Genomic DNA, 230,686 nt, shown 5'->3' on the forward strand with positions numbered 1-230,686 from the left:
TGCCGGGTGAAAAGAATACGGCATACATCAATCAACGATGTACAGAATAATTAAAGGAAACAATGTGGAGGAAAAGCGACATGGAATTAGGCATCAGCACCTTTGTAGAAACGACCCCTGATATCAAAACCGGAAAAGCCATCAGCCATGCAGAGCGGCTGCGCGAAGTAGTGGAGGAGATCGTCCTTGCCGATCAGGTGGGCTTGGATGTATTCGGAGTTGGAGAGCATCATCGTCAAGATTACGCAGCTTCTTCTCCTGCCGTCGTCCTGGCCGCAGCGGCTGCACAGACGAAGCGCATCAGATTAACGAGCGCGGTCACCGTGCTGTCGTCGGCTGATCCCGTCCGTGTTTTTCAGGATTTTGCGACGCTCGACGGGATTTCAAACGGCAGGGCGGAAATCATGGCGGGCCGAGGGTCTTTCATCGAATCCTTTCCGCTGTTTGGATATGATTTAGATGATTATAATGAGCTCTTTGAAGAAAAGCTTGATCTGCTGCTCGAGCTGCAAAAGTCGGAAAGGGTCACATGGAGCGGCAAACATCGTCCGGCTATTCAAAATACAGGCGTGTACCCGCGCCCTGTGCAGAATCCGCTGCCTGTATGGATCGGAAGCGGCGGAAACCAGGAATCCGTCGTGCGCGCCGGCCTGCTCGGCCTGCCGCTGGTTCTCGCGATTATCGGGGGGAGTCCGCAGCATTTCGCCCCGCTTGTTGAGCTTTATTACAAAGCGGCGGAACATGCAGGGCATGATGCCTCAAAGCTGACAGTCGCTTCCCATTCCCACGGCTTTATTGCGGAGGATACCGAGACGGCCGCCGATCGGTTTTTCCCTTCCACCCAGCAGGCTATGAATACACTTGCGAGGGAGCGGGGCTGGGGGCGGTACAGCCGGTCGAGCTTCGATGCAGCCAGAAGCTTTGAAGGGGCGCTCTATGTAGGCGATCCCGAGACGGTGGCGGAAAAAATTATTCACCTGCGCAAGAATGTCGGGATCACCCGCTTTTTGCTTCACGTTCCGGTCGGTTCGATGCCGCACGAAGATGTCATGAAGGCGATTGAACTTTTTGGAACAAAAACGGCGCCGCTCGTCAGGGAAGAAGTATCCCGCTGGGAGGCAACCGAAAGATCATAATTATAAAAGGCCCGCGCTTTCTTTGCGCGGGCCTTTTATTTCATATAATGCTTTTTGAAATCCGGATGAATCGAAAATTTTCGGCGCAAATGGATCAGGTTTTCGCCGAAACTTTCCTCCAATACCTCTCTGTGCTTCTTCATAATTTCCATCAGATACAGATCATGAATCATCACTTCGGTAATCGGCATCACCAAGCCTACATGCATCGTCCAGGCTGCGCGGCTGTCTTTCCCGTGCGAGACAATGCCGGCCACGACTTCCGAATCGTCGACGCTGAATACAAGCCAGCGTCCGTCGTACTCTTCTGTAATTTGCGTGCTGCTGTCATGGAGATAGACATTGGCGAAATCAGCTTCAATGTCGCCGTACGCAATGATGGTGACGATGACGCCTTTTTTTGCGGCCTGCTTGAGTTCCGGCTCCAATTCAGGAAAATCCTCTTTCCAAATTTCGAGGAGAATCCTTTTTCCGGCTGATGATATACAAGCCTTTACTTTATCGATAATCTCGCTTCGTCCGGTGATGTTCCAAATATTTTCCCGGTCATTTGCAGTGCGCTCAAACTTCTCGAAATATTTTTCTGCCTGTTCAAAAGTCTCTTCCGCTTTCAGCCGCCGGTTTTTAATCAGTTCCTTGGCGGGAACGGGGATGTACTGCGGTGTGCCGCCGTAGCTGACAAAGATATCGCCGCGGATCACGAGGCTCTCCAGCACTTCGTATATTTTCGACCGGGGAACACCCGATTTTTTTGCCACCGCATAGCCTGTCAGCGGCGATTCTTCCAAAAGCGCCAAGTATGCTTTCGACTCATACTCGGTGAAATTCAGGTTTTTCAGTACGTCTAATATGTTTTCCTTCATAAGCCCTCCAGCTTCAACAAGAGTCGCTACCTTTGTCACTCATATTTTGCTGGATGTATTGATTTATTTCAAGTCCGCTGATACACTTTTTGATAAGTGGTTACTAAAGTAGCCACTATATAAACCAGTATGGGGAGGAGACATCTGATGGATAGCCTGCTGTCATACATATCGATTGCCGCCATGATGGTGGTGATACCAGGAGCAGATACGATGCTTGTGGTGAAAAACACGCTTCGCTACGGGCCGAACGCCGGGCGCTGCAATGTTCTCGGTTTGGCGACAGGGCTTTCTTTCTGGACGCTGATTGCCGTTCTCGGCTTAGCGGTGGTGATTGCGAAATCGGTGATTCTGTTCAATACGATCAAATACTTGGGGGCGGCCTATTTAATATATTTAGGCATTAAAAGCTTTTTCGCGAAAAAAATGTTTTCTTTGGAGGACATACAAGCCGAGAAGAACAAAACCGAAAACGCATCAAGCCGGCATTATAAGGATTCGTTTATGCAAGGATTGTTCAGCAACGTTCTCAATCCGAAAACTGTTTTGGTTTATATCACGATTATGCCTCAATTTATTAATTTAAGAGAAAGCGTCAACCAGCAGTTGATCATCCTCGCTTTAATCCTTACCTTTCTTGCTGTGTTTTGGTTCCTCATCCTCGTATATTTGATCGATTTCGCAAAAAAATGGCTGAGAAGCGTGAAATTCCAGAAGGTCTTTCAAAAAGCCGCGGGGCTGGTGCTTGTCGGGTTTGGCGTTAAAACGGGTTTGGATTGATATCGGATAAGGAGTGAGTTTTGACTCGCTCTTTTTTTGTTTATTTGTCAACAATTATAGGGTGGAATAAGTGAGATAAAACAGATGTCTATGGTTATTCGTTGACATTTTGACAACGGTTCTATATATTTATACCGACTTGGCCTTTTGGCTGATAGATTGATACATTTTTAGTGTGAGAGGAGAAAGGCTCGTGGATGAACAAAAGAAAAATCAGCTGGGGGCGCTGCTGAAAGAGCATTTGCGAAAAAGATCATTATCTTTAAGAGAATTGAGCGAACGCACTCAAATCGATAAAGCGACCATCTCAAGAATCATCAATGGCAAAAGAAAAGCAAACCTGAACCATTTGCAAAGATTTTCAGAAAGTCTCGGTGTTTCTTTTGATGAGCTGATGAAAGCGGCCGGCTATACGATTGAGAAGACGAGGGAAAGCGAACGTCAGGATATTCACTCGTCAGTTGCCGAAATTGAAGATGTTTTGCAAACCTCAAATGTCTATGATCGGTCCTTTACCACGGAAGAACTGAAAAACAAATTGAATGAGTACGAACAATATTCCCAGACGGAGGAAGGAAAGCGTACCATTCTGGCTGAGTTTGAATCCAAAGTCGAGAAAGTCGCCGGCATTGGTCCTTTTCTGACCCGTTTGCACGATATGTACAGCCGATTTACCTCAGGGCGGGGGACGCCGCGTGAATTGCTGCTGATGGGCGGCGCTTTGCTGTATTTCATCGTTTCTGTTGATGTCATACCGGATTATATTTTTCCAATCGGCTATATTGATGATGCCGCAGCGGTTCAATTCGTTTTCAACCAGCTGTCACATAAATCATGATGGAGCATGATGCAGATGAAAAGAAAGCCTATCAACATTGACGTCAGCCTTCTGCTCATTCTATTTTGTTTGTTTATCATCAGTCTGCTAGCCGTTTACAGCGGGTCCGGCCAGTATGAAACACAGGACCCTTTTTATTTTGCGAAACGGCAGGTTTTTTGGTATCTTGTCGGGTTTGGCGTCATGGCGGGAACGGCCTACATCGACTATGAGCTGCTAGAACGATTGGCGCTTCGTTTATTTGCGGGAGCCGTTTTTCTTCTGATTCTCGTTCATTTTTTTGGAACTTATAAAAATGGTTCACAAAGGTGGATCAGCTTCGGAGTCATCGAAATCCAGCCTTCAGAATTTATGAAGATCATTTTGATTCTTCTGTTGGCTTCGATACTCAACCAATTTCAGCATAAAAGGTTCTCCTTCACGGAGAGCATCATACCGACGGGGAAAATCATGGTGTACACGGTGATTCCGTTTTTCTTCATATTGGTACAGCCTGATTTAGGGTCAGCATTGGTGATTTTGTCGATCGCATTCACGTTGATGCTTGTCTCGGGGATTTCGGGGAGAATGATCATGTCCCTGTCGCTTGGATTCATGGGATTGGTCGCCTTTTTGACGTATTTGCACAATCATTATTTTGAGATTTTTTCAAAGATCATTAAGCCTCACCAGCTTGACCGGATATACGGCTGGCTCAGTCCTCATGAACATGCTTCTACATATGGATACCAGCTGACGCAGGCGTTATTGGGGATCGGATCGGGCCAGATGTCAGGAAGCGGCTTTACTCATGGAACCCAAGTGCAGGGAGGGAAGATTCCGGAGGCTCATACCGATTTTATTTTCGCCGTGATTGGTGAAGAATTCGGCTTTTTGGGTGCCGTCACATTAGTCTGTCTCTATTTTCTGATGATCTACAGAATCATCAGGATCGCGATCTCGTCCAACAGTCTGTTCGGTCTTTATATATGTGCGGGGGTTGCGGGGTTGATTGTATTCCAAGTGTTCCAAAATATCGGGATGACGATCGGGTTAATGCCGATCACAGGGCTCGCTCTTCCGTTTATCAGCTATGGCGGCAGCGCGCTGCTGACCAACATGATCGCCTTAGGTCTCGTTTTCAGTGTGAATATCAGATCTAAACATTACATGTTTGGGAATGATTGGGGATGAAGGTGCGCAAAATGATTCTTTCCCATCTAAAGAAACTGGATTATGTATTGATTGCTTCGGTTCTGTTTTTATCCTCGTTTGGCTTGCTGATGGTATACAGTGCCGGCTACCCCCTCGGATATATGAAGTATCATGATGGCAGCTATTTTTTTATGAAGCAGCTGCAGTGGCTGCTCATCGGTTTGACCTTTTTTTCGGCTGCCGTCTTTTTCCCTTACAAAGCTTACAGCAAACTCATCCGTTTTTTGGTGAAGCTTTCTTTTTTGCTGCTGATTCTCGTTTTGCTGCCGGGAATCGGGATGGAGAAAAACAATTCTCAAAGGTGGATTCAACTCGGTTCGCTCATGATCCAGCCGTCCGAGGCTGTGAAGCTTGTGATGGTTATTTATTTCGCCTATGTGTATGCAAAAAAGCAGAGATACATCGCCGATTTTGGAAAGGGCGTCATGCCGCCGCTGATCATTTTGGCCGCTGTGTTTTTTTTGATTTTAAAACAGCCCGACTTGGGCACCGCTGTTTCGATCCTGTTAAGCTGCGGAGCGGTTCTGTTGTGCGCCGGTCTTAGAATACGGCACTTGCTGCTTCTCGGAACAATGGCAGGGGCGGGCATCGCATATTTTGCTATGACAGCGTCGTACCGGTTAAAAAGGCTGACATCGTTCAGCGATCCTTTTCAAAATGAAAACGGAGACGGCTACCAGTTGATCAATTCCTACCTTGCCATTGATTCGGGCGGGGTATGGGGGAATGGATTGGGGAACAGCGTTCAAAAGCTGGGGTTTCTTCCTGAAGCCCATACAGACTTTATCATGGCGGTCATCAGTGAAGAACTCGGCGGTGTCGGGCTGTTGATGATCATCGGGGCCTACCTGTTGATCATGTTCAGAGGTGTTAAGATCGCTGCACAAATCGATGATCCGTTTGGAAAGCTGCTGGCGGTCGGCATTACTTTCCAGATCATGATTCAGGCATTATTTAACCTGGGCGCTGTTTTCGGCCTTCTTCCCATTACCGGAATTCCTCTTCCGTTTGTCAGCTACGGAGGTTCTTCGTTAATGTTCATGCTGACGTCAGCCGGGATATTGGTCAACCTCTCCTCACATGTGAAGCGGGGAGTAAAAAAAGAGGGGCCTTTCTGATGTAGAAAGGCCTTTTCCCGATTTTGAAGTTAAAATTGACGAGATGATCCTGTCATCAGGAATTTATCTTCTCATATCGCATTTGACCGTGACTCCATTTTTATATAAACGCATCCATATTGATAAATAAAGGAAATCGTGATATATTCAAGGTGTGAAACAGAATAATCTTTAGATGAATGCGTAAACTGAAAAAAACCGGAAGATGCGGCAACATCTCCCGGAAGCAACAGAGAGGCTCCGTAAAAAGGAGTCGGCTCTATTTTTAGATCCCAATTAAAAAGTAAGATCGTCTTGGTGTGGGAATCAAGGGCGATCTTACTTTTTTTTGTCGTTCGATGACAGAATTGCCACGACAAGAATGCCGAAAGAGACCATAAGTTGCAACGCCTCTGATACTGTCACATGCTCACCCCCTTTCTCTCCAAGAGATGGAGGGTGAGCCGACCGCCCTTATATAGAACCGAACTGTTGCTACCCCTTATTATACCAAAAAGAAGAGGCGTTTCCATAAATGCCCTTTGTCAAGTGAATTTGAAAAAACGCAGTTTTTTAAATTTTTGTGGTCAAATACCGCTTTTTAGCCAAAAAACCCTGAAAATTTTTCCGTGCAAAAAAGGCCGGTTCATGAAACCCGGCCTTTTTTGATATGTCTCATTTGTTCATTTATGCGGGACGCGCGGCAAAAATTTGAAAGGTAACGCCGAACGGATCGGTGACAATGCCGTAAGCGGGACTGAAATAAGTCTCCTTCAGCTCAAGCTTGACCTCGCCCCGCTCGCTCAGCTTGCCAAACAGCCGCTTGGCCGAAGAAACGTCAGCTGCCGTTACGCAAATGGACAATTGGTTTCCACTTTGGAAAGGCAGTTCAGGAATGATGTCGGCGATCATCATGACGGCGTCGCCGATTGTCAAAACGGCGTGTGCGATGAAAGCCAATTCGCCATCCTTAAAATTCGCCGCCTCATCTGCGGGGCCTTCGCCAATCGTCTGACTGAACTTTACTTCAGCCTCGAGTACATCACGATAATAATCAATCGCTTCCTTTGCTCTTCCATTCATCAGGATGTAAGGTGTAAATTGCGTTTTCATAGAGCGAACATCTCCTTTTTTTGTTGATCTAAGAAGATTGTATATTATAATGGTGACAACTTATGTCATGGTTAAAAAATGATTGGAGGTTTTCATGTCTAAAGCGAAACGATTGAATGAAATGATCATGATGGTAAACCGGAAAAAACGATTTACGGTCGGGGAGCTGGCGCAGGAATTCGGCGTTTCCAAGAGAACGGTTTTAAGGGATTTGCAAGAGCTCAGCGAAATGGGGGTGCCCCTCTATTCTGAAACCGGCCCCCACGGAGGGTATCAAGTGTTAAATGAAAGGATTCTTCCTCCCATCGCCTTCAGCGAGAACGAAGCGATCGCCATCTTCTTTGCGATCGATGCGCTGAAGCATTATATATCCCTGCCGTTTGACGCTCAGTACGACTCCATCAAAAAGAAATTTTATTTGAACCTTACAGGAGACATCCGGGATGCGATTGACAGTATGAAGGATCGCGTTGCTTTTTATACGCCTTATGAGCAAAAAGACGACATTCCGGTCTTAAAGGTGCTGCTTGAAGCGGCAGTTCAGCAAAAGGTGTTGATCATCGAATATGAAGCAAACGGTGCAGTAAGCAAGAGAAACATTCAGCCGATCGGAATCTATGCCAATCAAGGGAAGTGGTATTGCCCGGCTTACTGTTTTTTAAGACAAGACTACCGCATCTTCAGGTGTGACCGGATTAAGCGGGCCGAGCTTGATGAACATGCGGCCCCGCTTGATTTGACCGGTCTTAATTTAAAGAACCGTTTTTCAGCTGTGTCCCGGCCAAGGGAGACATTGGAATTATCAGCGGAGCTGACAAAAAAAGGAGTAGAACGGCACGGTTCACTCAAATGGCCACACCTTGAGCTGGATGTAAAAGAAGACGGGTCCGGCGTGCTGAAAGGAGAGATCGCGCCGAAGGATATTGATTTTTTTGCGGATTATTTCATTTCATTCGGCCGGGAAGCAATTATTCAGAAGCCTTCCGAATTAATCGAAAGGATGAAGCGGACATTATCCGACATGCTGAAACAATACGGCTAAAATGAAGACTCCGGTCAGACTGATCACGAAGACCCCAGCCTGCGTTTTTCCTGCATTTACAGCCCCTCAAAAAAAGCGTGAAGACGCACGTCTCATTCATCATTCCGTTAACGACACTCTCAGGAATTGAGAGTGTCTTATTTTTGCCGTCAGAAGAAATTTTTACCCAAAAAAGTTGACGGGGGATTTAAAAGTGGGTATCATTACAAATATGAAATAAATATTACATTTGTGTTACAAAAGAAAATGATATGTTACGAGTTTAAAAGAAGATTGACAAAGGAGCATGCTTATGAAAAAAGCGATGGCTATTTTAGGATTCCTTGTACTCACAGCATCGCTGCTATTCATCATCAATAAAGGAACATCTCAAATAAACGCTTCACAAAATAGAAAAGCCGCGATTCACACGGAATATTACAAAGACATCAGTTCGCTTTCTTTTCCGGTATTCAGCGATTTGAAGGAAGAAGATGCCCAGCTGGCCAACGAAGCGGTAAAACATCATTTAAAAAACTCTTATAAAGAATTTCAAAAAATCGTTAAAGATGCCGAAAAGAAGGATAAGGACGAGGAGAACGTCTATGAAACGTCCTACAAAGTCAAATACAACGAGGAAGGCAAACTGAGCTTTTTAATCTATGACTATCAGTTCTCCGGCGGCGCGCACGGCATGTACACCGCTACATCCTACAACTTTGACTTTGACAAGCGCAAACAAGTCGTGCTGACTGACGTATTAAACAATCAGGCAAAAATCGAAAAAGCAAAAAACTATATTTTCAGCTATATCAACGAACATCCGGAACAGTTTTATTCTGATCTTAAAAAGAGCGATATCCGCTTGGATGAACACACGGCTTTCTATTATACAAGCAGCGGAATTTCAATTGTATTTCAGCAGTATGATATCGCCCCGTATGCGGCCGGAAATCAGGAAATAAAGCTTCCGTCGACGCTTTTATATTAGTCCCGGTATGAGAAACAATATTTGTAATAGAAACAGAGAAAGCAAGTCATGAAACAGGAGAGTGAGCAGCGATGTCTGGCAAACCATCATTTCGATGGGTTAAAATGTTGATTTTTTTAACGATATTAATAGGTTTGGCGGGGTACTCTTACAATAAGGTGTCAAGCAACAGTCAAGAGCCCCCTCAACCAAAAAAAGACGGCGCACAATCCGGCCTCGGCGTCGAATCAATGGTCAGCGACAGCAAACAAGAGCGGTATGCCATCCACTATCCGGTATTTCGCATAAAAGAAATCGATGAACAAATAAAAGATTATGTGAATCAAGAATTGGCCAGTTTTAAAGAGGATAATGCAAAGGCCCAGGCTCAGCATGAAGACGGGCCTTTTGAACTGAACATCAAATATAAGGTTGTCTATTACACAAAAGATGCAGCCAGTGTGGTGCTGAATCAATACATAGAGGCCGGGGGCGTTTCGGGTACAACGTCTGTCAAGACGTTTAACGCCGATTTAAAACAGAAAAAGCTGCTGTCCCTTCAAGACCTGTTCGAAGAAAATTCAGATTTTCTGAACAGGATTTCAAGCATTGCCTATCAGGAATTGAAAAATCGGAATCCGTCTGCCGACACGGCTTTATTAAAAGAAGGGACAAGCCCTCAGGAAGAGCATTTCAGCCGCTTCGCGCTCCTGGAAAACGAAGTCGAATTTTATTTTGAGAAAAAACAAACCGGTCTTGAGCAGTCTGTAAAAATAAAAAAAGAATGGGTAAAAGATATTTTAAAAGACCAATATCAGGATATGAAAAAGAGCCGTCTTCAGGCCAAACGAGAGCAGGAGCCTGTCCCCCTTCCGAAACAAGCGAAAATAAATCCTGATGAAAAAGTGATTGCTCTCACATTTGATGACGGCCCGAATCCCGCTACAACGAATAAAATATTGAATGCTTTACAAAAGCATGAAGGGCATGCGACCTTCTTTGTGCTTGGAAGCAGAGCCCAATATTATCCCGAAACGATAAAACGGATGCTGAAGGAAGGAAACGAAGTCGGCAACCATTCCTGGGACCATCCGTTATTGACAAGGCTGTCAAATGAAAAAGCGTATCAGGAAATTAACGACACGCAAGAAATGATCGAAAAAATCAGCGGACACCAGCCGGCACACTTGCGCCCTCCATATGGCGGAATCAATGATTCCGTCCGCTCGCTTTCCAATCTGAAGGTCTCGTTGTGGGATGTTGATCCGGAAGATTGGAAGTACAGAAATAAACAAAAGATTGTCAATCATGTCATGAGTCATGCGGGAGACGGAAAAATCGTCTTAATGCACGATATTTATGCAACGTCCGCAGAAGCGGCGGAAGAGATTATTAAAAAGCTGAAAGCAAAGGGCTATCAATTGGTAACTGTATCTCAGCTTGAAGAAGTGAAGAAGCAGAGAGGATATTGAATAAATGAGAAGAAAGCGCCATATCGGCGCTTTTCTGTTGCAAGAAAATATAGGGAAAACGATATTTGTTAAAAATTCCAAATATTTATACAATAGCATGTGTTTCACTTTGAAAGGGGAGAGGAAAATCATGAAACAACACAAACGGCTTTATGCCCGATTGCTGCCGCTGTTATTTGCGCTCATCTTCTTGCTGCCTCACTCTGCAGCAGCGGCGGCAAGTCTTAATGGGACGCTGATGCAGTATTTTGAGTGGTACATGCCAAATGATGGCCAACATTGGAAACGCTTACAAAATGACTCGGCATATTTGGCTGAACACGGTATTACTGCCGTCTGGATTCCCCCGGCATATAAGGGAACGAGTCAAGACGATGTAGGCTACGGCGCTTACGATCTGTATGATTTAGGGGAGTTTCATCAAAAAGGGACGGTTCGGACAAAGTACGGCACAAAGGGAGAACTGCAATCTGCGATCAACAGTCTTCATTCCCGGGACATCAACGTTTACGGCGATGTAGTCATCAACCACAAAGGCGGCGCTGATGCGACCGAAGATGTAACGGCTGTTGAAGTCGATCCCGCTGACCGCAACCGCGTAACATCAGGAGAACAGCGAATCAAAGCGTGGACACATTTTCAATTCCCGGGGCGCGGCAGCACATACAGCGATTTCAAATGGTATTGGTACCATTTTGACGGAACCGATTGGGACGAGTCCCGAAAGCTGAACCGCATCTATAAGTTTCAAGGAAAGGCATGGGATTGGGAAGTTTCCAATGAAAACGGCAACTATGATTACTTGATGTATGCCGACATCGATTATGATCATCCTGATGTCACGGCAGAAATAAAGAGATGGGGAACGTGGTATGCCAATGAGCTGCAATTGGACGGATTCCGCCTTGATGCCGTCAAACACATTAAATTTTCTTTTTTGCGGGATTGGGTCAATCATGTCAGGGAAAAAACAGGGAAGGAAATGTTTACGGTAGCTGAATATTGGAAGAATGACTTAGGTGCGCTGGAAAACTATTTGAACAAAACAAACTTTAATCATTCAGTGTTTGACGTGCCGCTTCATTACCAGTTCCATGCTGCATCGACACAGGGAGGCGGCTATGATATGAGGAAATTGCTGAACGGAACAGTCGTTTCCAAGCATCCTGTGAAAGCGGTTACATTTGTTGATAACCATGATACACAGCCGGGGCAATCGCTTGAGTCGACTGTCCAAACATGGTTTAAGCCGCTGGCTTACGCTTTTATTTTGACAAGAGAAGCAGGCTACCCGCAGATTTTCTACGGGGATATGTACGGGACGAAAGGAGCCTCGCAGCGCGAAATTCCTGCCCTGAAACACAAAATCGAACCGATCTTAAAAGCGAGAAAACAATATGCGTACGGAGCACAGCATGATTATTTCGATCATCATGACATTGTCGGCTGGACGAGGGAAGGCGACAGCTCGGTTGCAAATTCTGGTTTGGCGGCGTTAATAACAGACGGACCCGGCGGGACAAAGCGAATGTATGTCGGCCGGCAAAACGCCGGTGAGACATGGCATGACATCACCGGAAACCGTTCCGATTCTGTTGTCATCAATGCAGAAGGCTGGGGAGAGTTTCACGTAAACGGCGGATCGGTTTCGATCTATGTTCAAAGATAGAAGAAAAGAGTGATAGGACGGATTTCCTAAAGGAAATCCGTTTTTTTATTTTCTCCTTCTTATAAAATTTCTTTGATTCCATCTTATAATTAATTTTAACAAGGTGTCATCAGCCCTCAGGAAGGACTAGCTGACAGTTTGAATCGTATAGGTAAGGCGGGGATGAAATGGCAACGTTATCTGATGTAGCAAAGAAAGCAAATGTATCGAAAATGACGGTATCGCGGGTGATCAATCATCCTGAGACTGTGACGGATGAATTGAAAAAGCTTGTTCATTCCGCAATGAAGGAGCTCAATTATATACCGAACTATGCAGCAAGAGCGCTCGTTCAAAACAGAACACAGGTCGTCAAGCTGCTCATACTGGAAGAAATGGATACGACTGAACCTTATTATATGAACCTGTTAACGGGAATCAGCCGCGAGCTGGATCGTCACCATTATGCTTTGCAGCTTGTCACAAGGAAATCTCTCAATATCGGCCAGTGTGACGGCATTATAGCGACGGGGTTGAGAAAAGCCGATTTTGAAGGGCTGATTAAAGTATTTGAAAAGCCTGTCGTTGTATTTGGCCAAAATGAAATGGGCTATGATTTTATTGATGTTAACAATGAAAAAGGTACCTATATGGCAACACGCCACGTCATTGGGCTGGGCGTCCGCAATGTCGTCTTTTTTGGAATCGATTTGGATGAACCCTTTGAACGGTCAAGGGAAAAAGGCTACCTTCAGGCGATGGAAGGCAGTCTGAAAAAAGCGGCGATTTTCCGGATGGAAAACAGTTCGAAAAAAAGTGAAGCACGCGCACTGGAAGTGCTGGCATCCCTTGATGCACCGGCAGCCGTGGTTTGCGCTTCCGACCGCATCGCGATCGGGGTCATCCGCGCGGCGCAATCGCTCGGCAAAAAAATTCCGGAAGATGTCGCGGTTACCGGCTATGACGGGGTGTTTCTCGACCGGATCGCTTCGCCTCGCCTGACGACGATCAGACAGCCTGTTGTTGAAATGGGAGAGGCTTGCGCCAGAATCCTGCTGAAAAAAATCAATGAAGACGGAGCGTCGCAAGGCAATCAATTTTTTGAGCCGGAACTTATTGTCCGGGAATCGACTTTGTAAGGGTCTCATTCTGTTACCGGTAACAAGCTGAAAATGATTGTTCCTGTTATGCCGTCATGATAATTTCAGAATAAAAGCCGGTTTATCACAGCCGGACAACCAAAAAGGGGGAAACATGATGGAATATGCAGCGATTCATCATCAGCCTTTCAGCTCTGATGCCTATTCTTACGATGGAAGGACATTGCACATCAAAATCCGTACAAAAAAGAATGATGCCGATCACGTACGCTTCATTTGGGGAGATCCTTACGAATACACCGGCGGCACATGGAAAGCGAACGACCTTGCGATGGCGAAAATTGCCGCGACAAGCACGCATGATTACTGGTTTGCCGAAGTGGCGCCACCATTCAGGCGTCTGCAATACGGGTTTATCCTTACAGGCGCTGATGGTCAAGACACTTTTTACGGAAGCAGTGGTGCCTGTCCGTTTGCCGGAAAAGCGGCAGATATGGCCAAGTACTGTTTTAAATTTCCGTTTGTTCATGAGGCAGATACGTTTAATGCACCTGACTGGGTCAAATCAACCGTCTGGTATCAAATTTTTCCGGAGCGCTTTGCCAGCGGCCGAGAGGATTTGTCTCCGGAAAACGCTTTGCCGTGGGGAAGCAAGGACCCCGAGGTGGACGATTTTTTCGGAGGGGATTTGCAGGGGATCATAAACAAACTGGACTATCTGGAAGACTTGGGGGTAGGCGGCATTTATTTGACGCCGATCTTTGCCGCGCCTTCCAACCATAAATACGATACATTGGACTATTGCTCGATCGATCCGCATTTTGGCGATGAGGAACTCTTTCGCACGCTGGTCAGCCGGCTTCACGAGCGGGGAATGAAGATCATGCTTGACGCTGTTTTTAATCACATCGGCAGCGCTTCGCGAGAGTGGCAGGATGTCGTCAAAAACGGTGAAAAGTCCCGTTATAAAGACTGGTTTCATGTTCATTCTTTCCCTGTTAAAGAAGGCGGCTACGATACATTTGCGTTTACGTCCGAGATGCCGAAGCTCAATACCGCCAACCCGGAAGTTCAGGCTTATTTACTTGATATCGCGCTGTACTGGATACGCGAATTTGATATCGACGGCTGGCGTTTGGATGTGGCAAATGAAGTCGATCATGCGTTTTGGAAGAAGTTCCGTCAAGCCGTTACTGCAGAAAAGCCCGACATTTTTATATTGGGCGAAATCTGGCATCAGGCTGATCCGTGGCTTAGAGGAGACGAATTTCATTCGGTTATGAACTACCCGTTCACAGAACCGATGATTGACTATTTTGCAGACGGATCGATTTCAGCTTCGCAAATGGCGAGCCGCATCAATTCGCATCTCATGAGCGGGATGAAGCAGGTCAATGAGGTGATGTTTAATTTGCTGGACAGCCATGACACGAAGCGGATTTTGACAAGATGCGGAGGAGATGAGAAAAAAGTACGCTCTCTTTTGGCATTTATGTTTGCTCAGACAGGCTCGCCGTGCATTTATTACGGAACCGAAATCGGGCTGGACGGCGGGGATGACCCATTGTGCCGGAAGTGCATGGTTTGGGAAGAAGAGAAACAGAATCAAGAGATGCTCACATTTATGAAACGGCTGATCGCTTTGCGAAAACAAGAAAATGATGTATTGACGTATGGAGCGCTCGAGTGGAGGCTGGTTGACGACGAAAACGATTTTGTCAGTTTTTCCCGAACGGATGAAGGAAAAGAGCTGATCTACTTCTTCCACCAGGGCAGCGAGGTGCGCCGTGTCAGATTGCGGGATTTGAAGATTGCAAGCGACAAAAGAATATATGATGCGTGGTCGGAAGAAGCGCTCCATCATGATGATGCGGTCGACATACAGCCAGGCGGGTTTTTCATTTTGGGGGCGGTTTAAATTCTGTTACCGGTAACAGAATTTAAACTATTGTAACCGCTTTCTATCGAGGATTACAATTGTCTCAGATTCTAAGATAGAAGGGGGAAAAAAGATGCAACATTTAAAAAAAGGATTTTTAGCGATGCTGGCGACAGTTCTGCTGTTCGGTCTTGCCGCCTGTTCAAGTTCAAAGGAAACGGGGGGCAACGGCGGGAAAAAAGTGCTGACCGTGTCTGTAGAAGAGGTCTATAAACCTTACGTTGAAAGCATAAAGGAAGGTTTTGAAAAAGAGAATGATGTGACAGTCAAAATTGTTGAAAAGCCAATGTTCGATCAGCTTGAAGCGCTTCCTCTTGACGGCCCGGCAGGCAATGCGCCCGATGTCATGCTTGCGGCATACGACCGTATCGGCGGCTTAGGACAGCAAGGGCATTTGCTGGAAGTCAAACCGTCTAAGACTAAAAGCTTCGGCGACAAAGAAATGCAGCAAGTAACAGTTGACGGAAAAGTCTACGGAATCCCGCTTGTTATTGAAACTCTCGTACTCTATTACAATAAAGACCTGTTAAAAGCGCCGCCAAAAACCTTTAACGAGCTTGAGGATTTAACAAAAGACAAGAGGTTCGCTTTTTCTTCGGAAAAAGGAAAATCGACCGCTTTTCTCGCAAAGTGGACGGACTTTTACATGTCATACGGTTTAATGGCGGGATACGGGGGATATGTATTCGGAGCTGACGGCACGGATTCCGGAGACATCGGTCTGAACAACAAGGGGGCCGTGGAAGCGGTGGAATACGCCGAGAAATGGTTCAGTGAATATTGGCCGAAAGGCATGCAGGACAATACGAGCGCTGACGATTTTATCCAGCAGACCTTTATGGACGGAAAAGCAGCTGCTGTTATCGGAGGTCCCTGGTCAGCTTCCAATTATAAAGAAGCCGGTTTGAACTACGGTGCCGCGAAAATCCCGACATTACCAAACGGAAAAGAATATGCTCCGTTTGCAGGCGGAAAAGGCTGGGTCGCCTCTAAATATACGAAAGAGGCAGAGCTTGCTGAAAAGTGGCTGCAATATGCCGCAAATGACGAAAATGCTTACCGTTTTTATGAAGATACGAACGAAGTTCCGGCCAACCTCGCCGCACGAAAAAAAGCAGGGGAGCAAAAAAGCGAGCTGACGTCGGCGGTCATCACACAATACGAAACGGCGACTCCGACTCCGAACATTCCGGAGATGGCCGAGGTATGGACAGGTGCAGAAAGCCTGATATTTGACGCGGCAGCAGGGAAAAAATCGGCACAGCAATCAGCGGATGATGCCGTCCGTGTAATTAAAGAAAACATTAAAGAAAAGTATGTGAAATAAAACGGCGGTTTTAGCGTCCGGAAGAATAGAGGGCGAAAAAAATGAACAAAGACCAAACACTTGCAAAACGGAGCCGGAAGGCAGCGCTGTTATCGATTATTCCCGGTGCTGGCCAGATTGCAAACCGGCAGTTTTCAAAGGGGATCCTTTTTCTTGTCATCACAGGCTTGTTTATTTGTGAGTTAGCGGTTTTCGGTTATCAGGCGCTGATCGGCCTCGCGACGCTGGGGACTGTCCCGGGAGAAGATCACTCGCTGTTTCTGTTGATAGAGGGCACGCTGCAATTGATATTGACGCTCGTTTTTCTGATGTTTTACATCTTTAATCTGTATGATGCCCGGAAGACCGCCGCGATGAAAGCGGCGGGTTTGAAAATCAGCGAGACGGCCGGGGACATGATCAGAAATGCAGGTGACAAAGGGTTTCCGTATTTATTTACGCTGCCGGCATACCTCATGATGGTGTTTGTGATTATTTTTCCGGTGCTGGTGACTCTGTTTATCGCGTTTACAAACTACGATTTTTATCATATTCCGCCTAACAGTCTCATCGACTGGGTCGGCTTTAAAAATTTCATGAATATCTTTTTCCTTGGCTCATATCGGCAAACATTCGCCGATGTACTGGGCTGGACGATCATCTGGACGATCTGCGCGACAACGCTGCAAATTGTTCTCGGCATCGTGACAGCGTTGGTCGTCAATCAAAACTTTATTAAAGGCAAGCGGATGTTCCGGATCATCTTTCTGCTTCCGTGGGCCGTTCCGGCATTTATTACGATTATGAGCTTTGCCAACATTTTTAATGACTCGGCGGGCGCGATGAACGTCCAAGTGATCCCGCTTTTGAACCAGCTCCCGTTCGTCGATATCCCGGCTGTCGCATGGAAGACCGATCCGTTCTGGACAAAGACGGCTTTGATTATGATTCAGACGTGGCTCGGTTTTCCATACATTTATGTCATGGTGACAGGGGTGCTTCAGGCGATTCCCGGAGAGCTTTATGAAGCGGCAAAAATTGACGGCGCGACATTTATTCAGCGCTTTAAACACATTACGCTGCCGATGATTTTATTTGCGACCGCACCGGTGATGATTACCCAGTATACGTTTAATTTCAATAACTTCTCGATCATCTATTTATTTAATGAGGGCGGTCCGGGGAGTGCGGGGGCCGGAGCCGGGTCAACCGACATCTTAATATCCTGGATCTATAAACTGACGACGGGAACGTCGCCGCAGTATTCCGTGGCGGCTGCTGTCACACTGCTCATTTCTTTCATTGTCATCGGGGTTTCCCTGATTGCTTTTAAGAAATCGAATGCCTTTGGCAATGAGGAGGTCATGTAGATGAGAGGGATTTTCAAAAATACGCGGTTCACCGGGATGCTGAACAAGGTTTTGACCTATATATTTTTGACGTTTTTAAGCATCGTGATTATTTATCCGCTTTTGATTACGGCATCATCCGCATTTCGGGTCGGGAATGTAGCAGCTTTTACACTCGATTTTTCGGGCCAATGGACATTGGACCACTTTAAGCGGCTGTTTGAAGAGACGCTTTACCTCAACTGGTACGGGAATACGCTTGTGATCGCGCTGTCTGTCATGGTGTTCCAGGTGACGATTGTGACGCTTGCCGGCTATACGTACAGCCGCTACCGGTTTGCGGGCCGAAAAAAGAGTCTCATTTTCTTTTTGATCATTCAAATGGTGCCGACGATGGCGGCGCTGACCGCTTTTTACGTCCTGGCCATGCTGATCGGAGCTTTGGACCAATATTGGTTTTTAACTGCAATCTATATCGGCGGCGGAATTCCGATGAACACATGGCTGATGAAGGGCTACTTTGATACAGTGCCTAGAGAAATCGATGAAGCGGCGCGGATTGACGGAGCGGGGCACCTGCGGATCTTTGCTTCGGTCGTTCTGCCGCTTGTGAAACCGATGCTTGCTGTCCAGGCGCTGTGGGCGTTTATGGGGCCGTTCGGCGACTATCTGCTGGCGAAATTTCTGCTTCGCTCGCCGGAAAGCCTGACCATCGCCGTCGGTTTGCAGACATTCATCTCCAATCCGCAGCAGCAAAAAGTCGCGCTGTTTGCAGCGGGCGCGATTCTTGCGGCTCTGCCGATTTGCATCTTGTTCTTCTTTCTCCAAAAGAACTTTGTGTCCGGTTTGACATCCGGCGGAACGAAGGGATAAACCGATGAACGACATGAGACACGAAAAGCTGATCGTCCGCTTTCTTAAAGCAGCGGCATCACCGGCGGGCGTCATGCGCTGCAAACATACATTCAGCTGGCTCGAAATTTCTTTTCTGTTTATGTTTTTGACAGCTTGCTTAACGGCGCCCGTGTCGATTGCGTTGATGAAAATGGACCGCTTCAACGCCGGGAATTTGCTCCCAAACGTTGTTCAAAAGGCTGACGCGCAATTCATCAAACAATTAAAAGGCTACCAATTGACAAACGGGAGATTGACAGGCGCAGACGAGCTGTACCGTGTGGAGAAAGAGAAAACCTTGCTGGCGGTCGATTTGAAGCATGAATTGAAAACAAGCGGTGAGAACGGCCGGATAAAGGCGGAAGGCGGCTATCAAAACGCGCTCATCTTTCAGTCAGATCATCTGATCATCAGCGATCAAAGCGGAGCGGGATTTTCTGTCCGCTATCCGGCAAAGGCCGGGCTGAATGATCTGGATGCCGATCATGTAGGGGATTTTATCGGTGCCATGTGGTTTGCCCAATATAAGCCGCTTATCATCATGCTGGCCTGTTCCGCGGTTTTCATCATTTCGCTTTTTGTAACGGCCGTTCTGACGGGAGGCATCTGGATCTCCAAAAAATCCAACATGACCGGGATAAGGTCGTTTAAGGAAGCGGCCGCAGCGGCGGTGTGCGGATCAGCGCTTCCGGCAGCGGCTGCAATGGCTTTTGGTATGATCCGCTTTGACTTCATCATGATGCTGCTCATCCATTCGTGCGGAAGCGCTTTGATGGTCTCTTTCATCTTCAGGCATATATTCAAAACCCGCCATCACAACGAAAATCTTCAGTCAGGAGGAAATCATGGTAAATCAGCGGCTATTTGAGATCGACCAGTGGAAAATCAAAACAAACCAATTTGAAAAAGAACATAAGCGGCTTCAGGAAAGTCTGACATCCTTGGCGAACGGCTATATGGGGATCAGGGGGAATTTTGAAGAAAGCTATTCAGGCGAAAGTCTCAAAGGCACATATATTGCAGGGGTTTGGTTTCCGGACAAAACGCGTGTCGGCTGGTGGAAAAACGGCTATCCCGAATATTTCGGGAAAGTGATCAATGCGATGAATTTTATCGGAATTGATGTATATGTAGACGACGAAAAAGTCGACCTCAATCAAAACGGCATCGAATCGTTTGAATTGGAGCTTAATATGAAGGAAGGCATCCTGCGGAGAAGCGTTGTCGTTCGTGTGAATCAAAAGGCTGTCAAAATTTCGTCGGAGCGCTTTCTTAGTCTTGATGTCCAGCAGCTGTGCGCGATTCATTATGAAGCGGAATGCCTGACCGATGAAGCTGTTATTACACTTGTCCCTTATCTTGATGGCCATGTCGCAAATGAGGATGCCAATTTCGAAGAGCGGTTTTGGCAGGAAGAAGTGAAAGGCGCCGAATCTCATCGCGGTCATCTTGTGACGAAAACGATTGAGAATCCGTTTGGAACGCCGCGTTTTACGGTGGCTGCTTCAATGTGCAATGTGACAGAAGGATATGTCAGCGAGCATTTTCAAACGGATGCGATGTACGCGGAAAACCGCTTCTGTTACGAAGTGAAGCCGGGAACAAAGGCTTCTTTAAAAAAATTGATCATTGTCACAACGTCCCGGGACTTTGAAGAAGCAGAGCTTTTAGTAAAGGGCAGGGCGCTTTTGGCTGATGTTCTTCAGCAGGGATATGAAGAAGCGAAGCGGAGGCATACCGAACATTGGATGGAAAGGTGGGCAAAGGCTGACATTGAAATTAAAGGGGATGATGAGCTTCAGCAGGGCATCCGGTACAACCTCTTTCAGCTTTTCTCGACATACTACGGAACCGATTCGCGCTTAAACATCGGGCCGAAAGGATTCACGGGCGAGAAATACGGAGGAGCCGCCTACTGGGATACTGAGGCGTACGCCGTTCCTGTGTATTTGGCGACGGCCGAGCCGGAGGTGACAAAGAATCTGCTTTTATACCGATATCATCATTTGGAGGCAGCTAAACGGAATGCGGCCAAACTGGGGCTGAGGGGAGCCCTTTATCCGATGGTGACCTTCACAGGCGATGAATGCCACAATGAATGGGAGATCACCTTCGAAGAAATTCACCGCAATGGCGCAATCTGTTATGCGATCTACAATTATGTCAATTACACAGGCGACCGAGACTATATGAAAGAATACGGGATAGACGTTCTCGTGGAAATCAGCAGATTTTGGGCTGACCGTGTCCACTTCTCAAAACGTAACAACAAATATATGATCCACGGCGTTACAGGGCCGAATGAATATGAAAACAATGTCAACAACAACTGGTATACGAATTTGATTGCGTCGTGGACGCTTGAGTACACGCTCGAAAACCTCGCTGTCCTCCCGGAGGAAAAACGCCGCCGGCTTGATATACGGGAAGCCGAAATCGAGAGGTGGAAGGATATCATTGCGAAAATGTACTATCCATACAGTGAGGAATTAAATGTTTTTATTCAGCATGATACATTCCTAGATAAAGAGCTTCAGGCAGCGGATGAGCTTGAACCGGATGACCGCCCGCTCTATCAGAATTGGTCATGGGACAAAATTCTCCGCTCCAGTTTTATTAAGCAGGCGGATGTTCTGCAAGGCATTTATTTCTTTAATCATCGATTTACGACGGAAGAAAAACGGCGCAACTTTGAATTTTATGAACCGATGACGGTTCATGAATCGAGTCTTTCGCCGTCTGTCCATGCGGTGCTGGCGGCTGAACTCAAAATGGAAAAGAAAGCGCTTGAACTGTATAAGCGTACAGCGAGGCTTGACCTGGATAATTACAATCATGACACAGAGGAAGGGCTTCATATTACATCGATGACTGGAAGCTGGCTCGCGATCGTGCAAGGATTTGCCGGCATGCGGACCCAAGATGAGACGCTGTCGTTTGCTCCGTTTTTGCCGAAGGAATGGGACGGTTATTCGTTCAACATCAATTATCGGAACCGGCTAATCAATGTGCAGGTAGAGGAAAACAGCGTCGCCTTCAACCTTGTAAAAGGAGAACCGCTTTCCATGACAGTTTATGGAGAGCAAATCGCACTGAACGGACGGTATGAAAGGAGGATGCCCGATGAGCCAATGGTGGAAAGAGGCAGTCGTGTATCAAATTTACCCGCGGAGTTTTTATGATTCCAACGGAGACGGATTCGGTGATTTGCAGGGCGTGATTCAAAAGCTCGATTACATTAAAAGCCTCGGAGCCGATGTTATCTGGCTGTGTCCTGTGTTTGATTCCCCGCAGGATGACAACGGCTACGACATCAGCGACTACAGAAGCATATACGAAAAGTTCGGGACGAACGATGATATGTTTCAATTGATTGATGAAGTGCATAAACGCGGAATGAAAATCATCATGGATCTTGTCGTGAACCACACGTCTGATGAACATGCCTGGTTTGCCGAAAGCCGCAAGTCAAAGGACAATCCTTACCGTGATTATTATTTTTGGAAAGATCCAAAGGCGGACGGTTCAGAACCGAACAATTGGGGATCGATCTTTTCAGGATCGGCGTGGACATTCGATGAGCGGACAGGGCAGTATTATCTTCACTACTTTTCGCAAAAGCAGCCTGACTTAAACTGGGAGAATGAAGCGGTTCGCCGGGAAGTATACGATTTGATGACGTTTTGGATGGACAGAGGCGTGGACGGCTGGCGGATGGATGTGATCGGTTCCATTTCCAAATATGTCGACTTTCCCGATTATGAAACAGATGACAGCAGTCCTTATGTCGTCGGCCGCTATCATTCAAACGGCCCCCGTCTGCACGAATTTATACAAGAGATGAACCGGGAAGTGCTGTCCCGTTACGACTGCATGACGGTCGGCGAAGCAAACGGCTCAGATGTTGAAGAAGCGATAAAATACACGGATCCAAGCAGACATGAGCTGAACATGATTTTTACATTTGAACATATGGACATCGATACAAAACAACATTCGCCGAATGGGAAATGGCAGATGAAGCCGTTTGATCCGATCGCTTTAAAAAAGACGATGACGAGGTGGCAGGCCGCTTTAATGAATGTCGGCTGGAACACGCTCTATTTCGAAAATCATGATCAACCGAGGGTCATATCCCGCTGGGGCAATGACCGCGAACTGCGCAAACAATGCGCCAAAGCATTTGCAACGGTCTTGCACGGGATGAAGGGAACCCCGTTCATTTATCAGGGAGAAGAAATCGGCATGACAAACAGTGAAATGCCGCTCGAGATGTATGATGATCTCGAAATCAAAAACGCATACCGCGAACTTGTCCTCGAAAATCAAACGATGACAGAGGAAGACTTTCGAAAAGCCGTGGCGAAAAAAGGGCGGGATCACGCGAGAACGCCGATGCAATGGGATGACGGAAAACACGCGGGCTTCACAGATGGAGAGCCTTGGCTGGCGGTAAATCCCCGCTATCAAGAAATCAATGTGAAAGAATCGCTCTCAGATGAAGATTCGATTTTCTATTATTATCAGAAGCTCATCGGGCTGCGCAAACAACATAAAGTTATCGTACATGGAGATTACCAGCTGCTGCTTGAGGATGATCCGCAAATCTTTGCGTATATCCGTGAATACCGGGGCGAAAAGCTGTTAGTCGCCGTGAATTTGTCAGAAGAAAAGGCGCTGTTTCATGCTCCGCCGGAATTGCTTGAAGACAAGTGGGATGTGCTGTTATCCAATTACGCCCGCGAGCGGCTTGATATAAGCGGCAGCATGGACATGGAACCCTATGAAGCTTTTATGATGATCAGTCGGGCAAAGGGTTCGACATTATGAAAGCGGTCATTTTTGACTTGGACGGCGTGATCACGGATACGGCCGAGCATCATTATCTCGCTTGGAAACATACTGCCGAACAAATCGGCATTGAGATTGACCGGAGCTTTAATGAACGACTGAAAGGAATCGACAGAGAGCGGTCGCTTAACACGATTTTGATTCACGGCGGTGCGGCCGGAACGTATCGGGAGGCGGAGAAACAAGAGATCATGCGCCGGAAAAATCAATACTACCAACAGCTGATCCAAAACTTGACACCGCATGACCTGTTGCCGGGAATCGCCGGGCTATTTGCCGAATTGAAAAGGGAAAATGTAAGCATCGCGTTAGCTTCGTCAAGCCGAAACGCGCCCGCTATTTTGCAACGGCTCGGGCTCATGGACGAATTTCATGCTGTCGTTGACCCGGCTGCGCTTGCTCGCGGAAAGCCGGACCCCGAAATTTTTTTGACGGCCGCAGCGCTGCTCGGTGTGCCTCCGTCTCAGTGTGCAGCAATCGAAGACGCTGAAGCCGGGATCGCCGCGATCAAATCCGCAGGGATGTTTGCGGTGGGAGTCGGTGATGAGACATCGCTGAGCGGGGCTGATTTGATCGTGCCCGACACAAACGAGCTGACATTTGAGCTGCTGAAGGAAGGATGGCAGCGCTGTTGCTGCATAAGAGAAGACAAATGAATCGTAAAATGGCAGGCCGCCGCTGGCGGCCTTATTTGCAATCAGAGAGGTGAAGGCAAAATTAAGATCAAGGTGTTCGGGAGGCCGTTCGGATATGCTTTTCGAATCGAAACCATCAGGCGATTGAATACCGACCTGTTGCAAATTCTAACGCCTGCGCTTTTCATGAAAAACAGCCTAATCGATCCTTTTAAAAGGATGATTAGGCTGAATGTTTATTGAGACATTTGCAATTTGACAAACTTCCGTTTGCCGACTTGGATAATCATACCGTGTTCGACCGCCACATCCGCATGAATCGATTCTGCTTTGATGCCGTTGATTTTAACGCCACCGTTTTGGATCATTCGGCGGGCTTCGCTTTTGGAAGGGAGGAGTCCGAGCGTCACCAATAAATCGGTGACAGGCACCGTTCCGTCACCTTGCCAGTGTACAGACGTTATATTGTCCGGCGCGCTGTTTTGCTGAAAAACCTTTTTAAACTGCTGTTCGGCCGCTTCGGCCGCCTCGCTTCCATGATACATGTTGACGATGATTTTCCCGAGAAGCATTTTCGCATCTCGCGGATGAACGGCCCCCGTTTCCAAATCTTTGACAAGTCGTTTTTTATCTTCCGCCTCCAGGTTGGTCGCAAGATGGATATATTTTTTCATCAAACTGTCCGGAAGCGACATCGTTTTTCCGAACATTTCATGAGGGTCTTCATCAATGCCGATGTAATTGTTCTTTGATTTCGACATTTTTTCAACCCCGTCAAGTCCTTCGAGCAGCGGCATGAGAATGACGACCTGTTTTTCTTTTCCATACTTTTCCTGAAAGTGTCTGCCCATGAGCACGTTAAAATGCTGATCCGTTCCGCCCAGTTCGATATCGCTGTCGAGAACGACCGAATCATATCCCTGCATCAACGGGTAAAAGAATTCATGAAGCGAAATCGGCTTTTGCATGGCAATTCTTTCTTCAAAATCATCGCGTTCCATTAGACGGGCGACGGTAATTTTGCCCGCGAGCGTAATGACGTCTTCCAAGGTTAATCGTTTCAGCCATTTTGAGTTGTAGTGAAGCTCGACTTTGTTCTGATCAAGCACTTTTCCAAACTGTTGAAAGTATGTTTCGGCATTGCGGCGGACTTCTTCGTCCGTCAGCTGTTTCCTTGCGGCGGATTTTCCTGTCGGATCGCCGATTTTTCCTGTGAAATCGCCGATCAGGAGCTGGACGATATGCCCATTTTCCTGAAATTGGCGCAGCTTATTCAAGACGACAGTGTGGCCTAAATGAACGTCAGGCGCCGACGGATCGAGACCAAGTTTAATTTTCAGCGGTTCGCCGGTCAAAATCGATTTGGCCAGCTTTGCCCGCAGTTCTTCCGGGGGAATGACCTCCTCCGCTCCGTTCATATATAAGTGAAGCTGCCTTTCGACTTCCCGCTTCTCGGCAGTTGTCAGTTGATCAAATTGTTGTTGCTGCATGATAACTCCTCCTTTTTTGTATAAAAAAAGAGCCTCATCCCGATAAGGGACGTGGCTCAAATGCACGCGGTACCACCCTGGTTGAAGACCTCCGTCTTCCGCTCTATTTCAGATAACGGTTTCCCGTTCTTTGCTACTTGAAGGTTCACAAAGAAAGCTCGGGGAGGTAATTCGCGTCTGCCTTTGTACCGGCTCGCACCAGCCGCCGGCTCTCTGGAACAGGGAGACAGCCCGCTACTTGTTCCCGTCGTTGCTTATGGTTTATGAAGATTGTCGTTCACTTTTCGAAGGAGCTCGATCAATGTATTCTGCTCCTCTTTTGTCATGCCTTTGATCAGCATTGTTTCCCCTTTGTGGAACGCCGGATAGAGCTCTTCAATAGCGGCTTTTCCTTCAGGGGTGATCTCGGCGTATACGTGTCTGCGGTCTCGCGGATCCGTGCTTTTTCCGCAAAAGTTCTTTTTTTCAAGCGTTTTAATGACATTGCTCGCAGTGGCTGTTGAAATGCCTGACAGTTCAGCGAGTTTTCTCGTTTCAAGTCTGCCCCATACCCATAGATCGTAAAGAATCGAAAAAGCCGTCCATGACAATTGATATGAGGAAAGGATCTCGGTCTCCATTTTGACGCGGAGCTTTTGCGCTGACCGGTAAAGGTTGGTGGCAACCGAAATGGCTTCAAGATTCAAGGACTCGATCGGCATGCGTTTCAGCTTGATGAGTGTGTCGTGTTCTTCCTGTCGAAGATGGGGGGATCTATCCAAATCGTGACGCCTGCCTTTTTATTTTCAGAATCATTAGCTATGAAACGAATTTTAACAGATGGTTTTCATCCATGCAAGCCCTTTTTTGATATGACGAGAAAAGCCGGCATCATGATGATGACCGGCTCTTGTTTCAGCTATTTTTTGGTGATCTGTTTGCGGCGCACTTCAACCCGATCCCCTTTTTGAATGTTGTCATACTGTTTTTTCGAGACGAGGACGGCATGTTCTTTTCCGTTTTGATCTTCAATCAACAGCCAATATCTTTTTTCTTTTCGTTCAGAGAGCGCTTTTTCTTTGATTCCGGCGGTGCGGAGCATGCTTTTTTGTTCTGCTGTATATCCGCCCGCGTGGAAGATCATCCAGTATGGAAAGTAGTAATTCAAAAAGGCTGATCCAGCAGGATTTTGATTGAGTGTCCGCTTGATGCTCCCTTTGTACAGGGCATTGGACGGCAGTGTCCGCTGGATGGCGTTGAACTGACTGCTCTTGTTTAAATATTGTCGGCTCGCAGACTGATTCATATAACTGCGCATTCTCTGGTTGACTGAACCCGGACGTGTTTTTAAAGAGCTGTTATTAGCCGAGGAACTCGAAGCCTTGGTTCCGGATGTTCCATTGCTGCCTGTTGCCTCTGCTTGAGCAAAAGGCAGCAAGAGAGACAGCGCCATGATCAAAATAAGAGGAGCGCTTTTTTTCTTCATTGTTCATCACTGCTTTTTTGTTCCACTTTATCTTTGACGACGCCCTCAAGCGGCTCCTGGTCATATTTGATGTATGGGGGACGGTAGATGAAGGCTTCATGATCGCGGATTTTAATATAAGGCTGTTCGACATTTTCCACATTTTCTACATATTTTTTGAAAGTCTCCGTCTTTTCTTTCCCATTTTTCACGTATGATGCTTTCAGTAAAGGTGCTTTGTCGGATTCGCTGTCATTCACGTAATCAAACCATACGAGATCGTATTTTTGAATGGAATGGTCTTCTGAGACCTCCTGTGAACGGTCTGAAGCGGATGATGAACATCCAGATAGGGGAACGGCGAAAAGCATCGCAGCCGCGGATAACGAGATCAGTTTCGATTTTTTCACTGTGATCATCCTATTCATTTTGGTTTCTCTTTTATATACGAACGATCCCGGCAAAGGTGTCATCTGTTCTTGATAGTCTGGTAGAAAACTGGGCGTAATAATTGCATTTTAAACGTAAACAAACTGTAAAATACCATTTCTATGAAAAAAGGTATAATTTGAATGTCAGAAAAAAATCCCATTCACGGAGGATATTTTTATATGAAGAAGATACTTTTTTCTGTTTTTGTTTTGGCAGGCAGCTTGCTATTGGCATTCAATTTTGCCGGTGAGGCGAGTGCTAAAACGAAAAAAGTCAGCGGCTACATCACTTGGTACAACGGCGTGGGCAAAGTCGGCGCTGACGGCAAAAGGCTCGGCCATTGGGACTGCGCCACAAAGATGGGCTTCGATGTTCCGAGAAAAGGCACAAAAATAAGAGCCTATTCTAAAGCAAAACCAAAGAAAGTCATTACAGTCTATAAATATGATGTCGGCAGAATGCCGGGCGCTGTGTTGGATGTAAGCCCGAAAGCTTTTAGAGCTTTGGGATTTCCGACAAGCAAAGGAAAGGTAGCCGGACATTATACATATAAAAAATAGGAGAAAAGAAGCAAGGAAAATCGTTTTCTTGCTTCTTTCAATTGGCGGGGGCGAATATGAAAAAAGTCTTTGTGTTTTTGTTGGCGGCCGTCATTTTAGCCGCAGGCGCATTTGCGGCCTTCCGCTATTTCGTCCCGGAAAAAGCGGAGCCGGCAAAGGGCGGCGGTTCGGACCTGCTCGTATCGATAACCGATCAGAAGCTGATGACCGCTTACTATGAAAATCAAAATAAGCTGTATGAAGAAAAGATGACGGATTACCCGGCTGCGGCATTAGACCGGAAAAAACGCATTCTTTATTATACGAACACCGATAACAGCAATATGAAGCATTTGATCAGGCTGGATTTGCAGTCGGGCGAAAAAACAACCCTATATTCAGGGGATGAATATGTCGACGGACTCAGTTTATCGGCGGACGGTTCGAAGCTGTTCATGCGATACAACCTTGCGGAGGAGAGAAATTTTCACCTCGCTTCCTTTGATTTAAAACAAAAGGCGTTTCACGTCATTTATCCATCGTTAAACAACAAGGACGAGAGCGTCAGCTACTATCAGTACAACAAAGCGAACAATCAATTCGTTATACTGCATTATTCATTGAAAGAAGACTATCAAAAAACAGATGAGGCGAACAGCAAAGGAGTGCCACCCAAACCGACGAATATGAACATTTCCCTGGCGGATGAGAAAGATCAGCACCAGGTGAAAACGATCGCAAAATTTATCAATGACACGGCAATTTCGCCGGATGGCAAAACGATCGTCTTTACAGAATCGGCTGATGATCAGAAGTCGATTTATGCGATGGATGCCGAAACGAAAAAATATAAAGCGATCATTTCAGATCAGCGGGCATTTTCATTAGTCGACTCAGCACAACCGCAATTCTCGAAAGACGGGAAAAAACTTTACTTTCTCGCTGAAGCAAAAGATGCGAAGCTGCTTGAAGATGAAACGGGGAGCGAAGCAAGGGTGAGAACGATTTATTCGTATGATATGGATACGAAAAAAGTGAGCAAAGCCTGGGAAAAAACAAACGGAATTATCAACACCTTTTCCGTTATTGACGAATAATGAGCATCAGCCGGCACAAACAGTCTGTGCCGGCTGATGTTTTATCATGAGCCGTTTGCCTGAGACGCCGCAGCCGAGCTCGTCATAATGGCGATTGCTGCCGTCTGTTGTGCTTGAATAACGGCTTCAAGCGTTTGATAAAGTCCTGTTTCCAGAAGCGTCGGATCTTCCGTTTTTTCGCTCATGTACAAATTGACAGCCGTTTTCAGATTCATGTCTTTCTGCCACCTGAACAGTTTATCGCTGTTCAATGCGCCTGCCATGATTGTGATGGCATCTATGTCTTTTTCACCGTTCTCAAGCAATGCAAGCAGTCCGATTTCCGGGTAATGGACAGGCTTCGGTCTTCTATGCTTTTTTGTCAATTCATCGTATATCCGAAGGGAGCGGGCGACAAGCTGATCGGAATCCCGCTCCGGCAAAAGCGAGAGGATGTGGCTGAGAAACTGCAAATCGTTCCCTTTGCGAAAACCCGCTTGGTTCAGCTTTTGGTAAAACGCTTCGATATAGTCGATCAGTTCACCTGTTTCCATGTCTGAACCGGCCAAAAGCACGGCGAGCGGGTAATCGCCGGCCGATGTTAAAAAGACGTGCTTGTCCTTCATTCCTTTGTAAATAGACAAAGCCCGATTGATTTTGTCTTCATGATCATGCTCATCAGGATATTTTGTCAAAAGGATAAGTGCGGACAAGTAGGTGAAAATGCTTTTTTTGAATCCGTTGCCGGTCAGTTTTTCGTAAATAATGAAAAAAGGTCTGATATGCGTTTCAGGTTCTTCGAAGCGCACGTCAAACATAGCGGCGAATGTATAGCGATGGGCCGACTTTAACGGCGAAAATGTCCCGGCGGCCTGTTTGACGGCCTCACTAAGCGTTAAAAACCGTTCTTTATTAAAAGGCCGCTTGTTGACGACATACATGGAAGCAATCATCATCAATGTCCGCTGATCTGTGACTTTCCATTTTAAATCGCTTTTTAACTCAGAGTAAATTGCTTTATATTGATCCAATCGCTGCTGCAGTTTAGCAGATGCCATTTTATCTGTCTCCTTCCTCGGTTTGCGTCGTTTTTGTATATACGAAGCAAAGGAAAATAAGTTTCATGGATTTGGCATCATACCGGGCTTTTGCTTAATAATATGGAAAAGGATACAGCGCGGCAATAATAACAAACGGGAAGATCCTGCTCCTGAACCGTCGGAATCGCCGGCGCGGATATCCGTATCCGCCGTAAAACTGCCTTTCATCTGTCACGTCTTCGGGAATGAGGAGAGATGCTTCCTGACGGTTCACCCCTTCAAGGATCCCGTGAACGGAACGGCCGTCCTTCATTTTCAGCACGACGTGATAGTGCATGTATTTGCGGCATAAATCGTGCAAAGACCTTTGATGATCATGGGGCATTGAGCAAACGGCATCTTTCGGAACACTCATATTCATTTCCATCTCCTTTTAGATTTATGGTATTCATCTAATGGATGAATGTTCCGGCTTGGAACGGTGAAGCCGTGGTATATGTAAAAAAGCCGATATGAATCGGCTTTAAAGATCAATGGTCAGCACTTCTTTCTGCGGCACTTGAAACGGTCGTCGTCATCATCAGAAAAACACTTTCTTTTTCTGCATTTGAACCGGTCATCGTCAGAGCTGCGGGATTTATCCGTTTTAACGGTTTTATCCGTATTATTTGTTTTATCCGTTTTATCCGTTTTATCGGTATCCGCCGAACGCAGCGCTTTCCTTGACTGTCTTTCTTTTTCCCGCTCAGGGCTGTATGGATCGTAATTGTCATAGTACTCTTCGTAGCTGCTCATTTTGAGGCAATCACCGCCTTTGGGTCATGATATGATAATGTATTATAAAGAGGGGCGTTTTGCCTGTGCATATGTAATGGTTTGTTGTGCCGTAAATAAGCTGATCAACTGACAAAATTCAACATTGAATAAAAGGATTTTTCGTTTCAACCGCTAATATTATTATGTATCAACTATTTTTTTACGGCTGCGCCTGCCGATGCTTGCGAGAAAGCATTCAGGCGGACAGTCTGATAGGATAGAAGGAGCGGAATGCCAATGAAACGATCCGAAAGTGAAGGAGAGTACTTATGAAAAATAGTAGAAAAAAAGAAATCTTATCGTGGGTGAAAACACTTGTCATAGCCGCCGCGCTTGTCATGGTTTGCCGCTATTTTCTGTTTACGCCGTCAACTGTTTTGGGAGATTCAATGTATCCGACTTTAGAGGACGGCAACATGGTCATGGTTAGTAAAATCAGCGATATTCAGCGCTTTGATAAAATTATTTTTCACGCGCCTGATTCAGATGAAAACTATGTGAAAAGGGTGATCGGCCTCCCGGGGGATACGATCGAAATGAAGGACGATGTCCTTTATATTAACGGAAAAGTATATGATGAGCCTTATTTAAAGAAAAACAAACAAAAGCTGACGCTTCATGAACATTTAACAGATAATTTCACACTGGAGAAATTAACCGGCAAACAAAAGGTGCCGGAAGACCACTTGTTCGTGATGGGTGATAACCGTCAAAACAGCAAGGACAGCCGCTTTTTCGGATTTATTACAATGGACTCCGTTGTCGGCAAAGTTGAGTTCCGTTATTTTCCTTTCAATGAGATCGGCGGAATAGAATAGAAACGAAAAAGGCTTCCCATGATACGAATGGGAAGTTTTTTGGTTGTTAGCGCCCAGTTTTGGATGTCACAGATGCTCTCTAAATAAAAAGGGATTGCCATGTTTGATTGTTGATTATAATTTATCATTGAAACAATAATAACTAAAAAATCCTCGATTTAACAATTTAGTGTATGGTATTCTTTAAGCACAAATATTGTTCACTTTTACTATACATATTATTGGGGGGATAAATGGAATCAAAAAATAGTATAACTTACACCGTCTATAACTGTATTTTTCTCTCTGAAAAGTTAGTTTTTTAGTTGTTCTAAATCAGAGGTTTCAGCTTTTCTAAGGAGTAATCTTGATTTTTTTATTTTCAATTCTTACGTTGTTGCTGCGATGATTGACATAAATTCTGATAGGAGGTCATTATGTTTAATACACAACAGAGAGATAAGCTGCTAGAACTGAAGAAAAAGTTTGGAAGTGGTTTTATCGCAGTTTTCTATATCTCTATTCTTCTTTCCGTGTGTACGTTTTTTATAGAATACAAATATTTTCTCATTGTATTATTCGCGCCCACTATTATTGTAATGTTAATCAACCCTCCTTTTTCTGAAAAAAAGGGTGTGTTTCGTTTCATTGCCGGGCTTTATTTGCTTTTATTGGCACTGGCAACATACTTGTGGCTTTAGGCATGAAAAATCCGGACTGTCATCAGCGCGAGTTTTTTTCGAATAGGAGAGAGGTTGGTTATTTTCGGCCCGCGGAGAAAAGGTGAATTTACGTTTAACGCTTTTGCTGCCAAAATCTCGAAAATCCGGCAAGCTTGACTTGAATGGTTCTCATCACCAGAAAACAGAATGAATTGGATAAAAATAGGGCAGGTTATAAAAGTCCGACCTATTTTATCAATAATCTGAAAGGCTGCCTACGATCATAATGGGGAGCCTTTTTAGCATTCGCGCATTTTGGCGAGCGGGCGGTTTGAAACATTGTCTGTACAGTGAAATAATGAAAAAAGAAACTGGACAACAAGGAGGATGAACAGATGAAAGTTTTTGTAGTGGGGGCGAACGGACAAATCGGGCGCCGCTTGACGAAAAGCTTGAATGAGAGCGATGAACATCAAGTCAGAGCAATGGTGAGAAACGAAGAGCAGGCGCAGGCTTTGAAACAATCGGGAACAGAAACCGCGCTCGCTAATTTAGAAGGCACTGTGGAAAGCATCGCAGAAGCGGCGAAAGGCTGCGACGCGATTGTCTTTACCGCCGGCTCAGGCGGCAAAACGGGCGCTGATAAAACGCTTTTGGTGGATTTGGATGGGGCGGTTAAAACGATCGAAGCTGCCGAAAAAGCGGGCATCCGCCGTTTTATTATGGTCAGCACATTGCAGGCACACCGCCGTGAAAATTGGAGTGAAGCGTTAAAGCCGTATTATGTCGCCAAACATTATGCGGATCGGATTCTTGAAGGCAGCGGATTAAACTACACGATTATCCGTCCGGGAGGCCTGTTAAACGAACCGGGTACAGGCCGGGTGAAAGCGGCGGAAAACCTTGAGCGCAGAACGATTCCGCGAGAAGATGTGGCTGATACCATCTTGGCGGCGCTCACCGAAGAGCATACATTCCGGCGTTCATTCGATTTGGTTTCGGGTGATCAAACGCCCGCCGAGGCGCTTAAATCGATATAAAAGTGAATCGGGGAACCTGTGGTCAGAAGGTTCCCCGGCGTTTTTACAGAAGCGGAATATAGATAGTCATCTTCATCTCGTTCGGCGGCACCGAACGGCACACATCAGTCACTTCAAAGTCCGGTCCTTCTGTTCTCTCGTAATTGGTATTCATCAGCCATGATCCATAGATGTATCTTCTTGTGTTCTGCACGGATTCGGTCGATCCGTTCACATGAAATACGGCGTATTTGCCGCCGGGAATTTTCATATACATAAGCGGCTCCGGCACTTCTCCGGCTGCTGTTTCGCGAACGGCTTCCCCGATGATAAATGAGAAACCACCGTCATCCTGGAAGCGGCATGACAGCCCGTAACACATATTCGGATCTGTTTTTTGAGGGATTTGCATAAAGTATCCATTTCTGCCGAAATCGTTGTAGAATTTCGGGATATCATCGAAATACTTTTCCTCGTTTAAATTTGTCCGGTACTCATATCCGATCATATGTATATCGTTTAAATGAGTGATGTGCGGCTTTGGGATGTTCATATCTCCAGTCATCCTTTCTTTATATTCGAGAAAATTCATTTTGGTTTGAAAATCAAGCTTGACCTTTGCTTTGCGGTACTTGGCCGGAGTGATGCCGAAATACTGTGAGAATGCCCTGCCGAAAGCTTCCTGTGAGCCATAGCCAAAATCGATTGCGATATCGAGAATGGAACGGTCCGTTTTCTCAAGCAGAAGCGCAGCTTCAGACAGACGCCGGTTGCGAATGTACTGATAAACGGAAAAACCGGAGATCGCCTGAAAAAGCCTTTGAAAATGAAATGGGGAGAAACATGATTTAGCCGCAATATCCGTAATGTTTAAATCGTTTTGAAGGTGTTCTTCGATAAAATGAACCGCGTTTTGAATTCTTTCGTAATCATCCATATTCATCCACAGCCTTTACGATTTGATGATCTTATTGTACAGGATCAAGCGATGGTTTTTTTGATGATTTGTGCTTTTTTAAAAGCCTCCAAATGCGGAGGCTTTTTCTTATTGATGACGAATATCCGTTACTTCAAGAGGGCGCATCATATCGTAATCTTCGTGCTCCAGAATGTGGCAGTGCCACACATATCTGCCGCTGTACGGCGCGAAGGTTGCGATAATCCGCGTCACCGAGCCAGGAGGTACTTTGACGGTGTCTTTCAGCCCCTTTTCATTCTGTGCCGGTGGAGCTGCCGGACCTGTAAAGACTAGTTCTCCGTTTTCCTGATACTGTTCGATATCAAACGGCCGGTGGTCGAGAATCAAAAATTGGACAAGATGTAAATGGATCGGATGGATCGCTCTTCCGGCATTGATGATCGACCAGATCTCAGTGCTGCCGAGGGCGGGAGTTTCAGTTACCGGTTCATGCCATTTTGTGTTGTTTAAAAGCAGAACAGGTCTTCCATATTGGTCAAGGGACGCGCCCAACGACAGATTTCTAAGGGTATTGATCTTGTGTCTCCGGTAAAATGGGCGTTTTCTCAATATTCTCGGCAATGAACTTGTATCTTTTTGCTTCAATGGTTTTGAGATGCGGAATTGCATGATGTCGGCATCTGTATCGGGATCCGCGTCTTGTCCGCCGCAGCCGATCCGGTTTTTCAATGTCACGGTTTTTCCTTCAGCTCGTGAAAAATCAACGATGATATCGCATCTTTCAGCCGGTGCGATCACCAGTTCATTGACTTTAACCGGATGCTGCAGAAGACCACCGTCCGTGCCGATTTGGTGAAATGTGATGTCATGATCGAAATACAGCTCAAAGATTCTCGTATTGGAGGCGTTCAGTATCCGAAAACGGTATTTTCGAGGTTCCAGTTCATCATAAGGCCATACCTTGCCGTTGACTAAAATGGTATCACCGCAAAAAGCCGGAACAATCGACGGGTCGGGAAGATCCGGCGAAGGGTTGTCAGGCTGCCGCGGATAAAACAATGAACCATCTTCATGAAAGGACTTATCCTGAATCAAGAGCGGAATTTCATATTCTCCCTTCGGCAAGTTCAATGACCGCTCTTCCCTGTCGCGGATAAAATATAAACCGACAAGCCCCGCATATACATTCAGCCTTGTGATGGCCATTGCATGATCGTGATACCAGAGAGCCGTAGAATCCTGCTCATTCGGATATTCATACACCTCCCTTTCAAAAAAAGGGCCTTTGACTTGAAAATCTTTAGTGTACCAGGCTTCCGGGTAACCGTCGCTATCAGGCGGTGTCCGGCCTCCATGCAAATGAACGACCGTTTTGACTTCATGTTCATGATGGCCGTCGTCATGAATTGTATGGTCGACGGGGAGAAAATGATGATCCGGAAGCTTATTCAACCATTTGACCGCGACTTTTTCGTGTTTTTGCACTTCAAAGGTGGGGCCGGGATAGACCCCGTTATATCCAAACAGCCGGGTCGGCGGCAGATCGCGGTGGAGCTGCTGCTGAAATTCTTTCATCGTGACTTCATAATAGGTCATTTCCTTGCTTTTGCTGTGGGGTTTAAGCACTTTCGGAATGGGGAGTTTGTCAACGAATTTTTCAAGTTTCATGTTTCACCTGTCCTCTTTTGTTCTAATGAAAAGATCATTACATTATAAGACGGGTTGCATGGTCTGGTTCCTCATGATGAGAATAAGAAATGTAATTTGTGCTGAGAATGTTAAAAAAAAGAATCGATCATGACAAGAAGATGAACAGAATATTTCCTAACGATTAAAAATCGCCTTAAGGCATGCTTCGCGGAGGAAGAAAGGCGGGGATGATGATACATTATGTGTAAACCCTTTCTTATGGGGCGAAGCGGTCTGAAAGGAGATACCCGTATTGCAGAAAAGAATAGAGTGGATTGATGTTTCGAAGGGCGTGGGAATTATATTGGTCGTGTTGGGCCATACACCGACGCCGGATTGGCTGAAAACGTTCATTTTCGCATTTCATATGCCGCTGTTTTTCTTTCTGTCCGGCCTCGTTTACCATGATGGGAAGATGACTTTTACATCATTTCTTCTTAAAAAAATAAAGACGCTTCTTTTGCCGTACTTCATTTTTTCCGTTCTTGCCTATTTATTCTGGGTTCTCGTTGAGAGGCATTTTACGTTTACCGGGAGTTCGAATGTCGATCCGGTTGTACCGTTTAAAGGCATTTTTTATTCGATGCCTGATGACTACATGCTGACACACAACCCGGCGCTCTGGTTTTTAACATGCTTATTCCTCGTTGAAATGCTTTTTTTTATCGTGAAGAGATGGGGGAAAGGAAGGCTGTTTATCGTCATTGCCGTAATGGTGTCGGCCGCCTTGGGCTATTTGAATGATCAATTTGTGGGCATCAAGCTGCCGTGGAATATTGAAGTGGCCTTGACCGCCATCGTATTTTATTCGGCCGGTTTTCTGTCGAGAAATAGCCTGAGGGAGATGAGAGACAGAAGAACGCTGCTGCCAGCGCTTCTCTTATTCATCGCGGTCGGCTTTTTACAGACCCTGAACGTCAGAGTGGATATGAGGGCCAATGAGTATGGAAACATGGCGGTCTTTTATCTGACCTCATTTCTGGGAACGGCAGGCGTCATTTTCAGCAGTTTTAAACTCGAAAAAATGAAGCTACTCCAATTCCTCGGCAAAAACTCGCTGATCATTCTCGTACTGCACTACCCGGTCATCAGGATGCTGAAAGCCGTCGTCTACTACTTTACCCAGGTTTCCCTTGATGAGACATACGGTTCCCTGTTATGGAGCGCGCTTTACACCGGTGTGACATTGCTTGTTATGGTGCCTTGCATCTTTTTATTGAACCGGTATCCGATCGTGCTTGGGCGGAAGAAATGCAATTAAAAAACTTGCAAAGGAGACTTTGCAAGTTTTTTTGAATTATTGAAGGTTAAAAGTGATTTTTTCATCATTCCAAAAATTAGAAGTGAAAATAACTTTATATGTTTTGCTCTTTTTTGTCTGAAAAGCGATAGTTCCAGAAACCTTACCGTCTTTTGTCAGATTTCCAGATGATAATTGGTTATCATCTGAAAGTGCATAAGTATTATGCGTAATTTGTCCATCTTCGTTTTGAATTTGAAAATCAAGCGGGTTGTAAGAAATATCTTTATCGCTTTTATTTTCTATGTTAACTGTTACAATCACATATTCATTACCTTTTTTTGGTTTGATAAATTTATTGCCCATCGATTTTTTAACGTTGGTCACTGTGATTTGGGTGCCATCCAGATCAGCTGTTTCATTTAAACCAAATTCAGTTTTTTCTTCTTTGGCATCGTCATTGCTTTTTTCTTCGCTAGTTTTTGCGGCTGTCGTCTTTGCACTGCTACCGGACGATTTGCTTTCTTGAGAAGAAGAGCCGCTTGAAGCGAATATCATGACGAATACGATGGATCCAATAATCGTGACATAGAACCACCATTTTTTAAAGACAAGGCCTTTATTCTCGCCGCTGAACAATGCTTTACATCCGCCGATTAATAGCAGAATAAGCGGAACGATATATGCCAGGCTGACGCCGACAGTTCCTCCTATTGCAGCCGCGATATAAAAAGTACCCGCTAATTTAGTATGTTTTTTTACGATACATGCACCGACGATGGCCAGTGCAGACAGCAAAATAACCGCCCAGGAAGATCCGATAACTTCTCCGGCGCCATCCGCTTCTAAAGCGGCGCCTAATCCTCCGAATAATAAACCTGAAAATCCTGCAAAAATCCCGAAAATACCGCCTAGTAACCCCAGTACAAATTCTGCTGTACGTTTGACAGGGGCTTGAAAATTCGTTTGTTCTGACATGTAATGTCCCCCTTATAAGCTATGTCATAATGTCTAAAACATATTAATCCAAAAAAGGAAAAAAGTCCATAAATTTTTCGTGACTATTTTACTATTATTTTATATTGTCAGAGTTTTAAGGACTATTTTCGACTTTTTTTAATATCGTTTAAATTTTGGGTTTGTTTAATGTTTTTTAGAAGAATCATGCAGGGGAACTAAAGAAAAAATATTCAGAAAGAAGATACCGACCTTTTAATCCTATGCAGCGTGAATAAATTGAGGTTTTCGCAAAATCCTTATACAGAGCGGGTTTTACCGGTTTTGACCCAACTGAAATTTGTTTCCTTAAATAAAAAAAGTTCTACTCTGACTATATTTCTGCAAGAAGTGAATCATGTTTCTATAGACTCACTCAAGTTTTGCTTTGTATGATTAAAAGCGAAAACACGGATGGGAAAGGAAGCTTTTTATGGAACGGTATGATGAATTAAAAAAAGGTGAAACCGGGGCATGGGTCAGCATCATCGCTTACATTGTACTGTCGGCTGTTAAATTGGCCGTCGGGCTTCTATTTCACTCCGAAGCCCTCAGAGCCGACGGACTGAACAATACAACAGATATTATCGCCTCAGTAGCGGTGCTGATCGGCCTCAGGATTTCTCAGAAGCCGCCTGATGAAGACCATCCGTACGGACATTTCCGCGCTGAGACGATCGCCTCGATGATCGCTTCATTTATCATGATGGTGGTCGGTCTTGAAGTGCTGTACAGCTCGGGTGAAATGCTGTTTAATCCGAAAGAAACGACACCGGACATGATTGCGGCTTGGACGGCGGCAGGCAGTGCCGTCGTGATGTTTTTGGTTTTCCTCTACAATAAAAGGCTGGCAAAAAAGGTAAACAGCCATGCCCTCTATGCAGCCGCCGCCGATAATAAATCAGATGCCTATGTCAGCATCGGAACGTTCGCAGGCATCTTTGCTTCGCAATTTAACCTTGCCTGGGTCGATACGGCAGCCGCATTTATCATCGGATTGATCATCTGCAAAACGGCTTGGGGGATTTTTAAAGAGGCGGCCCATTCTTTGACGGACGGATTCGATATTAAACATATTTCAACGTATAAAGAAACGATTCGGAAAGTTCCCGGCGTCGGCAAAATCAAAGATGTTAAAGCGCGTTATTTGGGCAGCACCATCCACGTGGAAATCATCGTGGAAGTGAGATCCGACCTCAACATTGCAGAAAGCCATGATATCGCCGATGAAATTGAGAGAAGAATGCAGGAGGAACACTCGATCGTTCATTCCCATGTTCACATCGAGCCATCTGGAGAAAAATAAGAAGCGGTCATTGACCGCTTTTTTTGTTTTTCACTCTGAAATTCGAAATAAAAAAAGACAAAACTCTATTTTCCTCCAGTTAGTTGTTTTCTGAGAGTACATCGTTTATGGTAAAGTTAAATAAATTCGATTCGTCAGCAATGAGGAGGAAGAGGATGGCATACGAAGAAACGCTGCATCCCGTTTTGGGAAAAGTAGCTGATAATATTGACAAAGTAATGGTAGGAAAGAAAGATATTGCCGTTTTAAGCCTGACTGCCATTCTTGCAAACGGACACGTCCTGCTGGAAGACGTTCCAGGCGTCGGAAAGACGATGATGGTTCGCGCCCTGGCAAAGTCAACCGGCGCTGAATTTAAGAGAATCCAGTTTACGCCAGATTTACTGCCTTCAGATGTAACAGGCGTTTCCATATATAATCCGAAAACACTGGAGTTTGAATACCGTTCAGGCCCGATTATGGGAGATATCATTCTCGCAGATGAAATCAACAGAACGTCGCCGAAAACGCAGTCGGCGCTTCTGGAAGCGATGGAAGAAGGAAGTGTGACAGTAGACGGCGTGACAATGCCGCTTTCAAAACCTTTTTTTGTAATGGCCACGCAAAACCCCGTCGAGTATGAAGGGACATATCCGCTGCCGGAAGCTCAGCTTGACCGCTTTTTATTCAAGCTGAGAATGGGATATCCGACAGTGCGCGAAGAGCTTCAAGTGCTCGATCTTCAGGAAAACCGCAGCCCGATTGAGGAAGTTGAGCCTGTCATAGAGAAAGAAGAGCTTGCCGCATTTCAAAAAGAGGCTGAAAAGGTGTATGTAGACGCTGCGATTAAAGAATACATTGTTGAGATCGCCCAAAAAACGAGGAGTCATTCCGCCGTTTATCTCGGCGTGAGTCCGCGCGGCTCAATCGCCTTGATGAAGGCTGCTCAGGCGTTTGCATTTTTATATAACCGTGATTATGTCATTCCTGATGATATTCAGTATTTGGCACCTTTTACCCTTGCACACAGAATGATTCTACGGTCAGAGGCGAAATTTGAAGGAAAGCGGCCTGAAGCTGTTCTTCAGGACATTATGTCAAAAACGGAAGTTCCGGTCAGAAGGCCGATGAGCAACTGATGAGAGAGCGCATCGGTCTTGTGAAGTACGGATGGAAGCTGTGTATCGTGTTTCTTCTGTTTGCTTCAACGTTTTGCTATGCGATGTTTCAAGGGGGATTTGTCAGCTGGTTTTTGTTCTACTCATTTCTTCCCTTTGTGCTTTATGCTTTCATGCTTGCCTTTTATCCGCTGAAGAACATGACAGCGGAGCGGAGGCTGAGCCGCGGGCAGTATAAAGCCGGTGATCAATTGGAGGCTTTTGTCGTGCTAAAGAGAAAATGGCCCTTTCCGATCATGTTTATGATCGTGGAAGACTGTCTGCCTGATTCGCTGGGGAGAAACGGGCGTTCGGCAGAAGCCAAACAGTTTCTCTTTCCTTGGTTTAAAAAAGAAATTAAGATGACGTACACGATCAATTCGGTCCCGAGAGGAGACCACCGTTTAGCAAAAATCAGGGTCCGCACAGGTGATCCGCTCGGACTGCTGGAAAGAGAATGCGAGATTCAATTGGAAGACTCCTTTCTCGTTCTGCCTTCCTATCAAGAGATTACTTTCCGCGCCAGCGGAAGCTCTTATGATGAACATGCAGGCCGCGTTTCAGAGCTTCGCCGAAAGGACAGCACACTGGCATCAGGTATCAGGGAATACCAGCCGGGTGACCGGTTTGCATGGGTCGACTGGAAGACGTCAGCACGGCGCAGCCAGCTGATGACGAAGGAATTTGAGCAGACGAAAGGGGATGACCTGCTCGTCTTCATGGATCAGTCTCCCTCTGATGCTTTTGAAGAGATCGTCGCGTTTACCGCTTCTATCATTCGTTCTGCCATGAGGAGCGGGACGAATGCAGGGCTTGTTTCCACAGGAAAAGAGCGGAATGTCTTCCCGGTTCGGCAAGGGGAGGAGCATCTGAGAAAGCTGTTTTACTACTTGGCGCTTGCCGATTGCGATGCGGTCCAGCCGTTTCACAGTCTGCTGGAGGGGGAATTTGGCCATCCCGATATGAGAAAAGCCGTTAAATATATTGTGACAAGCCGCATTACCAACGAATTGGTGCAGGTTTTGAAGAAACCGCTATCCGGCGGACTGCCCGTCATTTGTTTGGTGAAGAAAAAAGGCGGAGCTCTCTCAAGTGAGGAAAGCGCCGCTGTCCAACAATTAAAAGCGCGGGGGATTGAAGTGAACGTCATTTACGGGGAACATTTTTCCCGGGGTTTTGCTGAAGCGAGGTGAGAAAATGTTGTCCGGGGGAAAAAGAAACAGTTTCGGTTTATTGCTTTTTTATGTCCTAACCTTTTTGCTGCTGTGGGAATGGCTGCGTCCTTTGCAGTATTTTACTGATACGGGGCACACCGTCTTTTTTATTTTGTTTATTGCCTTAGTATTCTTGCTTACATTTTTTAAGGTCCCTTGGTTTATCAGATTTCCGGTCAGCCTTGGCTTCGTTCTGTTTGCGCTGCACACGATTTTTTACGAAGGATCGGTGTTTTCACCTTCATGGATTGCCCTGCTTTTTCAGGATTTAAATCAAAATTTCTCCTATATTTTCTCCGGCATGTGGCGGGATATGTCGCCGTTGTTTCGGACGCTGCTCTTTTACGTCCTTCTTTGGCTGCTTGTATACTTGCTGCATTACTGGGTGATCTATCAGCGCAGAATTTTATTCTTTTTTATCATGACCGTTGTTTATATCGCGGTGATCGATACATTTACGCCGTTTGACGCATCATATGCGATCGTCCGGATCGTGCTGATCGGCTTTTTGCTTCTCGGCCTGCTGTATTTGGAACGGATCAGGGAATCAGAAGCGTTAAAATCCTCAAGATCGCGGTTTGCCAAATGGTTTACACCGCTCTTATTGATGACTGCCGCCGCCGTTTGCATCGGCGCGGTCTCGCCGAAAGCCGATCCCGTCTGGCCTGATCCGGTGCCGTTTCTGCAGACGGCTGCGACAGGCGATTTTGCTTCCTCAGGCAAAAGCAAAGTCGGCTATGGAACGAATGATGAGGCATTGGGCGGGCCATTTTCAAAAGACGATACATGGGTATTTACGTGGCAGGGAAATGAACGAAGCTATTTCAGGGTGGAAACGAAAAGCCGCTATACAGGTAAAGGCTGGATTGAAGACGAAAAAACGGGCGCGTCCATCCAGCTTGACAAGGGTGAGCTGGATTACCAGTGGTACGACGAAGGCGTGAAGACCGAAACGCGCAAAGCGATCGTCGATATCGATCCGGCTTATCGGTACGATCACGTCCTGTATCCGATTGGGACGACTGAAATCAAGCTCAACAATTTCTTTGTGCCGCTCCGCATGAACTTAAACACAGAGAAAATAAAACCGGCCGGCAAGACAGGCGCGGACATTCAGAACCTGGAAAGCTATTCGGCCACCTATAAATCACCCGTCTTTGATGTTGATCAGCTGAGGAAGGTCAGCTTTGAGTCGGAGGGAAAATGGAGCAGAAGCCATGAGAAGTATCTGCAGCTTCCCACTTCCCTTCCCGACCGCGTGAAAACATTGGCGCACGATTTAACGAAAGACGAAGATAATATATATGACAAAGCGAAAGCGATTGAGAAGTATCTCGGTTCTTCCGAGTTTTCTTATGAAACGGAAGATGTGGCTGTTCCTAAAGGAGAGCAGGATTATGTCGATCAGTTCTTATTTGAGACGAAAATCGGCTACTGCGACAATTTTTCCACAGCTATGATCGTGCTGCTGCGGTCGGCCGGAATACCGGCCCGCTGGGTGAAAGGCTATACATCCGGTGAATATGCAGGAACGACGGCAGACCGGAAACGGACGATTTACGAGGTGACAAACAACAATGCCCATTCCTGGGTTGAAGTGTACTTTGAAGGACAAGGCTGGGTTACGTTTGAACCGACGAAAGGCTTTTTAAATCCGGAGCAGCTCGTTGAAGAGTCCAGCGGCCGGCAATCTGGCGCGGCTTCTGATAAAAAAGAAGATGATAAGAAAAACGCCGGAGGTCAGCGTCCGCAGGATGTAAAAGAACAAGACAACAAAGAGAAGCCCGAACCTCAGACAAAGCGTGATGCCAATGGCGGTTCTCATGCCGGCAGCGGGGATGCAGACCGTACCCTTTTGACTGGTGCGGCCGTACTCGGTCTGTTGCTGGCGTTGACAGCGGTGCTTTACTTTACAAGGGCAAAATGGATGCCGCACATCATCATCAACAGGCTGAAAAAACGGCGTGATGGCGCGGTTTTCTTCAAAGCTTACGAAGAGCTGCTCCGCCAGCTGAAGCGCCAAGGCATGCAAAAAGAAGAAGGGCAGACGCTGCGCGAGTTTGCGAAGACGGTTGATGAACGCTTTCAAAACGGTGAAATGACAGCTTTGACCCGGCAATATGAACGGGCTTTGTATCGAAAGGAAGACGCCGCAAAGCTGTGGAATGATTCGGCGGAGTTATGGGAAAATTTAATTAAAAAGAGATAGTCTTGACCGCTTTCAGTCGTATTGTTAGAATAAGTGAATATTAAAAACCCTTATATATTCTTGCTGGCAGGCTCGGCGGCTTATCTATCGGACAAGCCGGGCCTTGTCCCGTGAATGGGGGCAGGACGGCTGTGTGTCTGCCGCCATTTTTTCTGTGCAAAAAGACAATTTGATAAAGAGGTGACACCATGACGAAGTTAGTAAATGAAATGATTCTTGTGTTGGATTTTGGAAGTCAGTACAACCAGCTGATTACCCGCCGCATTCGTGAGTTTGGTGTATACAGTGAATTGCATCCTCATACGTTGACGGCAGAGGAAATTAAAGAAATGAATCCGAAAGGAATTATTTTGTCCGGCGGTCCGAACAGCGTTTATGACGAAGGATCTTTCCGCTGCGACGAAAAGATTTTCGAACTGGATATCCCTGTTCTTGGCATTTGCTACGGCATGCAGCTGATGACGCATTACCTTGGCGGAAAAGTAGAAGCGGCGAGCCAGCGCGAATACGGAAAAGCGAACATTCATATCGAGGGTGAACCGGATCTGTTTAAAGATCTTCCAAACGAACAGGTCGTCTGGATGAGTCATGGTGATCTAGTTGTTGAAGTTCCAGAAGGCTTTACCGTTGATGCGACAAGCCATCATTGCCCGAATTCAGCAATGAGCAAGAAGGATAAGAAATGGTACGGCGTACAATTCCATCCGGAAGTCCGCCATTCAGAATACGGAAACGACCTTTTGAAAAACTTCGTTTTCGGTGTTTGTGAATGTGCCGGCGAATGGTCAATGGAAAACTTTATTGAGATTGAAATGCAGAAAATCCGCGAAACAGTCGGCGATAAGCAAGTGCTGTGCGCCTTGAGCGGAGGGGTTGACTCCTCTGTCGTTGCGGTCTTGATCCATAAAGCGATCGGCGACCAGCTTACTTGTATTTTCGTAGACCACGGGCTCCTTCGAAAAGGCGAAGCAGAAGGCGTGATGAAGACGTTCAGTGAAGGCTTCAACATGAACGTGATCAAAGTTGATGCGAAAGACCGATTCCTGAACAAGCTTAAAGGCGTCTCAGACCCTGAGCAAAAACGTAAAATCATCGGTAATGAGTTTATCTACGTGTTTGACGATGAAGCGGAAAAACTGAAAGGTATTGACTTCCTTGCACAGGGAACGCTTTACACCGACATTATCGAGAGCGGAACAGCGACAGCTCAGACGATCAAATCGCATCACAATGTCGGCGGACTTCCGGAAGACATGCAGTTTGAACTGATCGAACCGCTGAATACGCTCTTCAAAGACGAAGTGCGTGCGCTCGGTACCGAGCTCGGCATTCCTGACGAAATCGTTTGGCGCCAGCCGTTCCCGGGTCCAGGCCTCGGCATCCGCGTTCTTGGAGAAGTGACGGATGAAAAGCTTGAAATCGTCCGCGAATCCGATGCGATTCTCCGCGAAGAAATCGCCAAAGCTGATCTTGAAAAAGATATTTGGCAATACTTCACTGTTCTTCCTGATATCCGCAGCGTCGGCGTCATGGGAGACGCAAGAACTTATGACTATACGATCGGCATTCGCGCCGTGACATCGATTGACGGCATGACATCCGACTGGGCGAGAATTCCTTGGGATGTCCTTGAGACAATCTCGACACGGATCGTCAATGAAGTGAAGCACATTAACCGTGTGGTTTACGACATTACGAGCAAGCCGCCTGCAACAATCGAGTGGGAATAAGACAAATGCCCCAGCCTTTATGAGGCTGGGGCGTTTTTTATTTGGAGAGGAATCAGTTATATTCATTGCTTTCATCACCGCAACAGCTCTGTTTCTGCTCAAGAAAAAAATAATTTCCCGAATGGCCTTATCAGGCGTCCTCTGTCTGTTCGCCGTACTTGCGTTCATTTTTTATTTTGCTGCAACGGTGAACTTTACATCCGTCAGTCTGGAAAACGAGAGTATTGCAGGCTTAAAAATCGGCGACAGCGTTAAAAATGACCATCGATTTGTAAAAAGTGGAACAGGGGTTGTGGAATATAAAGCCAAAAATATGTCAGGCGTAAAAGCAGAAATAGATAAACAGGAGAAAATTGTGCTATTGTTCAATATTTCTTCCGCTCAAACCGTGACTATTGCAAAAGGCATCAAAATCAACGATACACTTCAAACAGTGGTATATGGAAAAGAATATAAAGAGCTTTGGTTTGTCGAAGGGTATGAAACCGGAATACAATATCAGGATAAAAAAAGAGACGTGGTGCTTGAATTTTATTTCAATGATCACAAGGTGCACTTGATTGAATTGAAGAAAACAGGGAATTAACCCGCTGCAGACCACGGTCAGAATCTGGAAAAAACAACGAACGAAACGAACATTAAAATCATTAATGTTCGTTTTTTTGTATTGTGTTCAGCGTTAGATATTGCTACAATAGTATAGTAATTCAAAAAAGACTTGTCGTATAATCATGGGGATATGGCCCATAAGTTTCTACCAAGCTACCGTAAATAGCTTGACTACGCTTGTATACAATATTTTGTCCGTGAAAAAAACATTTTTTCAGTATGAAATATGCCGTAGTCAAGCGTCCCGCCAATTGGGGCGTTTTTTGTTTAAAAGCAAAGGTTTTTGAAACAATAAAAGCGACAGACAAACGAGAGGAGTATACCATTTTGAAGCGTTACTTTCAGTTTGAAGAATTGGGTACAAACTATCGGAGAGAAATGATCGGCGGACTTACCACATTTTTGTCCATGGCATATATTTTGATCGTCAACCCGCTTACCCTTTCTCTGGCGTCGGTGGAAAATTTCCCGGATGCATTGAGAATGGATCAAAGCGCGGTCTTTACGGCAACAGCGGTTTCAGCAGCTGTCGGCTGTTTTATCATGGGGCTTCTTGCGAAGTATCCGATCGCCCTTGCGCCCGGAATGGGGCTTAACGCATTCTTTGCATTCTCCGTTATTCTGAACATGCAGATTCCATGGCAGACGGCCCTTTCCGGCGTTATGGTTTCCGGACTAATTTTTATCGCTCTTTCGCTGTCCGGTTTGAGGGAAAAAATTATCAATTCGATTCCTTATGAGCTGAAAATGGCTGTCGGTGCGGGAATTGGTCTGTTTATCGCTTTCGTCGGTTTGCAGGGCTCCAAAATCGTCGTATCCAACCCGGATACCATTGTGTCGTTTGGAAATATTCATTCAGGTCCCGTTCTTTTGACTGTTTTCGGACTGATCATTACTGTCATTTTAATGGTATTGCGCGTGAACGGCGGCATTTTCTTCGGTATGCTGCTCACGGCGATTGTCGGCATGATCTTCGGTCAGATTGATGTTCCTGACAAAATTGTCGGTGCTGTTCCCAGCCTTGCACCGACATTTGGACAAGCCTTTATCCACCTTCACGATATCTTTTCGGTGCAGATGCTTGTCGTTATTTTAACGTTTTTATTCGTCGACTTTTTTGATACGGCCGGTACATTGGTGGGGGTTGCATCACAAGCCGGTTTGATGAAGGATAACAAACTGCCGCGCGCTGGCAGGGCTTTGCTTGCCGATTCTTCCGCAACTGTTGCCGGAGCGATCCTTGGTACATCGACTACGACCGCTTATGTTGAGTCAAGTGCCGGGGTAGCGGCCGGAGCGAGAAGCGGTTTTGCGGCGATCGTAACAGGCGCTTTGTTCTTGCTGTCGCTGTTCTTCTCGCCTGTCCTCAGCGTTATCACTTCGCAAGTGACGGCGCCTGCTTTAATCATCGTCGGCGTGCTGATGGTGGCGAATCTCAACAAAATCGACTGGACGAAGTTTGAGATTGCGGTGCCAGCATTCTTCACGATGATCGCGATGCCGCTGACATACAGCATCGCCACCGGAATCGCGATCGGATTTATTTTCTACCCGATCACGATGATCTTTAAAGGCAAAGCAAAAGAGATCCATCCGATTATGTACGGATTGGCTGTTGTATTCATTCTTTATTTCATTTTCTTGAAATAAGGTGTGCTGTGCGAAAAAGGCTTGTTCATTTGGACAAGCCTTTTTTATTTTCAAATCATTAAAAACGGAACCTTCCGCCTTCGTTTTTCGTCATATATAAGGGCTGCCGCATCTATGATAAAAAGAGGTTTGTCTTGACTGTTTCACACAGCTTATGTAATTTATAAAAGTGCTTTTCATTTATGTAAAGCTTTTGAATAGAATAGGAGTTGCTTATATGATTGAAGAACATCACAAACGAAATGAAGATGATATAGAAGAACCTGCTTCGAGGATGTCGAGGAATTCCCGGAAAAAAGCGAAGAAAAGCAAGGAGACGAATCCGTCTGCGGCGAAAGTCAAATCGGTGATGGAGAGCGTGATTGCCGCTTTGTTCCGCTATTTCAGCTTTGTGCTCGATATTTTAAAATCCCCGGTGCGCAGCGCACTTGATTTTGACCGGTCTTATTTTAAGTATTCCGTTATTTCAATGACGCTTTTAGCTGTTTTCTTTTCGCTCGGCAACTTTTATCAGCTGCTTGCGGGCAGGGGGAGAATTCTCGGGTTCGGCGTGTCAGTGCCGTTCCTGGAAGTGTTTTTGGTTGTGTTTATCTATTGCATGGCTTTCATGTTTTGGATGGCAGCATCGAGCTGGGTTGTATCGAATTTTATGCTCAGGTATAAAGTTTCATTTTTCGATATCACGGCAAAGTACGGTTCTCTATTGGTTCCGTTTATCGTCGCCGCCGCTTTGTGGATGATATTCGCGATTATCAACTTCACGGCCGCGACGGTGATTCTCTCGATCGTCATCTTTATGGGATTGACATTCGGGACTTTTACGCTGATTCAATCGATTTATGAAAAAAGCGAAAAAGCGCGGTTTGACCTGATGTACTGTGTGTTTACCGTCTTTTTGCTTGAATTGGTATTCGTTGCGGCAACATGGAAGCTGGTAGGCGGATACTTGTTGTCGTCGCTTATCCCTGTATAAGGAGATACAGCCGGTTCTTTAAGAAGAACCGGTTTTTTCTTAACATTAATTCTGAGTTGACTCATAAGAATAATATGTATTATATTGTAACCAATCATACGAACGGATGGGGGAGTGATCGATGGCTAACTTTCTTCGAAAAGCTGTAAAACAAAAAAAGGAGTATTTAATCAGGCAGCTTGCAAAATCAGGGCGGCTGGACAATTTGAAAGACCTCTCGTCATATACGCTGAGCGATTTGGAAAAGGAGCACCGCAAACTGAGCGAATCCGTTGGAGATCGTCAGCGGGATCATAAGCACCAGCTCTGAAAGACGTTCATTTGAACGTCTTTTTTAATTGCGTTTCAATGCTTTGAAACCGGTAGAAAAAGGGTAAACTGATGGGAGTGAGCAATGTCGAAAAATTTTGTGGTGAAGCAGGGCCATTACAGGATTGTGTATGGAGAATTTCTCTAGTAGAATATGATTGCTTTGCATCTAAAGGAGGGATTTCAATTGCTTCACTCAGCACTATTGAATGGTGTGATCATGGTTGGAATTATTCTGGTTATCAATATTATATACGTAACGTTTTTAACCCTTCGAATGATACTGACTCTTAAAGGCCAGCGGTATCTCGCCGCTTTTATCGGGACAATCGAAATGCTTGTCTACGTCGTCGGGCTGGGGCTCGTTCTAGATAATTTAAATCAAATCCAAAACGTGATTGCTTACGCGGTCGGATTTGGAATCGGAATCATCGTCGGCACGAAAATTGAAGAAAAGCTCGCTTTGGGCTATATTACCGTTAACGCCATTACGAAAGAGCTTGATTTGGATTTGCCGAAACAGCTCAGGGAAAAAGGCTACGGCGTCACCCACTGGGTCGTCGGCGGACTTGAGGGAGACAGAACGGCGATGCAGATTTTGACGCCGAGAAAATACGAACTGCAGCTGTACGAAACGATTAAATCAATCGATTCAAAAGCATTTATCATTTCCTATGAACCGAAGACGATACACGGCGGATTCTGGGTGAAAGCCGTAAAGAAAAGGAGAATTAAAGAATAATGACAAAGCCGAAAAAAAAGCGCTTTGAAGTAACGGAAGGCGAAACGATCGAATCCGTGTTGACGAAGATGCAGGAAGAAGGCTATACACCGGTGCGTCGAATGGAGGAGCCGGTCTTCAAAGAAACAAAGGAAAATGGAACGATTCAGGTTGTTCCGTGCGGAAGAAAAATTATATTCGAAGGGAAATTACTCTAAACCCGAACATTAGAACAACAAAATATACTATCGTTCGATAATGTCGTTGACATTATCACAGTCCGTTGTTAAGATAAACATGACATGAAAACACATCCTCATATAATCTTGGGAATATGGCCCATAAGTCTCTACCCGATGACCGTAAATCATCGGACTATGCAGGAAAGTGGACAATAAACTGACATGGAGATCGCGAGAAGCGGACTAACTGACGATACACGCGCCATGCCCGGTTTGTGTTGCTTCCTACAAATGCAATACATGCCGGGCTTTTTATATGCGAAGAATAACAGCTAAAGGTGGGACAAAAAGATATGCAGCCTCTTCTTGGTGTTATCATGGGAAGCACATCTGACTGGGAAACGATGAAACATGCCTGCGGCATCCTCGATGAACTGGGAATTCCGTACGAAAAAAAGGTCGTCTCCGCACATCGGACGCCTGATTTAATGTTCGAATATGCCGAAACGGCGCGGGAAAGAGGCTTGAAAGTCATCATTGCCGGAGCGGGCGGAGCCGCTCACCTGCCGGGAATGGTCGCAGCCAAAACGACGCTGCCCGTCATCGGTGTGCCGGTTCAGTCAAAAGCGCTGAATGGTCTCGATTCGTTGCTTTCAATCGTTCAAATGCCGGGCGGTGTACCCGTTGCGACCGTTGCCATCGGGAAAGCGGGAGCGGTCAACGCCGGACTGCTTGCGGCGCAGATTTTGTCTGCTTTTGACGAAAAGCTTGCCGGAAGATTGGATGAACGAAGGGAAAGCATCAGAAAAACCGTGTTGGAAAGCAGTGATCAGCTTGTATAAACAAACGATTTTTCCGGGAGCGACAATCGGCATTATCGGAGGCGGACAGCTTGGCAAAATGATGGCGGTCGCGGCCAAACAAATGGGCTATAAAATCGCTGTTGTTGACCCTGTCCCTTCATCACCGTGCGGACAGGTCGCAGACCTTGAAATTACGGCTGCTTATAATGATCGCGAAGCGATACGGAAGCTTGCCGAAGCGAGCGATGTGATTACTTATGAATTCGAAAACATCGATTATGATGCGCTGAACTGGCTGAAAGAGCACGCTTACCTTCCGCAAGGGAGCGAGCTGTTGCTCCTTACGCAAAACAGGGAAACCGAGAAAAAAGCGATTGAATCAGCGGGCTGCAAAGTCGCCCCGTACCGAATCATTCACGACCGAACGGAACTGGAAGCATCCGTAGCGGAGCTCGGTCTTCCGGCGGTGCTGAAAACTTGCCGCGGCGGGTATGACGGAAAAGGGCAGTACGTCCTGAAACAACAAGCACAAATCGGGGAAGCCGCAGCACTTTTACAGCACGGCACATGCATTTTGGAAAGCTGGGTTCCTTTCAAAATGGAATTGTCGGTGATCGTGACGAGATCGGTTCACGGAGAGACAACCGTTTTTCCGGCGGCAGAGAACATCCATAAACAAAATATTTTATTCCAGAGCATCGTCCCGGCACGGGCCGATGAAGCGGTTCAGGAACAAGCGGCAGCACTTGCCCTCAGGCTTGCCGAAAAGCTTCAGCTTGTCGGAACACTGGCCGTTGAGCTTTTCCTGAAAGAAGACGGCGAACTTCTCGTCAATGAGCTAGCGCCGCGGCCGCATAATTCTGGCCATTACACCCTTGATCTTTGCGAAACGAGCCAGTTTGAACAGCATATCCGTGCTGTCTGCGGACTGCCGCTCGGCAAAACGGACCTTCTGAAGGAAGGAATGATGGTAAACCTTCTCGGAGATGAAGTGTACATGGCTGAAGAAGATCCCGAACTATTAAAAGAAGCGAAGCTTTATATATACGGAAAGCATGAAGTCAAACCGGGCCGCAAAATGGGGCATATCACATTTTTAAGAACACCCGACAATGAATGGATCGGGAAGATGACAGAAAAGTGGATTGAAAGAGATGGAGGACGAAAACAATGATCGAACGTTATTCAAGACCGGAAATGGCTGCGATTTGGACGGATGAAAACAGATTCCAAGCATGGCTGGAGGTTGAAATACTGGCTTGTGAAGCTTGGGCTGAGCTCGGCGTCATTCCGAAAGAAGATGTGAAGGTTTTACGGGAAAAAGCGTCGTTTGACATCAACCGCATCTTTGAAATCGAGCAGGACACGCGCCACGATGTCGTCGCATTTACCCGCGCCGTATCGGAAACGCTTGGCGAAGAGAAAAAATGGGTGCACTACGGACTGACATCAACAGATGTGGTCGATACCGCTCTTTCCTATCTATTAAAACAGGCGAACGATATTTTGCTCAAGGACATTGAGAGATTTGTTGACATCTTGAAAGAAAAAGCAAAGGAACATAAATATACGGTCATGATGGGACGCACACACGGCGTGCATGCAGAACCGACGACATTTGGCTTGAAGCTCGCCCTTTGGTATGAAGAAATGAAGCGCAACCTGGAACGCTTCAAGCAGGCGAAAGAAGGCATCGAAGTCGGTAAAATTTCAGGCGCAGTCGGAACGTACGCGAACATCGATCCATTCGTCGAGCAGTACGTATGTGAGAAGCTCGGCTTAAAACCGGCGCCGATTTCAACACAGACGCTGCAGCGCGACCGCCACGCCGATTATATGGCTGCACTGGCGCTAGTTGCGACAAGCATCGAGAAATTCGCCGTTGAGATCCGCGGCCTCCAAAAAAGCGAAACCCGCGAAGTCGAAGAATTTTTCGCAAAAGGCCAAAAAGGTTCTTCTGCCATGCCGCATAAACGCAATCCGATCGGTTCGGAAAACATGACGGGAATGGCGCGCGTCATCCGCGGCTACATGCTGACCGCCTATGAAAATGTACCGCTTTGGCATGAACGCGACATTTCGCATTCATCAGCAGAGCGCATCATTCTGCCTGATGCGACGATCGCGCTGAACTACATGTTGAATCGCTTTGGCAACATTGTGAAAAACTTGACCGTGTTCCCTGAAAACATGAAGCGCAACATGGACCGTACACTCGGATTGATCTACTCTCAGCGCGTTCTTCTCGCTCTCATTGATACCGGCATGGCGCGTGAAGAAGCGTATGACACCGTTCAGCCGAAAGCGATGGAAGCATGGGAGAAACAAGTGCCGTTCCGCCAGCTTGTCGAGGCTGAGGAAAAAATTACGTCCCGACTGTCTCCGGAACAAATTAACGACTGCTTTGATTACAATTACCACTTGAAAAACGTCGACTACATTTTTGAACGTTTAGGCTTAGCGTAGAATAGACCGCCCGCTTTAACAGGCGGGGGTCTAAAAGATGAAATATTTCCAACATTCGGGTTAGGAGGCCTTCTGTGAATATTGTGAAAAATGAACTTTTATATGAAGGAAAAGCGAAAAAGATATACCTGACGGATGATGACAACACGTTGTTTGTCGAATACAAAGACTCGGCGACGGCTTTTAACGGAGAAAAAAAAGCCGAGATTGATGGAAAAGGCCGTTTAAATAACGAAATTTCCAGCCTGATTTTCACAAGGCTTCACGAGAAGGGAATCAACAACCACTTTGTTGAACGAATTTCAGAAACGGAGCAGCTCATTAAAAAAGTGACGATCATCCCGCTTGAAGTCGTTGTCCGCAATGTCGTTGCAGGAAGCATGTCCAAACGGCTCGGCATTCCGGAAGGCACGGAGCTGGAGCAGCCGATTATCGAGTTTTACTACAAGGATGACGCGCTCGGCGATCCGCTGATCACAGAAGACCATATCCGGATTTTAAACGCGGCTGAGCCTGAACAGGTGGAGAAAATCAAATCGATTACGAGACAGGTAAACGAAGAGCTGCAGACGATTTTCGCGGCTTGCGATGTCAGATTGATAGATTTCAAGCTTGAGTTCGGGCGCGATAAAGACGGCGAGGTCCTGCTGGCCGATGAGATTTCCCCGGATACGTGCCGGCTGTGGGATAAAGAAACGAATGAAAAGCTTGATAAAGATGTGTTCAGAAGAAACCTGGGCGGATTGACGGATGCATACGAAGAAATATTCAAAAGACTTGGAGGCATGTAATATGTACAAAGTGAAAGTGTATGTCAGCTTAAAAGAGAGTGTTTTAGATCCTCAGGGGAGCGCCGTTCAGCATGCTTTGCACAGCATGTCCTACAAAGAAGTTCAGGACGTCCGCATCGGCAAATACATGGAGCTCACCATCGAAAAATCGGACCGCGACCTTGACGTTCTCGTCAAAGAAATGTGCGAAAAACTTTTGGCCAACACGGTGATTGAAGATTACAGATACGAAGTCGAGGAGGTTGTCGCACAGTGAAATTTGCGGTGATTGTGCTGCCGGGCTCAAACTGCGATATCGATATGTTCCACGCGATCAAGGATGAGCTTGGCGAAGAAGCTGAATACGTCTGGCATACAGAAACAAGTCTTGATGAATATGACGGTGTCCTCATTCCGGGGGGATTCTCGTATGGGGATTATTTAAGATGCGGCGCGATCGCCCGCTTCGCAAACATTATGCCGGCCGTCAAAAAAGCGGCTGAAGAAGGGAAGCCGGTGCTCGGCGTCTGCAACGGCTTTCAAATTTTGCAGGAGCTCGGTCTTTTGCCGGGCGCGATGAGACGCAACAAAGATTTGAAATTTATTTGTCGTCCGGTTGAACTGGTTGTCCAAAACAATGAAACGATTTTTACATCTTCCTACGGCAAAGGCGAATCCATCACGATTCCGGTCGCCCACGGCGAAGGAAACTTCTACTGTGATGAAGAAACGCTTGCCGGATTACAAGAAAACAACCAAATCGCTTTCACATACGGAACGGATATCAACGGAAGCGTCGCCGGCATTGCAGGCGTCGTCAATGAAAAAGGCAATGTATTAGGCATGATGCCTCACCCTGAACGCGCAGTCGATTCTCTGCTCGGAAGCGCCGACGGTCTTAAACTGTTTCAATCTATCGTGAAAAATTGGAGGGAAACTCATGTCGCTACTGCTTGAACCAAGTCAAGAACAAATTAAGGAAGAGAAGCTCTATCAGCAAATGGGTGTCAGCGATGACGAGTTTGCCATGATTGAATCGATTCTCGGAAGGCTTCCAAACTATACGGAAATCGGGATTTTTTCGGTCATGTGGTCAGAGCACTGCAGCTACAAAAATTCCAAGCCGATCCTGAAAAAGTTCCCGACAAAAGGCGAACGCGTCCTGCAAGGGCCGGGGGAAGGCGCAGGAATCGTCGATATCGGCGACAATCAGGCGGTTGTCTTCAAAATCGAATCGCATAACCATCCGTCAGCGATTGAGCCTTATCAGGGAGCTGCAACAGGTGTGGGCGGCATCATCCGCGACGTCTTTTCAATGGGCGCGCGTCCGATCGCTGTTTTGAACTCTCTCCGGTTTGGTGAACTCACTTCACCGCGTGTGAAGTACTTGTTTGAAGAAGTAGTCGCGGGCATTGCCGGATACGGAAACTGCATCGGCATTCCGACCGTAGGCGGTGAAGTTCAGTTTGACAGCTGCTATGAAGGCAATCCGCTTGTCAACGCGATGTGTGTCGGTTTGATCAACCATGAAGATATTAAAAAAGGGCAGGCGAAAGGCGTCGGCAATACGGTCATGTACGTCGGTGCGAAAACGGGGCGCGACGGCATCCACGGCGCCACGTTCGCCTCAGAGGAAATGTCTGACCAATCAGAAGAAAAACGCTCGGCTGTGCAAGTCGGCGATCCATTCATGGAAAAGCTGCTTCTTGAAGCGTGTCTGGAAGTCATCAAATCAGACGCCTTGGTCGGTATTCAGGACATGGGTGCGGCAGGACTGACAAGTTCAAGCGCGGAAATGGCATCCAAAGCCGGATCGGGCATCGAGATGAACCTTGACTTGATCCCGCAGCGCGAAACAGGGATGACGCCGTACGAAATGATGCTTTCCGAATCTCAGGAGCGCATGCTTTTAGTCATCGAACGCGGCCGCGAACAAGAGATCATCGATATTTTTGACAAGTATGATCTTGAAGCTGTGGCTGTCGGTCACGTGACAGACGACAAGATGCTGCGCCTTTTCCACAACGGGGAAATGGTTGCCGATCTTCCGGTTGATGCGCTTGCAGAGGAAGCGCCGGTTTACCATAAGCCGTCAAAAGTTCCGGCTTATTATAAAGAATTCCTTGAAACAGACGTCCCTGCACCAAAAGTCGAAGATGCGAAAGAAACGCTTCTCGAGCTGTTAAAGCAGCCGACTATTGCGAGCAAAGAATGGGTTTATGACCAATATGACTACATGGTCAGGACGAACACGGTTGTCGCACCGGGCTCTGATGCAGCCGTCCTGCGGATTCGCGGCACGAAAAAGGCGCTTGCCATGACAACGGACTGCAATGCCCGCTACTTGTACCTCGATCCGGAAAAAGGCGGGAAAATCGCTGTCGCGGAAGCGGCCCGCAATATCGTCTGCTCCGGAGCAGAACCGCTTGCCGTTACGGATAACCTCAACTTTGGGAATCCGGAAAAGCCGGAGATTTTCTGGCAGATCGAAAAAGCGGCAGACGGGATCAGCGAGGCGTGCAACGTGCTCAGCACACCGGTCATCGGCGGAAACGTCTCTCTTTACAACGAATCAAACGGAAGCGCGATCTACCCGACGCCTGTCATCGGAATGGTCGGACTGATCGAAGATACAGACCATATTACGACACAGCACTTTAAAGCAGCGGGCGATTTGATTTATGTCATCGGCGAAACATTCCCTGAGTTCGCCGGAAGCGAGCTGCAAAAACTGTCCGAAGGAAAGATTTACGGCAAAGCGCCTGCCATCGACTTGGAAGTCGAACAAGCGCGTCAAAAAGCGCTTCTGAAAGCGATCCGCACAGGGCTCGTGCAGTCCGCGCATGACGTCTCAGAAGGCGGCATTGGCGTGGCGCTGGCGGAAAGCGTCATATCTTCTCAAGGACTCGGCGCCAATGTAACGCTTGCAGGCGAATCTGCATTGTTATTCAGCGAAACACAATCACGGTTTATCGTCTCTGTGAAAAAAGAGCATCAAGAAGCGTTCGAAAAGCTTGTCAAAGACGCCGAGCTCATCGGCGAAGTAACGTCAGACAGCGCGCTGTCTGTTCAAAGCCAGGAAGGACAACAATGGATTCATGCGCAGATAGAAGAGCTCGAAAGCGCATGGAAAGGAGCTATCCCATGCTTGCTGAAATCAAAGGCTTAAATGAAGAATGCGGCGTATTTGGGATTTGGGGGCATGAAGAAGCACCGCAAATTACGTACTACGGCCTTCACAGCCTTCAGCACAGAGGCCAGGAGGGTGCCGGCATCGTGGCGACAGACGGCGAAAAAATGTCCGCCCACAAAGGCCAGGGGCTGATTACTGAAGTTTTTCAAAACGGCGAGCTCAAAAAGGTGACAGGAAAAGGAGCGATCGGCCATGTCCGCTATGCAACGGCGGGCGGCGGCGGCTTCGAAAACGTCCAGCCGTTCCTTTTCCATTCGCAAAACAACGGCAGCCTTGCGCTTGCGCACAATGGAAACTTAGTAAACGCCACTCAGCTGAAACAGCAGCTTGAAAACCAGGGCAGCATTTTTCAAACGTCTTCTGATACGGAAGTGCTCGCCCATTTAATTAAAAGAAGCGGCCACTTCGAGTTGAAAGATCAGATCAAAAACGCTCTTTCCATGCTGAAAGGCGCTTATGCTTTCCTGATCATGACGGAAAAGGAGATGATCGTGGCGCTTGACCCGAACGGACTCAGACCGCTGTCTGTCGCAATGCTCGGCGACGCGTACGTCGTCGCTTCTGAAACGTGCGCGTTTGATGTGGTCGGCGCGACATATTTGCGCGATGTAGAACCGGGTGAGATGCTGATCATCAATGATGAAGGCATGAAGTCTGAGCGGTTCTCCATCAACATCAACCGTTCGATCTGCAGCATGGAGTACATTTATTTCTCAAGGCCTGACAGTAATATTAACGGCATTAATGTCCACAGCGCGAGAAAGAATCTCGGTAAAAAGCTTGCTGAAGAATCAGGCATTGAAGCAGATGTGGTGACAGGGGTTCCGGATTCAAGCATTTCAGCGGCCATCGGCTATGCCGAAGCGACGGGAATTCCTTACGAACTCGGACTGATTAAAAACCGCTATGTCGGCAGAACGTTCATTCAGCCGTCACAGTCGCTCAGGGAGCAGGGCGTGAGAATGAAGCTGTCAGCCGTCCGCGGGGTCGTTGAAGGCAAGCGCGTCGTCATGGTGGACGATTCCATCGTGAGAGGCACGACAAGCCGCAGGATTGTGACGATGCTGCGCGAAGCCGGAGCGACGGAAGTGCACGTCAGAATCAGTTCCCCGCCTATTGCCCATCCGTGCTTTTACGGAATTGACACATCAACGCATGAAGAACTGATCGCGTCCTCCCATTCAGTGGAAGAAATCCGTCAGGAAATCGGCGCCGATACATTGTCATTCTTGAGCATTGAAGGACTCCTTTCCGGGATCGGAAGACAGTATGAAGACGAAAACTGCGGGCAGTGCATGGCCTGCTTTACAGGAAAATACCCGACCGAGATTTATCAGGATACGGTTCTTCCTCACGTGAAAGAAGCCGTTTTGACAAAATAAACCGGCCGGCGCTCTTGAAGCGCCGCGCCTCCTGAAATGAATAAAGGGCAGCAGAAGCGATGCGGCTGCTCTTTTGATTTTGAATATTACGAATGGACAAGCGCGGAATAAGGAGTGGATTGTGTTGTCTGAAAGCTATAAAAACGCCGGGGTTGATATTGAAGCCGGATATGAAGCCGTAAAACGAATGAAAAAACATGTGGAAAGAACGAAGCGAATCGGCGCAATGGGCGGTCTTGGCGGATTTGGCGGCATGTTTGACCTGTCAGAACTGCCGTACAAAAAGCCGGTTCTGATTTCGGGAACGGACGGTGTCGGCACAAAGCTGAAGCTCGCTTTTGCGATGGACAAGCATGACACGATCGGCATCGATGCCGTCGCTATGTGTGTCAACGATGTGCTCGCTCAAGGAGCGGAGCCGCTGTTCTTCCTCGATTACCTTGCGGTCGGAAAAGCCGACCCCGTCAAAATTGAAGAAATTGTAAAAGGCGTCGCAGAAGGCTGTGTACAGTCAGGATCAGCGCTAGTCGGCGGAGAAACGGCGGAAATGCCGGGTCTTTATACAGAGGATGAATACGATATTGCCGGGTTCTCGGTCGGAGCCGCTGAAAAAGATGGCATCGTCACGGGCGAAAACATCAGCGAAGGGCACCTTTTAATCGGACTTTCTTCAAGCGGACTTCACAGCAACGGCTTCTCTCTCGTTCGTAAAGTTCTTCTTGAAGATGCCGGTCTGAACCTTGATGAGACGTATACACCTTTTGAACGGCCTCTTGGCGAAGAGCTTTTAGAGCCGACGAAAATTTATGTCAAGCCTGTCCTTGAAGCGGTGAAATCAGGTAAAATCGCAGGCATGGCGCACGTGACCGGCGGCGGTTTTATTGAAAACCTGCCGCGCATGATGCCTGATGGTCTCGGTGTTGAAATCGACATCGGCTCCTGGCCCGTCCCTCCTGTCTTTCCGTTCATTCAGGAGAAAGGCGGCCTGAAGTCCGAGGAAATGTTCAATGTTTTCAATATGGGAATCGGGTTTGTCCTTGCGGTGAAAGAAGAGGATATGACAGACGTGATTCAAACGCTCGAAAACAACGGTGAAAAAGCCTATCTCATCGGCAGAGTGAAAGCCGGAAGCGGCGTTGAGTTTGGCGGTGCCGGTCTTTCATGAGAAAATTCGCGGTATTTGCATCAGGAAGCGGAACGAACTTTGAAGCGATCGCAAGAAGAATGAGAGAAGAGAACTGGGATGCCGAAATCGTCCTTGTCGTCTGTGACAAGCCCGATGCGAAAGTGCTTGAAAGAGCGGAAAAAGCCGGAATTCCATCGTTCGCATTCCAGCCGAAATCGTTCGAAAATAAAGCAGCTTTTGAACAAGTGATCGTTGAACAGCTCCGCCTCCACGGAGCAGAATGGATTGTCCTGGCGGGGTACATGAGACTGATCGGCGATACGCTTCTGTCGGCTTACCGGAATAAAATCATCAACATCCATCCGTCGCTCCTGCCGGCGTTTCCCGGCATCGACGCGATCGGACAGGCGTACAGAGCGGGTGTGAAAGTGGCGGGCATCACGGTTCACTATGTTGACGAAGGCATGGACACCGGTCCGATTATCGCCCAGCGCGCCGTCGAGCTTGAAAAAAGCGAAACACTCGCATCTCTTGAAGAAAAGATACACAAATTGGAGCATGAGCTTTATCCCGAAGTAATCAAAGAGCTTCTTGAACTAAATGGCAGAGGTGAAAAGGAATGACGATCAAACGCGCATTAATCAGCGTATCAGATAAAACGAACATTGTCCCTTTTGTAAAAGAATTGACAGAGCTTGGCGTAGAAGTGATTTCAACAGGCGGCACAAGCAAACTTCTTCAGGAAAACGGCGTTGACGTCATCGGCATTTCTGAAGTGACGGGCTTTCCCGAAATCATGGACGGCCGTCTGAAAACCCTTCATCCGAATATTCACGGCGGGCTTCTTGCCGTCCGCGGCAACGAAAAACACATGGCGCAGCTCAATGAACAGGGAATTCAGCCGATCGACCTTGTCGTTGTTAATTTATATCCGTTTAAAGAAACGGTTTCTAAAGAAGACGTCACATTCGAAGAAGCGATTGAGAATATCGACATCGGCGGTCCAGGCATGCTTCGCGCAGCAGCGAAAAACCACCAGGACGTGGCGGTTATCGTCGATCCCCGCGACTACAGCCCTGTACTGAACGACTTGAAAGAAAACGGCAGCGTCTCTCTTGAGAAAAAACGCGAGTTGGCAGCGAAGGTGTTCCGCCACACGGCAGCGTATGACGCGTTGATCGCTGACTATTTAACAAAGGTAACCGGCGAAAAAGAGCCTGAACAGTTCACCGTCACCTTTGAGAAAAAGCAATCGCTCCGCTACGGCGAAAATCCGCATCAGGAAGCAGTCTTTTATCAAAGTGCGCTCCCTGTCAAAGGGTCAATTGCTTCAGCTGGACAGCTGCACGGAAAAGAGCTTTCTTACAACAATATCAAAGACGCGGATGCAGCACTTCAAATCGTCCGCGAGTTCACGGAGCCGGCTGCGGTTGCCGTCAAGCATATGAACCCTTGCGGCGTCGGGACGGGCAACACGATCGAAGAGGCGTTTAACAAAGCATACGCCGCTGACGAAACGTCAATTTTCGGCGGCATCATCGCTTTGAACCGGGAAGTGGATAAAGCGACGGCTGAAACGCTTCACAAAATCTTTTTGGAAATCATCATCGCGCCAGCATTCAGCGAAGAAGCGCTTGATATTTTAACATCCAAGAAAAACCTTCGCCTCTTGACCCTTGATGTCAATCAGCCTGTGAAAAACGAAAAGCAGCTGACATCTGTTCAAGGCGGGCTTTTGATTCAGGATCTGGATATGCACGGTTTTGACGACGCCGACATCACAATTCCGACGAAAAGAGAGCCGACCGAACAGGAATGGGCTGACTTGAAGCTCGCTTGGAAAGTTGTGAAGCATGTCAAATCGAATGCGATTGTCCTGGCAAAAGACGATATGACGATCGGCGTCGGCGCTGGACAAATGAACCGAGTCGGCTCCGCGAAAATCGCAATTGAGCAAGCCGGCGGGAAAGCGAAAGGAAGCGCGCTCGGATCAGATGCGTTCTTCCCGATGCCTGATACGGTCGAAGAAGCGGCTAAAGCCGGTGTGACGGCGATCATTCAGCCGGGCGGATCGGTTCGTGATGAAGATTCGATTCAAAAAGCGGATGAATACGGGATCGCGATGGTGTTCACCGGAATCCGCCATTTCAAACATTAAGGGAGTGACCAGCGTGAACGTATTGATTATCGGCAGAGGCGGCAGGGAGCACACGCTCGCCTGGAAAGCGGCGCAAAGCCCTCTTGTCGGCACTGTATATGCGGCGCCCGGCAATGACGGAATGGCCGGGACCGCCGTACTCGTTGATCTTGACGAAGGCAATCACGAAGGGCTTCTCGCTTTCGCAAAAGAAAACAATATCGGACTGACGATTGTCGGTCCTGAGGTCCCTTTAATCGAAGGGCTTGTTGATGCATTTGAAGAAGCGGGCCTTCCGGTGTTCGGTCCGTCGAAAAAAGCAGCGGTGATTGAAGGAAGCAAGCAGTTTGCCAAAGATCTGATGAAAAAATATCAAATACCGACAGCAGAATACGAAACGTTTACATCTTTTGAAAAAGCAAAGGCGTATGTTGAGGAAAAAGGCGCGCCGATCGTCATCAAAGCTGACGGGCTTGCCGCTGGAAAAGGCGTCACAGTCGCGATGACAGCCGAAGATGCGGTTCAGTGTCTGCATGACTTTTTAGAAGATGAAAAGTTCGGCGATGCAAGCGCCTCTGTCGTTATCGAGGAATTTTTGAGCGGTGAAGAATTTTCGCTGATGGCTTTTGTCAAAGGTGAAAAAGTGTATCCGATGGTGATCGCGCAAGATCACAAGCGGGCATTTGACGGAGACAAAGGCCCGAATACAGGGGGAATGGGCGCATATTCCCCGGTGCCGCAGATTTCGGATGCGGTCGTTGAAGACGCCGTTAAAACGATTTTGGAGCCGGCGGCCGAAGCGATGGTTAAAGAAGGCCGTTCGTTTACGGGAGTCTTGTATGCTGGCTTAATGCTAACCGAAAAAGGAACAAAAGTGATCGAATTCAACGCGAGATTCGGAGATCCGGAAACCCAGGTCGTACTGCCGCGTCTTGAATCAGACCTTGTACAAGTCTTGCTTGACCTCCTCGCGGACAAAGAAGTGGAGCTGAAGTGGAAGGATACGGCGGCAGTCACCGTTGTTCTTGCATCTGACGGCTATCCGGAAAGCTATGAAAAAGGCACGCCGATCGGCATGCTTGAGCCTGATATGGAACAGACCGTCGTCTTTCACGCTGGCACGAAAAAAAGCGGCGGTCAGTTTGTGACAAACGGCGGCCGCGTCGCCAATGTCACGGCGTTTGCCGAGACGTTTGAAGCGGCCAGGGAAGCAGCCTATCAAGCGGTGGAACGAGTAAGAAAACCGGGGCTGTTTTACCGGACGGATATCGGCGCGCGTGCGCTCAAGGCAGCGCAGAAATAACCGGTGAAGAGACAGAGCGGGAGCACCCGTTTTGTCTCTTTTTTTGCCGTCAATTTTTTTGGATCATTTTAATCAACGATTCAGCCATCAATTCGGGCGGATAAGGCATGCCGTTTTCAAGCCACCATGCGGCTGTGCCTGCAAAGGCGGAAATCACAAATCGCCGCTGGATATCAAGAGGCACTGAGCGGTTAGTATCGGCAGCTGCCGTTTTTTTGATTCCCGTCAAAAAGCTGTCATTCCAAAAGTCATTGAGCAGCTCCTTAATGTTCAGCTCATATCTTCTGTTGATGATAATCGCAAAATCATCGCAGTTCTGTTGTAAATGCTGATAAAAGCGCAGCACATACCAGTACGCTTCAGGCTTTTCCCCGCTGCAATCTATATCAAGCGGCGAAAAAATATCCTCTTTCATTACTTCAAACATGTCTCTCATATTTTGATGAAGCAAATCGTATTTATCTTGATAATGCTGATAAAATGTCGTTCGATTCAAGTTTGCCCGTTGCGTAATATCCTGTACAGAGATTTTTCCCCATTCTTTTTCAGCAAGCAGTTCAAACAAGGCTTTTTTTAAATTTGTTTTCGATTTTGTAATCCGCTTGTCCCCGCGATAGCTGTCAGCCACTTCAGCCGCCTCCTCAAACACTTTTTCGACACTTCTTTTCCACTTGTTGGTTGAATGATCCGGTGGGTTCTTTTAATTTTAAACTAACATATTGAACTTCATGAATCAGCTGACAAGAACCGAAGGAGTGAAAGCGAATGAGTCAAACAAAACAGCAGAACCCTATTCAGAAAGCGCTGCTTAACGGAAAGAACAGACAAGACCCGTATGATCCGTTTCCATGGTATGAAAAAATGCGCACCGAATCACCGATTCACTATGATGAAGACAGCAAGGTATGGAGTGTGTTCCGTTATGACGATGTCAAAAGAGTGATCAGCGACAAAGAGTTTTTTTCAAATCAGTTCCATCAGCTTGGAACCGGCAATACGTTTGCGAAAACGTTGATCAGCATGGATCCACCGAAACACACGAGAATCAGATCGATCGTCAACAAGGCTTTTACTCCGCGTGTCATGAAAGAGTGGGAGCCGCGCATTCGCGAACTGACGAATGAACTGCTCGCTCAAATCCGCGGCAGGGAAGAGATCGACCTTGTACAGGATTTTTCATATCCGTTGCCCGTCATCGTCATTTCGGAATTGCTCGGCGTTCCTTCAGTGTATAAGCACCATTTCAAAGAATGGTCCGACGTGTTGGTCAGCCTGCCGAAGAGCGACCGGCAAGAAGATGTGAACGAGTGGAAAAATATCAGGGATCAAGGCGAAGAAGAGCTGACCGCGTTTTTTGAAAAGATGATCGAAGAGAAAAGACAAAACCTCGGCAATGACTTGATTTCGCTCTTGATCAAAGCCGAACAAGAAGGGGACAAGCTTTCTCCTGATGAATTGGTTCCGTTTTGCAACCTGCTCTTGATGGCGGGGAATGAAACGACGACCAATTTGATTTCAAATGCGGTCTACAGCATTCTCGAAACACCGGGTGCGTATGACGAGCTCGCAAGGCATCCTGAACTGATTCCGCAGGCCGTCGAGGAAGCCGTCCGTTTCCGGGCGCCCGCGCCGATGATCGTGCGCTTCGTTAAACAGGATACCGAGATCAGAGGAGTAAGTTTGAAAAAAGGAGAAGGCGTCGTCGCTTTTCTTGCTTCTGCCAACCGTGATGAAGCGAAATTTGAGAGGGCGCACGAATTTGATATTCACCGTCATCCGAACCCGCATATCGGATTTGGCCACGGCATCCATTTCTGCTTAGGCGCTCCGCTCGCGAGGCTGGAAGCGGCGATCGCTCTTGAGGCGCTCCTCAAGCAGTATTCTTCGATGGAAAAGCTTGCGATCGCGCCGATGGCGGACAGCAGCATGTACGGCTTGAAACAATTCCGTCTGCGGGTGAAGTCAGCGGGGAAAACGGCGCCATACTAATTTTAAAAGCGCCTGAAGTGGTGCTTTTTTGTTGTTGGTGGAAAAATCGCCTAACCTTTAGTACCATTTTATTAAGACAGTGATAGGGAAGGAGAAAGCATATGAGTCATGTAAAGTGCAAAAGGTGTAAAAAACAAATATCAAAAGACGAGACATTTTATTACATAGACAAGCCCGTCGGATTATCAGGAATCACCCATGTCAAAAGGTTTCTGGAGAGCAACGGCTTGATTTTATGTGAAGATTGTATAAGAGAGCATTTGCAAAAATGACCTCATTCAATATAAAAAAAGCCCCTATAAAAGATGACGAAATCCTAAAACTTTAAACCGTTTTAGGATTTCGTCACCAATCTGCCACTTTCATTCCCAAGAAGGTGTTTTTTTACGGACAGGGCATTTCTTTCATAAGCCGGCCAGCAGGAATTTGACTGGATAAGCCTTGTGCCTTAAAATGAAAGTAATAAAAATGAATACTCCAAAGGGGAGTAGCTGTCACAGTAAAGTCGTCATTACGGGATGTCCTAGATCCCCGGCTTTGCTGGCAATCTAATTGTTAGCGAGACCTTTGCCAAATCTGATTTGGTGAAGGTCTTTTTGTTTATCCACTTCACCAAATCGGTGGAGTTTTTTCATTTTTATCAAAAGGGAAAGGAGACTGACCGTGTCTAAGCTCGGGAAATGGCTGAAGCGTGAATTGGTGAAGAAAGGTCTGCCTTTGGCGAAAGAAAAATTAATTCCGATTTTGAAAGAAAAAATGAAAAAGAAACGATAAGGAGGCAAACAATGAAAAGAATTCTTATAGTTCTTGCCGGAATGGGCCTTTTAGGTGCAGGCGGATGCGGAATGCTTGATCAGGTGAATGACGGATTGAACTATACAAATGAAGCGGCCGGCTATATCCAAGAAGTGAAGACATTTGCGGAGGAGGCGCCTTCCTTGGCTGAACAGGCTGTAAACGACACGGGTGCAAAAGAAAAGCTGGAAACTCAGCTTGAGTCTATCCAGCAGGCTGCAGCCGATTTTAATGAATTAACCCCTCCCGATGCCGCAGCCGAGATTCATAACACCATCGAGAAGCATAATAAAACACTGCAAAAAAGCGCTGAAGATGTTTTGAAAAGTGTTGAGGAAGGAAAATTAACAGTCGAGAAGCTGGAGCAGTCAGAATTGGTACAAAGCGCTCAGCAGATCAGCGATGTGATGGGCCAGATTGAAAAATTGACCGAATAGAAAAAAGCATCCCGGTTTGGGATGCTTTCAGCTTGTCGACAAAGCATAAAAAGTGGCTTCATCGACAAGCTTTTTTTAAAAAAATGTGAGTGGAATCTAGATTTTGGAGGTTTTACTATGTTGTCCAAGCACTCAAAAGATCAGCGTGAACAGCTTGAAGTCGTTGCCTTAAGTGAACTTGTCCTTGAAGATGATCTGGTCAGGAAGATGGAAGAAGCCATGGATTTTTCATTTATTTATGAAAAAGTTGCCCCTCTTTATTCTTCAAAAGGACGTCCAAGCATTGATCCCGTTGTATTGATCAAAATGGTTCTGATTCAATACGTGTTTGGGCATCGCTCCATGCGCGAAACCATCGAACGGGTTTTTTGCAGATTTAAAACACAAGCATGGCCTGCGCTGGACAACCCTGTGGGGAAAGAAAAAATTGTCCATGCAGGCGATGCTTGTTTTCGCTGAGATGAATGGACATGGAAAGGCCCTAACCGCCGGCCTTTTCATCGAAAAAACAAAATAAACTGGACAAAAAATAGGCAGGACCTTAGAAATCCGACCTATTTTGTCAACGGTCTGAAATCACCTATAAAAGGTGCTTTTTACGATTGTTCGCCAGCTTCTCCCTGCTGCTTCATATAAGTTTGGCAAACATATGTCATGGGACAAAATCGCAAGATGCCGGAAGCGGCCTTCATCGCCCCCATAAACATGCAGAAAAGCGTCATTCTGCACCACGGTTTTCTCGTAAACTTTGCCGCTGCCGCCGACAGGATCGTCAGTCCGCAGGCAATGCGAAAAACGGCGTCAAACAGTCCGATGTTTTGCTTCATGCTTCATTCCTCCTATTTAAATAATTAAATAAAGTGTTTTTTCGAAAAATTGTAACGGATTGGTAATGCGTGACGATAGTAAATGTGTTAACATAGGATCATTACATGTAAAGGAGAGTATGTGAATGTCCGAACGCACCTTAATTTGGAAAAATAAACACATCAGATCGCAAGTTGATGTTGTAAGTTCAAGGCTGCAGCCAACGCTCCTTTTACGAAATGCCTCTGTACTGAACCCGTATGTAAAGCAATGGATTCTGGCAAACGTATGGATTCATCATGACAGAATCGTTTACGTCGGCCGTGACTTGCCGAAGACGGCTGTTAAAACTACAATAGATTGTGAAGGAAAATACATTGTACCCGGGTATATTGAGCCGCATGTCCATCCTTTTCAAATTTATAATCCCCAAACTTTGGCTGAATATGTGTCACAGTTTGGAACGACGACATTCGTAAATGACAACTTGTTTCTGCTTTTGCATTGCGGAAAAAAGAAAGCGTTTTCTATATTGGAAGAACTGAAAAAACAGCCTGTCCACTACTATTGGTGGTCAAGGTATGACTTGCAGACTGAAGTGTTGAATGAAGATCAAATTTTATCGATCGATTACCGAAAACGTTGGGGAGAACACCCGGACGTCATCCAGGGAGGAGAAATGACAGGCTGGCCGCGCCTCTTGGACGGCGATGATCTGCTCCTTCATTGCATGCAGTGCACGAAAAGAAGGAGAAAGCGGATCGAGGGTCATTTTCCGGGAGCATCGGAAAAAACGCTCACGAAGATGAAGCTTTTCGGCGCTGATGCAGATCATGAATCCATGACTGGAAAGGAAGTGCTGAAGCGGCTTGAACTTGGATACCACGTCGGCTTGAGGCAGTCTTCCATCCGTCCTGATTTGCGAAAGATTTTGCGCGAGCTGCACGAAGACGGCTTTCACCATTATGACCATATGTTTTATACAACGGACGGTGCAACGCCGAACTTTTATAAAGAAGGCATGACAAACAAGCTGATTGAAATTGCCATCGAAGAGGGCGTGCCGCTGATCGATGCCTATAATATGGCTTCGTTTAATATTGCTAAGTATTATCATATGGAGGATATCCTCGGTGTGGTGGCACCGGGCAGATACGCAACGCTCAACATTTTGAATAGCCCTGATGAACCGAATCCGGAGACAGTTTTGGCAAAAGGGCGGCTGATCAAATCAGGCGGCGTAAATATGAATGCGTTTTCAGTTCCGGATTGGCAAAAAGGGGGTCTTGTCCCTCTGAACCTTTCATATGATCTAACGATGGATGACTTGCAGTTTTCCATGCCGCTAGGCTTAAAAATGAGGAATTCCGTGATTATGGAGCCTTATACGATTGAGATTGACAATTCTGTCAACCAGCTTTCTTTTGACCATGATGAAAGCTATCTCTCGCTGTTCGACAAATATGGAAAATGGCGTGTCAATACGATGCTGAAAGGCTTTGCAACCCGCGTCCAAGGGTTCGTCAGCTCCTATTCGACAACGGGAGATATTATCGCGGTCGGCAAAAACAAGGAAGACATGCTTTTGGCCTTCAAGCGGATGAAAGAAATCGGGGGAGGTATCGTATTAGCGGAAAACGGAAAAATCCTGCACGAAATTCCTCTTCATTTAAGCGGCGGCGCATCAAATGAGATGTATGAAAAGGTGCTTGAAAGGGAAAAGACGTTAAAAGAGCTTTTGTTTGAAAGAGGCTATACGTTTGACGACCCGATCTACACCCTGCTCTTTTTGCAAAGCACTCATCTGCCTTATATCAGGGTGACGCCGAAAGGGATCTTTGATGTGATGAAAAAAACTGTACTCTTTCCATCGATAATGCGTTAAAATATAAAAGAGCGGGAGCTAATCTATGGTGAATCGATATGTAAGAGTACTGCTTTGTTTTGCTTCTCTTTTACTGCTTGCATCGTGCCAGTCGCAGGAACAGCAGGAAAAGGAAAAGAACATTCATCCGCTGACAGGATTGAAGGCGGACGGAGATATTCGGCAGCGGCCCATTGCCGTTGTGGTGAACAATCATTCAAAAGCACGGCCGCAGTCGGGATTAAGCAAGGCTGACATTGTCATTGAAGCTCTCAGTGAAGGACCGATCACACGATTGTTGGCGATCTATCAAAGCGACATGCCTGAAGCGATTGGCCCAGTCCGCAGCGCCCGGGAGTATTTCATTGATTTGGCTCTCGGTTTTGACAGCCTCTTGGTGCATCACGGCTGGAGTCCGGGTGCAAAAAGCCGCCTGTTGAACGGCGACGCCGATCATATCAATGGGATGGATTACGACGGCAGCCTGTTTTGGAGGGCCGATTTTCGGGAAGCGCCGCATAATTCGTACACGTCATATAAAAATGTAAAGCAAGCAGCAGATGACAAAGGATATGCCATCGAAACCCGCACAGAACCGCTCACTTTTAAAGCAAGCCCTGACAAACCTTCGGATGCGCTTTATTCTATACGGTTAGATTACGGAACAAAATCCGTTACAAACCGTGTCGAATATGGTTATGATAAAAAGGTTGAAGGCTATGTGAGAAAGTCAGACGGTATTTTGACAACAGACCTTGAAACAGAAGAACCGGTTGTTCTTCAAAACATTCTAATAGCGGAAGCCGAACATCATATGAAAGATGCGTACGGGAGAAGGGATATTGACCTTCGTTCAGGCGGAAAAGGACTCCTTTTGCAAAACGGGGAAGTCCATCGGATCAGCTGGAAGAACGAAAACGGCCGGATCATACCGAAGACGGACGGCAAGACCGTTCCGTTTGTGCCGGGAAAAACGTGGATCAATATCGTTCCCGATCTCAGCAAGGTTTCTATTAGCAAAGGAGAAGGTGTGTAAAGATGCAGATCGATAAATTGCGCGGGAGAGAGCTGGACCAGCTTTTTCAATCCATACTATCACTAAAAGATCTCGAAGAATGCTATCGTTTTTTCGATGATTTATGCACAATAAATGAAATTCAGTCATTGGCTCAGCGGCTCGAAGTAGCCAGAATGCTGCGCGACGGTAACACGTATCACAAAATTGAGACGGAAACCGGAGCGAGCACCGCGACCATTTCCAGGGTGAAACGCTGCCTGAACTACGGAAATGACGCTTATATCATGGCGCTGGACCGCGTCAAAGCAAATCAATCTGAATCATCTTCATGATGTCATGAAACCGCCTGGCTCAGGGCACTGAGCACCGGCGGTTTTTTTGTGCTTTCTGCACGTTTATCGTTTATTCGTTATCCGTTTTTCGAAAGGGGCTGAATTTGTTATAATATTTAAATGGTAAGAACGAATGGAGGAGCTTTTTTCATGTACGATATTACCGAGTGGAAGCATGTCTTTAAACTCGATCCGAATAAAGATATTACGGATGATCAGCTTGAACAGCTGTGCGAATCTGGAACAGACGCGGTTTTGATCGGCGGAAGCGATCATGTCACAGAAGATGATGTCCTTCGGCTGATGGCAAAAGTGCGCCGCTTTTTAGTGCCGTGCGTCCTGGAAGTGTCGACGATTGACGCGATCGTCCCGGGATTTGATCTCTATTTTATTCCGACTGTGCTCAACAGCAGAGATACCGACTGGATTGCCGGCTTACATAAAAAGGCGATGAAAGAATACGGCGAGCTGATGTCACCTGATGAGATTGTTGTTGAAGGGTACTGTATTTTGAATCAGGACTGCAAGGCTGCCGCTTTAACAAACGCAGATACCGAGCTTGACATTGAGGATATTAAAGCATACGCCCGCGTGGCAGAACATCTTTTCCGCCTTCCGGTCTTTTATCTTGAATACAGCGGCATGCTGGGGGATTCGGAGACCGTTAAGGAAACAAAAGCGGTGCTTCAGGAAACGACGCTGTTTTACGGCGGCGGCATCAAAGATGCGGAGACGGCGGTAAAAATGGCTGAGCACGCCGATGTGATCGTCGTCGGAAACGCGATTTATGAGAATTTCGAAGATGCGCTGCAAACGGTAAAGGCCGTAAAAGGATGAGCACAACGAACCGGATTGGTTTATAATAGAACATATGTTTGAATAGGCGGTGAACGGAATTGAATTACATTAGCGACCAATTATTAAGCGGATTAAACAAGATGCAGCAGGAAGCGGTCAAAACGACGGACGGTCCGCTTTTGATCATGGCCGGAGCAGGAAGCGGAAAGACGCGGGTATTGACGCACCGCATTGCGTATTTAATGGCGGAGAAGCGCGTTGCCCCGTGGAACATTTTGGCAATTACATTTACGAACAAAGCGGCCAGAGAAATGAAAGAACGTGTGGAACGCATTCTCGGACCGGGAGCGGACGACATCTGGATTTCGACGTTCCACAGCATGTGTGTGAGAATTTTGCGGAGAGACATCGACAGAATCGGCATCAACCGGAATTTCTCGATTCTTGATACGTCAGATCAGCTTTCCGTCATTAAAGGAATCTTAAAGGAAAGAAACATCGATCCGAAAAAATTCGATCCCAGAAGCATACTCGGATCGATCAGCAGTGCGAAAAACGAATTGATCGACCCGGAAGAGTACGAGAAAACAGCCGGCGGTTTTTTTGAACAAGTCGTCAGCGATGTCTACAAAGATTATCAGAAAAAACTGCGGAAAAACCAGTCGCTCGATTTTGACGATCTGATCATGACGACGATCATCCTGTTTGACCGGGTGCCGGAAGTGCTCGAATACTACCAGCGGAAATTCCAATACATTCATGTCGATGAGTATCAGGATACGAACAGGGCGCAGTATTTGCTCGTCAAAAAAATGGCGCAGCGCTTCGAAAACATCTGCGTCGTCGGGGACTCCGACCAGTCGATCTACAGATGGCGCGGCGCGGACATTGCCAACATTCTGTCGTTTGAAAAAGACTATCCGAATGCAAGCGTCATTCTACTCGAACAAAACTACAGGTCGACAAAGCGGATATTGAATGCGGCCAATGAAGTGATTCAGAACAACTCCAACAGAAAGCCGAAAAACCTCTGGACCGAAAATGACGAAGGAGCGAAAATCTCCTACTTCAGAGGCGACAACGAATTTGGCGAAGGCCAATTTGTCGCGGGCAAAATCAGGGAGCTCGTCGGCTCGGGAAAACGATCTTTCTCTGATATCGCGATTTTGTACCGGACGAACGCTCAATCGCGTGTCATCGAGGAAACGCTGATGAAAGCGAACATCAACTACAACATTGTCGGCGGCACGAAGTTCTATGACAGGAAAGAGATCAAAGACATCCTTGCGTATTTGCGCCTCGTCGCAAATCCTGACGACGATATCAGCTTTGCGCGGATCGTAAACGTGCCGAAGCGCGGCGTCGGTGCGACTTCAGTCGATAAAATTGCGGCTTATGCCGATATGAACGGAATGTCTTTATTTGAAGCGCTCGGACAGGTTGACTTTATCGGCCTCAGCGCAAGAGCGGCGAACGCGCTTGACGAGTTCAGACAGACGATCGAAAACCTGACGAACATGCAGGAATACTTATCTGTCACAGAGCTTACGGAAGAAATTCTTGAAAAAACCGAATACCGCGAAATGCTAAAAGCGGAAAAATCCCTGGAAGCGCAGAGCCGTCTTGAAAATATCGACGAGTTTCTCTCCGTAACGAAAAACTTTGAACAGCAAAGCGAAGATAAATCGCTCGTCGCCTTTTTGACGGATTTGGCCCTTATCGCCGATATCGATCAGCTTGATCAGAAGGAAGAAGAGACCGGAAATCAAGACGCGGTCATCTTGATGACGCTTCATGCCGCAAAAGGACTGGAATTCCCGATCGTGTTCCTGATGGGGCTTGAAGAAGGGGTATTCCCGCACAGCCGCTCCCTAATGGAGGAAGCGGAGATGGAAGAGGAGCGGAGACTCGCATACGTCGGCATCACGAGGGCTGAGGAAGAGCTTTATTTAACTAACGCGCGGATGCGGACATTGTTCGGGAGAACGAATATGAACCCGGAATCAAGGTTCATTGCGGAAATACCGGAAGAATTATTGGACAATCTAAACGAGAAGAAAAAAGATCTGAAAACGCCGTTTGGAAGAAAGCCGGAGCGGAGAGGCCCGGTTACCCGGCCGGCTGCATCGTACAGCAAAACCGGCGGCGACGGTGTCAATTGGGCAGTCGGCGACAAAGCCTCCCATAAAAAGTGGGGCGTCGGAACCGTTGTCAGCGTCAAAGGATCCGGCGAATCGACTGAGCTTGACATCGCCTTCCCGAGCCCGACCGGAGTGAAGCGTCTTCTCGCGGCCTTTGCGCCTATTGAAAAGCAATAAATGGCAAAAGACCTGAAATGAAAGGACGAAACCAATGGAAAAAGAAGCAGCTAAACGCCGTGTGGAACAACTGCATGCATTGATTAACAAATACAACTACGAATATCACACCCTTGACGACCCAAGCGTGCCTGATTCCGAATATGACAAGCTGATGAAGGAACTTATTGCTCTTGAAGAAGAGCACCCCGACCTGAAAACGCCGGACTCTCCTTCTCAGCGCGTCGGCGGAGCCGTTTTGGACGCCTTTCAAAAAGTGCAGCATAAAACGCCGATGCTGAGCCTCGGCAACGCGTTTAATGAAGAAGATCTGCGCGACTTTGACCGCCGCGTCCGCCAGGCGGTCGGAGATGTTGAGTACAACGTCGAATTTAAAATAGACGGTCTTGCTGTTTCACTGCGCTATGAAAACGGCGTATTTGTCAGAGGTGCGACAAGAGGCGACGGAACAACGGGCGAGGATATTACAGAAAATTTGAAGACCATCAGAAACATTCCCCTCCGAATGAAGCGCGATCTTTCAATTGAAGTGCGCGGCGAGGCTTTTATGCCGAAGCGCTCCTTTGAATTGCTGAACAAAGCGCGGCTCGAACGGGATGAAGAGCCGTTCGCCAACCCGCGGAACGCTGCTGCCGGCTCATTAAGGCAGCTCGATCCGAAAATCGCCGCGAAACGAAATCTCGACATCTTCGTCTACAGTATAGCGGAGCTTGACGAAATGGGCGTTGAAACGCAAAGCCAGGGACTTGATTTCCTCGACGAACTCGGCTTTAAAACCAATCATGAAAGAAAAAAATGCAGCACGATCGAAGAAGTCATTGAGATCGTCGAAGAGCTCAAGACAAAACGCGCCGACCTCCCGTATGAAATCGACGGGATTGTCATTAAAGTCAACTCCCTTGATCAGCAGGAAGAACTCGGCTTTACGGCAAAAAGCCCGCGCTGGGCAATCGCCTACAAGTTTCCTGCCGAAGAGGTTGTCACAACGCTTTTGGACATTGAATTAAGCGTCGGCCGGACGGGTGCAGTAACCCCGACTGCGATTCTCGAACCTGTAAAAGTGGCGGGAACGACCGTCCAAAGAGCTTCTCTCCACAACGAAGATTTGATTAAAGAGAAGGATATCAGACTGCTGGACAAAGTCGTCATTAAAAAAGCAGGAGACATCATTCCCGAGGTTGTCAACGTGCTCGTCGAACAGAGGACGGGAGAAGAGAAAGAATTCAACATGCCGAAGGAATGCCCGGAATGCGGAAGCGAGCTTGTCAGAATTGAAGGAGAAGTCGCGCTTCGCTGCATCAATCCGGAGTGCCCGGCTCAGATCAGGGAAGGCCTGATCCATTTCGTTTCCCGGAACGCGATGAATATAGACGGTCTTGGCGAGCGCGTCATCACCCAGCTGTTCCGCGAAGACCTCGTCCACAATGTCGCCGATCTGTATAAGCTGACGCGCGAGCAGCTGATCAATCTCGAGCGGATGGGGGAAAAATCGACCGACAACTTATTGAAGTCGATTGAAAAATCGAAGGAGAATTCATTGGAACGGCTTCTCTTCGGACTCGGCATCCGCTTCATCGGCGCCAAAGCGGCCAAGACACTGGCGATGCATTTTGAAACGCTTGACAGGCTCAAAAAAGCGACAAAAGAAGAATTGGTCGAAGTCGATGAAATCGGCGAGAAGATGGCGGACGCCCTCGTCACTTATTTTGAAAAAGAAGAGATTTTAAAGCTGTTGGACGAGCTTGAAGAACTCGGGGTGAACACCGAGTATAAGGGCCCGAAAAAAGCGGCCGCTGAAGCGAGCGATTCGTATTTTGCGGGGAAAACGATCGTCCTGACCGGGAAGCTCAACGAAATGTCGCGGAACGACGCGAAAGCGGAAATCGAAGCGCTCGGCGGAAAAATCACAGGCAGTGTAAGCAAAAAAACCGATCTCGTCATTGCCGGCGAAGCGGCAGGCAGCAAACTGGCGAAAGCTGAAGAGCTGAACATCGAAGTATGGGATGAAGCAAGACTGATCAGTGAGCTAAAGAAATAAGAGGAGTGTTTTCTATTGAAAAAGATATTATGTTTGGCGGCTGCTGCGGGTATGCTCATGCTCTCGGCCTGTGCGCCGAATTTTGGGGGAGAAGAAGAGCAGGAGATGGTGCAGAAAACGGATAAGTCGAAAGAAAAAGCCATCATTCCGAAATACAACATCTCCGATTCTTATTATAAAATGGTTCTTCCTTTCAAGGCGGGGAAAGCCCGCGGCTTGACGACCGAACGCCTGAATACGCGGCTGGATATCGATGAATTTGAGACAGGCATGATGCGCCTTGCGCAAGATTCATTTTCTACTGACGATTACCTTTTTCAAGAAGGACAATATCTGGATGAGGATACAGTTACGAGCTGGCTCGCCCGCAAAAAAACGGGAGACGACCTGAAAAAAGCGGAGAAAGACGATAAAAACTTCAAAAACCTCGGACTGAACCCCGCCCTTTCCGGGAGCGGGTCAACAGAGAAGCAAAACGAAGAAAGCCCGGTATACCTCGCCCATATGCTTGAGCATGACTACCTCGTCCGCAAAGACAAGGATACGATTGAGCTCGGCGGCGTCGTGATCGGCCTTGCGCTGAACTCTGTCTACTACTACCGCGAAAATGTCGGCGACCCGCAAAAAGAAGTGACCATCAGCGACAAAAAGCTGAGGCAGGAAGGCGAAAAAATCGCCGAGGAAGTGGCGAAACGGATCAGAAACATGGATGATTTGAAAAACATTCCGCTGACCATCATGCTCTACAAGCAGGCGCCTAAGTCATCGATCGTCCCTGGAAACTTTATCGCCAAAACCGATGTGAAATCAGGGACAAGCGAGCTCGGCGGCTGGGATAAAATCAATGAAGAGTACACGTTCTTCCCTTCAACAGAAGGTTCAGAGAAACATCCGGATGACGCGGAGCTCTTCAAACGCTTTAAAAACAAAGTCGACACGTATTTTCCAAACTACACAGGGGTTGTCGGCACGGCTCTCTATAAAGACGACCAAATGCAGGACATGAAAATCAACATCCCGATGCAGTTTTACGGCAAAAGCGAAGTCATCGCCTTTACCCAGTTCTTGACCGGTGAAGTGATGGATTACTACGGCAAAAGCGGACTGAACGTTGAGATCAACATTAATTCGTCAGCCGGGCAGGAAGCCGTTATCCTGAAAAAGCCGGGAGACAAGGAACCGACCGTCCATATTTATGATTCATAAAAAAGAAGCAGCCTTCTAGGCTGCTTCTTTTTGTCACGCGGAAACAGGAATAAGGAGACCTATCATTCATTCACGGTGCGCCAACAAAATATTTTTTTATAGTATTCTGAATAAAATACTATTGCAAAATTAGGATACAACTCTTATAATTGATTATACAGAATATAGTATATTGTTTTGAGGAAGATGAATTATGTGGGAAAAATTTTACTCTAAAAATGGTTTGGCTGCTAAAAATATTGCTAAAGAATTGATGAATATCAAAGCAGGTGAAAAAATTCCCCGCATCTCAGACTACTGTCATAAGTTATCCATCGGCAGGGGGACTGTCCAAAGTGCGCTGAATTTATTGGTTGATATGAAAGCGATTTATTTGGAGGCTAGAGGCCATTTAGGAACGTTTTTGGTAAGTAAGGATAACAATTTATTACTTGAGATTGCAGGTATTGCACCATTAATCGGCTCAATGCCACTTCCGTATTCAAGGAAATATGAAGGGCTGGCAACAGGGATTGTGGAAGGGTTTGAATCAACCGGAAAAACAGTTAACTTGATCTATATGCGTGGCGGAGTGAATCGAATCGAAGCAGTCCGAACAAAAAGAAGTGATTTTGCAATTGTTTCTAAGATGACGGCAGATCATATCATAGCAGAATATCCAAATTTGAAAATTTTTAAGAAATTCGGGGAAAGCAGTTATGTATCTTCCCATAAAATCTTCTTAGCTCATCCAAATGAGGAAATAGGTAAGGATGTTGTAAGAGTAGGTGTTGATTTGGAGTCCCTGGATCAGAAACAATTAACATTGGCTGAATTTGAAAATGAAAATGCTGAGTTTGTCAATGTGAATTATATGCAGCTTTTCGATATGCTTCTTGCAAAACAAATTGATGCAGCAGTTTGGAATGCCGATGACAAAAGAATGATTCAAACGTTTAAAGCAATCGATTTTTTTTCACCGAAAGCCAAGAAAATTTCCAAGGATACAACTGAAGCCGTTATTGTTATTGAAGGAGACAGAGAAAAAGAAATAGCAGAAAAGTGGCATTTGGTTAATGAGAAACAAATATTAGACACTCAAAAAAGTGTAGAAAAAGGAGAGAAAATACCGCGCTACTAAAATGCCGGCCCATCCGACTTGTCATTCAATACATGAGGCGATGGGTCAGCATTTGAAATTTAAAATACTAAATACAGTATATTGGAGGGACTGTCGTGAACCAAATACAGCTGGAAGAAAAGTTGTCTATTTTACTAACGAGTCGAGTGATTACAAAAAATGCTTTCAACACAACTTTGAACACATTTGTTTTCTTATCAAAAAAGCTGAAAAAGGAGGTGATCAAAGACTCTGAAATGTTTTGGACGCACATGGCGATGGCTTTAACTAGAATTGAGAGGGGAGAAAGCGAAGAAAGTCCTGCAATTGCCATCATCAATGAAGTGTACGAAACACCATATAAAAATGCTATAGAAGAAGTGATAGATTTTATACATTCACTGGCAGGTTTAGAACTTCCAGAAGGTGAGCGTGTCTATTTTTATCTTCATCTTCATAAAGTCATAGAATCTAATGAATAGGAGGGTTTTATTATGGTGAGAATCGTAATAGGCGGACAGTTGAAAAAACAAGCGATTGAAAAACTTGTTAAAGAAATTGGGGGAAGCAATGTAGAAGTTTTGGTTAAAGGTGATTTAGACGCTGTTATGGCTGTGAAAAACAATAAGGTAGATTATTATATTGGCGCCTGTGAAACAGGATCCGGTGGTGCGCTTGCAATGGCAATTGCATTATTAGGCAAAGATAAATGCGTCACCTTGGCTTCGCCAAGTACCATAAAAAACAAGGAAGAGATCGAGAAGGAAGTAGAAAGCGGCAAAATTGCCTTTGGTTTTACAGCTTCGTCTTCACAAAATATATTAAACATTTTAATTCCTTATTTATTAAAATAAATGAACTTTTTTCTTTATATTTTGTTACACCGGCTTCAACTGTATACATTTTTTTCAGTTAAAGAAAGCGCTTTCCTGGATGATTTAAGAAGCACGGATGACATGATGTACAGAAGATGAGAAAAATCATAGAGGTGAATAATGAATGGACCTTTCTTTAATTCAATGTCTTGTCATAGCGGCTGTTGGTGCATTAGGTTCTATACTAGTAAATCGCGGAGTAGCAGTGTTTAATGATGGTTTGCGACCGATTATGCCTGAATACCTTGAGGGGAGAATGACAAGAGGGGAGCTTGCTGCAACAAGTTTTGCATTAAGTTTTGGCTTAATCATAGGGTTTGGTATTCCGCTTTCAATAGGAGCAACAATCATTATTGGACACAGCATTTTATTGGCGTGTGACATTATTGGCATTTGGACTCCGGAAAACAAAATAGGCATGGTAACTGCAGGGGTTATTGGAGCCGTTTATAGTATTGGAATCGTTTTAGGACTGCAATTTGTAGTAGATTTATTTGGCATGTTTCCCGTAAATTTTATAGATTCTTTAAGTCTTATTGGTCAGCCTATTATTATTGCATTTACAGTATTTCCAGCTGTAGCGGTTGGATATCAGCACGGTTTAAAAAAAGCCGCCGTCACTGCAATCGTCACTTTGGCTTCTTATCTCTTATTCGAGAAGTTTGGAACATTTCAAGCGGCAGGATATAAAATTTCGCTCAGTCCTGAAGGAATGGCTTTATTAGCAGGAATGTTAATGATGATTTATTATGCAGCGAGAATTAGAGGCGGAGATGAATCTACTAATGCAAATTTAGTGAATATATTTAATGAGCGTGTAAATCGAATTAAAAAAAACCGCTGGTTATTAGCTCTTATGGGAGGACTTGTTTCTTTAACATCATCCATGCTGATTTTAGCAGTGGATGCAATGCCTCAAGCATTGATTAATAAAGAGCTTTACACAGAGGCGGCAATCGCTACATTTGCACGTGGAATTGGCTTCATCCCTTTAGTTTTTTCAACTGCGATCGTAACAGGAGTTTATGGTTTAGCTGGTACCACTTTGGTATTTGCAATCGGTCTTATTTTCAGGGATATACCGATTTTAGCATTTCTGTTGGGCTTTTTAGTCATGTATTTAGAGGTCGTATCATTATCCGCAGTATCAAAAAGTATGGACAAACTGCCTGGTGTAAGGGAGATGGGGGAGCATATTCGCACTTCGCTGTCAGATGTTCTAGGAATGGCTATATTAATTGGCAGTGCGATGGCAGGGGAAAAAATTGCTCCCGGTATTGGCTTCTTCTGGGTGATTGGATTTTATTTAATAAACCGAATTGCATCAAAACCACTTGTTGAATTGGCTGTCGGCCCTATTGCAGTTATATTGTTGGGGATTGTTGCCAATCTTCTCTATGCAGTCGGTTTATGGCAGGTTGGCTAAATCATCGAAAGAGGGGAAGTTTCCGAATGTTGAAAGACGGAATGACCTATATGCATGAACATACAACGATAGACCTTTCCGAAGTAAAAAACAATGAGGATTGTAAGTTGGATGTATTTTCTGAAACCGTTAGAGAATTTAAAAGTTTATACGAAAAGGGCGTACGCAATATTGTGGATGTCACGAATATTGGAATGGGGAGAAATATTACATACGTTCAAAAAGTAGCAGAAGAAACAGGCATTAATATTGTCTTTTCAACTGGTTTCTACCAAGATACTTTTTACCCGATCCATGTGTTTCGCGAACCAAAAGAAAAGTTGGCAGAAAGAATGGTAATGGAGATTGTTGAAGGAATTAGAGGAACAGATGCTAAAGCCGAGCTGATCGGTGAAATTGGAACAAGTTACAATAAATGGACGGAAACCGAACAAAAAGTATTTGAAGCGGTTGTTGTGGCGCATAAGAAAACAAAAAAACCAATATCAACCCATACTTCCATAGGAACATTAGGGCATGAACAAGTAGAATTTTTCAAAAAACATGAAGTTGATTTAAACCGAGTGGTGATAGGGCATGTTGATTTATCAGGAGATGCCGATTATATATTGAAAATGCTGAGAGAAGGTGTGTATGTAGAATTCGATACAATAGGTAAAGAAAATTATATGCCTGATCGTGTTCGGGCAGAAATGTTGAAAAAGATACAGGCTAAAGGGTATATAGACAAGGTTCTGCTGTCTATGGACATCACCAGAAAATCACATTTGGTATATAAAGGCGGGGTGGGCTATTCATATTTGATAGACACGTTTATCCCTCTCTTGCAAATCTATGGAATAACTGGTGAATCAATTGATAAGATGTTGATTAAAAATCCTCGCGCTTTTATGAAAGGGGAGAGTGAATGAGCATGGAAACTTATCCTCTATATAGTCTATCTATTGAAGAAGCCATGCATAGACAATTTAAGTTGGTGGATGTCATCACAAGACATTTTCGAGGAGAAGAATTGCTTTCACTTGGCGATTTAGGCGTTGTAAAAGGAATGAATAAACCGCGGTTCACAAAAAAAATAGAAGAGACACTAGCCGATTTCTTTGGCACAGAGAAAGCAATGTTAGTTCGTGGTGCAGGAACAGGGGCATTGAGATTTGGTTTTATGAGTTTTTTAAAGCCAGGTGACGAGATCCTTGTCCATGATGCACCTATATATCCAACAAGTAAAACAACGTTAGAGTCGATGGGGGTCTTGCCAATATACGCGGATTTTCACGATTCTGAACAAATAAAAAAAGCCATCCTCAAACACCCGAAGTTAAAAGGTGTATTGATTCAGCATACGAGGCAAAAAATAGATGACCATTACGATTTGGCTGAAACGATAAAAAAAATTCGTTCCATTCATTCTAGTCTAGTCATTATTACGGATGACAACTATGCTGCGATGAAAACGGAAAAGGTTGGAGCGCAAGTCAAAGCCGATTTGTCCACCTTTTCATTGTTCAAGCTACTAGGTCCGGAAGGTATTGGAGTCATTTTAGGCAAAAATGATTTAATACAAAGAGTAGAAAATTTAAACTATTCAGGCGGAAGCCAAGTTCAAGGTTATGAAGCTTTAGAAGCTTTAAGGGGCCTGGTATATGCGCCAGTTATGCTGGCAATTCAAGCAAGTGTCAATGATCAGTTAGTTCACTCGCTTAATAATGGAGCCATTAAAGGTGTTAAAAAGGCTTATTTGGCAAATGCACAATCAAAAGTCTTACTTGTAGAGTTTGTTAAACCAATTGCCGAAAAAGTGCTCCATCATGCTAATGAATTGGGAGCGGCACCCCATCCGGTAGGTGCTGAATCAAAATACGAATTTGCACCAATGTTTTATAGAGTGTCTGGCACTTTTTTATCTGCAGATCCATCACTGGCCAAAAAAATGATCCGCATTAATCCATTAAGAAGCGGTCCTGAGACCATTTTAAGAATTCTAAACATATCCGTTCACCGAGCAACAGAAAATCTTAGTGTAAATCCTTCAATAGGGGATGATATAAATGAATAAAAGAGTCATTATCATAATATTAGACAGCTTAGGTGTCGGTTATATGGAAGATGCAAGCGATTATCACCCTTTAGACGTTGGCGCTAATACTTTCTATCACATACTTGATACGGTGCCTTCTTTAAACATTCCAAATCTCGAAAAATTGGGTATAAACAAAATCTTGCACCATCCTAAATTGAAAAATGTAGACCATATTGCCAGCTATGGTGTTTTGAACCTGATGCATCAAGGAGCAGACAGTTTTGAAGGGCATAATGAAATCATGGGGACAAAGCCAAAAAAGACATATTTAGCTCCTTTTGCAGAACATATCAATCATGTTAAACTCGCTTTGGAAGATCAGGGTTATAAAGTTAACATACCAAATTCAGATTTGCCGTATCTATTAGTAAACGATTTAGTAGTCGTGGCCGATAATATCGAAACAGATTACGGGCAAATTTATAATGTAAGCGCTCCGCTGGATTATATTCCGTTTGATGAAGTGTTGAAAATAGGAAGATGCGTCCGTCATCATGTTAAAGTAAATCGTGTGATTGTTCTTGGAGGAGAAAATGTAACACCCGAACACTTGCAGAGGTCAGTTGAAAGAAGAGAAGACGGATTAGTAGGAGTGAATTCGCCTAAATCTAATGTATACAAGCAGGGGTATCAAGTCCGTCACTTAGGTTTTGGTATCTCTCCCGAGAAGCAGTTGCCAACATTGGCGAAAAATGGGGGAATGGAAGTTTCTCTTATCGGAAAAATGCAGGACATCATTTATTGTAAAGGTGCAAATAGGTTTCCGGGTGTAGATACGGAACAAGTTATGAAGGATATTATACAGGAGATGGACCGTGTCAAAAAAGGCGTGATTGCTGCCACAGTACAAGAAACCGATTTAGCCGGACATGCACAGAATCCTGTGCGTTATGCGAATCGGATTGAAATGGTAGATCAATATTTGCCGGAAATTCTCCGTAAAATGACAGATCAGGATCTGCTGATGATTAGTGCAGATCACGGGAATGACCCTACGATCGGCCATAACCAACACACACGGGAAAAAACGTATTTGCTGGCTTATCACAAAAAGTTATCCCCCGTAAATATCGGGGAAAGAAAAACGCTATCCGACATTGCTGCAACTTCTGCTGATTATCTAGGGCTTCGCAATACTGAAAACGGCAGTTCATTCCTTCATTTAATGCAAAAAGGAAAAGAGGAGACAGACTGATGTTTTTGGAATCTACATTAAAATATAATAAAAAATTAATAGAAGCTGCATTGGATTTTCATCAGCGGGGAATCATTTCACCTAATACTTATGTATTAGATTTGGACACTGTCAAGAAAAATACAAAAGTTTTAAGCGGAAAAGCCAGAAAACAGGATATTGAACTATTTTTTATGACAAAGCAATTTGGCCGTAATCCGTTGGTAGCACAAGCTATCGCCGAAAGCGGAATTGACAAAGCGGTTGCTGTAGACCCGTGGGAGGCAATCACACTCAGCCAAAATGGAATCAAGATTGGGCATGTCGGACATCTTGTTCAAATACCTATTCATATGATTCCGGCTATATTAAAGCTTCATCCTGACTATGTTACGGTTTTCAGTCTTGCAAATGCTCGAAACATTAGTAGAGCAGCTAAGGAAATGGGAAGAAAACAAAAAGTGTTTTTACGTATCGCAAACAAAGAGGATTATATATATAAAGGTCAAGAGGGAGGGTTCACTTTTGAACAAATCGTTAAGGATATCGAATCGATTGAACAGTTAGAAGGAATTGAAATTGCAGGTTTAACAAGCTTTCCTTGTATATTGATTAAAGACGGCCTTCCAACAGTTACTCCGAATGTAACATCCATGCAAACCGTAAAATCTTTTTTAATGGAAAGAGGGTATAAAAGGCTTGAGATGAATATGCCAAGTGCAACATCTTGTGGAACAATCAAATTGTTGAAGGAAAATGGTGCAACTCAAGGCGAACCCGGTCATGCTTTAATTGGAACGACGCCCATTCATGCAACGAAAAAACTCGCAGAAAGACCTGCAATGGTATATGTAACTGAAGTATCCCACATATCTAATCATCATGCTTATGTTTTCGGCGGTGGATTCTATCCGCGTTCACATATGAAAGCGGCGCTGGTTGGAACAAACAAAAATCATCTTAAGAAGGTTCAAGCTATTGAAATGACACCTGATCATATTGATTATTATGGCGCATTAAACACAGTTGAAGCAAAAGTCGGCGATACGGCAATATTTGCTTTTCGTACACAAGTCTTTGTCACGAATGCGCATATTGCAATCTTAAAAAACGTTTCTGAAGATCCTGAACTTATCGGTGTATTTGATTCTAAAGGAAATGTAATCGAGTAAATGATCGTTATCAGCGGAATATCGGAGTTCTTGAATAATGGATTGTCTTACTGAGGTGTAGCGAAGATGCCTTGTCTTTTTGAAGTGCAGTTTAATACAGTAGTCCGTCTTGGACATGTTATTTTGCGGAAAGGAGAACGACGTGAAAATTATTCATGTATCAGGTTATGAAGAAATGAGTGAAAAATCAGCTGATTTAATGACTGAGCTCATTAACAATTCAAAAAATCCTGTTATCGGTTTTGCAACAGGTTCGACACCGCTAGGTTTGTATAAATGCCTGATCAAAAAGTATCGGCAAAAGGAAATATCATTTAAGAATGTTACTGCTTTTAATTTAGACGAGTACGTTGGACTGGCTAAAGAAAATAAAAACAGCTACCATTATTATATGAATGAAATATTATTCAAACATCTGGATATTAGGCAAAGGAATATCAATATCCCAAATGGGATGGCGGAAGATTTGGAACAAGAATGCATCAGTTACGATAGACTTGTTTCCGAAAAAGCAATTGACATACAAATATTGGGGATGGGATTGAATGGTCATATCGGTTTTAATGAACCGGGGACAAGCTTTAAAAGCAGAACCCATATCGTTGATTTGGATAAATCAACCCGGCAGGCAAATTCTCGGTTCTTTCGTTCCTTGGACGAAGTACCGACAAAGGCATTGACCATGGGAATTGAAACAATAATGGAAAGTAAGCGGATCCTTCTGCTCGTGTCTGGAAATGAAAAATCTGAAGCATTGGCACGGCTGCTAAACAGCACCCGTGTCTCCCAAGAGTTCCCTGCTTCAATTTTAAGGAAACATAATGATGTGATTGTGATGGCAGATGATGCGGCCTTAAATAAAATTCAATAACAGACATCGGCTGATGACATTAAAAAAATTTCAAGAGATCTCCTAGCGATCAATCAGTAAAAAACGACTGAATATAGCAAATTTCCACCCTGCTGATAAGGAATTACATATACGCTTGTCCTCATATTATTTATTCGAACAGTTGAAAAGGGGAGAATAGAGGAAATTGAATAAATCCTCTAGGCGAGAGAAAGCTCCATCCTATAGAACCGACTGTCCATATTTATGATCCACAAAAAAAGCAGCCAAAGGGCTGCTTTTTTTAAAGCGTATCGCATTTTACGCCGACGACGCCGTCGATCGCTTTGATATCGTAATAGACATCGGTGACATACCGTTTCTTATGAACCATGATTTTCGTTTCCATGACCGGAAATTCATTATCGCGCATATCATCGATCCGGACGGAATGAATCCGGATTTTTTTCGCTTTCATTTCCTTGAGGATATCCGTCAGTTTATCCTTGTCATTCAGAGACATGCGGACGCGGATTTCTTTTTCCTGCAAGCGGTTCGGGCCGATTTTGCCGACGATCCACGGCAAAAACTCGACGCTGATTAAAATGAAAATGAGACTGACAAATGCTTCTTTATAAAAGCCCGCTCCGATGGCGACGCCGAGGCCGGCTGCTCCCCAGATCATCGCTGAAGTGGTCAGGCCGGAAATGACGTCGTTGCTTTTGCGTAAGATCACGCCCGCTCCGATGAAGCCGATCCCCGATATGATTTGTGCGGGAAGCCGCAAAGGGTCCATCATAATTCTGTTCGACTTTGGAAAATGGTATGCCGCATCAATGCTGATCATTGTCAGAACACAGGAACTGATCGCAATCACGATGCACGTTTTTAAGCCGAGCGGCTTGTTTTTCAGCTCCCTTTCGAGACCGATGACCATTCCGATTAATGTTGCGATGCCAAGCTTCAACAGTGTTTCTGTTTCAATATGCCAATCCATGCCCATGATCTCCTTTCCGACAATATCTTATATGATTGATATGATTTTCTCACAGACGCTATGGATCGACAACTGTTTTTGAAGGGGATGTCGCGGAACCATTCATCAGCAAGAAAGCCCAATACTCCTACCATTATATTGCCGGTGTGGCATCAAAAGAATTCCGTCTGAGCAAAAAAGCCGCCGGATATCGCCCGGCGGCTTTCATTGCCTGATCATTTAAGAATGTTCTTCCTCATGCGTCTGTTCCATTTCTTCAAACATATCTCTTGCTTCTTTTGCCGGCTTGTTCGTGATCATGCTGACAGCGTAAACGACAATCAAGCTCAGGAAGAAACCAGGGATCATTTCATAGATTCCCGTCTTCTCCTGCAGACCGGTCAGAATGCAAATCAGCACGGTCACGGCTCCTGTGATCATACCGGCCAATGCGCCCCACTGGTTCATCCGCTTCCAGTACAAGCTGAGAAGTATGGCGGGTCCGAATGCGGAACCAAACCCGGCCCACGCATAGCCGACCAAATCAAGGATCGTGTTGTTCGGTGTCAGAGACAGAAGGATCGCGATGACGGCGACAAGCAGAACGCTCAGACGTCCGACAAGAACGAGTTCCTTATCCGAAGCTTTGCGCCGGAAAAACGTCCGGTAAAAATCTTCCGTCATGGCGCTTGATGTGACAAGCAGCTGGGAAGACACCGTACTCATAATCGCCGCGAGCAAAGCGGAAAGCAAAAATCCGGTAATCAGCGGATGGAATAATACCTTTGAGAACACGATAAAAATCGTTTCCGGATCTTTAAGCGCTGTACCTGTTTCATGGACATACGCCACACCGATCAGTCCGACAAGCAGTGCGCCGATTACGGAGATGATCATCCAGCCCATTGCGATGCGGCGCGCAGGCTTCAGCTCTTTTACGGATGAAATCGCCATAAAGCGGACGATAATATGCGGCTGACCGAAATAGCCCAGTCCCCAGGCGAGAAATGAAATAATGCTAATGACGGTCGTTCCTTTGAAGAAATCGAGCAAGCTTGGATTGATTTCTTCGATCACATTGAAAGTCGGCGTAATTCCGCCTAATTGAGTAAAGGCAACGATCGGCACGAGCACTAAAGCGATAAACATAATCAAACCTTGCACAAAGTCAGTCAGACTGACGGCCAAAAACCCTCCGAACAGCGTATAAGCAATCACGACTGCTGCTGTTAAGAAAAGACCCATTTTATAATCGAGCCCGAACGCCGTTTCAAACAGTCTTCCTCCGGACACCATACCCGCCGACGTGTACAGTGTGAAAAACACCATAATGACGATGGCTGATGCCAGGCGCAAGATTCTCGTCGTATCATTAAACCGATTTTCGAAAAAATCCGGAATTGTAATCGCATCGTTTGCTACTTCTGTATATGTGCGCAGCCGGGGAGCGACAACCAAGTAGTTCACATAAGCTCCGATTGTTAAACCGACGGCAAGCCAGGCGCTCGAAAGTCCTGTCACATACATGGCTCCGGGCAGTCCCATCAGCATCCATCCGCTCATGTCCGACGCGCCGGCCGATAAAGCCGTAACAGCAGGCCCAAGACCTCTGCCGCCGAGCATGTAGTCATTCAAATTGGATGTCTTTCTGTAGGAATACCAGCCGATTAAGAGCATCGCGGCAAAATAAATCCCTAACGAAATAAATATTTCAACACTCACGTTTCATATCTCTCCTCTTTAAAAATAATGTGGCATCACCTCTTTAAAATTTTCGACAATACTGACTTGCGGTACGAAGAAAATTGCAGGGCCCCCTCTTTAAAAAATCAAGTATTGGAATTAAGGCGCTGCCGGTTAGATCGTACTTAGTTACCTAACCTATCAAACTATTCCCCATCAATCAACCGTGAAAAACATCCGATTTTATTGAAAAAGAGCGTGATGGTTCTGATAAGCATCATAATGAAAACGCTTACAAATATTATATAAAGTAAAAATATTCTGAATATTAGTACGTGCTATTTTACTGAATTTTTCATGTGCGATAAAATAAAAGCCGCCTAATGGGGCGAAGATCGTGGTTTTGTTGATTTAGAAGGCTAAAATTTGATATGATCAGTATTATGACTAAGCGAGAATAACCTTGGAGGTGTTTTTAGTATGTCGCGTATTTCTATAGAAGAAGTAAAGCATGTCGCCCATCTTGCCAGACTGGCGATTACGGACGAGGAAGCGGCGATGTTTACCGAACAGCTTGACAGCATTATTTCATTTGCAGAAGAGCTGAACGAAGTCGATACAGAGAATGTTAAACCAACAACGCACGTATTGCAAATGAAGAATATCATGAGGGAAGATGTCCCTGATAAAGGACTTCCGGTTGAGGACGTTGTCAAAAACGCGCCTGATCATAAAGACGGCTACATCCGCGTGCCGTCAATCTTGGACTGAATAAAGGAGGGAGCGAGAAAACATGTCACTGTTTGACCATAAAATATCTGAATTAAAACGTCTCATACATAATAAAGAGATCAGCATATCAGATTTAGTCGATGAATCTTACAAACGGATTCACGAAGTTGACGGAAAGGTACAAGCCTTTTTGCAGCTTGATGAAGAAAAAGCCCGCGCATACGCCAAAGAATTGGACGAAGCGCTTGATACCCGTGATGAGCACGGCCTTCTTTTCGGGATGCCGATCGGTATTAAGGACAATATCGTAACAAAGGATCTGCGGACAACGTGCGCAAGCAAAATTCTCGAGAACTTTGACCCGATCTATGATGCAACCGTTGTTGAGCGTCTTCACGAAGCTGAAGCGGTCACCATCGGAAAGCTGAACATGGATGAATTCGCGATGGGCTCTTCAACAGAAAACTCAGGCTTTAAAAAGACAAAAAACCCGTGGAATCTCGAAACTGTTCCGGGTGGATCAAGCGGAGGCTCTGCGGCTGCGGTTGCGGCCGGGGAAGTGCCGTTTTCACTTGGATCTGACACGGGCGGATCGATTCGCCAGCCGGCATCTTTCTGCGGCGTCGTCGGCTTAAAGCCTACATATGGACGCGTTTCAAGATACGGTCTTGTCGCATTTGCTTCTTCATTGGATCAAATCGGCCCGATCACAAGATCTGTCGAAGACAACGCCTACCTTCTTCAGGCGATTTCAGGCGTCGACAAAATGGATTCGACGAGCGCCAATGTGGACGTGCCCGACTATCTGTCAGCGTTAACAGGCGACATTAAAGGACTTAAAATCGCCGTGCCGAAAGAATACCTCGGCGAAGGAGTGGGAGAAGAAGCGAGAAATTCCGTGCTTGAAGCGCTGAAAGTGCTCGAAAGCCTTGGCGCGACATGGGAAGAAGTATCGCTTCCGCACAGCAAATACGCGCTGGCGACTTACTACCTGCTTTCTTCATCTGAAGCATCGGCAAACCTGGCGCGCTTCGACGGCATCCGCTACGGCTACCGCACGGACAATGCCGACAACCTGATCGACCTGTACAAACAAACGCGTTCCGAAGGATTCGGAAACGAAGTGAAACGCCGCATCATGCTCGGCACGTTCGCGCTCAGCTCAGGCTACTATGATGCGTACTATAAAAAAGCGCAAAAAGTCAGAACGCTGATCAAAAAGGACTTTGAAGACGTATTTGCAAACTATGACGTTATCATCGGACCGACAACGCCGACGCCGGCATTTAAAATCGGCGAAAAAACGAGCGATCCGCTGACCATGTACGCCAATGACATTCTGACGATTCCTGTCAACCTTGCGGGCGTACCGGGAATCAGCGTACCGTGCGGCTTGGCGAACGGCTTGCCGCTCGGCCTGCAAATCATCGGCAAACACTTTGACGAAAGCACAGTATACCGCGTCGCCCATGCATTCGAACAGGCGACAGACCACCATAAAGCAAAACCTGAACTGTAAGGGGTGAAAAAACATGAACTTTGAAACGGTAATCGGACTTGAAGTCCACGTGGAGCTCAAAACAAAATCGAAAATTTTCTCCAGTTCTCCAACGCCATTCGGCGCGGCGGCCAACACGCAGACAAGCGTTATCGACTTAGGCTATCCGGGTGTACTGCCTGTGTTGAACAAAGAAGCCGTTAATTTCGCGATGAAAGCCGCGATGGCGCTCAACTGCGAAATTGCGACAGAAACGAAATTCGACCGGAAAAACTATTTCTACCCCGACAACCCGAAAGCTTATCAAATTTCTCAATTTGATAAACCGATCGGCGAAAACGGCTGGATCGAAATCGAAGTCGGCGGAAAAACGAAGCGCATCGGCATCACCCGCCTTCATTTGGAAGAGGATGCGGGAAAACTGACGCATACAGGCGACGGCTACTCCCTTGTCGACTATAACCGCCAGGGAACACCGCTCGTTGAAATCGTCTCCGAGCCCGATATCAGAACGCCTGAAGAAGCTTACGCCTACCTTGAAAAACTGAAATCAATCATTCAGTATACAGGCGTTTCCGATTGTAAGATGGAAGAGGGCTCGCTCCGCTGCGACGCCAACATCTCCCTCCGTCCGATCGGACAAGAGGAGTTCGGCACAAAGACAGAGCTGAAAAACCTGAACTCATTTGCCTTTGTTCAAAAAGGCCTTGAGCACGAAGAAAAACGCCAGGCGCAAGTTCTTTTGTCAGGCGGTGTCATTCAGCAGGAGACGCGCCGCTATGATGAAGCGTCCAAAACGACGATTTTGATGAGGGTCAAAGAAGGATCTGACGACTACCGCTACTTCCCTGAGCCTGATCTTGTCGAGCTTTACATTGACGATGAGTGGAAACAGCGCGTGAAAGACAGCATTCCTGAGCTTCCGGACGAGCGCCGCAAGCGCTACATCGAAGAGCTTGGCCTGCCTGCCTATGACGCGAAAGTGCTCACTTTGACAAAAGAAATGTCCGACTTCTTCGAAGCAGCCGTCGAAAAAGGCGCAGACGCGAAGCTGGCGTCGAACTGGCTGATGGGTGAAGTGTCGGCTTACTTGAACGCTCAGCAACAAGAGCTTGCGGATGTTGCGCTCACGCCTGAAGGCCTTGCAGGATTGGTCAAGCTGATCGAAAAAGGCACGATTTCATCGAAAATCGCGAAAAAGGTCTTCAAAGAATTGATCGAAAAAGGCGGAGACGCAGAAAAAATCGTCAAAGAAAAAGGCCTTGTGCAAATTTCTGACGAAGCGACGCTCAGAAAGCTTGTCACAGAAGCGCTCGACAACAATCCGCAATCGATCGAAGACTTCAAAAACGGAAAAGACCGTGCGATCGGCTTCCTTGTCGGCCAAATCATGAAAGCCTCAAAAGGACAAGCGAACCCGCCGATGGTCAACAAGCTTCTTCTTGAAGAGATTAATAAACGATAAAAAAACAGACTTATGCTACTTAAATGGAGGTCCTCATATTGGGGACCTTTTTTTATTTGTGTAAAGATGTAAATAAATAAAATTAAAATTTATTTGAACTTTATTTAGAGATATATTATCATTAATTTAAGTTTTGTTTTTAAATTTATTGATAAGAGGGGCTGTCTATGGAAAGAAAAGATGTACCCGAGTGGATATTGGCTTTAGAAGAAGAGGATGTAGAATTTATTAAAAATTTTATGCTGAAATCTGGTTCGTTAAAAGAAATTGCAAAGAGTTATCAAGTATCTTATCCAACAGTTAGGGTTAGGTTGGATCGATTAATACAAAAAATTCAACTCATTGATGAATTGGAAAATGAGACTTTTGTTCATTTTATTAAACAGTTAGCTATCGATGATCAGATAAGTCTGGAAAATGCAAAGTTAATCATTGAGAAATATAAAAAAGAGCGGGGTGTTCATAAATGAATACTATATATATACTACTGATCGGATTTGCAATACTGGGAATTCAATATTTTTTATCGACCAGAAATCGTACTTTTTGGGGAGCTATACTGCCAACAGCTTATATCATTTTTCTCGTTGCATTATCCATTCATGAAGGAAAATCTTTCGCATCATTTTATCTTCCTCTTATTGGCGGACTGGCTTTATTGCTGGGGGAATGGATTAAAGGCAGAGAAGCTTTGAAAAAAAAGCAGGAAAGAGAAATGAGAGTTATGAAAGCCATGGATATTAAATAACAGGACCAGCCTCAAAAGGACAGAACAAGCTGCTTAAAAAACCTTGGAGAATAATTCTCCAAGGTTTTTTCGTTATTCCACGACAGGCGTCAAAGAACCGCCGTCCCAGATGTCTCCCTTATTCAGCGTCCATGGATGAAGATAGAGGGCGCCCGCTCCCTTATTCACAGCAGGGCTCCACCCATCGTTCCACGCCAGGAAGTACGTCGTATTCGGGTATTTCTCTTTGATTGCATGGATAAACCGCGCGTAATCCAGCCCGCCGTTTGTCGTCTGTGGCCCGACCTCTGTAAAGGCAAACGGCTTGTTCAGAGATGTGAGCTGATCGTAGCCATCAATGGCGTGCGGGTCATCAAAATAAGCGTCAAGCCCGACGATGTCAACATATGATGCGCCCGGATAAAAGTCTGTTTTATAGTCTCTGTTGGCATCAGGCGCATACACCCACAACAGATGATCCAAGCCTCTTGTCTTTGTCATATAGTCATAGATTTTCACATAGAGCCGTTTGTATAAGGAGATTCTCGCGCTGTCTTTTTGATTATATTGCGTCAGTCCCCACCAGAACCATTCGCCGTTCATTTCGTGAAGGGGTCTGAACAGAACGGGCACACCTTCATTTTCAAGCTCCTGAAGGCCATCGGCGATTTTGCTCAGCATCGCCTCAAGCCGTTTTCCTTCGGGTGTGGAAGAATCTAAAATTCTCTCATACTGGCTGTTCGAAATCTGAGTTTTATAATGACCCGAAGTAAACGCGGGGTTTGCGAGGTGCAGGCTGATTTGCGGTATGCCTCCGCTTTTCCAGTATGCGATCAAATCGCTGTTGCAGCTGTAGTCAATCGTATCGGCGATCTCCTCCGGCTCCAGCCATCCTCTTGCATAATCGCAGCCGTATATGGCTGGCAGCTGTCCTGTTGCCTGTTTGATCCGGTCGGCTTCAGCCAGCGAGAATGTGTCAAGGCTGTATCCTCCGAATGCCCCGGACATTACCCGATTTTCCGTCCGATTGGGCAGGTGGGCAAGCCAGTTCATCACCGCTTTCGTCGTCGGCTGGGCATTCGGGTTTACCGGAGAAACGGTGTGTGCGTAGCTCGGTTGCGAAACGGCAAAAGCAAGGAGCAGCGCGAAGATGGAGCAAACGATGCTTTTTTTCACTAAGGTAAAACCCCCTAAAAATCTAGATTGTCTTAAGCGATCTTATTATACATGCTGTTTCCAAAATATTCATGGTCAGATCGTCGTATTGTAAGGAAATAAAAAAACAGCCATCAGGCTGTTTTATGAATGAAGGAAACGGGTGATCATTCCATATAGATGCTGGACATTGTCCTGATGCTCCAAATTTGTCAGCATGCCCTGGAGCACGGGGACGCGGGGCGAATCTTTTCTCAGCTCTTCCTCGATCACATCCAGTGTAATGAGAATGTCTTCCGGCAGCGCCGGCTGACGTTTGGCATCTTCAAGCTCCCGCAAAATCGTATGTTTATCGGCCGTATTGCCGGCGTTCCGGTAATAGCTGTACGTCCGTCCGGCCAGGATCGGCTGCTCCCCGTTTTGAACCATGCCATCAATCATGTCATCGATTCTTCTCATAATAAAATCCGCAAGTTCGTAAAAATCGATATCCAGTTCATTAAAGATAAACAAATTTTGATAAGACTGCACGATGCCTTGAACGATCACGGACAAGTCTGACAGATAGGGCTTCACAATGTCCCCGTAGGCTGCTGACAGCGCGTTTTTATACGTCTCGTGGAATTTTTGGCTGACATTTTTAAAATATTCTTCGATCTTGCTGTTTTCCGGGATGCTGTGTTCGCTGATCATCACGAGAATAAAGTCGCGGTGCTCCTTGCTCTCACTGAATTGATAAGCAATCTGCTCCTTGAACGTTTCCTTCGGAGGAAAATTCTTTTGCTGAATGATCTTCATATTTTCCATCGTTCGATCGATATAATACTTAATGATTGCAAGCAAAAGCGCTTCTTTCGACTTGAAATGGAGGTAGAAAGCTCCTTTTGAGATATTGCATTCATTGGCGATGTCCTGAATCGTTGTGGAAGCAAACCCGTTTTTCGCGAACAGGTGCAGGCCTGCTTTAATGATTTTTTCTTCTTTTTCTGTCATGAATGTACCCCTTTAACACTTCTTTAAAATTGAATAAATTTTAACATATATAAGTTGACGCTGTTTACTTTTGAAGTTTATTATTGTATAGAATGACCAGTCAGTCAATCTGTATTCTGAAAATGATATACACAATGGAGGTCGTAATGAATTCTATCATTAATTTTGTACTAAAGAACAAGTTCGCTGTGTGGCTGATGACGATTATTGTTACGGTTGCCGGCATTTATGCGGGTTTAAATATGAAGCAGGAATCAATTCCTGATGTGAACATGCCTTATTTGACCGTCAGCACGACATACCCCGGAGCCACTCCGAGCCAGGTAGCTGATGAAGTCACAAAGCCTGTTGAACAAGCCGTGCAAAACCTGGACGGCGTCAGCGTTGTGACGTCCACTTCGTATGAAAACGCATCATCGGTGATGATTGAATACGATTATGAAAAGGATATGGACAAAGCGAAAACTGAAGCCGCTGAAGCATTGGCGAATCTCGATCTGCCGGACAATGCGAAAGAGCCGAGCATTTCGCGCTACAGCATGAATTCCTTCCCGATCCTCGCGCTCAGCGTGTCCAGTGATAAAGACGATCTTCAAAGCTTGACGAAAAAAGTGGAAGACAGCCTCCTGACGAAGCTTGAAGGCCTTGAAGGCGTAGCTTCCGTTCAGCTTTCCGGACAGCAGGTTGAAGAAGTCGAATTTTCATTTAAAAAAGACAAATTGAAGCAATATGGGCTTGACGAGGATACAGTCAAGCAAGTGATTCAAGGATCTGATGTGACGACTCCGCTTGGGTTGTACACATTCGGGAAAGAAGAAAAATCGGTCGTCGTGAGCGGCGATATCGAAACAATTAAAGACTTGAAAAATATGAGAATTCCAGCGGCGTCTGCCGGAGGCGCGAGCGCGCAAGCCGGAGCGCAAAGTGCGCAAGCGGCCCAGGGCGCGCAGGCTCAAGCCGGAGCACAGAGCGCCGGACAAGCTCAGCAAAGCGCGGGAATCCCGACGGTTAAGCTGTCTGACATCGCAACGATTAAAGATGTCAAAAAAGCCGAATCCATTTCACGAACCAATGGTAAAGACAGCATCGGCATCAGCGTCATTAAAGCAAACGACGCCAATACCGTCGAGGTAGCCGACAACGTAAAAGCTGAACTCGAACAATTCAAAAAAGACCACAAAGGCTTCAAATACAGCTCGACATACGATCAAGCCGAACCGATCACCGAGTCGGTCGAGACGATGCTGAGCAAAGCGATTTTCGGAGCGATCTTTGCGGTTGTGATCATTCTCTTATTCCTAAGGGATATTAAATCAACATTAATCTCGGTCATTTCGATTCCATTGTCATTGTTAATCGCACTGCTCGTCTTGAACCAGCTTGATATCACGCTCAATATCATGACGCTCGGCGCCATGACGGTCGCCATCGGACGGGTTGTCGACGACTCGATCGTCGTCATTGAAAACATTTACCGCCGCATGAGGCTGAAAGATGAGCCGCTGCGCGGAAAAGCGCTCGTGCGCGAAGCGACGAAGGAAATGTTCATGCCGATCATGTCATCAACGATCGTGACGATCGCGGTATTCCTGCCGCTCGCACTCGTCGGCGGTCAAATCGGCGAATTGTTCCTGCCGTTTGCCTTAACGATTGTATTCGCGCTTGCCGCATCCCTGCTGATCGCGATCACGCTCGTGCCGATGCTTGCGCACACCCTCTTCAAAAAGTCGTTGACAGGTGCGCCGGTGAAGGCGAAAGAACACAAGCCTGGGGTACTGGCCAACTTCTACAAAAAAGTGTTGAATTGGTCGCTCAGCCATAAATGGATCACTTCGATCATCGCGGTTCTGATGCTGGTCGGAAGCTTGTTCCTCGTGCCGCTAATCGGAGCGAGCTACTTGCCTGCTACAAAAGATAAAATGGTGCAAATCACATACACTCCTGAACCGGGAGAAACGAAAAAAGAAGCGGAAAAAGAAGCGCAAAAAGCTGAAAAAGTCCTATTGGACCGCAAACACGTCGATACGGTTCAATATACGTTAGGAGCGGGAAATCCGCTGATGGGCGGAAGCTCAAACGGCGCGTTGTTCTATATCAAATATGAGGAAGACACACCTGATTTTGATAAAGAAAAAGACAACGTCCTAAAAGACATTCAGAAGCAATCCAAACGCGGAGAATGGAAAACCCAGGATTTCAGCTCTTCAGGCAATAACAATCAGTTAACCTATTATGTGTACGGAGATTCAGAAAAAGAGATTAAAGGCACTGTAAAAGAGATCGAAAAGATTATGAAAGACCAAAAAGACCTGAAGAACGTAAACTCAGGCCTGTCCAGCACATATGACGAATTTACTTTTGTCGCTGACCAGGAGAAATTAAGCAAACTCGGGTTAACGGCATCACAGATTTCTCAGGCGCTCATGAAAGAAACATCGCAGGCGCCGCTTACAACCGTGAAAAAAGACGGAAAAGATCTTGATGTCACGATTAAAACAGAAGAAGAAACTTATAAGAGTGTCAAAGATTTAGAAAACAAGAAAATCACAACTCCGACCGGCCAGGAAGTAAAAATCGGCGATGTCGCGAAAGTGAAAGAAGGCACGACATCTGACACGATTTCAAAACGCGACGGCAAAATCTATGCCGATGTCACGGCGGAAGTCACATCTGACAACGTCACAGCCGTATCAGTCGACGTGCAGAAAAACATCGACAAGATCGAGCTGCCTGACAACGTCACAATCGATACCGGCGGCGTATCCGCTGATATCGAAGATTCCTTTACAAAACTCGGACTCGCGATGCTTGCGGCGGTCGCGATCGTCTACCTTGTGCTTGTGATTACATTCGGCGGAGCACTGGCGCCATTTGCGATCCTGTTCTCGCTGCCGTTTACGATTATCGGCGCCTTGGTGGGACTATACGTATCAGGAGAAACGATCAGCCTGAACGCAATGATCGGAATGCTGATGCTGATCGGTATCGTCGTTACAAACGCGATTGTCTTAATCGACCGCGTCATCCATAAGGAAGCGGAAGGGCTCTCAACGAGAGAAGCGCTCCTTGAAGCCGGCTCTACAAGGCTCCGTCCGATCCTGATGACGGCCATCGCCACAATCGGCGCCCTGATTCCATTGGCGCTCGGATTTGAAGGCGGCAGCCAGGTCATTTCAAAAGGACTCGGCGTCACCGTTATCGGCGGTTTGATCAGTTCGACGCTCCTTACCCTGCTGATCGTACCGATCGTATACGAAGTGCTGGCGAAATTCCGACGGAAAAAACCGGGTATGAAAGAAGAGTAAGTCGATAAAACATGAACCCCTTGGAATGCTCCTTTCCAAGGGGTTTTTTCTTTGATGAGACGATCGTCGGTGTTTAACAAATATATCCTGTGTTATGCTTTGTTTAAAAAAGGCAACAGAGGAGGCAGTGAATGGAACCGAAAGGAAAAAACGAACCAAGCCCCAAAGCCGTAAAGCGGCTTACCTGGATCATACCGATCGTGTTGATCGGAGTCATATTTCTCTTAAAAAATATAAGAAACCCTGTGACTGATGTTTTATTTTATATTGTATGTGCAAGTGTTATCGCCTTAGTCATTTTCAGCATCATGAAAGAGACAAAAAGCAGATGAAAGCATGTTATGAGCTTGTCGATAAAGGTTGAAATGATCTTCATCGACAAGCTTTTTTAATGCTGCTGATTTCGTTCTCCAGCCCCGCAAAGAAGCGGTTAATCATGCGGATTGATTACCGCCAGCAGCTGATGGTCTTCCCATTTTCCGTTGATCTTAACGTTTTTCCGGGCGATGCCTTCTTTGTGAAAGCCCGCCTTCTCCAGCACCCGGATCGAGGCAAGATTACGGGGCATGACGCCGGCTTCGATGCGATGGAGCTTGAGATCTTGAAAGGCGAACTCGACCATCAGCTTGACGGCTTCTGTCGTGTAGCCTTTGCCGTTGTGTTTCTGATCCAAAAAATAGCCGATGAAGGCGCTTTGCAAGGAGCCGCGCAGTACCTGGAAAAGGTTGATCGTTCCGATCAGCGTATCGTTTGCAGGATCAAAGATGCCAAAATAATAATCTACATCGTTCTGCATATTTTCATATAATCTTTGAAGCCTCTTCTGTTGTCCTTCGATTGTATAAAACTCTTCGTTCCGCTCCATTGAAAACTGTTCAAAAAACGGGCGGTTTGCGTTCTGCAATTCGAGGCAAGCCTCGGCGTCTTCAGCCGTAAGCGGCCTGATGTAAATGTTTGTCCCTTTTTTCATCGTGGAAAGTCTCCTTTTATAAAGATGGAATGCGGTCGGCTTTTTTCATCAACTCTTCAAAATACGCAAAAAATTGATCCCTGTCGACTTGATCGACGACTTTGACCATTCTGCCGTGAGGATGCTCTTCTGTCGTTCCTTGGCGCGGGCTTTCCGTATGGACAACCGCCTTAACGCTGCGCGAGCGTGTCATATCGACTGTGCCGAGCGTCAGCGTCGTCAGCACATCCCAAAGGTAGTATGTCGAATTCGTCTCGTTATGGACAAGCGGCGGACACATCGCATAGCACTGGCCGATAAAATCGATCCCGACATGCTTTCTGAGGCTCGCCCAATGGGAGCGGATATCATTTGTCAATGGCACTTGGTTCGTGCTTTCAAGCGCGACCATTTCGATCTGAATATCGCGTTCGAACACCGTCTTGACGCTGTAAGGGTCCCAAAAGGCGTTCCATTCCGCCGTCCCGTCGTGCTCAGGCTCTTCCACATTTCCTTTCTCAAGGAAAGTGCCGCCCATCCAGACAAGTTTGGCAATGTGCTTGATGATCGCCGGTTCTTCCTCAAGCGCCCTCGCCAAGTCTGTCAGCGGGCCGGTGAACAGCAGCGTCACCGGTTCGGGGCTCTGATTGACGCATTCAATGAGATGAAGGTGGGCGGGCAGGTCTGACACCGGGGTCCGGACTTCGCCTTTTTCATTTAAAAGCGGCAGGGCGTCGACATAAAAAGCGTGCATGCGCCACTCCTTCGGGAACGGATGCACCCCTCTCGAATCGGATGCCGCAGTCTCGACCTGGTACGAACCGAAGCGGTCAATGATTTTTCGGCTGGCACTGAGAGCCGGCTCCAAATAGCAATCCGCCGGTATGACAGATGCTCCGATCAATTTGACATCTTCCATCTGCAATAGCAGAAATAAAGAGACGAGATCATCGACGCCTCCGTCATGGTTAAAATAAACGGGCTTTTTCACAGCAACATCTCCTTTTTTCTTAATATTGATTATTTTACATCAACTAGATCCCGAAGTCTTTTTTACCATGAATTAGGGCATTTTATCTAAAATTAAACAAATAATAAAACCCATTTTGTTGCGATTTTTTCAACAACTAGTATAATTAAAGGTTGTTGGTAAAGAAATGATACGGATACTCTAATAGGATGATGAAAACCATGAAACGTGCACGAATCATATACAATCCGACTTCCGGACGCGAAATTTTCAAAAAAAACCTTGCCCAAGTTCTGCAGAAGTTCGAGCAGGCAGGCTATGAAACGTCTTGCCATGCGACAACAGGGGAAGGGGATGCCGTACAGGCCGCCAGAAACGCCGCTGAGCGGGAATTTGACTTGATTGTTGCGGCCGGAGGAGACGGCACATTAAATGAAGTCATCAACGGACTGGCGCCGTTGGAACACCGTCCCAAGCTCGGAGTCATTCCGGTCGGAACGACGAATGACTTTGCGAGAGCGCTCGGCATTCCGCGCGAGGATATTTTAAAGGCGGTAAACACAATACTAGAGGGAGAAGCCCGTCCGATTGACATCGGCCGCGTCAACGGCCAATATTTCATCAATATTGCCGGCGGCGGACGCCTCACCGAACTGACATATGACGTACCAAGCAAATTGAAGACGATGCTCGGCCACCTCGCCTATTATTTAAAAGGAATGGAAATGCTCCTTCCTTCGCTGAGGCCGACCGAGGTTGAAATCGAATACGACGGCAAGCTGTTTGAAGGAGAAGTGATGCTGTTTCTCGTCATGCTGACGAACTCCGTCGGCGGCTTTGAAAAGCTCGCCCCCGACTCAAGCTTGAACGACGGCATGTTTGACCTCGTCATTTTAAAACGGGCAAACCTCGCCGAATTCATCAGACTTGTCGGACTTGCCCTCCGCGGCGAACATATCAATGACGAGCATATCATCTACACGAAAGCGAACCGCGTCAAAGTGACGGTCAAAGACAAAATGCTCCTCAACCTTGACGGCGAATACGGCGGCGAACTGCCGGGCGAATTCGAGAACCTCTACCGCCATATCGATGTCATCATGTCAAAAGAAAAAGCGAGAAAATTGGATGAATGAACTTGGTCTAAAGAGCTGGCCAAGTTTTTCTTATAGTAGGTGAAAAAGATGAAACAAAAAGCCCCCGTTCAAAAAAATGAATATTACAATGTCGTATTTGAAGATTTAACACACGAAGGAGCCGGCGTCGCCAAAGTCGACGGCTTCCCGATTTTCGTGCCGAACGCGCTCCCTGAAGAAAAGGCGCAGATCAAAGTGACCCGGGTCAAAAAAGGCTTCGCCTTCGGCCGCCTCATCGACTTGAAAGAAGAAAGCCGCTTTCGCACGGACGCGCCGTGCCCGATCTACAAGCAGTGCGGCGGCTGCCAGCTTCAGCACATCAACTACGAAGGCCAGCTTTTATACAAGCAGAAGCAAGTCAAAGACGTGCTCGAGCGAATCGGCAAGCTCGATTTAAGCCGGATCACCGTCCACCCGACCCTCGGCATGGAAGACCCGTGGAACTACCGAAACAAAGCGCAGGTCCCTGTCGGCGAAAGAGAAGGCGGCCTGATCGCAGGCTTCTACCAGCAGCGCAGCCATGAGATCATCGACATGAACGAATGCCTGATCCAGCAGTCGGAAAACGACCGCGTCGTGCAAGCGATTAAAGAAATCTGCGGCAAATACGGCATCAAAGCGTACAACGAAGAACGCCACAAAGGCTGGCTCAGACACATTATGGTCAGATACGGCGCCGTCACAGGCGAAATGATGGTCGTCTTCATCACAAGGACAAACGACTTCCCGCACAAAGCGAAAATCGTCGAAGAGATCACCGCGGCATTCCCGCACGTCAAATCGATCGTCCAAAACATCAACCCGAAAAAAACAAACGTCATCTTCGGCGACGAAACAACTGTCATCTGGGGAGAAGAATACATTTACGACACAATCGGAGAGATCAAATTCGCCATCTCTGCGAGATCCTTTTACCAAGTCAACCCCGAGCAAACGAAAGTGCTCTACGACAAAGCGCTTGAGTACGCCGAGCTGAACGGCGAAGAAACCGTCATTGACGCGTACTGCGGCATCGGCACGATCTCGCTGTTTCTGGCGAAGCAGGCGAAAAAAGTATACGGCGTCGAAATTGTGCCGGAAGCGATTGAGGACGCGAAGCGGAATGCTGAGTTGAATGGTATTGAGAACGCTGAGTTTGAAGTTGGCGAAGCTGAGGTCGCGATTCCAAAGTGGTATAAGGAAGGCATTACGGCTGACACGCTAGTCGTTGACCCGCCGCGCAAAGGCTGCGACGAGGCTTTGCTGCAGACGATTATTGAAATGAAACCGAAGCGTGTAGTGTATGTATCGTGCAACCCGGGAACCTTGGCGCGCGATTTGCGGGTGCTGGAGGATGGCGGGTATGTGACGCTTGAGGTGCAGCCTGTTGATATGTTTCCGCATACTAGCCATGTGGAGTGTTGTTCACTACTTGTAAGAAAATATTAATATTTGCCGTGTGTTTAAAACCTCTCTAATATAGGGAGGTTTATTTTCTTTTTACTTAGTTTTAAAGTTATCCCGATCGAACTTTAATAAAAGTACTTCGTTTTAAGATATTTCATAATCTATTGTAAGTGATACTCTTTTTTTACAAAAAAATTAATGCGTTTACATAGTTCTTTGAGATATATGTTGGGTTAAAAAAGGTTTTTTAATTTATTTATCGAATAGTTTTTAATTGTATTTAAGAAATGAGGGGCATTGTAGATGAGTTCAGTATAACTCTTTGTGTTACAAATGTCTTGTCGGTGATACTAGAAAAATTGTCTACGTAATGATTATTTTTGGGAGGAATGTAGATATGACAAACATAACGCAACGTATGAGGGTAAATCTCCAGGAGCAAAATGGTATCTCTGTTCAACCAGTATTTCCTAGTCCTTGGTTTCATAAGAAGGAAGTACCTATGTTTGGTGGATTCGTGCGAACTCGCGACATCAAGCTTTGGGAAAATAATGATCGACTTGACATTCATATTCATCAATTTAAAAGGATAAATGGTCGAAATCCTGATGACACAGAAATATTAGATATCATGCTAAGTAGGATGTCGCTACCAGGAGTTACAGAAAGGGATCAATTCAAAATAATGGATCTAGCAAGGAGTATTGCTAATAATGGAGTTCGTCGACCTCCTATTATTGACCTTGATGGTACACTTCTTGATGGGAACAGACGTGTAAGCGCTTGTTATTTTATTCTTAACAGTAATGAATTTACCTCCGAACAGAAAGCTAAGGTAGAGTATATTTATGTTTGGCAATTAACCGAACATGCAACTGAAGATGATAAACGGCATGTTGTTGTTTCTATGAACTTTGAAAAGGATCATAAGCAGGATTGGCCAGAATATGTAAAAGCAAATAAGATCTATGAGGACTGGCTTGCTATGTTGGCTCTAGAACCACATGCGAGTGTAAGGCGCCAGAGAGAGTTGAAACGGGAATTATCACTTCGGTATGCTTTAGGGCCTGATATAAAATATGTAAATCGTTATATTCGGATGATAGAAGCTGCAGAAGATTTTGAAGCATTTCATATTGAAGATGGTGAAAGGGATGAGTACGAAGTAAAACATAAATCATCTGATTACTTCCAATATTTTGATGAACTAACCAAAGGGCCAGTTAGATCTACATTGGATCAAGACGAAACGTTTCGTAATTTAGTTTATGATCTGCTACTTGAGGATAAGTTCACCAACTGGAAGCAGATTAGAGTTCTACCGAAAGTTGCTAACAATGAGGATGCTCGTAAGTTGTTACGTCAAGCAAGGGGTGAGGATGATGTAGAAGAAGCACAGGATAAAGTGATTTCTGCTTGTTCCGTTGTTCAAGTTGCGGCGAAGGAATCTCGTACTGTAGGTGCAAATGAAAGAATAGAGACATTTACTCAATTTTTAATGCAGTTGCCCATTGGTGCTCTAGCAGATGGCACAATCAAACCTGAATCGTTACACCAGTTAAAGTATGCACTTGAACGTGTGAATATGTTAATTGGTGGAGAGGGGAAAATTGGGGATACCCCATCCCGGGGTGAAGGTGAGGAAAATAATTTTGCGATTTAACAATTTAGAAAGCAGGTCATTGATTGCTGATGTTCATGTATTATCAAGTATGGATAAGGTTGTTATCGTTCCTAGAAAAAAGTCAGATCGAGTTCCTTTAAGGGCAGCATTACGTGCTGCCCTTAAAGGAGTTTCATTATCTACGTCAAATGGAGGTATAGTCCTAAAACTTAACGATGCATGTGAATTATTAAGGAAAACAATTGATCTTGAGCTTAAATGGACACCTGAAGCCCGTCAATTCATCAATAATCGATCGAAAGTTCAGAGAAATTATCCAATAGTAAAGCGTACCATTGATGCATTAAAGGAAAAGGGAAGATCATTAGCTGAAAGTATGTTAGAAGGTATAGATATATCCATTCTTGATAGCCATCAAATTGTGAATGTGGCTGCTATGACTATTCCGGGTGGGTTTGGTCTTTGTCTATTTGATGAACAAGGAGCTGGTAAGACAGTAACAACAATCTACGCCTATGATGTCCTAGTTGAAAGGAATGAGGTAGACATTGCACTTATAGTGGCTCCAAAGAGTATGGTGGCGGAATGGCCTAAGGATATTAAGCGTTTTAAGAGTGATCTTTATAAAGTTACGACTGTGACTGGTGATTTACGTCAAAAGAGAGTTGCTCTTTCTTCAGGTGCCGATATTTTCGTTACAAATTATGAAACAACTATCAATTTGGAGGCTGAACTAACTGCTCTTCTCAGGAGATATCGGGGCAGAAGTATTCTTGTTGTGGATGAATCATTTTTTGTTAAGAATAGAGATGCTAAACGTACTCAATCTCTCCGTAGGTTACGTGAATGGTGTGGGCGAGCTTATGTATTATGTGGAACACCTGCTCCAAACGCACCTTCTGATTTAGTAGAACAGTTTAATTTAGTCGATATGGGAGTTACGTTTAATAGTGTTGAGATACCTGATAATCGAAAAAAGGCAATACCAGTTGTTCGACAAGCAATAAATGAATATGGAATTTATATTCGACATTTAAAACAGGATGTACTTCCAGATCTACCATCAAAACGATTTAATACCGTCTTAGTTCCCTTAGCACAGCAACAGAATGAAATATATATTGAAGCGTTGAAAGGATATATAAAGGAGCTTCGTTCAACGAATGAAGAGACTTTTAAAAAGCGGATCACCCATTTTCTTGCCCAAAGAACCGTTTTATTACAGATTTGTTCAAACCCATCTTCATTAGTTGCGGATTACATGGAAATACCTGCAAAACTCTTGGCCTTAGACGATATACTTGAAGAGATAATTTCTCGAAAAGGCGAAAAGGTTGTTTTGTGGTCATTCTATCGTAATTCTATTGAAACTATGGTAAATCGTTACGAAATGTATAAACCCGTTAGATACGATGGAACGGTGTCTTCCGTAGAGGATAGGCAGAAAGCTGTTCGTCAGTTTCAAGAGGATCCATCAGTAATGTTGTTTATTGGAAATCCTGCAGCGGCGGGAGCTGGACTGACATTACATCGATCACGATATGCAATTTATGAATCATTTTCAGATCAGGCTGCACATTATTTGCAGAGCCTTGATAGGATTCATCGAAGAGGACAAGAACGAGAAGTCGACTATATTATACTTCTAGCTAATCAGACCTTGGAGATAAAACAATATGAGACGTTACAGTTAAAAGAACGGTCAGCCCATGATTTACTCAATGACAATATAGTGGAACTACCATCAAAAACTATTTTGTTAAATGAAGCTGTTAGTGCTGCAAAAGCATTATGCATTGAAATGTAGTTTAGTAATTTGAACATGTTGAATAGGATATTTGGTATAAGAAAGATATAATTAAGGTAAGTATTAATAATGGGAAAACTGGAAAAACAACATGACAAGCTGTTTCAACAAGATAGATTAATTTTTAAACTTAATCGAGTGACAGAAATGACAAAAACGACAATAATAAGCCTGACAGATAGTATCAGTAAATAATCAAAAGAAATTGGATTGGATGAGAAGGAATTTGATTATTTGAAAAGTTATGGAGCTACAGCATAAATTCTTTTCATCATCATATCGTTATCCTGTTTTTAATTTAATCAGATATCTTCTTAATAATAAATTTCTTTAGGATTTTATTATTGACTATATCCATAAAAACCTCCATAATAACCCTTAAGAAGTTAAATATTTTTTTAACTCATTGGGGGTTACGAATATTTTGTATACTATCAGTAAAGACAAAGTAAGAGTACATATGAAAAAGAATGGTATATCTACTCAAAAAGAATTGGCTCAGCAATTAGGAATTAGCAAAAATCAATTGTCTATGCTACTCTCCCCTAATTTTAACCCTGTTAAGTCGAATGCTTTGAAACTTTGTGAGATCTTAAATGTGAATTTTGAGGAGATCATTGAATCTGAGCAGATAGAATTAACATTAGAAGAGACAGATCTAATTTTAGAACAGAGTAGAGATGATCAGATAAACGTAGCAGATTATGAGGGGCAGAAATTTGTAGACGTAAAAAATATAAAGGCTCATAAAGAATATTCAGTTGTAGAGCTTTTTGCAGGAGCAGGAGGATTAGCTTTAGGTCTTGAAAAGGCAGGATTAAAATCTAATGGCCTTGTTGAAATTGATAAGTATGCTTGTCAAACCCTTAGAAAGAACAGACCTAATTGGAATGTAATAGAAAAAGATATTATAGAAGTTGCTGAACAAGGAATTAGAAATTTTGTGGATATCCCTATTGGCCATCTTGATGTACTATCAGGAGGTTATCCATGTCAAGCTTTCAGTTATGCGGGGAAAAAAATGGGTCTATCTGATGCGAGGGGTACTATGTTTTATTACTATGCCCAAATATTAAAACAGTTACTTCCGAAAATGTTCTTAGCTGAAAATGTTCGAGGCCTAGTTAATCATGATAAAGGGAGAACTTTGGCTCTAATGCTAAAAGTGTTCTCTGATATCGGTTATACTGTACGCTGGAAGATATTAAGAGCGTTAGACTATGATGTAGCTCAAAAAAGAGAAAGGATAGTACTCGTAGGGATTAGAAATGATTTAGTAGAAAAATATAACGTTGAATACTGTTTTCCACAGCCTTTTGGCTATGAACTCACATTAAAAGATATTTTAAAAGATGTTCCTCCATCTGATGGAGCTAAGTATCCTGATTCAAAAAGAAAAGTCTTAGATCTTGTACCTCCAGGTGGTTATTGGAGAGATTTACCTGATGAAATAGCTAAAGAATATATGGGTAAGAGTTATTATTCAGGAGGGGGAAGGACAGGAATGGCGAGAAGATTATCATGGGATGAGCCGTCATTGACACTAACTTGTTCTCCTGCCCAAAAACAAACTGAGAGATGTCATCCAGATGAAACTAGACCTTTCACCGTTAGAGAATATGCTAGAATTCAAAGTTTTCCAGACAGTTGGGAGTTTGACTGTTCTACAGCAAATGCTTACAAACAAATAGGTAATGCTGTTCCAGTAAATATGGCGAAAGCTATAGGACTTTCTATTATAGATGTCTTAAATCAAATGAATTAAAGAGTAGGCGGAACGAGCAAAAGAAAAATTTAAAAAATAAAGTATTTAGAGAATTAAATAGAGGTGGAGGATGCGTATGCCCTCCACCTCTATTTAATTCAATTTGCCGTACTCACCTTTTTCTTCCGCGATCATATTTTCAATTTTAGCATCTAGGTTATTAGGATTTAAATTTTCATCTATTTCCGTGGCTAACTCTCTGATTACATCCTCAATCATTTCGGAACCATCTACTTCTGAGGCTACATCTCCAATTGCATCTGTAAGCTTTTGATAAAAGTTCATTTCTCCGGTTAACCTATACCAAAATTCTTGGCCAACAATGACAGGATATTCTTTATTTATAGTTTTATAATGATTACTTAAATCTTTGGGTGTACCATATAAAACCCCCACAATTAAATCATCAAAACTGATATTTAATTTGTTAGTTCTTGCAAGGTTTTTAATTCCCACAAAGTGTCCTTTAATTGTTTGTATATCGTCCTTATTGATTGTGTTTGGCCCAGCTTTTATTTGACAGTATTTTTTTCTGCCATCCAATTTATCAATAAATTCAATATCAATTCCTGATGTCGTAGATGCAAATCCCTCTAATACCTCGCTACAGAATTTCTGTAATTTATCACCGAATATTGTATTGATTGATGTTCCTAATACCCTAGGATAAACTAAAGCCTTAGCGATACTTTCTGGATCGTCATTACCAGTCAAGAAGCTCGCCTTATATTTATCCAAAAAAGGATTTAATTTAAATTCTTTTAGTTTTTTGAGTTTTTTGGTATTTGCTTGATGACTAGGAACTATTTCATCCTTAAAGAAATCTTTTGCTTTCTTAATAATATTATTCAATGTTTCTTCACTAACTCTATCCTCTTTCATATTACCACCCTTTTCTTAGAAATTCTTATAACTATATTACCATTTGTTTCTTATAATTCCTAGCCTTTCAAGAAGCTCTTTACCTAATAACAAATAAATATAGCAATATCCATTTTGTGATTTTCTGGTTTAAGATTTTTAAGAATCATGTCCTTTTGATGAGGATTAAAAAATGTCTTGATATTATTTATATTTATAGTATTTACTTGCATCTTCTAGTCTGAATGTTTAACATCCAATCATAATTATTTTTGATTAATGAAAAAATAATCTGCTTTACAAGTATATTGTATTTAATTAAGGTTATTTACCTAATGTGTCTATCGAAAAGAGACAATAGATCGTTCAAATTGATGATGATCTTCCGTTCGAGTCTAATACCCATATTATGGATATACATATCTTAGCATAAGGTGAGATTGAAAGCGTTTTATTCACAGGCGCTTCAAGCATCACATTTTTATTAGCGGTTATTGTCGTTCCAACACTCTTGGTTTATGTCAGCTGTAATCTCATCGATATTATGTCACATGATGAAGATCTGTTCCAACACTTAAAGCAAACATATAAAAATATTTGATCCATTGAGAATAAATTACAGGCCATTCGACCAGGAAATTTCCTTCTTTACAAAAAACCAAAATAAATGTTGACGCTTTCATAAAACCGATATATACTTTAATCAAATCCAATATTGATAAATTAGACATGTGACTGGTCATGCAGGCAGGATCTAAAACCGATAAATTTTTTAATTTGTCGGTTTAGGTCCTTTTTTTATTGCCTAAATATAGGTCTCATGTTTCAGAAAAGGGGGAGAAACAATGAATTACACACAAACAGCAAGCGACGTATTGCAGCATGTAGGCGGTAAAGAGAATATTGCCCACTTGGAGCATTGTTCGACACGACTCCGTTTTACGCTGATTGATCAAAACAAGGCGGATGTACCGGCACTTGAGAAAATACCAGGTGTCATCGCTGTCCGTATGTCGGGCCAATGCCAGGTTGTAATTGGAAACGATGTCATTGAAGTCTATGAGAAATTGACCGGCCTTCTCGGCGGGGCGCTTTCTGGACAAAATGGGTCTTCCAATCAGCCGAAGGAAAAGCGAAAAGCGGGGACTGTACTATTAGACTTCATTGTTGGTGTTTTTCAACCGCTTGTTCCCGCCATTGCGGGTGGAGGGATTTTAAAATCGTTTCTCCTCCTCTTCTCGTTATTCGGATTAATGGATGCCAAAGGGCAAACGTATCAAATTTTAAATATGGTTGGTGATGCGCCGCTTTACTTCCTGCCATTGCTGGTAGCCGTGACGACAGCCAATAAATTAAAAGTGAATCCGCTTGTTGCATTATCGGCAGTCGGCGCTCTTATTCTGCCAAACATGGCGGCTATGCTGACAGAAGGCGCTCAATTATTTTCATTTGATGTGAAAAATATTGCGTATGCCTATCAGGTGTTTCCGGCGATTTTATCTGTCCTGTTGTATGCACAGGTGGAAAAATGGTTTACTCGTATTTCGCCAAAACCCATTCGTATCTTCTTCGTACCGATGATGTCTTTGGTTATGACAGTTCCGATCACTCTCCTGTTGCTGGGACCAATCGGTTTTACAGCAGGGCAAGGCTTCACAGCACTCATCCTTGCTATGTTTGACAAAGTGGGCTGGGTTGCGGTTGCGATCTTGGCAGCAGTCCTTCCATTTATGGTCGCATCAGGGATGCACAAAGCGATGGTGCCGTACGCTGTAACAACAATGGGCAATCTCGGAAAAGAAGCACTCTACTTGCCTGCGTCACTTGCACACAATCTCGCTGAAAGCGGAGCGTGTTTCGCAATTGCCCTTCGCACAAAAGATAAAGTGCTTCGTTCAACTGCCATTTCTGCAGGGATTTCCGCATTCTTTGGGATTACCGAACCAGCATTATACGGGGTGACACTGCAAAATAAACGTGTGCTTAGCAGTGTCATGATCGGTTCTTTCATCGGCGGAATCTTCATTGGACTTGTCGGACTTCAAGCGTTTGTTCTTGTTGGACCTGGTCTTGCAAGTATGTCGATGTTTATATCTGACGAGCTTCCACGCAACTTCATGTTTGCAGTTATCGGTTTTGCCATCTCATTTGTTGTTGCTTTTGCTGCCGCCTTTATTTTAGGAAAAGATCGAAAGACAGAAGAAACGGAAAAAGAAGCAGAGCAAGGTGTTTTCGCTGAAAAACTTGGCGCAGATGAGACATTCAAAAGTCCAGTCATCGGTCAAATGATTTCACTATCTGATGTAGAAGATGACATATTTTCTTCAAAGGTAATGGGAGAAGGAATTGCCATTATTCCTTCAAAGGGTGAACTATATGCACCGGTAGATGGCGAGATTTCACTTCTCTTTGAAACAAATCATGCGCTCGGCATGAAAACAGCAAACGGAGTTGAGGTTCTTTTCCATATTGGGATTGACACCGTTCAGCTAGAGGGCAAGTTCTTTACACCTTTGGTTCAAGCAGGAGACAAAGTCAAAGCAGGTGATCTGCTCATTCAATTTGACCTAGAAAAAATTAAAGAAGCAGGTTATGATCCAGTTACACTAGCAGTTATTACGAATACGGATCAATATGATATAAAAGTAACGCATTTAAAACAGGTCAATCGTCAAGATACGTTGATGGTTGTCACACAATTAGGAGGGTAATCATGATGACAAAGACAAAAGGATTTCCGAAAGATTTTTTATGGGGCGGTGCGATTGCCGCAAACCAAGCAGAAGGAGCTTGGAATGTTGATGGAAAAGGACCGTCTGTTGCAGATATTGCCATGTACCGTTCGAATTTGAGTGTAGAAGATTACGAAGGACACCTTGCTGTTACTTCTGAAAACATTGAACGCGCAATGAAAGACCCGGACGTAAAAAAATATCCGAAGCGCAGAGGCATTGACTTTTATCATCACTATAAAGAAGATTTGGCTCTTTTTGCAGAAATGGGTTTTAAAACATTGCGTATATCGATTGCATGGAGCCGAATTTTTCCGACAGGGGAAGAAACTGAGCCGAACGAGAAAGGTCTTCAGTTTTATGACCGTCTGTTTCAAGAAATGAAAAAACATAACATTGAACCGATCGTGACTCTGTCACATTATGAAATGCCATTAGCACTTAGTGTGAAATACAACGGATGGGTTGAAAGAAAAGTGATCAACCTCTTTGTGAAATTCGCCAATGTGTGTTTTGAACGCTATAAAGATGTTGTGAAATATTGGCTTACCTTTAATGAAATAGACAGTATACACCGCCATTCTTTCATTACAGCGGGAATCATTCCTGACCGCTGTCCAGAGGGGAAGGTAGAAGAAACCGTTTATCAAGCATTGCACCATCAATTTGTGGCATCCGCTCTTGTGACTGCAGATTGTCATCGCATCATTCCCGGAAGTCAGGTGGGATGTATGCTAACGAAACTCACGACTTACCCGCACACTTGTCATCCGAATGATGTCGAACGCGCACTGAAGCAAAACCTTGATAACTATTTCTATGCAGATGTTCAAGTGTTTGGCGAATATCCGCCATTGATCAAACGCATGCTGGAACGAAAAAATATCAATATTAAGATGGAAGCGGACGATCTTGCCATTTTGAAAGAACATACGGTAGACTTCGTTTCATTTAGCTACTATATGTCCCTGACAGAATCTGCACAAGAAGGTCTGGAAAAAACAGATGGCAATACGATTCGCGGTGTGAAAAACCCTTATTTGCCTGCAACAGATTGGGGTTGGCAAATCGATCCGGTCGGTTTAAAAATTTCGCTCATTGAATTGTATGATCGCTATCAAAAACCTCTCATTATTGTGGAGAACGGCATGGGTGCGAAAGATGTTGTTGAAAGCGATGGATCGATCCATGATGATTATCGTATTAACTATTTCAGAGAACATTTCCGTCAGATGAAAGAAGCCATTGAAGAAGGTGTAGATCTCTTCGGATATACCAGCTGGGGATCCATTGACATTATTAGTGCGGGAACATCTCAAATGTCCAAACGATATGGATTTATCCATGTTGATCAAGATGACGATGGCAACGGGACATTGAAGCGCTCACGTAAAGATTCATTCTACTGGTATAAGAAAGTGATCGAGTCAAATGGAGAAGTATTAGACTAAAAAACCGCATTCATGAAAAGGTGATGGCGATGTTTAAAATAAAAAAGGTTTTAAACTCGAGTGTGGTACTGGCTGAAGATCAGAACCGACAGGAGATGGTTTTATGCGGCAGAGGCATCGGTTACGGACGAAAACCTGGGCATATGATTGAAGAAAAACAAGCTGATCAAGTGTTTATGCCAGTAGACAATATGAAGGCAAAAGAATTTCTTCAACTGTTGGATTCAATACCGCAAGAATTTATTGAATTGACACAGCAAATTGTTCATTATGCAGAAAAAAAATTAAAAACAAAGCTAAATTCCGGCGTTTACTTCACATTAATGGATCACTTAAATTTTGCAGTAGAGCGTTATAAAAAGAACATCAATATTACGAATCGCGTCTACTGGGAAATTAAAAACTACTATACAGAAGAGTTTGAGGCAGGGAATTATGCGCTGCAGCTCATCAATGAAAAACTGGGGATCCAATTACCGAAAGAGGAAGCGGCAAATATTGCGTTCCACTTAATTAATGCATTAGGAGAAGAAACAGAATCAAAAAATGGAATGAAGTATGCAAAAATGATCGGGAGCATAGTCAATCTTGTCCGGTACACATTAAATATGAAATGGGATCAAGAAAATATCCATTACAGCCGATTTATCACACACGTTAAATTTTTTGTTGAAAGATTTTACGCTGATAAATTGCTGGCAGATCAGGAGAATGAATTGTTTGAGCAAATTGCTAATTTATATCCGCAAGCAATGGATGTAGCTTTCAAAATCAAAGATTATATCAAACAGGTACACGGAATCGTCATTCCGAACGATGAACTAACATACTTGGGAGTCCATATTCATCGCTTGATTTCTTATCAGCAATTAAAATAAATGAAGAACCACTTGCCTTTGTGGAAGGCGAGTGGTTTCTTGTTTTTGAAAAAGAAGGAGCATTTCTGTTTATAGGCCAGATGAGTTGATTGATCTATACCAACAGTTAAAATTGACAACAAAAGGCTTTTTCAATTGTTGACAAAAACATATCACTAATTGACAAAAGGTCATTACAAAAATTTACACATGTGATAAGATCATTTTACAGATAGAGAACAATCCTAAAGAGAAAGAGGGGGTTCGGCATGAGCAAGGTCGCTTCAGAGGTGGTTGCGGGGGTGTTGAACGAATTCCATTTGGCCATTAAAAAGCATGCTATTGAGCAGGCGAAAAGTCTTTTTGATGAGGCGAAGTCGATGTTTTCCGAGATGGAAGAGGATCAGAATGTGCTGGCTTATTTTTCGCTTCTTGAGGAGCGGTATCGGATGATGCTTTATGATGCGAGGGGAGAGCGGCTGCCGCGGGAGTCTTACTTTAATGATTCGCAAATCGAGTGCATTGAGCAGACGGATCATATGATCGATTACTATTTCTACTTTTTTGAGGCGATGCATGAAGCGTACAACAAGAATGTTGAGCGGGCGATCAGCCTGTACAAGGTTGCCGAGAAAAAACTGGTGAAGGTGCCCGATCAGATCGAAGCTGCCGAGTTTTATTTAAAAGTGTCATGGCTGTATATGTCTCTCCGGCAAAATGCGGTTTCTCTCAATTATGCGAGAGACGCGATGAATATTTACAAAATGCATGACGGGTACGAAAAAAAGCTGGCGATATCCCAGGTTGTGATGGGGACAAATTACATGCAGATGCAGCGCTTTAAAGATGCGGAGAAGTATTTCGAAGAATCGATTGAAATTTCCAAAAAGATCGACGATTCGTTTTTAGAAGCGATGCTTCATCACAATATCAGCATTCTGTATTCCAATTCCGGCCGGTCTCAGGAATGCATTCTCGCCGTCCAGCATGCGTTGAGCAACCCCGAATGGTGCGAGTCAAGCTACTATATCAACTCGCTTTACATGCTGATCAGAGAGTTTTTCAAAATCGGCGAAACAGAAGCGGCCCTGTTCTATTATAAAAAAGGACAGGAGGAATTAAAGAAAAACGGGAATAAGCATTATGAAAAGAAAATAAATATTATGTATGAGCTTTATTGCCATGAAAACGTTAAAAGCATCAAAGACGACATCGATTCCTTGGACGAGATGAATGATTTAGACGGTGTCTGTGACCTTTCATTGCTCATCTCAAGCTATTTTGAGAAAAAAGGAGATTTCAAGGAAGCGCTGGAATTTGTTAAAATATTCATGAAAGCCGAAAACAAAATGAGATCATTAGGGAGTGAGGTATTGTCATGAAAAAATTGATTCTTTGCTTATCGTTAACTGCTATGGTCTTAGGCGGAGATGCTTTATCCCAAAGCCACAATCAGGCGTCAGGCGGCGTTCAAACAGCTGAGCTGCCGGTTGGAGGTTAATATTTGCTGAAGTCCTTTTACAGGCTTCTTTTTTAAAGCCATGAAATGGGGTGCGATTACAGTGAATCTACAAGAGCATGAAATATAAAAACCTTCCAAATTCGCGAGAGGCCCTCCAATCGTTTAAAACATATTTAAACATTAAAATTGGAGGGGGATACTATGAATGACAAAACATTTCTTTCATATTTAAAACACGCAGATAAGCCTTTCAGCGGCTGGGATTTTTCTTTCATTGACGATACGGGAAGAATGAAAAGCGACCTGCTTTCATGGTCATACGGAAGCATGGCTCTGTCTCTTATTCAAGATTCCAAATCCATGCTCGATATGGGGACAGGCGGCGGAGAGTTTTTATCGAAATTGGGGCCGTTTCCTTCGTCAGCATACGCTACTGAATGCTATTTGCCCAATGTGCCAGTTGCAAAGGAACGATTGACGCCTTTAGGGGTTCAGGTCGTCCAAATTGATGATGATGAAGATCTTCCATTTGAATCCGGCCAATTTGACCTGGTCATCAATAAACACGAGTCATATTCAGCACAAGAGGTGAGGAGAATCCTTTCAAAAGGAGGACTGTTTCTCACTCAGCAAGTCGGCGGGCATGATTGCGAAGAAATCAATGAAAAACTTGGTGTGCCGCTAAATGAAGAATTTAAGGACTGGAACTTGGAAAAAGCGTTAAAAGAAATAGAAAAACATGATTTTAAGGTTTTGAAAAGCAGGGAAGAGTGTCCGACTCAAAGGTTTTATGATATTGGGGCTCTGGTCTATTACTTAAAAGCCATTCCCTGGCAGGCGCCCGGTTTTGAAGTGGATCAATACACGGATGAATTGTACGCGATTCATAAAATGATTGAAGAAAAGGGTTATTTTGATGTCACACAGTACCGGTTTATCATTTTAGCGGAAGCGATTTAGAGTTTGATCAAAGATTTGCCTAAGAAGGGTGTCTCATATTATATGATGACATCCTTTTTTATTTTCCTATATTTTTGTAAAGCCAGTTATTTATCCATATATTCATTTAGGATATAATTGTTACTACTTAATGTTATTACCAGTATCATGTTTTTTTACACATCAGGAGGAAAAGCGATGGCATCCCAAACTGTAACCAAGTATTTTCGCGATAGTGTCGCTGCGAAACTAAAAATCAACTTTAAAAACAGTCGTTTTATGATTTCAGATTTGAATAGCCTTATACAAGGAAAGATAGACAGTAAGTACTACGCGGTACTTTCAGACCACAAAAATGTCTCCGGTAAACTCGATGTTATCGTTGTGGCAAAGACGATCAAGACGAAATTCGACGTGCAGCAAAGGGTTGAGACAAATATTGAAGATATGACCGGAATTCTTTATATCCCGGCAGTTTTGACTGCCAATGGTATGTTGTTGCCTTCAGAAGACAAATATCCATGGATTCCGAGAGAGCATCTTCATCCAATCATTGACGAAGAGCTTAAGATCGGCTATGTCAATGACTTTGATGAATATATGAGCAACAATTATCAGAGGTTGGAAAGCAACCTCACTTGGAAAAGCTATTTTGAGTTTGCAAAAGATATGTATGAGTCAGTTACAGAAACCGAAATAACTTCAAATACAGTTAAAGAAATAGAATTAGAGAAAAATGTTTATATCTTTAAGGATGATTCCATCAATGCAACCAGAAATATATTAAAGTTATATGATCACCTTTTATCCAGCCAGCCGAATCATCTGCAGCTTTATCAAAATTTTATCAACCAAAAATTCACTTCTTTATCGCCGCTTATTCCAAACCGGATGTCAGAAATGCAGAAGCATGTCGGACAAATGGGCGGGGAATATCCTTTGTCGCCATCGCAAAGGGAGTGCCTGAACCATTTCAACAATATGGAAGATGGAGAAATTCTTGCAGTCAACGGTCCGCCGGGTACGGGGAAAACGACGTTATTGCAGTCGCTCGTTGCCAATCTTTATGTCGAACGAGCATTAAAAAAGGAAGATCCTCCTGTCATTGTCGCTTCATCAACAAACAATCAGGCAGTAACCAATATTATTGAATCATTCGGAAAGATTAAACCAAAATGGGAAAACAATCATTTAGAGCAGCGATGGATCGAAGGAGTCGACAGCTTTGCTGTTTATTTTCCGTCCGGCAGCAAGGAGAAAGAGGCGCAAGAAAAAGGATTTCAATATACGAACCCTCGGGGAGAAAACTTTTTTGACGAAGTTGAAAGCAACGAGAACATTGAGCGATCAACCGAAAAGATGCTCAAAGAATGCAGTCGATATTTTGAAACAAACCATACTGATATTAAGCAATGTGAGCAAACGATTTCAAATCGGTTAACAGCGCTTGAAGAAATCAGACAAAAAGTTTTATCCTTATTCTCCGAATATGATCAAATAGCTCCCAAAGGCGTTTCTTTAGATACATACATGACGCAATTGACCGAGGAAAAAACCGAGTGGGAAAGCACGTTTCAATCGATACAACAAAGAATAAAAGAGTGGCAGACGCACTTTTCAAACTTGCCGTTCTTTGTTCGCATATTCAAGTTTCTGCCGTTCTTCAAGAGCAAATTAGTCAGTTATGTCAGATATTTTATTCAGCCGGATGAAGAATTTATTGATGAGTCAATGAATCTCGATAAAATTCTCTCTCTGTATAGCGAAAAAGCAAAAGAGACGAGAGAAAAAATAAAGCAGGTCGATGCGACATACCAACAAGTCAGCAAATTGAACACAAAATATAAACAATTAATGGTGGAACTTATATCACTGAACATTCTTGAGAAATATCCTGGTTCATTTTCTTCTTTAGATAAGGCGAATGAATTTTTAGATACAACCATAAAATACGCCTCTTTTTGGCTAGCAGTTCATTACTATGAGTGCAGATGGCTTTTAGAGAAAAGACTGTCGGAAAAACAAAGAGGCACAAATTTCGATAATGTGTTAAATCAGTTTTATACAAATTTAAGTATGTTGACCCCTTGTTTTGTGATGACTTTTTATCAGCTTCCGCGAATGCTGCTGGCCTATAACAATGGGAAGGAGCATTTTCTCTACAATTATATTGATTTACTAATCGTAGATGAAGCAGGACAGGTGACTCCTGAGATTGCGGCATGTTCATTTTCGCTTGCGAAACGGGCAGTTGTTGTCGGAGATGTTTATCAGATTGAACCGGTGTGGAATATCAACGAAACATTGGATATTTCATTAGCTCTTTCAAATGATGTTATTACTTCGATCGAACAGTTTGAGAAGCTTCGCGAACTCGGCTTGAATACGTCAGAATCTAGTGTGATGAGGGTAGCGTGCAAAAGCTGTAAATACGAAAAACATCAGCAACGCGGTTTGTTTTTGAGCGAACATAGGCGCTGTTATGATGAAATTATTGAATACTGCAACAATCTGGTGTATAGAGGAAAACTTGAGCCAATGAGAGGTAAAGCGGCAGAGGATAAGAAAAATCCGCTTGTTCAATTATCGATTCCACCTCTTGGTCATATGCAGGTTGACTCATACCAGTCAAGCAAAAAAGCGGGCAGCCGATATAATGAAATAGAGGCAAGGGCCATCGCCACATGGATCAATGAGCATTTCTACAACATCCGAAATGCATATCATGAAGATGATCCAAAAAGTCTCATTGGCATCATCACCCCTTTTAAAATGCAAGTCGGCATCATCAAGCGTGCGCTATCACCCGATGTTAAACCGTTTATCGACGTAGGAACGGTCCATACCTTTCAAGGCGGCGAAAGAAAGGTCATCATCATGTCGACGGTGTACGGGAAAAATGACGGCTGCTTTTTTATAGACGCCAATAAAAGCCTTCTAAACGTCGCAGTTTCAAGGGCAAAGGACAGCTTCCTTGTCATGGGTGATATGAATTGTTTATCAGACAGCGCGAATAAACCGAGTGGATTGTTGAAGAGGATGCTTTTAGAAAATGACGTTGTTCATTCTTAATGAAGGTAAGGAGCGCAGCCATGAATCTCTTTCAATTACACCATCAAGATATGAAAGAAATCCGGGAAATACCGTTTGAGAAAGAAAAAGACATACAGCACCTATGTGAAAAAAATTTAAAGCAATTATTAGGCCTCAAGTTCATTGCCTCTGAGTTTCGAGTCGCCGGATTTCGGATTGATACGCTAGCATTTGATGACCAGACACAATCGTTTGTTATTATTGAATATAAAAACAAGAAACATTCCAGCGTAATAGATCAAGGCTATGCTTATCTGTCCATCATGCTTAATAATAAAGCTGACTTTATTCTTGAATATAATGAAAATCAAGAGAAGCTTTTAAAAAGGAACAGTGTCGATTGGTCGCAATCAAGGGTCATCTTTATTTCGCCTGAGTTTACTACACACCAAAAGGAATCCATTAATTTTAGAGATTTGCCGATGGAATTGTGGGAAATCAAAAGGTATGAAAATGACCTGCTACAAATGAATCCTATTAGACCAAATGGGGCATCGGGGTCGATAAACACAATTTCGAATCAAAGTGAAGCAATCGAACAAGTGAGCAGGGAAATCAAAGTTTTCACAGAAGAAGATCATCTAGTCCGTAAGCCTGATGAGGTGATTGATCTATACCAGCAGTTAAAAGAAGAGATTTTAAATGTGGGTGACAACATATCTGTCAAAGCAACAAAGCTGTATATCGCATTTACTGTTCATAAGCGTAACATGGTAGACGTTCTTCTCTTAAAAAAGGGCTTAAAAATTTGGATAAATGCCAAAAGAGGCGAGTTAGATGATCCCATGGATTTATTTAGGGATGTCGCAAACACCGGCCACTGGGGGAACGGTGATTATGAAATTCAAATCGAAGATGAAAAACATATCGAATATATCGTTGATTTGGTTAAACAAGTTTATGAGAAAAATAAAGTTTAAGAGCCTTTTCCATATAAAAAGGCTTTTTTCTAATGTGAAACCATTCTTTGCCTGACAACTGATCGATTAAAAAATGAAACGAGATTGCAGCATCCATTGGGAAATTTTCGTTTTCGCAAGCGGCGCCCATTCCATTGAAAAAGGATGCCCCCGGGTCCGGACATCCTTTCTAGTTTTCTTGGAGATAAGCAGAATTAAATTATTCGAGTTTGTAAATGCTATTTTTCGTTCCTCTGTATGTAAACAGTACACCGCCTATCGTTATGATTCCCCCGGCAAGTGATAGGAAAGCGGGAATTTCGCCTATCCATACCCATGATATGAAAAGTGTTGCGGCTGGCGTTAAATAAAGCGAAATCGCGGCCTCTGAAGATCCTCTGTACGAGGTGATATAAGCAAGCGCAAAATAAGGGACAACTGTAGGGAGCAATCCTAAATAAACAACACTTGCAGTAGATTGAATGGAAGCATGAGAAAGCTCTTCGAATAGCCCGGGCAAAAAGAACAGCATGGGGATCGTTCCTCCCCAAATCGCGTATGAAACAAAAGGGATAAAACCGTATTTTTGAATGTAGCGCTCTTGAAAAACGAAATAGATGCTTTCACATATCGCGGCCAGTAAAATGAACAACACCCCAGCCGCCGTGTTTTCAAAGTTTCCGACGCCGAGTGATATAAGCATGACGCCTAAAAAGCTGATCCCTGATCCGAGCCATTTCGCTGCACCAAATCGTTCTGCGAAAAACAGCCTCGCTAACAATGCTGAAAAAATAGGCGTTGTCGTGACCAGGAGGCTTGCCATTCCGGCGCTGACCGTTTCCTCGCCTTGATTGAGCAATGTGTGGTAAGCGGAAAATCCTAAAAAACCGAGCAGCAAAATGATGGGGATGTCCTTTGCTTCCGGCAGGCGCATCCGGACGGCAGCAGCCAGCAATATTAGAGCCGAAGAACCTGACAGCAGACGAAGCAATGTGAGGTGCTGAGGCGTATAATCCTCCAGCCCGACTCGAATCCCCGGAAAAGCCGAAGCCCAAAAGCCGATCATCAGGCAGTATGACAACATGATGTACATCCTCTGTTTCTTCATCATTTTTCAATCTCCTTTTTAAAAAAACCAACCGGTTTAAATGTGTGTATCCATCTTAATGGACGTTTGGTAAAATGGCTTCAACCAGTTTTGAGAATATAAACCCAACCACTTATCGATAAAAGGAGATCCATTTATGCCCCGCGCGTCAAAATACAAACAAATCATTCAATTTATAAAAGAGAAGATTGCAAATGGAGAATGGCCGATCGGCACCAAAATTCCGAGTCAGCGTTCATTGGCCAAACATTTCGCTGTGAATAGAAGCACGGTGATTACAGCCTTGGAAGAATTAATAGCCGATGGATTAATAGAAGGCAGGATGGGGAAAGGCACGATCGTTATAAACAATACATGGACATTGTTGGCCAAACATTCGACCCCTGATTGGGATAAATACGTAGCAGCCGGATTCCAGCAGCCCAGCCGGAAATCGGTTCAGGAGATTAATCAATCTGAATCGAATTCAACATTGATACAGCTCAGCAAAGGCGAACTTTCAAATGAATTGTTTCCGCTGGACATTATGAAGGGGATGATGGAGAAGGTTGCTCATAACATGGATGCCTTTGGGTATGAGGAGCCAAAAGGCTATCTTCCTTTAAGAGAGGCGTTGAGCAGCTATTTACAAACGGTCGGCATCCACGCTTCCCCGTCTTCCATCTTAATTGTTTCCGGCGCGCTGCAAGCATTGCAGTTAATCGCAATGGGGCTTTTGCAAAGCGGATCAACCGTTTTTCTTGATCAGCCGTCTTACCTTTATTCGCTGCATGTCTTTCAATCTGCGGGAATGAGGATGGCCGGATTGCAAATGGATGAAGAAGGCCTCATGCCAGAAAGCATCAAGATGACGCCAAACATGCGGACGAGAGCCATTTTGTACACCAACCCTTGTTTTCAAAATCCGACCGGAGTGTTAATGTCCAAAAAGCGGAGGGAAGAGATTCTGGCTTTCAGCGAACAACAGCACCTGCCTATCATTGAAGATGATATATACCGCGAATTATGGATTGATGCACCGCCGCCTGCTCCAATGAAAGCGATGGACAAAAACGGCCGCGTCTTATACATTGGCAGTTTTTCGAAAACGTTGAGCCCGGGATTAAGAATCGGCTGGATCGTCGGCCCGGAGCCGGTCATTGAACGTTTATCAGATATTAAAATGCAGACGGACTACGGCTCGAGTTCACTGTCTCAGAGAGTCGCAGCCGAATGGCTGACATCTGGGCTTTACCAGAAACATTTGGAAAACGTCAGAGAACAACTAAAAATAAGAAGAAGCTTTGTGTTGCATGTGTTAGAAACAGAGTTGGAAGGACTCGCGGAATGGAGCGTTCCAGCAGGCGGCTTCTTTATTTGGCTGATGATATTGCCGCCGGTATCGATGAAAACTCTTTATGCCAAAGCACTTTCAAAAGGAATTCTCTTTAATTCTGGGGCCATATACGGGCAGGAAAGAGGCGATTACATGAGGCTGTCATATGCATTTGCTTCCTGTGAAGACCTGAAGAAAGGGATTACGCAATTAAGCGGACTGATTAAAATGCTGTCTGGTTGATGTGCAAGAGTTGAAAATATTTATTCCAAAAGAAATAAATTTTACCTTATTTTTGTTAAACTTAAAAAGGATTTTAAATACATTATGACAGGAGAAAACTCATGCGGAACCAAATGTCGGTTTATTTTTCTCTGGCTCTCGCCATGGCGATCGTCGGGAGTTCGGTTGTTGTCGGCAAGCTGATGGTGAAGACGATTCCGGTGTTTTTGTCGTCTGGCATTCGTTTTTTTATCGCGGCTGCCGTTTTAATGATCTTGCTTTTTTGGATTGAGAAAGGCATTCCCGCTCTATCGAAAAAAGATGTCTTTGTTCTTTTGCTGCAGTCTTTTACGGGTGTCTTTCTGTTCAGCATCTGCATGCTTTACGGGGTTAAGCTGACGACGGGGATGGAGAGCGGCATTATTACGAGCACGACGCCGATGGCTGTCGGTGTTTTGGCTTTCTTTTTATTAAAAGAAAAAATAGAAAAAAGAATGGCTGCCGGTATCGTACTTGCCGTTATCGGCGTGATGGCGATCAACCTGTTCGGGGCCGGCGGCGAAGCGGGGAGCCCTTATGCATTGATGGGAAATCTGTTAATCGCGGCCGCAGTGATCGGTGAAGCGATGTTTACGCTAATGGCAAAATTGCTGTCGCCCCATATTTCCGCATTGGCGATTTCGGCGTTTGTTTCCTTGTTCGGTTTTTTGTTTTTTCTGCCGTTTGCGGTCATTGAGGCTGTCTCGTTTGATTTTAGCGGGCCCGGGCTTCTTGATTGGTCATATGTCCTTTATTACGCGCTGATTGTTACGGTGCTTGCTTTTTACTTATGGTACAACGGCGTGACGAAAGTGCCGGCGAGCGTTTCCGGGATTTTCACTTCGGTTCTCCCCGTATCGGCCGTTGTGCTCTCAGGCGTCATTTTGAAGGAGCAATTCACACTGGTTCATTTGACTGGAATCGTGTTTGTAATTGCAGGAATTTTCATTACTGTTTTGAAAAAAGAGCAGAAGAAAGACAGCGGAAAACTCGCATCTTAAGACGGATTTCCAAAAAAATGTCGTAAATTCGATGCATCAATTTGATGAAATCGCCTGGCCCTGCGGTATAATAGATTTTGTGAATGAAAGATTCAATGTTGAAAGAGAGTGGTTACATCATGGGCCGTAAATGGAACAATATAAAAGAGAAGAAAGCGTCCAAGGATGCGAATACGAGCCGAATCTACGCCAAGTTCGGCCGCGAAATCTATGTGGCGGCAAAGCAGGGAGAGCCCGACCCCGAACTGAACCAGAACCTGAAATTCGTGCTAGAGCGCGCCAAAACATACAATGTCCCGAAAGCGATTATTGAGCGGGCGATTGAAAAAGCGAAGGGCGGTTCTGAAGAAAATTATGACGAACTGCGCTATGAAGGCTTCGGGCCGAACGGAGCGATGGTGATCGTTGACGCGTTGACAAACAACGTCAACCGCACGGCTGCCGATGTGCGCTCCACATTTGGCAAAAACGGCGGAAACATGGGTGTGAGCGGATCTGTCGCTTACATGTTTGATCCGACGGCCGTCATCGGCTTTGAAGGGAAAACGGCTGATGAGACGCTCGAATTATTGATGGAAGCGGATATTGATGTCCGTGATATTTTAGAAGAAGACGATGCGGTGATCGTCTATGCCGAGCCCGATCAGTTCCACGCCGTACAGGAGGCGCTGCAAAACGCCGGTATCACTGAGTTCACGGTGGCCGAGCTGACCATGCTCGCGCAAAATGACGTCGCCCTTCCTGAGGATGCGCGTGCGCAGTTTGAAAAACTGATTGACGCGCTGGAAGATTTGGAAGACGTTCAGCAAGTTTACCATAATGTCGATTTAGGGGCGTAAAAAGAAATCGAGAAGTAAAAAGATAGATGAACAGGCGAAAGTCTGTTTTGTCTATCTTTTTTTATTTGTAAAGTTAACTTGACACCTGATTTTTTGTTAAGTATACTTTACGTATAGTAAACTTTACATTCCGATGGAGGAAAGATGAAAACGTTAATAAAGGAAAAGCGCACTTCGCTGAACATGACACAAGAAGAACTGGCTAAAAGGCTCGATGTGTCAAGGCAAACGGTGATTTCCCTTGAAAAGGGGAAGTATAAACCTTCACTTGTTCTGGCGCATAAACTGGCTCAAATTTTTGAATGTCTGATTGAAGATTTATTTATTTTTGAGGGGGATGAAAATATTGACTGAAACGATGACAAACACACTGATCGCTTTAGCAGGTTTAGGAATAGGCGTGCTCGGGATCGTAATTATATACAGTGTAAACAGACGGATTGGAAAAAAAGAGAGGCTGTTCGATGAACGCCAGCAGAAAATTAATTATCAGGCTAAGGCGCTCTCCTGGAACATTACAATGGCGGCTATTTTAATGGCCTGGGCATTGGTGATCATTTTCCAAGGGATATCCTTTTCATTTTTCTTAATAACAGGTTTATATATCCTGCAATGCTTATCAATGCTGATCACAACCGTTTACCTTGCACAGAAAAACTAAGATGGTGCTGTTCCCCTTGTATCCGGATTTTACCGATTTATCGGTAAAATCTTTTTTTGTGGAAAAGAAAACCCGAGGCAAGGCCTAGGGTTCCGATCGACACGCAAATCTGAAATACAGATACGAGTCGGTATTTTCGGTGTGCTGGATATTACGTAGATAAAGTAGGAAGAAACAAAAAGTAATAGAAACATATATACGAAATCAGATCGAAGATAATATCGTCGCGTGGGGATTTAAGGGATATATGGAATCCTTTGTAGATGAAAAGGTCAAGAAAAGGAAGCAAAAATAAGAAAAGACCTTTGAGCTTGCCACTAAAGTGGTACATTAAAACGAACCATTAAGCCCGTCACCCAATCAAGTCATTCAGCTGGATATCATCTTGAGGGGAAGATTATTGCAAACAAATCCCCATCATACAGATGACTGAATTGGGAAAATTTTTATTCTACGTCTTTTAGTATGGCTTCAATTTTCTCAAGCCGCTGCTTGATATCCTTTATTTCCTCGTTTTCAAGTCTCAATTTCTCTTCGGCCAATTTGCCGTTCCTTAAATATCTTTTGACAACCTTTGTTAAGGCAACGATACCCGCAATGACAAGTGCTGCCATTACAAAATAGTATACTGGTATTAAAATTGTGATAATATCAACTGTCCCCATCTTTAGTCTCCTTACATTCTGTAGATTGTTGTTTCCCCAAATTCTCGATTAAATCATTATCAATCGTAAAGGAAAATTCTTTTAGATAATAGTACTTAAGAGCTTTACCATCTAATGAAACTTTCATTTCACTAAATATAATTCCTGTCTCCTCGAGCTTGGTTAGATGCAAATAAAGTAATGTCCTATTGATTTCTAACTTGCGTGCAAGCTCACTAACATAGCAACCTCCTTTTGATAAGATGGTTAGAATTTGTAAGCGAATTGGGTTTCCAAGTGCCTTTGCAATTAAGATTAATTGGTTTGGTTCATTTATTTTATTCATATGTAACAATAATTTAACACATGTGCATCTAAAAAAAAAGGTGTTTTTCAAAAAAATGATTCATTTGTTATATTATGTTAATCATAAAAAGGAGCATTATCTTAAAACACATTTTAATCAAAAAATAAATTTTATAGAGAAGAAAGATAAAATTAAAAGTATATTTTAATATAAATGCAATTAAAGTATATTTTTTCCGATTTGTTATTGTCTCTAAGTATTATACATGATAATATTAACAATAGTTGAATAGACTTCCAGTTAAATACACCTAAAAAAATTACTTTATTCGGAGGGTGATTTGAATGAAGAGATTCTTATTATTAGTATCCTTTTTGCTAGTGTTCCCTACTGCCTATGGGACTGCCATTGCAAAGGAAAAAACGCAAGGTTTAAGTTTGGAAGAAAAAATTTTTGAAATTGATAAAAGTGATGATTTATCAAAACAAGTTAAAAAACAAAAGTTTATCCAAGCTTTGGAGGATTCAACTGATGAGGAGAAGACTGAATATCTTGAAGAAGTAGGAGAGCGAGTACAAAATACTTTAAGTGAAGTTGATGTTCAATTAGGTGAAAATAAAGAAATAGATTTAGGCATGGGGACGACTATTGAATTAGAGTCTTCCGATGTTATAGAGTCAACTGAAGATGAATTAGTAAAGACTTCTGGATATGATTTTTCAAAAGGAAATGTACTCGAAAAAAAATATGGTGCTAGAAGATTTACATGTAGGGTTAGTGTGAAATCCCTTGGCATCACATTAGGATCTTTAGTGCTACGAAACCACTATACAGTGGGGAATTTTGGATTGAAAATGAGGTATGCATCCGATAGTGGAACATCTGGAATAGATCCTTTAATGATTATCACAAGTTCTTCTACATCGGTTCCTGACGGTAAAGCTGAAAAGGTAGGGTATGATATGAATGCAAGAGGTTCGTATAAATGGAAACTAGGTATTTCAGGTATATATGCATCTTTTACATCAGAAATATACAGTACAATCAAGTTACATAAGCTAAATAAGAAAAAGAAATTTGCTGTTGTATATCAAAATTACAAATTTACTGAGTGATCATGCCTTAAACATCAGCTGAAAAAAGATGAAAAGACAAATGTCAGACTGTTTCAGATTTATGAAAACAGAGTTTGATGATCGATTCCGGATTTTACCGATTTATCGGTAAAATCTTTTTTTATATCCAAAAGACTCATGAGATTGAATTTTCTTGAAAGACTGCCGATACATAAGATGTGGTCTAACTTTTCCCAAAACTGTTTGATAGGAGATGGACTGAATGATTCAAATGACTGACCTCAACCGTCAATACATAGGAGGGGAATGGAGAGACGGCCAAAGTGAAAGCGTTTTGGCCGATCTGAATCCTTTTACCCATAAAACGATTACCTCTTTTCGGAAAGCGACGCGGGAGGATGTCGATGCGGCGTACAAAGCTGCGCTTGAGGCGAAAAAGAAATGGGATAACATCAATCCCTATGAAAAAAGAGCGATTTTAGAAAAAGCCGCGGCTTATATTGAAGACAATAAAGAAGCGATCGTGTACCTCATTATGGAGGAACTTGGCGGAACACGGCTGAAAGCGGCTTTTGAAATCGATCTTGTCGTCAATATGATCAAAGAAGCGGCAGGTTTCCCGCTCAAAATGGAAGGTAAAATTCTCCCTTCACCGGTTGATGGGAAAGAAAATCGGATATACCGCATTCCGGCGGGAGTGGTAGGTGTCATCAGTCCGTTCAACTTTCCGTTCTTTTTATCTGTAAAATCGGTTGCACCTGCGCTTGGCGCAGGGAACGGCGTTGTCTTAAAGCCGCATGAAGAAACACCGATTTGCGGCGGCACGCTGATTGCAAAGATTTTTGAAGAAGCCGGTCTTCCGGAGGGACTTCTGAATGTTGTCGTCACAGATATCGGGGAAATCGGCGACAGCTTCGTTGAGCACCCGATTCCGAGAATCATCTCGTTTACCGGATCAACGAAGGTCGGCAGCTATATCGGGCAGCTGGCGATCAAACATTTTAAAAAACCGCTGCTTGAACTCGGCGGAAACAGCGCATTGATCGTTCTTGAGGATGCCGATTTGGAATACGCTGTCAATGCCGCGGCTTTCAGCCGCTTCACACATCAGGGGCAAATCTGCATGTCGGCCAACCGGATTCTCGTTCAAAAAGAAGTGTATCCGGAATTTTTAAAGCTGTTCAGCCAAAAAATCTCCGGGTTTAAAACGGGTGATCCGCTGGATCCTGAAACTGTGATCGGCCCTGTCATTAATGAACGCCAAGCTGAACATTTAAGAAAATCGATTGAAAAAGGCATCGAAGAAGGCGCCACACCGCTTCTAAAAGGCGATATTAAAGGCAATCTCGTCGAGCCGACGATTCTTGCGGATGTCACGTCTGACATGTCTGTCGCCAAGGAAGAGCTGTTCGGCCCGGTTGTATGCGTCATGCCGTTTGAGACCGAAGCAGAAGCGGTTGAGATCGCGAATGACACTTCGTTCGGACTGAGCGGAGCCGTACACACGGGAAATGTGGAGCGCGGCGTTGCCATCGCGAAGCAAATCGAGACGGGCATGATCCATGTCAATGACACAACGATCAACGACGAGCCACATGTCGCTTTCGGCGGTGAAAAGCAATCTGGGATCGGCAGGCTGAACGGTGAGTGGAGCCTTGACGAATTTACAACGTTAAAATGGATTTCCGTCCAGCACCAGAAAAGGATTTTTCCATATTAAAAGGAGGATTTGATACATGAATGAAGCAGTAAAAACGGACATCCACCCGCTGCTGGATGCTTTTGTGAAAGTGGCGCCGTTTCTGAATCAGCTGATTCAGGACGATGTGACAGTGGGGATTTACGATACTGAAAAGCTGATCGTCAACATTCCGGGAAAGACATTTTCCCTTGATGTTAAAGCGGGTGATCCTTTGCAGGAAGGCGATATTATTACAGACGCTATCCGCCAAAACAAAAAGAAAGTGAGCATGGTGCCTAAGGAACTGTTCGGCTTCCCTCTTGCGGCGAGAGCGATCCCGCTCCATGACGAGAACGGAAGGGTTATCGGCGGAGTGGGACTCGGTACGAGTCTTGAAAAATCGGATCAGCTTCACCGCGTCGCAGAAAGCCTGTCGGTCATCGTCGAGCAGACGGCCTCAGCCATTCAGGATATCGCCGAATCTGTCAGCGGGTTTTCCGGACAAATGTCCGACATTTCCAAGCAGGCGAAAGAAGTCAGTGAAAGCGCCGGAGAAATTGAGAAAATTTCAGTTACCGTAAAAGGCATTTCAGATCAAAGCAACCTGCTCGGACTGAACGCGGCGATTGAAGCGGCGAGAGCCGGAGAGTCAGGAAAAGGGTTCTCCGTCGTCGCCGACGAAATCCGCAAGCTCGCGACACACTCAAAAGAAAACGTCGGGCAGATTGACCAAATCACGAAGAAAATCCACGCGTTATTGAAAGACCTTGAGCATTCGATCGAAGTCATCAATGAACATACGAGCGGCCAGGCCGCCGGCGTTGAACAAATTTCCGCCACCATGCAGGAGATCAGCAGCAACGCGCATAACCTCGCCAAGATGGCGGAACATCATTTTGAAGACTAGATATAGAAAAAAACTGCCTGACAATGTGTCGGCAGTTTTTTTACTAACACTACTACACTAGCGATTGAAATGACTGCCGTAAATATGGCTCATGAGTATGCTCTTTCCCGTCACACTGCAATTCCTTCAAACGTGTAAAAGAGACGAAATCAAATAACTATATATTGAAAATAACTCCGATAAGAGAATAGATAATGACAGTCGAAAAAAGAATTGTCATATGAATCAGAGAGTAAATAAACATGGATTTTGCCCATTTCTCTGAATCCATTTTTTTGTAACCATACACACTAAGAACCAACCATATGACACCTAATATAAGGGAAACAAGCATAATGCCGAGGCTCAAAGAAATAAAAAGGAGACTTGTCCCGATAAGGATGATTAAATAAATATTAGTTTGTATATATGTTCTTTTAACTCCTTTGATAACAGGGAGCATTGGAACTTTCGCAGCCTTATACTCATCATTTTTTCGAATGGCTATAGCATAGAAATGAGGCATTTGCCATATCACAGATGTCACAAAAAGACCGAGAACAGCAGGATGTGTGATGTCCGGATAGACAGCTGACCATCCAATAAGAGGCGGCATAGCTCCGCCGATACTCCCGACCTCTGTATTGTAAACTGTTCTTCTCTTACTCCACATGGTATACGGGACAATATAAAAAAACAATCCTAGAAACCCTAGGAGTGCTGCCAGAGAGGTGGTGAAACCAAGGATTATTACACCAAAAATCATCATAAAGATACCGAGCCATAGAACTGTTTTAGGCTTTATTTCTCCTGTAACGGTTGGTCTGTTTTTGGTTCTCTCCATAATAGAATCTATATCCCGGTCATATAAGTTGTTAAAAGCTCCTGCCGCTCCCATTACTAAAATAGACCCAATTAATGCAAAAAATATTTCTGGTAATTTCTCAGAAAGGCTGATTTTATAAGTATATAAAGATAATGTTAATCCAGAAAACATCGGAATAAGGTTAGATTTAATAATTCCTGTTTTAATGGTTTTTGACAATATGATGGACACAGGTCGTTTATCCGTTTTGATATTATTTTCAATTTGCATGATTCTTCTCCTCTTTTTAATGGCCACACGTTGATTTAGTGAAGTTCTAGTGATACCTTTTAGAATATACATACTATATGGTATGTTAATTCTGAACAGTATGATTGTCAATAAGAGGAGGAAGAAGAATGCTTAGAAGAAGGCTAACCCAAAAAGAGCGAAAAGAGGAAACACGTCAATTGTTGTTAGAATCGGCTGTTGAGATTTTTTCGGAGCTTGGCTTTCATGGGGCTTCTGTTGAAAAAATTGCTGAACATGCCGGATTTAGCAAAGGAGCGGTTTACTCCAATTTTAAATCTAAGGAAGAGCTCTTTCTGGCCTTATTGGAACAACAAATGAATTTACAAGTGAATAACATCGATCAAATCATAAATAATCAGCATTCACTTTCATATTTTATTGAAACAATGAATGATCATTTTGTCTCAGTGGTGAAAGAAAATCAAAAGTGGATGATTTTAAATATGGAATTTCTTCTTTATGTGATGCGTAATGAGTCAGTGCGCTACAAATGGTCTTGCATGATCAGGGAGTCTGTGGACCGGATCTCCAAGTCTGTCGCGAAACTAATGTTGAAAGAGAATCATGAGGTTACGCTATCTTCGGAAGAAATCGCTTGGACTATTTTTTCACTCGAAAATGGTCTTGCGATATTCAATTTTATTAATGGAGAAAGCGTCCCGATGAATTTATATGGAAAAGCGCTAAAAAATTTGCTTTCAGCCTCTGAGTGACTTTTTAATAGAAAAGTTGTACTTTTCAATTTCTAGGCTCAGTGTCATACATTAATTTAAATTTTATTTTAAATTTTTTAGAGGAATTTTCCCCGGGCGAAGCGAAAGTGATGAATGGGAAATCGCTTTCAAAGGGGGAAGGGGTAAATGAGAGTATATACACCGACTAAACTGACCGGATTGTTATTGGGGCCGATCAGTTTTTTGCTGATTCTCGGCTTGATACCGGAAGCTGAGTTGGCTTACGCGCCGCGGATCGTTCTTGCGGTTACAGCTTGGACGGCCGTCTGGTGGATTACGGAAGCCGTGCCGATTCCGGCGGCATCGCTCTTGCCAGTCATTTTGCTGCCGACATTGGGCGGTTTAGATATGGAAACGACGGCCAAAGCATACGGCGATCCGATTGTGTTTATGTATATGGGGGGATTTATCATTGCGATCGCCATCGAAAAATGGAATCTTCATAAACGGATCGCCTTGCATATTTTGAAGCGGATCGGGGCTGAAAGCCATCGAATCGTGCTCGGCGTGATGGCGGCGACGGCGTTTTTATCGATGTGGATTTCGAATGCAGCCACCGCTTTGATGATGCTTCCCGTAGCGCTTGCAGTTATTAAAGAAGTGCAGGAAAAAGAAATTTTAAAAGGCGAATCGCTGCAGAAGTTCAGCAAAAGCATTTTGCTGGCTGTCGCGTATGCGGCTTCGATCGGCGGACTTGCGACATTGGTCGGTTCCGTGCCGAATGCGGTCTTTGCCGCGATGTCCAAACAGATGCTCAATCACGAAATTATGTTTTTTGAGTGGTTTTTATTCGGGTTCCCGGTTTCCGTTCTGTTTCTTGCCATTTTATATGTTTATTTAACGAAAATAAAATTTAAAGTGAGCGCCTTTCAAGGAAAAAAACCTGATTTTATCGATCATGATTTAAAGGCGCTTGGCGCAATGACGAGGGAGGAAAAATCGGTTTTTGCCGTTTTTTTGTTGACCGCATGTTTGTGGATGTTCAAATTCATCCTGCCGTTTCAAATTTCAGATACGTCGATTGCGATTTTCGGAGCGGTTTTGCTGTTTTTAATTCCGAGTACAAAGGATGAACGGATTTTGGAATGGAAGGATATGCAGACGCTGCCATGGGGGCTTCTTCTGTTGTTTGGAGGCGGCTTGTCGCTTGCGGCCGGTTTTTCGGCGACCAATCTGACGGCTTGGATCGGCGGCAAGCTCAAGCTGTTGGAAGGCCATCCTTACTTATTTGTACTGATCATTTTGACGGCTGCAATTTTATTTATGACCGAAATCATGTCTAATACGGCTGTCGCCAATATGGTGATTCCGATGACGATCGGTCTTGGCGCCGCGCTTCAGGTTGAGCCGTACGGGCTGATGGCGGCAGCTGCGCTTGCTTCATCATGCGCCTTTATGCTCCCGATCTCTACCCCGCCGAATGCGGCCGTCTTCAGCTCCAATCTGCTGACGATGAAGGACATGGTCAGGGCGGGTTTTTGGCTCAATATCGCAGGTGTCGTCTTGATCGTGATCAGCGTATATTTCTGGCTTCCGGCCGTCTTCCTGTAATGTCCGTGAAAAAGCTCTCACTAGTTTTCTTGCATCATCTGCATTAAAATAAGGTTATGACATTACGTTAGGATTGGTAGACAGATGAGCATTTTTAAAGCGGAAGGTTTATATAAAACTTACGGAGATAAAACATTATTTGACCATATATCGTTTCATATTGAAGAAAACGAACGGATCGGCTTGATCGGACCGAACGGAACGGGAAAAAGCAGTTTGCTGAAAGTGATCGCGGGCCATGAATCGACCGAAAAAGGAGACATCACCAAGCCTGGCAGCCTCCATATCGAGTACTTGGATCAGGATCCTGATTTGGAGGGTCCGGAAACCGTACTTGAGCACATTTATTCGGGAGATTCCGTGATGATGCGGACGATGAGGGCGTATGAGCAGGCGCTTCAGGAGCTGAATGCTTCGCCTGATGATCCGAAGAAGCAGGAAAACCTGCTGGCGGCACAGGGGAAAATGGACGAACACGGCGCCTGGGACGCGAATACGGCGGCAAAAACGATTTTAACGAAGCTTGGCGTCGCGGATGTGGCAAAAGAAGTAAGCTCGCTATCAGGAGGGCAAAAAAAGCGGGTTGCGATTGCGAAAACATTGATTCAGCCTGCTGACCTCCTCATTTTGGATGAGCCGACAAACCACCTTGACAATGAAACGATCGAATGGCTTGAAGGCTATTTGAGCGGGTATCCGGGCTCCGTCGTTCTCGTCACCCATGACCGCTACTTTTTAAACCGGGTGACAAACAGGATCTATGAACTGGATCGCGGGCGCCTATACACATACAAAGGGAACTACGAAGTGTTTTTGGAAAAGCGGGCCGAAAGAGAAGCGCTCGCCGAACAAAGCGAAACGAAGCGGCAAAACCTTCTCAGAAGAGAACTTGCCTGGCTGAGAAGGGGAGCCAAAGCCCGTTCGACAAAACAAAAAGCAAGAATTCAGCGGGTGGAGGAACTAAAGGAACAAGATGCGCCTGAAGCCGGCTCTTCCCTTGATTTCGCCATCGGCTCCCACCGTCTCGGCAAGCAGGTAATTGAAGCGGAAGGTGTTGACATCAGCCGCGGCGGCAATCAGCTTGTCCGTTCATTTGATGAACTGATTGTGCCGGGGGACCGGATCGGCATCATCGGACCGAATGGGATCGGCAAAACAACGCTTTTAAACGCGCTTGCCGGCCGCGTCAAGCCTGATGGAGGGCAGATCACGATCGGCCAGACTGTAAGAATCGGATACTATACACAGGATCACAGCGAAATGAACGATGCGCTGCAGGTCGTCGAATACATTAAGGAGACGGCTGAGGTCGTCAAAACGGCCGACGGACAAGTGGTCACAGCTGAGCAGATGCTGGAAAGGTTCCTTTTTCCGCGGAGCATGCAGCGCAACTTGATTCGCAAGCTGTCAGGCGGAGAAAAGAGGCGCCTTTATCTTTTGAAAGTGCTGATGGAGGAGCCGAACGTCCTGTTCCTCGATGAGCCGACAAACGACCTTGATACCGAGACGCTCGGAGTGCTGGAAGATTATTTGGAACAGTTTCCCGGCGTTGTCGTGACCGTTTCCCATGACCGCTATTTCCTTGACCGTGTCGTCGACAGGCTGCTTGTATTTGAAGGCAGCGGAAACGTTTCGCGTTTTCAAGGTTCATACAGCGAATATATGGAGAAGCAAAAGGAGACCAGCCGTCAAAAGCCGGCGCCTGAAGCCGCAGAACCTGTCAAACCTGAGAAAAAGAAAAGAAAGAAGCTGTCTTATAAAGACCAGCTGGAATGGGACGGCATCGAAGACAGAATCGCCGCTCTCGAAGAAAAGCATAAACGGCTTGAAGAGGAAATCGCCGCCGCCGGCAGCGACTTCGCCAAGATTCAGACATTGATGGAAGAGCAGGCGCAAACAGCCGCAGAGCTTGACGAGGCAATGGAGCGCTGGACCGAGCTGTCGCTGATGATCGAGGAGCTGGAACAATCGTAATGGAAGCTGCCGGGAAATCCCGGCAGTTTTTAATTTGCCGGGCTTTTTTCAGCATCGTTACAAAAATAGCCGATTAATTTTTCCTTTAATAAAGACGCCGCCAGACTCAGCTCTCTGTCTTGATGGACGATGAGCCCGTGGGTGGAGACAATCGGGGCAGTCACAGGCAGCAGTTTGAATTGCTTGGCTTCAAGTTCTTGTTTGACGGCGATTTCAGGAATGAAGGCAAAGCCGATGCCGCATTTTACCGCCTCTTTGATCATGGCGATGCTTGGGTACTCCAGGGCGCTGTTTCCTTCAATCCCGGCACCTTGCAATAATCTGCCCGCTTTTGTGTGGTAGACGCAGCTTGTGCCGAAGCTGATGAATGTTTCGCGGCTAAGAGCGCCAAGGCTCTCAGATTCAACCTTTTCAGCGAGATCATTGGAAGCGATGAACACCAGCTTTTCTTCGAGCAAAGGGGTAAAAAGGATGTCGGCCCTATTCGGATTTTGCGGTACGATTCCGAAATCGACGGCATGGTTTTGCACCTGCTGAACGATATCGTGCTGAAACCCGTTTTCCAATTGCAATCTGATCTTTGGATATTCTTTAATAAAATCCCGGATCAGGAGAGACGTGCGCGTCAGAAAAAACGATTCCTGCATGCGGATGCGGACGGTTCCTTGCGGCTGATCCAGTTCATTCATCGCTTCTTCCAAGGTGCTGCCTAAATGAATAAATTGATAGGCATATTTACTTAGCTTCAAACCGGCCGGTGTCGGCTTCACACCTCTTGACAGCCGGTGAAACAAACGCTGTCCGCAAGCCTGCTCCAAAAGCTGAATATGGCTGGTGACTGTCGACTGTACATACCCCAGCCGATCAGCGGCGCGGCTGAAGTTTTTTTCTTCCATGACGGCGATGAAGGTTTTAAAAAATTTACCCTCTAAAAGCTCAATCATAGCTTGTCATCTCCTTGATATCGAAAATCAAAATGATTTCTATCGTAATCATTCATAAGTAAAATGTCTCTCCCCATGATATCGTAGGTTTTGCAAGAATAAAAGAAAAATTGAGGAGGAAAACAATGAAAAGAACGAGAGGATTCAGACTTGGCGTGTACATTTTCAAGGATGCTGAAATCATCGACTATGCCGCCCCATACGGAGTGTTTTCAGTGGCGAGGAGGCTCGATCCTGAACTGGACGCCTTTCTTGTGGCGGATGCGATGAAACCGGTTCAGACGCAAGCCGGGCTTACCGTTCATCCGAATTACAGCTTCAATGACCAGCCAGATATGGATGCTTTCTTAATTCCGGGCGGTTTCGGTACACGACAGGAGACCAACAACAAACGGCTGCATCAGTTTATCCGCTCTCTGCCTGAGTCGACGCTTTTGGTGAGCGTATGTACAGGTTCATGGATTTACGGGCGCATGGGGCTCTTAGACGGGCTTTCCGCCACAAGCCGGAAAGAGCCGGATCGGCTTGAGGCGTCAGAGATGGGGCAAGTACCGATCGACCGCTTGGCGGACATCGCGCCGGCCTGCCGCGTCAGCCGGGCGAGAATCGTCGACAGCGGACGGATCATCACCGCCGGGGGAATTGCTTCAGGCATGGAAATGGGCTTTCACTTATTGAGAAGAGCGGGCTATGATGAAAGCTTCATAGAAGAAACGGCGCGTGTTATGGAGTATCAAGAGGGGTACAGCCAGTATCAGGATGATATTGAATACGTGCGGAAAGAGAAATAAGTCGAAGCTGCCGGGGAGAACCCGGCAGTTTACAACGGTTCGTCTGCCTGTAAAACGATTTGAAGCAACCCCGGAAAACGGCTGTCCAAGTCCTCTTGGCGAAGCGAAATAAACCGTTGTGTTCCTTCTATTCTTGTATGAATGACTCCCGATTCCCTAAGGACTTTAAAGTGATGAGACAGGGTTGATTTTGGAATGGGAACGTTAACAGCGCTGCACGATTGTTCGCCGGCTTCTGCAAGATTTTTTATGATTTGAAGTCTGATTTGATCACTGAGGGCGTAAAGAACAGCGGATAAACTGATGTCAGGGCGGTTTGTCTGTTTGCATCGGTATTATACATTTCTTCAATGCTCCTGTTTAAAAACAGCCGGGCGCTGAATCAATCAAAAACTGCATAAGAATCGAGTCTGCCGGAAAAACCGGCAGCTCTTTTTGATTTATATTTTGGAAAACGACAGCCGCGCCACCGCATCATGCATGTGAATCGATTCTTCGTTCCGGCATTCGATCTCAAAGGCGGAGATCCAGTTCATTTCGTATAAGTCGGCAGCCGTTAAGCGGATGACGTCTTCTACAAATCTTGGATTTTCATAAGCCTGTTCAGTCACTCTTTTTTCGTCGGGCCTTTTTAAGACGGGATGGAGCTTTGCGCTTGCGTTCGTTTCCGCTGCGGCAAGAAGCTCGGTTTTGAAATCGTCCGGCATCTCCGCCTGCTCATTGATATGTGCGGTGATCTTGATTATGCCGCGCTGGTTATGGGCGCTGTATTCGCTGATTTCTTTTGAACACGGGCAGAGCGTCGTCACATGGGCCGTGATGCCGACGGTTTGTGAAAAGCCTTTGTTTTCATGATAAGAGACTGTCATATGGATATCGGCGTGCATCAATCCTGACAGTTTGGTTTCCGGGCTAAGGCGCTCGAAATACCATGGAAAACTGACAGAGACGGATGCGCTTTGCTGTTCCATATTGTCGGCTAAATCCTTTGCAAAATCTTTCAGTGTATGGACATCAATCGTCCAGTTTGCTTCGTGATAGCGCTGCAGCTGTTCTGTCAGGCGGCTCATATTGATTCCTTTGCGGCCGCGCGCAAGGCTCGTCGTAAAGGAAAAAGCGCCGATCGTCGTTTGTGTAAACGGCTTGAGCGAGGATGCAATCAAAATCGGATGCGAAACGTTTGAGACACCGACATGGTCAATGTCAAAAAAATAGTCGTTCGGTGTATTTTGAATATCCTTCATCTGTTCTTTATCGGTCGGTTTTATTCCTTTCACGGCTTCGACAGATCCGAAGCGGCGGTGGCGTTCGGGTTTTGCGGGCAAATGCAGGATACGTTCCATTGATGAGACCCCTTTCTATAGTAAATCGAAATAGTTCCTATTTATTTTGAGGGAATGCTGTGATAAAATCAAGTGGTCATGTCTAAAGCATGCAAATTAAATCGAAATGATTTCGTTTAGGGAGTGGTTGTTTTGCAGCATAGCGAAATCGTCATTGTTGGAGCGGGACCCGCAGGTATTGGAATGGGAATCGTTCTGAAAAAACTCGGTTTTCAATCGTTTGCGATTTTGGAAAAAGACCGTGCAGGAGCTTCATTTCGAAGCTGGCCTGAAGAAATGAAACTGATAACACCGTCCTTTACCGGACAGGGGTTCGGGGCTTTGGATTTAAATGCTGTTGCTCCGGGAACATCCCCTGCCTTTACTTTTCACCGCGAGCACTTGAGCGGGCAGGAGTATGGAGATTATTTGGCGCTTTTGGCCGATCATTTTCAGCTTCCAATTCAAGAAGGCACATCGGTTCGCAACGTTTATAAAGACGACGGCGGTTTTTCAGTTGAAACTAATAAAGGCATGATGAAGGCCAAAGACGTTATTTGGGGAGCCGGTGAATTCCAATTTCCGAAATATTCGTTTCATGGTGCAGAGATTGGCATCCACAACAGCAAGGTCGCCAGATGGAGCCAATTTGAAAAGGCCCATTATTACGTGGTAGGCGGCTATGAAAGCGCAATGGATGCGGCGGTTACACTGGCGTCCTATGGCAGCGATGTGACGGTTGTGATGCCGAATTCGCTCAGCGAAAACGCTGAAGCCGATCCAAGCCGGTCGCTTTCACCTTATACATGGGAGCGTCTTGAAGATGCATATGAAAAAGGGAAGGTTCAGTTTTTGGAAAAAGCCCTGGTAGAAAAACTGGCGAAAAATGGACCAGCCTATGATTTATATTTGTCAGACGGGAGGAAAATACGCTCGGAAACACGGCCGATTATCGCGACAGGCTTTCATTCCGGGGCAAAACAAATCGAGCATTTGTTTGAATGGGGAGAGAACGGCAAACCGCTTTTAACGAATGAAGATATGTCGACCGTGACGGACGGTCTTTATTTAATCGGGCCGAGCGTTCAGCACCAAAACGCCGTCTTTTGTTTCATTTATAAATTCAGGCAGCGATTCGCCGTCATCGCCGAGCATTTGTTGGAAAAACGAAAGTTTTCGATTGATGAAAAGGTGCTGACAGAATACAGGGAAAATCAAATGTTTCTCACGGATTTGAGCTGCTGTGAGGTGCAGTGTGAATGCTGAAAGAGCCAACGCGGCGGCAGCGCATGCTCTTTATCGGACTCGAATCGGTCGGAAAAACAACGCTTTTTTCCGCGATCACAGATCAGAGAGCAGGCGAAGCAGCCAATGTGAAAGGATCGACGATATTTGCGGCTGAACGGGAGATCAAAAGCCTTCCGGGCTGGCAAGCCATTGATACACCGGGCATTCGGGAGGATGACAGCGTGTCGAAAAGAGCGCTGAAAAAAGAGATCGAAAAGGCCGATGAGGTGGTTGCCGTCTTGCGCGGCACCCATTTTTCAGAAGAGCTGAACGCGGTCTTGGACCTGATTCCGCCGGATGCCAGGCGCGTCTGCTTTATCGTTACGTTTCAGGATAAAATGACGGACGCCATGCGCCGGACGCTTTCTGAGCAAGTGGCCAAGCACAGTCTCCCGGTCCTGTTGGTTGATACGAGAACTGTGACAGACGATAAAAAAGAGCATATCATCGCTTTTTTAAGAAAAGAGGCTGAATTTCATCCGCTGAAACGGAAACGGATGAAACAGATTAAACTTGAAAGTGTGGCTGTTCAGCAGTTTGTGTTTCATCGTCCCGTAGTTGGGCCTGTTGTGAGTACTGCACTTTTATGTTTGTTATTTATGGTGCCGATCGTATTGGCTTATCATACATCAGAGTGGATGCAGCAATACGCGGACGAATGGGCGGTTGAACCTCTCCAAAATGCGGTCGGAGGCTTGCCGTCATGGCTGAGCGCGGCATTGGCGGGGAATTATGGCCTGTTATCCCTTGGCATTTACTCGTTTGTTTGGGCGTTTCCTGTCGTTTTGTTTATGTCTATAGCAAATGCGGCAGCAGATGATTCGGGTTTAAAGGACCGGATCGTCGATTCACTGGACCCGCTGATGCGGAAGATCGGTCTGAACGGCCGCGATTTAGTTCCGCTTTTGACCGGATTTGGCTGCAATGTCGTTGCCGTTCAGCAGACGCGGTCGTGCAGCATGTGTACGAGAAAGCGCTGTGTATCATTTATTTCTTTCGGATCAGCGTGCAGCTACCAAATCGGCGCGACGCTGTCGATTTTTCATGCTGCGGGAAGGGAGTGGCTGTTTATCCCTTACCTCGCTGTTCTTGTTGCCGCAGCAGCCGCTCATAACCGGATATGGTATCGCATCGATCAGAAATGGGCCGCTTACTTCGAGCGCCGGCAAACGTTTTTACAGATGCCGTCCTGGAAAGGGATCGTCTTTCGAGTAAAAGAAGTGCTCCAGCAATTTATCTTTCAGGCGATGCCGATCTTTCTCATCATTTGCCTGGCGGCGACAGTATTGAATGAACTCGGTGTCATCCGTCTTGTGACATTGCTTGTCTCGCCTGTTTTAAGCCTGTTCGGTGCTCCGGAAGATGCGGCGCCGGGCCTTGTTTTTTCTCTGATCAGGAAAGACGGCATTCTCTTGTTCAATGAAGGGAATGGAGCGCTTCTTGATGTGCTGCCGGGGGCAACGCTCTTTCTGCTCATTTACTTGGCATCAACCTTTACTCCATGCATGGTGACGGTTTGGACAATTGCCAAGGAACTGGGGATGAAAACGGCGGCAGCCATTATGGGAAAACAGATGGCCACTTCAGTCGTGTCAGTTTTGATCATCATGATCATCTGGAAGCTGACACTTTGCATTTTTAAATAAATTGTGGTGAAATAAAATACAAATCGTAATCATTACGATTTGATAAGAGAAAGGAGAATGAAAAAATGAGTAACAAGATTCCTGTAACAGTGTTAAGCGGATACCTGGGGGCGGGTAAAACGACGCTGCTGAATCACATATTGCAAAACCGCCAAGGGCTGAAAGTCGCCGTTATCGTTAATGACATGAGCGAAGTCAACATTGATGCCGGGCTTGTCAAGCAAGGCGGTGGCCTGTCGAGGACGGATGAAAAGCTGGTCGAAATGTCAAACGGCTGCATTTGCTGCACACTCAGAGAGGACTTGCTGGTTGAAGTCGAAAAACTGGCGAAGCAAGGAAATATCGATTATATCGTGATCGAATCGACCGGTATCAGCGAACCGATCCCGGTCGCTCAGACGTTCTCTTACATCGACGAAGAATTGGGTATTGATTTGACGCGGTTCTGCCGTTTGGACACAATGGTCACGGTGGTCGACGCCAATCGTTTTTGGCACGATTTTCAGTCGGGGGACAGCCTGCTGGACCGGAAAGAGGCTGTCGGTGAAGAGGATGAACGTGATATCGCCGATCTGCTCATCGATCAAATCGAGTTTTGCGATGTGCTGATTTTGAATAAATGCGACCTTGTCTCCGAGGAAGATCTGGAAAAGCTTGAGAAAGTGCTGAAAACGTTGCAGCCTAAAGCAAACATCATCAGAGCGGTCAAAGGAGAGGTCGATCCGAAGGTCATCTTAAACACCGGTCTTTTCAATTTTGACGAAGCAAGCGGCTCAGCAGGCTGGATCAGGGAATTAAACGAAGGACACCACCAGCATACGCCTGAGACTGAAGAATACGGAATATCTTCGTTTGTATACGAAGCGCGCCGTCCTTTTCATACCGAGCGGTTTTATAACTGGATTCATTCGCTGCCGGAAAACGTCGTCAGGGCGAAAGGAATCGCCTGGTGTGCGACGCGCAACAGCCTTGCCCTTTTGATGTCGCAGGCAGGGCCATCCGTGTCGCTGGAACCGATCTCTTATTGGGTGGCCGCGCTGTCCAAGGCGGAACAGGAGCAAATCCTCAGACAGAATCCAGAGCTATTAAAAGAATGGAATGAAGAATTCGGAGACCGCCACACAAAGCTCGTCTTTATCGGATTGGATCTGTCCCCGTCAGAAATTACCGCCGAAGCGGATCGATGCCTTTTGACAGATTCGGAGATGGCGGACGACTGGTCGCTTTTATCTGACCCGTTCGATTGGCAGATTGAAAGAGCTAGATAAATGAATTTCCACATTAAGACAAAAGAGATATCTCTTTTGTCTTTTTTTATTTCAAACAAACCGGTGTTTTGTACACCATGTTGACATATCAGGAAAGGAATACTAATATTTTATTGTAATGTTAACTTAAATTATTTATAGGTTAACATATGAGTACGGTGTTTAGAGGGGGGATGAAAGCATGAAGGGAGAAGCGTATTACAGTGTGAGAATGAGAGCCTCCGAGAACGGTCCCCATGAAGAGGGGGGAAAACACATATCCGGAGGAGAGCGGCTTGCGCCTTTCATCGGTGTAAAGGATGCCGTCAGCGATTTATTGGAAAAAGCATTGTCTCATTCGCGGGGCAAGCCGGACTTTATGCAAATTCGCTTCGATCTTGTAAATGAACCGATAAAGTTTGTCCAGCCTCTGCGCATTGAAACGAATGAAACAAAATCAGCGGAAGAAGGACAAGCGCTTGCCCGTGAGCTGATCAGCCGCGCCGGCGTACCGAAAAACGCGGTAGACAAAGCGTTTCAAGGCATTGCCGAATACTCGGACGTAAGGGGCGCCGTTTTGTTTGACATTCATTCAGGCCGGAGGATTGACGGAAGAAAACAAAAAGGAGTGCGCGTCTCACGGCTCGATTGGCCGAAAGCCGATTTTCAAATGTGGGCGGCTTTGTGCGGAATGCCGCCGAATCCGCGGTTGAAAGAGGCGCTTGCCATCGCTTCTAAGGTATGTGAGCATCCGGCTGTCGTCGCCGAATTATGCTGGTCAGATGACCCTGATTACATAACGGGCTATGTTGCCGCTAAAAAGCTGGGTTATCAGCGGATAACAAGGATGAAAGAGCATGGAGACGAGAGCGGCTGCCGGATTTTTTTTGTTGATGGATTAACAGATATCAAGAGCTGTATAGACGGCTTGGAAAAACAGCCTGTATTCATTCGGTCGGGAGGTAAAACATGAATCAATCATTCGTTGAAAAAAGCAAAAAATATCTTTGGCTGCCTTTTACCCAAATGAAAGACTATGACGAAAACCCGCTGATCATCGAAAGCGGGGAGGGCATCAAACTGAAAGATATCGACGGCAGGGAGTACTATGACGGATTTTCTTCAGTATGGCTCAATGTCCACGGCCATCGCAAGAAGGAACTGGATGAAGCCATCAATAAACAGCTCGGCAAAATCGCTCATTCGACATTGCTGGGGATGACAAATGTTCCGGCGACAGAGCTTGCCGAGGTGTTAATCAAGATCACGCCGGAAAAGCTGACGCGTGTTTTTTATTCGGACAGCGGCGCTGCAGCAATGGAAATCGCGCTGAAAATGGCCTTTCAATATTGGAAAAACATCGGCAAGCCGGAGAAACAAAAATTCATTTCGATGAAAAACGGCTATCACGGCGATACGATCGGCGCTGTCAGCGTCGGTGCGATCGAGCTCTTCCACCATGTATACGGGCCGCTTATGTTTGAAAGCTTTAAGGTAAATGTTCCTTACGTATACCGCTCGAAAAGCGGCAACCCGGACGAGTGCCGCGATGAATGCCTCGCAGAACTCGAACGGCTCCTGAGCGAGCGGCACGGTGAGATCGCCGCGCTGTCGGTCGAATCGATGGTCCAAGGGGCATCGGGGATGATCGTGATGCCTGAAGGATATTTGGCAGGCGTCCGGGAGCTTTGTACGAAATATGATGTTTTAATGATTGTCGATGAAGTGGCGACAGGATTCGGCCGAACCGGGAAAATGTTTGCCTGTGAGCATGAATGTGTTCAGCCTGACTTGATGGCGGCTGGTAAGGCCATTACCGGAGGCTATTTGCCGATCGCCGTAACGTTTGCGACAGAGGAAATTTATCAGGCATTTTATGATGACTATGACAAACTGAAAACGTTTTTCCACGGCCATTCGTACACGGGGAACCAGCTTGGCTGCGCCGTTGCGCTGGAAAATTTGCGCCTGTTCGAATCGGAAAAAATCGTCGCTCAAGTTGCGGAAAAGTCGAAAATAGTGGAATCGCTTTTTCATGATCTGGCAGCGCTCCCTCATGTCGGCGACATCCGCCAGCTCGGTTTAATGAGCGGGATCGAACTCGTTCAGTCGAAAGAAACGAGGCAGCCTTATCCGCCTGAAGAGCGAATCGGATACCGGGTGTCTTTGAAAATGAGGGAGCTTGGCATGCTGACGAGGCCGCTCGGGGATGTTATCGCATTTCTTCCTCCGCTCGCCAGCACCGCCGATGACCTGCGCGCCATGGTGTCCATTATGAAAGAAGCGATTCAAGAGGTTACAGGCTGTGCACATTGACGAATGGCTCAGCAGTCGGCTCGCTAGGACGAAGGCAGCCGGGCTTTACCGCTCGCTTAAACCGCCTCAAGCTGTCGCGGAAGCGAAACGTACGAATTGGGCGTCAAACGATTATTTGAGCCTGGCGAACGACAAACGGCTGGTTCACGCCGCAGAAACGGCGCTTCGCCGCTTTGGAGCCGGGAGCACAGGGTCAAGGCTGACGTCCGGCAATACCGAATGGCATGAAAAACTTGAGCGGAAAATCGCCGGTTTTAAGCAGACAGAAGCCGCTCTCTTGTTTTCAAGCGGATATTTGGCCAATATCGGCGTGCTTTCGTCTTTGCCTGAAAAAGGAGACGTCATATTGAGCGATCAATTGAACCATGCGAGCATCATCGACGGCTGCCGCCTTTCAAAAGCTGATACGGTTGTTTACCGCCACACGGATATGAATGATCTTGAAGAAAAACTCCGCACCGCACAGAGCCGTGCTCGCCGCTTTATTGTGACAGACGGCGTGTTCAGCATGGACGGCACAATTGCGCCGCTTGACGAAATCATGCTCCTTGCCAAGCGGTACCGGGCCTTTGTTGTCGTTGATGATGCCCACGCAACAGGGGTTTTGGGAGATGCCGGCAGGGGAACGGGCGAGTATTTCGGCGTCTCCCCAGATGTTGTGATCGGCACGTTAAGTAAAGCTGTAGGCGCGGAAGGCGGCTTCGTCGCGGGCTCTAAAGCATTGATCGATTTTTTGCTGAATCATGCGAGAACGTTTATCTTTCAAACGGCTGTCCCGCCCGCAAGCTGTGCGGCGGCATGCAGAGCTTTAGACATCATTAAAGACAGCCGGAATAAACGCCGGCTTTTGCAATCATCGGTGACCACGATCAAACGGGGTCTCGAGGATATCGGGTTTACGGTCAAGGGAGAAGATACGCCGATCATACCCGTTATGATCGGAGACCCTCAAAAAGCCGTTCGATTTGCAAACGGCCTCAAGGAGAAAGGGATTGAGGCCCCGGCCATCCGCCCGCCGACTGTTGCGGAAGGAGAGAGCCGGATCAGGCTGACCGTCACCGCAGATCGCAAGTTAAGAGATATTGAAGCTCTATTAGAGGGGTTTAAATTAGTGGGAAGAGAGTTGAACTTGGTGAAATGAAGGGTTTTTTTATAACGGGAACTGATACGGGAGTAGGGAAGACGTTTATCGCTTGCGGCCTTGCCGCTTTGTTGAAAGAGCAGCATGTTGATGTCGGCGTGTTCAAGCCGTTTTTGAGTGGAGAGCTTAGCAGCGATCCGCAGAGTGATACAGCACTTTTGAAGAACAGCTCTGAAACATCTCTCGCTGATGAGGAGATCACACCTTTCGTGTTTAAAGAGCCGCTTGCACCTTACACAGCAGGGAAGCTCGAAGGGAGGACCGTCGGGCTGGAAGATGCCGTGAACCATTGGAAAAAGATTAAGGATCGGCACGATTGCTTCATTGTTGAAGGGGCAGGCGGGATTGCGGTGCCGCTCGGAGAGGATTATTTCGTCAGCGACTTGATCAAAGCGCTCGATTTGCCGGCTGTCATTGTGGCCCGTCCCAATCTTGGAACGATCAACCATACGTATTTAACCGTCCAATACGCGAAACAAATGGGGATACGCGTGATCGGCATCGTGATCAACGGCATCAGCAGCCGGCCCGGACTTGACGAACAGACGAATCCGGACATGATTGAAAGATTTTGCGGTGTGCCGCTCCTCGGCGTTACGCCGAAGCTTGAAGACGTTTCACCAACACAAATTCACCACATGATCAAGGAGCATGTCGATGTTTCCTTGATTATGAATCAAATGCAAATGGGGGCAGAAACATGAATCAGTGGATGGAACTTGCAGAACGGGTGCTGGATGGCGGAGAAGTAACTGAAAAAGAGGCGCTTTCCATCTTGGAATGCTCGGATGACGACGTTCTCCTGCTTATGCATGCTGCATTTCAAATCAGAAAACGCTACTTTGGAAAAAAAGTAAAGCTCAATATGATTATGAATGCAAAATCCGGACTTTGTCCGGAAAACTGCGGCTACTGCTCGCAGTCTTCGATATCAAAAGCGCCGATCGACAGCTACAGGATGGTCGACAAAACGACCCTGCTTGAAGGTGCAAAGCGTGCGCACGATTTAAATATCGGAACGTATTGCATCGTGGCGAGCGGCAGAGGCCCGTCCAACAGAGATGTCGATCAAGTGGTCGGCGCCGTTAAAGAAATTAAAGAAACGTACGGCTTAAAAGTCTGTGCATGCCTCGGACTGCTAAAGCCCGAACAGGCCGAGCGGCTGAAGGAAGCCGGAGTGGACCGGTACAATCACAACATCAATACATCAAAAAGCAATCATTCAAACATTACGACGTCCCACACGTATGATGACAGAGTAAACACTGTGGAAACAGCCAAAAAATCCGGAATGTCCCCATGCTCGGGCGTCATTGTCGGGATGAAAGAGACGAAGCAGGATGTCGTCGATATGGCGAATAGCTTAAAGGCGCTTGATGCAGACTCAATTCCGGTTAATTTTTTGCATTCGATCGATGGAACTCCGCTGGAAGGGGTCAATGAATTAAATCCGCTTTATTGTTTAAAGGTTTTGGCTTTGTTCCGCTTTATCAACCCGACAAAGGAAATCCGTATTTCAGGGGGGCGCGAAGTCAACCTCCGCTCCTTGCAGCCGCTGGGGCTGTATGCCGCCAATTCGATCTTCGTCGGAGACTATTTAACAACGGCAGGGCAGAATGAAACAGAGGACCATAAGATGCTCCATGATTTAGGATTTGAAGTCGAATCGGTGGAAGAAATGAAAGCCAGTTTACAGCGGTAACACGGGGGAGATATAGCATGACGACAGAACTGCACGAGGCAGGGCCGCGTCTGAAATCGGATTCGGATTTTTGGAGAGATCCATATCTGTTTTACGATAAACTGCGGTCCGTTCATCCTGTATATAAAGGAACCGTTTTAAAGCATCCGGGATGGTATGTCACCGGATATGAAGAAGCGGCGGCGATTTTGAGGGACGCGGCATTTAAAAACCGCGTTCCTCTCCCTGAAGCCTCTACAAAATATGAACAACTTCACGAATTGCAGCGGAATATGATGCTGTTTCAAAATGAGTCCGGCCATAAGCGGATGCGGACGATTGTCGGCAAAGAATTCATGCCGCAGAAGACGGCATCTTTCCGTCCTGTTATAGAAGAAATCGTCCATGAATTGCTCGATCAGCTTGAAAACAAGAAGACGGCGGACATGGTATCCGAATTCGCCTTTCCTTTGGCAAGCCTTATCATTGCCGACATGCTCGGCGTCCCCGCAGAGGAGAGATATCAATTCAGGCAATGGACGGCGGATCTCATTCGAACGATCGATTTGACCCGCACACGAAAGGTGCTGGCAAAAGGCGGGGATACCGTTGCCAAGCTGACGGCGTATTTTAAAGATTTGATTGAAAAGCGAAAAGCTCATCCTTCTCAAGACCTGATCAGCACATTCGCCGGTCATGAGCAGCTCGCCGAAGATGAAGTGCTTGCGACGTGCATTCTGCTTGTGATTGCCGGGCACGAGACGACGGTCAACCTTTTGACGAACGGATTGTTTTTGCTCATGAACCATCCCGGCCAGCTCAGCGCGCTGAAAGAAAATCCGCTGCTGATTGAGTCAGCCGTTGAAGAATGCCTGCGCTATGAAAGTCCGACACAGCTGACAGCGCGCACCGCGTCAGAGGACTGTGAAATCAACGGGAAGATCATCGAAAAAGGAGAGCGCATATACATCCTTTTAGGCGCCGCCAACCGCGATCCGAAGATATTTCAAAATCCGCATGTATTTGACATCACGAGAAAACCGAATCCGCACCTTGCCTTTGGAGCCGGTGCACACGTATGTTTAGGCTCGGCATTGGCGCGGCTCGAAGCGCAAATTGCCATTCCCGCATTGTTGGAGCGGCTGCCTAAGTTGAAGCTTGCTTCAACAGACATTCCATTTCGCAGGTTAATCGGCTTTAGATCGCTGGCCGAGCTGCCTGTCATCCTCAATTAAAGACAAAAAAGGGCTGGCTTACAGGTGCCGGCCCTTTTTAATCTTTCTTTTCATTTTGCGTGATATAGGTTTCCAGAAGCGTTTTTAATTCTTTAACCTCCGCGCGCAGTTCTTTGATTTCTTTTGTATCCTCTTTCAGCTCGCCTGTCTCATCTTCTATTTCCTGAGAAATTTTTTGTGCATTATTCACGATTTCCCCGACGATCAAGTTGATCATAATGAAAGTCGCAATGATGATAAATGAAACGAAATAGAGCCATGACCAGCCGCTCTCGGCAAAAATCGGCCTGAATATGCCGCTTGCCCACGATTCGAGCGTAAAGGTTTGGAACAGTGTCAGAAGGCTGAGCTGCAGGTTGCCGAAGTATTCCGGCGCGATAGCAGAAAAGAACATCGTACCGATGACGGCGTACACATAAAAAATGATGCTCATCAGAATAATGACGCTGCTGATAGTCGGAATCGCCATAAACAGCGCATTGACGATCCGTCTTAATGAGGGAACGGAAGTGATCGTCCGCAGCACCCGCAGCACCCGGAAGATACGGAGAACGCTGACGAAATTCGTATTGTAAAGAATCAAACTGCCGGCGACGATTACGAAGTCAAAAACGTTCCAGTTGTTTTTAAAAAAGTGCTGTTTTTGAACGAATAGTTTAAGAGATAGTTCGATGACAAATATCGTTAAAAACAAACAATCCACAATAAAAAATACTTTTTGATAAGGTTTAAAGAAAGCGTAAGTTTCCAAACCGATCGAGATGGCATTCAACACAATGACCGTCGTTATGAATGACTGAAACAGCCGGCTTTCAATCAATGCCGAAACTTTACTTTGAACTGAAAATCGATTTTGATGAGTGTTCACTCTGATTATTTGTCCTCCTGTTTAGTTGTCCATTTCTATGATACGTTACAGCAGCAGGATGATGTCAAGTCAGTTCTTTTTTTTGTATCGAAAAAAACTTAACGTTTACGTAAAAGTATAATAGTAGTATAATAGAAAAGAAGAAAAATCTCGGGGGGATATGGACGTGGAGTGGATGAAGATTGATCAAATGGCCAAGCGAAGCGGCCTGACGAAAAGAACGATCCGCTTTTACGAAGAAATCGGTCTGCTTTCTTCACCGAAGCGGACGGAAGGCGGTGTCCGTCTTTACTCTGAAGACGATCTTGAAGAGCTTGAAAGAGTGATCAGCGCGAAGGAAGTGCTGGGATTCTCGCTGCAGGAGCTCCAGCAGTTCATGGAAACGGGCAAGCACTTGGAGATGAATAAAGAAGGATACCTTTTATCGCTGGACAAACGGGAACGAAAAGAAAAGCTCGAAGACATTCAGAGGATGCTGAATGAACAGATGAGAATGATTGATGAAAAGATTGAAAAATTTCAATCATTCAAGAAGCGCTTGGAGGCTATGCAGGCAAAAGCCGAGAATGCGCTTGAATCAATTGATTAAACAAGAAAAACGCTATTTTTATAGCGTTTCTTTATTTGCAAAGAAAGGTTTGATAGATCATGAATGAACAACCACCTGAGAACTCAAGTATGTTTAAACAGCCAAAAGCGGTCTGGGCCGTGGCCTTTGCTTGCGTGATCTCGTTTATGGGGATCGGGCTTGTCGATCCGATTCTGCCGGCGATTGCGCGGCAGCTGCATGCTTCCCCCAGCCAAGTTTCGCTTTTATTTACAAGCTATCTGCTAGTCACAGGTTTCGCCATGCTTTTATCAGGCGCCGTATCGAGCCGGATTGGGGCAAAGCTGACGTTAATCAGCGGCTTGATCCTGATCATCGTTTTTGCAGGCTTGGGCGGGCTTTCGCATTCCATTTCTCAGCTCGTCGGCTTTCGCGGCGGCTGGGGACTCGGAAACGCCATGTTTATCTCAACTGCGCTTGCCGTCATTGTCAGCGTGGCATCTGGCGGAAGCGCAAAAGCCATTATTTTGTATGAGGCGGCTTTGGGATTGGGCATTTCGGTTGGACCGCTTGCCGGTGGAGAGCTTGGCACAATATCGTGGAGAGCGCCGTTTTTCGGCGTATCGGTTTTAATGGCGGCCGCTCTTTTGGCCATCTTTTTTCTTTTGCCGCCTGTCCAAAAGCCGCGGAAGAAAATTTCTGTCAGCGCGCCGATCAAAGCGCTTCGTTATAAAGGGCTATTGACGCTTTCAGGCGCCGCATTCTTATATAACTTCGGTTTCTTCACCCTGCTTGCATATTCGCCGTTTGTTCTTGACTTAAATGAACGGGGCCTCGGCTACGTCTTTTTCGGCTGGGGGCTGTTTCTTGCGATCACTTCCGTTTTCATCGCTCCGGCCGTACAGCGGATCTTTGGAACCGTCCGCTCACTGATCTTTCTGTTTATGCTGTTTGCAGCTGATTTGCTCGCGATCGGGATTTGGACGGAGCACATGGCGCTCGTCATCGGGGCGATCATCATAGCCGGAGGGATTCTGGGCATGATCAATACGATTTTGACAACAGCGGTGATGGAAGCTGCGCCTGTCGAACGGTCTGTCGCTTCATCTGCCTACAGCTCCATCCGGTTCATCGGCGGGGCCATTGCGCCTTGGATCGCCGGTGTGTTAGCCGATCATTTTACTGCGCATACTCCCTATTTTGCAGGATGCATCGCCGTGCTTGCCGGCATGGCCGTTTTGACTGGAGGCCGCCGTTATTTGGCAGGCATCAAAGCCGGTCATTAATGAAAAAAGCTTGTTTCCCTAAAAGGAAACAAGCTTTTTTTTTATAAAACTTTCGTTGTCCATGACTCGCAATTCCATGTTTCTGTCGCGATGTCCATATAGAATTCAGGTTCGTGAGAGATGAGCAGGACGGAGCCTTTATATTCTTTCAAAGCTCTTTTTAATTCTTCTTTTGCTTCAACATCAAGGTGGTTTGTCGGTTCATCGAGTACAAGCAGGTTCGTTTCCGAATTGATAAGCTTGCATAGTCTGACTTTTGCTTTTTCCCCGCCGCTTAATACGGATACCCTGCTTTCGATATGCTTTGTCGTCAGTCCGCACTTCGCCAGAGCCGCGCGGATTTCGTACTGTGTAAAGGACGGAAAGTCGTTCCACACTTCTTCTATGCATGTGTTGTTGTTGGTCTCTTTGACTTCCTGCTCGAAATAGCCGATATGAAGGAGTTCGCCGCGTTCGACTTCTCCCGACAGCGGTGAAATTTCACCCAGAAGGCTTTTCAGCAATGTCGTTTTTCCGATGCCGTTGGCTCCGTACAGAGCGATCTTTTGGCCCCGCTCCATTCTCAAGTTCAGCGGACGGGACAGCGGCTCATCATAGCCGATGACGAGCTCTTTCGTTTCAAAAATCAGCTTTCCGGATGTTCTTGCTTGTTTAAAATGAAATTCAGGCTTCGGTTTTTCCGAAGGGAGCTCGATCATATCCATTTTATCGAGCTTTTTTTGCCGGGACATCGCCATATTTCTTGTGCTGACGCGCGCTTTGTTGCGGGCGACGAAATCTTTCAGCTCCGAAATCTCCTGCTGCTGTTTCTTGTAGGCTGCTTCAAGCTGCTGTTTTTTCACTTCGTATACTTCGCGGAATTGGTTGTAGTCGCCGACATAGCGGGTCAGCTCCTGGTTTTCCACATGGTAGATCAAATTAATGACGCTGTTTAAAAACGGAATGTCGTGAGAAATCAAAATAAAGGCGTTCTCGTACTCCTGCAAATAGCGTTTCAGCCATTCGATATGCTGTTCGTCCAGGTAGTTTGTCGGCTCATCGAGCAGCAGGATGTCGGGCTTTTCCAAGAGCAGTTTAGCAAGCAGCACCTTTGTCCGCTGGCCGCCGCTCAAATCCGCGACATCCCTGTCAAGGCCGAGATCGTTAAGCCCGAGGCCGCGGGCGATTTCTTCGACTTTTGCGTCAATCGCGTAAAAGTCGTTGTTGGTCAGGGCGTCCTGGATCGTTCCGACTTCTTCGAGAAGCTTTTCAAGCTCATCGGGGTCAGCCTCGCCCATTTTTGTGTAGATGGCATTCATTTCTTCTTCCATCGCAAATAAATAATGGAAAGCGTTTCTCAGCACGTCGCGGATTGTTTGTCCGCGCTCAAGTGATGTATGCTGGTCCAGATAGCCGACCCGGACCTTTTTGGACCATTCCACTTTTCCTTCGTCAGGCTCAAGTTTGCCTGTAATGATATTCATGAAGGTCGATTTTCCCTCGCCGTTTGCTCCGATGAGACCGACATGTTCGCCTTTCAGCAAGCGAAAGGATATATCATGAAAGATCGCCCGGTCGCCAAAACCGTGGCTCAGCTTTGTGACTGTAAGTAAACTCATGTTTTGCACCTCAAAAAATATAATCTGTATTCTATAAGATTATATCGAACTCAGAGGGAACAATAAAAGAAAAATTGCGCAGCCGCTTTTGTTTTGAGATACTAGGAGCAGAATCAACCTGATAAAAGGAGAAAAACATGACAGAAAGATGGCCATTTTTAAATAAAGCAAAACCGTTTATTCAAGAAAACTGGAAGGCATCGGGCTTTCAAGAGCCGACGAGTGTCCAAAAAAATGCAGTCGATCTGATTTTGGACGGGCGTGACGTGATCGCCGAGTCGCCGACTGGAACGGGCAAAACGCTCGCTTACGTCCTGCCGATTCTGGAAAAGCTGGAGGCGGATCAAAAGAACGTGCAAGCTGTGATTTTGGCTCCGTCCCGCGAGCTTGTCATGCAGATTTTTGATGTGATCGTCGAATGGAAAAAAGGCTCGGATATCAGAGCCGCTTCCCTGATCGGCGGCGCCAATGTTAAAAAGCAGCAGGAAAAGCTGAAAAAACACCCGCACATCATTGCGGGCACACCTGGACGCGTATTTGAGCTGATTAAAATGAAAAAACTGAAAATGCATGAAGTGAAGACGATCGTCCTTGACGAAACCGATCATCTGCTTACGCCGGAGCATCGCGGGACGATACAAAGCATCATCAAATCGACGCTCCGCGACAGGCAGCTCCTCTGTTTTTCGGCGACTTTAAAAGACGACGCCGAACGCGAGCTCCGCAGCATGACGACAGAAGCGGAAGTTCTCAGGATCAAGAGGTCGAAAGAAGAATCTGCAAAAATCAAACACCAATTTCTCGTATGCGACCAGCGGGATAAGGTGAAGATCCTGCAAAAATTCTCGCGGCTTCCAGGTATGCAGGCGCTCGTCTTTGTCAAAGACATCGGCAACTTAAACGTGTATGCCGAAAAGCTCAAATTTCATCATGTCGACATCGGCGTTCTTCACAGCGAGGCGAAAAAAATCGAGCGCGCCAAAATATTGCAGGCATTTGAAGCAGGCGAATTCACACTGCTTCTCGCGACCGATATCGCAGCGCGCGGAATCGACATCGAAGATCTCCCTTATGTCATCCACGCCGATTTGCCAAACATTGAAGGCTATATCCACCGATCGGGAAGGACGGGAAGAGCGGGGAATGAAGGAACCGTGATCAGCCTTGTCAACCGCATTGAAGAGGAAAGGCTGAAAAAGCTGGCGAAGAAGCTTGAAATCCCGCTTCAGCGGATCGTGTATGAAAGAGGACGGATTATTGAAAGATAAGAAAGAGGCCTGCTGCCGGCAGGCCTCTTTTTTATATGAATGCTCAGGCATTGTCGGAATCGGCGACTTTGATCAGCTGTTTGCCGAGGTTTTTTCCTTCAAACAAGCCTAAAAATGCCTCAGGTATCCGCTCGAAACCTTCTGTTATCGTTTCCTCATATTGAAGCTGCCCGCTTTTTACCCATTCGGCGAGCTGTTTGGTTCCTTCAGGAAAGCGGTCCCTGTAATCGTTGACGACAAATCCTTTCATCAGGGCGCTTGTTTTAATTAAGGCTGTTTGTACACGCGGCCCCATATCATCTTCTGCGCTTTTGACGTTATAAGAAGAAATCGCCCCGCAAACCGGAATTCGTGCAAACTTATTGAGCAGGGGGAAGACAGCATCTGAAATCGTGCCTCCGACGTTGTCAAAGTAAACATCGACACCGTCCGGACAAGCTTGTTCAAGCGCTGAGGCCATATTTTCCGTTGTTTTATAATTGATTGCTTCATCAAAACCGAGCTTTTCTTTTAAGTATGCCGTTTTTTCGTCAGAGCCTGCAATACCGACGACTCTCGCCCCTTTGATTTTGGCAATTTGTCCGACGGCGGAGCCGACTGCTCCGGCGGCACCGGAGACAACAACCGTTTCACCGGCTTTTGGCTGTCCGATGTCCAAAAGTCCGAAATAAGCCGTCAAACCGGTCATGCCGAGAATCCCAAGAAAAGCGGTAACAGGCGCGAGGGACGGATCGATTTTCTGCAGATTGTCTTCGCGAACCGCTGAATACTCCTGCCAGCCCAAGCGGCCCAAAACAATGTCCCCTTTTTTGAGCTTGTCTCCTTTTGCAGATATCACTTCGCCGATCACGCCTCCGGTGATTACTTTATCAAGCGGAAATGGCTCGACATAGGATTTCGTGTCCTGCATTCTTCCCCTCATATAAGGGTCCACTGAGACATAAAGCGTTTTTACAAGCACTTCACCGTTTTTTGCTTCCGGAATTTCCGTTTCTTTTATGCGAAAATCGCCCATAACAGGTATGCCCTGCGGACGTCTTGCGAGTTCAATTTGTTTTTGCGACATAATGATTCCTCCTTTTACTTATAACTTACCACGTAAAAAAGAGGTTTAGCAAAAGATCAGCGGGTTGCATGAAAGGTTTTTTTCAGCACAGAATCGGGCAGAAAAAGATGAAAAACATCAGCATTTCTTTCATTTAAAAGATATTGATTGGCATTTTCTCTCGAAAATTGAAACATGTCTTTTGTGATAAAAGGAAGCAATGACAGGAGATATGAAGAGAGGAGGTCTTCGGTGCTGCTTGCCGTTCTCCTTTCTTCCGGATCGCCGATGTTCATGATGATTGAAAAGACGTAATCGATATTGATGCCGAATCGTCTGGCGGCAAAAGATTCAAATCGATGAGTATCAACTTCTTGATGACCTTCCCTTGAAAAAATCTGCTTGACCAAATCGCTAATGATCCATGCGTTATATTGCTGTTCCGGTGAAAAATAATACACGCTTCAATCACCCCATCTCAAAGCCTTGTCTATTTGTAATGTACCTGAATTGGCAATCCTTTCAAACGTTTTGTCTGAAAATTTATAACAATTGTAACATTGAAATGAAAATGTCATGACAGAGCATTCATCCGTTTAGCCGCGTAAACAAAGGGTAAGTGTTAAATACAACATGAAAAAAGGGAGGAGATTCATATGAAACCAGTAGTAAGACAATATACTAATGATGAAAAACTGATGAAGGATGTTGAGGAACTCAGGGAAATCGGAGTTGCAAGAGAAGATATTTACGTTCTGTCACATGATGACGACCGTACTGAAAGACTTGCGGACAACGCGGATGCCAATACGATCGGAGCCGAAGAGACAGGCCTTAAAAATGCCGTGGGTAATATCTTCAACAAAAAAGGGGACGAACTCCGCAATAAAATTCATGAGATCGGCTTTTCAAAACAGGAAGCAGAACAATTCGAGAAGCAGCTTGATGAAGGAAAAGTCCTCCTCTTTGTCACGGATCATGAAAAAGTGAAATCTTGGGTATAAATTGAGACTGCCGACAAGGTCGGCAGTTTTTTTAATAAAATAAAATTTGAATGATAGCAGGAAAGGAGTAGAATAATAAACGAAAACGATATGAATAGGAGGAAAAGGTTTTGGCTAAAGAAAAAGATGCAGAACAAAAATCGGCATTGAACATCATTCCTCTTACGGTCACGATTTTAGTCGGAGCGGTAATTTGGTTTATTCCGTCGCCCGCCGGATTGGACCCGAAAGCATGGCACTTATTTGCAATCTTTGTGGCAACGATTATCGGCTTTATTTCAAAACCGCTGCCGATGGGGGCAATCGCCGTATTCGCATTGGCGGTCACGGCGCTGACCGGAACGCTGTCGATTGAAGAAACGCTCAGCGGCTTTGGAAACAAGACGATTTGGCTGATCGTCATTGCCTTTTTTATTTCACGGGGATTCATTAAAACCGGTTTAGGTGCGCGAATCGCCTATTTATTTGTGCGGATGTTTGGCAAAAAAACACTCGGACTCTCGTATTCACTTCTTGTCAGCGATTTGATTTTGTCGCCGGCGATCCCGAGTAATACCGCACGGGCCGGGGGAATTATTTTTCCGATTATCCGTTCGTTATCCGAAACTTTTCAGTCAACGCCCAAGGACGGCACGGAACGGCGCATTGGCGCTTTCTTGCTGAAGGTGGGCTTTCAGGGGAACTTGATCACTTCAGCGATGTTCTTAACGGCTATGGCGGCAAACCCGCTGATTGCCAAACTTGCCCATGATGTGGCAGGTGTGAATCTGACCTGGACAAGCTGGGCTGTGGCGGCCATCGTCCCGGGACTTGTCAGCTTGATCATCACCCCGCTTGTCATTTATAAACTGTATCCGCCTGAGGTGAAAGAAACACCTGATGCGGCGAAAATCGCAACAGAGAAGCTGAAAGAAATGGGCCCGTTCAAAAAATCGGAACTCTCGATGGTCGCGGTCTTTTTGCTCGTCCTTTTTTTATGGATTTTCGGCGGAAACCTGAAAATTGACGCAACGACAACGGCATTGATCGGTTTAGCCGTCCTGCTTTTGACACAGGTTCTGACGTGGGACGATATTAAGAAAGAGCAAGGCGCATGGGATACGCTGACATGGTTTGCCGCGCTCGTCATGCTGGCGAGCTTTTTGAATGAACTCGGCATGGTCGGCTGGTTCAGCGATGCGATGAAATCGTATGTTTCAGGATTCTCCTGGGTCAGCGCATTTCTCATTTTAATTGCGGTTTACTATTATTCGCATTATTTCTTTGCGAGTGCAACCGCTCATATCAGCGCGATGTATTCGGCCTTTCTCGCCGTGATTATCGCTGCAGGCGCTCCGCCGCTCCTCGCAGCATTAAGCCTTGCGTTTTTCAGCAACCTTTTTGCTTCGACGACACACTACGGAGCTGGAGCGGCACCCGTCTTTTTCGGGGCCGGCTATATTCCACAAAGCAAATGGTGGTCAATCGGCTTTATCCTGTCGATTGTTCATATTGTGACATGGCTTGTTGTCGGAGGGCTATGGTGGAAATTGTTGGGTATATGGTAAAATGAAGGGCAGGAGAGATCCTGTCCTTTTTTATGTTTATTTTGAAGCAGTTGATTTGAAATTCCACAATTTATGGTCGAAAAAGTGTGCATTTCAGTCAGTTATAACTGGTATGCACTGAACGATGGTGACGTAAGGGGGATATTAATGTTTTGGTCAGTTGATTTAATGCTGCTCGGTTTCATGTGCGCAATCGTCTACTTTTTGTACGACATTGTGAAAAACCGAAAAAAAACAAGTTTTTTTAGAAAAATGGTGTTTGCCAGTTTTATTGTTTATTTGAGCGTCGTTTATCACTATACGATAGGCGGAATCAACATTCCGCCGCAGCCGGCATACGCTCAAATGAACATTCAGCTCATTCCGTTTTATTTTGTCGCTGAATGGGTGCAAATGCATCAGCAGAGCGGGTTCGATTGGTTTTTTTGGAATTCTGTCAAGCTTACATTTTTTAATGTTTTATTGCTCATTCCTTTAGGTGTGTATCTTTCCGTTCTATGGAGGAAAATTCCGCTGAAAAAAGCGGCGGTTTTTGTTTTTTTGACAAGCTTTTTGATTGAGAGTCTCCAGCTTGTGCTATCTGTGACTGGATTCATAATGGCGAGAACCTTTAATGTGGATGATTTAATTTTAAATACGGCCGGCGGTGTAATCGGTTTCTGCCTGACGTCTTTCATGTTCGGAGCTAAAGGATCAGGTTACCGCCGAAAAGATCTGCATTTTTGAAGAAGTGCGAAAGATGGTTCCCGCCAGGGCAATCATCTTTTTTAGTTAAAACTGAAAACTAAGGCTCTTGAATCGGTGCGTGCCTGTGCCGTGTTTTGCCAGCCCGTGTTTCTTTAAGTGCAGTGCCGCATGCCCGGCTTCCTGCAAAATGTCAGGGTTAAGACCGAGCTGATGATGCCCGCCGAAAACCTTTTTCACGCGCCCGATAGCCGAGATTTTTTCAAGTGACTGAATCAATTGGGCCGGATCAGTCGTCGGGTAGAATGCATAGATGGGGGCTCCGGTATACAGCAGGTCGCCGGTAAACAAGTAGCCTGACGCCGGATCAAAGATACAGATATGCCCCGGGGAGTGTCCGGGCGTATGATAAATAACGAGCGGCCTTGAATCGCAGCCGACTGTGTCGCCGTCTTGCAGCGTTCCCGACGGTTCACCTCTGAACGGGGTGTATGTTTCAGCGGAAAAGCCGGCCGGTACAGGTTTAGTGATATCTCGAGAGACATCGCGGCGAATGTGCTCGATCGGAAGCCCTTTGATTCCGTCCGTCAGCCAGTCTTTCTCGGCTTCATGAACGTAAATGCGCTGATATTCACCGTGGCTTCCGATGTGATCCCAATGGACATGGGTTGTGATGACGCTGACCGGCAGATCGGTCAGACTATCCGTTACCGTCTTCATGCTGCCGATACCAAGACCTGTATCAATTAAAACGGCTTCCTTCGCCCCAATCAGCAAGTAAGAGTGCACATTTTCCCAATGCCCGTATTCGCTGATCGCATATGTGGATTCATCAAGCTCTGTTACAGTAAACCATTGACCATCTCCCATTGGTTTGTCCCTCCTTCATTTTTTCAAAGATGCTTATCCATGCATATCCTCAAGTCAAATGTGCAAAGTAATAAAATATATGATAAGTGAGTGTGGTGAACATAATGAGTGATCCTTACATGCCTTTGACATCCATCAACAGCGGGGTCCTGGAAGAGTATGCCGAAGGCGTATTCGGTTTGACGGTGCAAATCGTCAATGTGTATTTTATTTTCGATCCCGATTCGCGGGAAGCCGTTTTAATCGATGCCGGAATGCCCAAGTCCGCTCCATTTATTTTAAGAGAGGCAAAGGAGCGGTTCGGCGATTTTAGCCTAAAAGCAATCGTTTTGACGCACGGACATTTCGACCATGTCGGCGCTTTGGAAGGTCTTCTCGAAACATGGCCGGTTCCAGTTTACGCCCATGAAAAAGAAATGCCTTATTTAACGGGAAAAGCCGATTATCCGCCTGCCAAACCGCAAGTAAAAAGCGGGCTGGTTGCAAAGATGTCTCCGTTGTTTCCGAGGCACTCAATCAACATTTCGTCCCATGTAAAGCAGCTTTCTGAAGATGGTTCGCTTCCGTTTCTTAAAGGGTGGAAATGGATTGAGACGCCGGGACATACACCGGGTCATGTTTCGCTTTTCCGGCAGTCGGACAGAACCTTGATCGCAGGCGACGCCGTTACAACTGTAGAGCAGGAATCTCTGTTTGAAGTGGCGATTCAAAAGCAGGAGCTGAACGGACCCCCGGCTTATTTCACAATGGACTGGACAAAAGCGGCAGACTCGGTTCGGAAGCTGTCGGAATTAAAACCGGCTGCATTGTTGACGGGACACGGTGTACCGATGAAAGGAAGCGATTTTTCCAAAGAGCTCCTTGATCTGTCAGGCCGCCTTCCCGCTTCTGATTCGTAAAATGCCATATGCTGCCCTTAAAACATTCAGCCAGGCTGAATGTTTTTTTATAGGGAAAAACTAACCATTTACATGTGATGATGGCCATCCATCGTTCTATATTTCGGATGTTGTTGTATACCAAAGGAATCATTTTCTGAAATTTTAGACAAAACAAGCTGATATTTCATTTATAATGCAGGTATGCCTGAAAGGAGCTGAGAAAAGATGAACATTCAAAAAAGGGTCCAAGCTTTGCTGGCAGCTGCGGCAATGTTTGCAGGACTGATGGTGTCTGATGCGGTTCACGCTGCGGAAACCCCTTACTATGGAAAGAACTATACTCAGCCAGAGCAAGTGTCATCATTATATCCGGAACCGGAAGAAACTTTCTCGACCCCTGCTTTTGTGAAAGAAGGGGAAGCCTTTACGACACAAGAAGAAATGATGAAGTTTATAACCAGTCTGACAAAGAAAAGCCCGAATGTCAAAATCGGGAATATCGGTTTTTCAATTGAAAAAAGAAATATTCCCGTGCTTTATTTCACAAAGGATAAGCAAATACGTTCCATATCAAAAAAACCGACCGTCTGGCTGCAAGGACAGATACACGGAAATGAGCCGGCGGCGGGAGAATCGGTCCTGGCGATGGCTGAAAAACTGGCCGGGCCGTACGGCGACAAAGTGTTGGACAAGATCAATGTCATCGTCGTTCCGCGGGTCAATCCTGACGGCTCGTATCAGTTTAACAGACGGCTGGCGAGCGGAATCGACGGAAACAGGGATCATGTTAAGCTTGAATCTCCGGAAGTCCGCGCCATTCACCAGGAGTTCAATCAATATTCGCCTGAAGTCGTTATTGATGCCCATGAATACGGTGTCGGCCAAAACGAATTTCAAAGCGTAGGCGAAAAAGGGTCATTAAAATACCATGATATTTTAATTTTATCAGGAAAAAACTTAAACATTCCCGAATCGATCAGGTATGCGTCTGACAGCCTTTATGTGAACGGCGTCAGAGCTAAACTTGATGAAAAAGGTTTTTCTAATGATGCATATTATACGACAGGAAAAAGCAAGGACGGAAAAATCGAAATCTATGAAGGAGGTACTGAAGCGAGAATCGGACGTAATGCATTCGGCCTCCAGCCTGCTCTTTCCTTCCTAGTGGAAAGCAGGGGGATAGACATCGGACGCGAAAATTTTGCAAGAAGAGTCGCGGCTCAGGTTGCTACGCATGAGACGATCATCGACACGACAGTGAAGCATGCAGCCGAGATCAAGCGCCTTGTCGCCAAAGAAAAATTAAAGCTGATAAAAAATGGTGCAAAAGTGAGCGATAAAGACCAAGTGGTCATCAACAGTGAGTTTGCAGGGCCGTATAAAGAAACGCTGAAAGTTGCTGATATCGCTTCAGGACAAGCAGTTGACGTTCCTGTCCAATATTACAGCGCTTCGGAAGCCGTCCCTGTGCTGTCAAGAACACGTCCGACCGCTTACCTTGTCCTTCCGGGCCATCAAGATATTGAGCAGAAGCTGAGGGATCAGGGATTAAAAAGCGTGACACTTCCTTTCAAACAAAAGCTCACCGCTGAAGCGTATGAGGTTTTATCGAAAGAAACATCGGGAGAATCTGAGGGCCGGCCTGTGATCAAGGTGGAAACGAAGCTTAAAAAACAGAAAAAAGAGTTTCCAAAAGGAACAAAAATCTATTTTACAGCACAGCCGCAAAGCAATCTGCTGTCGATTGCGCTTGAGCCGGAATCGGTTGACAGTTATGTAAGCACGGGTTACATCCCTTCTCAAACAGGCAAACAGCTGCCGGTTTACCGCTTCATGCTGAACACCAAAACGCTTAACATTAAGGAATAATCATCAGGCATCCGTCTTTGACGGATGCTTTTTAGCGGTTTTTTGTCTTTTCATACATAATGGTTTTAAACTGAGATTGAAACCTATACAATAAATATCAGTCTGAAATCTGGAAGGAGAGAATCCGGTTGGAATCATATGAAGAATTATGGAGGGAAGCCAAGACCTTCATCGAGCTCTGCTACGGGGAACTGTCGAAGTCCGAAGAAGAAACAAGGATGCGCTTACATAAAATAGACGAAGAAATCAGAGAAACCGGAAGCTATACACATACATTAGAAGAAATCGAACATGGCGCGAAAATGGCATGGAGAAACAGCAGCCGCTGCATCGGCCGGCTGTTTTGGCACTCTCTTACTGTCATCGATCAAAGAGGCGTTCAAACCGAGGCAGAGGTGCGGGATGCGCTTTTTCACCATATAGAGCTTGCGACAAACGGAGGGAAAATCAGACCGTTCATTACGATTTTTCCCCCGGAACAAAGCGGGCAAAAAAAAGTGTCCATTTGGAACCATCAGCTGATCAGGTATGCGGGGTATGAAACGGAGCAAGGTGTCATCGGCGATCCGGCATCATTGGAACTGACAAAAGCGTGTGAAGCGCTCGGCTGGAAAGGCGAAGGTACGCCTTTTGACGTTTTGCCGCTTGTTTTTCAAATAGATGGCCATCCCCCTGTGTGGTATGAGCTGCCTCGCGAAATCGTCAAAGAGGTCAGGATTGAACATCCGGAGATTGAGAGCTTCAAAAGTCTGGGGCTGAAGTGGTACGGTGTGCCGATTATAGCCGATATGAAGCTGGAGGTCGGAGGAATTCATTATAATGCAGCCCCGTTTAACGGCTGGTATATGGGAACGGAAATCGGAGCGCGCAACCTCGCGGATACAGACCGCTATAATGTACTCGAAAAAGTGGCAGCCATTATGGGACTTGATACGGAACGGAATACTTCGCTGTGGAAAGACAAGGCGCTTGTTGAATTAAATACGGCGGTGCTTCACTCTTATAAAAATGCCGGCGTCAGCATTGTTGACCACCATACCGCGGCAAGCCAATTCAAGCGGTTCGAGGAGCAGGAAGCTGAAGCGGGAAGGGAGCTTTCAGCAAGCTGGACATGGCTGATTCCGCCGTTATCTCCGGCAGCGACCCATATCTTTCACAGCTATTATGAAAATAAAACGCTTAAACCGAATTACTTTTATCAGGAAAAGCCTTATTCGAACGATTGAGAGGACGAATAGACAATGAGAAAAATCTACTTGCTATGCAGCGTATTCGCTGTATGTTTAACGATGCTTACATATACAGAAACAGAAGCAAAAGCGGCCAAAATCGTACTCGGCTATACAACAGGGGAAGCAGCTTCCTATCAATCGCTGACGGCATACCATCACTATATCAATGCCGCAGCTCTCGACACCTACGCGTTTAATCAAAAAGGAGATATCATCGGAGACACTCCGAAAAAACAATTATCGTTTGCAAAGAAGAAACGCCTCAAGACGTGGGCGGTCATTTCAAACTACAACGAATCCATTCACGATTTTGACGGGAATCTGGCATCAACGGTCATGTCCGACAAAACGGCGCGGCAGCACTTTACAGAACAGCTTATTACGCTTGCGAAGAAGCAGTCGTTTACCGGAATTAATATTGATTTTGAAGCTGTAAAGCCGAACGAGAGAGCTAAATACTCAAGCTTAATCCGTCATGTCGCAGCCGCTTTGAAAAAACACAAGATCAAAACGATGGTTTCGGTACCGGCGAAGAGTGTAGATGACCGAAAAGATGGTTGGAGCTGGCCGTATGATTATGCGGAAATCGGAAAATCAGCTGACTATGTTCAAGTCATGACTTACGATGAACACGGGATCTGGAACGAGCCGGGCTCTGTTGCCGGAATGAACTGGGTCAAAAGCTCATTAGCATATGCGGTGAAAACGATCAAAGCCGAAAAAGTCATTATGGGCATCCCCTCATACGGGAATGATTGGGATTTAACATCCCGAAAGAACAGCAAATTGAAGCAGTGGAACGACGTGAAGGCGCTTAAGAGAAAAGTGAAAGCTAAGCCTGTATATGATAAAAGATCGGGGTCGATGAGATTTTCTTATACAGATCAACACAAACACCGCCATGTCGTTTGGTATGAAGATGAAAAAACGATTGCGGCGAAAAGCCGCCTGGCCATGCGATATAAAATCGCAGGAGTTTCCGTCTACTCGATGGGACATGAATCGGCCTCTTTTTGGCAGGCGGTGCGGAAGGGAATAAAATAAAGGCTCCAATTCGGAGCCTTCTTTTTCATTTATTCTCATGTCAGCTTTTCATATTGATTTCTTTCCGATACAAAACATAGGAATAAATATAGGGCGCGAAAACCGTTGCCAAAATAACCGGAAGCATGATTTCTGGGCTGATAGATAACAATCCGTCCGCAATGATCAGCAGTCCTGCTAAAGTAAATACTTTCGCCGCAAATCTGTGGGTTTTTTTCCAGATTGAATCGCTGCTCAATGTCCAAGGGTTTTTGATCCCGAAAAAAAAGTTGGAGCGGATTCTCGGGAGGTAATTGCCTATGACAATGAGTAGAGCGCCTACTAGAACCGGTACAATGCTGCCAGCGGGCAGATCATACCCGAGCCCTGTCATGATTACAAGCACGTTGATCAGGGAAAATAGAATCAGCATGGCATTGATGAGAAGGTAATAAGTCTTTGAAAAAAGCTGATAGTTTTTTCTGCGCGGATCGATTTTTGGCGTTAAGAACATCAACACATACACAAAAACGAGCAGCCCGGTCATGATAAGCATTGCTTCCATTTTTGAAGCATAACTGTCGACTTCTCCCGAAAATGACCAATGAATTGGAACTTGATCGGAAATGTGCGGATAAGCGATGGCCCACATGATTAGATTTATGGCGATTATAGCGAGTGAAAAGATGTGTTTTCTCATTTGGCATCCCCTTTATCTTTGCCGGCTTGCTCAGTAAAACTGAAAGCCCAGCCGATGATTTCTTGAAATATTGTGGTGTTCAGCGAGTAAATGATGTATTGGCCTTTTTTTTCATCTTGAATTAATTCAGCCTGTTTTAAAATTTTTAAATGCTGAGATATACTTGGTTTAGACATTTGAAACTGGTCAGATATTTCACCGGCGGTCATATCCCGATCCTTCAGCAGATTTAAAATTTTTCTTCTCGTCGGGTCAGCTAGAGCTTTAAAGGTTTGATTCATATTCAGCATCCTTGGAATTAAGTATTTAGCTATTTAACTAAATACTAAAATAAAAGAGGAATTTAGTCAAGATACGTTTGAAAAATCCGCCATCTCCGGCGGATTTTTCAATAGCTGATATTAAACTTGTGGAATCCGTCAATCTCTTTTGTTTCTTCGACATTCACGTCCGTTACTTTTGAGAAGGGACTTCCTTTTTGAATCGCTTTTAAAAATGGCTTCAGACTTTCCTCGGGTCCTTCGGCGCGGATTTCAACTGTACCGTTGTCGCGGTTCCGGACCCAGCCGGTCAATTTGTGCTTATCTGCTTCCATTTGAACAAAATAGCGAAATCCCACGCCCTGAACGCGTCCGTCTACAATGATTCTGTATTGAAGCATCGGGAACACTCCTTTTCTTTTATGCTACCATATTTCTCATTTTGAGATCATGGGATAGACATGTTTCGGATAAATCGTTAAAATATGAAAATAAAGGAAGGGCGTGAGGTTTTGGAGCATCAGGAGTATGAAATTTTATCTATTCATGTAGGCCGTCCGCACACATACGAATTCGACGGAAAACAGGTGGAAACGGCAATCGTGAAGGAGCCTGTCGGCGGACCCGTATATTTGAGCCGTACGAATTTTGAAGGGGACGGGCAGGCGGATCTGATTCACCACGGAGGAGTGGATAAAGCGGTTTGCGTCTATCCGGCGGACCACTACATGTATTGGGAAAGCGTCTTGAAGCGGAAGCTGCCGGAGGCGGCATTTGGAGAAAACGTGACGGTTAAAGGGCTCACCGAAAAAGATGTGTGCATCGGTGATATCTTCAAGCTGGGGGAGGCTCTTGTTCAAGTCAGCCAGCCGCGCCAGCCTTGTTTCAAGCTTGCCAAACGGCTGAATCAAAAAGATATGGTGTTACAGGTGAGGGACACCGGATTCAGCGGATTTTATTTCAGGGTTCTCGAAGAAGGAATCGTTGCGCCCGATTCCGGGCTGCAGCTCGTTTCAAGAGATGCGCATGAAGCCACAGTTTCGTACGCCAACCATTTGATGTACCATGACAGGGGCAATCACCCCGCCATTCGGAAGATCCTTGAGGTTGAAGCGCTGTCGGAAAGCTGGAGAAGCTCATTTTTAAAGGAGCTGAGCGCATAAAAACAAGCCGTGTCCGAAAAGGAGCACGGCTTTAACATGTTTATTTTTTGACGCTTTCAAGCAGGTTGGCCAAAAAGTGTTTTTTATAGCTTTGAAGCTTTCTTCCTTCATACTTTGTCATTCCCAGCTTTTTCAGTTCTTCTACATACCAGCCTTTGCTTCCGTAATGCATGGCAGAAAACTCCCTTCTATAATTCGATGCAATTGGCATTCTAACATCTATAGAAAAACACTGAAAAGGGATAGGCGGCAATTTTTAAAAACTGAGTCTTTCGTCGTAGTTTGGAAGTTTGAGGAAGGCTTCAGCCGTGTGTCAAACTGGTGACGATCATCACAATGATTGAGATGCTGAGGACGATTCCGATATATTTTAAGAAGCCGTTCTTTTTTTTATGAGCATATACGATTAACAGGATGCTCTCGATGAAAAAGATCAGCCCGATGATGGCAAACAGCATGCGGTAAAGCTCCTTTCGGCACAGTTTGTCTTTTATTTTAGCATAAAAGCCCGGACTTCTATGAGCCGGGCTTTTTCACGTAATCAGTCAAGCTGTGTTAAAATGATCGGTTCGTTTTTCGTAATGACGATTGTATGCTCGATCTGTGCCACAAAGCTGCCGTCAGGCGTTTTGAATGTCCAGCCGTCTCCGGCTTCGATGGTATGCTCGGCTTTTGTGGAAACAAACGGCTCAAGGGCGATGACGGTTCCGTTTTTAAAGAGCGCATTATCAAACGGGTCATAGTAATTTAAGATATGGTTGGGCGCTTCATGGAGGTTCTTTCCAATCCCGTGTCCCGTCAGGTTTTTAATGACGGTAAATCCGTTTGCTTTTGCTTCATTGTATACGGCTCTGCCGATTTGGTTTTGTTTCTTGCCGGCGCGCGCCTGCAAAAGTCCCTTTTGAAATGCGCTTTCCGCGCTTTGGCAAAGCTTGTGCAGCGTTTCATCGCCTTTTCCGAGTACAAATGAAATGCCAGTATCAGAATAGTAGCCGCCAAATTCAGCGGAGATGTCGATGTTGATCAAATCCCCTTCTTTTAAAATCGTGGATTCGCTTGGGATGCCGTGGGCGACTTCATCGTTCACACTGATGCACGTCGTTCCTGGGAAATCGTATTCTTTTTCCGGAGCCGATGCGGCGCCATGAGCCTCAAGCACTTCTTTACCGATGAGGTCCAGCTCTTTTGTGCTCATGCCGGGTGCTGCTTTTGCTTTCATTTCCTCCCTGGCTAAAGCGACGATTCTGCCTATTTTCTTGAGCCCTTCCAGCTCTTGGTCATTTGTTACAATCACAATTCATTCCCGCTTTCTTTTTTTATATTCCATTTCAAGCTTACCATATCTGCTTGCGAAAAAGGAACAGCGCGGCTTCAAGACCAAAAAAGCACCCGCTTATAAATAAGCGGGTGCTGTCTGTTTATTGTCCGGAATCTGATTTCGTAGTTTGCGCCGCATCAGATTCTGATGTTTTCGGATTGTGGTTGGTGTAGTCGTAGTCGCTCGGGTTGATCGCTTTAAAGCCTTTCGGTTTATAAAAGCGCAGCAAATCTCCGTCGACGATTTTATCCGACATTTCGAGTTCTTTTTTCACGGACTCATCGATGTTCGGATCGATGTCTTTTTCGTTCAGAAGCTCTCCTGTTTTCGTGTCGTAGTAGTTTCCGTTCGTTTTCGTATATTCCGGAGAAACGAAATCGCCGTTGCGGAACGGAATAATTTCACGGTGTTCCGGTGACAGAAGGTCTGAACCGCTCATCAGGTAATCTTTCGTATTCACGCCCATCAAATGAAGCAGGGTAGGGGCTACATCGACTTCGCCGCCGTATTTATTGGATTTGATTCCCTTGACCCCAGGCGCGTGGATGAACAGCGGAACCCTTTGCAATTGGGCATTTTCATATGGTGTGATGTCTTTGCCCAATACTTTGGCCATCGCTTTGTTGTGATTTTCCGAAATACCGTAGTGGTCTCCGTACATGACGACAATCGTATTATCATACAGTCCGGATTTTTTCAGATCGTTGAAAAATTGTTCAATGGCCTGATCCATGTAGTTGGCCGACTGGAAATAATGGTCAACGACGCTGTCGCCGGTATCGCCGGCAGGGAAGTCTGTATCGCCTTCATCCATCTCGAACGGAAAATGGTTCGAAAGGGTGATAAACTTCGTATAGAACGGCTGTTTCAGGCTTTTCAACAGCGGCATTGATTCTTCAAAGAACGGTTTATCTTTCAATCCGTAGTTTTTCGTTTTATCTTCGCTCATATCGTAATACGTAGCGTCAAAGAATTTGTCATAACCGATGGCTTTATACATTTCATTGCGGTTCCAGAACGTTTTGTAGTTGCCGTGGAATGCCGCTGATGTATAGCCTTGAGACTTCAAAATGGCCGGAGCCGACTGCAGCGTGTTTTGCGCTTTATTAATGAACACTGACCCTTGTGATAAAGGATACAGCGAGTTGTCCATCATAAATTCCGCGTCAGACGTTTTACCTTGTCCTGTTTGGTGGAAAAAGTTATCAAAATAAAACGTTTCATTGTCATGCGCCAGTGAATTTAAGAACGGCGTGACTTCCTTGCCGTCGATCTTATAGTCGATCGCGAACGTCTGAAGTGATTCCAGTGAAATGTAAACCACGTTCATGCCTTTCGCTTTTCCGAAGTATTCGGCATTCGGCTTATCATGATTGGCTTTAATATAGTTCTCTACTTCCGTCACGTCGCTGGAGCTTGCCAGTGCGCGCTGGCTGTTTGACTTGATATTCTGCACCGCATCATAGATTGTGAAGTTGTAGGTCCCCAAATATTTCACAAGGTAGTTGCGGTCAAAAGAACGGGTCAGAAGCTCCGGACGATCAATCTCGGCAACGGCCAGGTTGACGAGGAAGACAAGGATGCTTGTTCCCATCACAATTTTAAACGGGCGCTTCGTTGTTGTTTCAGAAGGTCTGTTATAGAAAACAGCCAGCCCGATTAAAATAAAGGTATCGATGAAATACAAAACATCAAGCGGGTGCATGAGCGAGAAGATGCTGTCCCCGAGCTGTCCCCCGTTTGTTTTTGCCTGCATGATCGTAGGCAGCGTGATAAAGTCGCTGAAAAATCTGTAGTATACGACGTTTGCATATAGCAAAAAAGACATTAAAAAATGAATCACTATAATCGCTGTCTGCTGTATTTTTTTCTTGAACAAGAGTCCTAATCCAAGAAAGAACAAGCTTGAGCTAATCGGATTCACAAAAAGCAAAATCTGTTGTACTGTGTTGGTTATTCCTAAATTAAATTCAATTACATACGCAGCATAAGTTTTCAGCCATAGCAATATGGCGGCTATCAGGAAGAAGGCAAGACCTCTTTCCTTAATAAATCTTTTCAATTGTTACACTCCTTTTTTCCGGATCAGTAAAAAACCATCGGAACGAAAGAAAAAAACGAATGTATAAAATATACCATGAAATACCGATTTAGAAAAGCGGAAATCAACCTTGTGAAAAGAAGCGCAAAACCCTCGGTAAATCAGGGTTTTACAGTTTTTTTTAAAACATTTGGGAATATTTTACGCTTGTCTTGCATTGGCGGGAACGCATCTTTATGGCAGACTGTTGTTAGTATATGAACGAAAGGGGAGGATGTAGACCATGGATTTTTCGAGCATCGTTTCTGAAGATAAGATTAAGCGGGCCATTAAGGACGGCGAATTCGAAGGGCTTCCGGGAATGGGGAAACCCTTGAAAAAAGACGATGCCGCCCATGTTCCAGAGCATCTCCGCATGGCTTACCGGGTGATGAAAAACGCCGGAATGACGGGGGATGAAGGGGCTTTGAAGAAAGAGCTGATGACAATTGACGACTTAATCGCAAAGTGCGCGGATGAAGACGAGCGCGATCGTTTAATTGAGAGAAAAACAGAAACGCGGCTCAGGCTCGACAGGCTCGCCGACAAGAAAGGCATGTTTTCCAAACCTGCCTCAGCGTTTTATAAAGAAAAAGTGTACCGAAGGCTCAGCGGGAAATAAAAAAGCGCTGAGCAGGTTTATTTCTGTCCTATAGTGGTATTGACCCATAAACGAATAAAAGGGTGATAGGATGGAACGATTGTTGAACTGGGTTGAATACATATCAGATTGGCTTTGGGGGCCGCCGCTCATCATACTGCTGACAGGGACGGGAGTCTATTTAACGATCCTGCTGAAATTTTTTCAATTTCGCTATCCTCTCTATATCTTTAAGCAGACGATCGGAAGCGTCGGCAAAAAGCCGAAAGGAGAAGGGACGGTTACACCGTTGCAAGCTTTGACATCGGCTCTCAGCTCAACAGTCGGCGCCGCCAATATCGTCGGTGTGCCTGCGGCGATCATGTTCGGCGGTCCGGGAGCCGTGTTTTGGATGTGGCTGGTCGCACTGTTTGCCATGGCGATCAAGTTTTCGGAAAGCGTCCTCGCTGTCCACTACAGAGAAAAAAACGAAGAAGGCGAATATGTCGGGGGGCCGATGTATTACATTACAAAAGGGCTCTCTATGAAATGGCTCGGCGTCTTTTTTTCGGTTGCGCTGATGATTGAGCTCGTTCCGAGCATCATGGTGCAGGGAAATTCGGTTTCCGCATCATTAGCTGAGTCGTTTTCATTCAATCGTTTATACACCGGAATCGGGATTGCTTTTTTGATCGGTTTAGTGGTGATCGGAGGGATTAAACGGATTGGAAAAGTGACAGAGCTTGCGGTTCCGCTTATGGCAGGGGCGTACATCGGGGCCGGTTTCTTGATTGTCGTCATGAACCTTTCTTCTGTACCCGCATTTTTCTCTCTCATCTTTTCGAATGCGTTTACATCTTCTTCGGCATTCGGCGGCTTTGCAGGTGCGGCGGTTGCTGAAACCGTTCGTTGGGGGTTTGCACGTGGACTTTATTCCAACGAAGCCGGGATGGGGACGGCCCCGATTGCCCACGCGGCGGCGATGACCGACCACCCTGTGAGACAGGGATTCTGGGCGGTGATCGGCATTGTGGTCGATACGCTGCTGATATGCACGACCACAGCCTTCGTTGTGCTCGCATCAGGCGTTTGGACCGCTGAAAATGCTGCGAGCAATCCAGGGGCACTGGCGGCAGCCGCATTCCGCAGCTATTTCGGCCCTGTGGGCGGATACTTCGTCTCCGTCTCGCTCGTTTTCTTTGTCTTATCAACGATCACAGTGGTCATTTTTTACGGAGTAAAACAAGCTGAATTTCTGTTCGGACGGCTCGCGGGGCATATGATTAAATTCGTCTATCTGGGCGCCGTCATCATCGGGGCTGCCGGAGGAGCAAAGGCAATATGGGGATTCCTTGATCTTGCGCTCGTTTTCATTCTTATTCCGAATATTTTGGCGGTGCTGCTCTTGAGCAAAAAAGTAAGGTCTTTATATGATGAGTTTTTTACATCAGAAAAGTATTATTTGAAAGACATCGGTCAGCAGGACTGCGCAGATGAACGTGATGAAAAAGTGAACAATTTATGATCTCAGCCGGTTGTTCCCGGCGTATAAATCGGAGGAAGCCTTGCTGTCCTTCGTTTTATGAAGGGAACGGCCGGGCTTTTTTTATTTTTGAAAGCGCTATAAAAATATGTTGACTACTTGTATATACAAGAATACAATATAGGTATAACATGTATATACAAGTTATAAGAGGAGAAGGAGGGATTGGAATGACTGATTTAAATCAATCAGCGCGACGGATTGTCGATGCTGTCGGCGGTGCGGACAACATTGCAGCGGTAACCCATTGTGTGACGCGTCTGCGATTTGCACTGCTCGATGAAAGCAAAGTCAATCAAGAGGTGTTGGAGCAAATAGATGTTGTCAAAGGATCGTTTTCAACGAACGGCCAATTCCAAGTGGTGATCGGCCAAGGAACGGTCAACAATGTATACGCGGAGCTGGTGAAGGCCACAGGAATCGGCGAATCGTCAAAAGATGACGTCAAGAAAGCCTCAGAGAAAAATATGAATCCTTTACAGCGTGCTGTGAAAACGCTTGCAGATATTTTTATTCCAATTTTACCGGCGATTGTCACCGCCGGACTGTTGATGGGAATCAACAATATCCTGACGGCTCAAGACATTTTCTTCAGCGGAAAATCGATCGTTGAAGTCTATCCTGAATGGGCGGATCTCGCCAATATGATTAACTTGATTGCGGGAACGGCTTTCGCATTTCTCCCGGCATTAATCGGCTGGTCGGCCGTCAAGCGGTTTGGCGGAAATCCGCTGCTCGGCATCGTGCTGGGCGTCATGCTTGTGCATCCTGATTTGTTAAACGCTTGGGGATACGGGGCTGCCGAGCAAAGCGGAGAGATTCCTGTCTGGAATTTATTCGGTCTGGAAGTGCAGAAGGTCGGCTATCAGGGGCAGGTGCTTCCCATTTTGCTCGCATCTTATTTGCTTGCAAAAATTGAGCGCTTTTTGACAAAGCGGACGCCTGAGAGCATTCAGCTCCTTGTTGTGGCGCCGATTACGCTGCTTGTCACAGGTTTTGCTTCATTTATTGTCATTGGACCGATTACATTTGCCATCGGAAATGTCTTAACATCAGGCCTTATTGCTGTCTTTGAACAATTTGCCGTACTGGGCGGACTGTTATACGGCGGACTTTACGCCGCTCTCGTCATTACCGGAATGCATCATACATTCCTTGCCGTTGACCTTCAACTGATCGGATCAAAGCTCGGCGGAACATTTTTATGGCCGATGCTGGCGCTGTCCAATATCGCACAAGGTTCAGCCGCGCTTGCGATGATGTTTATTGTCAAAGATGAGAAGCAGAAAGGTCTGTCCTTGACATCCGGCATTTCAGCTTATCTTGGAATTACCGAACCGGCGCTGTTCGGGGTGAATCTCAGATACAGATTTCCGTTCGTGATCGCGATGATCAGCTCGGGGATTGCCGGAATGTTCATTTCCTCGCAAGGGGTTTTGGCAAGCTCTGTCGGCGTCGGCGGTGTACCCGGAATTTTCTCTATCATGAGCCAATACTGGGGAGCGTTTGCAATCGGGATGGCGATTGTGCTGATCGCGCCGTTCGCCGGAACATACCTCTATGCAAAATTAAAAATGAAATAAGAGAGGGAGAGGGGCGCGCATATTTGTCAGCCCTTTTCCCATTTCATAAAGAAGAAAACGGTGGTGTTGAAAATGGAAACGAAAGAAAATCCATGGTGGAAAAAAGCAGTCGTCTATCAGATTTATCCGAAAAGCTTTAAAGATACAACAGGTAACGGTGTCGGCGACATTCGCGGCATCATCGAAAAGCTCGACTACATCAAGGAGCTCGCCTGTGATGTCATTTGGCTGACGCCGATTTATCAATCGCCGCAAAATGACAACGGCTATGACATCAGCGACTATTACAACATTCATGAAGAATATGGAACAATGGCCGACTTTGAAGAGCTTCTAGAAGAGGCTCACAAACGCGGCATAAAGGTGATCATGGATCTTGTCGTCAACCATACATCAACAGAGCACAGATGGTTTAAAGAAGCAGCGTCCGGAAAAGAAAATCCGTATCGCGACTTTTATATTTGGAAGGACATGAAGCCGGACGGTGCCCCGCCGACAAACTGGGAATCGAAGTTCGGCGGTTCGGCGTGGGAGTTTCATGAAGAGACCGGACAGTATTATCTCCATCTCTATGATGTTACACAGGCGGATTTGAATTGGGAGAACGATGAAGTCAGAAAAAAAGTGTACGAGATGATGCATTTCTGGTTTGAAAAAGGAATCGACGGCTTCAGACTTGATGTCATCAATGTCATCTCAAAAGACCAGCGTTTCCCTGATGATGATCAAGGGGACGGGCGCAGATTTTATACGGACGGGCCGAGGGTTCACGAGTTTTTGAATGAAATGAACAGGGAGGTCTTTTCAAAATACGACAGCATGACGGTCGGGGAAATGTCATCGACGACAATCGCAGATTGCATCCGGTATACAAACCCTGAAAGCCGGGAGCTCGATATGGTGTTTAACTTTCACCATTTAAAGGCCGACTATCCAAACGGGGAAAAATGGGCGCTGGCGGATTTTGATTTTCTAAAGCTGAAGAAGATTCTTTCTGAATGGCAGACTGAAATGCATAAAGGAGGCGGGTGGAACGCATTGTTCTGGTGCAACCACGACCAGCCGCGGATCGTCTCACGCTACGGAGACGACGGAAAATACCGCATAAAATCTGCGAAAATGCTGGCAACCGCAATTCATATGCTTCAGGGAACGCCATACATTTACCAGGGAGAAGAGCTCGGGATGACCAACCCGAAATTCGATGACATCTCTCTTTATCGGGATGTCGAATCTCTCAATATGTACCGTCTGCTGAAAGAAGCAGGAAAGCCGGAAGCCGAAATCATCGAAATCCTGAAAGCGAAGTCCCGTGATAATTCAAGGACGCCGGTGCAGTGGAACGGAGAAAAAAATGCCGGGTTTACGACGGGGACACCGTGGATTCCGGTGCCTGCCAACTACAAAGAAATCAACGCAGAAAAAGCGCTCAGCGATCCTGACTCGATTTTCTACCATTATAAAAAGCTGAATAAGCTCCGCAAGGAATTCGATATCATCACAACCGGAGATTATCAGCTGATTCTGGAAGACGATCAAGCACTTTATGCGTATTTGAGAAACGGAGCGGATGAAAAACTGCTGGTGATCAATAATTTTTACGGGAAAGAGACCGAGTTTCAGCTCCCTGATGATATTGATATTGACGGCTATGATGCCAAGGTTCTCATTTCCAATTACACCGATCTTCCCGAGTCATTTACACGCTTTAAAGTGAAACCGTATCAATCGATTGTTTATCATCTCGCCAAACCATGCTAAACTAAGCGTGGTGGTAAAAAAATGAAGATCAACAAGTATATGATGATTTACAAACAAATTGCAGAACAAATCGATCAAAGCATACTGAATGCCGGAGATATCCTGCCGTCTGAAAACGACCTTGCCGAACAGCACGACACCTCGAGGGAAACGGTTCGGAAAGCGCTGAATGTGCTTGCCCAGAACGGATATATTCAAAAGATCAAAGGAAAAGGATCAGTCGTGCTGCACAGGGAGAAAATGCAGTTCCCGGTTTCCGGTTTGGTCAGCTTTAAGGAACTTTCAGAAACGCTTGGCAAAGAGACAAGCACGACGGTCCACGAGTTCGGCTTGACGCATCCGGATGCATATATTCAAAAGCAGCTTCGCACTTCTGGAGATGAAGAGGTATGGCGGGTCGTCAGATCGCGGAATATTAACGGAGAGCGCATCATCCTGGATAAAGATTATTTTATCCGCAAGCATGTGCCGCTCTTGACGAAAGAAATATGCGAGGACTCGATCTACCAATACCTTGAAGGTGAATGCGGGCTCGTCATCAGCTATGCCCATAAGGAAATTGTGGTCGAGCCATGTACGGCTGAGGATCAAGAATATTTGGATTTGAACGGATACGAACACATTGTGGTTGTGAAGAATTTTGTTTTCCTTGATGATACAACCTTGTTTCAATATACGGAAAGCAGACACCGCTTGGATAAATTCCGTTTTGTCGATTTTGCAAGAAGAGAAAAGTAGCACGGTGCGCCTGACGGCGGCCGTGTTTTTTTATGCAGCCGTTTCTCATCACGTCCGCATTGAATATGCTACAGCAGGTGTAAATGAGAAATGGAGGATGTAATCAATGATTCATGAAACCGTAAAGATCGGAAAGAACGTAGTATTGGGAGAGCACGCTGTCATTGAAGAAAATGTGGTCATCGGGGACAACGTAACAATCGGTCATCATGCCATTATTAAAAAGGATACTCAGATCGGCAGCGGGGTGAAAATCGGCGATTTGGCCGTCCTTGGCAAAGCGGCTTCTTCAAATAAAAAAATGGCCCGCCAGCCGAAGCAGGCGGGAGCGCCTTTGCGGATAGAAGATGATGCCGTAGTCGGTGCGAGTGCTGTTATATACCGGGACGTGCTGTTGGAAAAAGGCGTTTTTGTGGGAGACATGGCGAGCATTCGCGAAAATGTTGCGATCGGAAGAGAAAGCATTATAGGACGCAACGCGATGGTTGAAAACAATACTAAAATTGGAAAGAGAGTGACGATTCAAACGGGCTGTTATATCACCGCTGATATGACGATCGAAGATGAAGTGTTTATCGGTCCTTGCTGTTCCACATCAAATGATAAATATATGGGAATGGGAAACTACCCGTATCAAGGTCCAACTATTAAAAGAGGAGCGAAAATTGGAAACAACGCAACATTGCTGCCAGCGGTCGTCATCGGGGAGCATGCGGTCATCGGAGCGGGCGCCGTCATCACAAAAGATGTTCCCGCAGGCAAAACGGCTGTGGGCAATCCAGGCCGGTTGCTGAAATAACGGTTTTTCAATCTTAGCCGTGTTATATAACGTGTCTGCAAAAAAAGAGAGATCATAGGATATAGAGCTTTAATATCTTTTAAAGATCATTGCAGCCAGAAAATGAAAAGAATTGGGGGTGGAAAAATGTCCATTCAAAACGCGGTGATGAACGGTGGTTTTGAGACAGGTGCTTTCTCGCCTTGGGTAGGTATAAACGCATCTGTTACAAGCCAGTTTTCGCATTCAGGGTTTTTCTCTGCGAGATTTTTGGGCGGAACAGCCACATCATATATTGCCCAATTTGTTCCGGCCAGGGCTGGGGAAGGAAGCGAATTTCTTGTTTCTCTTGCGAAAGCGGGATTTCTCCCAGCACCTTCTATAACGATACAAGTTACTTATTTTGACAGTCAATTTAATTTTCTCGAATACGGGCTGTTTGCCACTGTGCCGTCAAGCAGAATACCGGCAGCCGAAAATGGGACATGGCTTGAAGTCTATCAAACAACTTCACCGGCTCCCCCAGGCACCACCCAGGCATTCATTTTGATCAACAACATTCCGCAGGCGGGAACTGCAAGTGTGCTTGTGGATGATGTTGCTCTATTGAGTGTTGAGGGTGGAGGAGGTCCAACCGGAGCGACAGGTCCGACGGGAGCAACAGGTCCGACAGGAGCAACAGGAGCAACGGGAGCAACAGGTCCGACAGGAGCAACAGGAGCAACGGGAGCAACAGGTCCGACAGGAGCAACAGGAGCAACGGGAGCGACAGGTCCGACGGGAGCAACAGGTCCGACAGGAGCAACAGGAGCAACGGGAGCCACCGGTCCGACGGGAGCAACAGGTCCGACAGGAGCAACGGGAGCCACCGGTCCGACGGGAGCAACAGGTCCGACAGGAGCGACAGGTCCAATAGGAGTGACAGGTCCGACGGGAGCAACAGGCACAACAGGAGCGACAGGTCCGACAGGAACGACCGGTCCAACGGGAGCGACAGGTCCAACAGGAGTAACTGGTCCGACGGGAGCAACAGGCACAACAGGAGCGACAGGTCCGACAGGAACGACCGGTCCAACGGGAGCCACCGGCCCGACCGGAGCGACAGGTCCAACAGGAGTGACAGGTCCGACGGGAGCAACAGGGGCGACGGGAGTGACAGGTCCGACGGGAGCCACCGGCCCGACCGGAGCGACAGGTCCGACAGGAACGACCGGTCCAACGGGAGCCACCGGCCCGACCGGAGCGACAGGTCCAACAGGAGTGACAGGTCCGACGGGAGCAACAGGTCCGACAGGAGCAACAGGTTCGACAGGAGCGACGGGTCCGACAGGAGTGACAGGTCCGACGGGAGCAACAGGCACAACCGGAGCGACAGGTCCGACAGGAACGACCGGTCCAACGGGAGCCACCGGTCCGACGGGAGCAACAGGCCCGACCGGAGCGACAGGTCCAACAGGAGTGACAGGTCCGACGGGAGCCACCGGCCCGACCGGAGCGACAGGTCCGACAGGAACGACCGGTCCAACGGGAGCCACCGGCCCGACCGGAGCGACAGGTCCAACAGGAGCAACAGGTTCGACAGGAGCGACGGGTCCGACAGGAGTGACAGGTCCGACGGGAGCAACAGGCACAACCGGAGCGACAGGTCCGACAGGAACGACCGGTCCAACGGGAGCCACCGGAGCAACCGGCCCGACAGGCGCAACGGGTCCGGGAAGTCTGTTGGGAACACCGGCGCAGTCAACTGACCCTGTTTCACTCACAGTTGGCAGCGAAACACCAATTCTAACGATAACTGTTACCTCTTCAGCTGGACAGAATATAAAAGTCGATTCTATGGCTGAAGTTGATATTATCATAGGGCCAGCTACTACTTTTGAATACAGTATAATTTTTACATTGTATAGAAATAACGGCGCTATCGCACAAGTGTCTGTTGATTCTCAGGATGAAAAATCGGCAGGTTCGGTTCGTGTATATGGTGATATTCCTAACCTTACATGGGTTGATACACCAGGGGCAGGAACACAAACTTATGAGGTTAGAATTAATGTAACAGGGACTAACCTTTTGGCAGCCAATGTTAATACAAGAGCGCTAAATGCTGTAATCTTTGATTGATTGTAAAATGGAAGAGTCCCCTTTAGGTTTTCATAAAGCTTAAAGGGGGTTTTTGTTTAAAAGATTCTAATGATAAATTATAAAATTTATCATTTATAGTGATTGGCGTTATAAAAATTCAAAGAAATAGAGTTTTATCCAAACGGTATACATAGATATTTCATATTTTGTTTGAGGGATATTATTATCTCAATTTTTGAGAAAGGGTGGTGAAACTTGATTGACCATTGAGAATCGAATAATAAATGGAGGGTTTGAAACCGGTTCTCTGCCGCCTTGGACAGGATTTAATGCCGTAGTTACTTCTAATTTCAGCCATTCAGGGATTTATAGTGTTAACTTGGTAACTTCGTCGATTGGAATCTTAGCTCAGAGCTTTCTGGTTAACCCGGGAGAGAATTTTGAATTTGTTATATCTATTTCAAAAGCTAGCAGCGCTCCTAATCCTGCGATTGTAATAACAGTAGATTATTACAACTCCTCTTTTGACTTTTTGTCGCAGGGATTAAGCTTAACAATTCCAGTAAACCGTCTATCTGCAGTAAATGTGTGGAATGAAATTTATGCTACAACGAATAGTGCTCCTCCTGGAACCGTTATAGGAGTGGTAACTATTCAAAAACTCCCTCTTAGTGGGGGGGCACCGATACTAATTGATGATGTTTCAATGATAACAATTGATCAACCAGGAGCGACGGGAGCAACCGGAGCAACCGGCCCAACAGGAGCAACTGGTCCGACGGGAGCAACAGGCGCAACCGGGGCAACGGGTCCAACCGGAGTCACAGGTCCGAGGGGAGCGACAGGTCCAACAGGCCCGACGGGAGCAACGGGTTCAACCGGAGCAACTGGCCCGACAGGAGCGACAGGCGCAACTGGCCCAACGGGAGCGACAGGCCCAACAGGTCCGACGGGAGCGACAGGTCCAACAGGCCCGACGGGAGCAACGGGTTCAACCGGAGCAACTGGCCCGACAGGAGCGACAGGCCCAACAGGTCCAACGGGAGCGACAGGAGCAACAGGAGCCACCGGCCCGACAGGAGCGACAGGCGCAACTGGCCCAACGGGAGCGACAGGCCCAACAGGGGCAACAGGCCCAACAGGAGCAACGGGTCCAACAGGACCAACGGGTCCGACGGGAGCAACAGGCTCAACAGGAGCAACAGGCCCGACAGGCGCAACGGGAGCGACAGGCCCAACAGGCGCAACCGGAGCCACCGGCCCGACAGGAGCGACAGGCGCAACTGGCCCAACGGGAGCGACAGGCCCAACAGGGGCAACAGGACCAACAGGAGCAACGGGTCCAACAGGGGCGACAGGACCAACGGGTCCAACAGGAGCGACAGGTCCAACAGGAGTAACCGGGGCAACAGGAGCCACAGGCCCAACAGGAGCAACGGGAGTAACAGGAGCGACAGGTCCAACAGGAGCAACGGGTCCAACAGGAGCAACAGGCGCAACGGGAGCGACAGGCCCAACAGGTCCAACGGGAGCGACAGGCGCAACCGGGGCGACAGGAGCCACCGGCCCGACAGGAGCGACAGGCGCAACTGGCCCAACGGGTTCAACAGGAGTAACCGGGGCAACGGGAGCGACAGGCGCAACGGGAGCGACGGGTCCAACAGGATCAACAGGCCCGACAGGAGCAACGGGAGCGACAGGAGCAACCGGTCCAACGGGAGCGACAGGAGCAACCGGAGCCACAGGCCCAACAGGTCCAACGGGAGCGACAGGCGCAACGGGAGCGACGGGTCCAACAGGAGCAACGGGAGCAACAGGAGCAACAGGCTCAACCGGTCCAACAGGAGCAACGGGAGCAACAGGAGCAACAGGCTCAACCGGTCCAACAGGAGTAACCGGGGCAACGGGAGCCACAGGAGCAACGGGAGCGACGGGTCCAACAGGGGCGACAGGAGCAACCGGTCCAACGGGAGCGACAGGAGCAACCGGAGCCACAGGCCCAACAGGTCCAACGGGAGCGACAGGCGCAACAGGAGCAACGGGAGCAACAGGAGCAACAGGCTCAACCGGTCCAACAGGAGCAACGGGAGCAACAGGAGCAACAGGCTCAACCGGTCCAACAGGAGTAACCGGGGCAACGGGAGCCACAGGAGCAACGGGAGCGACGGGTCCAACAGGGGCGACAGGCCCAACGGGTCCAACAGGAGTAACCGGGGCAACAGGAGCAACAGGCCCAACAGGACCAACGGGAGCCACAGGCGCAACAGGAGCGACGGGTCCAACAGGGGCAACAGGCCCAACGGGTCCAACCGGAGCCACAGGTCCAACAGGAGTAACCGGGGCAACCGGAGCAACGGGAGCGACGGGTCCAACCGGGGCAACGGGAGCCACAGGCGCAACGGGAGCGACGGGCCCAACAGGGGCGACAGGACCAACGGGTCCAACAGGAGCGACAGGATCAACGGGTCCAACAGGAGCGACAGGTCCAACAGGAGTAACCGGGGCAACCGGAGCGACAGGTCCAACAGGAGCAACAGGTCCAACCGGCCCGACAGGAGCAACAGGGCCAACAGGTCCAACCGGAGCCACGGGAGCGACAGGTCCAACGGGTCCAACAGGGGCGACAGGTCCAACCGGAGTGACAGGCGCAACTGGCCCAACGGGAGCGACAGGCCCAACAGGGGCAACCGGCGCAACGGGAGCGACGGGTCCAACCGGAGCCACGGGAGCGACAGGTCCAACAGGAGCAACGGGAGCAACAGGACCAACAGGAGCAACAGGACCAACAGGATCAACAGGCCCGACAGGGGCAACGGGAGCGACAGGAGCAACCGGTCCAACGGGAGCGACAGGAGCAACGGGAGCAACAGGACCAACAGGAGCAACAGGCCCGACAGGAGCAACGGGAGCGACAGGAGCAACCGGTCCAACGGGAGCGACAGGAGCAACCGGCCCGACAGGGGCAACGGGAGCCACAGGCGCAACGGGAGCAACGGGTCCAACAGGTCCAACGGGAGCGACAGGTCCAACAGGAGTAACCGGGGCAACGGGAGCGACGGGCCCAACAGGGGCGACAGGACCAACGGGTCCAACGGGAGCGACAGGTCCAACAGGAGTAACCGGGGCAACGGGAGCAACCGGAGCCACAGGAGCAACCGGAGCGACAGGTCCAACAGGAGCAACAGGTCCAACCGGAGTGACAGGCGCAACTGGCCCAACAGGCGCAACGGGAGCAACAGGCGCAACGGGAGCGACAGGACCAGCGGGTCCAACAGGAGCAACCGGCCCAACAGGATCAACAGGCCCGACAGGTCCGACGGGAGCAACCGGCCCAACAGGCGCAACGGGAGCAACAGGCGCAACGGGAGCAACAGGAGCAACGGGAGCGACAGGAGCAACGGGAGCGACAGGAGCAACAGGAGCGACAGGAGCAACAGGAGCGACAGGCGCAACCGGGGCAACCGGAGCAACCGGTCCAACGGGAGCGACAGGAGCAACCGGAGCAACCGGCCCGACGGGAGCAACCGGCCCGACAGGAGCAACGGGAGCGACAGGCCCGACAGGCGCAACGGGAGCGACAGGCCCAACCGGTCCAACGGGAGCGACAGGAGCAACCGGAGCAACCGGTCCAACAGGAGCAACGGGAGCAACAGGACCAACAGGGGCAACGGGTCCAACAGGAGCAACTGGTGCAACCGGAGCGACAGGTCCAACAGGAGCAACTGGTGCAACCGGAGCGACGGGTCCAACAGGGGCGACAGGTCCAACAGGAGCGACAGGTCCAACCGGAGTGACAGGCGCAACCGGCCCAACAGGAGCAACCGGAGCAACCGGAGCAACAGGCGCAACCGGCCCGACCGGCCCAACGGGAGCGACCGGAACCACAGGCCCAACCGGCCCAACAGGTCCACAGGGTCCAACGGGTCCGCCGGGTGAAGTAGGAGTAATGGTAGTAGCTGGTCCAACCGGCCCAACAGGACCAGCTAGTCCACAAACCGCTATATTCTTTAACAATCTATTTGGGTCTACTACTGTTTACAATCCCTCAACGATTCCTTTAAATACAGAAGTAACTGTTGTGTCGGTTCCTAATGTATCGGTCACTAGTGGGCAAAATATTAAGGTGGATTATGCATTGGCGATAGAAGCCGTAAATACTGCAAACAGTAATATAATTTTTGAAATAAGGCTATATAGAGGCGGAACTTTAGTTCAAACTAGAATATTTAATAGAAGTCTTGCGGCTGCTGGTACTCAAAGATTTCCATTAGCCAGCACAATTGTTGATACAGTTCCTGCCACCGCAACAGTTGAATATTCCGTTAGGGTAGCGGTAACAATGGCTTCAAACGTTACTTCTGCTGCAGCATTCAATAGAAATTTAAATCTCATTCGGTTCCCTTAAAGGGATGGGGGAAAGCTAAATGGAGCTTTCCCCTTTTGAAGTTTCATATTAAGTAAAAGGACGTTGTTGTTAAAATTAATATATTTTGCTTCTCTCGGATTTAGCTGCTATAAATGTGTTTTAATCATATGGAAAATAACGTGACCGAGCTTAGCAAGGAGACATAGTATATGTTAGCTTCATTCTCGAAAAGGGAATTGAAGCTAATCTAATGAAAGGGAGGTAAAATCCTAGATGTCGATCCAAAATTTGGTTGTAAACGGCAGCTTTGAAAACGGGGCACTTCCACCCTGGGTAGGCCAAAATGCAACCGTCACAACTCAATTTTCTCATTCAGGTTTTTGGTCGGCAAGATTACTGGGCGGGGCTGTTACTTCTTTTATTGCACAATTTGTTCCAGTAGATGCAGGAGAAGGATTGGAATTTTTAGTTTCTCTAGCTAAAGAAGGTTTTCCTGCTCCATCGCCTCAGGTGCAAATTCAAGTGTCTTATTTTGATAGTTCATTTAACTTTTTAGGCCAAGGTCTCTTTTTAAATATCCCGTTCAACAGACTACCGATTGTTCAAAATAATACATGGCTTGAAGTCTATCAAACGACGACCCCAGCTCCAGCTGGCTCTACTATGGCTTTCATTTTGATTAATACTTTGCCGCAGGCAGGTACAGCGAATGTCATTGTAGATGATGTAGCACTATTAGATGTAGAAGGCGGAGGAACAGGTCCAACCGGCCCGACAGGTCCAACCGGCCCGACAGGTCCAACCGGTCCAACAGGAGCAACTGGTCCAACAGGTCCGACGGGAGCGACAGGCCCAACAGGAGCAACCGGTCCAACAGGAGCAACAGGCCCGACAGGAGCAACCGGTCCAACAGGAGCAACTGGTCCGACAGGCCCAACAGGAGCAACGGGAGCAACCGGCGCAACGGGAGCAACAGGCCCGACAGGAGCAACCGGTCCAACAGGAGCAACCGGCGCAACGGGAGCAACAGGCCCGACAGGAGCAACCGGCCCAACCGGTCCGACGGGAGCAACAGGTCCAACCGGCCCGACAGGAGCAACGGGAGCGACAGGAGCAACGGGAGCGACAGGAGCAACCGGTCCGACGGGAGCAACCGGGGCAACCGGCGCAACGGGAGCAACCGGAGCAACGGGAGCAACCGGCGCAACGGGAGCGACAGGCCCAACGGGAGCAACCGGTCCGACAGGCCCAACAGGAGCAACGGGAGCAACCGGCGCAACGGGAGCAACCGGCCCGACAGGAGCAACCGGTCCAACAGGAGCAACCGGCGCAACGGGAGCAACCGGCCCGACAGGAGCAACCGGCCCGACAGGAGCAACCGGTCCGACGGGAGCAACGGGAGCGACAGGAGCAACAGGTCCAACCGGAGCAACAGGAGCAACCGGCCCGACAGGTCCAACGGGAGCAACCGGCCCAACAGGTCCGACGGGAGCAACAGGTCCAACCGGAGCAACGGGAGCAACCGGCCCGACAGGAGCAACCGGAGCGACAGGAGCAACCGGAGCGACAGGCCCAACAGGTCCGACGGGAGCAACCGGAGCGACAGGAGCAACCGGTCCGACGGGAGCAACCGGAGCGACAGGAGCAACCGGAGCGACAGGCGCAACGGGAGCGACGGGAGCAACCGGTCCGACAGGAGCAACCGGTCCGACGGGAGCAACCGGAGCGACAGGCGCAACAGGTCCGACGGGAGCAACCGGAGCGACAGGCGCAACAGGTCCAACCGGAGCAACCGGCGCAACGGGAGCAACCGGCCCGACAGGTCCAACGGGAGCGACAGGCGCAACAGGTCCGACGGGAGCAACCGGAGCGACAGGCGCAACAGGTCCAACCGGAGCAACCGGCCCAACTGGAGCAACCGGAGCGACAGGTCCAACCGGAGCAACCGGCCCAACTGGAGCAACGGGAGCGACAGGAGCAACGGGAGCGACAGGCCCAACAGGTCCGACGGGAGCAACGGGAGCGACAGGAGCAACGGGAGCGACAGGCCCAACAGGTCCGACGGGAGCAACGGGAGCGACAGGAGCAACCGGTCCGACGGGAGCAACGGGAGCGACAGGAGCAACCGGCCCAACGGGAGCAACGGGAGCGACAGGAGCAACGGGAGCGACAGGAGCAACGGGAGCGACAGGAGCAACCGGCCCGACAGGAGCAACGGGAGCGACAGGAGCAACCGGCCCGACAGGAGCAACAGGTCCAACAGGAGTAACGGGAGCGACAGGCCCAACAGGTCCGACGGGAGCAACCGGTCCGACGGGAGCAACCGGGGCAACCGGCGCAACGGGAGCAACCGGCCCGACGGGAGCAACCGGTCCAACCGGAGCAACTGGAGCGACAGGAGCAACCGGTCCAACAGGTCCAACCGGAGCGACAGGTCCAACAGGCCCAACAGGTCCGACGGGAGCAACCGGTCCAACCGGAGCAACTGGAGCGACAGGAGCAACCGGTCCAACAGGTCCAACCGGAGCGACAGGTCCAACAGGCGCTTAATATTTAACGACTATTAGCAAATATTTTCCGTTTGTTTTTCCGGAACTTCGCTGGAATGCTATGCGAATGATTCAGGGGGCAGTAAACCTATGGTTTACTGCCTTTTTTCTATTGCTTATTTCTAAGAATAAAAAAACATCCCTGTCACTATTTTGTGAAAGGGATGTTTTTGATTGATTAGCCTTTACGTTGGCTAAATGATTGAATGGCTGAGACTACTTGATCCACATTGACTTGATCATGGCAGGGAAGGGTGATCGTATTTTGTTCAAGAAAAATGGAATTGGGTTTAATCTGTCTGTATTTGCGGCGGTAATAGGTAGTGCCGCTTAAGCAATAGGTGCCGAAAGTCGACTCTATATGGCAGTCGCTCAAATATTGAATCAATTCGTCGCGAACGATGTTTTTTGGAACTTTGAAAACGGCGGATTGTGTATTGTGTACAACGTCAGGTCCGATTTGTTGACTTTGGAATCCGAGGGGTTCAAGCTGTTCACTATATGCTTTCTGCTGAAGATTTCGGCGATGAATGATGTCATCAAGTTTTTGGAGCTGTTTGATTCCAAGAGCGGCTTGGATATCAGATAATCTGTAGTTGTAGCCGAAATCCATAAAATCCAATTGGCCGTCAGAGATAGCGGCGCCATGGTTTAACTTGACTGAAAACCAATCTTTCAACTCTTCCCGGTCGGTTGTAATTGCTCCGCCTTCGCCTGTCGTAAGCAGCTTTCTGGGGTGAAAGCTGAAACAGGTGAGATCGGCAATTTTTCCAGATTTACAGCCGTATTCACTGCTGCCGATCGCACACGCGGCATCATCCACGAGTGGTAAGCTATACTCTTTACATATGTGTTTAATGTTGGTGATGCCTGTCGGGTTTCCAAGAGCATCTACAAAAAGAACGGCTTTTGTCCGGGACGTGATTTGACTTTCCAGCTCTTCTGGAAGCATGTTAAATGTTTCAAGATCAACATCGGCAAAAATCGGCTTGGCACCTAAATCTTCTATTACATTGACAGTGGCGGGAAACGAAAAGTCTGAGACGATCACTTCGTCTCCGGGTTGGACGTTAAGGCTTTTAAGGCACATCGATAAAGCCGTTGTAGCCGATGTTGTTAAAAAAGCATGCTTTGCACTTACATACTGTTTAATATGATCAGCAAATGTTCTGACATAAGGGCCTTTTGTCAGCATGCCGGAGGAAAATATTTCTTTTAATTCTGCTTCCACTTCTTCAAACGTAATATACGGCTCAATCAACCTGATCATGAGCGCTCCTCATCTTTCATCCTTCGGTTTTTGATCACCTTTGCCGGCACGCCTACCGCTATGCTGTACGGGGGAATATGACGATTGACGACGGCATTTGCTCCGATTTTGGAGTGGGCGCCTATCGTAACGCCTGCTAAAATAGACGCACCGATCCCGATGTTGCAGTTTTCTTCAATATGAATGGGAGCAAATGTAAGCGGCGAAAACAAAATGGTACTATCGGGTATATCAGGATCGGTATGGTAGGCGGCGTGTATCCGGACATTCGGACCAATTCCCGCAAATTTTCCGATTGTAACCCCGCCGGCACCGTGTATAAAACATTGCTGACCGATCCAGCTGTTTGAGCCGATGATCAGGTCATGCTTATAATAGCCTTTTAAAATCGTGTCATGGCCGATATAAACGTTATCTCCGATATAGATATTTTCCGGATGAAAAATGCGGACTCCGTCTTCAATAACGACATTTTCGCCGCACCCTCCAAGCTGGGAAAGGGTAAATTCACCTTTTCCTTCGCTTTTCCATTGTTTCAACAAAAGCGCCTCCTTTCTTATTGATCCAAATTTTTTTGAATGCTTTCAGCTGTTCTTGTGATCCCTTCTTCCAGATCTACTTTTGCGCTGAAACCGAGCATTTCTTTTGCTTTATTGACCTGAGGGATGCGAAGTTCAATATCGGCTTCTTTTTTCTCTCCAAAGATGATTTGCGATTTTGATCCAAGAACTCTGATAATCGTGCTTGCCAATCCGTATACAGTGATCACAGTCCGTTCATTGCCGATGTTGAAAGACTCTCCGATGGCTTCTTTCATCGTCAAACAGCGCAATATTCCGTCGATCATGTCATCTACATAACACCAGGCCCGGATTTGCGTTCCGTCGCCGTGAATATAAATCGGCTCATCTAACAGAGCTCTGTGAACCATCGTTTTGATGGCGCCTTCCCCGACTTGTTCCGGTCCATAAACATTAAAAGGGCGGACGGTGACGGTCGGGAGCCCCAATTCTTTAAAATAGGCATATGCCATATGTTCCTCGGCGAGTTTGCTGACAGCATATGTCCAGCGAGCTTCTCCCACCGCTCCTAAAACAGTATGACTGGTCTCTCGCGCCCTGAAAGCGATTTGGCCGAACACTTCACTCGTACTGAAACAAACGACCCTTTTGCATTCGGTTAAACCTGCAGCCGCTTCAAGCAGATTGGCTGAACCGATCATGTTGACCTGCATCGTTTTAACGGGATTTTGAATGACCGTGTCAATCCCTGCGATGCCGGCGGCGTGGACAATGTGGCTGGCCCCTTGGATCGCCTTTTTAAGCGTGTTCACATCCAAAATGTCTCCCTGCACCACTTTCAAGTGAGGATGGTCCCGGTAAGGTTTATACCGGAGGGAGTCTCTTGAAAAATTGTCGTATACGGTGACGCTGTTGCGCTCTATCAGCTTTCCTATTAAAGAGGATCCGATAAAGCCTGCTCCGCCAGTTATGAAAATATGCTGGCCGGATAACTCTGTCATATCGCTCATCAATTGTTCACCTGCTTGTTTCGTTTTTTTGAATTACAAATCCCGCGACGCGAAAGGTGTTCAACATCATCCCGAAAGTAGCGCCTGATAAACAGCCAGCGTTTTTTTGCTGTTTTTCACCATATCATGATGAACTTCTGCATACTTTCTTCCTTTCTGGCCGATTTCCGGCAGCATATCCCGGTTTTTCAGCACATTTTCAATCACTTCTGTAATGTTGTCGGGATTTGCTCTTATGAGAGGCAGTTCGGAAGGATAGTTCTCCTTCATAAAATCACTGACCCAACAGATAACGGGTTTCCCCATTGCCATCGATTCGACGGCAAATAATCCATAGCTGCCGATATGAAGCTGATCAATGATCAAATCCGCCTTTTGATAGATTTTCTTTGCCTGTTCATGAGAAACCCCTCGTACTAGTTGAAAATGAAAATCGTATTTTTCTTTTAAAGACTCCACCGCCTTAAGGATGTGGCGGGTTCCTTTTATTCCTGGAGAGGTGGGGGCATGAACGATGAGCGGTTTTTCATTTGATCGGTAGTCGGGAATATAGCGGTCAAGCTGGATCATGGTTGGAATCATGTGGACATGCTCATAATAGTCTTTTACATACTCGTAAAGTTCCATATCGGCGACGATGCAGTGCTGGACATATTGTGAAATTCGTTTGAGGTGATATCGAATTCGCGCTTCGTTTTTCGTTTTGACAACGGCGTATGGATTTGTTTTAGCCAATGTTGAATAAAGCCTCACATCGCTGCCCCAATGATGCATGATCATTGGTTTACCTGCCTGTTTTAAAATGGGATAATCCGACATGTCCAGCGTAAAGCTTGTGCCAAAATGAAAATGGAACAAATCATAGGATGGCAAGAGATCACTGGAAAGCCTTCTCAGCTTCGCATTCATGGCGGGCGTATTGCGTTCTTTCAGCAATGACCAGGTGTAGTCGGCAGCGTAATTTAAATAATAAGGATAGTAATTTAAAGTGTGGGCAAGCGCGCCATGCTGTGAGAGCCCTTTAGCCAAGGTGTTCATTTGGTTGGCGATTTCCATTGTGCCTTGCAAAACGCGAATTTGTCCGGCCGGAGGCTCGGTTTTTTCATGAACAGGAAGATCAAGCTTTGGCCCGCTTTCGGTTTCTGCTCCATCTCCTTTTTGAAGATAGGCCGCGCTCTCTTGTTCCCTTCCGGTGCGCAGGCACACTTTTCCCATCAGCAGATTTAAAGATCTGTTATCAGGAAAAAGGTCAAGCCCCCTCCAGAGCCATAGCCAGGCGTTATGGTCATGGCCGAGATAGACAGAAAGAGAGGCTTGAAGAAAATAAAAATCGGGCTCGTTATGCGAGCCGTCGGCTTCCCACTCTTTTAAGCGCTTCATGGCTTTGTTCCAATCTTTTTGTTCCAGACAATGAATGATGTCTGACTTGAAATCTTTCATGATGACCTCCCATCGATCACGCTGCTTTCAATTTCTCCTTTTAATGGCAGAATAAAAACGCTTTGTGCGCTCTATCATACGTATAAATGAATCTATATGACTGTGTATTTGTGCGAGAGTATAAGAGAAAAACCTTCCACAGAGCGGAAGGCTTTATATCAGCTGGATTTTTTTAATATTTTTCATATATCGTTCATACTGATTGTCTGAAGCGAGGCTTAATTGGAAGTATTCATCCATTTTATCCAGGAGCGGCTGAATGCATTCTTTTTTGGCGTCTTGATCTAAATGCCGGGTATATCCGTTTTGTGCGTATCTCCGGGCCATTCTCCAAAAGGTTTTTCCGATGCTGAAATATTTCAAGGACTGTCTTTGATTTTCCTCAAGCTCCTTCCATTTGATATGGGGAAAATAGACGCTTTCGTCAAATTCTTTCACAATATAGTCGATGACGTACACAAGCGATTGAATCCTTTTATGCAATTGGTAGGAAATATTGTTTTGATGGCGGCGGTAGCACAATACAGGTTTTCTTAAATAGCGGCGCTTCCAGCCGCGCTTCGTGTTGGCCAAACAATTCAGCACATCCCCTGCAAGCGGCTTTTGCGGATCAACCAGCCAAGTAAAGCCTTTTTGCTGATAATAAGATGCTTTAAACATGCCCACCATCGGGACAATGCCTGAGCCGCCCCTTTGAAAAATAGTCCTCACCAGCTCCTCATCGCCATACTCTTGATACGTCCACAGCCCCGCATTTTTTCCGTGTTGATCAACAAGCAAAAGGTCCCCGTACACATAATCTAATCCCTCTTCTCCAAAAAAGCACTGCATAAAGTCATGGAGCACCAAATTGTGCGGAAGGAAATCATCTGCGCTTAAAAGCAAAACATATTCGCCTTTTGCCTCTTGGAAGATTTCCTTAAAAGCGAGATCAGGAAGTTTTGTATTTTTGCTGTGGCATATCGTTCGAATGTGCGGATGCGTTTTTTGATAGTTGCTGATTTTTTGCATCGAGTCGTCAGTTGAGTGGTCGTCAACGATCAGAATGTCGATATTAGGGTAGAGTTGATTTAAAACGGATTGAAGGCATTCATCAATAAAATTACTGTAATTATAGTTGATGATGCCTACCGTAATCAGCGGCGGATTTGGCATAACCGTCAACTCTGACTGCTTTGCAAAGCCTGAAATCATCTCTTCAATTTTGCGCATGCTCAGGTCATATGAATAATGCTCTTCAATAAACGACCGATAATGGAGAGATGTATAATCACCGCTTGTGATCATGGCCACGAATTCATCTATTGTATTCCAAACAACTGATTCATCGTATATCGTCTTTGCGCCGTAAAAATTGTGAATCAGCGGTTTTATGCCTTTAGCCATCGCTTCCATGGCCGACATATGCTGACTTTCAAGAAGGCTCGTGCAAATCAGGTAATGCTTATCTTCCAAGTATTGATTCATATCATCCTGCCATCCGTCAAATTGGACGCTGTCAGTCAGCCGGAGTTCATCAATCATTTGCTTGAAGTACAACTGATAGCGGGCGTCCTGAAACGTCCCGGCGATGAACAGTTTGTATCTTGAGTCTTTGTCAATCAGTGCCTTGAAAGCCTGCAGCAAAAGCATCGGACCTTTTTTATAGTTGATATAGCCGACATATGCGATATGAAAGCCTTTTTGCCTTTGCTGAAAGGTGTATTGGTCTAAATTGATTCCATTTGGAACGACGGCCGTTTTCTCTTTTTTCAACGATTTAACTTGATCTAATACATATTCCCGCATGTGTTCCCCGTCAAAGATCACTTGATCCACCGCTTGCCAATATACCTTTTTAATATAAAAAGTAAATGCTTCATAGCTGTGGAGCCTGCATATTAATGTTTTGGCCGCTGCAGAAGGGACTTTGCTCCCGTGGATCAATAAATCATCGCACCATTCAAACCAGCAAATATCCGCCCATTGCATGCCAGTGTCGATTTGATTCAAATCATGAACCGCGATTTTTCTGGTCCGGTAAGTTCCGGAAAGGCGCTCAACGACAGCATTCAAAAACCGGTCTAAATCCGGTTTGACGAAAAAAATGATCTTTGGACGCCTGACCATTTTTTTGAAAAGGTCTTCTTTCTCCTTCATGAGGCGATGTTGATGTTCGCGCCTGACAAACAGGAGGGCATCATCATATAATTCAGACGCTCTCTGAACCTGCTGCTTTTTTTCATAAACAAAAGCAGCGCTTATCAGTAAGCCGGGATCGAAGGGAGCGGCTTCCAGCCTCTCTTCCAGCTTCTGCGCAGCATCGTGCCATTTGTGTTGAAATATCAGTTGGGATATTTCGGTTTCTCTCCAGCTAAGCCCAACAGAGTCTAGCAAATATTCCAATTCATTATCCATCTGAAACCTCCTGGTTAAACACATTTTCGCTAGTAGTATCTATATTCAAGCGAGAAAAGAAAGTTCTATGAAAAATACTTCGGAAATGGCACAGCCTGAAAAGCTAAAACAGTGACAGCGGCACAAACGCGATCAGCTGCTGGTTCATATTTTATGGGTAGATTTTAAAAAAGAGTCTCAGGGAGTGAAGGCTTTGGTTACAATCAGTCTATGTATGATTGTCAAAAATGAAGAAGAAGTATTAGCGAGATGCCTTGATACTGTGAAAGACATTGTAGATGAAATTAACATTGTGGATACGGGGTCGACAGATCAAACCGTAGAAATTGCGAAGCGCTACACAGACCGCGTCTTTTTCTTTGAATGGATCGGCGATTTTGCGGCTGCCCGCAATGAATCGTTTAAACACGCCACAAAGGATTATATTCTCTATCTGGATGCGGACGATGTGTTGCTTGAGGAAGATCAGAAAAAATTAAAAGAGTTGAAGGAAACGCTTGATCCTTCCGTTGATTCCGTGTCCATGTACTATGATGCGGGAACTGACGAATTCGGAAATGTGACATTAAGGTACCGCCGCAACCGCCTGGTAAAAAGGGAGAAAAACTTTAAATGGAAAGGCGACTGCCATCAATATTTGGAGGTATTCGGGAACATTATCAATGCCGATATCTCGGTGACGCATAAAAAAATCCGCCACTCTGTCGGACGAAACCTCAATATTTACCAAAAGAAGATCGATCGCGGCGACACGTTTACCCCGCGCGACTATTTTTACTACGGAAATGAATTAAGAGAAAACAGACACTACGAAAAAGCAATTGAAAGCTACAATAAAAACATTGAAATGAAAGAAGGATGGATTGAAGACAAAGTATACGCCTGCATCAACAAAGCCGACTGCCACCGCTTTCTCGGCGACTTGGATAATGAGCTGAGATCGCTCTTCCAGTCATTTGAATTTTCCAAAACGCCTCGTGCTGAAACATGCTCAAGAATCGGCTATAACTTTCAGCGGCGGCGGGAATACAATGCCGCTATCTACTGGTATGAGCTGGCGACAACACTGGTGCCTGATTCGAATAAATGGAGCTTCACCTATCCGGCATATTACACTTGGTACCCTCACTTGCAAATGTGCGTGTGCTACTACAATTTAGGAGACTTTGAAAAGTCGTATCAGCACAATGAAGAGGCGAGAAAATACCGTCCCGATGACAAATCCGTCCTTCATAACAAACAGCTGCTGGAAGGGAAATTAGGCATTAACAAATAAGCATGGTCAAGACTTACTGAACAAGTAGGTCTTTTTTTATGAAAAAAATCAAGCCGTGCCAAATTACCGGCAGGCATCATAACTTATTTTGGAACTTTTTGATTTTAGAGGAGGAACAGAGATGATCCCGTTAATCAATTTAAAACGCCAGTTTCAAACGGTAAAACAAGATATTTTACAAGAGTTTGAGCATGTGTTGGACAGCGGCCAATATATATTGGGGCCCAAGGTTGAAGAGCTGGAGAAAAGAATAGCCGAAAAGCTTGGTGTAAAAGAAGCGGTCGCGGTCGCCAACGGAACGGATGCATTAGTGCTGACGCTCGAAGCTTTCGGTATCGGCAAAGGGGATGAGGTCATTACGACGCCGTTCACTTTTTTTGCGACCGCCGAAGCTGTCTCAAGGGTGGGGGCTAAGCCGGTGTTTGCTGATGTTGATCGTGAAACCTGCAACCTTGATCCGGAAAAAATAGAAGAAAAGATCACCCCTGCTACTAAAGCGATCATTCCCGTCCACATTTTCGGACAGCCGGCTGATATGGACGAGATCATGGCGATTGCCAAAAAACACGGACTGCTTGTGATTGAGGATGCCTGTCAAGCGTTCGGCGCTTCATATAAAGGGCGTCCTGTCGGCAGCATCGGGGATGCCGCCTGTTTTTCATTTTTCCCGACAAAAAACTTAGGAACGTTGGGAGACGGGGGAATGGTGACGATTTCAGATCCGGATGCGGCCCGGCAATTAAGAACACTCAGAACCCATGGCACAAGCAAAAAATACTTCCATGACAAAATCGGTTTCAACAGCCGTCTTGATGAATTACATGCCGCTGCTTTGCTCATTCTTCTTGAGAAAATCGACGGCTGGAATGAACAAAGAAGAAAAGTTGCCAGCCGCTACAAGGAAGGTTTGAAAACGGCGGAGCATCTCACACTGCCGGCTGAGAAAGAAGACCGCACACATATCTATCATCTCTATTGTATCGGCGCGAAAGACCGCGACGAATTCATTCAATCGCTGAAAGAGCAGAACATTCATTCTGGCGTGTATTATCCTTGCTGCCTTCATTTGCAAACGGTCTATTCTTCATTGCAGTACAAAAAAGGCGATTTCCCTATAGCCGAGTCCTTGTCCGAAACCCTTTTCGCGATTCCGATGGATCCTTTTCTAGCCGCTGAGGAACAAGAGCAAATTATTTCCCCGCTGCTGAAAAAAGGAGGAGGGGGAAAGTGACGGTTCATTTCGGTTTAATCGGCTGCGGCTATATGTCAAGAAAACATCTTCAAGCACTGGCCGGGTGCGGTGATGCAAAGTTGTCGGCCGTCAGTGATTTGCAGGAAGAACGGATGAAGGAGGCGGAACAATACTATGCTTCCTTCACTGGAGATGAAAGCCGAATGACCCGTTATCAGCAGTATCAAGCGCTGCTTTCAGATTCTAAAATAGAAGCGGTCATTATTGCGGCGGTTTCGGGACTGCACGCCGAAATGGCCAAAGCTGCGCTGCAGGCAGGCAAGCACGTCATCGTCGAAAAACCGATGACCTTGTCATTACAGGATGCCGATGAGCTGATAGAACTGGCGGAACAGAACGGGCTGAAGCTCATGGTCTGCCACCAGATGCGCCACCGGCCGATCATGAAAAAACTGAAGGAAACGATTGAGAGAGGAAAACTGGGAAGGATCTACTTAGGCACAGTATCGCTTCGCTTAAACAGGTCACCCGCTTATTATGAAGCGGCAACCTGGCGGGGAAGCTGGGAAAAAGACGGCGGGATGCTGGTCAATCAAGGGATACATCTGATCGATCTGCTGCAATGGTTTTTAGGTGATGTAAAAGGCGTTTACGGAGATATACTGGGCGGTTCCGGAGCAAAAGAAACGGAAGATGTTGCTGTCGGTGTTCTGACGTTTGCCAGTCAGGCGAAAGGAGTAGTAGAAGCGAATATCGTCACACAGCCAAACAATATCGGAAGCTCTCTCTCGATTTTTGGAGAACATGGAACGATTTCATTGGAAGGCCCGGCATTAAACCGGATCAGCCGCTGGTATATCCACGGGGAGAAGGATGCTGCTGAAGAAGCGGCGCAGCTGATTGATCTCAGCGGCGAACAAACCGCTATGTATCAAAACTTTATAAGCGCCGTCAAGCGCCAAGACACACTATTGGTTGACGGCTATGAAGGGAAAAAGGCGATTGAAACGATTTTTGGAATCTACCAGTCTGTGCTGCAGAAGCAGCCGGTGCAGCTGCCTCTTTCTTCGTTTCAAACATCTGATATGAAAAATAAATAGGTTTTGATTTGGTAGATCGTCCCTTTCAAAAAAAGATTTAAAACATAGTTTATTAAAGGAATGTACAGAAGGGGCGATTTGATAAATGAGCAAACAGGAAATGCATAACGAAACGATAGCGGTCATCGGCTTGGGGTTTGTCGGTCTGCCCTTGGCCATGTTGTTGATATCAAAAGGAATTCGGGTTATCGGTGTTGATTTGGATAAAAAGAAAGTCGAGGCATTACGGAAAGGGAACAGCTATATTTCAGATATCAACGATCAAGCGGTGCAGGACGGAATAGGCACCGGTTTCTTTCGTCCTGTTTCGGACTACGGTTTAATCGGCGAAGCGGATGCCGTCATCATCTGCGTACCGACGCCGCTGAATGATGATGCGGGTCCTGATTTGACTTATGTGAAAAGAGCGGCGCAATCGATTGGAGGGCACTTGAAAAAAGGGCAGCTCGTTGTGTTGGAAAGCTCGACATATCCGGGTACGACAAGGGACATCGTCAAACCGATCCTCGAAGAAAGCGGCCTTGTATGCGGAAAGGATTTTTATTTGGCTTATTCTCCAGAACGCGTTGATCCGGGCAATCAATTCCCGATTGAAGTCGTGCCGAAGGTAGTGGGAGGCGCGACGGAGGCATGCCTTGAAAAGGTGCATCAATTATACAGCGGCATTTATGAAGAGGTTGTGCCTGTCACATCGCCTGAAACAGCGGAGCTGACAAAGCTGCTGGAAAATACGTACCGGTTTATTAATATTTCATTCATTAATGAATTCGCGATGATATGCGACAAGCTCGGGGTGAATGTATGGGAAGTCATCGAGGCGGCAAGCACGAAGCCGTACGGCTTTGCGGCGTTTTATCCAGGTCCCGGCATCGGCGGCCATTGCATCCCCGTCGATCCGCTGTATTTGCAGTTTGTCATGAAACAAAGCGGTTTATCGAGCGACTTTATCGAGCTGTCGGAAGCGACAAATGATAGAATCGTCCGCTATATCGCAGAGCGTTCCTTGCAACTGGCAGGGAAAGATAAGGCGACAGACGCCCGCATTTTAATCTATGGCGTCACCTATAAACGTAATATAGCGGATGTCCGCGAATCAAAATCGCTTGATATTATAGAGAAGCTGATCGGCATGGGGGCTGATGTTTCCTACCATGATCCGCACGTTCCGGAACTCGACCTCAGCGGCAAAAAACTGGCAAGCATGCCGATAGATTCAGAGATGCTGAAAGCGTACGACTGTGTTGTCGTTTTGACCGATCATGACGCACTTCCGAAAGAGCTGTTACTAAACCATGCAACCGTGATATTTGATACAAGAGGCGTATTGAGAGAAGCAGCAGGAAAAGCGAAAGTCATCCAGCTCGGAAACGGGTGCTCTTGACGCCAATTTTTTTCCGCGACTCACGCCCAGACCCGTTCGGAATACAATAAGTTAAAACAAGAACGTAAAGGGTGAGGGCCGTGTGGATCGGAATTTTGTTGATGGTCTTTGGAATTGGGATCAGTATTTTTGCCGTCAGTCTGATTGTCAGCTATTTGTTTGTTATGCCGAACAGGAGCACATATGAAGAAACCTTTTTCAGCGGACTCAAACACGGCGAGATCATCGATGATGTGTTTGAGTCACACGACAAAGAAGAGCTGTTTTTGACGGCGGGGGATGGATGCCGGCTGCATGCGCTGCTTTTTCCCGTTCAAAAGAGCAGGAAAGTCGTCATCGTTTCCCACGGCATCAAGTGGTCGCTGTTTGGAGGGTATAAATACGTCGAGCTGTTCCAGTCCATCGGCTACAATGTTCTGCTTTGCGACAGCAGGTGCCACGGATTGAGCGGCGGTTCACACGTTTCTTACGGATTTTACGAAAAGGACGATTTGGCGAGGTGGGCTGACGAGCTTGAGAACAGGTTCGGCAAAGACCTTTGGATCGGAGTGCTTGGCGAATCGCTAGGAGCCGCGGCTGCCATCGAGCTGATGAAACAGGACAGGAGAATCAAGTTTTGTATTGCCGATTCCTGCTTCAGCGATTTAACAGAGCTATGCCGCTTTCAGCTGAAAGCCGCCGTCAAATTGTCCGTGCCGTTTCTCATCCCGTTGGCAAGCGGGCTGATCAAACGGCGCCACGGCTGGAGCCTTGCCGACATATCGCCGGTCAGCAATCTTGAGCAGTCAGACACGCCGCTGTTTATCATCCACGGCACAAATGATCAGCTTGTTCCGCCGGAAATGGCCAAAAGCCTGTATGACCGGAAAAAAGGGATAAAGAAACTGTATTTGATTGAAGGTGCCGGACATGTCGGCGGATACCGCCACGATCCTGAAGAATACTTAGGCAGAATCAAAGACTTTCTCTTGAAAATCGAGCCGGCCAATTAGCCTTGCGATTCCAGCATTTCAGCGGCAGCCGATCGTTGGCGAGCTTCCTTGATTTTGCCGGCATAGGAAGCTCCCCAATTCATCATTTGACTGATGATCGGAATCAGGGTCTTGCCGAATTCAGTTAAACTGTACTCGACTTTCGGGGGAACCTGCTTATAAATCGTGCGGCAGACGATGCCGTCGCGCTCAAGTTCGCGAAGCTGGAGGGTCAGCATCCGCTGTGTCACGGCGGGAATTAAACGACGCAGCTCATTAAAGCGTTTTTTATCATCGATCAAATGATACAGAATGACGCTTTTCCATTTGCCGCCGATGATATCGATCGTTGCTTCCACCGGGCATGAATAACCGTCCGGTGTTTCGCATGCCTTCGGATTCTTGTTCATTTTCCTCTCTCCTTAGTATAAAAAATGATACTATGCCACAAAAATGTGCGTACTTTCTTATTGCTATTATAATGATTAGAATGAAATTAAGAAAGGAATATAAACTATAGACAAAAGGAGAGAACAGAACATGACACAGCAATCCAAGAAGCAGGAGATTCTTGACGCATTCCAATTTAGACACGCGACAAAAGAGTTTGATCCGGACAGAAAGATATCAGACGAGGATTTTCAGTTCATTTTAGAAGCGGGCAGACTGTCGCCAAGCTCTGTCGGCCTCGAGCCGTGGAAGTTCGTCGTCGTCCAAAATAAAGAGCTGCGTGAAAAACTGCGCCAGGTCTCATGGGGCGCACAGGGACAGCTGCCGACAGCCAGCCATTTCGTTTTGCTGCTCGGACGCACGGCTAAGGAAATGCGGCATGATTCCGGGTATGTTGCAGATCAGTTAAAGCATGTGAAAAAAATGCCGGAGGACATCATTGAAAATATGCTGAAAGAAGACGGCGTTCTGAAAAGTTTCCAAGACGGCGATTTTCATTTGTACGAAAGCGACAGAGCGATGTTTGACTGGGTATCAAAGCAAACGTACATCGCGCTAGCCAACATGATGACGGCGGCCGCCTTGATCGGTATTGACTCCTGCCCGATTGAAGGCTTTAACTACGACAAAGTCCACGACATCCTTGAAAAAGAAGGATTGTTGGAGGACGGCCGCTTTGACATCTCGGTCATGGCCGCTTTCGGTTACCGCGTGAAAGAACCGCGTCCGAAGACGAGACGGGCGCTTGATCAAATCGTGAAATGGGTTGAATAAAAAAAGTGCGGTTCTGCCTTTAGCAGACCGCACTTTTTTATTTAGATTTGGAGTTTGCGCCGCTTCCTTTGGTAAAGGTACAGACCGCTTCCGGATATAAGCAGCAGCAGGCCGAGCATCAGCCAATGATAGGCGTTTGAAGCGGTGTCGGGCAAAAACCCGCCGTTTGAACCATCTGAAGGTTCATTTCCGTCATCTGACCCACCGCTGCCATGACCGCCTGATCCGTCTCCGCCGCTTCCGGCGCCGGGCGAAGCAGGGGGTTCACCGCCGCTGCCGCCATCCGGACCGTCATCATCGCCTGAACCCGGTGGAAGTGAGGGAGACCCGGCATCTTTGTCATTCATCACGGTATACTCGCTGAAATGGTCGACATAGCCTGCAACGGTACGGCCTTTCGTATAGCCGTTTGTCACTTTTGTGAAGCTGTTGTTTTTGCGGTCGACATAATAGACGCTCAAATGTTTGTCAGGAGCCTCGACTTGGAAAAACAGTCCGACAGGTTCTTTAAATGTGCTGACCGTTTTTCCATTCTGCTGAATGTTGAAATCATATACCTTTGTGACCGCCTGTTTGATATTCTTGGCGATTTTGATGCTGATTTTAGTCTTTTCGCTTGCCAGATTAACGGCTGGAAGCTGCATCGCAATGCGATCGTTTTTCAGGGTGATACTTGGATCATCAGTTCTTTCTTTGACAAGGTCAGTCTGTGCTTTTGTCATATTCAGCTTGATGTGGTCTTTTTCTGTGTCAGGGAAATAAGCAATCACCTGATTTGCGTTTTTCGCGTATGTTTCGAACGGTTTTTCCGCAAGCGTCCAAGTGCCGTCTGTCTGACGGTCAGGAAGGAACACTTCTGTGATTCTGTTTTCGATGTTCGGTGAAACAGAATCGTACAAGGCAAGCTGCTCTGTAAAAATGTCGTAATCGGTAAAACCGAGATCGACACCGTTTTTCGCTTCTTTAAAAACGGAATAGCCGTCTCCGCCGCCGCCCATGAAGTTATTTGTAGCCACACGGTAGGTTTTGTCCAAATCGAGCGGAACAGCATCCCCTTTGTCATTGACAAGGTTCACATCAAGGATGCGCTCACCTTTTGGCTTGCTCAGTGTAAATGTGAAGGATAAACCCGCGACATGCGGAAACGCGCCTCCGCCTTCTTCGACTTGGCTCACCCCGTGCTCAAGCGCTTCTTTGATTTGCGCACCCGTCAAATCAGCGGCATAAAGGGTGTTGCCGAACGGCATGACCGTCAGCACATCGCCGAGTGTGATGTCGCCTTTGGCAATACCGCTTCTGATTCCGCCGCCGTTTGTGATGGCGATGTCAGCCCCGCCAGCTTGTTTTGCTTTCTTCAGCATGCCGTCCGCGATAAAATTGCCGAGGTTGGTTTCTTTTGAGCGGACATGCTCGCGTTTTCCGTCAAGCGGGACATCGGCATAGCCTACTTTTTTCTTCTTCAGTTCGTCAATATCTTCTTTAAAGCCGTCAAGCACTTCTTTCGCTGGAGGATCTTCGTCCACTTTGCCGTCAATCGCGATCAAATTGAACCTTGATTGATCCGTTTGAACGACGCCTTTCTCATCAAACACAACATCGACCCGTCCTAAAAACTGCCCGTAGTCTTTCACTTGGGCGACGATTGTCGGTTCTTCGCTCTCCACCACTTTTAAATGATCGACGAGTGTATGCGTATGCCCGCCGATAATCAAATCGATGCCCTTCACTTTTTTGGCCAGCTCCAGATCCCGGTTGTAGCCGAGGTGGGTGAGGGCGATGATTTTGTTGACCTTTTCTTTTTCTTTCAGTTCCTTGACCGTTTTCTCCGCTGACAGATAAGCGTCATGGAACGCAATGTTCGGTCCGGGGCTTGACGTATATGACGTATCTTCCGTCGTCAGGCCGAATACGCCGACTTGCTCGCCATTTACATCAAGCAGAATATAAGGATAGATGCCGCTTTCTTTCTTTTCTCCTGCTGTTAAGAGTGCAGGCTCTTTTTGAAAGCTTCGCAGCTGAGGCTCCTTTGATACATCGACATTGGAGCTGACGATTGGAAAATCGGGCTTTTCCAGCTGGTGTCTGTTTAACGGATCGACGGCCGCATTGTTTCCGCTCAGAAAGTCTGCGAGCACTTTCGGCCCTTTATCAAATTCATGGTTGCCGAAGGTCATGGCGTCATAGCCCATCATGTTCATCAGCTTCAAATCGGCGAGTCCGTTCCATTTTGTAAAATACAAGTCACCGGAAAAGACATCGCCGGCATCGAGCAGCACATTGTTTTCTGCTTCACTGCGGATTTCTTTCACTTTGGCAGCGCGCCTTGCCGCTTCATCAAGGTGGGCGTGCGTGTCGTTCGTGTGCATGACTGTTAACGTCCAGTTTCCATTATCAACCGGAGGCTCTGTACCTTCAAAGTTCAGCTTATAGACGCCATATCCGCTGTTTTCGGATTCTCTGACAAAATCGATGTCCTTCGCTTTTTCAGCAAACGGTTTGGCGAGGAGAGAAGATTCGAATGTCACATCGGCTCCTTTAATCGGAGCGATCGACCAGTTGTTATCGGCGGCAGGATTGACCGTTTTCTTTTCCATGATGTAGTTCATGAGCACCTGCCTGTTTTCATCAGCCGCCGCATAAACGACTTTGTCCTGCGTCAGATGCGGGAATCCGCCGCCCCCGGACGCGCGGTAATTATTTGTGACCACAAGGAATTCCTGATCGTCGCGGACGGCTTTTCCGTTGTAAGACAACTGTTTGACGCGGTTGGCCTGCGGATTTTTCACCCCGCCTGACGCATTGTATTTTGCCGGTTGTGTGACATCGATCTGGTAGGTCACACCGTCAATGACATCGAAATTATACGACCTGAAATCGGGGTTGAGGAGCGCCTGTTCACCCGATTTTGAAGGGTCGATCTGGTTGAACTGCCCGGCCGACATTTCGATCCAGTCCTTCACTTCGCTTCCCGTCAGCTTGACGATATAGAGCGTATTGTCGTACAAATACAAATCGCCGATGTTTTTGATCGCAAGGTTTCCTGCTTTAATGTTTGTATAATAATCAGCACCGTTACGCCCTCCTGCTTTAAATGGCGCGCCCGCTGATAAAATCGGCAGGTTTTCGTATTCCGTTCCCTTCATGACATCTTCCGCATACCATTTTTGTGCGTCTGTGACAATCTGAATCGAAGGATCGTCTTTTACTTGTGCGAAAAAGCTGTTAATATCAGCTTCCGTTTGGCCAACCGGCGCGCGGACGTATTCAAGCGTTTTTTCGTGTGTGTCTTTAATCGTGGAAACGACGGTTTCGTGTCGTGACGTCACATTTCCGGCAATCGCTTCCGTTTTTGCGCTGGCATCTTTCACTGTCCATTTGCTGCCGTCCTGTTCAAGCTGCATATCGATGATTCCTAAATGGCTGCCCCAGTTTTTCGGCATGACGACAGGGATGCCGTTGATCGTTCCTTTTTGATTGTCGATCACGCCATTTCCTGGATAGTCGGTACCGGGGAACAGACCGTGCTGGTGTCCGGAGATGATCGCATCTATTCCTTCCGTCTTGAGAGCCAGGTCATATACGGCGTTTTCTGCTCCCGCCGCCTGTCCGCCATTTTCAATTCCGGAGTGGGCGATCGCAATGATCACGTCGGCGCCTTCTTGCTTCATTTTCGGAATCGTTTGTTTCGCTGATTCGGTGATGTCCTGCACCGTGATTTTGCCGTCCAGATGCTTTTTATCCCATGTTAAAATCTGCGGCGGAACGAAGCCGATGTAGCCGACTTTAAGCTGGTGCTTTTGGCCGCTTTCATCCGTCAGCGTCCGCTCTTCAATATGATATGGCGTATATTTGTTCTTTCCGTCCGATGTTTTTATATTGGCATTGACAATGGGAAATTCGGCGCCTTTTATCGTGCCGTCAAGGAATTCAAGGCCATAGTTGAATTCGTGGTTTCCGAGCGTGCCGGCGTCATAGTGCAGTTTGTTCATGACATCAATGATCGGGTGTGTTTTCGTTCCGGAGATAATTGCTTCACGTTCATGTTTGAAGATATATTCCCCTAGAGGGTTCCCTTGAATTAAGTCGCCGTTGTCGACAAGAATCGTGTTCGGATTCCGGCTCCGGTGCTTTTCGATCAGCTGAGCCGTGCGGGCCAGTCCGAATTCTGCCGTTTCTTTGTCGGCATAGTAGTCATAGTCCATGATATGGGCGTGGATATCTGTCGTACCCAGGATGCTGAGGTTGATCAGCGGGTGTTCATTTGGTTCTTCTGCATATGTCTGGGTGTTTGGAATGAGTAAACTGAGTATCATCACTGAGGTTAGCAGAATACGGAGAATGTTTTTCCTTGAAAACCGTCTTTTCTGTATTCCCACCATTTCTCCACCTTTCAGATTAGAGTAACAATTTCTATTGTAAGAACTTTTTGTAAAGTTTTGTAGAACTTTCGTTGCGAATATTGTAAACACTCAGAAAATGATTCCAAAGTCTGTCCCTGTCTGCCGGGTGACTTAGGTACTTTGTCGCGAGGAACGTGCGGATGTTTTATTTAGTGTGGCAGGGGGAAATGGATTTATGTAGACAGAAGCTTTTGGGAGGGTGAGCAATATGAGCAAAAACATTGCAGTTGTTCTGACAGATTACTTTGAGGATTCGGAGTATACCGAGCCTGCGAAAGCGTTCAAAGACGCCGGGCACCAGCTTACGGTTATTGAAAAAGAGAAAGGCAAAACGCTGAAAGGCAAGCAAGGCGAGGCGCAAGTGGAAACAGATGCGTCCATTGATGAAGTCAGCCCGGCTGATTTTGACGCGCTGTTGATTCCGGGCGGATTTTCGCCGGATATTCTCAGAGCCGACCAGCGTTTCGTATCGTTTGCGAAATCCTTTATGGATGACAAAAAACCGGTGTTTGCGATCTGCCACGGCCCGCAGCTTTTAATCACCGCCAAGGCTCTGGACGGACGCAGTGCAACAGGCTACACATCGATTCAAGTCGATTTGGAAAACGCCGGGGTTCAATTTAAGGACGAGGAAGTTGTCGTCTGCCAGAACCAGCTTGTTACAAGCCGGACGCCTGACGACATCCCTGCGTTTACACGCGAATCTTTGAAGCTGCTCGGCTAATGAAAAAGACCGGAATAGATTTCCGGTCTTTTTTATGTTTATTTTCGGAGTGCAGCCAGTTCCTCTGCGATTGCCTGCATTTCGCTCGGACTGAAAGATTTCTTTTTCATCACCATTTTGTGCAGGTATTCAAGATCTTCAAGCTTTTCATTGCTGAAGGCTTCAGCTTTGATGACGCCGATGTTCAGCATGTTTAGTTTTTGCGAGATCTCTTCGATCATTTTGTTCAGCTCGGCTGTTTTCTGCTCTGACAAGAAGGCACATCCTTTCTCACTGATTTTGTAGTCTTTATTGTAACAGAATTAAGCGAGAAGAAAAGGACGGCTGTCAAAAAGCATCTCCGGTTTAAACGGATACGCTGTTTTGCTTTTCCGCTTTTTCGGCTTTGATTTTGGCAAGGATCTGTTTGGACTCATAGATGACAATCCCTGTCAAACCGAGCAGGCCGATCAGGTTCGGTATCGCCATCAGACCGTTCAGCATATCGGCGAGCGCCCAGACAAAGTCATTTTTAAAGACCGCTCCGAAAAAGACGGCGATCACAAAGATGACACGGTAGACGATCGCATATTTTTCATTCAGCAGGTAGGTGAAGCATTTCTCTCCGTAGTACGACCAGCCCAAAATCGTCGAATAAGCGAACAGCAGCAGTCCGATCGCAACGATTGTCGATCCCGCAGGGCCGAGAAAATGTGCGAATGTCATCGATGTCAGCGCATCGTTTTTTTCTGTCAGATACATGTTTCCCATGACAATCGATATCCCCGTAATCGAGCAGACAATCAATGTGTCGATGAAAACCTGGGTCATAGAGACAAGCGCTTGGCGAGCCGGCATATCAGTTTTTGCCGCGGCTGCCGCGATCGGCGCCGAGCCGAGCCCTGCTTCATTTGAAAATACGCCCCGCGCCACGCCCCAGCGGATCACGGTTCCGATCGCGCCTCCTGCCACGGCCTGGCCGGTAAACGCGTCAGAAAAAATTAAACCAACCGCGCCTGGGACAAGTTCAAAGTTTGTGACAAGAATGATCAACCCGGCGATGACATAAAATAAAGCCATGATCGGCACGAACAGCGAGGTGACTTTGCCGATGCTTTTAATCCCACCGAGAATAACAAGTGCTGTAAAAATCGTGACAATGATGCCGGTTACCCAGGCAGGCACAGAAAATGTGGAGCTCATGACTCCGGATACAGAATTTGACTGAACCATATTGCCTATTCCGAAAGCGGCAAGCGCCCCGAATATGGCAAATAACACACCAAGCCACTTTTGCTTGAGGCCGTGTTCCAAATAATACATCGGGCCGCCTGACATTTCGCCGTTTTTGTCTTTCACGCGGAATCTGACAGCAAGCACCGCTTCGGCATATTTCGTCGCCATTCCGAAAAAGGCGGCGAGCCACATCCAAAACACGGCGCCAGGCCCTCCGGCAATGACAGCTGAGGCGACACCGACGATATTCCCGGTACCGACCGTAGCGGCAAGGGCAGTCATCAACGCCTGAAAGTGGGAAATATCGCCTTCGGAGGATTTATCCTGACGTCTTGAAAAGGCAAGCTTTAATGAGTAAGGCAAAAGTCTGATCTGCAAAAAAGCCAGCCTGAAAGTCAAATAAATACCTGTTCCAACAATGAGGATCAAAAGCGGAGGTCCCCATAAAAAACCGTTCATTGTATCTACAATATGTGAAATAAAATCCATAGGCGAAATATCCCCCTTTAATTTTGTGTCTAACTAGAATATTCTGAAAGTTTGTTAGATTTGTCAATAGCATTGTCATCTTTTCTTCCCAAAGTTGAAAAAAACAAAAAAATCTTTAGTATAAAAGCAAAAGTGTTTTTTCTTTCTGAAATGTGGGGAAAGAATAGAGGAGGCTCTTGTTTGATGATCAAAGTGCTATTTGTCTGCCTCGGCAATATTTGCCGCTCTCCGATGGCAGAAGCTGTATTTAACGACATGCTCAAAAAAAGCGGACTGGAGGACCGAATTGAAGCCGATTCGGCGGGGACGGGGAACTGGCATGTCGGAAAACCGCCTCATGAAGGCACACGGTCGCTGCTATCTGCAAAAAAGATAAGCTGCGAAGGCCTTTACGCGAGGCAGATTACCGACAAAGACCCGGAAGCGTTCGATTATATCATCGCGATGGATGCCGAAAACGCTGGCCATGTGAGAAGCCTTGCCGGCTACGGGAGCAAAGCCGTCATCCGGAGGCTGCTCGACTATGTCGAGGACTGTGAGACGGCAGATGTTCCTGATCCATACTACACCGGGAACTTTGATGAGGTGTACGAACTCGTCGCGAAAGGATGCAGCGAATTGCTAAAGGACATTCGAAAAGAACACAAATTATAAAAAAACGAAGGGAGAGATTTTTTATGAAAAACGACCGCGTTTTCATCAGAAATATCCTCCTCGGCGCTTCGGTCGGGGCGGTTATGTCACTGCTGCACAAACCGACCAGAGAAGCGTGCGGCGCAAAGCTTGACGCGTGCAAAAACAAAGTCCGCCTTTACCGCGCAAATCCCGGAATGTTCACCGAATGCGTGAAAGAAAAAATGGACGAAGCCAAAAAACTGACCGCTTCCATATCGGACGATTTAAGCTTCTTAAATCAACAGATGAAAGAACTGAAAGAGACGACGCCAAAAGTGATCGGTCTGATCGAGGAAACGAGGGATCACTTCACAGCTAAATCCAAAGGGCGTACGGAGCCGGAAAAAGAATGAGCTTTTTGAAAGAGCTGGCTTGGCGTTTTTTCCTTCATGAAGGGCCGAGCAAATCGGCGGAACTTGCCTACTTTTTCCTGCTGTCCCTGTTTCCGTTTATGATTTTCCTATTGACTTTGATCGGCTACCTGCCTGTCAAAACGGGCGATGTCATCGGGCTGATTGAACAGTATGCTCCAGAAGACACGATGTCCGTTATTGAAGAGACGCTCAATACAGGAAACAGGGGCCTGCTTTCTTTCGGGATCATCGCGGCGCTCTGGTCTGCGTCAAACGGATTGAACGCGATTGTCAGGGCCTTTAATCATGCTTATGAAGTGGAGGAAAACCGCTCATTCATCATGGTTCGGCTGACATCACTCCTCCTGACCGCCGCGATGGTTTTCACCATATTGGTCGCGCTTCTTCTTCCGGTATTCGGGAGGGCCATCGGCCATTTCATCGCCAATCTGGACGGTACGCCGGAAATGTTTCTAGCGGCATGGTCAGCACTCCGCTGGGGAATCAGCCCGCTTGTGCTGCTGATCGTCTTTACGGCTTTATACTTTTTTGCCCCGAATAAGCGGCTGTCATTTAAATTCGTGCTTCCGGGAGCCGTTGCAGCGACAGCCGGCTGGATCCTCGTCAGCATGCTGTTTTCATACTACGTCAGTGAATTTGCAAACTACAGCGCAACATACGGAAGCCTCGGCGGCATCATCGTCCTGATGATCTGGTTTTATTTAAGCGGAATGATGATTATTCTTGGAGGGGAGATCAATGCCCTTTTACATAAACGTAAAATCATTCCTGAAGAAAATCCGCGGAAATGAGCAATCTATAAAAGAACGTTTCATGAGTTCAAAAGCGGAGGGATCATCATGACAAAACACACGAAAAAAGGCGGCAGCCATAATAAACAAAATTCAAAGCAAAGTTCGAAAAACAAAACGAGCGGAAGCGCCAACGGACAAAACGGATATCATTAAAACTGCCTGACGTTTTCGAAAAGGCCGGCTGCCTATAGTAAGCAGCCGGCCTTTTTTACATTGGCGCCGCCTCAGATTGTTCGAGAGCGCCGTTTTTCTTCGTTTTGCCAAAGAGCACCCCGATCCAGATCAACACCATCACGATTGTAATCAAATAAAACAGATTGCTGTTATGAAATGTCTGCATATACCAGCCGCCGGCAACCGGGCCGAAAATGCTTCCGAAGCTGAAGGTGATTCCGCACATCAAGTTTCCGGCCGGGAGAAGGCGTTTTGGAAGCAGGTCGGCCATAAAGCTGATGCCGAGTGAAAAAGTTGATCCAACAGCCATTCCGGCTATGAAAAAACATGCCGCAAGCAAGGGGACGGAATCGGAAAAGCCCGCCGCAAAGAAGCAGCCTGCCCCGACAGCCAATATGACAAGGAGCACATTTCGTCTTCCATACTTGTCGCTCAACACGCCGAGCGGATACTGAAAGACGATGCTTCCGATCGCAAAAGCCGGAAGAATAATTGATAGGCCTTCGACGGAAATGCCCGAGCGGAGAGCGTAGACGGGAAAATTGCCGTTCAGGGCGGTTTCCAAAAAGCCGTAGCCGAATGTCGGCAAAAACGCGACCCATCCTAGCAGAAAGGCTTGGACGAAGCGCTTCAAGCTGTTATCGCTGCGGCTTTCAGAGCCGCTTTTCTCAGGAAAATCGTTTTGAAGGCAAAAAATAAACAGCCACGCCAGCAGGCTGAATGCACCTGAGACGATAAACGGCAATGACGGGGCAATGTTGACAAGCGGCGTTAAAAAAGGACCGGCAGCAAATCCCAAACCAAACGAAAGGCCGTACAAAGAGATATTGCGGCCGCGGTTTTTTTCAGACGATAATGTGGTCACCCAAGTTTGCGTTGAAAAGTGCAGCATATGATCCCCGATTCCAATCAAGAGCCGTAAAAAGAACCAGACGATAAACGACTGAATAAAAACAAAGGCGAACAAACTCGCGCAGACCATCACCCCGCCGATGACGATCAGCGGTTTAAAACCGAGCCTGCGAAGCGGTGCTTCCATAAACGGCGAAGCGATCAGGACGCCGATGTAGAGGCCTGTCGCATGTAGACCGTTCAGCGCAGCCGAATGGCCTTCCTGTTCGAAAATAACAGAGATGACAGGAAGGAGCATCCCTTGCGAAAAACCTGATATACTGACAATCAAAACGAGAATGAAAAAGTGAAATCTAGTCATCGGCCGATTCTCCTTATCCGTAATCCTTCTTTGATCGTACAACTTTCACAAGTTTTTAGGCAAGGCGATTTTTCTTTTTCTGTCAAAAGAGGTGTGAATCATGGAAATCGTGTGGAATCAGAACGGCTTTGAGGCTGATCTGGAATATGGAAAGCTTAAGATATCAGGCAATGAAGAAGCAGGATTCAGGCCTTATCAATTGCTGGCCGCTTCGATTGCGGCATGCAGCGGAACCGTTCTTCATAACATATTGGAAAAGAAAAGGATACAGCTGAAAGATATGACCATCGAGACAAAAGAAGAACGCATTTCCGAAGAGGCGGGCCGCATCAAAAGCATCCATCTTCACTTCATATTGAAGGGAGAAAACCTCGGTGCAGAACAAATTCAAAAGGCGCTGAAAGTAGCGATGAAAAATTGTGCCATGGTGAGATCTGTTGAAAACAGCATCAAGATCATCGAAACATTTCAGATTCGCTGATGTTTAAAAACCTGCGTCAATGCGGAATAGATCAGTATGCTGTATATAAACTGAAAAGTTCGCACAAAAATAACCTACACCAAAAAAGAAAAGAGGAATGAAAAATGGGCCGTTTTTTCTTTTGGATGATGGCTGCGGGAGTTCCCCTTTCTGTCGCAGGGAGCATGTTGCATTGGCCGCAGGTTTTATTGTTCATCATATACTGCCTGACGATTATCGCGCTTGCAAGCTATATGGGAAGAGCCACCGAAAGCCTTGCGATTATTGCGGGTCCGAGGATCGGGGGCCTTTTAAATGCGACGTTCGGAAACGCCGTTGAGCTGATCATTTCGATCTTCGCGTTGCGGGAAGGACTGACCGGCATTGTGCTCGCATCGCTGACAGGATCTGTCCTCGGCAACCTTCTCCTGGTCGCCGGCCTGTCGTTTTTCATCGGGGGCCTGAAATATAAGCGCCAGGAATTCAACGTGTATGATGCGAGACACAATTCAGGTTTGCTCATGTTCGCGGTGATTGTCGCTTTCGTCATCCCTGAAGTATTTTCAGCCGAAATGACAGAGCCGAGGAAGCTGTCGATGAGCGTCGGCATCAGCATCATCATGATTTTGCTTTACCTGGCAGCGCTTTATTTCAAGCTTGTCAGCCACCGCGGGGTTTACCAGACGAATCAAAATGAGCGGGAAGAATCGCATGAAGAACCGGAATGGTCGGGAAAGAGGGCAACATTGATTTTATTTTTGGCGACCGTTGCCGTTGCCTACATTTCCGAGCACCTCGTCCACACATTTGATACGGTGGCCGAACAATTCGGCTGGTCGGAGCTTTTCATCGGGGTCATCATTGTCGCGATCGTCGGAAACGCGGCAGAGCATGCTTCCGCCGTCATTATGGCCTATAAGGACAAAATGGATGTCGCAGTTGAAATTGCGATCGGATCAACGCTGCAGATCGCGATGTTTGTCGCACCCGTTCTTGTGATCAGCTCTTTGTTTTTTCCAGTGAGCATGCCGCTCGTCTTTACCTTGCCGGAACTCGTCGCCATGGCTTCCGCCGTCCTTTTGATGATCGTCATTTCAAACGACGGGGATACGAACTGGTTTGAGGGCGCGACATTGCTGGCTGCTTATATCATCATGGGAATCGGTTTTTTCCTTCTTTAAAAAAATGGGGATAAACGGAGAGCATCCGGAAAACAATAAGGGAAAAGAAACAGAAAGAGTGATAGTATGAAAAAGCTTTTGTGTTTTACGCTAACTGCGTTTTTATCCTTTAGTTTTTTCGCTGTACAGGAAGCTGATGCAGCCAAGCCGATCAAGATTCCAAGCTCTGTCACGAATATTTCCAAAGAGAACACATACCCTAACGCCTCCCAGGATCAGCCGAGGCTGCAGCCGAGCGAACTGGCTGAAGAGCTGCTGAAAACAACCGATATCGCGATTGAAAATCCGCATCTCATCAAAATGCTGAATGAGTCAAGCATTTCCGGCACACCGCTGGCAATCGGCTACAGAGCGACGATCTATTTGGGCAGATGGGCGCTCGGGTATACCTCGAATGAAACCGTTGCGAACTGGGAATACCGCAAAATCAACACAAACCGCTTTGACAACCGGGGCGGGAAAGCACCTGCCGAACTCACGTATTCCCAGGAACAGACGAGCAAAATCAAAGGCGGCTTAACAGCGAAAGTCCCGAAAGCGGACGATGTCAAAAACATGATGATGCTTGAAGCCATGGAAAAAACAAAGCTGCCGCTCGCCTTTGAAACAGTCGTCGGCGCCGGCACAAAACGCGATCAGATTTATAAAGTGCAGCCGAAAAAGCTGGGGAATTTACACGCCTATGCACCTGCCGTCAATGAAAAAGGGAAGGTCACCTACGGTGAAGTGTACATTGTATTAAAAGGCAACAAAAGAAAGCTGGTCGTCAAAAATATCACCTCGCAAGGAATCGGCGCCTGGATTCCTGTACAGGATCACCTCACATTCGGCTTTCAGCTCAGCCATCAGCCGAAATAAAAAAGCAAGCCTTTTGCGGCTTGCTTTCAGCGTGTCGAGAAACCCTCGCATTCGTTGTCAGGCCTGCGCGTCGGTGCTCACGAATTCCAACATTCGCTTCGCTCCGATGCTCGGCCTTCCTAGACTGCAAGGGTTTTCAATCACGCTGAAAGGATGACAAAATCCCAAAACAAAAAGTCGTTTTGGGATTTTGTCAACAATCTGAAAGCAAGCCTTTTGCGGCTTGCTTTTTCATACTCTTGCTGTTCTGGAAGTAAAATCAACATCTTGATAATAGCTGTTTTTGACGAGCACATTCGGCCCGAGGCATCGGACGTGCGGGCAGTGGCAGTTGAGCTCCTTGGCAAGCTCTGTTTTTCTCCACTTCGCATAGGCGCTTGGCAGGCTGTCGGTTTGAATGTTGCCGAGCGGCGGAGTATCTCCGAAATCGGTCACGATGATATTGCCGTCAAAAATATTGACGTTCAGGCGCGATCTGCCGTCAGGGTCGTTTCTGACCGTGACATTTTTCGCTTCGCGCAGCCGCTGTAAAAGAGCGTGGTCTTCAGGATCAGGGCTGCACGCGTAAAACGGCAGGGTGCCGAACAGCATCCACGTATTTTCGTCGCGAATGTCAAGAAGGCGGTGGATCGCTTTCCTCATGTCTTGTAAGCTTAAAGATTCAAGCGCGCTTGCAAAATCGCTCGGATACATCGGGTGAACCTCATGGCGCTGGCATTTCATGTCTTCGACAATTTGCCGGTGAATATGCTCGATGTGAGGAAGCGTCCGTTTGTTGAGCATCGTCTCGGCGGAGACCATAACCCCTTCATCAACAAGCGTCCGGCTGTTTTCGATCATTTTTTCGAAATAGCGCGCCCGCTGGGCAAACGTCGGCTTTTTATCCATCATGGCGAAGCCGATTTCTGCAAAGTCTTCGACTGTTCCCCAGTTGTGGGAAATATGAAGCACATCAAGGTAGGGGATGATCAGCTCGTAGCGCCCGATATCGAGCGTCAAGTTTGAGTTGATCTGCGTCCGCACGCCGCGTTCATGAGCGTATTTTAATAAAGGAACGACATATTCCTTTACGGATTTTAATGAAAGCATCGGCTCGCCGCCCGTAATGCTTAAAGAACGAAGGCGGGGAATCTCATCAAGCCGTTTCAACAGAAGGCTGACGGGCAGCGCGTCCGGGTCCTTCGTCTGGAGCGTATACCCGACGGCGCAGTGCTCGCAGCGCATATTGCAAAGAGTCGTCGTCGTAAATTCAACGTTCGTCAGCTGTACATCTCCATATTGGTCAACGTCCATGTAGGCTTCCCACGGATCATATTCCGGGGTAATCGGACGAACCTGCGTTTTTTCTGTCATGACATATCTAACTCCTTTATGATAGGACATACTAATATAGCCCAACTATTCATTTTAGACCTGATCCTTGAGGCGTGCAAGTCATGGATGATTGAAAAAAGGCCGTTTATAGGCTACGATAAAGGAACAAAAGGAGGAGAATCATGGGTAACGCAGTACATGACAAAGAACAGCAAGTCAATTATTTAAAAAACAGATTGGATATGTTTATGTCAGTCATCGATTCTTTAGACCCGGAATCGACCGACCTTGAAGATATTGACAGACTGATCAGCATGCTCGACGACTTGGAAGCCAAATACGAGCGCTTTAAAAAAGACTGGAAATAAAACCGCCGCATTCTTTGCCGCGGTTTTTTTGTTTTCCAAGTGTTGCTTGGTATGAAAAGCCCAGCCCTTCTGCACAATAAGAAAAAATAAAACTGGGAGCGAGAAGATGATGAAACGATTCTATGCCTTATGCTGCGGATTCCTGCTGATGCTGGCCTTCAGCGGCAATGCTGAAGCGATTTCCAACAAGGCGATCCATTGGGGCTTTTCAAAAAGCAAAAACCATCAGCCGGCAGATGCGGGACAAGAGCTGAACAGCCTTTTGCAGCAGTACGACGCCTTTTATTTGGGCAACACAAAGGAAAAAACGATCTATCTGACCTTTGATAACGGCTATGAAAATGGCTACACCCCTAAGGTGCTTGATGTTCTGAAAAAACAAAACGTCAAAGCTGCCTTTTTTGTAACGGGCCATTTTGTCAAAGATCAGCCGGAGCTGATCAAGCGAATGGCCGAGGAAGGACATATCATCGGGAATCATTCCTATCACCATCCGGATCTCACGACGAAAACAAGCCGCGTGATACAAGAGGAATTGGAATCGGTCGATGAGGAGGTTTACAAAATCACAGGCGAAAAAAACAACCTCTACCTGAGGCCGCCTCGGGGCGTTTTCAGCGAGCGGGTGCTTGAAGAAACGAAAAAGCTCGGTTATCAAACGGTATTCTGGTCTGTTGCTTTTGTCGATTGGAAAATCAATGCCCAAAAAGGGTGGCGCTATGCGTACGACAATATGATGAAACAGGCCCATCCCGGCGCCGTCTATTTACTTCACACCGTCTCGAAAGACAATGCCGAAGCGCTTGATCAGGCGATCACCGACTTAAAAAAAGAAGGCTATACATTTAAAAGCCTTGATGACCTGATGTTTGAAAAATCTATGATGCTAAAGCCCTTTTGAAAGAAATGCCCCGGACGCTGAGACGGGGTTTTTGCTTTGAGCGGAAAAGTTGATGGTTCAGGCTCTTTTATTTCCCCTAGTCAATTCCATAGAATAAAAATCCATTCTATATACATATATTACTAGATTTAAAAAGAAAATAGGTATATCATTGATAGTGAAGGGGGAATTACCATGTCAAAATTAGTAAAATCAGTCACATCGCCTAAAAAATTTATTACAGGAAAACGACTCCTTGAGAACTTGAACGATTACATTGAAGATTATGGTGATCACGCATATATCATTTGCGATGAATTCATTTTGGAACGCGCCCAAAAAGAAGCGGGGAATTCGATTCAGAAAGCCGGCAATCAAGCTGTTTTTGAAAAATTCAATTACGAATGCACACAGGAAGAAATCGATCGTAACCGGGAGCTTGCACGCAATGCAGGCGCTAATATCATCGTTGGGATCGGCGGGGGAAAAACGCTTGATACAGCAAAGGCCACCGCTTATTACGAGAAGCTGCCGGTTGTGATTTTCCCGACAATTGCTTCAACAGATGCTCCATGTACGGCCCTTGCTGTCATTTATAAACATGACGGATCGTTTGACCGATATCTGTTTTTGCCGACGAACCCAGATGTCGTTCTCGCGGATTCTGACATTTTGGCATCCGCGCCGCCGCGCTTTTTCGCAGCCGGTATCGGAGACGCCTTGGCGACGTATTTTGAAGCGCGCGCCTGCTTTAAAGCAAACGGCGACAACCTCGTGCTGATGAAGCCTTCAACAACTGGATTGGGACTTGCCCGCCTTTGCTATGATACGCTATTGGAAAACGGCGTAAAAGCGATGCAGGCGATCAAGCATGGCGTTTCTACACGAGCCGTTGAAGACACAATAGAAGCGACCATCTATTTAAGCGGCGTCGGCGCCGAATCAGGCGGTCTTGCCGCCGCACATGCGATCCACAATGGAATGACAGCCGTTCCTTCTCTGCACAGAGCTCAGCACGGCGAAAAAGTCACGTTCGGCCTTTTGGCACAGCTCGTTCTTGAAAACGCGCCGGCCGAAGAGCTGGAGACCGTCATTGACTTTATCAAAGGCGTCGGTCTGCCGTTGACATTAAAAGACCTCGGAGTCGACGAATTTATCGAAGAAGAATGGCGCCAAGTCGCTCAAAGCGCTTGCGCAGAAGGCGACACAATGGGCAACATGCCGTTCCCAGTCACCCCTGACGATGTCTACAATGCGATCGTCGCCGCCAACGCGATTGCAGAATCTTATCGCGATTAATAGACGAAAAGCCGCTTCCGTGAAGGAGCGGCTTTTTTCTTTGAGGTTTGTCTATTAGTTTGTGAAGCGGCTGTTTGCAGTTCGTTTTTTCTGTATACCTTTTACTTCTAAACCTTCTCTTCCATGTAATATTTTTAAAAGTTTCCAAAAGCGTGCTGCTTGACTCGAGTGAAGTCGCTCATTTCACCACTTCAACCTTCATCCTCGGCTCTTCTTCTATCCCTGATTCATACACATCCTCATTTCCCGGTGCCTTAAAGGTGACGCTGTACGTCTCTTGTGAATGCGGAGACAGTTCCAGCTCTTCCGGCTGAAAGTCAAATTCGCTCGTTATATCAGGGATGAGCTGGATGCGTTCGGTCTTTTTTCCGTAATTGTTCACTTTCACCTCACAGTCCATGTTTCCTTCCTCCATATCGCTCTGATAGCTGCAAGTACTTCTCTTTTTCATATATTCCACGGCATCATCGCCTTGTGCATTCCATTTTTGAAAGAGCAGCAGCTGTTCTGTGACCAGCGGGTAAAATACTGAAATGCCGATAATAAACAAAAACAGCTTAAAGCGGATCCACGGTACTTCATAATAATGGCGCCACGCCATAATGAAGCCGATGATGAGCATCAACATGCAGATCAGAACCACTAAATTGCGGACAGGCAGTCTGAAAAAGTTCGAAAGCGCGTCTGCAGCAGACACGCTTTGATGATTTTCGGCGCTAATCAACAAGCCGAGAACGATCAAGAAGATGCCAACAAGCCCTGTATGTACCTTCATTTCTTTCCCCCCTCAGTTATAGAAATAGTCGAATAGAGAGGAAAAAGGTTTCCGGTTTTACTTGAAAATGTCAAACCATCCTTTATGCCGGAACCAGAAGATCATGCCGGCGACAACGGCTCCCATCATGACGAGGATGAAAAAATAGCCGTAGCGCCAATGCAGTTCAGGCATGTTGTCAAAGTTCATGCCGTACACTCCGGCGATAAAGGTGAGCGGAATAAAAATCGTTGAAACGATCGTCAGCGTCATCATAATGGCGTTCATCCGGTTGGAGTTGAGCGTCTGGTAGCTGTCCCTTAAATCGGCGGTCATGTCGCGGTTGTTTTCGACGATTTCGGTCAGCTTCAAGAGGTGGTCGTAAATGTCGCTGTAATACGCTTTTCGTTCGCGGTTTTCTTTTGAGATTTCAATGTTTAAAATCCGGTAAAGCAAATCCCGCATCGGAATGATTGTTTTCCTAAGCTTTAGAAGGTCGCTCCGGATATCAAACACTTCATTCATCAGCGTTCCATACGTTTTTCTGCTGTCGCTTTCAGCAATTTCATTGAGGCGGTCTTCTATTTTATAAAGAATCGGGAAATATTCGTCCACAAGCAGATCCATGACCATATAGGCGATATGGCTCGGTCCTTTTTTCCACAACTCGCTGTTTTCCGAAAGCTGTCTTCTTACTTTTTCAATACCGTCTGAACGATGAAAGTGAAATGTGACGATAAAATCTTTTCCAACGAATAAGTCAACTTCTTCAGACGCCAGCGTCCTTTGATTCAACGCGTGTATGACGAAAAAAAGATATTCTTCGTATTGATCAAGCTTCGGACGCTGCAAATGATGAACGCAGTCCTCAACTGCTAAAGGGTGAAAGTGAAAATGGCTTTTGAGTAAAGAGACTTCTTCATCCGAAGGCTGATCGAAGTCCGTCCAGTACCACTCAATATCTTGATCTGTCAGCCTTTCTGCTTTGATGTCGGTAGATAAAAGTTTTCCGTCCTTTGTCATCGCAAAATGTTTAATCATCGGCACCCCTCCGCTTCCATAGGATGCTGCGATGCCCTGTGATTCATTCGGTGAAAAAATAAAATGTTGTTCTTTTTTAAGAGAATTTGAAACATGGTATACTGTGGACAAAGAAGAAAAAGGGATGGGAAGCGATGTGGAAGGAAACTGTAAGCGTATCACCGCCGTATCATTTTGACCGCGTCTTGGACAGGCTTTCGCTTGATCCGCTCAATGCGGTCAACCTCGACAAAAGGGAGGTCAAGCTGCCGCTCCGCAATCAAAACAAAGAGCCCCGGATTGTCGCTGTGCAGGCGACGGGAACTGTCGAAGCCCCGGCGTTTGCCGTCAGCGGTACAGACGATCGAGACGACATGATGAAAGAAGTGAAACGGATCTTCAGATGGGAGGAAAATCTTCAGCCTGTACTGGATCACTTTTCACAATCAAGCTTGTCATCAATTTTCGCAGAGCATGCCGGAACGCCGCTGGTGCTCGATTTTCATTTGTATCATTGCTTGATGAAATGCATGATCCACCAGCAGCTTAATCTGTCTTTTGCTTATACGCTCACGGAGCGGTTCGTTCACACTTTTGGAGAGCAAAAGGACGGGGTCTGGTTTTATCCGCTTCCCGAAACGATTGCACAGCTCGACTATAACGACTTGCGCGAACTTCAATTCAGCATGCGGAAGGCTGAATACGTCATCGATACATCAAGGATGATCGCAGACGGCCGTTTAAATCTTGATGAGCTTGATCAATTATCAGATGAAGACATTATGGAAAAGCTGGTGAAAATCAGAGGCATCGGCCCGTGGACCGTCCAAAACGTTCTGCTGTTCGGACTCGGCCGACCCAATCTGTTTCCGGCCGCCGATATCGGCATCCAAAATGCCATCAAACGCCATTTTGGCTTAAACGATAAACCGACAAAAGAACAAATGCTTGAAATGAGCAAAGAATGGCACCCTTATTTAAGCTATGCTTCCTTGTATTTATGGAGGAGCATTGAGTAGAAATGGAGAGAACATCAGTGAAACGTGACAAAAAAGGATCATCAGCAGAATTAAAAGTCGGACAGCAATTTCCGCTGACGATCAAGCGCCTCGGCATCAATGGCGAAGGCGTCGGCTACTTCAAGAAAAAAGTCGTCTTCGTCCCCGGCGCACTGCCGGGTGAAGAAGTCGTCGTCGAGGCGACAAAGGTTCATCCGAAATTTTCCGAAGGGCGGGTCAAAAAGGTGCGCAAGCGTTCAGAGCACCGCGTCAAGCCGCCCTGCATCATCTATGAGCAATGCGGGGGCTGCCAGCTCCAGCATCTGGCTTATGAAGAGCAGCTGAAAGGAAAACGGGACATCGTCATTCAATCGCTCGAACGGCACACCCGTTTTGACATCGGCAAAATGGACATCAGGCCGACGATCGGCATGGAAAACCCTTGGCACTACCGGAATAAAAGCCAGTTTCAACTCGGGCTTTCGAAAAATGGAAAGATGGTAGCAGGGCTGTACGGCCTTGACTCACACCGGCTTGTCCCGATTACGGAATGCATCGTTCAGCATCCGGCGACGAACAAAACGACACAAACCGTCAAGCAGATTCTTGAAGACTTCGGCATTTCCGTCTACAACGAACGGAAGCGAACGGGCGACGTCCGCACGATCGTGACGAGGGTCGGCTTTGAGACGGGGGAAGTGCAGGTTGTCATTGTCACGTCAAAAGAAGACCTGCCGCGCAAGGAGCTCATTGCAGAAGAAATCAAAAAGCGTCTGCCTGAAGTGACATCCGTAATTCAAAACGTCAACAAAGCCAAGACATCGGTTATCTTCGGCGATGATACAAGGCTCCTAGCCGGCAATATGGTCATTCAGGAATTTCTCGGCGAGGTTACGTTTGAGCTGAGCGCCCGCGCTTTTTTTCAGCTTAATCCGATCCAGACGGTCAAGCTGTATGACGAAGTGAAAAAAGCGGCGAAACTGAGCGGGCGCGAAAAAGTCGTCGATGCCTACTGCGGCGTCGGCACAATCGGAATGTGGATCGCCGACGGAGCAAAAGAAATCCGCGGCATGGACGTTATCAAAGAATCGATCGATGACGCCAACCAAAATGCCAAAAAGCACGGAATTGATAATGCGCGTTATGTCACAGGAACGGCGGAGCACTGGCTGCCGAAATGGACTAAAGAAGGCTTCAGGCCTGACGTCGTCATCGTCGATCCGCCAAGAACTGGCTGTGACCGCACCTTCCTTGATACGATCAGGCAGGTTAAGCCGAAGCGGTTCGTTTATGTCTCATGCAATCCGTCAACACTTGCGAAAGATTTGCAGTACTTAGCGAAGGATTACCATGTCGAATACATTCAGCCTGTCGATATGTTTCCGCAGACGGCGCACGTCGAATCGGTCGTATCGCTGAAGCTGAAATAAAACGCCTTTTTAAAGGCGTTTTTTAGCGGAACCAAAAGGGGGGACATATGATGAAAAGACTCTGCATCATCCCGTGCGGGGCGAAGAAAATCTGGGATGTCGATCCGGGCATCGGCCCGTCCGCCGCAAAGGATGTCTATCTGAGTCCGTTTCATCGGGCGTGCGGCGCATATGCGCAGACGTTTTTTGCGGATTGGGTGATTCTTTCAGCAAAACACGGTTTTTTAAAACCGGAAGATATCGTTCCTGAAAACTATGATGTCACATTCGGGATGGACCACCCGGAGATTATGGCGGATGATGAGCTGAAGGCGCAAGGTGAACGGAAAAACTTGATGGATTATGACGAAATCGTTATGCTCGGCGGGAAAAAATACAGGCCTGTTTTGAGGAACGTGTTTGGCAGCCGCCAGCAGATCACTTACCCGCTGGCGGGCTATCGGGGAATCGGCTATATGCTGCAGGCGCTGAAGCGGGCTGTCGATGAAGGCCGGGAGCTTAGTGAACCTGAAAACAACTGAAGAGAAAGTGAGTTTTTTAAAATCGCTGGCGGGTTTGCCTAAATAAGGGCAGGGCATGATCTGGAAGGCATTTGTTTGGCGGCTGGGATATCCGGAGGCAAAATGAAATATTCATTTTTGCCTCTTTTTTTATGCAATTTTTTGTAACAAAAAGAGGTTCAGCGGTACTAATAAGTGAATGGAAAAATAGCGGCAGCCCAGCCGGGGAGGGGCTTTATGAAGCTTGAGGAAGTCTACAAGAGTATTCAGCCTTCCGTTTATGCCTTTTTCTACGTTAAGACATTTCATAAAGAAACAGCGGAAGATTTAACACAGGAAGTATTTTATCAGGCTGTGAAAGGCTATCATACATTTTCGGGAAAGTCGACAATCAAAACATGGGTGTTTGCGATTGCTAAAAATGTGTTGAAAAAACACTTTCGTTCAGGAGCGTCAAAAGCCGGGACAAACATGATATTTCAGCATGAGGAAGCGGCTTGCTTATCTCCTGAAGAACACCTTCTGAAAACCGAGAAAGAGCGGCGGCTTCTCGAGGAAATCAACCGGCTTGATGAGGCTTCAAAGGAAATTGTCACCCTCCGTATCTACGGAGAATTATCATTTAAAGAAATCGGCATGCTCACAGGCAAAACCGAAAACTATGCCAGGGTCGGGTTTCACAGAGCAAAGCTCAAGCTACAGCAAGAAATGGAGGGCTATGATGAAGGATAAGGAACGCAGTGTATTCAAAGATTTGCTTCCTTTATACCATGAGGGGCTGTTAAGCAAAGAGTCGGCTGAATGGATTGAGGAAGCGGCCGAAAACGATGAAGAGCTTCAAAAGCTTTTGAAGATGACGGAGGCCGAGCTTCCGAAGGAACATATCGAATCGACTGTTCATGAAAGTCAAATGTTTAAAAAAATCAATCGGAAGCTCTCCTTGTACCAATTGATGTTTACAGCCATTTCGTTTTTTCTCGCGATTCACACATCCCTGTTAAATGAGAGCTTCGGCTTTATTTTGTGGTACGCCGTGCTTGGGCTTGCGGTGTACTTGTTTTACCGGGATATGAAACTTGTGATTCTCCTCTCCTTTGCGCCGATTTTCATTTGGGGGATGGGGGATATTCTGGCCGGCTGGGATGCAGCCGACGGTACAGGGGTTGTGGAGCACCTGCTGTATTCTGTCTTTGGCGCTTTCATGCTTGCTGTTATTCACTGTTTTTTCGCCGCGGCCGGGATGATGATCGGATGGCTGTTCTTAAAGCTGAAAGAAAGTAGTTGATATGATGAAAAAGAAAATCTTGTATAGCGTATTGATCGTGCTGCTCGTTTCTTTTGTGCTTGCCGCATATAACGCCTTCAACGGAAATCCCGTAAGCAAGAAGCTGTCTCAAACGGCGCTTGAGCATTATTTGACTGACCGCTATCCTGAAAAAGACTTGCGGATCGACAGCGGGCTTTATAATTTCAAGTTCTCCGAATATGTATTTGAAGTCACGGATACCGGCGATCAAAAGCGCAAAGATCCCTATCTGTTTTCTTTGAGAGGGTTTGTTCAACCAGAAGTACACACGGACGGTATCTATGAAGAGAACCTCAACGAACCGCTGATGGAGCGGCTTGGAGAAGAAGCCGGAAAAGAAATCAAAACGTTTTTATCGAAAAACATAAACCATCTGAAAGACGTTGACGTGCATGTGGAAGTATTAAAAGGAAAGCTGAAAGAGGACGCAAAATGGGAGAAAAGCCTCCGCTTAGAGCGGCCGATGGAGATTCATATTTTACTTGATGCCGCAAATGCCGACCGAAAAGACGTATACAAAACGGCGCAAAAGATTCAGCGCCTGTTGAATGAAGAAAGGTACGACTATGAAAGCGTGACGATTAATGCCAACATTTTTGAGGGGGAAGATATCAAAGACGACGAGACCGGCTATGTCAAATACAGCACCTTCTTTGAAAAAAATACGGATACCAGGCTGAAGGATGTTGAGGAGCTAAATGAGTAGCGATCCATCCTTCAGTCTGAAAGGTTTGATCAGATGTGCAAACCGCCGCAGAAAGCGGCGGTTATCTGTTTAATATAAGTGTCTTTAGCGACTTTTTGAAACCGGCCGTCAGCCAATGCGCCAGAAGAGAAGTATCCGTATAAAGATGACAGAAAAGCGAAGGCCTGTGAATCCGCATCTCCCTTTTTCATCAGGCTTTTGTCCTGCATCGTTTGAAAGTAGTCTGTTAAATAACGAAGGAGTTCTTCCATATGCTTTAACAGAGAACCGAAAAGATCAGTCATCCTTCCGCCGTCTTGAACAGCGATAAGGTAGAGGGGCTTGTTTTTTTCCATATGAAGCAAATACGATTCTGCAATCAATGTTAAGTCATTCTCCAGGTTCCAAGTGATATCATTTTCAAATACGCGCTGAAAGGCTGGTATATAAGAAAATTGCTGAACGGCCGCTTCCAAAAGTCCGAGCTTTGTGTTGAAGTGGCGATAGACCGTCATCTCGCTGACGCCTGAATGGAGCGCGATATCCTTTACCGTCACCGACTTGAAACCGTATTTTTGCATTAAGTCTAAAGCAGCAGATATGATCCGTTCGTTCGTCTCTTGCAAAGGTGTATACCCCCATTTTATGATAGTTAGTAGTAACTAACACCAGTCTAATCAGGCGCTGAATTGATGTCAACCCGTTTCAAAAAGGATAAAAAGGAGTTTTAATCATGAAAAATATTTTAATCGTCAATTTTCCGGCGGAAGGGCATGTCAATCCTACATTAGGGATCACCAAAGCATTTGCTGACAGAGGCGACAATGTGCACTATCTTTCAACAGAAAAGTATAAAGACAGGCTGGAGGGCGTCGGGGCTACCGTCCATTTATACAAAGATCTGGTAAGAAACGCGCATATTGATCCGAATTCACCGTCCGGCCTTCTTGAATTTTTAAAAATTCATCTCAAAACCTCGCTGTATGTTTTAGACATTGTAAAAGAGCTGTCCAAAAGCATTTCGTTCGATGCCGTGTATTATGACACATTCGGTGCAGGTGAATTGGTCAGGGATTATTTGAACATTCCGGGAATCGCTTCGTCGGCTTCATTTCTCTTCGGACAAGAACATATGAAGATTCTGCCGCTGCATCCGGATTCAGGCGCGGAGCTGCACTTGGACAAAGAATGTGAAGACATGCTTAGTGAACTGAAAGAAAAGTACGGCGTCTCACCTAGGCATACAGGACAGTTTATGAGCAATCAGGCGGAGTTGACGGTTGTGTATACAAGCCGGTATTTTCAGCCTGAAAGCGACCGTTTTGGGGATGATGTGCTGTTTATCGGTCCGCGTTTTCCGAAGCGCCTCGACAAGACCGATTTTCCGATAGAATCGTTAAAGAATGAGAAAGTCATTTATATTTCAATGGGAACCGTACTTGGTAAAACTGCGGATTTTTTCAATATGTGCATCGATGCTTTCCGAGATTTCGACGGCAAGGTTGTCATCGCCGCCGGCGAAAAGTCGAACTACGCGGATATAAAAGAAGTGCCGGAGCATTTTATCATTGCACCGTATGTGCCGCAATTAGAAGTGCTTAAAGAAGCCGATGTGTTCATCACCCACGGCGGCATGAACAGCGTCAATGAAGGCATTCATTACCATGTCCCGATGGTCGTGCTCCCGCATGATAAAGATCAGCCGATGATCGCCCAGCGCCTGAAAGAACTGAATGCTGGATATCCGCTGTTTACAGAAGAGGTCAATGCTGAAAGATTAAGGGATGCAGCAGAACAAGTACTCACTGACGAAAAATATCAGGAAGGCATTCAAAAAATTGATGAAAGCTTCAGCAACTGCATGGACATGATAGACGCATTGGCGCGCATTGATGAATATACGGCGCGGAAATCGCTGCAGCCTTAATAGAAAGCCCAGCCGCTTTACCAAGCGGCTTCAGCGTGTCGACAAACCCTCGCATTCGTTGTCAGGCCTGCGCGTCGGTGCTCACGAATTCCAACATTCGCTGTGCTCCGATGCTCGGCCTTCCTAGACTGCAAGGGTTTTCAATCACGCTGAAAGGATGACAAAATCCCAAAACTAAAAGTCGTTTTGGGATTTTGTCAACAATCTGAAGCCGCTTTACCAAGCGGCTTTTTTTTATGCATAAACTCCGCAAAACAGATAAAAATAGAATGAATCATAGATCAGAAAGGATGTTGCATGATGCGCAAACTGTGCGTTTGCCTGCTTCTCGTCATACCGCTGTCATGTACGGCTGTCATATCTTCTGCCTACGGGGAAACACGCGTTTATCAAGAGTTGACCGACAAGCAAAAAAATGAACTGGCTTCTTTGCAAAAGGACATTGTGGAAAAGAAAAAACAGCTGATCAATAAGTATGTGGAGTACGGAATCCTTGATCAGGAGAGGGGTAAAGAAATTAAATCTCATATTGAGAAGCGCTATGAAAAAGAGCGGGAAAACGGGTTTCTGCCAAAGTTGAAGCACCAAGAAGAAAAGTTTCACAAGCATCATATTCATTAAACTGAAATAGACGGCGCCTCATTTTCTTCGTGACAAAAGTGTAAAGACAGGTGTAAACTAATACTCATGTAAACTGCTAAGAGAGTAAAGAGGTGTAGTGAGTATGAAGAAGAACCGTCCTGTTTCAGAGCGCAGACTGCTTGGCATCGCCGGTCTCGGCTGGCTTTTTGATGCTATGGACGTTGGCATATTATCGTTTATTATCGCCGCTTTGCACGTGGAATGGAAGTTGACGCCGCAGGAGATGAGCTGGATCGGCAGCGTCAACTCAATCGGCATGGCAGTCGGGGCGTTTGTCTTTGGCCTTTTGGCTGACCGTGTCGGAAGAAAATACGTTTTTATGATTACGCTGCTGTTTTTCTCGATCGGCAGCGGGTTATCCGCTTTGACGACGACATTGTGGGCATTTTTAGTCCTGCGCTTTTTCGTCGGTATGGGGCTTGGCGGAGAGCTTCCAGTCGCATCTACACTCGTATCCGAAACGGTTGCGCCGGAGCGGAGGGGAAGAGTCGTCGTCCTGCTCGAAAGTTTCTGGGCATTCGGCTGGCTGGCCGCAGCGCTCATTTCGTATTTTATTATTCCGGCCTACGGCTGGCAGGTTGCTTTATTAATAACCGCGATACCGGCTATTTACGCCTTATATTTGCGGATCGCCCTGCCGGATTCTCCGAAATATGAGAAGCTTGCGCAGGAAAGGAAGCCGACCGTCGTGGAAAATGTGAAAAACGTCTGGTCCCCCAAATATGCCCGGCCTACGGCCATGCTGTGGATTGTCTGGTTTTGCGTTGTCTTTTCCTACTACGGCATGTTTCTTTGGCTGCCGAGCGTCATGGTGATGAAAGGATTCAGCATGATCCAGAGCTTTGAGTACGTCTTGATCATGACGCTGGCTCAACTGCCCGGCTATTTCTCCGCGGCATGGCTGATTGAAAAAGCCGGCCGGAAAATGGTGCTTACCGTCTACTTGTTAGGGACGGCTGTCAGCGCCTACTTCTTCGGATCGGCTGAATCGCTGGCGCTTCTGCTTGCGTCAGGTATGTTTTTATCGTTTTTCAACCTTGGTGCCTGGGGCGCGCTTTATGCTTATACGCCTGAACAATACCCGACATCAATCAGGGGGACCGGCGCAGGAATGGCAGCCGGCTTTGGCCGAATCGGCGGCATCCTGGGCCCGCTTCTTGTCGGCTATCTCGTCGCCCGGGGAACAGAGATTTCAATGATCTTTTTGATCTTCTGCGTCGCCGTTATTGCGGCTGTCGCGGCGATCTTCTTTTTGGGGACGGAGACGAAGCAGAAAGAGCTTGCCTAATGTCCGAATTCTCCTTCATAATGGACGGGACGCGAGAATTTGGAAAGAGTTGATTGAATTGAAAAAGAAAGCCATCATTACTGGTCTCTCGTTGTTGATTCTTGTGACAGGCTGTTATGTGTATAACCTCTTTTACGGAAATCCGTTCAGCCGCGCGCTGGCTGAACACAAGCTATCGGCATACTTGCAGGAAGCACACGCCGGTGAAACCTTAAATATGAAAGGGAGCTCCTATAATTTCAAGTTTGCTGAATACCTTTTTCGTGTGTCAGATGAGCGGAATGATGAGTACATTTTCAGCGTGAAAGGCGGATTGCACCCGGCTGTCACAAACGATGGCATCAAAGAAGCCAGACAGGAAAAGACGAGAGCCAGAATAAGCAAAGAAGCCTCAAATGAGATCAAGAGAGAGCTTGAAAAAAAGCTGAAAAACGTAATTGACGTCCAAGTTTCTCTATCAGGAAGCTATGATGTCAATACAAATTGGAAAAAACTGAAGCAAACAGAACCGATCGCTGTTACAGTTACCTTGAATTCAGGCCGGGACGGCCGGAGGCAGGTCTATGACCAGGCAAAAGTAGTGAAAAAGTTATTGAGCGGCTACCATTATGAAAACATTGAGATTGACAGTATGGGCTTAGACGGGGAAGACCGGCCAGGCTATGTGAAGTACAGTGTGCATGTTTTAAAGGACCGTGCGATAGCCATTGAAGATGTAGAGAAGACGCTTTAACGCCTTCTCTTTTTTTATACGGGGGATATATAGGCGGTTTGCACTATTGATGTCCAAGGCCGAAGCGAATAGAATCATATTAAGAACAAATATTGACGGGATTGTTACTGGTAAGGCAGGCAAGACCTAAAATGTGCTAAAGGAACTACAGACCTTAGTGTGCTTTTTTTGCGCCTATCGGCTGATGCTTTCGCATGTTTTAGGTCTTTTTTTATTCCTTTCGCCGGGGGTCTTTGGATGTGATGGCACATTTTTCATTTTGATCGTCTTCTGTTGATTTGATAGGATAGAAAAATTGGAGGAGGTAGATCCGGGTGCTGCATAAAGAGATTGCAAGAGTTCTCTTGCCCCTCATTGGAGGCGCGGAGAATATCATCAGCATCAGCCATTGTACGACAAGGCTGCGCTTCAATGTCAGAGATGAAGAAAAAATCGATATAGCTGCTATTGAAAAGATGGAGTCTGTGCAGGGGACTTTTTTCAGATACGGTTTGTTTCAGATCATTTTCGGTACAGGTGTAGTCAATAAGATTTATAAGGAAATGATTCAATACAGCGATCCGGCTCCTCTTGAAGAAGCCCGGCGGGAGGCGCCGCCAAACATGAACGTATTGACGCGATTTGCCAAAACGCTGTCAGACATCTTTGTGCCGATCATTCCGGCAATCGTTGCGAGCGGATTGCTCATGGGTCTCATCAGTGTGCTTAAAGAATTCAGCCTCGGCGCTTATGGCGGCCCGCTGATGAAAATGCTCGATATTTTTTCAAGCTCAGCGTTTGTCATTTTGCCTGTGCTGATCGGGTTCAGTGCGGCTAAACAGTTTGGAGCGAATCCGTTTTTAGGCGCTGTCATCGGCGGAATTCTGACCCATCCCGATTTACTCGATCCTTCATTGCTCGGCAGCCAAAAGCCGGAATCCGTCGAAGTATTCGGCCTTGAAGTCCCTTTGATCGGATACCAGGGGACGGTCATACCGATTCTCTTATCCGTCTACATAATGAGCAAAATCGAAAAATTCTTAAAAAGAATCGTCCCCTGTTCTTTAGATTTGCTTGTCGCACCGTTTATTACAGTCATGGCTTCCGGATTTGCCGCGCTGTTTATCATGGGGCCGCTCTCACTGATCATCGCTCATTTCGTAAGCGACTGTCTCGGGTTTGTTTATCATTTTGCGGGGGCCTGCGCCGGATTTTTATTTGGCGGGCTTTACTCCTTACTCGTTTTGAGCGGCCTGCACCATAGTTTTTATGTGATTGAAGCGTCGCTGCTTGCAGATCCCGAATATGGGGTCAATTTTCTGCTTCCAATATGGTCGATGGCCAATGTCGCGCAGGGAGGAGCGGGACTCGCCGTATTTTTGAAAACAAAGAATGCCGCTATCAGAAAGATTGCAATTCCGGCTTCTCTCACCGCTTTTTTGGGAATCGTCGAACCTGTCATGTTTGGCGTCAATCTGAAGCTCGCGAGACCGTTTATCGGCGCATCGATCGGAGGCGCCATCGGAGGGGCATACGCCGTCTTCACACACGTTGCGGCAAACTCTTACGGACTGTCCGGCATCCCGATGATTTCAATCATTCTCCCTCTTGGCACCGCCAATCTCATTCATTATTTAATCGCTTTTGCGATTGCGGTGATTTCAGCATTCATTGCGACTTTGTGTCTTGGCTTTAAAGATGAAAAAGAATAATTCCGTTTTCATTCATTAAAACAGGATGAAAGGAAGGCAGCTATGAAAGTAAAAAAAATCTTAAATAACAATGCGCTCGTCGTCAAGGATGGCGGCGAGGAAAAGATCGTATTAGGTTCCGGAATCGCATTTCAAAAAAAGAAGAATGATATTGTCGATAGATCTAAAATTGAAAAAATATTTGTGATGAAAGATTCAACAGAATACCGCCAATTCGAGGAGATCTTAAAAACGTTGCCGGAAGATCATATTCAGGTGGCGGAGGACATTATTTCTCATGCGGAAAAAGAGCTCGGGATCAAAATCAATGAGCGAATCCATGTCGCTTTTTCAGATCATTTATCATTCGCGATAGAACGGTTAAGCAAGGGAATGGTCATTAAAAATCCGCTGCTTCAGGAAGTTAAAGTCCTCTATACGAAAGAATTTCAAATCGGCCGCTGGGCAAAGGCCCTCATTAAAGATAAGCTGAAGATCGATATTCCGGAGGATGAAGTCGCCAATATTGCGCTTCATATTCATACAGCGAAAACAAACGCGGGAGATATGACAAAAACGCTCGATCTCACAACGATGATCAAGGATATTATCGAGATTATCGAAGATAAACTCAACATTAAAATAAAGGATGAGACGATTTCGTATGAGCGGCTTGTCAACCATCTCCGTTTCGCCATTCAGCATATTGAATCGGGAGAGACATTTTACGAAATGGATGGTGAAATGATCAGCCTCATTAAAAAGAAGTTTGGACAAGCGTTTATGTGCGCAGAAGAAATCGGGGCATTTGTGAAGCGGGAGTATGGCTTTGAATTTCCGGAAAAAGAGCTGTGCTATATTACCATGCATATTCAGAGATTTTATCAGCGGTCTGCTGTTGTGTAAAGAATGCCTGTGTTTAAGACAAAACGGAGCCCTGTTATCGGGCTCCGTTTTTGTTTAAGGTTTCAATTTCCGTTAAAACCGAATTTTCGATTAGAAATCCTTTTACATTGACGTGCGAAGGGATTAACGGGTGCTGTCGGATGGCGGCGACGCTTTTTTGGACGCCTTCGGCCGCATTTTCGCTCGGTGACAGCCATTCATCGATGCTGCCGTACGGAAATTCCGGACTGCAGTTTTGGAAAAGGTACTCTAAAGTTTGCATTCTATCGCTTAAATCTTTGTTTCTATTTAAAAGGTCAGAAATATCTTTATCTGCCGTTTGCTCGTATTTAT

General features: G+C 46.2%; 210 protein-coding genes, 3 pseudogenes, 2 riboswitches and 1 other annotated feature (1 of these 216 cut by a window edge). Of the genes and pseudogenes, 156 read left to right on the plus strand and 57 right to left on the minus strand.

The window, feature by feature from the left end:
• Positions 1-80: 80 nt before the first annotated feature.
• Positions 81-1,136, plus strand: a complete 1,056-nt coding sequence (locus CP943_RS03680; protein WP_105980754.1) for an LLM class flavin-dependent oxidoreductase — start codon at positions 81-83, stop codon at positions 1,134-1,136.
• A 35-nt stretch (positions 1,137-1,171) separates the two neighbouring features.
• Here the strand turns inward: CP943_RS03680 and CP943_RS03685 are convergent, their stop codons facing one another.
• Complete coding sequence (locus CP943_RS03685; protein ID WP_020450386.1) at positions 1,172-1,999, minus strand: TrmB family transcriptional regulator; 828 nt, start codon at positions 1,997-1,999, stop codon at positions 1,172-1,174.
• Between the two features lie 147 nt (positions 2,000-2,146).
• Between CP943_RS03685 and CP943_RS03690 the strand changes: the two genes are divergently transcribed.
• From CP943_RS03690 to ftsW, 4 genes are all read left to right on the plus strand, one after another.
• Entirely contained in the window at positions 2,147-2,779 is a 633-nt protein-coding gene (locus tag CP943_RS03690; RefSeq protein ID WP_020450387.1) for a homoserine/threonine efflux transporter, read from the plus strand.
• Between the two features lie 193 nt (positions 2,780-2,972).
• The gene (locus CP943_RS03695) at positions 2,973-3,617 is read left to right on the plus strand and encodes a helix-turn-helix domain-containing protein (RefSeq protein WP_105980755.1); all 645 of its coding nucleotides are present in this window, start codon (positions 2,973-2,975) and stop codon (positions 3,615-3,617) included.
• 15 nt (positions 3,618-3,632) lie between these two features.
• Positions 3,633-4,790 carry a rod shape-determining protein RodA gene (gene rodA, locus CP943_RS03700; protein ID WP_020450389.1) on the plus strand — a complete coding sequence of 386 codons (1,158 nt, stop codon included), beginning with the start codon at positions 3,633-3,635 and terminating at the stop codon, positions 4,788-4,790.
• Positions 4,787-5,929, plus strand: coding sequence for a putative lipid II flippase FtsW (ftsW, locus tag CP943_RS03705; protein WP_023855556.1), 1,143 nt, complete (start codon positions 4,787-4,789; stop codon positions 5,927-5,929). The genes rodA and ftsW overlap by 4 nt, the downstream gene beginning before the upstream one ends.
• Positions 5,930-6,247: 318 nt before the next feature.
• Here ftsW and CP943_RS22935 read toward each other — a convergent pair whose 3' ends face one another.
• The gene (locus CP943_RS22935; protein WP_219192634.1) at positions 6,248-6,307 is read right to left on the minus strand and encodes a hypothetical protein; all 60 of its coding nucleotides are present in this window, start codon (positions 6,305-6,307) and stop codon (positions 6,248-6,250) included.
• Between the two features lie 288 nt (positions 6,308-6,595).
• Positions 6,596-7,021: a VOC family protein gene (locus CP943_RS03710; protein ID WP_026578960.1), complete on the minus strand. Its 426-nt coding sequence runs from the start codon at positions 7,019-7,021 to the stop codon at positions 6,596-6,598.
• Between the two features lie 94 nt (positions 7,022-7,115).
• On the opposite strand from CP943_RS03710, the gene CP943_RS03715 reads away from it, so the two are divergent.
• The 13 genes from CP943_RS03715 (at position 7,116) to pgmB (ending at position 24,227) form a co-directional block, all read left to right on the plus strand.
• Positions 7,116-8,063 (plus strand): helix-turn-helix transcriptional regulator, encoded by a 948-nt coding sequence (locus tag CP943_RS03715; protein WP_105980756.1) that lies wholly within the window; start codon positions 7,116-7,118, stop codon positions 8,061-8,063.
• Positions 8,064-8,355: 292 nt separating this feature from the next.
• A complete protein-coding gene (locus CP943_RS03720; protein WP_035337087.1) occupies positions 8,356-9,033 on the plus strand; it encodes a DUF3298 and DUF4163 domain-containing protein in 678 nt (225 codons plus the stop codon).
• Between the two features lie 71 nt (positions 9,034-9,104).
• Positions 9,105-10,484, plus strand: coding sequence for a polysaccharide deacetylase family protein (locus CP943_RS03725; protein WP_039073307.1), 1,380 nt, complete (start codon positions 9,105-9,107; stop codon positions 10,482-10,484).
• Between the two features lie 130 nt (positions 10,485-10,614).
• Positions 10,615-12,153 (plus strand): alpha-amylase, encoded by a 1,539-nt coding sequence (amyS, locus tag CP943_RS03730; protein ID WP_026578957.1) that lies wholly within the window; start codon positions 10,615-10,617, stop codon positions 12,151-12,153.
• Positions 12,154-12,320: 167 nt separating this feature from the next.
• A complete protein-coding gene (locus CP943_RS03735) occupies positions 12,321-13,271 on the plus strand; it encodes a LacI family DNA-binding transcriptional regulator (RefSeq protein ID WP_023855561.1) in 951 nt (316 codons plus the stop codon).
• 115 nt (positions 13,272-13,386) lie between these two features.
• Entirely contained in the window at positions 13,387-15,150 is a 1,764-nt protein-coding gene (locus CP943_RS03740; RefSeq protein ID WP_105980757.1) for a glycoside hydrolase family 13 protein, read from the plus strand.
• 94 nt (positions 15,151-15,244) lie between these two features.
• A complete protein-coding gene (locus CP943_RS03745) occupies positions 15,245-16,498 on the plus strand; it encodes an extracellular solute-binding protein (RefSeq protein ID WP_105980758.1) in 1,254 nt (417 codons plus the stop codon).
• Positions 16,499-16,539: 41 nt separating this feature from the next.
• Positions 16,540-17,847 (plus strand): carbohydrate ABC transporter permease, encoded by a 1,308-nt coding sequence (locus tag CP943_RS03750; protein WP_020450401.1) that lies wholly within the window; start codon positions 16,540-16,542, stop codon positions 17,845-17,847.
• Positions 17,848-18,699, plus strand: coding sequence for a sugar ABC transporter permease (locus tag CP943_RS03755; protein ID WP_023855564.1), 852 nt, complete (start codon positions 17,848-17,850; stop codon positions 18,697-18,699). It abuts the gene before it with no gap.
• A 4-nt stretch (positions 18,700-18,703) separates the two neighbouring features.
• On the plus strand, positions 18,704-19,588 hold the full coding sequence (locus tag CP943_RS03760) for a DUF1189 domain-containing protein (protein ID WP_105981350.1): 885 nt from the start codon (positions 18,704-18,706) through the stop codon (positions 19,586-19,588).
• The gene (locus CP943_RS03765) at positions 19,566-21,902 is read left to right on the plus strand and encodes a glycoside hydrolase family 65 protein (protein WP_105980759.1); all 2,337 of its coding nucleotides are present in this window, start codon (positions 19,566-19,568) and stop codon (positions 21,900-21,902) included. The genes CP943_RS03760 and CP943_RS03765 overlap by 23 nt, the downstream gene beginning before the upstream one ends.
• Positions 21,844-23,550, plus strand: a complete 1,707-nt coding sequence (locus CP943_RS03770) for a glycoside hydrolase family 13 protein (protein WP_105980760.1) — start codon at positions 21,844-21,846, stop codon at positions 23,548-23,550. Before CP943_RS03765 ends, CP943_RS03770 begins: the two co-directional genes overlap by 59 nt.
• Positions 23,547-24,227, plus strand: coding sequence for a beta-phosphoglucomutase (gene pgmB / locus CP943_RS03775; RefSeq protein ID WP_020450406.1), 681 nt, complete (start codon positions 23,547-23,549; stop codon positions 24,225-24,227). The genes CP943_RS03770 and pgmB overlap by 4 nt, the downstream gene beginning before the upstream one ends.
• 215 nt (positions 24,228-24,442) lie before the next feature.
• Here pgmB and tyrS read toward each other — a convergent pair whose 3' ends face one another.
• The 4 genes from tyrS to CP943_RS03795 form a co-directional block, all read right to left on the minus strand.
• Positions 24,443-25,696 (minus strand): tyrosine--tRNA ligase, encoded by a 1,254-nt coding sequence (tyrS, locus tag CP943_RS03780; RefSeq protein ID WP_105980761.1) that lies wholly within the window; start codon positions 25,694-25,696, stop codon positions 24,443-24,445.
• Between the two features lie 42 nt (positions 25,697-25,738).
• Positions 25,739-25,956: a binding site (T-box leader), on the minus strand.
• Positions 25,951-26,397: a MarR family transcriptional regulator gene (locus CP943_RS03785; protein ID WP_223254891.1), complete on the minus strand. Its 447-nt coding sequence runs from the start codon at positions 26,395-26,397 to the stop codon at positions 25,951-25,953. It overlaps the preceding feature by 6 nt.
• Before the next feature lie 197 nt (positions 26,398-26,594).
• Positions 26,595-27,161, minus strand: coding sequence for a hypothetical protein (locus tag CP943_RS03790; RefSeq protein WP_105980762.1), 567 nt, complete (start codon positions 27,159-27,161; stop codon positions 26,595-26,597).
• Entirely contained in the window at positions 27,158-27,559 is a 402-nt protein-coding gene (locus CP943_RS03795) for a hypothetical protein (RefSeq protein WP_206761178.1), read from the minus strand. The genes CP943_RS03790 and CP943_RS03795 overlap by 4 nt, the downstream gene beginning before the upstream one ends.
• A gap of 192 nt (positions 27,560-27,751) precedes the next feature.
• On the opposite strand from CP943_RS03795, the gene CP943_RS03800 reads away from it, so the two are divergent.
• Both CP943_RS03800 and CP943_RS03805 read left to right on the plus strand, forming a co-directional pair.
• Positions 27,752-28,132 carry an RlpA-like double-psi beta-barrel domain-containing protein gene (locus CP943_RS03800; RefSeq protein ID WP_020450411.1) on the plus strand — a complete coding sequence of 127 codons (381 nt, stop codon included), beginning with the start codon at positions 27,752-27,754 and terminating at the stop codon, positions 28,130-28,132.
• 56 nt (positions 28,133-28,188) lie between these two features.
• A complete protein-coding gene (locus CP943_RS03805) occupies positions 28,189-29,208 on the plus strand; it encodes a PD40 domain-containing protein (protein ID WP_023855572.1) in 1,020 nt (339 codons plus the stop codon).
• Between the two features lie 44 nt (positions 29,209-29,252).
• Here the strand turns inward: CP943_RS03805 and CP943_RS03810 are convergent, their stop codons facing one another.
• From CP943_RS03810 to CP943_RS03820, 3 genes are all read right to left on the minus strand, one after another.
• On the minus strand, positions 29,253-30,245 hold the full coding sequence (locus CP943_RS03810) for a DUF4003 domain-containing protein (protein WP_035337070.1): 993 nt from the start codon (positions 30,243-30,245) through the stop codon (positions 29,253-29,255).
• Positions 30,246-30,339: 94 nt separating this feature from the next.
• The gene (locus tag CP943_RS03815; RefSeq protein ID WP_020450414.1) at positions 30,340-30,648 is read right to left on the minus strand and encodes a hypothetical protein; all 309 of its coding nucleotides are present in this window, start codon (positions 30,646-30,648) and stop codon (positions 30,340-30,342) included.
• Between the two features lie 116 nt (positions 30,649-30,764).
• On the minus strand, positions 30,765-31,022 hold the full coding sequence (locus tag CP943_RS03820) for a hypothetical protein (protein ID WP_105980763.1): 258 nt from the start codon (positions 31,020-31,022) through the stop codon (positions 30,765-30,767).
• 290 nt (positions 31,023-31,312) lie between these two features.
• Between CP943_RS03820 and lepB the strand changes: the two genes are divergently transcribed.
• The 3 genes from lepB (at position 31,313) to CP943_RS03835 (ending at position 33,542) form a co-directional block, all read left to right on the plus strand.
• Positions 31,313-31,861 carry a signal peptidase I gene (gene lepB, locus CP943_RS03825; protein ID WP_020450416.1) on the plus strand — a complete coding sequence of 183 codons (549 nt, stop codon included), beginning with the start codon at positions 31,313-31,315 and terminating at the stop codon, positions 31,859-31,861.
• Between the two features lie 416 nt (positions 31,862-32,277).
• The gene (locus tag CP943_RS03830) at positions 32,278-32,541 is read left to right on the plus strand and encodes a hypothetical protein (protein WP_033155046.1); all 264 of its coding nucleotides are present in this window, start codon (positions 32,278-32,280) and stop codon (positions 32,539-32,541) included.
• A gap of 356 nt (positions 32,542-32,897) precedes the next feature.
• Positions 32,898-33,542 (plus strand): SDR family oxidoreductase, encoded by a 645-nt coding sequence (locus CP943_RS03835; protein WP_026578946.1) that lies wholly within the window; start codon positions 32,898-32,900, stop codon positions 33,540-33,542.
• Positions 33,543-33,585: 43 nt separating this feature from the next.
• Here CP943_RS03835 and CP943_RS03840 read toward each other — a convergent pair whose 3' ends face one another.
• Positions 33,586-34,458, minus strand: a complete 873-nt coding sequence (locus CP943_RS03840) for an AraC family transcriptional regulator (protein ID WP_256164349.1) — start codon at positions 34,456-34,458, stop codon at positions 33,586-33,588.
• A 108-nt stretch (positions 34,459-34,566) separates the two neighbouring features.
• A complete protein-coding gene (locus tag CP943_RS03845) occupies positions 34,567-36,108 on the minus strand; it encodes a multicopper oxidase family protein (protein WP_105980765.1) in 1,542 nt (513 codons plus the stop codon).
• Positions 36,109-36,382: 274 nt separating this feature from the next.
• Between CP943_RS03845 and CP943_RS03850 the strand changes: the two genes are divergently transcribed.
• On the plus strand, positions 36,383-37,390 hold the full coding sequence (locus CP943_RS03850) for an acyltransferase family protein (RefSeq protein ID WP_186440072.1): 1,008 nt from the start codon (positions 36,383-36,385) through the stop codon (positions 37,388-37,390).
• Between the two features lie 36 nt (positions 37,391-37,426).
• On the opposite strand, the gene CP943_RS03855 is transcribed toward CP943_RS03850, so the two are convergent.
• Together CP943_RS03855 and CP943_RS03860 are read right to left on the minus strand one after the other, a co-directional pair.
• Positions 37,427-37,927 (minus strand): DUF4352 domain-containing protein, encoded by a 501-nt coding sequence (locus CP943_RS03855; protein WP_025810309.1) that lies wholly within the window; start codon positions 37,925-37,927, stop codon positions 37,427-37,429.
• 75 nt (positions 37,928-38,002) lie between these two features.
• Positions 38,003-38,347, minus strand: a pseudogene (locus tag CP943_RS03860) (DUF4064 domain-containing protein); the annotation flags it as partial.
• A 451-nt stretch (positions 38,348-38,798) separates the two neighbouring features.
• Between CP943_RS03860 and CP943_RS03865 the strand changes: the two are divergent.
• The 23 genes from CP943_RS03865 to purD all read left to right on the plus strand — a co-directional run bounded on the left by CP943_RS03865 (position 38,799) and on the right by purD (position 63,584).
• A complete protein-coding gene (locus CP943_RS03865) occupies positions 38,799-39,671 on the plus strand; it encodes a cation diffusion facilitator family transporter (protein WP_020450423.1) in 873 nt (290 codons plus the stop codon).
• A gap of 155 nt (positions 39,672-39,826) precedes the next feature.
• The gene (locus CP943_RS03870; RefSeq protein ID WP_020450424.1) at positions 39,827-40,789 is read left to right on the plus strand and encodes an AAA family ATPase; all 963 of its coding nucleotides are present in this window, start codon (positions 39,827-39,829) and stop codon (positions 40,787-40,789) included.
• On the plus strand, positions 40,789-42,000 hold the full coding sequence (locus CP943_RS03875; RefSeq protein WP_023855580.1) for a DUF58 domain-containing protein: 1,212 nt from the start codon (positions 40,789-40,791) through the stop codon (positions 41,998-42,000). The genes CP943_RS03870 and CP943_RS03875 overlap by 1 nt, the downstream gene beginning before the upstream one ends.
• 4 nt (positions 42,001-42,004) lie before the next feature.
• A complete protein-coding gene (locus CP943_RS03880; RefSeq protein ID WP_105980767.1) occupies positions 42,005-44,230 on the plus strand; it encodes a DUF4129 domain-containing transglutaminase family protein in 2,226 nt (741 codons plus the stop codon).
• A gap of 188 nt (positions 44,231-44,418) precedes the next feature.
• Positions 44,419-45,960: a glutamine-hydrolyzing GMP synthase gene (gene guaA, locus CP943_RS03885; RefSeq protein WP_020450427.1), complete on the plus strand. Its 1,542-nt coding sequence runs from the start codon at positions 44,419-44,421 to the stop codon at positions 45,958-45,960.
• Between the two features lie 121 nt (positions 45,961-46,081).
• On the plus strand, positions 46,082-46,546 hold the full coding sequence (locus CP943_RS22265; protein ID WP_158700702.1) for a hypothetical protein: 465 nt from the start codon (positions 46,082-46,084) through the stop codon (positions 46,544-46,546).
• Positions 46,547-46,661: 115 nt separating this feature from the next.
• A riboswitch (purine riboswitch) is annotated at positions 46,662-46,763 on the plus strand.
• Between the two features lie 133 nt (positions 46,764-46,896).
• Positions 46,897-48,219 (plus strand): NCS2 family permease, encoded by a 1,323-nt coding sequence (locus tag CP943_RS03895; protein ID WP_020450429.1) that lies wholly within the window; start codon positions 46,897-46,899, stop codon positions 48,217-48,219.
• 217 nt (positions 48,220-48,436) lie between these two features.
• On the plus strand, positions 48,437-49,192 hold the full coding sequence (locus tag CP943_RS03900; protein ID WP_105980768.1) for a DUF6574 domain-containing protein: 756 nt from the start codon (positions 48,437-48,439) through the stop codon (positions 49,190-49,192).
• 121 nt (positions 49,193-49,313) lie between these two features.
• Positions 49,314-49,502, plus strand: a complete 189-nt coding sequence (locus CP943_RS03905) for a hypothetical protein (protein WP_020450431.1) — start codon at positions 49,314-49,316, stop codon at positions 49,500-49,502.
• A gap of 153 nt (positions 49,503-49,655) precedes the next feature.
• Positions 49,656-50,243, plus strand: coding sequence for a DUF2179 domain-containing protein (locus CP943_RS03910; RefSeq protein WP_370510518.1), 588 nt, complete (start codon positions 49,656-49,658; stop codon positions 50,241-50,243).
• Entirely contained in the window at positions 50,243-50,440 is a 198-nt protein-coding gene (locus CP943_RS03915; RefSeq protein ID WP_020450432.1) for an NETI motif-containing protein, read from the plus strand. The genes CP943_RS03910 and CP943_RS03915 overlap by 1 nt, the downstream gene beginning before the upstream one ends.
• Before the next feature lie 78 nt (positions 50,441-50,518).
• Positions 50,519-50,621: riboswitch (purine riboswitch) on the plus strand.
• 136 nt (positions 50,622-50,757) lie between these two features.
• On the plus strand, positions 50,758-51,246 hold the full coding sequence (gene purE / locus CP943_RS03920; RefSeq protein ID WP_020450433.1) for a 5-(carboxyamino)imidazole ribonucleotide mutase: 489 nt from the start codon (positions 50,758-50,760) through the stop codon (positions 51,244-51,246).
• Positions 51,239-52,381, plus strand: coding sequence for a 5-(carboxyamino)imidazole ribonucleotide synthase (purK, locus tag CP943_RS03925; RefSeq protein WP_080131558.1), 1,143 nt, complete (start codon positions 51,239-51,241; stop codon positions 52,379-52,381). The genes purE and purK overlap by 8 nt, the downstream gene beginning before the upstream one ends.
• Positions 52,378-53,673, plus strand: coding sequence for an adenylosuccinate lyase (gene purB / locus CP943_RS03930; protein ID WP_020450435.1), 1,296 nt, complete (start codon positions 52,378-52,380; stop codon positions 53,671-53,673). The genes purK and purB overlap by 4 nt, the downstream gene beginning before the upstream one ends.
• A 74-nt stretch (positions 53,674-53,747) precedes the next feature.
• Entirely contained in the window at positions 53,748-54,464 is a 717-nt protein-coding gene (gene purC / locus CP943_RS03935; RefSeq protein ID WP_105980769.1) for a phosphoribosylaminoimidazolesuccinocarboxamide synthase, read from the plus strand.
• 1 nt (position 54,465) lies between these two features.
• A complete protein-coding gene (gene purS / locus CP943_RS03940; RefSeq protein WP_003179532.1) occupies positions 54,466-54,720 on the plus strand; it encodes a phosphoribosylformylglycinamidine synthase subunit PurS in 255 nt (84 codons plus the stop codon).
• Entirely contained in the window at positions 54,717-55,400 is a 684-nt protein-coding gene (purQ, locus tag CP943_RS03945) for a phosphoribosylformylglycinamidine synthase subunit PurQ (RefSeq protein ID WP_080131266.1), read from the plus strand. The genes purS and purQ overlap by 4 nt, the downstream gene beginning before the upstream one ends.
• Complete coding sequence (gene purL, locus CP943_RS03950; RefSeq protein ID WP_020450438.1) at positions 55,384-57,612, plus strand: phosphoribosylformylglycinamidine synthase subunit PurL; 2,229 nt, start codon at positions 55,384-55,386, stop codon at positions 57,610-57,612. The genes purQ and purL overlap by 17 nt, the downstream gene beginning before the upstream one ends.
• A complete protein-coding gene (purF, locus tag CP943_RS03955; protein ID WP_023855588.1) occupies positions 57,588-59,018 on the plus strand; it encodes an amidophosphoribosyltransferase in 1,431 nt (476 codons plus the stop codon). The genes purL and purF overlap by 25 nt, the downstream gene beginning before the upstream one ends.
• Before the next feature lie 124 nt (positions 59,019-59,142).
• On the plus strand, positions 59,143-60,183 hold the full coding sequence (gene purM / locus CP943_RS03960; protein ID WP_101561728.1) for a phosphoribosylformylglycinamidine cyclo-ligase: 1,041 nt from the start codon (positions 59,143-59,145) through the stop codon (positions 60,181-60,183).
• Entirely contained in the window at positions 60,180-60,767 is a 588-nt protein-coding gene (gene purN / locus CP943_RS03965) for a phosphoribosylglycinamide formyltransferase (RefSeq protein WP_020450441.1), read from the plus strand. The genes purM and purN overlap by 4 nt, the downstream gene beginning before the upstream one ends.
• Positions 60,764-62,302 (plus strand): bifunctional phosphoribosylaminoimidazolecarboxamide formyltransferase/IMP cyclohydrolase, encoded by a 1,539-nt coding sequence (purH, locus tag CP943_RS03970; protein ID WP_105980770.1) that lies wholly within the window; start codon positions 60,764-60,766, stop codon positions 62,300-62,302. The genes purN and purH overlap by 4 nt, the downstream gene beginning before the upstream one ends.
• Before the next feature lie 13 nt (positions 62,303-62,315).
• A complete protein-coding gene (gene purD / locus CP943_RS03975; RefSeq protein ID WP_020450443.1) occupies positions 62,316-63,584 on the plus strand; it encodes a phosphoribosylamine--glycine ligase in 1,269 nt (422 codons plus the stop codon).
• 49 nt (positions 63,585-63,633) lie between these two features.
• Here the strand turns inward: purD and CP943_RS03980 are convergent, their stop codons facing one another.
• Positions 63,634-64,212: a TetR/AcrR family transcriptional regulator gene (locus CP943_RS03980; protein ID WP_020450444.1), complete on the minus strand. Its 579-nt coding sequence runs from the start codon at positions 64,210-64,212 to the stop codon at positions 63,634-63,636.
• A gap of 137 nt (positions 64,213-64,349) precedes the next feature.
• On the opposite strand from CP943_RS03980, the gene CP943_RS03985 reads away from it, so the two are divergent.
• The 4 genes and pseudogenes from CP943_RS03985 to CP943_RS22940 form a co-directional block, all read left to right on the plus strand.
• The gene (locus CP943_RS03985; RefSeq protein WP_025810319.1) at positions 64,350-65,573 is read left to right on the plus strand and encodes a cytochrome P450; all 1,224 of its coding nucleotides are present in this window, start codon (positions 64,350-64,352) and stop codon (positions 65,571-65,573) included.
• Between the two features lie 785 nt (positions 65,574-66,358).
• Positions 66,359-66,805 (plus strand): DUF6376 family protein, encoded by a 447-nt coding sequence (locus CP943_RS03995; RefSeq protein WP_105980772.1) that lies wholly within the window; start codon positions 66,359-66,361, stop codon positions 66,803-66,805.
• A gap of 117 nt (positions 66,806-66,922) precedes the next feature.
• Positions 66,923-67,171, plus strand: a pseudogene (locus CP943_RS04000) (transposase); the annotation flags it as partial.
• Positions 67,151-67,271, plus strand: a pseudogene (locus CP943_RS22940) (transposase); the annotation flags it as partial. The pseudogenes CP943_RS04000 and CP943_RS22940, both read left to right, overlap by 21 nt.
• 130 nt (positions 67,272-67,401) lie before the next feature.
• On the opposite strand, the gene CP943_RS04005 reads toward CP943_RS22940, so the two are convergent.
• Positions 67,402-67,632, minus strand: coding sequence for a YgaP family membrane protein (locus CP943_RS04005; protein ID WP_020450448.1), 231 nt, complete (start codon positions 67,630-67,632; stop codon positions 67,402-67,404).
• 125 nt (positions 67,633-67,757) lie between these two features.
• On the opposite strand from CP943_RS04005, the gene CP943_RS04010 reads away from it, so the two are divergent.
• The 16 genes from CP943_RS04010 (at position 67,758) to nagB (ending at position 85,883) form a co-directional block, all read left to right on the plus strand.
• Entirely contained in the window at positions 67,758-69,497 is a 1,740-nt protein-coding gene (locus CP943_RS04010; RefSeq protein WP_025810321.1) for an adenine deaminase C-terminal domain-containing protein, read from the plus strand.
• 28 nt (positions 69,498-69,525) lie between these two features.
• A complete protein-coding gene (locus CP943_RS04015) occupies positions 69,526-70,512 on the plus strand; it encodes a DUF3048 domain-containing protein (protein ID WP_023855595.1) in 987 nt (328 codons plus the stop codon).
• Positions 70,513-70,514: 2 nt separating this feature from the next.
• Positions 70,515-70,826: a YerC/YecD family TrpR-related protein gene (locus tag CP943_RS04020; protein ID WP_003179568.1), complete on the plus strand. Its 312-nt coding sequence runs from the start codon at positions 70,515-70,517 to the stop codon at positions 70,824-70,826.
• 150 nt (positions 70,827-70,976) lie between these two features.
• A complete protein-coding gene (gene pcrB, locus CP943_RS04025) occupies positions 70,977-71,663 on the plus strand; it encodes a heptaprenylglyceryl phosphate synthase (RefSeq protein WP_105980773.1) in 687 nt (228 codons plus the stop codon).
• Positions 71,664-71,722: 59 nt separating this feature from the next.
• Complete coding sequence (pcrA, locus tag CP943_RS04030) at positions 71,723-73,942, plus strand: DNA helicase PcrA (protein ID WP_020450452.1); 2,220 nt, start codon at positions 71,723-71,725, stop codon at positions 73,940-73,942.
• Between the two features lie 34 nt (positions 73,943-73,976).
• The gene (gene ligA / locus CP943_RS04035; RefSeq protein ID WP_020450453.1) at positions 73,977-75,980 is read left to right on the plus strand and encodes an NAD-dependent DNA ligase LigA; all 2,004 of its coding nucleotides are present in this window, start codon (positions 73,977-73,979) and stop codon (positions 75,978-75,980) included.
• Positions 75,981-75,995: 15 nt separating this feature from the next.
• Positions 75,996-77,186, plus strand: coding sequence for a CamS family sex pheromone protein (locus tag CP943_RS04040; protein WP_023855598.1), 1,191 nt, complete (start codon positions 75,996-75,998; stop codon positions 77,184-77,186).
• Positions 77,187-77,379: 193 nt separating this feature from the next.
• Entirely contained in the window at positions 77,380-78,306 is a 927-nt protein-coding gene (yhfZ, locus tag CP943_RS04045; RefSeq protein WP_105980774.1) for a GntR family transcriptional regulator YhfZ, read from the plus strand.
• Positions 78,307-78,401: 95 nt separating this feature from the next.
• The gene (locus tag CP943_RS04050) at positions 78,402-78,767 is read left to right on the plus strand and encodes a PRD domain-containing protein (protein ID WP_020450456.1); all 366 of its coding nucleotides are present in this window, start codon (positions 78,402-78,404) and stop codon (positions 78,765-78,767) included.
• Positions 78,768-78,779: 12 nt separating this feature from the next.
• A complete protein-coding gene (locus CP943_RS04055; protein ID WP_020450457.1) occupies positions 78,780-79,139 on the plus strand; it encodes a DUF2620 domain-containing protein in 360 nt (119 codons plus the stop codon).
• 145 nt (positions 79,140-79,284) lie between these two features.
• Positions 79,285-80,586 (plus strand): YhfT family protein, encoded by a 1,302-nt coding sequence (locus CP943_RS04060; RefSeq protein WP_025810329.1) that lies wholly within the window; start codon positions 79,285-79,287, stop codon positions 80,584-80,586.
• 26 nt (positions 80,587-80,612) lie between these two features.
• Positions 80,613-81,497 carry a phosphotriesterase family protein gene (locus CP943_RS04065; protein WP_105980775.1) on the plus strand — a complete coding sequence of 295 codons (885 nt, stop codon included), beginning with the start codon at positions 80,613-80,615 and terminating at the stop codon, positions 81,495-81,497.
• Positions 81,494-82,642, plus strand: a complete 1,149-nt coding sequence (locus tag CP943_RS04070) for an aminotransferase class V-fold PLP-dependent enzyme (protein WP_105980776.1) — start codon at positions 81,494-81,496, stop codon at positions 82,640-82,642. The genes CP943_RS04065 and CP943_RS04070 overlap by 4 nt, the downstream gene beginning before the upstream one ends.
• On the plus strand, positions 82,635-83,861 hold the full coding sequence (locus CP943_RS04075; RefSeq protein WP_075213008.1) for a phosphopentomutase: 1,227 nt from the start codon (positions 82,635-82,637) through the stop codon (positions 83,859-83,861). The genes CP943_RS04070 and CP943_RS04075 overlap by 8 nt, the downstream gene beginning before the upstream one ends.
• On the plus strand, positions 83,861-85,012 hold the full coding sequence (locus CP943_RS04080) for a YhfX family PLP-dependent enzyme (protein ID WP_105980777.1): 1,152 nt from the start codon (positions 83,861-83,863) through the stop codon (positions 85,010-85,012). The genes CP943_RS04075 and CP943_RS04080 overlap by 1 nt, the downstream gene beginning before the upstream one ends.
• 142 nt (positions 85,013-85,154) lie before the next feature.
• Positions 85,155-85,883: a glucosamine-6-phosphate deaminase gene (nagB, locus tag CP943_RS04085; protein WP_020450463.1), complete on the plus strand. Its 729-nt coding sequence runs from the start codon at positions 85,155-85,157 to the stop codon at positions 85,881-85,883.
• Between the two features lie 262 nt (positions 85,884-86,145).
• Here the strand turns inward: nagB and CP943_RS04090 are convergent, their stop codons facing one another.
• Positions 86,146-86,838, minus strand: a complete 693-nt coding sequence (locus CP943_RS04090; RefSeq protein ID WP_020450464.1) for an MgtC/SapB family protein — start codon at positions 86,836-86,838, stop codon at positions 86,146-86,148.
• A 219-nt stretch (positions 86,839-87,057) separates the two neighbouring features.
• Positions 87,058-88,539: a sodium/proline symporter PutP gene (gene putP / locus CP943_RS04095; RefSeq protein ID WP_020450465.1), complete on the minus strand. Its 1,482-nt coding sequence runs from the start codon at positions 88,537-88,539 to the stop codon at positions 87,058-87,060.
• A gap of 441 nt (positions 88,540-88,980) precedes the next feature.
• Here putP and gatC point away from each other — a divergent pair, with 441 nt between their 5' ends.
• The 5 genes from gatC (at position 88,981) to CP943_RS04120 (ending at position 92,943) form a co-directional block, all read left to right on the plus strand.
• A complete protein-coding gene (gatC, locus tag CP943_RS04100; RefSeq protein ID WP_003179590.1) occupies positions 88,981-89,271 on the plus strand; it encodes an Asp-tRNA(Asn)/Glu-tRNA(Gln) amidotransferase subunit GatC in 291 nt (96 codons plus the stop codon).
• 22 nt (positions 89,272-89,293) lie between these two features.
• A complete protein-coding gene (gene gatA, locus CP943_RS04105) occupies positions 89,294-90,751 on the plus strand; it encodes an Asp-tRNA(Asn)/Glu-tRNA(Gln) amidotransferase subunit GatA (protein ID WP_023855604.1) in 1,458 nt (485 codons plus the stop codon).
• A 13-nt stretch (positions 90,752-90,764) separates the two neighbouring features.
• A complete protein-coding gene (gatB, locus tag CP943_RS04110; protein WP_020450467.1) occupies positions 90,765-92,195 on the plus strand; it encodes an Asp-tRNA(Asn)/Glu-tRNA(Gln) amidotransferase subunit GatB in 1,431 nt (476 codons plus the stop codon).
• Positions 92,196-92,362: 167 nt separating this feature from the next.
• On the plus strand, positions 92,363-92,665 hold the full coding sequence (locus tag CP943_RS04115) for a DUF2089 family protein (protein WP_025810340.1): 303 nt from the start codon (positions 92,363-92,365) through the stop codon (positions 92,663-92,665).
• Positions 92,662-92,943, plus strand: coding sequence for a hypothetical protein (locus CP943_RS04120; RefSeq protein WP_020450469.1), 282 nt, complete (start codon positions 92,662-92,664; stop codon positions 92,941-92,943). Before CP943_RS04115 ends, CP943_RS04120 begins: the two co-directional genes overlap by 4 nt.
• A gap of 72 nt (positions 92,944-93,015) precedes the next feature.
• Here the strand turns inward: CP943_RS04120 and CP943_RS04125 are convergent, their stop codons facing one another.
• Both CP943_RS04125 and CP943_RS04130 read right to left on the minus strand, forming a co-directional pair.
• Positions 93,016-94,098, minus strand: a complete 1,083-nt coding sequence (locus CP943_RS04125; RefSeq protein WP_105980778.1) for a glycoside hydrolase family 26 protein — start codon at positions 94,096-94,098, stop codon at positions 93,016-93,018.
• A gap of 123 nt (positions 94,099-94,221) precedes the next feature.
• Complete coding sequence (locus CP943_RS04130; RefSeq protein ID WP_035337025.1) at positions 94,222-95,070, minus strand: TetR/AcrR family transcriptional regulator; 849 nt, start codon at positions 95,068-95,070, stop codon at positions 94,222-94,224.
• Between the two features lie 146 nt (positions 95,071-95,216).
• Between CP943_RS04130 and CP943_RS04135 the strand changes: the two genes are divergently transcribed.
• A complete protein-coding gene (locus tag CP943_RS04135) occupies positions 95,217-98,375 on the plus strand; it encodes an efflux RND transporter permease subunit (protein WP_023855607.1) in 3,159 nt (1,052 codons plus the stop codon).
• 131 nt (positions 98,376-98,506) lie between these two features.
• Complete coding sequence (locus CP943_RS04140; RefSeq protein ID WP_105980779.1) at positions 98,507-98,707, plus strand: hypothetical protein; 201 nt, start codon at positions 98,507-98,509, stop codon at positions 98,705-98,707.
• 98 nt (positions 98,708-98,805) lie between these two features.
• Here the strand turns inward: CP943_RS04140 and CP943_RS04145 are convergent, their stop codons facing one another.
• The gene (locus tag CP943_RS04145; RefSeq protein WP_105980780.1) at positions 98,806-99,345 is read right to left on the minus strand and encodes a GNAT family N-acetyltransferase; all 540 of its coding nucleotides are present in this window, start codon (positions 99,343-99,345) and stop codon (positions 98,806-98,808) included.
• 16 nt (positions 99,346-99,361) lie between these two features.
• Positions 99,362-100,315: a nucleoside hydrolase gene (locus tag CP943_RS04150; protein WP_105980781.1), complete on the minus strand. Its 954-nt coding sequence runs from the start codon at positions 100,313-100,315 to the stop codon at positions 99,362-99,364.
• 200 nt (positions 100,316-100,515) lie between these two features.
• Between CP943_RS04150 and CP943_RS04155 the strand changes: the two genes are divergently transcribed.
• From CP943_RS04155 to dcm, 5 genes are all read left to right on the plus strand, one after another.
• Positions 100,516-101,430 (plus strand): diacylglycerol kinase, encoded by a 915-nt coding sequence (locus tag CP943_RS04155; RefSeq protein ID WP_105980782.1) that lies wholly within the window; start codon positions 100,516-100,518, stop codon positions 101,428-101,430.
• A gap of 48 nt (positions 101,431-101,478) precedes the next feature.
• Entirely contained in the window at positions 101,479-102,858 is a 1,380-nt protein-coding gene (gene rlmD, locus CP943_RS04160) for a 23S rRNA (uracil(1939)-C(5))-methyltransferase RlmD (protein WP_105980783.1), read from the plus strand.
• A 355-nt stretch (positions 102,859-103,213) separates the two neighbouring features.
• Positions 103,214-104,479, plus strand: a complete 1,266-nt coding sequence (locus tag CP943_RS04165; protein ID WP_105980784.1) for a ParB N-terminal domain-containing protein — start codon at positions 103,214-103,216, stop codon at positions 104,477-104,479.
• On the plus strand, positions 104,469-106,247 hold the full coding sequence (locus CP943_RS04170) for a DEAD/DEAH box helicase (RefSeq protein ID WP_105980785.1): 1,779 nt from the start codon (positions 104,469-104,471) through the stop codon (positions 106,245-106,247). The genes CP943_RS04165 and CP943_RS04170 overlap by 11 nt, the downstream gene beginning before the upstream one ends.
• A 460-nt stretch (positions 106,248-106,707) precedes the next feature.
• Positions 106,708-108,012: a DNA (cytosine-5-)-methyltransferase gene (dcm, locus tag CP943_RS04175; RefSeq protein ID WP_105981351.1), complete on the plus strand. Its 1,305-nt coding sequence runs from the start codon at positions 106,708-106,710 to the stop codon at positions 108,010-108,012.
• A 93-nt stretch (positions 108,013-108,105) separates the two neighbouring features.
• Here the strand turns inward: dcm and CP943_RS04180 are convergent, their stop codons facing one another.
• Positions 108,106-108,894, minus strand: a complete 789-nt coding sequence (locus CP943_RS04180; protein WP_105980786.1) for a PmeII family type II restriction endonuclease — start codon at positions 108,892-108,894, stop codon at positions 108,106-108,108.
• A gap of 824 nt (positions 108,895-109,718) precedes the next feature.
• On the opposite strand from CP943_RS04180, the gene CP943_RS04190 reads away from it, so the two are divergent.
• The 8 genes from CP943_RS04190 (at position 109,719) to CP943_RS04225 (ending at position 120,327) form a co-directional block, all read left to right on the plus strand.
• Positions 109,719-111,584 carry a beta-glucoside-specific PTS transporter subunit IIABC gene (locus tag CP943_RS04190; protein ID WP_105980788.1) on the plus strand — a complete coding sequence of 622 codons (1,866 nt, stop codon included), beginning with the start codon at positions 109,719-109,721 and terminating at the stop codon, positions 111,582-111,584.
• A gap of 5 nt (positions 111,585-111,589) precedes the next feature.
• Positions 111,590-113,056 carry a glycoside hydrolase family 1 protein gene (locus CP943_RS04195; protein WP_105981352.1) on the plus strand — a complete coding sequence of 489 codons (1,467 nt, stop codon included), beginning with the start codon at positions 111,590-111,592 and terminating at the stop codon, positions 113,054-113,056.
• A 29-nt stretch (positions 113,057-113,085) separates the two neighbouring features.
• Complete coding sequence (locus tag CP943_RS04200) at positions 113,086-113,934, plus strand: PRD domain-containing protein (protein ID WP_026578918.1); 849 nt, start codon at positions 113,086-113,088, stop codon at positions 113,932-113,934.
• Between the two features lie 248 nt (positions 113,935-114,182).
• The gene (locus tag CP943_RS04205) at positions 114,183-115,295 is read left to right on the plus strand and encodes a Rap family tetratricopeptide repeat protein (RefSeq protein ID WP_105980789.1); all 1,113 of its coding nucleotides are present in this window, start codon (positions 114,183-114,185) and stop codon (positions 115,293-115,295) included.
• Positions 115,292-115,414 carry a PhrK family phosphatase-inhibitory pheromone gene (locus CP943_RS04210; RefSeq protein WP_105980790.1) on the plus strand — a complete coding sequence of 41 codons (123 nt, stop codon included), beginning with the start codon at positions 115,292-115,294 and terminating at the stop codon, positions 115,412-115,414. The genes CP943_RS04205 and CP943_RS04210 overlap by 4 nt, the downstream gene beginning before the upstream one ends.
• A gap of 162 nt (positions 115,415-115,576) precedes the next feature.
• A complete protein-coding gene (locus tag CP943_RS04215; protein WP_039073293.1) occupies positions 115,577-116,335 on the plus strand; it encodes a class I SAM-dependent methyltransferase in 759 nt (252 codons plus the stop codon).
• 177 nt (positions 116,336-116,512) lie between these two features.
• Positions 116,513-119,386, plus strand: coding sequence for an AAA domain-containing protein (locus CP943_RS04220; protein WP_105980791.1), 2,874 nt, complete (start codon positions 116,513-116,515; stop codon positions 119,384-119,386).
• Between the two features lie 20 nt (positions 119,387-119,406).
• Entirely contained in the window at positions 119,407-120,327 is a 921-nt protein-coding gene (locus CP943_RS04225) for a DUF5655 domain-containing protein (RefSeq protein WP_105981353.1), read from the plus strand.
• A gap of 199 nt (positions 120,328-120,526) precedes the next feature.
• On the opposite strand, the gene CP943_RS04230 is transcribed toward CP943_RS04225, so the two are convergent.
• Entirely contained in the window at positions 120,527-121,414 is an 888-nt protein-coding gene (locus CP943_RS04230) for a DMT family transporter (protein ID WP_025810363.1), read from the minus strand.
• Positions 121,415-121,550: 136 nt separating this feature from the next.
• Between CP943_RS04230 and pdxR the strand changes: the two genes are divergently transcribed.
• The 5 genes from pdxR (at position 121,551) to CP943_RS04255 (ending at position 125,491) form a co-directional block, all read left to right on the plus strand.
• The gene (gene pdxR / locus CP943_RS04235) at positions 121,551-122,972 is read left to right on the plus strand and encodes a MocR-like pyridoxine biosynthesis transcription factor PdxR (RefSeq protein WP_105980792.1); all 1,422 of its coding nucleotides are present in this window, start codon (positions 121,551-121,553) and stop codon (positions 122,970-122,972) included.
• 101 nt (positions 122,973-123,073) lie between these two features.
• A complete protein-coding gene (locus tag CP943_RS04240) occupies positions 123,074-123,991 on the plus strand; it encodes a DMT family transporter (protein ID WP_023855789.1) in 918 nt (305 codons plus the stop codon).
• 119 nt (positions 123,992-124,110) lie between these two features.
• On the plus strand, positions 124,111-124,830 hold the full coding sequence (locus CP943_RS04245) for a YebC/PmpR family DNA-binding transcriptional regulator (protein WP_003179658.1): 720 nt from the start codon (positions 124,111-124,113) through the stop codon (positions 124,828-124,830).
• Positions 124,831-124,974: 144 nt separating this feature from the next.
• Complete coding sequence (locus CP943_RS04250; RefSeq protein WP_020450493.1) at positions 124,975-125,184, plus strand: helix-turn-helix transcriptional regulator; 210 nt, start codon at positions 124,975-124,977, stop codon at positions 125,182-125,184.
• A complete protein-coding gene (locus CP943_RS04255) occupies positions 125,168-125,491 on the plus strand; it encodes a DUF2178 domain-containing protein (RefSeq protein WP_234026557.1) in 324 nt (107 codons plus the stop codon). Before CP943_RS04250 ends, CP943_RS04255 begins: the two co-directional genes overlap by 17 nt.
• A gap of 446 nt (positions 125,492-125,937) precedes the next feature.
• Here CP943_RS04255 and CP943_RS04260 read toward each other — a convergent pair whose 3' ends face one another.
• The gene (locus tag CP943_RS04260) at positions 125,938-126,156 is read right to left on the minus strand and encodes a hypothetical protein (RefSeq protein ID WP_020450496.1); all 219 of its coding nucleotides are present in this window, start codon (positions 126,154-126,156) and stop codon (positions 125,938-125,940) included.
• Entirely contained in the window at positions 126,143-126,481 is a 339-nt protein-coding gene (locus CP943_RS04265) for an ArsR/SmtB family transcription factor (protein ID WP_095292926.1), read from the minus strand. The genes CP943_RS04260 and CP943_RS04265 overlap by 14 nt, the downstream gene beginning before the upstream one ends.
• Positions 126,482-126,786: 305 nt before the next feature.
• Between CP943_RS04265 and CP943_RS04270 the strand changes: the two genes are divergently transcribed.
• From CP943_RS04270 to CP943_RS22950, 3 genes are all read left to right on the plus strand, one after another.
• Positions 126,787-127,557, plus strand: a complete 771-nt coding sequence (locus CP943_RS04270; RefSeq protein ID WP_020450498.1) for a hypothetical protein — start codon at positions 126,787-126,789, stop codon at positions 127,555-127,557.
• Between the two features lie 223 nt (positions 127,558-127,780).
• A complete protein-coding gene (locus tag CP943_RS04275) occupies positions 127,781-129,238 on the plus strand; it encodes a benzaldehyde dehydrogenase (protein WP_105980794.1) in 1,458 nt (485 codons plus the stop codon).
• Positions 129,239-129,704: 466 nt separating this feature from the next.
• Positions 129,705-130,106, plus strand: coding sequence for a methyl-accepting chemotaxis protein (locus CP943_RS22950; protein ID WP_373367318.1), 402 nt, complete (start codon positions 129,705-129,707; stop codon positions 130,104-130,106).
• A 157-nt stretch (positions 130,107-130,263) separates the two neighbouring features.
• On the opposite strand, the gene cyoE is transcribed toward CP943_RS22950, so the two are convergent.
• Positions 130,264-131,181: a heme o synthase gene (gene cyoE, locus CP943_RS04285; RefSeq protein WP_023855785.1), complete on the minus strand. Its 918-nt coding sequence runs from the start codon at positions 131,179-131,181 to the stop codon at positions 130,264-130,266.
• 128 nt (positions 131,182-131,309) lie between these two features.
• Here cyoE and CP943_RS04290 point away from each other — a divergent pair, with 128 nt between their 5' ends.
• The 3 genes from CP943_RS04290 (at position 131,310) to CP943_RS04300 (ending at position 135,461) form a co-directional block, all read left to right on the plus strand.
• Positions 131,310-131,915, plus strand: coding sequence for a TetR/AcrR family transcriptional regulator (locus tag CP943_RS04290; protein ID WP_020450502.1), 606 nt, complete (start codon positions 131,310-131,312; stop codon positions 131,913-131,915).
• Between the two features lie 147 nt (positions 131,916-132,062).
• On the plus strand, positions 132,063-133,487 hold the full coding sequence (locus tag CP943_RS04295) for an SLC13 family permease (RefSeq protein ID WP_105980795.1): 1,425 nt from the start codon (positions 132,063-132,065) through the stop codon (positions 133,485-133,487).
• 84 nt (positions 133,488-133,571) lie between these two features.
• Positions 133,572-135,461 carry an ABC-F family ATP-binding cassette domain-containing protein gene (locus CP943_RS04300; protein WP_105980796.1) on the plus strand — a complete coding sequence of 630 codons (1,890 nt, stop codon included), beginning with the start codon at positions 133,572-133,574 and terminating at the stop codon, positions 135,459-135,461.
• Between the two features lie 29 nt (positions 135,462-135,490).
• Here the strand turns inward: CP943_RS04300 and CP943_RS04305 are convergent, their stop codons facing one another.
• Positions 135,491-136,405, minus strand: a complete 915-nt coding sequence (locus tag CP943_RS04305; protein ID WP_105980797.1) for a LysR family transcriptional regulator — start codon at positions 136,403-136,405, stop codon at positions 135,491-135,493.
• Positions 136,406-136,530: 125 nt separating this feature from the next.
• Between CP943_RS04305 and CP943_RS04310 the strand changes: the two genes are divergently transcribed.
• A complete protein-coding gene (locus tag CP943_RS04310; protein ID WP_020450506.1) occupies positions 136,531-137,196 on the plus strand; it encodes a DJ-1/PfpI family protein in 666 nt (221 codons plus the stop codon).
• A gap of 29 nt (positions 137,197-137,225) precedes the next feature.
• Here CP943_RS04310 and CP943_RS04315 read toward each other — a convergent pair whose 3' ends face one another.
• Complete coding sequence (locus CP943_RS04315; protein WP_075213022.1) at positions 137,226-137,501, minus strand: ArsR/SmtB family transcription factor; 276 nt, start codon at positions 137,499-137,501, stop codon at positions 137,226-137,228.
• 135 nt (positions 137,502-137,636) lie between these two features.
• Positions 137,637-138,539, minus strand: coding sequence for a GTP cyclohydrolase FolE2 (gene folE2, locus CP943_RS04320; protein WP_023855779.1), 903 nt, complete (start codon positions 138,537-138,539; stop codon positions 137,637-137,639).
• A gap of 132 nt (positions 138,540-138,671) precedes the next feature.
• On the opposite strand from folE2, the gene CP943_RS04325 reads away from it, so the two are divergent.
• From CP943_RS04325 to CP943_RS04365, 9 genes are all read left to right on the plus strand, one after another.
• Complete coding sequence (locus tag CP943_RS04325) at positions 138,672-139,784, plus strand: NAD(P)/FAD-dependent oxidoreductase (RefSeq protein WP_020450508.1); 1,113 nt, start codon at positions 138,672-138,674, stop codon at positions 139,782-139,784.
• The gene (locus tag CP943_RS04330; protein ID WP_105980798.1) at positions 139,778-141,451 is read left to right on the plus strand and encodes a nucleoside recognition domain-containing protein; all 1,674 of its coding nucleotides are present in this window, start codon (positions 139,778-139,780) and stop codon (positions 141,449-141,451) included. Before CP943_RS04325 ends, CP943_RS04330 begins: the two co-directional genes overlap by 7 nt.
• Before the next feature lie 65 nt (positions 141,452-141,516).
• Entirely contained in the window at positions 141,517-142,719 is a 1,203-nt protein-coding gene (locus tag CP943_RS04335; RefSeq protein WP_105980799.1) for a GTP-binding protein, read from the plus strand.
• Positions 142,720-142,900: 181 nt separating this feature from the next.
• Entirely contained in the window at positions 142,901-143,671 is a 771-nt protein-coding gene (gene bioW, locus CP943_RS04340) for a 6-carboxyhexanoate--CoA ligase (protein WP_105980800.1), read from the plus strand.
• A complete protein-coding gene (bioA, locus tag CP943_RS04345) occupies positions 143,668-145,014 on the plus strand; it encodes an adenosylmethionine--8-amino-7-oxononanoate transaminase (RefSeq protein WP_095292914.1) in 1,347 nt (448 codons plus the stop codon). Before bioW ends, bioA begins: the two co-directional genes overlap by 4 nt.
• A complete protein-coding gene (gene bioF, locus CP943_RS04350; protein ID WP_095292912.1) occupies positions 145,004-146,155 on the plus strand; it encodes an 8-amino-7-oxononanoate synthase in 1,152 nt (383 codons plus the stop codon). The genes bioA and bioF overlap by 11 nt, the downstream gene beginning before the upstream one ends.
• Entirely contained in the window at positions 146,152-146,859 is a 708-nt protein-coding gene (gene bioD, locus CP943_RS04355) for a dethiobiotin synthase (protein WP_105980801.1), read from the plus strand. Before bioF ends, bioD begins: the two co-directional genes overlap by 4 nt.
• Positions 146,856-147,857 carry a biotin synthase BioB gene (bioB, locus tag CP943_RS04360; RefSeq protein WP_105980802.1) on the plus strand — a complete coding sequence of 334 codons (1,002 nt, stop codon included), beginning with the start codon at positions 146,856-146,858 and terminating at the stop codon, positions 147,855-147,857. Before bioD ends, bioB begins: the two co-directional genes overlap by 4 nt.
• A 17-nt stretch (positions 147,858-147,874) precedes the next feature.
• A complete protein-coding gene (locus CP943_RS04365; RefSeq protein WP_105980803.1) occupies positions 147,875-149,071 on the plus strand; it encodes a cytochrome P450 in 1,197 nt (398 codons plus the stop codon).
• Between the two features lie 37 nt (positions 149,072-149,108).
• On the opposite strand, the gene CP943_RS04370 is transcribed toward CP943_RS04365, so the two are convergent.
• The gene (locus CP943_RS04370; protein ID WP_035336980.1) at positions 149,109-149,939 is read right to left on the minus strand and encodes an ion transporter; all 831 of its coding nucleotides are present in this window, start codon (positions 149,937-149,939) and stop codon (positions 149,109-149,111) included.
• A 166-nt stretch (positions 149,940-150,105) separates the two neighbouring features.
• Between CP943_RS04370 and CP943_RS04375 the strand changes: the two genes are divergently transcribed.
• Together CP943_RS04375 and CP943_RS04380 are read left to right on the plus strand one after the other, a co-directional pair.
• Positions 150,106-150,528: a MerR family transcriptional regulator gene (locus tag CP943_RS04375; protein ID WP_035336978.1), complete on the plus strand. Its 423-nt coding sequence runs from the start codon at positions 150,106-150,108 to the stop codon at positions 150,526-150,528.
• A gap of 59 nt (positions 150,529-150,587) precedes the next feature.
• Entirely contained in the window at positions 150,588-151,772 is a 1,185-nt protein-coding gene (locus CP943_RS04380; RefSeq protein ID WP_020450519.1) for an MFS transporter, read from the plus strand.
• Positions 151,773-151,813: 41 nt separating this feature from the next.
• Here the strand turns inward: CP943_RS04380 and CP943_RS04385 are convergent, their stop codons facing one another.
• Positions 151,814-153,370, minus strand: coding sequence for an ABC-F family ATP-binding cassette domain-containing protein (locus tag CP943_RS04385; RefSeq protein WP_095292902.1), 1,557 nt, complete (start codon positions 153,368-153,370; stop codon positions 151,814-151,816).
• Between the two features lie 137 nt (positions 153,371-153,507).
• Between CP943_RS04385 and CP943_RS04390 the strand changes: the two genes are divergently transcribed.
• A complete protein-coding gene (locus CP943_RS04390) occupies positions 153,508-154,638 on the plus strand; it encodes a DEAD/DEAH box helicase (RefSeq protein WP_039073284.1) in 1,131 nt (376 codons plus the stop codon).
• 43 nt (positions 154,639-154,681) lie between these two features.
• Here CP943_RS04390 and CP943_RS04395 read toward each other — a convergent pair whose 3' ends face one another.
• Together CP943_RS04395 and CP943_RS04400 are read right to left on the minus strand one after the other, a co-directional pair.
• A complete protein-coding gene (locus CP943_RS04395; protein WP_105980804.1) occupies positions 154,682-155,710 on the minus strand; it encodes an NADP-dependent oxidoreductase in 1,029 nt (342 codons plus the stop codon).
• Positions 155,711-155,760: 50 nt separating this feature from the next.
• Positions 155,761-156,144, minus strand: coding sequence for a YfmB family protein (locus tag CP943_RS04400; RefSeq protein WP_020450523.1), 384 nt, complete (start codon positions 156,142-156,144; stop codon positions 155,761-155,763).
• A 195-nt stretch (positions 156,145-156,339) separates the two neighbouring features.
• Here CP943_RS04400 and CP943_RS04405 point away from each other — a divergent pair, with 195 nt between their 5' ends.
• From CP943_RS04405 to CP943_RS04415, 3 genes are all read left to right on the plus strand, one after another.
• Positions 156,340-156,687 (plus strand): YflT domain-containing protein, encoded by a 348-nt coding sequence (locus tag CP943_RS04405; protein ID WP_026578903.1) that lies wholly within the window; start codon positions 156,340-156,342, stop codon positions 156,685-156,687.
• A 110-nt stretch (positions 156,688-156,797) separates the two neighbouring features.
• Positions 156,798-158,234, plus strand: coding sequence for an anion permease (locus tag CP943_RS04410; protein ID WP_020450525.1), 1,437 nt, complete (start codon positions 156,798-156,800; stop codon positions 158,232-158,234).
• 147 nt (positions 158,235-158,381) lie between these two features.
• Entirely contained in the window at positions 158,382-158,960 is a 579-nt protein-coding gene (locus CP943_RS04415; protein WP_095292895.1) for a VanZ family protein, read from the plus strand.
• A 45-nt stretch (positions 158,961-159,005) separates the two neighbouring features.
• Here CP943_RS04415 and CP943_RS04420 read toward each other — a convergent pair whose 3' ends face one another.
• Positions 159,006-159,788, minus strand: a complete 783-nt coding sequence (locus CP943_RS04420; RefSeq protein ID WP_095292893.1) for an MBL fold metallo-hydrolase — start codon at positions 159,786-159,788, stop codon at positions 159,006-159,008.
• 104 nt (positions 159,789-159,892) lie between these two features.
• Between CP943_RS04420 and CP943_RS04425 the strand changes: the two genes are divergently transcribed.
• The 4 genes from CP943_RS04425 (at position 159,893) to CP943_RS04440 (ending at position 164,814) form a co-directional block, all read left to right on the plus strand.
• A complete protein-coding gene (locus tag CP943_RS04425) occupies positions 159,893-160,687 on the plus strand; it encodes an MBL fold metallo-hydrolase (protein WP_167511152.1) in 795 nt (264 codons plus the stop codon).
• A 207-nt stretch (positions 160,688-160,894) separates the two neighbouring features.
• A complete protein-coding gene (locus tag CP943_RS04430) occupies positions 160,895-162,538 on the plus strand; it encodes a M14 family metallopeptidase (RefSeq protein WP_095292891.1) in 1,644 nt (547 codons plus the stop codon).
• Between the two features lie 128 nt (positions 162,539-162,666).
• Complete coding sequence (locus tag CP943_RS04435) at positions 162,667-163,764, plus strand: nitric oxide synthase oxygenase (protein ID WP_105980805.1); 1,098 nt, start codon at positions 162,667-162,669, stop codon at positions 163,762-163,764.
• A 15-nt stretch (positions 163,765-163,779) separates the two neighbouring features.
• On the plus strand, positions 163,780-164,814 hold the full coding sequence (locus CP943_RS04440; RefSeq protein WP_105980806.1) for a glycosyl hydrolase family 18 protein: 1,035 nt from the start codon (positions 163,780-163,782) through the stop codon (positions 164,812-164,814).
• Between the two features lie 40 nt (positions 164,815-164,854).
• Here CP943_RS04440 and CP943_RS04445 read toward each other — a convergent pair whose 3' ends face one another.
• From CP943_RS04445 to CP943_RS04455, 3 genes are all read right to left on the minus strand, one after another.
• Positions 164,855-165,493: an SdpI family protein gene (locus CP943_RS04445; protein WP_020450535.1), complete on the minus strand. Its 639-nt coding sequence runs from the start codon at positions 165,491-165,493 to the stop codon at positions 164,855-164,857.
• Positions 165,490-165,774 carry an autorepressor SdpR family transcription factor gene (locus CP943_RS04450; protein ID WP_020450536.1) on the minus strand — a complete coding sequence of 95 codons (285 nt, stop codon included), beginning with the start codon at positions 165,772-165,774 and terminating at the stop codon, positions 165,490-165,492. The genes CP943_RS04445 and CP943_RS04450 overlap by 4 nt, the downstream gene beginning before the upstream one ends.
• Before the next feature lie 107 nt (positions 165,775-165,881).
• Complete coding sequence (locus CP943_RS04455; protein WP_020450537.1) at positions 165,882-166,154, minus strand: acylphosphatase; 273 nt, start codon at positions 166,152-166,154, stop codon at positions 165,882-165,884.
• Between the two features lie 111 nt (positions 166,155-166,265).
• Between CP943_RS04455 and CP943_RS04460 the strand changes: the two genes are divergently transcribed.
• On the plus strand, positions 166,266-166,916 hold the full coding sequence (locus tag CP943_RS04460) for an MOSC domain-containing protein (RefSeq protein WP_035336959.1): 651 nt from the start codon (positions 166,266-166,268) through the stop codon (positions 166,914-166,916).
• A 40-nt stretch (positions 166,917-166,956) separates the two neighbouring features.
• Here CP943_RS04460 and CP943_RS04465 read toward each other — a convergent pair whose 3' ends face one another.
• From CP943_RS04465 to CP943_RS04475, 4 genes are all read right to left on the minus strand, one after another.
• On the minus strand, positions 166,957-167,088 hold the full coding sequence (locus CP943_RS04465; RefSeq protein WP_003179731.1) for a DUF2639 domain-containing protein: 132 nt from the start codon (positions 167,086-167,088) through the stop codon (positions 166,957-166,959).
• A 130-nt stretch (positions 167,089-167,218) separates the two neighbouring features.
• Positions 167,219-167,374, minus strand: a complete 156-nt coding sequence (locus CP943_RS22390) for a hypothetical protein (RefSeq protein WP_020450539.1) — start codon at positions 167,372-167,374, stop codon at positions 167,219-167,221.
• A gap of 83 nt (positions 167,375-167,457) precedes the next feature.
• On the minus strand, positions 167,458-168,210 hold the full coding sequence (gene map / locus CP943_RS04470; protein ID WP_020450540.1) for a type I methionyl aminopeptidase: 753 nt from the start codon (positions 168,208-168,210) through the stop codon (positions 167,458-167,460).
• Positions 168,211-168,334: 124 nt separating this feature from the next.
• Positions 168,335-170,296, minus strand: coding sequence for a lipoteichoic acid synthase (locus CP943_RS04475; protein WP_023855758.1), 1,962 nt, complete (start codon positions 170,294-170,296; stop codon positions 168,335-168,337).
• A gap of 262 nt (positions 170,297-170,558) precedes the next feature.
• Between CP943_RS04475 and CP943_RS04480 the strand changes: the two genes are divergently transcribed.
• From CP943_RS04480 to CP943_RS22790, 9 genes are all read left to right on the plus strand, one after another.
• Positions 170,559-170,936: a DnaJ family domain-containing protein gene (locus tag CP943_RS04480; protein WP_020450542.1), complete on the plus strand. Its 378-nt coding sequence runs from the start codon at positions 170,559-170,561 to the stop codon at positions 170,934-170,936.
• A 70-nt stretch (positions 170,937-171,006) separates the two neighbouring features.
• A complete protein-coding gene (locus CP943_RS04485; RefSeq protein WP_020450543.1) occupies positions 171,007-172,419 on the plus strand; it encodes an alanine/glycine:cation symporter family protein in 1,413 nt (470 codons plus the stop codon).
• A 188-nt stretch (positions 172,420-172,607) separates the two neighbouring features.
• On the plus strand, positions 172,608-174,020 hold the full coding sequence (gene treP, locus CP943_RS04490; RefSeq protein ID WP_039073274.1) for a PTS system trehalose-specific EIIBC component: 1,413 nt from the start codon (positions 172,608-172,610) through the stop codon (positions 174,018-174,020).
• A 72-nt stretch (positions 174,021-174,092) separates the two neighbouring features.
• Complete coding sequence (gene treC, locus CP943_RS04495; protein ID WP_105980807.1) at positions 174,093-175,781, plus strand: alpha,alpha-phosphotrehalase; 1,689 nt, start codon at positions 174,093-174,095, stop codon at positions 175,779-175,781.
• A 21-nt stretch (positions 175,782-175,802) separates the two neighbouring features.
• Complete coding sequence (treR, locus tag CP943_RS04500; RefSeq protein WP_020450546.1) at positions 175,803-176,519, plus strand: trehalose operon repressor; 717 nt, start codon at positions 175,803-175,805, stop codon at positions 176,517-176,519.
• 106 nt (positions 176,520-176,625) lie between these two features.
• A complete protein-coding gene (locus CP943_RS04505; protein WP_025810396.1) occupies positions 176,626-177,318 on the plus strand; it encodes an N-acetyltransferase in 693 nt (230 codons plus the stop codon).
• Between the two features lie 126 nt (positions 177,319-177,444).
• Positions 177,445-179,418, plus strand: a complete 1,974-nt coding sequence (locus CP943_RS04510; RefSeq protein WP_105980808.1) for an NTTRR-F1 domain — start codon at positions 177,445-177,447, stop codon at positions 179,416-179,418.
• A gap of 220 nt (positions 179,419-179,638) precedes the next feature.
• Entirely contained in the window at positions 179,639-183,784 is a 4,146-nt protein-coding gene (locus CP943_RS04515; protein WP_234026558.1) for an NTTRR-F1 domain, read from the plus strand.
• Between the two features lie 234 nt (positions 183,785-184,018).
• Positions 184,019-186,295 carry an NTTRR-F1 domain gene (locus CP943_RS22790; RefSeq protein ID WP_267895625.1) on the plus strand — a complete coding sequence of 759 codons (2,277 nt, stop codon included), beginning with the start codon at positions 184,019-184,021 and terminating at the stop codon, positions 186,293-186,295.
• Between the two features lie 177 nt (positions 186,296-186,472).
• Here CP943_RS22790 and CP943_RS04525 read toward each other — a convergent pair whose 3' ends face one another.
• The 5 genes from CP943_RS04525 to CP943_RS04545 form a co-directional block, all read right to left on the minus strand.
• Positions 186,473-187,564, minus strand: a complete 1,092-nt coding sequence (locus tag CP943_RS04525; RefSeq protein WP_075212799.1) for a DegT/DnrJ/EryC1/StrS family aminotransferase — start codon at positions 187,562-187,564, stop codon at positions 186,473-186,475.
• Positions 187,561-188,103 carry an acyltransferase gene (locus CP943_RS04530; protein ID WP_026580665.1) on the minus strand — a complete coding sequence of 181 codons (543 nt, stop codon included), beginning with the start codon at positions 188,101-188,103 and terminating at the stop codon, positions 187,561-187,563. The genes CP943_RS04525 and CP943_RS04530 overlap by 4 nt, the downstream gene beginning before the upstream one ends.
• 17 nt (positions 188,104-188,120) lie before the next feature.
• Positions 188,121-189,095, minus strand: coding sequence for an NAD-dependent epimerase/dehydratase family protein (locus CP943_RS04535; protein WP_095293063.1), 975 nt, complete (start codon positions 189,093-189,095; stop codon positions 188,121-188,123).
• Positions 189,096-189,161: 66 nt separating this feature from the next.
• Positions 189,162-190,535 (minus strand): glycosyltransferase, encoded by a 1,374-nt coding sequence (locus CP943_RS04540; protein WP_105980809.1) that lies wholly within the window; start codon positions 190,533-190,535, stop codon positions 189,162-189,164.
• A 153-nt stretch (positions 190,536-190,688) separates the two neighbouring features.
• Positions 190,689-192,932, minus strand: coding sequence for a glycosyltransferase (locus CP943_RS04545; protein WP_105980810.1), 2,244 nt, complete (start codon positions 192,930-192,932; stop codon positions 190,689-190,691).
• 193 nt (positions 192,933-193,125) lie between these two features.
• On the opposite strand from CP943_RS04545, the gene CP943_RS04550 reads away from it, so the two are divergent.
• The 5 genes from CP943_RS04550 to CP943_RS04570 all read left to right on the plus strand — a co-directional run bounded on the left by CP943_RS04550 (position 193,126) and on the right by CP943_RS04570 (position 198,873).
• Complete coding sequence (locus CP943_RS04550) at positions 193,126-194,208, plus strand: glycosyltransferase (protein ID WP_031304956.1); 1,083 nt, start codon at positions 193,126-193,128, stop codon at positions 194,206-194,208.
• Positions 194,209-194,329: 121 nt separating this feature from the next.
• Complete coding sequence (locus tag CP943_RS04555) at positions 194,330-195,439, plus strand: DegT/DnrJ/EryC1/StrS family aminotransferase (protein ID WP_105980811.1); 1,110 nt, start codon at positions 194,330-194,332, stop codon at positions 195,437-195,439.
• Complete coding sequence (locus CP943_RS04560) at positions 195,436-196,500, plus strand: Gfo/Idh/MocA family protein (protein ID WP_095293056.1); 1,065 nt, start codon at positions 195,436-195,438, stop codon at positions 196,498-196,500. Before CP943_RS04555 ends, CP943_RS04560 begins: the two co-directional genes overlap by 4 nt.
• Before the next feature lie 85 nt (positions 196,501-196,585).
• Positions 196,586-197,881, plus strand: a complete 1,296-nt coding sequence (locus CP943_RS04565; RefSeq protein ID WP_095293055.1) for a nucleotide sugar dehydrogenase — start codon at positions 196,586-196,588, stop codon at positions 197,879-197,881.
• A gap of 80 nt (positions 197,882-197,961) precedes the next feature.
• Positions 197,962-198,873, plus strand: a complete 912-nt coding sequence (locus CP943_RS04570; RefSeq protein ID WP_039073326.1) for an alpha/beta hydrolase — start codon at positions 197,962-197,964, stop codon at positions 198,871-198,873.
• Here CP943_RS04570 and CP943_RS04575 read toward each other — a convergent pair.
• The gene (locus CP943_RS04575; protein ID WP_020450561.1) at positions 198,870-199,262 is read right to left on the minus strand and encodes a winged helix-turn-helix transcriptional regulator; all 393 of its coding nucleotides are present in this window, start codon (positions 199,260-199,262) and stop codon (positions 198,870-198,872) included. The genes CP943_RS04570 and CP943_RS04575 overlap by 4 nt on opposite strands.
• A 130-nt stretch (positions 199,263-199,392) precedes the next feature.
• On the opposite strand from CP943_RS04575, the gene CP943_RS04580 reads away from it, so the two are divergent.
• Complete coding sequence (locus tag CP943_RS04580) at positions 199,393-200,076, plus strand: NAD(P)H-dependent oxidoreductase (protein WP_020450562.1); 684 nt, start codon at positions 199,393-199,395, stop codon at positions 200,074-200,076.
• Positions 200,077-200,117: 41 nt separating this feature from the next.
• Here CP943_RS04580 and CP943_RS04585 read toward each other — a convergent pair whose 3' ends face one another.
• Positions 200,118-204,455, minus strand: a complete 4,338-nt coding sequence (locus CP943_RS04585; RefSeq protein ID WP_105980812.1) for a multifunctional 2',3'-cyclic-nucleotide 2'-phosphodiesterase/3'-nucleotidase/5'-nucleotidase — start codon at positions 204,453-204,455, stop codon at positions 200,118-200,120.
• 229 nt (positions 204,456-204,684) lie between these two features.
• On the opposite strand from CP943_RS04585, the gene CP943_RS04590 reads away from it, so the two are divergent.
• The gene (locus CP943_RS04590) at positions 204,685-205,200 is read left to right on the plus strand and encodes a type 1 glutamine amidotransferase domain-containing protein (RefSeq protein ID WP_020450564.1); all 516 of its coding nucleotides are present in this window, start codon (positions 204,685-204,687) and stop codon (positions 205,198-205,200) included.
• 38 nt (positions 205,201-205,238) lie between these two features.
• Here the strand turns inward: CP943_RS04590 and CP943_RS04595 are convergent, their stop codons facing one another.
• Together CP943_RS04595 and CP943_RS04600 are read right to left on the minus strand one after the other, a co-directional pair.
• Positions 205,239-205,421 (minus strand): DUF1128 domain-containing protein, encoded by a 183-nt coding sequence (locus tag CP943_RS04595; protein ID WP_031304963.1) that lies wholly within the window; start codon positions 205,419-205,421, stop codon positions 205,239-205,241.
• Between the two features lie 124 nt (positions 205,422-205,545).
• Complete coding sequence (locus CP943_RS04600; RefSeq protein WP_023855866.1) at positions 205,546-206,904, minus strand: alanine/glycine:cation symporter family protein; 1,359 nt, start codon at positions 206,902-206,904, stop codon at positions 205,546-205,548.
• Positions 206,905-207,087: 183 nt separating this feature from the next.
• On the opposite strand from CP943_RS04600, the gene CP943_RS04605 reads away from it, so the two are divergent.
• Genes CP943_RS04605 through CP943_RS04615 form a run of 3 tightly spaced genes read left to right on the plus strand, consistent with a single transcriptional unit; the run spans position 207,088 to position 208,744 of the window.
• Positions 207,088-207,558, plus strand: coding sequence for a low molecular weight protein-tyrosine-phosphatase (locus tag CP943_RS04605; protein ID WP_025810251.1), 471 nt, complete (start codon positions 207,088-207,090; stop codon positions 207,556-207,558).
• A gap of 23 nt (positions 207,559-207,581) precedes the next feature.
• A complete protein-coding gene (locus tag CP943_RS04610) occupies positions 207,582-207,932 on the plus strand; it encodes a hypothetical protein (protein WP_020450568.1) in 351 nt (116 codons plus the stop codon).
• A complete protein-coding gene (locus tag CP943_RS04615; RefSeq protein WP_020450569.1) occupies positions 207,929-208,744 on the plus strand; it encodes a YihY/virulence factor BrkB family protein in 816 nt (271 codons plus the stop codon). The genes CP943_RS04610 and CP943_RS04615 overlap by 4 nt, the downstream gene beginning before the upstream one ends.
• A gap of 211 nt (positions 208,745-208,955) precedes the next feature.
• Here CP943_RS04615 and CP943_RS04620 read toward each other — a convergent pair whose 3' ends face one another.
• On the minus strand, positions 208,956-210,134 hold the full coding sequence (locus CP943_RS04620; RefSeq protein ID WP_020450570.1) for an MFS transporter: 1,179 nt from the start codon (positions 210,132-210,134) through the stop codon (positions 208,956-208,958).
• A 100-nt stretch (positions 210,135-210,234) separates the two neighbouring features.
• On the opposite strand from CP943_RS04620, the gene CP943_RS04625 reads away from it, so the two are divergent.
• From CP943_RS04625 to CP943_RS04635, 3 genes are all read left to right on the plus strand, one after another.
• A complete protein-coding gene (locus tag CP943_RS04625) occupies positions 210,235-210,615 on the plus strand; it encodes an OsmC family protein (protein ID WP_020450571.1) in 381 nt (126 codons plus the stop codon).
• Positions 210,616-210,719: 104 nt separating this feature from the next.
• Entirely contained in the window at positions 210,720-211,775 is a 1,056-nt protein-coding gene (gene cax, locus CP943_RS04630) for a calcium/proton exchanger (protein WP_020450572.1), read from the plus strand.
• 66 nt (positions 211,776-211,841) lie between these two features.
• On the plus strand, positions 211,842-212,633 hold the full coding sequence (locus tag CP943_RS04635) for a YfkD famly protein (protein WP_020450573.1): 792 nt from the start codon (positions 211,842-211,844) through the stop codon (positions 212,631-212,633).
• A gap of 231 nt (positions 212,634-212,864) precedes the next feature.
• Here CP943_RS04635 and yfkAB read toward each other — a convergent pair whose 3' ends face one another.
• The gene (gene yfkAB, locus CP943_RS04640) at positions 212,865-213,986 is read right to left on the minus strand and encodes a radical SAM/CxCxxxxC motif protein YfkAB (RefSeq protein WP_079289344.1); all 1,122 of its coding nucleotides are present in this window, start codon (positions 213,984-213,986) and stop codon (positions 212,865-212,867) included.
• A 143-nt stretch (positions 213,987-214,129) separates the two neighbouring features.
• Between yfkAB and CP943_RS04645 the strand changes: the two genes are divergently transcribed.
• The 3 genes from CP943_RS04645 (at position 214,130) to CP943_RS04655 (ending at position 216,494) form a co-directional block, all read left to right on the plus strand.
• Positions 214,130-214,315, plus strand: a complete 186-nt coding sequence (locus tag CP943_RS04645; RefSeq protein ID WP_003179806.1) for an SE1561 family protein — start codon at positions 214,130-214,132, stop codon at positions 214,313-214,315.
• Positions 214,316-214,424: 109 nt separating this feature from the next.
• Positions 214,425-215,216 (plus strand): delta-lactam-biosynthetic de-N-acetylase, encoded by a 792-nt coding sequence (gene pdaA, locus CP943_RS04650; RefSeq protein ID WP_031304965.1) that lies wholly within the window; start codon positions 214,425-214,427, stop codon positions 215,214-215,216.
• Positions 215,217-215,390: 174 nt separating this feature from the next.
• The gene (locus tag CP943_RS04655) at positions 215,391-216,494 is read left to right on the plus strand and encodes a glycerol dehydrogenase (protein WP_023855873.1); all 1,104 of its coding nucleotides are present in this window, start codon (positions 215,391-215,393) and stop codon (positions 216,492-216,494) included.
• Positions 216,495-216,672: 178 nt separating this feature from the next.
• Here the strand turns inward: CP943_RS04655 and CP943_RS04660 are convergent, their stop codons facing one another.
• Positions 216,673-217,269 (minus strand): hypothetical protein, encoded by a 597-nt coding sequence (locus CP943_RS04660; RefSeq protein WP_105980813.1) that lies wholly within the window; start codon positions 217,267-217,269, stop codon positions 216,673-216,675.
• A gap of 57 nt (positions 217,270-217,326) precedes the next feature.
• Positions 217,327-218,289, minus strand: a complete 963-nt coding sequence (gene corA / locus CP943_RS04665; RefSeq protein WP_095293047.1) for a magnesium/cobalt transporter CorA — start codon at positions 218,287-218,289, stop codon at positions 217,327-217,329.
• Positions 218,290-218,423: 134 nt separating this feature from the next.
• Here corA and CP943_RS04670 point away from each other — a divergent pair, with 134 nt between their 5' ends.
• The 6 genes from CP943_RS04670 (at position 218,424) to CP943_RS04695 (ending at position 223,208) form a co-directional block, all read left to right on the plus strand.
• Complete coding sequence (locus CP943_RS04670; RefSeq protein ID WP_025810236.1) at positions 218,424-219,287, plus strand: DNA-3-methyladenine glycosylase family protein; 864 nt, start codon at positions 218,424-218,426, stop codon at positions 219,285-219,287.
• 2 nt (positions 219,288-219,289) lie between these two features.
• Positions 219,290-220,696 (plus strand): 23S rRNA (uracil(1939)-C(5))-methyltransferase RlmD, encoded by a 1,407-nt coding sequence (gene rlmD / locus CP943_RS04675; RefSeq protein WP_206761258.1) that lies wholly within the window; start codon positions 219,290-219,292, stop codon positions 220,694-220,696.
• 50 nt (positions 220,697-220,746) lie between these two features.
• Complete coding sequence (locus CP943_RS04680) at positions 220,747-221,217, plus strand: DUF6884 domain-containing protein (RefSeq protein WP_026580647.1); 471 nt, start codon at positions 220,747-220,749, stop codon at positions 221,215-221,217.
• 216 nt (positions 221,218-221,433) lie between these two features.
• Positions 221,434-221,928, plus strand: coding sequence for an RNA polymerase sigma factor (locus CP943_RS04685; protein ID WP_035339189.1), 495 nt, complete (start codon positions 221,434-221,436; stop codon positions 221,926-221,928).
• Positions 221,915-222,481 (plus strand): hypothetical protein, encoded by a 567-nt coding sequence (locus CP943_RS04690; protein ID WP_231006255.1) that lies wholly within the window; start codon positions 221,915-221,917, stop codon positions 222,479-222,481. The genes CP943_RS04685 and CP943_RS04690 overlap by 14 nt, the downstream gene beginning before the upstream one ends.
• 1 nt (position 222,482) lies before the next feature.
• Complete coding sequence (locus tag CP943_RS04695; RefSeq protein ID WP_025810228.1) at positions 222,483-223,208, plus strand: YfjL-like protein; 726 nt, start codon at positions 222,483-222,485, stop codon at positions 223,206-223,208.
• A 29-nt stretch (positions 223,209-223,237) separates the two neighbouring features.
• Here the strand turns inward: CP943_RS04695 and CP943_RS04700 are convergent, their stop codons facing one another.
• Entirely contained in the window at positions 223,238-223,813 is a 576-nt protein-coding gene (locus tag CP943_RS04700; RefSeq protein ID WP_025810226.1) for a TetR/AcrR family transcriptional regulator, read from the minus strand.
• A gap of 107 nt (positions 223,814-223,920) precedes the next feature.
• Here CP943_RS04700 and CP943_RS04705 point away from each other — a divergent pair, with 107 nt between their 5' ends.
• The 6 genes from CP943_RS04705 (at position 223,921) to CP943_RS04730 (ending at position 230,353) form a co-directional block, all read left to right on the plus strand.
• Positions 223,921-225,114, plus strand: coding sequence for a macrolide family glycosyltransferase (locus tag CP943_RS04705; protein WP_025810225.1), 1,194 nt, complete (start codon positions 223,921-223,923; stop codon positions 225,112-225,114).
• A 297-nt stretch (positions 225,115-225,411) separates the two neighbouring features.
• Complete coding sequence (locus tag CP943_RS04710; RefSeq protein ID WP_020450587.1) at positions 225,412-225,735, plus strand: YckD family protein; 324 nt, start codon at positions 225,412-225,414, stop codon at positions 225,733-225,735.
• 103 nt (positions 225,736-225,838) lie between these two features.
• Positions 225,839-227,044 carry an MFS transporter gene (locus CP943_RS04715; RefSeq protein WP_025810221.1) on the plus strand — a complete coding sequence of 402 codons (1,206 nt, stop codon included), beginning with the start codon at positions 225,839-225,841 and terminating at the stop codon, positions 227,042-227,044.
• A complete protein-coding gene (locus CP943_RS04720) occupies positions 227,037-227,777 on the plus strand; it encodes a YfjL-like protein (RefSeq protein ID WP_075213735.1) in 741 nt (246 codons plus the stop codon). The genes CP943_RS04715 and CP943_RS04720 overlap by 8 nt, the downstream gene beginning before the upstream one ends.
• A 314-nt stretch (positions 227,778-228,091) precedes the next feature.
• The gene (locus CP943_RS04725) at positions 228,092-229,468 is read left to right on the plus strand and encodes a sucrose-specific PTS transporter subunit IIBC (protein ID WP_105980814.1); all 1,377 of its coding nucleotides are present in this window, start codon (positions 228,092-228,094) and stop codon (positions 229,466-229,468) included.
• 42 nt (positions 229,469-229,510) lie between these two features.
• Positions 229,511-230,353: a PRD domain-containing protein gene (locus CP943_RS04730; protein ID WP_020450591.1), complete on the plus strand. Its 843-nt coding sequence runs from the start codon at positions 229,511-229,513 to the stop codon at positions 230,351-230,353.
• Positions 230,354-230,387: 34 nt separating this feature from the next.
• Here CP943_RS04730 and CP943_RS04735 read toward each other — a convergent pair whose 3' ends face one another.
• Positions 230,388-230,686 carry the 3' portion of a carbonic anhydrase gene (locus CP943_RS04735; RefSeq protein WP_035339184.1) on the minus strand. It continues 208 nt past the right edge of the window, so the window shows 299 of its 507 coding nt (coding positions 209-507); the start codon falls outside the window, past its right edge; its stop codon occupies positions 230,388-230,390.

It is taken from the genome of Bacillus paralicheniformis (assembly GCF_002993925.1).
Taxonomy (GTDB): domain Bacteria; phylum Bacillota; class Bacilli; order Bacillales; family Bacillaceae; genus Bacillus; species Bacillus paralicheniformis.

Excerpts from the sequence above, each read along its gene's own strand:
- CP943_RS03680 (WP_105980754.1), top strand. The coding sequence starts at position 81 with ATGGAATTAGGCATCAGCACCTTTGTAGAAACGACCCCTGATATCAAA.
- CP943_RS03685 (WP_020450386.1), bottom strand. The coding sequence starts at position 1,999 with ATGAAGGAAAACATATTAGACGTACTGAAAAACCTGAATTTCACCGAG.
- CP943_RS03690 (WP_020450387.1), top strand. The coding sequence starts at position 2,147 with ATGGATAGCCTGCTGTCATACATATCGATTGCCGCCATGATGGTGGTG.
- rodA (WP_020450389.1), top strand. The coding sequence starts at position 3,633 with ATGAAAAGAAAGCCTATCAACATTGACGTCAGCCTTCTGCTCATTCTA.
- ftsW (WP_023855556.1), top strand. The coding sequence starts at position 4,787 with ATGAAGGTGCGCAAAATGATTCTTTCCCATCTAAAGAAACTGGATTAT.
- CP943_RS03710 (WP_026578960.1), bottom strand. The coding sequence starts at position 7,021 with ATGAAAACGCAATTTACACCTTACATCCTGATGAATGGAAGAGCAAAG.
- CP943_RS03715 (WP_105980756.1), top strand. The coding sequence starts at position 7,116 with ATGTCTAAAGCGAAACGATTGAATGAAATGATCATGATGGTAAACCGG.
- CP943_RS03720 (WP_035337087.1), top strand. The coding sequence starts at position 8,356 with ATGAAAAAAGCGATGGCTATTTTAGGATTCCTTGTACTCACAGCATCG.
- CP943_RS03725 (WP_039073307.1), top strand. The coding sequence starts at position 9,105 with ATGTCTGGCAAACCATCATTTCGATGGGTTAAAATGTTGATTTTTTTA.
- amyS (WP_026578957.1), top strand. The coding sequence starts at position 10,615 with ATGAAACAACACAAACGGCTTTATGCCCGATTGCTGCCGCTGTTATTT.
- CP943_RS03735 (WP_023855561.1), top strand. The coding sequence starts at position 12,321 with ATGGCAACGTTATCTGATGTAGCAAAGAAAGCAAATGTATCGAAAATG.
- CP943_RS03740 (WP_105980757.1), top strand. The coding sequence starts at position 13,387 with ATGATGGAATATGCAGCGATTCATCATCAGCCTTTCAGCTCTGATGCC.
- CP943_RS03745 (WP_105980758.1), top strand. The coding sequence starts at position 15,245 with ATGCAACATTTAAAAAAAGGATTTTTAGCGATGCTGGCGACAGTTCTG.
- CP943_RS03750 (WP_020450401.1), top strand. The coding sequence starts at position 16,540 with ATGAACAAAGACCAAACACTTGCAAAACGGAGCCGGAAGGCAGCGCTG.
- CP943_RS03755 (WP_023855564.1), top strand. The coding sequence starts at position 17,848 with ATGAGAGGGATTTTCAAAAATACGCGGTTCACCGGGATGCTGAACAAG.
- CP943_RS03760 (WP_105981350.1), top strand. The coding sequence starts at position 18,704 with ATGAACGACATGAGACACGAAAAGCTGATCGTCCGCTTTCTTAAAGCA.
- CP943_RS03765 (WP_105980759.1), top strand. The coding sequence starts at position 19,566 with ATGGTAAATCAGCGGCTATTTGAGATCGACCAGTGGAAAATCAAAACA.
- CP943_RS03770 (WP_105980760.1), top strand. The coding sequence starts at position 21,844 with ATGAGCCAATGGTGGAAAGAGGCAGTCGTGTATCAAATTTACCCGCGG.
- pgmB (WP_020450406.1), top strand. The coding sequence starts at position 23,547 with ATGAAAGCGGTCATTTTTGACTTGGACGGCGTGATCACGGATACGGCC.
- tyrS (WP_105980761.1), bottom strand. The coding sequence starts at position 25,696 with ATGCAGCAACAACAATTTGATCAACTGACAACTGCCGAGAAGCGGGAA.
- CP943_RS03785 (WP_223254891.1), bottom strand. The coding sequence starts at position 26,397 with ATGCCGATCGAGTCCTTGAATCTTGAAGCCATTTCGGTTGCCACCAAC.
- CP943_RS03790 (WP_105980762.1), bottom strand. The coding sequence starts at position 27,161 with ATGAAGAAAAAAAGCGCTCCTCTTATTTTGATCATGGCGCTGTCTCTC.
- CP943_RS03795 (WP_206761178.1), bottom strand. The coding sequence starts at position 27,559 with ATGATCACAGTGAAAAAATCGAAACTGATCTCGTTATCCGCGGCTGCG.
- CP943_RS03800 (WP_020450411.1), top strand. The coding sequence starts at position 27,752 with ATGAAGAAGATACTTTTTTCTGTTTTTGTTTTGGCAGGCAGCTTGCTA.
- CP943_RS03805 (WP_023855572.1), top strand. The coding sequence starts at position 28,189 with ATGAAAAAAGTCTTTGTGTTTTTGTTGGCGGCCGTCATTTTAGCCGCA.
- CP943_RS03810 (WP_035337070.1), bottom strand. The coding sequence starts at position 30,245 with ATGGCATCTGCTAAACTGCAGCAGCGATTGGATCAATATAAAGCAATT.
- CP943_RS03815 (WP_020450414.1), bottom strand. The coding sequence starts at position 30,648 with ATGAATATGAGTGTTCCGAAAGATGCCGTTTGCTCAATGCCCCATGAT.
- CP943_RS03820 (WP_105980763.1), bottom strand. The coding sequence starts at position 31,022 with ATGAGCAGCTACGAAGAGTACTATGACAATTACGATCCATACAGCCCT.
- lepB (WP_020450416.1), top strand. The coding sequence starts at position 31,313 with ATGAAAAATAGTAGAAAAAAAGAAATCTTATCGTGGGTGAAAACACTT.
- CP943_RS03830 (WP_033155046.1), top strand. The coding sequence starts at position 32,278 with ATGTTTAATACACAACAGAGAGATAAGCTGCTAGAACTGAAGAAAAAG.
- CP943_RS03835 (WP_026578946.1), top strand. The coding sequence starts at position 32,898 with ATGAAAGTTTTTGTAGTGGGGGCGAACGGACAAATCGGGCGCCGCTTG.
- CP943_RS03840 (WP_256164349.1), bottom strand. The coding sequence starts at position 34,458 with ATGGATGATTACGAAAGAATTCAAAACGCGGTTCATTTTATCGAAGAA.
- CP943_RS03845 (WP_105980765.1), bottom strand. The coding sequence starts at position 36,108 with ATGAAACTTGAAAAATTCGTTGACAAACTCCCCATTCCGAAAGTGCTT.
- CP943_RS03855 (WP_025810309.1), bottom strand. The coding sequence starts at position 37,927 with ATGATATTCGCTTCAAGCGGCTCTTCTTCTCAAGAAAGCAAATCGTCC.
- CP943_RS03865 (WP_020450423.1), top strand. The coding sequence starts at position 38,799 with ATGGAACGGTATGATGAATTAAAAAAAGGTGAAACCGGGGCATGGGTC.
- CP943_RS03870 (WP_020450424.1), top strand. The coding sequence starts at position 39,827 with ATGGCATACGAAGAAACGCTGCATCCCGTTTTGGGAAAAGTAGCTGAT.
- CP943_RS03875 (WP_023855580.1), top strand. The coding sequence starts at position 40,789 with ATGAGAGAGCGCATCGGTCTTGTGAAGTACGGATGGAAGCTGTGTATC.
- CP943_RS03880 (WP_105980767.1), top strand. The coding sequence starts at position 42,005 with ATGTTGTCCGGGGGAAAAAGAAACAGTTTCGGTTTATTGCTTTTTTAT.
- guaA (WP_020450427.1), top strand. The coding sequence starts at position 44,419 with ATGACGAAGTTAGTAAATGAAATGATTCTTGTGTTGGATTTTGGAAGT.
- CP943_RS22265 (WP_158700702.1), top strand. The coding sequence starts at position 46,082 with ATGGCCTTATCAGGCGTCCTCTGTCTGTTCGCCGTACTTGCGTTCATT.
- CP943_RS03900 (WP_105980768.1), top strand. The coding sequence starts at position 48,437 with ATGATTGAAGAACATCACAAACGAAATGAAGATGATATAGAAGAACCT.
- CP943_RS03905 (WP_020450431.1), top strand. The coding sequence starts at position 49,314 with ATGGCTAACTTTCTTCGAAAAGCTGTAAAACAAAAAAAGGAGTATTTA.
- CP943_RS03910 (WP_370510518.1), top strand. The coding sequence starts at position 49,656 with ATGATTGCTTTGCATCTAAAGGAGGGATTTCAATTGCTTCACTCAGCA.
- CP943_RS03915 (WP_020450432.1), top strand. The coding sequence starts at position 50,243 with ATGACAAAGCCGAAAAAAAAGCGCTTTGAAGTAACGGAAGGCGAAACG.
- purE (WP_020450433.1), top strand. The coding sequence starts at position 50,758 with ATGCAGCCTCTTCTTGGTGTTATCATGGGAAGCACATCTGACTGGGAA.
- purB (WP_020450435.1), top strand. The coding sequence starts at position 52,378 with ATGATCGAACGTTATTCAAGACCGGAAATGGCTGCGATTTGGACGGAT.
- purS (WP_003179532.1), top strand. The coding sequence starts at position 54,466 with ATGTACAAAGTGAAAGTGTATGTCAGCTTAAAAGAGAGTGTTTTAGAT.
- purL (WP_020450438.1), top strand. The coding sequence starts at position 55,384 with ATGTCGCTACTGCTTGAACCAAGTCAAGAACAAATTAAGGAAGAGAAG.
- purF (WP_023855588.1), top strand. The coding sequence starts at position 57,588 with ATGCTTGCTGAAATCAAAGGCTTAAATGAAGAATGCGGCGTATTTGGG.
- purN (WP_020450441.1), top strand. The coding sequence starts at position 60,180 with ATGAGAAAATTCGCGGTATTTGCATCAGGAAGCGGAACGAACTTTGAA.
- purH (WP_105980770.1), top strand. The coding sequence starts at position 60,764 with ATGACGATCAAACGCGCATTAATCAGCGTATCAGATAAAACGAACATT.
- CP943_RS03985 (WP_025810319.1), top strand. The coding sequence starts at position 64,350 with ATGAGTCAAACAAAACAGCAGAACCCTATTCAGAAAGCGCTGCTTAAC.
- CP943_RS03995 (WP_105980772.1), top strand. The coding sequence starts at position 66,359 with ATGAAAAGAATTCTTATAGTTCTTGCCGGAATGGGCCTTTTAGGTGCA.
- CP943_RS04005 (WP_020450448.1), bottom strand. The coding sequence starts at position 67,632 with ATGAAGCAAAACATCGGACTGTTTGACGCCGTTTTTCGCATTGCCTGC.
- CP943_RS04010 (WP_025810321.1), top strand. The coding sequence starts at position 67,758 with ATGTCCGAACGCACCTTAATTTGGAAAAATAAACACATCAGATCGCAA.
- CP943_RS04020 (WP_003179568.1), top strand. The coding sequence starts at position 70,515 with ATGCAGATCGATAAATTGCGCGGGAGAGAGCTGGACCAGCTTTTTCAA.
- pcrB (WP_105980773.1), top strand. The coding sequence starts at position 70,977 with ATGTACGATATTACCGAGTGGAAGCATGTCTTTAAACTCGATCCGAAT.
- ligA (WP_020450453.1), top strand. The coding sequence starts at position 73,977 with ATGGAAAAAGAAGCAGCTAAACGCCGTGTGGAACAACTGCATGCATTG.
- yhfZ (WP_105980774.1), top strand. The coding sequence starts at position 77,380 with ATGTGGGAAAAATTTTACTCTAAAAATGGTTTGGCTGCTAAAAATATT.
- CP943_RS04055 (WP_020450457.1), top strand. The coding sequence starts at position 78,780 with ATGGTGAGAATCGTAATAGGCGGACAGTTGAAAAAACAAGCGATTGAA.
- CP943_RS04060 (WP_025810329.1), top strand. The coding sequence starts at position 79,285 with ATGGACCTTTCTTTAATTCAATGTCTTGTCATAGCGGCTGTTGGTGCA.
- CP943_RS04065 (WP_105980775.1), top strand. The coding sequence starts at position 80,613 with ATGTTGAAAGACGGAATGACCTATATGCATGAACATACAACGATAGAC.
- CP943_RS04070 (WP_105980776.1), top strand. The coding sequence starts at position 81,494 with ATGAGCATGGAAACTTATCCTCTATATAGTCTATCTATTGAAGAAGCC.
- CP943_RS04075 (WP_075213008.1), top strand. The coding sequence starts at position 82,635 with ATGAATAAAAGAGTCATTATCATAATATTAGACAGCTTAGGTGTCGGT.
- CP943_RS04080 (WP_105980777.1), top strand. The coding sequence starts at position 83,861 with ATGTTTTTGGAATCTACATTAAAATATAATAAAAAATTAATAGAAGCT.
- CP943_RS04090 (WP_020450464.1), bottom strand. The coding sequence starts at position 86,838 with ATGGATTGGCATATTGAAACAGAAACACTGTTGAAGCTTGGCATCGCA.
- gatC (WP_003179590.1), top strand. The coding sequence starts at position 88,981 with ATGTCGCGTATTTCTATAGAAGAAGTAAAGCATGTCGCCCATCTTGCC.
- gatA (WP_023855604.1), top strand. The coding sequence starts at position 89,294 with ATGTCACTGTTTGACCATAAAATATCTGAATTAAAACGTCTCATACAT.
- gatB (WP_020450467.1), top strand. The coding sequence starts at position 90,765 with ATGAACTTTGAAACGGTAATCGGACTTGAAGTCCACGTGGAGCTCAAA.
- CP943_RS04115 (WP_025810340.1), top strand. The coding sequence starts at position 92,363 with ATGGAAAGAAAAGATGTACCCGAGTGGATATTGGCTTTAGAAGAAGAG.
- CP943_RS04120 (WP_020450469.1), top strand. The coding sequence starts at position 92,662 with ATGAATACTATATATATACTACTGATCGGATTTGCAATACTGGGAATT.
- CP943_RS04130 (WP_035337025.1), bottom strand. The coding sequence starts at position 95,070 with ATGACAGAAAAAGAAGAAAAAATCATTAAAGCAGGCCTGCACCTGTTC.
- CP943_RS04135 (WP_023855607.1), top strand. The coding sequence starts at position 95,217 with ATGAATTCTATCATTAATTTTGTACTAAAGAACAAGTTCGCTGTGTGG.
- CP943_RS04140 (WP_105980779.1), top strand. The coding sequence starts at position 98,507 with ATGGAACCGAAAGGAAAAAACGAACCAAGCCCCAAAGCCGTAAAGCGG.
- CP943_RS04145 (WP_105980780.1), bottom strand. The coding sequence starts at position 99,345 with ATGAAAAAAGGGACAAACATTTACATCAGGCCGCTTACGGCTGAAGAC.
- CP943_RS04155 (WP_105980782.1), top strand. The coding sequence starts at position 100,516 with ATGAAACGTGCACGAATCATATACAATCCGACTTCCGGACGCGAAATT.
- rlmD (WP_105980783.1), top strand. The coding sequence starts at position 101,479 with ATGAAACAAAAAGCCCCCGTTCAAAAAAATGAATATTACAATGTCGTA.
- CP943_RS04165 (WP_105980784.1), top strand. The coding sequence starts at position 103,214 with ATGACAAACATAACGCAACGTATGAGGGTAAATCTCCAGGAGCAAAAT.
- dcm (WP_105981351.1), top strand. The coding sequence starts at position 106,708 with ATGAAAAAGAATGGTATATCTACTCAAAAAGAATTGGCTCAGCAATTA.
- CP943_RS04180 (WP_105980786.1), bottom strand. The coding sequence starts at position 108,894 with ATGAAAGAGGATAGAGTTAGTGAAGAAACATTGAATAATATTATTAAG.
- CP943_RS04190 (WP_105980788.1), top strand. The coding sequence starts at position 109,719 with ATGAATTACACACAAACAGCAAGCGACGTATTGCAGCATGTAGGCGGT.
- CP943_RS04195 (WP_105981352.1), top strand. The coding sequence starts at position 111,590 with ATGACAAAGACAAAAGGATTTCCGAAAGATTTTTTATGGGGCGGTGCG.
- CP943_RS04200 (WP_026578918.1), top strand. The coding sequence starts at position 113,086 with ATGTTTAAAATAAAAAAGGTTTTAAACTCGAGTGTGGTACTGGCTGAA.
- CP943_RS04205 (WP_105980789.1), top strand. The coding sequence starts at position 114,183 with ATGAGCAAGGTCGCTTCAGAGGTGGTTGCGGGGGTGTTGAACGAATTC.
- CP943_RS04210 (WP_105980790.1), top strand. The coding sequence starts at position 115,292 with ATGAAAAAATTGATTCTTTGCTTATCGTTAACTGCTATGGTCTTAGGC.
- CP943_RS04215 (WP_039073293.1), top strand. The coding sequence starts at position 115,577 with ATGAATGACAAAACATTTCTTTCATATTTAAAACACGCAGATAAGCCT.
- CP943_RS04220 (WP_105980791.1), top strand. The coding sequence starts at position 116,513 with ATGGCATCCCAAACTGTAACCAAGTATTTTCGCGATAGTGTCGCTGCG.
- CP943_RS04225 (WP_105981353.1), top strand. The coding sequence starts at position 119,407 with ATGAATCTCTTTCAATTACACCATCAAGATATGAAAGAAATCCGGGAA.
- CP943_RS04230 (WP_025810363.1), bottom strand. The coding sequence starts at position 121,414 with ATGAAGAAACAGAGGATGTACATCATGTTGTCATACTGCCTGATGATC.
- pdxR (WP_105980792.1), top strand. The coding sequence starts at position 121,551 with ATGCCCCGCGCGTCAAAATACAAACAAATCATTCAATTTATAAAAGAG.
- CP943_RS04240 (WP_023855789.1), top strand. The coding sequence starts at position 123,074 with ATGCGGAACCAAATGTCGGTTTATTTTTCTCTGGCTCTCGCCATGGCG.
- CP943_RS04245 (WP_003179658.1), top strand. The coding sequence starts at position 124,111 with ATGGGCCGTAAATGGAACAATATAAAAGAGAAGAAAGCGTCCAAGGAT.
- CP943_RS04250 (WP_020450493.1), top strand. The coding sequence starts at position 124,975 with ATGAAAACGTTAATAAAGGAAAAGCGCACTTCGCTGAACATGACACAA.
- CP943_RS04255 (WP_234026557.1), top strand. The coding sequence starts at position 125,168 with ATGAAAATATTGACTGAAACGATGACAAACACACTGATCGCTTTAGCA.
- CP943_RS04260 (WP_020450496.1), bottom strand. The coding sequence starts at position 126,156 with ATGGGGACAGTTGATATTATCACAATTTTAATACCAGTATACTATTTT.
- CP943_RS04265 (WP_095292926.1), bottom strand. The coding sequence starts at position 126,481 with ATGAATAAAATAAATGAACCAAACCAATTAATCTTAATTGCAAAGGCA.
- CP943_RS04270 (WP_020450498.1), top strand. The coding sequence starts at position 126,787 with ATGAAGAGATTCTTATTATTAGTATCCTTTTTGCTAGTGTTCCCTACT.
- CP943_RS04275 (WP_105980794.1), top strand. The coding sequence starts at position 127,781 with ATGATTCAAATGACTGACCTCAACCGTCAATACATAGGAGGGGAATGG.
- CP943_RS22950 (WP_373367318.1), top strand. The coding sequence starts at position 129,705 with ATGTCCGACATTTCCAAGCAGGCGAAAGAAGTCAGTGAAAGCGCCGGA.
- cyoE (WP_023855785.1), bottom strand. The coding sequence starts at position 131,181 with ATGCAAATTGAAAATAATATCAAAACGGATAAACGACCTGTGTCCATC.
- CP943_RS04290 (WP_020450502.1), top strand. The coding sequence starts at position 131,310 with ATGCTTAGAAGAAGGCTAACCCAAAAAGAGCGAAAAGAGGAAACACGT.
- CP943_RS04295 (WP_105980795.1), top strand. The coding sequence starts at position 132,063 with ATGAGAGTATATACACCGACTAAACTGACCGGATTGTTATTGGGGCCG.
- CP943_RS04300 (WP_105980796.1), top strand. The coding sequence starts at position 133,572 with ATGAGCATTTTTAAAGCGGAAGGTTTATATAAAACTTACGGAGATAAA.
- CP943_RS04305 (WP_105980797.1), bottom strand. The coding sequence starts at position 136,405 with ATGATTGAGCTTTTAGAGGGTAAATTTTTTAAAACCTTCATCGCCGTC.
- CP943_RS04310 (WP_020450506.1), top strand. The coding sequence starts at position 136,531 with ATGAAAAGAACGAGAGGATTCAGACTTGGCGTGTACATTTTCAAGGAT.
- folE2 (WP_023855779.1), bottom strand. The coding sequence starts at position 138,539 with ATGGAACGTATCCTGCATTTGCCCGCAAAACCCGAACGCCACCGCCGC.
- CP943_RS04330 (WP_105980798.1), top strand. The coding sequence starts at position 139,778 with ATGCTGAAAGAGCCAACGCGGCGGCAGCGCATGCTCTTTATCGGACTC.
- CP943_RS04335 (WP_105980799.1), top strand. The coding sequence starts at position 141,517 with ATGAGTAACAAGATTCCTGTAACAGTGTTAAGCGGATACCTGGGGGCG.
- bioW (WP_105980800.1), top strand. The coding sequence starts at position 142,901 with ATGAAGGGAGAAGCGTATTACAGTGTGAGAATGAGAGCCTCCGAGAAC.
- bioA (WP_095292914.1), top strand. The coding sequence starts at position 143,668 with ATGAATCAATCATTCGTTGAAAAAAGCAAAAAATATCTTTGGCTGCCT.
- bioD (WP_105980801.1), top strand. The coding sequence starts at position 146,152 with ATGAAGGGTTTTTTTATAACGGGAACTGATACGGGAGTAGGGAAGACG.
- bioB (WP_105980802.1), top strand. The coding sequence starts at position 146,856 with ATGAATCAGTGGATGGAACTTGCAGAACGGGTGCTGGATGGCGGAGAA.
- CP943_RS04365 (WP_105980803.1), top strand. The coding sequence starts at position 147,875 with ATGACGACAGAACTGCACGAGGCAGGGCCGCGTCTGAAATCGGATTCG.
- CP943_RS04380 (WP_020450519.1), top strand. The coding sequence starts at position 150,588 with ATGAATGAACAACCACCTGAGAACTCAAGTATGTTTAAACAGCCAAAA.
- CP943_RS04385 (WP_095292902.1), bottom strand. The coding sequence starts at position 153,370 with ATGAGTTTACTTACAGTCACAAAGCTGAGCCACGGTTTTGGCGACCGG.
- CP943_RS04390 (WP_039073284.1), top strand. The coding sequence starts at position 153,508 with ATGACAGAAAGATGGCCATTTTTAAATAAAGCAAAACCGTTTATTCAA.
- CP943_RS04405 (WP_026578903.1), top strand. The coding sequence starts at position 156,340 with ATGAAACCAGTAGTAAGACAATATACTAATGATGAAAAACTGATGAAG.
- CP943_RS04415 (WP_095292895.1), top strand. The coding sequence starts at position 158,382 with ATGTTTTGGTCAGTTGATTTAATGCTGCTCGGTTTCATGTGCGCAATC.
- CP943_RS04420 (WP_095292893.1), bottom strand. The coding sequence starts at position 159,788 with ATGGGAGATGGTCAATGGTTTACTGTAACAGAGCTTGATGAATCCACA.
- CP943_RS04425 (WP_167511152.1), top strand. The coding sequence starts at position 159,893 with ATGAGTGATCCTTACATGCCTTTGACATCCATCAACAGCGGGGTCCTG.
- CP943_RS04430 (WP_095292891.1), top strand. The coding sequence starts at position 160,895 with ATGAACATTCAAAAAAGGGTCCAAGCTTTGCTGGCAGCTGCGGCAATG.
- CP943_RS04440 (WP_105980806.1), top strand. The coding sequence starts at position 163,780 with ATGAGAAAAATCTACTTGCTATGCAGCGTATTCGCTGTATGTTTAACG.
- CP943_RS04445 (WP_020450535.1), bottom strand. The coding sequence starts at position 165,493 with ATGAGAAAACACATCTTTTCACTCGCTATAATCGCCATAAATCTAATC.
- CP943_RS04450 (WP_020450536.1), bottom strand. The coding sequence starts at position 165,774 with ATGAATCAAACCTTTAAAGCTCTAGCTGACCCGACGAGAAGAAAAATT.
- CP943_RS04455 (WP_020450537.1), bottom strand. The coding sequence starts at position 166,154 with ATGCTTCAATACAGAATCATTGTAGACGGACGCGTTCAGGGCGTGGGA.
- CP943_RS04465 (WP_003179731.1), bottom strand. The coding sequence starts at position 167,088 with ATGCATTACGGAAGCAAAGGCTGGTATGTAGAAGAACTGAAAAAGCTG.
- CP943_RS22390 (WP_020450539.1), bottom strand. The coding sequence starts at position 167,374 with ATGCTGTTTGCCATCATCGGGCTGATCTTTTTCATCGAGAGCATCCTG.
- CP943_RS04480 (WP_020450542.1), top strand. The coding sequence starts at position 170,559 with ATGGATTTTTCGAGCATCGTTTCTGAAGATAAGATTAAGCGGGCCATT.
- CP943_RS04485 (WP_020450543.1), top strand. The coding sequence starts at position 171,007 with ATGGAACGATTGTTGAACTGGGTTGAATACATATCAGATTGGCTTTGG.
- treP (WP_039073274.1), top strand. The coding sequence starts at position 172,608 with ATGACTGATTTAAATCAATCAGCGCGACGGATTGTCGATGCTGTCGGC.
- treC (WP_105980807.1), top strand. The coding sequence starts at position 174,093 with ATGGAAACGAAAGAAAATCCATGGTGGAAAAAAGCAGTCGTCTATCAG.
- treR (WP_020450546.1), top strand. The coding sequence starts at position 175,803 with ATGAAGATCAACAAGTATATGATGATTTACAAACAAATTGCAGAACAA.
- CP943_RS04505 (WP_025810396.1), top strand. The coding sequence starts at position 176,626 with ATGATTCATGAAACCGTAAAGATCGGAAAGAACGTAGTATTGGGAGAG.
- CP943_RS04510 (WP_105980808.1), top strand. The coding sequence starts at position 177,445 with ATGTCCATTCAAAACGCGGTGATGAACGGTGGTTTTGAGACAGGTGCT.
- CP943_RS22790 (WP_267895625.1), top strand. The coding sequence starts at position 184,019 with ATGTCGATCCAAAATTTGGTTGTAAACGGCAGCTTTGAAAACGGGGCA.
- CP943_RS04525 (WP_075212799.1), bottom strand. The coding sequence starts at position 187,564 with ATGATCAGGTTGATTGAGCCGTATATTACGTTTGAAGAAGTGGAAGCA.
- CP943_RS04535 (WP_095293063.1), bottom strand. The coding sequence starts at position 189,095 with ATGAGCGATATGACAGAGTTATCCGGCCAGCATATTTTCATAACTGGC.
- CP943_RS04540 (WP_105980809.1), bottom strand. The coding sequence starts at position 190,535 with ATGAAAGATTTCAAGTCAGACATCATTCATTGTCTGGAACAAAAAGAT.
- CP943_RS04545 (WP_105980810.1), bottom strand. The coding sequence starts at position 192,932 with ATGGATAATGAATTGGAATATTTGCTAGACTCTGTTGGGCTTAGCTGG.
- CP943_RS04555 (WP_105980811.1), top strand. The coding sequence starts at position 194,330 with ATGATCCCGTTAATCAATTTAAAACGCCAGTTTCAAACGGTAAAACAA.
- CP943_RS04565 (WP_095293055.1), top strand. The coding sequence starts at position 196,586 with ATGAGCAAACAGGAAATGCATAACGAAACGATAGCGGTCATCGGCTTG.
- CP943_RS04575 (WP_020450561.1), bottom strand. The coding sequence starts at position 199,262 with ATGAACAAGAATCCGAAGGCATGCGAAACACCGGACGGTTATTCATGC.
- CP943_RS04580 (WP_020450562.1), top strand. The coding sequence starts at position 199,393 with ATGACACAGCAATCCAAGAAGCAGGAGATTCTTGACGCATTCCAATTT.
- CP943_RS04585 (WP_105980812.1), bottom strand. The coding sequence starts at position 204,455 with ATGGTGGGAATACAGAAAAGACGGTTTTCAAGGAAAAACATTCTCCGT.
- CP943_RS04590 (WP_020450564.1), top strand. The coding sequence starts at position 204,685 with ATGAGCAAAAACATTGCAGTTGTTCTGACAGATTACTTTGAGGATTCG.
- CP943_RS04595 (WP_031304963.1), bottom strand. The coding sequence starts at position 205,421 with ATGATCGAAGAGATCTCGCAAAAACTAAACATGCTGAACATCGGCGTC.
- CP943_RS04600 (WP_023855866.1), bottom strand. The coding sequence starts at position 206,904 with ATGGATTTTATTTCACATATTGTAGATACAATGAACGGTTTTTTATGG.
- CP943_RS04605 (WP_025810251.1), top strand. The coding sequence starts at position 207,088 with ATGATCAAAGTGCTATTTGTCTGCCTCGGCAATATTTGCCGCTCTCCG.
- CP943_RS04610 (WP_020450568.1), top strand. The coding sequence starts at position 207,582 with ATGAAAAACGACCGCGTTTTCATCAGAAATATCCTCCTCGGCGCTTCG.
- CP943_RS04615 (WP_020450569.1), top strand. The coding sequence starts at position 207,929 with ATGAGCTTTTTGAAAGAGCTGGCTTGGCGTTTTTTCCTTCATGAAGGG.
- CP943_RS04620 (WP_020450570.1), bottom strand. The coding sequence starts at position 210,134 with ATGACTAGATTTCACTTTTTCATTCTCGTTTTGATTGTCAGTATATCA.
- CP943_RS04625 (WP_020450571.1), top strand. The coding sequence starts at position 210,235 with ATGGAAATCGTGTGGAATCAGAACGGCTTTGAGGCTGATCTGGAATAT.
- cax (WP_020450572.1), top strand. The coding sequence starts at position 210,720 with ATGGGCCGTTTTTTCTTTTGGATGATGGCTGCGGGAGTTCCCCTTTCT.
- CP943_RS04635 (WP_020450573.1), top strand. The coding sequence starts at position 211,842 with ATGAAAAAGCTTTTGTGTTTTACGCTAACTGCGTTTTTATCCTTTAGT.
- yfkAB (WP_079289344.1), bottom strand. The coding sequence starts at position 213,986 with ATGACAGAAAAAACGCAGGTTCGTCCGATTACCCCGGAATATGATCCG.
- CP943_RS04645 (WP_003179806.1), top strand. The coding sequence starts at position 214,130 with ATGGGTAACGCAGTACATGACAAAGAACAGCAAGTCAATTATTTAAAA.
- pdaA (WP_031304965.1), top strand. The coding sequence starts at position 214,425 with ATGAAACGATTCTATGCCTTATGCTGCGGATTCCTGCTGATGCTGGCC.
- CP943_RS04655 (WP_023855873.1), top strand. The coding sequence starts at position 215,391 with ATGTCAAAATTAGTAAAATCAGTCACATCGCCTAAAAAATTTATTACA.
- CP943_RS04660 (WP_105980813.1), bottom strand. The coding sequence starts at position 217,269 with ATGAAGGTACATACAGGGCTTGTTGGCATCTTCTTGATCGTTCTCGGC.
- corA (WP_095293047.1), bottom strand. The coding sequence starts at position 218,289 with ATGATTAAACATTTTGCGATGACAAAGGACGGAAAACTTTTATCTACC.
- CP943_RS04670 (WP_025810236.1), top strand. The coding sequence starts at position 218,424 with ATGTGGAAGGAAACTGTAAGCGTATCACCGCCGTATCATTTTGACCGC.
- rlmD (WP_206761258.1), top strand. The coding sequence starts at position 219,290 with ATGGAGAGAACATCAGTGAAACGTGACAAAAAAGGATCATCAGCAGAA.
- CP943_RS04680 (WP_026580647.1), top strand. The coding sequence starts at position 220,747 with ATGAAAAGACTCTGCATCATCCCGTGCGGGGCGAAGAAAATCTGGGAT.
- CP943_RS04685 (WP_035339189.1), top strand. The coding sequence starts at position 221,434 with ATGAAGCTTGAGGAAGTCTACAAGAGTATTCAGCCTTCCGTTTATGCC.
- CP943_RS04690 (WP_231006255.1), top strand. The coding sequence starts at position 221,915 with ATGATGAAGGATAAGGAACGCAGTGTATTCAAAGATTTGCTTCCTTTA.
- CP943_RS04695 (WP_025810228.1), top strand. The coding sequence starts at position 222,483 with ATGATGAAAAAGAAAATCTTGTATAGCGTATTGATCGTGCTGCTCGTT.
- CP943_RS04705 (WP_025810225.1), top strand. The coding sequence starts at position 223,921 with ATGAAAAATATTTTAATCGTCAATTTTCCGGCGGAAGGGCATGTCAAT.
- CP943_RS04710 (WP_020450587.1), top strand. The coding sequence starts at position 225,412 with ATGATGCGCAAACTGTGCGTTTGCCTGCTTCTCGTCATACCGCTGTCA.
- CP943_RS04715 (WP_025810221.1), top strand. The coding sequence starts at position 225,839 with ATGAAGAAGAACCGTCCTGTTTCAGAGCGCAGACTGCTTGGCATCGCC.
- CP943_RS04730 (WP_020450591.1), top strand. The coding sequence starts at position 229,511 with ATGAAAGTAAAAAAAATCTTAAATAACAATGCGCTCGTCGTCAAGGAT.